Source organism: Methylophaga sp. UBA2496, assembly GCF_002341635.1.
Lineage (GTDB): Bacteria > Pseudomonadota > Gammaproteobacteria > Nitrosococcales > Methylophagaceae > Methylophaga.
In genome coordinates this window covers 114534-302403 of record NZ_DDOK01000007.1, presented here as the reverse complement: position 1 = coordinate 302403, position 187870 = coordinate 114534, and the positions used below count along the sequence as shown (strand labels likewise).

General features: G+C 45.3%; 183 protein-coding genes, 3 tRNA genes and 1 pseudogene (1 of these 187 running past the window's edge). 72 read left to right on the top strand and 115 right to left on the bottom strand.

What is annotated here, in order from left to right; translation table 11 throughout:
- A pseudogene (locus tag B2W60_RS11335) lies at positions 1 to 244 on the bottom strand (PQQ-dependent dehydrogenase, methanol/ethanol family); the annotation flags it as partial.
- Positions 245 to 448: 204 nt separating this feature from the next.
- On the bottom strand, positions 449 to 1852 hold the full coding sequence (gltX, locus tag B2W60_RS11330) for a glutamate--tRNA ligase (protein ID WP_292360505.1): 1404 nt from the start codon (positions 1850 to 1852) through the stop codon (positions 449 to 451).
- A 91-nt stretch (positions 1853 to 1943) separates the two neighbouring features.
- Between gltX and B2W60_RS11325 the strand changes: the two genes are divergently transcribed.
- Both B2W60_RS11325 and B2W60_RS11320 read left to right on the top strand, forming a co-directional pair.
- Positions 1944 to 2876, top strand: coding sequence for a quinoprotein relay system zinc metallohydrolase 2 (locus B2W60_RS11325; RefSeq protein WP_292360507.1), 933 nt, complete (start codon positions 1944 to 1946; stop codon positions 2874 to 2876).
- A 20-nt stretch (positions 2877 to 2896) separates the two neighbouring features.
- Positions 2897 to 3694: a quinoprotein dehydrogenase-associated SoxYZ-like carrier gene (locus B2W60_RS11320; protein ID WP_292360510.1), complete on the top strand. Its 798-nt coding sequence runs from the start codon at positions 2897 to 2899 to the stop codon at positions 3692 to 3694.
- A 71-nt stretch (positions 3695 to 3765) separates the two neighbouring features.
- Here B2W60_RS11320 and B2W60_RS11315 read toward each other — a convergent pair whose 3' ends face one another.
- Positions 3766 to 4125 carry a hypothetical protein gene (locus B2W60_RS11315; RefSeq protein WP_292360511.1) on the bottom strand — a complete coding sequence of 120 codons (360 nt, stop codon included), beginning with the start codon at positions 4123 to 4125 and terminating at the stop codon, positions 3766 to 3768.
- A gap of 216 nt (positions 4126 to 4341) precedes the next feature.
- On the opposite strand from B2W60_RS11315, the gene B2W60_RS11310 reads away from it, so the two are divergent.
- Genes B2W60_RS11310 through htpX form a run of 5 tightly spaced genes read left to right on the top strand, consistent with a single transcriptional unit; the run spans position 4342 to position 9242 of the window.
- Positions 4342 to 5205, top strand: a complete 864-nt coding sequence (locus B2W60_RS11310; protein ID WP_292360513.1) for an NAD(P)-dependent methylenetetrahydromethanopterin dehydrogenase — start codon at positions 4342 to 4344, stop codon at positions 5203 to 5205.
- An 8-nt stretch (positions 5206 to 5213) separates the two neighbouring features.
- Positions 5214 to 6266 (top strand): beta-ribofuranosylaminobenzene 5'-phosphate synthase family protein, encoded by a 1053-nt coding sequence (locus B2W60_RS11305; RefSeq protein ID WP_292360515.1) that lies wholly within the window; start codon positions 5214 to 5216, stop codon positions 6264 to 6266.
- A gap of 1 nt (position 6267) precedes the next feature.
- Complete coding sequence (locus B2W60_RS11300) at positions 6268 to 7173, top strand: NAD(P)-dependent methylenetetrahydromethanopterin dehydrogenase (RefSeq protein WP_292360517.1); 906 nt, start codon at positions 6268 to 6270, stop codon at positions 7171 to 7173.
- Between the two features lie 23 nt (positions 7174 to 7196).
- Positions 7197 to 8306 (top strand): ATP-grasp domain-containing protein, encoded by a 1110-nt coding sequence (locus B2W60_RS11295; protein WP_292360519.1) that lies wholly within the window; start codon positions 7197 to 7199, stop codon positions 8304 to 8306.
- Between the two features lie 54 nt (positions 8307 to 8360).
- Entirely contained in the window at positions 8361 to 9242 is an 882-nt protein-coding gene (gene htpX, locus B2W60_RS11290; protein WP_292360520.1) for a protease HtpX, read from the top strand.
- 64 nt (positions 9243 to 9306) lie between these two features.
- On the opposite strand, the gene B2W60_RS11285 is transcribed toward htpX, so the two are convergent.
- The 5 genes from B2W60_RS11285 to glyQ are packed head-to-tail and all read right to left on the bottom strand — an operon-like array spanning position 9307 to position 15686.
- Complete coding sequence (locus B2W60_RS11285; RefSeq protein WP_292360522.1) at positions 9307 to 11388, bottom strand: EAL domain-containing protein; 2082 nt, start codon at positions 11386 to 11388, stop codon at positions 9307 to 9309.
- Positions 11375 to 12127, bottom strand: coding sequence for a lysophospholipid acyltransferase family protein (locus tag B2W60_RS11280; RefSeq protein ID WP_292360524.1), 753 nt, complete (start codon positions 12125 to 12127; stop codon positions 11375 to 11377). Before B2W60_RS11280 ends, B2W60_RS11285 begins: the two co-directional genes overlap by 14 nt.
- The gene (gene gmhB / locus B2W60_RS11275; protein ID WP_292360526.1) at positions 12127 to 12666 is read right to left on the bottom strand and encodes a D-glycero-beta-D-manno-heptose 1,7-bisphosphate 7-phosphatase; all 540 of its coding nucleotides are present in this window, start codon (positions 12664 to 12666) and stop codon (positions 12127 to 12129) included. Before gmhB ends, B2W60_RS11280 begins: the two co-directional genes overlap by 1 nt.
- Before the next feature lie 9 nt (positions 12667 to 12675).
- Positions 12676 to 14754, bottom strand: a complete 2079-nt coding sequence (gene glyS / locus B2W60_RS11270) for a glycine--tRNA ligase subunit beta (RefSeq protein WP_292360528.1) — start codon at positions 14752 to 14754, stop codon at positions 12676 to 12678.
- The gene (gene glyQ, locus B2W60_RS11265; RefSeq protein ID WP_292360530.1) at positions 14751 to 15686 is read right to left on the bottom strand and encodes a glycine--tRNA ligase subunit alpha; all 936 of its coding nucleotides are present in this window, start codon (positions 15684 to 15686) and stop codon (positions 14751 to 14753) included. The genes glyS and glyQ overlap by 4 nt, the downstream gene beginning before the upstream one ends.
- Before the next feature lie 178 nt (positions 15687 to 15864).
- On the opposite strand from glyQ, the gene gshB reads away from it, so the two are divergent.
- Genes gshB through B2W60_RS11250 form a run of 3 tightly spaced genes read left to right on the top strand, consistent with a single transcriptional unit; the run spans position 15865 to position 18900 of the window.
- Complete coding sequence (gene gshB / locus B2W60_RS11260; protein ID WP_292360532.1) at positions 15865 to 16809, top strand: glutathione synthase; 945 nt, start codon at positions 15865 to 15867, stop codon at positions 16807 to 16809.
- Positions 16806 to 17852: an FAD:protein FMN transferase gene (locus B2W60_RS11255; RefSeq protein WP_292360534.1), complete on the top strand. Its 1047-nt coding sequence runs from the start codon at positions 16806 to 16808 to the stop codon at positions 17850 to 17852. The genes gshB and B2W60_RS11255 overlap by 4 nt, the downstream gene beginning before the upstream one ends.
- A 4-nt stretch (positions 17853 to 17856) precedes the next feature.
- Positions 17857 to 18900: an energy transducer TonB gene (locus B2W60_RS11250; RefSeq protein WP_292360536.1), complete on the top strand. Its 1044-nt coding sequence runs from the start codon at positions 17857 to 17859 to the stop codon at positions 18898 to 18900.
- 6 nt (positions 18901 to 18906) lie between these two features.
- Here the strand turns inward: B2W60_RS11250 and B2W60_RS11245 are convergent, their stop codons facing one another.
- Together B2W60_RS11245 and uvrA are read right to left on the bottom strand one after the other, a co-directional pair.
- Positions 18907 to 19530, bottom strand: a complete 624-nt coding sequence (locus tag B2W60_RS11245; protein WP_292360537.1) for an inorganic triphosphatase — start codon at positions 19528 to 19530, stop codon at positions 18907 to 18909.
- Positions 19527 to 22346 carry an excinuclease ABC subunit UvrA gene (gene uvrA / locus B2W60_RS11240; RefSeq protein ID WP_292360539.1) on the bottom strand — a complete coding sequence of 940 codons (2820 nt, stop codon included), beginning with the start codon at positions 22344 to 22346 and terminating at the stop codon, positions 19527 to 19529. Before uvrA ends, B2W60_RS11245 begins: the two co-directional genes overlap by 4 nt.
- 50 nt (positions 22347 to 22396) lie before the next feature.
- Between uvrA and B2W60_RS11235 the strand changes: the two genes are divergently transcribed.
- The 3 genes from B2W60_RS11235 (at position 22397) to ppnN (ending at position 25809) form a co-directional block, all read left to right on the top strand.
- Positions 22397 to 23782: an MFS transporter gene (locus tag B2W60_RS11235; RefSeq protein ID WP_292360541.1), complete on the top strand. Its 1386-nt coding sequence runs from the start codon at positions 22397 to 22399 to the stop codon at positions 23780 to 23782.
- Between the two features lie 36 nt (positions 23783 to 23818).
- Positions 23819 to 24316, top strand: a complete 498-nt coding sequence (gene ssb / locus B2W60_RS11230; RefSeq protein WP_292360543.1) for a single-stranded DNA-binding protein — start codon at positions 23819 to 23821, stop codon at positions 24314 to 24316.
- Positions 24317 to 24447: 131 nt separating this feature from the next.
- Complete coding sequence (gene ppnN, locus B2W60_RS11225; RefSeq protein WP_292360545.1) at positions 24448 to 25809, top strand: nucleotide 5'-monophosphate nucleosidase PpnN; 1362 nt, start codon at positions 24448 to 24450, stop codon at positions 25807 to 25809.
- A 9-nt stretch (positions 25810 to 25818) separates the two neighbouring features.
- Here the strand turns inward: ppnN and B2W60_RS11220 are convergent, their stop codons facing one another.
- The 3 genes from B2W60_RS11220 to B2W60_RS11210 all read right to left on the bottom strand — a co-directional run bounded on the left by B2W60_RS11220 (position 25819) and on the right by B2W60_RS11210 (position 28428).
- Positions 25819 to 26199 carry a nuclear transport factor 2 family protein gene (locus B2W60_RS11220; protein WP_292360547.1) on the bottom strand — a complete coding sequence of 127 codons (381 nt, stop codon included), beginning with the start codon at positions 26197 to 26199 and terminating at the stop codon, positions 25819 to 25821.
- Between the two features lie 84 nt (positions 26200 to 26283).
- The gene (locus tag B2W60_RS11215; RefSeq protein WP_292360549.1) at positions 26284 to 26682 is read right to left on the bottom strand and encodes a hypothetical protein; all 399 of its coding nucleotides are present in this window, start codon (positions 26680 to 26682) and stop codon (positions 26284 to 26286) included.
- Between the two features lie 207 nt (positions 26683 to 26889).
- On the bottom strand, positions 26890 to 28428 hold the full coding sequence (locus tag B2W60_RS11210) for an AmpG family muropeptide MFS transporter (protein WP_292360551.1): 1539 nt from the start codon (positions 28426 to 28428) through the stop codon (positions 26890 to 26892).
- A gap of 158 nt (positions 28429 to 28586) precedes the next feature.
- Here B2W60_RS11210 and dinB point away from each other — a divergent pair, with 158 nt between their 5' ends.
- Genes dinB through B2W60_RS11195 form a run of 3 tightly spaced genes read left to right on the top strand, consistent with a single transcriptional unit; the run spans position 28587 to position 31516 of the window.
- On the top strand, positions 28587 to 29678 hold the full coding sequence (gene dinB / locus B2W60_RS11205) for a DNA polymerase IV (protein WP_292360553.1): 1092 nt from the start codon (positions 28587 to 28589) through the stop codon (positions 29676 to 29678).
- Positions 29679 to 29709: 31 nt separating this feature from the next.
- The gene (locus B2W60_RS11200; protein ID WP_292360555.1) at positions 29710 to 30957 is read left to right on the top strand and encodes an AAA family ATPase; all 1248 of its coding nucleotides are present in this window, start codon (positions 29710 to 29712) and stop codon (positions 30955 to 30957) included.
- Complete coding sequence (locus B2W60_RS11195; RefSeq protein ID WP_292360557.1) at positions 30950 to 31516, top strand: DUF4276 family protein; 567 nt, start codon at positions 30950 to 30952, stop codon at positions 31514 to 31516. Before B2W60_RS11200 ends, B2W60_RS11195 begins: the two co-directional genes overlap by 8 nt.
- Positions 31517 to 32680: 1164 nt before the next feature.
- Here the strand turns inward: B2W60_RS11195 and B2W60_RS11190 are convergent.
- Positions 32681 to 33028: a cupin domain-containing protein gene (locus tag B2W60_RS11190; RefSeq protein WP_292360559.1), complete on the bottom strand. Its 348-nt coding sequence runs from the start codon at positions 33026 to 33028 to the stop codon at positions 32681 to 32683.
- Positions 33029 to 33198: 170 nt separating this feature from the next.
- Here B2W60_RS11190 and recQ point away from each other — a divergent pair, with 170 nt between their 5' ends.
- The gene (gene recQ / locus B2W60_RS11185) at positions 33199 to 35325 is read left to right on the top strand and encodes a DNA helicase RecQ (protein ID WP_292360561.1); all 2127 of its coding nucleotides are present in this window, start codon (positions 33199 to 33201) and stop codon (positions 35323 to 35325) included.
- Between the two features lie 82 nt (positions 35326 to 35407).
- On the opposite strand, the gene B2W60_RS11180 is transcribed toward recQ, so the two are convergent.
- A complete protein-coding gene (locus B2W60_RS11180; protein WP_292360563.1) occupies positions 35408 to 36376 on the bottom strand; it encodes a hypothetical protein in 969 nt (322 codons plus the stop codon).
- A 109-nt stretch (positions 36377 to 36485) separates the two neighbouring features.
- On the opposite strand from B2W60_RS11180, the gene B2W60_RS11175 reads away from it, so the two are divergent.
- Positions 36486 to 37517, top strand: coding sequence for a GlxA family transcriptional regulator (locus tag B2W60_RS11175; protein WP_292360564.1), 1032 nt, complete (start codon positions 36486 to 36488; stop codon positions 37515 to 37517).
- Between the two features lie 86 nt (positions 37518 to 37603).
- On the opposite strand, the gene B2W60_RS11170 is transcribed toward B2W60_RS11175, so the two are convergent.
- Positions 37604 to 37780 (bottom strand): DUF6435 family protein, encoded by a 177-nt coding sequence (locus B2W60_RS11170; protein WP_292360566.1) that lies wholly within the window; start codon positions 37778 to 37780, stop codon positions 37604 to 37606.
- A gap of 55 nt (positions 37781 to 37835) precedes the next feature.
- Positions 37836 to 38615, bottom strand: a complete 780-nt coding sequence (locus tag B2W60_RS11165; RefSeq protein WP_292360568.1) for an exodeoxyribonuclease III — start codon at positions 38613 to 38615, stop codon at positions 37836 to 37838.
- A gap of 108 nt (positions 38616 to 38723) precedes the next feature.
- Between B2W60_RS11165 and rpsT the strand changes: the two genes are divergently transcribed.
- Entirely contained in the window at positions 38724 to 38984 is a 261-nt protein-coding gene (gene rpsT / locus B2W60_RS11160; protein ID WP_292360570.1) for a 30S ribosomal protein S20, read from the top strand.
- A 63-nt stretch (positions 38985 to 39047) separates the two neighbouring features.
- Here the strand turns inward: rpsT and proB are convergent, their stop codons facing one another.
- The 4 genes from proB to rplU form a co-directional block, all read right to left on the bottom strand.
- On the bottom strand, positions 39048 to 40178 hold the full coding sequence (proB, locus tag B2W60_RS11155; RefSeq protein ID WP_292360572.1) for a glutamate 5-kinase: 1131 nt from the start codon (positions 40176 to 40178) through the stop codon (positions 39048 to 39050).
- A 2-nt stretch (positions 40179 to 40180) separates the two neighbouring features.
- On the bottom strand, positions 40181 to 41230 hold the full coding sequence (gene cgtA / locus B2W60_RS11150; protein ID WP_292360574.1) for an Obg family GTPase CgtA: 1050 nt from the start codon (positions 41228 to 41230) through the stop codon (positions 40181 to 40183).
- A 97-nt stretch (positions 41231 to 41327) separates the two neighbouring features.
- Complete coding sequence (gene rpmA / locus B2W60_RS11145; RefSeq protein ID WP_014705802.1) at positions 41328 to 41585, bottom strand: 50S ribosomal protein L27; 258 nt, start codon at positions 41583 to 41585, stop codon at positions 41328 to 41330.
- A gap of 27 nt (positions 41586 to 41612) precedes the next feature.
- The gene (gene rplU, locus B2W60_RS11140; RefSeq protein ID WP_292360576.1) at positions 41613 to 41924 is read right to left on the bottom strand and encodes a 50S ribosomal protein L21; all 312 of its coding nucleotides are present in this window, start codon (positions 41922 to 41924) and stop codon (positions 41613 to 41615) included.
- A 166-nt stretch (positions 41925 to 42090) separates the two neighbouring features.
- Between rplU and ispB the strand changes: the two genes are divergently transcribed.
- The 7 genes from ispB (at position 42091) to B2W60_RS11105 (ending at position 47797) form a co-directional block, all read left to right on the top strand.
- On the top strand, positions 42091 to 43059 hold the full coding sequence (gene ispB / locus B2W60_RS11135) for an octaprenyl diphosphate synthase (protein WP_292360578.1): 969 nt from the start codon (positions 42091 to 42093) through the stop codon (positions 43057 to 43059).
- A 71-nt stretch (positions 43060 to 43130) separates the two neighbouring features.
- Complete coding sequence (locus B2W60_RS11130) at positions 43131 to 43433, top strand: (2Fe-2S) ferredoxin domain-containing protein (protein ID WP_292360579.1); 303 nt, start codon at positions 43131 to 43133, stop codon at positions 43431 to 43433.
- Positions 43430 to 44287 (top strand): presqualene diphosphate synthase HpnD, encoded by an 858-nt coding sequence (gene hpnD, locus B2W60_RS11125; protein WP_292360580.1) that lies wholly within the window; start codon positions 43430 to 43432, stop codon positions 44285 to 44287. The genes B2W60_RS11130 and hpnD overlap by 4 nt, the downstream gene beginning before the upstream one ends.
- A complete protein-coding gene (hpnE, locus tag B2W60_RS11120; RefSeq protein WP_292360582.1) occupies positions 44256 to 45572 on the top strand; it encodes a hydroxysqualene dehydroxylase HpnE in 1317 nt (438 codons plus the stop codon). Before hpnD ends, hpnE begins: the two co-directional genes overlap by 32 nt.
- A gap of 73 nt (positions 45573 to 45645) precedes the next feature.
- Complete coding sequence (locus B2W60_RS11115) at positions 45646 to 46011, top strand: hypothetical protein (protein ID WP_292360584.1); 366 nt, start codon at positions 45646 to 45648, stop codon at positions 46009 to 46011.
- Positions 46012 to 46019: 8 nt separating this feature from the next.
- Positions 46020 to 46781, top strand: a complete 762-nt coding sequence (locus B2W60_RS11110) for an SDR family NAD(P)-dependent oxidoreductase (RefSeq protein ID WP_292360586.1) — start codon at positions 46020 to 46022, stop codon at positions 46779 to 46781.
- An 89-nt stretch (positions 46782 to 46870) separates the two neighbouring features.
- Positions 46871 to 47797: a GGDEF domain-containing protein gene (locus tag B2W60_RS11105; RefSeq protein ID WP_292360588.1), complete on the top strand. Its 927-nt coding sequence runs from the start codon at positions 46871 to 46873 to the stop codon at positions 47795 to 47797.
- Here B2W60_RS11105 and rluB read toward each other — a convergent pair.
- From rluB to B2W60_RS11035, 14 genes are all read right to left on the bottom strand, one after another.
- Complete coding sequence (gene rluB / locus B2W60_RS11100) at positions 47794 to 48729, bottom strand: 23S rRNA pseudouridine(2605) synthase RluB (protein ID WP_292360590.1); 936 nt, start codon at positions 48727 to 48729, stop codon at positions 47794 to 47796. The two genes, B2W60_RS11105 and rluB, sit on opposite strands and share 4 nt — an antisense overlap.
- Before the next feature lie 16 nt (positions 48730 to 48745).
- Positions 48746 to 49963, bottom strand: coding sequence for a tryptophan--tRNA ligase (locus B2W60_RS11095; protein ID WP_292360592.1), 1218 nt, complete (start codon positions 49961 to 49963; stop codon positions 48746 to 48748).
- Between the two features lie 35 nt (positions 49964 to 49998).
- The gene (locus B2W60_RS11090) at positions 49999 to 50679 is read right to left on the bottom strand and encodes a site-2 protease family protein (RefSeq protein WP_292360594.1); all 681 of its coding nucleotides are present in this window, start codon (positions 50677 to 50679) and stop codon (positions 49999 to 50001) included.
- The gene (gene serS / locus B2W60_RS11085; protein ID WP_292360596.1) at positions 50672 to 51946 is read right to left on the bottom strand and encodes a serine--tRNA ligase; all 1275 of its coding nucleotides are present in this window, start codon (positions 51944 to 51946) and stop codon (positions 50672 to 50674) included. Before serS ends, B2W60_RS11090 begins: the two co-directional genes overlap by 8 nt.
- A 1-nt stretch (position 51947) precedes the next feature.
- A complete protein-coding gene (locus B2W60_RS11080; RefSeq protein ID WP_292360597.1) occupies positions 51948 to 52238 on the bottom strand; it encodes a DUF190 domain-containing protein in 291 nt (96 codons plus the stop codon).
- Positions 52235 to 52609 carry a fluoride efflux transporter CrcB gene (crcB, locus tag B2W60_RS11075; protein WP_292360599.1) on the bottom strand — a complete coding sequence of 125 codons (375 nt, stop codon included), beginning with the start codon at positions 52607 to 52609 and terminating at the stop codon, positions 52235 to 52237. The genes B2W60_RS11080 and crcB overlap by 4 nt, the downstream gene beginning before the upstream one ends.
- Before the next feature lie 108 nt (positions 52610 to 52717).
- Positions 52718 to 53788: a class II fructose-bisphosphate aldolase gene (gene fba, locus B2W60_RS11070; protein ID WP_292360600.1), complete on the bottom strand. Its 1071-nt coding sequence runs from the start codon at positions 53786 to 53788 to the stop codon at positions 52718 to 52720.
- Positions 53779 to 55272 carry a pyruvate kinase gene (gene pyk, locus B2W60_RS11065; protein ID WP_292360602.1) on the bottom strand — a complete coding sequence of 498 codons (1494 nt, stop codon included), beginning with the start codon at positions 55270 to 55272 and terminating at the stop codon, positions 53779 to 53781. Before pyk ends, fba begins: the two co-directional genes overlap by 10 nt.
- Positions 55273 to 55281: 9 nt before the next feature.
- The gene (locus B2W60_RS11060) at positions 55282 to 56472 is read right to left on the bottom strand and encodes a phosphoglycerate kinase (protein WP_292360604.1); all 1191 of its coding nucleotides are present in this window, start codon (positions 56470 to 56472) and stop codon (positions 55282 to 55284) included.
- A gap of 124 nt (positions 56473 to 56596) precedes the next feature.
- Entirely contained in the window at positions 56597 to 57595 is a 999-nt protein-coding gene (gap, locus tag B2W60_RS11055; protein WP_292360606.1) for a type I glyceraldehyde-3-phosphate dehydrogenase, read from the bottom strand.
- Between the two features lie 394 nt (positions 57596 to 57989).
- Positions 57990 to 59978: a transketolase gene (tkt, locus tag B2W60_RS11050; RefSeq protein WP_292360608.1), complete on the bottom strand. Its 1989-nt coding sequence runs from the start codon at positions 59976 to 59978 to the stop codon at positions 57990 to 57992.
- Positions 59979 to 60004: 26 nt separating this feature from the next.
- Positions 60005 to 60559: a thioredoxin family protein gene (locus B2W60_RS11045; RefSeq protein WP_292360610.1), complete on the bottom strand. Its 555-nt coding sequence runs from the start codon at positions 60557 to 60559 to the stop codon at positions 60005 to 60007.
- 195 nt (positions 60560 to 60754) lie between these two features.
- Complete coding sequence (locus B2W60_RS11040) at positions 60755 to 61912, bottom strand: M48 family metallopeptidase (RefSeq protein ID WP_292360612.1); 1158 nt, start codon at positions 61910 to 61912, stop codon at positions 60755 to 60757.
- Between the two features lie 2 nt (positions 61913 to 61914).
- Positions 61915 to 63231, bottom strand: a complete 1317-nt coding sequence (locus tag B2W60_RS11035; RefSeq protein ID WP_292360614.1) for a YjgN family protein — start codon at positions 63229 to 63231, stop codon at positions 61915 to 61917.
- Between the two features lie 286 nt (positions 63232 to 63517).
- Between B2W60_RS11035 and mrcB the strand changes: the two genes are divergently transcribed.
- Together mrcB and B2W60_RS11025 are read left to right on the top strand one after the other, a co-directional pair.
- A complete protein-coding gene (gene mrcB / locus B2W60_RS11030; protein ID WP_292360616.1) occupies positions 63518 to 65821 on the top strand; it encodes a penicillin-binding protein 1B in 2304 nt (767 codons plus the stop codon).
- 8 nt (positions 65822 to 65829) lie between these two features.
- Entirely contained in the window at positions 65830 to 66408 is a 579-nt protein-coding gene (locus B2W60_RS11025) for a tetratricopeptide repeat protein (RefSeq protein ID WP_292360618.1), read from the top strand.
- A 4-nt stretch (positions 66409 to 66412) separates the two neighbouring features.
- Here B2W60_RS11025 and dapB read toward each other — a convergent pair whose 3' ends face one another.
- From dapB to B2W60_RS10990, 7 genes are all read right to left on the bottom strand, one after another.
- Positions 66413 to 67222 (bottom strand): 4-hydroxy-tetrahydrodipicolinate reductase, encoded by an 810-nt coding sequence (gene dapB / locus B2W60_RS11020; protein WP_292360620.1) that lies wholly within the window; start codon positions 67220 to 67222, stop codon positions 66413 to 66415.
- Positions 67223 to 67308: 86 nt separating this feature from the next.
- Complete coding sequence (dnaJ, locus tag B2W60_RS11015) at positions 67309 to 68421, bottom strand: molecular chaperone DnaJ (RefSeq protein WP_292360622.1); 1113 nt, start codon at positions 68419 to 68421, stop codon at positions 67309 to 67311.
- An 81-nt stretch (positions 68422 to 68502) separates the two neighbouring features.
- On the bottom strand, positions 68503 to 70425 hold the full coding sequence (gene dnaK, locus B2W60_RS11010) for a molecular chaperone DnaK (RefSeq protein WP_292360624.1): 1923 nt from the start codon (positions 70423 to 70425) through the stop codon (positions 68503 to 68505).
- 100 nt (positions 70426 to 70525) lie between these two features.
- On the bottom strand, positions 70526 to 71074 hold the full coding sequence (grpE, locus tag B2W60_RS11005) for a nucleotide exchange factor GrpE (protein WP_292360625.1): 549 nt from the start codon (positions 71072 to 71074) through the stop codon (positions 70526 to 70528).
- Between the two features lie 102 nt (positions 71075 to 71176).
- Positions 71177 to 71902 (bottom strand): DNA polymerase III subunit epsilon, encoded by a 726-nt coding sequence (gene dnaQ, locus B2W60_RS11000; protein WP_292360627.1) that lies wholly within the window; start codon positions 71900 to 71902, stop codon positions 71177 to 71179.
- A 3-nt stretch (positions 71903 to 71905) separates the two neighbouring features.
- Positions 71906 to 72349 carry a ribonuclease HI gene (gene rnhA / locus B2W60_RS10995; RefSeq protein WP_278355603.1) on the bottom strand — a complete coding sequence of 148 codons (444 nt, stop codon included), beginning with the start codon at positions 72347 to 72349 and terminating at the stop codon, positions 71906 to 71908.
- Positions 72349 to 73074, bottom strand: coding sequence for a class I SAM-dependent methyltransferase (locus B2W60_RS10990; protein ID WP_278355604.1), 726 nt, complete (start codon positions 73072 to 73074; stop codon positions 72349 to 72351). The genes rnhA and B2W60_RS10990 overlap by 1 nt, the downstream gene beginning before the upstream one ends.
- A gap of 23 nt (positions 73075 to 73097) precedes the next feature.
- Here B2W60_RS10990 and gloB point away from each other — a divergent pair, with 23 nt between their 5' ends.
- Positions 73098 to 73868, top strand: coding sequence for a hydroxyacylglutathione hydrolase (gene gloB, locus B2W60_RS10985; RefSeq protein WP_278355605.1), 771 nt, complete (start codon positions 73098 to 73100; stop codon positions 73866 to 73868).
- On the opposite strand, the gene B2W60_RS10980 is transcribed toward gloB, so the two are convergent.
- Genes B2W60_RS10980 through B2W60_RS10970 form a run of 3 tightly spaced genes read right to left on the bottom strand, consistent with a single transcriptional unit; the run spans position 73865 to position 76537 of the window.
- Positions 73865 to 74707 (bottom strand): mechanosensitive ion channel family protein, encoded by an 843-nt coding sequence (locus tag B2W60_RS10980; RefSeq protein ID WP_292360632.1) that lies wholly within the window; start codon positions 74705 to 74707, stop codon positions 73865 to 73867. The two genes, gloB and B2W60_RS10980, sit on opposite strands and share 4 nt — an antisense overlap.
- Position 74708: 1 nt before the next feature.
- The gene (locus tag B2W60_RS10975) at positions 74709 to 75728 is read right to left on the bottom strand and encodes a quinone-dependent dihydroorotate dehydrogenase (protein ID WP_349676072.1); all 1020 of its coding nucleotides are present in this window, start codon (positions 75726 to 75728) and stop codon (positions 74709 to 74711) included.
- A 5-nt stretch (positions 75729 to 75733) separates the two neighbouring features.
- Positions 75734 to 76537: a DUF2797 domain-containing protein gene (locus B2W60_RS10970; protein ID WP_278355631.1), complete on the bottom strand. Its 804-nt coding sequence runs from the start codon at positions 76535 to 76537 to the stop codon at positions 75734 to 75736.
- Between the two features lie 395 nt (positions 76538 to 76932).
- Between B2W60_RS10970 and B2W60_RS10965 the strand changes: the two genes are divergently transcribed.
- A complete protein-coding gene (locus tag B2W60_RS10965) occupies positions 76933 to 78543 on the top strand; it encodes a LysM peptidoglycan-binding domain-containing protein (RefSeq protein ID WP_278355609.1) in 1611 nt (536 codons plus the stop codon).
- 2 nt (positions 78544 to 78545) lie between these two features.
- A complete protein-coding gene (trmL, locus tag B2W60_RS10960) occupies positions 78546 to 79010 on the top strand; it encodes a tRNA (uridine(34)/cytosine(34)/5-carboxymethylaminomethyluridine(34)-2'-O)-methyltransferase TrmL (protein WP_278355610.1) in 465 nt (154 codons plus the stop codon).
- 23 nt (positions 79011 to 79033) lie between these two features.
- Here trmL and B2W60_RS10955 read toward each other — a convergent pair whose 3' ends face one another.
- The 3 genes from B2W60_RS10955 to B2W60_RS10945 form a co-directional block, all read right to left on the bottom strand.
- The gene (locus B2W60_RS10955; protein WP_292361026.1) at positions 79034 to 79969 is read right to left on the bottom strand and encodes a beta-propeller fold lactonase family protein; all 936 of its coding nucleotides are present in this window, start codon (positions 79967 to 79969) and stop codon (positions 79034 to 79036) included.
- 6 nt (positions 79970 to 79975) lie between these two features.
- Positions 79976 to 80449, bottom strand: coding sequence for an SRPBCC family protein (locus B2W60_RS10950; RefSeq protein ID WP_292360635.1), 474 nt, complete (start codon positions 80447 to 80449; stop codon positions 79976 to 79978).
- 86 nt (positions 80450 to 80535) lie between these two features.
- On the bottom strand, positions 80536 to 80868 hold the full coding sequence (locus B2W60_RS10945) for a hypothetical protein (protein WP_278355613.1): 333 nt from the start codon (positions 80866 to 80868) through the stop codon (positions 80536 to 80538).
- A gap of 225 nt (positions 80869 to 81093) precedes the next feature.
- Here B2W60_RS10945 and B2W60_RS10940 point away from each other — a divergent pair, with 225 nt between their 5' ends.
- The 13 genes from B2W60_RS10940 to B2W60_RS10880 all read left to right on the top strand — a co-directional run bounded on the left by B2W60_RS10940 (position 81094) and on the right by B2W60_RS10880 (position 96675).
- Positions 81094 to 82062 (top strand): sensor histidine kinase, encoded by a 969-nt coding sequence (locus B2W60_RS10940; protein ID WP_292360638.1) that lies wholly within the window; start codon positions 81094 to 81096, stop codon positions 82060 to 82062.
- 47 nt (positions 82063 to 82109) lie between these two features.
- On the top strand, positions 82110 to 82763 hold the full coding sequence (locus B2W60_RS10935; RefSeq protein ID WP_069296440.1) for a response regulator transcription factor: 654 nt from the start codon (positions 82110 to 82112) through the stop codon (positions 82761 to 82763).
- Positions 82764 to 82966: 203 nt separating this feature from the next.
- On the top strand, positions 82967 to 84853 hold the full coding sequence (locus tag B2W60_RS10930) for a methanol/ethanol family PQQ-dependent dehydrogenase (RefSeq protein WP_278355616.1): 1887 nt from the start codon (positions 82967 to 82969) through the stop codon (positions 84851 to 84853).
- 104 nt (positions 84854 to 84957) lie between these two features.
- Positions 84958 to 85827 carry a methanol oxidation system protein MoxJ gene (gene moxJ / locus B2W60_RS10925; RefSeq protein WP_278355617.1) on the top strand — a complete coding sequence of 290 codons (870 nt, stop codon included), beginning with the start codon at positions 84958 to 84960 and terminating at the stop codon, positions 85825 to 85827.
- 48 nt (positions 85828 to 85875) lie between these two features.
- Positions 85876 to 86460, top strand: coding sequence for a cytochrome c(L), periplasmic (gene moxG / locus B2W60_RS10920; protein ID WP_278355618.1), 585 nt, complete (start codon positions 85876 to 85878; stop codon positions 86458 to 86460).
- Positions 86461 to 86586: 126 nt separating this feature from the next.
- On the top strand, positions 86587 to 86862 hold the full coding sequence (locus B2W60_RS10915) for a hypothetical protein (protein WP_278355619.1): 276 nt from the start codon (positions 86587 to 86589) through the stop codon (positions 86860 to 86862).
- Between the two features lie 82 nt (positions 86863 to 86944).
- Positions 86945 to 87979: an AAA family ATPase gene (locus B2W60_RS10910; RefSeq protein WP_278355620.1), complete on the top strand. Its 1035-nt coding sequence runs from the start codon at positions 86945 to 86947 to the stop codon at positions 87977 to 87979.
- Between the two features lie 47 nt (positions 87980 to 88026).
- Positions 88027 to 88806, top strand: a complete 780-nt coding sequence (locus B2W60_RS10905) for a hypothetical protein (RefSeq protein WP_292360641.1) — start codon at positions 88027 to 88029, stop codon at positions 88804 to 88806.
- Positions 88796 to 89764, top strand: coding sequence for a hypothetical protein (locus tag B2W60_RS10900; protein WP_278355622.1), 969 nt, complete (start codon positions 88796 to 88798; stop codon positions 89762 to 89764). Before B2W60_RS10905 ends, B2W60_RS10900 begins: the two co-directional genes overlap by 11 nt.
- A complete protein-coding gene (locus tag B2W60_RS10895) occupies positions 89761 to 90738 on the top strand; it encodes a vWA domain-containing protein (protein ID WP_292360644.1) in 978 nt (325 codons plus the stop codon). The genes B2W60_RS10900 and B2W60_RS10895 overlap by 4 nt, the downstream gene beginning before the upstream one ends.
- Entirely contained in the window at positions 90735 to 91307 is a 573-nt protein-coding gene (locus B2W60_RS10890; protein WP_278355624.1) for a hypothetical protein, read from the top strand. The genes B2W60_RS10895 and B2W60_RS10890 overlap by 4 nt, the downstream gene beginning before the upstream one ends.
- Before the next feature lie 11 nt (positions 91308 to 91318).
- Entirely contained in the window at positions 91319 to 92317 is a 999-nt protein-coding gene (locus B2W60_RS10885; protein WP_292360646.1) for a vWA domain-containing protein, read from the top strand.
- Between the two features lie 110 nt (positions 92318 to 92427).
- On the top strand, positions 92428 to 96675 hold the full coding sequence (locus B2W60_RS10880) for an EAL domain-containing protein (RefSeq protein ID WP_292360648.1): 4248 nt from the start codon (positions 92428 to 92430) through the stop codon (positions 96673 to 96675).
- Positions 96676 to 96694: 19 nt separating this feature from the next.
- Here the strand turns inward: B2W60_RS10880 and B2W60_RS10875 are convergent, their stop codons facing one another.
- The 6 genes from B2W60_RS10875 to B2W60_RS10850 form a co-directional block, all read right to left on the bottom strand.
- Positions 96695 to 97060, bottom strand: coding sequence for a hypothetical protein (locus B2W60_RS10875; RefSeq protein WP_278355629.1), 366 nt, complete (start codon positions 97058 to 97060; stop codon positions 96695 to 96697).
- 9 nt (positions 97061 to 97069) lie between these two features.
- The gene (locus B2W60_RS10870; protein WP_292360650.1) at positions 97070 to 97381 is read right to left on the bottom strand and encodes a hypothetical protein; all 312 of its coding nucleotides are present in this window, start codon (positions 97379 to 97381) and stop codon (positions 97070 to 97072) included.
- A gap of 342 nt (positions 97382 to 97723) precedes the next feature.
- The gene (locus B2W60_RS10865) at positions 97724 to 100066 is read right to left on the bottom strand and encodes a nitric oxide reductase activation protein NorD (RefSeq protein WP_292360652.1); all 2343 of its coding nucleotides are present in this window, start codon (positions 100064 to 100066) and stop codon (positions 97724 to 97726) included.
- Between the two features lie 39 nt (positions 100067 to 100105).
- Entirely contained in the window at positions 100106 to 100918 is an 813-nt protein-coding gene (locus tag B2W60_RS10860) for a CbbQ/NirQ/NorQ/GpvN family protein (protein ID WP_292360654.1), read from the bottom strand.
- A 92-nt stretch (positions 100919 to 101010) separates the two neighbouring features.
- On the bottom strand, positions 101011 to 101367 hold the full coding sequence (locus B2W60_RS10855) for a ribulose bisphosphate carboxylase small subunit (RefSeq protein WP_292360656.1): 357 nt from the start codon (positions 101365 to 101367) through the stop codon (positions 101011 to 101013).
- A 69-nt stretch (positions 101368 to 101436) separates the two neighbouring features.
- Positions 101437 to 102855: a form I ribulose bisphosphate carboxylase large subunit gene (locus B2W60_RS10850; RefSeq protein ID WP_292360658.1), complete on the bottom strand. Its 1419-nt coding sequence runs from the start codon at positions 102853 to 102855 to the stop codon at positions 101437 to 101439.
- A 161-nt stretch (positions 102856 to 103016) separates the two neighbouring features.
- Here B2W60_RS10850 and B2W60_RS10845 point away from each other — a divergent pair, with 161 nt between their 5' ends.
- Positions 103017 to 103967, top strand: a complete 951-nt coding sequence (locus tag B2W60_RS10845) for a LysR family transcriptional regulator (protein ID WP_292360659.1) — start codon at positions 103017 to 103019, stop codon at positions 103965 to 103967.
- Here the strand turns inward: B2W60_RS10845 and B2W60_RS10840 are convergent.
- Genes B2W60_RS10840 through mscL form a run of 3 tightly spaced genes read right to left on the bottom strand, consistent with a single transcriptional unit; the run spans position 103939 to position 104905 of the window.
- Entirely contained in the window at positions 103939 to 104268 is a 330-nt protein-coding gene (locus B2W60_RS10840) for a hypothetical protein (protein WP_292363973.1), read from the bottom strand. The two genes, B2W60_RS10845 and B2W60_RS10840, sit on opposite strands and share 29 nt — an antisense overlap.
- Positions 104201 to 104452: a hypothetical protein gene (locus B2W60_RS10835; RefSeq protein ID WP_292360662.1), complete on the bottom strand. Its 252-nt coding sequence runs from the start codon at positions 104450 to 104452 to the stop codon at positions 104201 to 104203. Before B2W60_RS10835 ends, B2W60_RS10840 begins: the two co-directional genes overlap by 68 nt.
- A 51-nt stretch (positions 104453 to 104503) precedes the next feature.
- On the bottom strand, positions 104504 to 104905 hold the full coding sequence (mscL, locus tag B2W60_RS10830) for a large-conductance mechanosensitive channel protein MscL (RefSeq protein ID WP_292360664.1): 402 nt from the start codon (positions 104903 to 104905) through the stop codon (positions 104504 to 104506).
- 178 nt (positions 104906 to 105083) lie between these two features.
- Between mscL and B2W60_RS10825 the strand changes: the two genes are divergently transcribed.
- Both B2W60_RS10825 and B2W60_RS10820 read left to right on the top strand, forming a co-directional pair.
- Positions 105084 to 106070, top strand: a complete 987-nt coding sequence (locus B2W60_RS10825) for a hypothetical protein (RefSeq protein WP_292360665.1) — start codon at positions 105084 to 105086, stop codon at positions 106068 to 106070.
- Between the two features lie 52 nt (positions 106071 to 106122).
- A complete protein-coding gene (locus tag B2W60_RS10820; protein ID WP_292360667.1) occupies positions 106123 to 106866 on the top strand; it encodes a hypothetical protein in 744 nt (247 codons plus the stop codon).
- A gap of 5 nt (positions 106867 to 106871) precedes the next feature.
- Here B2W60_RS10820 and B2W60_RS10815 read toward each other — a convergent pair whose 3' ends face one another.
- From B2W60_RS10815 to B2W60_RS10755, 13 genes are all read right to left on the bottom strand, one after another.
- A complete protein-coding gene (locus tag B2W60_RS10815; RefSeq protein WP_292360669.1) occupies positions 106872 to 107306 on the bottom strand; it encodes a hypothetical protein in 435 nt (144 codons plus the stop codon).
- Positions 107307 to 107354: 48 nt separating this feature from the next.
- Positions 107355 to 107915, bottom strand: a complete 561-nt coding sequence (locus B2W60_RS10810) for a hypothetical protein (protein WP_292360671.1) — start codon at positions 107913 to 107915, stop codon at positions 107355 to 107357.
- Between the two features lie 79 nt (positions 107916 to 107994).
- Entirely contained in the window at positions 107995 to 108375 is a 381-nt protein-coding gene (locus B2W60_RS10805) for a hypothetical protein (protein WP_292360673.1), read from the bottom strand.
- Positions 108376 to 108602: 227 nt separating this feature from the next.
- Positions 108603 to 108679 (bottom strand) — tRNA-Met (locus tag B2W60_RS10800).
- 57 nt (positions 108680 to 108736) lie between these two features.
- On the bottom strand, positions 108737 to 109801 hold the full coding sequence (locus tag B2W60_RS10795; RefSeq protein ID WP_292360675.1) for a phospholipase A: 1065 nt from the start codon (positions 109799 to 109801) through the stop codon (positions 108737 to 108739).
- Positions 109802 to 109861: 60 nt separating this feature from the next.
- The gene (gene ychF / locus B2W60_RS10790) at positions 109862 to 110953 is read right to left on the bottom strand and encodes a redox-regulated ATPase YchF (protein ID WP_292360677.1); all 1092 of its coding nucleotides are present in this window, start codon (positions 110951 to 110953) and stop codon (positions 109862 to 109864) included.
- A 107-nt stretch (positions 110954 to 111060) separates the two neighbouring features.
- Positions 111061 to 111633, bottom strand: coding sequence for an aminoacyl-tRNA hydrolase (gene pth / locus B2W60_RS10785; protein WP_292360679.1), 573 nt, complete (start codon positions 111631 to 111633; stop codon positions 111061 to 111063).
- A gap of 20 nt (positions 111634 to 111653) precedes the next feature.
- Entirely contained in the window at positions 111654 to 112322 is a 669-nt protein-coding gene (locus tag B2W60_RS10780; RefSeq protein ID WP_292360681.1) for a 50S ribosomal protein L25/general stress protein Ctc, read from the bottom strand.
- A 114-nt stretch (positions 112323 to 112436) separates the two neighbouring features.
- On the bottom strand, positions 112437 to 113372 hold the full coding sequence (locus B2W60_RS10775; protein WP_292361027.1) for a ribose-phosphate diphosphokinase: 936 nt from the start codon (positions 113370 to 113372) through the stop codon (positions 112437 to 112439).
- Between the two features lie 88 nt (positions 113373 to 113460).
- A tRNA-Gln gene (locus tag B2W60_RS10770) sits at positions 113461 to 113535 on the bottom strand.
- A 20-nt stretch (positions 113536 to 113555) separates the two neighbouring features.
- Complete coding sequence (ispE, locus tag B2W60_RS10765) at positions 113556 to 114425, bottom strand: 4-(cytidine 5'-diphospho)-2-C-methyl-D-erythritol kinase (RefSeq protein WP_292360683.1); 870 nt, start codon at positions 114423 to 114425, stop codon at positions 113556 to 113558.
- Positions 114422 to 115021, bottom strand: a complete 600-nt coding sequence (gene lolB, locus B2W60_RS10760) for a lipoprotein insertase outer membrane protein LolB (protein ID WP_292360685.1) — start codon at positions 115019 to 115021, stop codon at positions 114422 to 114424. The genes ispE and lolB overlap by 4 nt, the downstream gene beginning before the upstream one ends.
- The gene (locus B2W60_RS10755) at positions 115018 to 116793 is read right to left on the bottom strand and encodes a tetratricopeptide repeat protein (protein WP_292360687.1); all 1776 of its coding nucleotides are present in this window, start codon (positions 116791 to 116793) and stop codon (positions 115018 to 115020) included. Before B2W60_RS10755 ends, lolB begins: the two co-directional genes overlap by 4 nt.
- A gap of 122 nt (positions 116794 to 116915) precedes the next feature.
- Between B2W60_RS10755 and hemA the strand changes: the two genes are divergently transcribed.
- Together hemA and prfA are read left to right on the top strand one after the other, a co-directional pair.
- On the top strand, positions 116916 to 118175 hold the full coding sequence (hemA, locus tag B2W60_RS10750) for a glutamyl-tRNA reductase (protein WP_292360689.1): 1260 nt from the start codon (positions 116916 to 116918) through the stop codon (positions 118173 to 118175).
- A gap of 3 nt (positions 118176 to 118178) precedes the next feature.
- Complete coding sequence (gene prfA / locus B2W60_RS10745; RefSeq protein WP_292360690.1) at positions 118179 to 119267, top strand: peptide chain release factor 1; 1089 nt, start codon at positions 118179 to 118181, stop codon at positions 119265 to 119267.
- Between the two features lie 3 nt (positions 119268 to 119270).
- Here prfA and hemF read toward each other — a convergent pair whose 3' ends face one another.
- The 4 genes from hemF to purD are packed head-to-tail and all read right to left on the bottom strand — an operon-like array spanning position 119271 to position 122972.
- Entirely contained in the window at positions 119271 to 120194 is a 924-nt protein-coding gene (gene hemF, locus B2W60_RS10740) for an oxygen-dependent coproporphyrinogen oxidase (protein WP_292360692.1), read from the bottom strand.
- On the bottom strand, positions 120191 to 120745 hold the full coding sequence (locus tag B2W60_RS10735) for an L-threonylcarbamoyladenylate synthase (RefSeq protein ID WP_292360694.1): 555 nt from the start codon (positions 120743 to 120745) through the stop codon (positions 120191 to 120193). The genes hemF and B2W60_RS10735 overlap by 4 nt, the downstream gene beginning before the upstream one ends.
- Before the next feature lie 33 nt (positions 120746 to 120778).
- A complete protein-coding gene (locus tag B2W60_RS10730) occupies positions 120779 to 121651 on the bottom strand; it encodes a phosphoribulokinase (protein ID WP_292360698.1) in 873 nt (290 codons plus the stop codon).
- 28 nt (positions 121652 to 121679) lie between these two features.
- Positions 121680 to 122972 carry a phosphoribosylamine--glycine ligase gene (gene purD, locus B2W60_RS10725; protein ID WP_292360702.1) on the bottom strand — a complete coding sequence of 431 codons (1293 nt, stop codon included), beginning with the start codon at positions 122970 to 122972 and terminating at the stop codon, positions 121680 to 121682.
- A 259-nt stretch (positions 122973 to 123231) separates the two neighbouring features.
- Here purD and B2W60_RS10720 point away from each other — a divergent pair, with 259 nt between their 5' ends.
- From B2W60_RS10720 to B2W60_RS10705, 4 genes are all read left to right on the top strand, one after another.
- Complete coding sequence (locus B2W60_RS10720) at positions 123232 to 123903, top strand: TIGR00730 family Rossman fold protein (protein WP_292360704.1); 672 nt, start codon at positions 123232 to 123234, stop codon at positions 123901 to 123903.
- A gap of 86 nt (positions 123904 to 123989) precedes the next feature.
- Complete coding sequence (gene hemN, locus B2W60_RS10715) at positions 123990 to 125363, top strand: oxygen-independent coproporphyrinogen III oxidase (protein WP_292360714.1); 1374 nt, start codon at positions 123990 to 123992, stop codon at positions 125361 to 125363.
- Between the two features lie 5 nt (positions 125364 to 125368).
- Positions 125369 to 127102 carry a chloride channel protein gene (locus B2W60_RS10710; RefSeq protein WP_292360716.1) on the top strand — a complete coding sequence of 578 codons (1734 nt, stop codon included), beginning with the start codon at positions 125369 to 125371 and terminating at the stop codon, positions 127100 to 127102.
- Positions 127103 to 127154: 52 nt separating this feature from the next.
- Positions 127155 to 127241 (top strand) — tRNA-Leu (locus tag B2W60_RS10705).
- 116 nt (positions 127242 to 127357) lie between these two features.
- On the opposite strand, the gene rnk is transcribed toward B2W60_RS10705, so the two are convergent.
- The 5 genes from rnk to B2W60_RS10680 all read right to left on the bottom strand — a co-directional run bounded on the left by rnk (position 127358) and on the right by B2W60_RS10680 (position 130784).
- On the bottom strand, positions 127358 to 127771 hold the full coding sequence (gene rnk / locus B2W60_RS10700; RefSeq protein ID WP_292360718.1) for a nucleoside diphosphate kinase regulator: 414 nt from the start codon (positions 127769 to 127771) through the stop codon (positions 127358 to 127360).
- A 540-nt stretch (positions 127772 to 128311) separates the two neighbouring features.
- Complete coding sequence (gene tatC, locus B2W60_RS10695; RefSeq protein WP_339612388.1) at positions 128312 to 129052, bottom strand: twin-arginine translocase subunit TatC; 741 nt, start codon at positions 129050 to 129052, stop codon at positions 128312 to 128314.
- Positions 129049 to 129438: a Sec-independent protein translocase protein TatB gene (gene tatB / locus B2W60_RS10690; RefSeq protein WP_292360720.1), complete on the bottom strand. Its 390-nt coding sequence runs from the start codon at positions 129436 to 129438 to the stop codon at positions 129049 to 129051. The genes tatC and tatB overlap by 4 nt, the downstream gene beginning before the upstream one ends.
- A gap of 23 nt (positions 129439 to 129461) precedes the next feature.
- Positions 129462 to 129677 (bottom strand): Sec-independent protein translocase subunit TatA, encoded by a 216-nt coding sequence (gene tatA / locus B2W60_RS10685; RefSeq protein ID WP_292360722.1) that lies wholly within the window; start codon positions 129675 to 129677, stop codon positions 129462 to 129464.
- 90 nt (positions 129678 to 129767) lie between these two features.
- Complete coding sequence (locus tag B2W60_RS10680; protein WP_292360724.1) at positions 129768 to 130784, bottom strand: helix-turn-helix domain-containing protein; 1017 nt, start codon at positions 130782 to 130784, stop codon at positions 129768 to 129770.
- 622 nt (positions 130785 to 131406) lie between these two features.
- Here B2W60_RS10680 and B2W60_RS10675 point away from each other — a divergent pair.
- Genes B2W60_RS10675 through napH form a run of 9 tightly spaced genes read left to right on the top strand, consistent with a single transcriptional unit; the run spans position 131407 to position 138438 of the window.
- Positions 131407 to 132249, top strand: coding sequence for a methylamine utilization protein MauF (locus tag B2W60_RS10675; protein ID WP_292360726.1), 843 nt, complete (start codon positions 131407 to 131409; stop codon positions 132247 to 132249).
- Positions 132250 to 132266: 17 nt separating this feature from the next.
- On the top strand, positions 132267 to 133544 hold the full coding sequence (gene mauB, locus B2W60_RS10670; RefSeq protein ID WP_292360728.1) for a methylamine dehydrogenase (amicyanin) large subunit: 1278 nt from the start codon (positions 132267 to 132269) through the stop codon (positions 133542 to 133544).
- Positions 133545 to 133556: 12 nt separating this feature from the next.
- A complete protein-coding gene (locus tag B2W60_RS10665) occupies positions 133557 to 134105 on the top strand; it encodes a MauE/DoxX family redox-associated membrane protein (RefSeq protein ID WP_292360730.1) in 549 nt (182 codons plus the stop codon).
- A 23-nt stretch (positions 134106 to 134128) separates the two neighbouring features.
- A complete protein-coding gene (gene mauD, locus B2W60_RS10660) occupies positions 134129 to 134764 on the top strand; it encodes a methylamine dehydrogenase accessory protein MauD (protein ID WP_292360732.1) in 636 nt (211 codons plus the stop codon).
- Positions 134765 to 134807: 43 nt separating this feature from the next.
- Positions 134808 to 135368 carry a methylamine dehydrogenase (amicyanin) small subunit gene (mauA, locus tag B2W60_RS10655; RefSeq protein ID WP_292360734.1) on the top strand — a complete coding sequence of 187 codons (561 nt, stop codon included), beginning with the start codon at positions 134808 to 134810 and terminating at the stop codon, positions 135366 to 135368.
- A 36-nt stretch (positions 135369 to 135404) separates the two neighbouring features.
- The gene (mauG, locus tag B2W60_RS10650) at positions 135405 to 136388 is read left to right on the top strand and encodes a tryptophan tryptophylquinone biosynthesis enzyme MauG (RefSeq protein ID WP_292360736.1); all 984 of its coding nucleotides are present in this window, start codon (positions 135405 to 135407) and stop codon (positions 136386 to 136388) included.
- A gap of 37 nt (positions 136389 to 136425) precedes the next feature.
- Complete coding sequence (locus tag B2W60_RS10645) at positions 136426 to 136854, top strand: hypothetical protein (RefSeq protein WP_292360738.1); 429 nt, start codon at positions 136426 to 136428, stop codon at positions 136852 to 136854.
- A gap of 28 nt (positions 136855 to 136882) precedes the next feature.
- Entirely contained in the window at positions 136883 to 137572 is a 690-nt protein-coding gene (gene napG / locus B2W60_RS10640; protein ID WP_292360740.1) for a ferredoxin-type protein NapG, read from the top strand.
- Entirely contained in the window at positions 137569 to 138438 is an 870-nt protein-coding gene (gene napH, locus B2W60_RS10635) for a quinol dehydrogenase ferredoxin subunit NapH (protein WP_292360741.1), read from the top strand. The genes napG and napH overlap by 4 nt, the downstream gene beginning before the upstream one ends.
- 54 nt (positions 138439 to 138492) lie before the next feature.
- Here the strand turns inward: napH and azu are convergent, their stop codons facing one another.
- The 4 genes from azu to pqqA (B2W60_RS10615) form a co-directional block, all read right to left on the bottom strand.
- The gene (gene azu, locus B2W60_RS10630) at positions 138493 to 138942 is read right to left on the bottom strand and encodes an azurin (RefSeq protein WP_292360743.1); all 450 of its coding nucleotides are present in this window, start codon (positions 138940 to 138942) and stop codon (positions 138493 to 138495) included.
- 950 nt (positions 138943 to 139892) lie between these two features.
- Positions 139893 to 143033, bottom strand: coding sequence for a DUF3427 domain-containing protein (locus B2W60_RS10625; RefSeq protein ID WP_292360746.1), 3141 nt, complete (start codon positions 143031 to 143033; stop codon positions 139893 to 139895).
- A 110-nt stretch (positions 143034 to 143143) separates the two neighbouring features.
- The gene (locus tag B2W60_RS10620; RefSeq protein ID WP_292360748.1) at positions 143144 to 143296 is read right to left on the bottom strand and encodes a hypothetical protein; all 153 of its coding nucleotides are present in this window, start codon (positions 143294 to 143296) and stop codon (positions 143144 to 143146) included.
- Between the two features lie 417 nt (positions 143297 to 143713).
- Positions 143714 to 143785, bottom strand: a complete 72-nt coding sequence (gene pqqA / locus B2W60_RS10615; protein WP_081443609.1) for a pyrroloquinoline quinone precursor peptide PqqA — start codon at positions 143783 to 143785, stop codon at positions 143714 to 143716.
- 214 nt (positions 143786 to 143999) lie between these two features.
- On the opposite strand from pqqA (B2W60_RS10615), the gene B2W60_RS10610 reads away from it, so the two are divergent.
- Together B2W60_RS10610 and B2W60_RS10605 are read left to right on the top strand one after the other, a co-directional pair.
- On the top strand, positions 144000 to 144692 hold the full coding sequence (locus tag B2W60_RS10610) for a plastocyanin/azurin family copper-binding protein (protein WP_292360750.1): 693 nt from the start codon (positions 144000 to 144002) through the stop codon (positions 144690 to 144692).
- A 255-nt stretch (positions 144693 to 144947) separates the two neighbouring features.
- On the top strand, positions 144948 to 145154 hold the full coding sequence (locus B2W60_RS10605; protein WP_292360752.1) for a hypothetical protein: 207 nt from the start codon (positions 144948 to 144950) through the stop codon (positions 145152 to 145154).
- Positions 145155 to 145379: 225 nt separating this feature from the next.
- On the opposite strand, the gene pqqA (B2W60_RS10600) is transcribed toward B2W60_RS10605, so the two are convergent.
- Both pqqA (B2W60_RS10600) and B2W60_RS10595 read right to left on the bottom strand, forming a co-directional pair.
- Positions 145380 to 145451 (bottom strand): pyrroloquinoline quinone precursor peptide PqqA, encoded by a 72-nt coding sequence (pqqA, locus tag B2W60_RS10600; RefSeq protein ID WP_081443609.1) that lies wholly within the window; start codon positions 145449 to 145451, stop codon positions 145380 to 145382.
- Positions 145452 to 145573: 122 nt separating this feature from the next.
- Positions 145574 to 146650, bottom strand: a complete 1077-nt coding sequence (locus B2W60_RS10595; protein ID WP_292360754.1) for an NAD(P)-dependent alcohol dehydrogenase — start codon at positions 146648 to 146650, stop codon at positions 145574 to 145576.
- A gap of 705 nt (positions 146651 to 147355) precedes the next feature.
- On the opposite strand from B2W60_RS10595, the gene B2W60_RS10590 reads away from it, so the two are divergent.
- The 4 genes from B2W60_RS10590 (at position 147356) to amt (ending at position 153915) form a co-directional block, all read left to right on the top strand.
- Positions 147356 to 149530: a glutamine synthetase III gene (locus B2W60_RS10590; RefSeq protein ID WP_292360756.1), complete on the top strand. Its 2175-nt coding sequence runs from the start codon at positions 147356 to 147358 to the stop codon at positions 149528 to 149530.
- 207 nt (positions 149531 to 149737) lie between these two features.
- Positions 149738 to 149959: a TA system antitoxin ParD family protein gene (locus tag B2W60_RS10585; RefSeq protein ID WP_292360758.1), complete on the top strand. Its 222-nt coding sequence runs from the start codon at positions 149738 to 149740 to the stop codon at positions 149957 to 149959.
- On the top strand, positions 149946 to 150242 hold the full coding sequence (locus B2W60_RS10580) for a type II toxin-antitoxin system RelE/ParE family toxin (protein WP_292360760.1): 297 nt from the start codon (positions 149946 to 149948) through the stop codon (positions 150240 to 150242). Before B2W60_RS10585 ends, B2W60_RS10580 begins: the two co-directional genes overlap by 14 nt.
- A gap of 247 nt (positions 150243 to 150489) precedes the next feature.
- On the top strand, positions 150490 to 153915 hold the full coding sequence (gene amt, locus B2W60_RS10575; protein ID WP_292360762.1) for an ammonium transporter: 3426 nt from the start codon (positions 150490 to 150492) through the stop codon (positions 153913 to 153915).
- A 123-nt stretch (positions 153916 to 154038) separates the two neighbouring features.
- Here amt and B2W60_RS10570 read toward each other — a convergent pair whose 3' ends face one another.
- The 7 genes from B2W60_RS10570 to B2W60_RS10540 form a co-directional block, all read right to left on the bottom strand.
- The gene (locus B2W60_RS10570) at positions 154039 to 154389 is read right to left on the bottom strand and encodes a hypothetical protein (protein ID WP_292360764.1); all 351 of its coding nucleotides are present in this window, start codon (positions 154387 to 154389) and stop codon (positions 154039 to 154041) included.
- A 69-nt stretch (positions 154390 to 154458) separates the two neighbouring features.
- Positions 154459 to 155058, bottom strand: coding sequence for a hypothetical protein (locus B2W60_RS10565; protein ID WP_292360766.1), 600 nt, complete (start codon positions 155056 to 155058; stop codon positions 154459 to 154461).
- Positions 155059 to 155120: 62 nt separating this feature from the next.
- On the bottom strand, positions 155121 to 155759 hold the full coding sequence (locus B2W60_RS10560) for a hypothetical protein (protein ID WP_292360767.1): 639 nt from the start codon (positions 155757 to 155759) through the stop codon (positions 155121 to 155123).
- Positions 155760 to 155924: 165 nt separating this feature from the next.
- On the bottom strand, positions 155925 to 156488 hold the full coding sequence (locus B2W60_RS10555; RefSeq protein WP_292360769.1) for a hypothetical protein: 564 nt from the start codon (positions 156486 to 156488) through the stop codon (positions 155925 to 155927).
- A gap of 39 nt (positions 156489 to 156527) precedes the next feature.
- Positions 156528 to 157715: a Shedu immune nuclease family protein gene (locus tag B2W60_RS10550; RefSeq protein WP_292360771.1), complete on the bottom strand. Its 1188-nt coding sequence runs from the start codon at positions 157713 to 157715 to the stop codon at positions 156528 to 156530.
- A gap of 59 nt (positions 157716 to 157774) precedes the next feature.
- Positions 157775 to 158407: a cold shock and DUF1294 domain-containing protein gene (locus B2W60_RS10545; RefSeq protein ID WP_292360773.1), complete on the bottom strand. Its 633-nt coding sequence runs from the start codon at positions 158405 to 158407 to the stop codon at positions 157775 to 157777.
- Between the two features lie 57 nt (positions 158408 to 158464).
- A complete protein-coding gene (locus tag B2W60_RS10540; RefSeq protein ID WP_292360775.1) occupies positions 158465 to 162058 on the bottom strand; it encodes a DUF748 domain-containing protein in 3594 nt (1197 codons plus the stop codon).
- A 274-nt stretch (positions 162059 to 162332) separates the two neighbouring features.
- Here B2W60_RS10540 and B2W60_RS10535 point away from each other — a divergent pair, with 274 nt between their 5' ends.
- Positions 162333 to 162788, top strand: coding sequence for an Sbal_3080 family lipoprotein (locus B2W60_RS10535; RefSeq protein WP_292360777.1), 456 nt, complete (start codon positions 162333 to 162335; stop codon positions 162786 to 162788).
- Between the two features lie 48 nt (positions 162789 to 162836).
- Positions 162837 to 163868, top strand: coding sequence for a UDP-glucose 4-epimerase GalE (gene galE, locus B2W60_RS10530; protein WP_292360779.1), 1032 nt, complete (start codon positions 162837 to 162839; stop codon positions 163866 to 163868).
- A 12-nt stretch (positions 163869 to 163880) separates the two neighbouring features.
- Here galE and B2W60_RS10525 read toward each other — a convergent pair whose 3' ends face one another.
- Genes B2W60_RS10525 through B2W60_RS10440 form a run of 18 tightly spaced genes read right to left on the bottom strand, consistent with a single transcriptional unit; the run spans position 163881 to position 179194 of the window.
- On the bottom strand, positions 163881 to 164612 hold the full coding sequence (locus B2W60_RS10525) for a hypothetical protein (protein WP_292360781.1): 732 nt from the start codon (positions 164610 to 164612) through the stop codon (positions 163881 to 163883).
- A 26-nt stretch (positions 164613 to 164638) separates the two neighbouring features.
- Positions 164639 to 165865, bottom strand: coding sequence for a beta-ketoacyl-ACP synthase (locus B2W60_RS10520; RefSeq protein WP_292360782.1), 1227 nt, complete (start codon positions 165863 to 165865; stop codon positions 164639 to 164641).
- Complete coding sequence (locus tag B2W60_RS10515) at positions 165865 to 166590, bottom strand: 3-ketoacyl-ACP reductase FabG2 (protein WP_292360783.1); 726 nt, start codon at positions 166588 to 166590, stop codon at positions 165865 to 165867. Before B2W60_RS10515 ends, B2W60_RS10520 begins: the two co-directional genes overlap by 1 nt.
- Positions 166587 to 167039, bottom strand: a complete 453-nt coding sequence (locus B2W60_RS10510) for a hypothetical protein (RefSeq protein WP_292360784.1) — start codon at positions 167037 to 167039, stop codon at positions 166587 to 166589. The genes B2W60_RS10515 and B2W60_RS10510 overlap by 4 nt, the downstream gene beginning before the upstream one ends.
- Positions 167036 to 168214, bottom strand: a complete 1179-nt coding sequence (locus B2W60_RS10505; RefSeq protein ID WP_292360785.1) for a beta-ketoacyl-ACP synthase — start codon at positions 168212 to 168214, stop codon at positions 167036 to 167038. Before B2W60_RS10505 ends, B2W60_RS10510 begins: the two co-directional genes overlap by 4 nt.
- Entirely contained in the window at positions 168211 to 168759 is a 549-nt protein-coding gene (locus tag B2W60_RS10500) for a DUF3261 domain-containing protein (protein WP_292360787.1), read from the bottom strand. Before B2W60_RS10500 ends, B2W60_RS10505 begins: the two co-directional genes overlap by 4 nt.
- Complete coding sequence (locus B2W60_RS10495) at positions 168744 to 169985, bottom strand: NAD(P)/FAD-dependent oxidoreductase (protein WP_292360789.1); 1242 nt, start codon at positions 169983 to 169985, stop codon at positions 168744 to 168746. Before B2W60_RS10495 ends, B2W60_RS10500 begins: the two co-directional genes overlap by 16 nt.
- Positions 169986 to 172298 (bottom strand): MMPL family transporter, encoded by a 2313-nt coding sequence (locus B2W60_RS10490; RefSeq protein ID WP_292360791.1) that lies wholly within the window; start codon positions 172296 to 172298, stop codon positions 169986 to 169988. It abuts the gene before it with no gap.
- Positions 172295 to 172855, bottom strand: coding sequence for an outer membrane lipoprotein carrier protein LolA (locus B2W60_RS10485; RefSeq protein ID WP_292360793.1), 561 nt, complete (start codon positions 172853 to 172855; stop codon positions 172295 to 172297). The genes B2W60_RS10490 and B2W60_RS10485 overlap by 4 nt, the downstream gene beginning before the upstream one ends.
- Entirely contained in the window at positions 172852 to 173259 is a 408-nt protein-coding gene (locus B2W60_RS10480; protein ID WP_292360795.1) for an acyl-CoA thioesterase, read from the bottom strand. The genes B2W60_RS10485 and B2W60_RS10480 overlap by 4 nt, the downstream gene beginning before the upstream one ends.
- Positions 173256 to 174194 carry a hypothetical protein gene (locus B2W60_RS10475; RefSeq protein ID WP_292360797.1) on the bottom strand — a complete coding sequence of 313 codons (939 nt, stop codon included), beginning with the start codon at positions 174192 to 174194 and terminating at the stop codon, positions 173256 to 173258. The genes B2W60_RS10480 and B2W60_RS10475 overlap by 4 nt, the downstream gene beginning before the upstream one ends.
- Entirely contained in the window at positions 174187 to 174951 is a 765-nt protein-coding gene (locus tag B2W60_RS10470) for a glycosyltransferase family 2 protein (protein ID WP_292360799.1), read from the bottom strand. The genes B2W60_RS10475 and B2W60_RS10470 overlap by 8 nt, the downstream gene beginning before the upstream one ends.
- Positions 174944 to 176638 (bottom strand): AMP-binding protein, encoded by a 1695-nt coding sequence (locus tag B2W60_RS10465; protein WP_292360801.1) that lies wholly within the window; start codon positions 176636 to 176638, stop codon positions 174944 to 174946. Before B2W60_RS10465 ends, B2W60_RS10470 begins: the two co-directional genes overlap by 8 nt.
- Before the next feature lies 1 nt (position 176639).
- Positions 176640 to 177173, bottom strand: a complete 534-nt coding sequence (locus B2W60_RS10460) for a hypothetical protein (RefSeq protein ID WP_292360803.1) — start codon at positions 177171 to 177173, stop codon at positions 176640 to 176642.
- 8 nt (positions 177174 to 177181) lie between these two features.
- Complete coding sequence (locus B2W60_RS10455) at positions 177182 to 177433, bottom strand: acyl carrier protein (RefSeq protein ID WP_292360805.1); 252 nt, start codon at positions 177431 to 177433, stop codon at positions 177182 to 177184.
- Positions 177434 to 177442: 9 nt separating this feature from the next.
- Complete coding sequence (locus B2W60_RS10450) at positions 177443 to 177703, bottom strand: phosphopantetheine-binding protein (protein ID WP_292360807.1); 261 nt, start codon at positions 177701 to 177703, stop codon at positions 177443 to 177445.
- Entirely contained in the window at positions 177696 to 178466 is a 771-nt protein-coding gene (locus B2W60_RS10445) for a lysophospholipid acyltransferase family protein (protein ID WP_292360809.1), read from the bottom strand. The genes B2W60_RS10450 and B2W60_RS10445 overlap by 8 nt, the downstream gene beginning before the upstream one ends.
- Positions 178463 to 179194: a beta-ketoacyl synthase chain length factor gene (locus B2W60_RS10440; protein WP_292360811.1), complete on the bottom strand. Its 732-nt coding sequence runs from the start codon at positions 179192 to 179194 to the stop codon at positions 178463 to 178465. The genes B2W60_RS10445 and B2W60_RS10440 overlap by 4 nt, the downstream gene beginning before the upstream one ends.
- A 183-nt stretch (positions 179195 to 179377) precedes the next feature.
- On the opposite strand from B2W60_RS10440, the gene B2W60_RS10435 reads away from it, so the two are divergent.
- Positions 179378 to 179818, top strand: a complete 441-nt coding sequence (locus B2W60_RS10435; protein WP_292360813.1) for a hypothetical protein — start codon at positions 179378 to 179380, stop codon at positions 179816 to 179818.
- Positions 179748 to 180539, top strand: a complete 792-nt coding sequence (locus B2W60_RS10430) for a 4'-phosphopantetheinyl transferase superfamily protein (protein ID WP_292360815.1) — start codon at positions 179748 to 179750, stop codon at positions 180537 to 180539. Before B2W60_RS10435 ends, B2W60_RS10430 begins: the two co-directional genes overlap by 71 nt.
- Here the strand turns inward: B2W60_RS10430 and B2W60_RS10425 are convergent.
- The 5 genes from B2W60_RS10425 to B2W60_RS10405 form a co-directional block, all read right to left on the bottom strand.
- Positions 180536 to 182905, bottom strand: a complete 2370-nt coding sequence (locus B2W60_RS10425; protein WP_292360817.1) for an EAL domain-containing protein — start codon at positions 182903 to 182905, stop codon at positions 180536 to 180538. The genes B2W60_RS10430 and B2W60_RS10425 overlap by 4 nt on opposite strands.
- 31 nt (positions 182906 to 182936) lie before the next feature.
- A complete protein-coding gene (locus B2W60_RS10420) occupies positions 182937 to 184142 on the bottom strand; it encodes a tetratricopeptide repeat protein (RefSeq protein ID WP_292360819.1) in 1206 nt (401 codons plus the stop codon).
- A 140-nt stretch (positions 184143 to 184282) separates the two neighbouring features.
- Complete coding sequence (locus B2W60_RS10415; protein ID WP_292360821.1) at positions 184283 to 185152, bottom strand: MOSC domain-containing protein; 870 nt, start codon at positions 185150 to 185152, stop codon at positions 184283 to 184285.
- A 120-nt stretch (positions 185153 to 185272) separates the two neighbouring features.
- Complete coding sequence (locus B2W60_RS10410; RefSeq protein WP_292360822.1) at positions 185273 to 186229, bottom strand: response regulator transcription factor; 957 nt, start codon at positions 186227 to 186229, stop codon at positions 185273 to 185275.
- Positions 186222 to 187870 carry the 3' portion of a hybrid sensor histidine kinase/response regulator gene (locus tag B2W60_RS10405; protein ID WP_292360824.1) on the bottom strand. It continues 1738 nt past the right edge of the window, so 1649 of the gene's 3387 nt are visible here — the last part of the coding sequence; the start codon falls outside the window, past its right edge; the stop codon is at positions 186222 to 186224. Before B2W60_RS10405 ends, B2W60_RS10410 begins: the two co-directional genes overlap by 8 nt.

Genomic DNA, 187870 nt, shown 5'->3' with positions numbered 1-187870 from the left:
CCATGACCAAAGCATTACCTTCGTGGCCACGTAAAACACCTGTTGAGAAAGACCACGCCATATTCAGATCTTTAACGTTGTCTTTCGTGATTTGAGTCAGTTCGCTGTAACGCGTATTAGCGTAGTCACCAGCTGGCATAACCCAGTTATTGTCATTTTTTTGCATTTCAAGGAGTTCATCAGCAGCGACCAGACCTGGTGCGGCTAACCCCATCATTGCGATTGATAATGTTTTCAGCTTCATAAAGTTGTCCTCTATTGCTTTTTAGTATTTACGTCACGACTTGTTCGAATGAACCTCATGCGTATGACGAACCTTAACCCCACTTCCCGGCTTCGTCAAGAACTTTACTCAAGTTTTTTGTGAGTATTTCCATCTAGTTTTCGGGAATAATTTCCCGAATAATTAAGCTATTGAAAATAAAGGACTTTATATTTTTACTAAAAATCAGGCACGATCTTTGATCCAGTGTATCGACCGCTCAATTGCCGCCAGTGCGCGCTCACGACCGTAGAGTTGCAGCGTGGCATCAAGAGAGGGTGAGACCGTATTACCGGTAATGGCGACACGAATGGGTTGAGCCACCTTACCCATACCAACCTCATGTTTTTCAGCACAATTTTTAATGACGGTATGGATCGGTTCGGCCAGCCATTCATTCAGCTGGCTTAGCTCCTGCAGTACAGCTTCCAATAGTGGCAAGCTGGTTTCATTAAGATTTTTCTGTGCGGCTTTTTCATCATAGGCATCTACGTCCCGATAAAAATACACACTGGATTCCGCCATTTCTTTAAGTGTTTTGGCGCGTTCCTGAAGCAATACAACAACATCAACCAGTGAGGGCCCATTCGCTGGATCAATTCCCAACTCGCCCATGTGCCAGCTTAAGTGTTGTGCAACATGTTCCGGTGAACTGGTTTTGATGTAATGCTGATTAAGCCAGAGTAATTTATCGGTATTAAAGCTCGAGGCTGCTTTGTTAACGTCCTGAATATCAAATAACTGTGTCATTTCAGCCAGCGAAAATATTTCCTGATCGCCATGTGACCAGCCCAACCTGACCAGATAATTCAATAACGCTTCAGGAAGATATCCTGCATCACGGTAACTCATAACACTGACCGCTCCATGTCTTTTCGAAAGACGAGCGCCATCATCACCTAAAATCATCGGTACATGAGCAAAGACAGGCGGTTTAGCACCCAGTGCTTTAAAAATGTTGATTTGTCGTGGTGAATTATTCAAATGATCATCCCCACGAATGACATGCGTCATCTGCATATCCAAATCATCCACGACCACTGTCAGGTTATAGGTTGGCGTGCCATCCGGACGGGCAATAATCAAATCATCCAGCTCACTGTTCTCAAAAACCACATTACCCCGAATGGCATCTTCGACAACAACTTGCCCCACAGTAGGATTTTTAAAACGAATGACCGGCTGTATCCCTTCACGCGGTGTCGATAGGTGACGGCAACGTCCATCATAGCGAGGTTTTTGCTTATTAGCTCGCTGCTCTTCGCGCATGGCTTCCAATTCTTCTTTACTGCAATAACAGTAATAAGCGTCGCCTTGATCCATTAACTGTTGAATAATCTCTTTGTAACGCTCAAAACGCTGCGTTTGATAAAACGGGCCTTCGTCATAATCCAATCCCATCCAGGTCATACCTTCCAGAATGGCATTAACAGATTCTGCTGAGGAACGTTCCAGATCCGTATCTTCAATCCTTAAAACAAAGCGGCCGCCATGCTTTCTGGCATATAACCAGGAAAAAAGAGCGGTACGAGCGCCGCCCACATGTAAATATCCGGTTGGGCTGGGTGCAAAACGCGTGCGAATTGTCATAATCAAAAGTTCTCTGCTAGCTGTGTAGATGGATTGCGATAAAGTGCGCTATTGTAACAGTTCATGAGATGTCATTTAGTGAGACAGAGTTATGCATTTATTGATTTTACTGCTTTCCAGCTTTCTTCCAGTGCAGGCAATAGCTTCAAATGCTGCTGCAGGTAATTATCCGCTCCAGCACGTATCTGATGGTGTTTATTATCATCAGGGCAGCCATGAAGAAGCCGATAACGAAAATCTCGGCGCGATTGCCAATGTTGGGTTTATCACTGGTGATGAATGCGTAGCAGTTATTGATAGCGGCGGCAGTTTTCGTGAGGGTGAATTATTGCGTGAAGCCATCCGCCAGCAAACCGATCTGCCGATCTGTTATGTCATTAATACCCATGTCCATCCCGACCATATATTGGGCAATGCTGCGTTTAAAGCCGATAATCCCAAATTTATAGGTCATGAAAAACTACCGGCCGCCATGGCCAGTCGAAAACAACATTTTGCCAAACAGTTCTCTGAGATTCTCGGAGAGGCTTATCAGGGTACTGAATTTATCGAGGCAGACAACCTGGTCAGTATCGGCAAACCACTGCGTATTGATTTAGGTAATCGCCCATTGTTATTAACCGCATACACCACGGCACATACCGATCATGATTTAACGGTTTACGATGTTAAGACCAGTACTTTATGGACCGGCGATCTGTTATTTGTTGAGCGCATACCGGCATTGGATGGCAGTATCAATGGCTGGATTGATGCCATCAATACGCTGACAGAACTTGATGCGGAGATGATTATTCCCGGTCATGGACCGGCTTTTGATGGTCAGAAATCCGAGGCATGGCAAAATTTACTTCGTTATCTGACCACCATTCGCGAAGAAATAAGATTTATCATTAATGATATGGGAACCATTGAAGAAGCCATCGCCGCCGTAGGAACACAAGAAGCTGAAAAATGGAAACTTTTTGAAGAATATCATCGTCGAAATGTTACCGCTGCATTCGTAGAATTAGAGTGGGAATAATAATAACCGGGAGAGAGAAAATGATGGGGCGAAATTCAATTTTTCTGGGCATGTTCATCATGCTCATCAGTCATAGCTTTACAGCTCATTCAGCCACGGCTGATGAAGATATCTGGGCAGGACTAAAACAAACCTATTTTGGGGATCGTGAAATTCGTGAGAATGCGGACGACCTGTTGGTTCTTGAAGCACCGACACGAGCCGAGGATGCGGCAATAGTTCCAATCAGCGTCAAGTCACTCCAACCACAAACCAGTGAAAGATATATTAAGAATATCCATATCATCATTGATAAAAACCCCATGCCGTATTCGGCCAATTTTCACCTGTCACCATCGCTTGGTGAAATTGACATAGCCACTCGCGTGAGGATTGATCAATACACTGATATGCGTGCCATCGCAGAGATGAATGACGGTTCCCTGCATATGGTTTCACGTTATGTGAAAGCTTCCGGCGGTTGCAGTGCACCAGCGGGCAAGGATATGGAAGCCGCTATGGCTCGTCTTGGCAAAATGCAGATTCGTATGCGTGATGCCAATATTGGTGAAACCACTCAAGCACAGGTTGTTGTAAGTCATCCGAACAATAGCGGCTTACAGTTTGATCAAAAGACTCGCGGCTATATCCCGCCACACTATGTGAAAGAAATCATCATAAATTTTGCAGACGAAAATTTGATTAAACTTGAGGCTGGTATATCTATCAGCGAAGATCCAAGCGTTCGCTTTAACTTCACTCCGCAAAAACACGGTGTATTAAAAGCCATGGTTAATGACAGTAAAGATATGACTTACAGCATGGATAAACAGATTTGACTCAGATTAGAGCCGAAATAAAAAAGGCCGTTTAACGGCCTTTTTTTTTGAATAAAAATGTATACCAGAAATTACTGAATACGGCATTCTTTATAGGCTGATGAAGAGACTTCTTCGTATTGTTTTATGCCGCCTTTTAATTCTTTATGATCACGAAACTGTGCGCCTTTATCTGCTGGCATATTGCGATACATATAAGCTGTACTGATGTCTTCGAAATCAGTCTGAGTAAATGCTTCATCAAGCTTATCAACCACACATGAACATTTGTGCACACCTTCATATATATTTAATTTTGTATTAGCCTGCATGCAATCGTTAACGTATTGCACTTTGGTGACTGTTGAAAAATCCATTTTGTCATCTGCCATAGCAGTGGCACTTAACATGGTGATGCTGGCAAAAAGGACTGTCAGACTGCTTTTCTTCATTCTCTACTCCAAATATTTTAATTATGGTTCCGCTATGACTCAGAACTTGCAAGACAAGTTCCTGCAGAAAAAAAGGATATTGCCACTTAAGCAGGTTACCATTCAAGCATTTTTAATGAATGCCCCAGGCAGTTAAATTTCCTCAGTCAAGCAACTTAGGGTAAAATTCAGAGTTTATTTATCCGCGTAAAACCATGCGCATCGCAGGAGAACATAATGAAAAAAATACTGCTTCATCTCGATACAGATGCCGTTGCAAGCACTTTTGACCAAGCCGTTGCCTATGATTCCGGGGTCGACAATATTATCGCTCATGGTGGAGCAACCCGTGATAATGTCACCGCCCATGTGCATGGTATGATTTTTACGCGTGGCGGAAAAAACCTTAAAAACAGCGCAATATTCATAGGTGGGTCCAATGTAGCAGCCAGTGAACTGGTAGGAGAAGCCGTAAAAAAAGCATTCTTCGGCCCTGTTCGTGTCTCGGTAATGCAGGATCCAAATGGCTCTAATACAACTGCCGCAGCCATTGCCCGTAAAGTGATGACAAACTATGACATCACGGGCAAAAATGTCGTGATTATGGGTGCAGGCCCCGTTGGTCAACGTACTGCACTGTATTTATTAAAAGAAGGCGCCGCTAAAGTAGTACTAACCTGCCGTAGTATGGCTCGCAGCAAGTCGACAGTTGATCATATGAAAAAGGCTTATGGCGTTGACGTCATCCCAGGTGAAACACGTAGCGACGAAGCAGTTGCAGCCTTACTCAAAGATGCCCATGTCGCTATAGCAGCAGGGCCAGCGGGTGTTTGTATCGTGCCTGAAATCACCTGGTCTGCCAGCAAAACCCTGGAAGTCATTGCTGACGTGAATGCGGTACCGCCACTGGGTGTTGAAGGCATGGAAGTGATGGATAACGGCACGGAAAAACAAGGTGTGCGTTTCTACGGTGCGATCGCCATTGGCAATTTCAAAATGAAAGTGCATCGTGGTGCGGTAGCCTCCCTGTTTGACAGCAATGATTTATTTCTGGATGAAACCACTATTTACGATATTGCCTGCAAAATTGATAACGCTTAGTGATAAGAATGCAACAACCGGTATCACCTGTCCGATTAAAAACAATTAACGTACAGGCGCCGGCAAGACTCCACCTTGGATTTCTGGACCTGAATGGTGGCTTAGGCCGCCATTTTGGCAGCATTGGCTTAGCAGTAAACAGCCACCACACCAGGCTAAGCCTGAGTGACACAGATAGCCAGCAACCAGCGGGCATCTCGATTTCTGATTCAGTCCAGCACAAGATCTCGAATTTGATAAATCAGTTTTATCTCTCTTTGGGAACACATATCCCGACCAGTTCAAGACGAACAAGTGTCACGGTTCACTCCCTGATTCCAGAACATGCCGGCCTGGGGTCGGGAACTCAACTCGCGCTGGTCATCGGTCGGTTACTGGCAACTTACCATCAGCTCGATATCCCAACGCCAAAAATTGCTGAGGCACTGGACCGGGGAAAACGCTCAGGCATTGGTATCAGTACTTTTGATAGTGGCGGATTTGTTGTTGATGCTGGTTTAGGGGCTAATTCACTGACTCCTGCCCGATTATTTCAGCAAGCCTTCCCATCTCAATGGCGGCTGGTGATGCTAATGGATAAAAATCATCAGGGAATTCATGGTCAGACAGAAATCCAGGCATTCCGGACGCTTCCAAAATTTCCTTTGAACCATAGTCAACACATTTGCCATCTGACCTTAATGCAGCTATTACCTGCGTTAATTGAGCAGGATATTGAGTTGTTCGGTAGCGCAGTTACTGAGATTCAGGCATTAATAGGACAACATTTTGCCCCGGCACAAGGTGGCCAATACACCAGCAAACCAATAGCAACGTTATTACAACATGCAAAAGCAATGGGGTTTACCGGCATGGCACAAAGTTCATGGGGCCCAACAGCTTGTATATTTACTGAGAGCCAAACTCAGGCAGATCTCCTGATAGCCAGACTACGGGGCATGATTGACTCTAATCTACCGTTGCAGGATATTGAATTACTGAGTGCTGCTGGTGTAAATCAGGGTGCTGACATTACAATCGATAACCAGACTTTACATTTTAATAAAACAGTGAGGGATTAACATGTCCAAACGTTCCATCATTCATATGATTAACCCAATGAAACAAAACAGTCCGTTTGATATCAATATGGCATTGGATGCCGGTTACGATATTCTGATGCCTTACAATAATGTTGAATTGAATGAAGTTGCCGGTTTGACTCAAGACGCTATTTTTTCCCGTGGTCCGGCTGGCGTAAAAAAAACGGGCATGTTTATCGGTGGCAGGGATATAGGCCTGGCAATGGATATGTTGGATGCCGCGAAGTCAGCCATGGTTCCTCCTTTTGAAATTCCGGTATTTGCTGATCCCAGCGGTGCATTTACGACAGCAGCAGCGCTGGTTGCCTGCGTCGAACGCGAATTGAAGAAACATTTCGATCAAGATTATAAAGGCTGCAAGGCAGTCGTATTTGGTGGTACAGGTCCGGTGGGGCTGGCTACAGCCGTTATTGCGGCACTGCAAGGTGCTGAAACAACCATTGTTGATCATTTTTCATTAGATACTGCCTTACAATTTTCTGACGAAGCGCGTAAACGTTATGGCGTTAATTTAAGAGCAACGACTGCGGCATCTGATGCGGATAAGGCCCGTCTGTTAAGTGATGCCGATGTGGTTTTCTGTACAGCAAAAGCCGGCGTACAGGTTTTGAATGCTTCTGTACTTGGCGATGCCAAAAAGCTCAAAGTCGCTGGCGATGTGAATGCCGTTTCACCCTTAGGTATTGAAGGTGTTGAGCTGATGCATAACGGTGAACCGCTAAAGTTTGCCCCACAATGCCCTGATGCTGTTGGCATCGGTGCGCTGGCTGTAGGCAACGTGAAATATAAACTGCAACAGGCCTTGCTCAGAGAAACACTGGAAAGTGATGTGCCTGTTTATCTGGATTTCCGTAATGCCTTTGAAGGTGCCCGTAAACTGGTCTGAATACAATTGTCATCAAACAGGACATGGCTGATCATCCAAAACTCCTGTTAATTCTCGCTCAAAGTGGAAGAATGCTGGCGCAATCAGCTTCACGGGAAGGTTACATCGTCCGTGTTGCTGACTGCTATGCAGACACTGATACTCTTCGGGTCGCTGATAAATATCTCAAGCTCCCTCCCCTCGACAAAATACTTAACGATGAGTGGCGGCAAACCATTATGACATTAAGTGATGGTCAGGCTTGTTCATTAATTTGCGGTACAGGCATCGAACGCTTCTATCCGCTACTGTCCCAATTACCCTCTCATATCAAATTTGCCGGTATTTCAATAAACAGTTTCAGTCAACTTTGTGAACCGGTAAATTGGATAGCCTTACTTGATCAACTCTCTTTCCCTCATCCGCCAACAGTATTTGATAACAACCAGAGCTTTAAAGGTAAATGGTTAGCCAAATCTGCCGCGGCCTGGGGTGGAACCCATATTGTCGATGCCGGATCGGCTGCTGGACGATTGAACATATATTATCAGCAGTACATTGAAGGTATCAGTGCTTCTGTTGTATTTCTGGCTAACGGTATTGATTGTCAGTTGTTACTGTTCAACCAGCAATACAGTCGTGATACCCGCAAGGATGATTTTTGCCTGCAAGCGATTACCAGCGGCTTACAACTTGATTCAAAACAACAACAGTTTCTTAAGCAAATCCTACAACAACTGACACTGCGACTCGGATTATCAGGTTTGATGTCGTTGGATTTTCAGATCAGTCCCTCCGGTGAAATATTTCTGCTGGAAATCAATCCACGTCCAACTTCTTCTTGTCAGTTATTACCAGGCGACGCTCCTTTAATCGATTGGCAGCTGATGAGTTCCAAGGGTGTTATGCCGGAAATTCATGCTGAACTTCCGCCAAAAAAGCGAATCTTATGGTTTTGTTTTGCACCAGAGAACATTACGATCCCGGCTGACTTTAACTGGCCTGACTATTGTTATGATCTGCCTGCTGATGGAAGTTATATCCAAGCAGGAGGCATCATTTGCACTTTACTGCTAACTCAGGACAAAACAGAGCTGAATGATGGTCATCAGTTTGCAAATAAATTGATTGAAAATTTATCTTCGGCAGCTTGAAAACAGGCTTCGGCTTACCCATATTAAAAGCAAGTTAACCTGAGGGAATGTTAAATGAAACGAATCATGTTGTTTCTCGCCACCAATATTGCCGTACTGGCGGTTTTAAGTATAACCATGCGGTTATTGGGTATTGAGAGTCTGCTGGATGAACAGGGCTCTGACCTGAATATGACTTCATTGCTGATTTTTGCTGCGGTTATTGGCTTCAGTGGTTCATTAATTTCATTAGCTATATCCAAATGGACAGCAAAACGCCTGACCGGTGCAGAAGTGATCACTTCACCTAAAAATCCAACGGAAAAATGGCTGGTTGAAACTGTAAAGCGCCAGGCTCAACAAGCGGGAATAGGCTCGCCTGAAGTGGCCATTTATCAATCCTCTCAACCGAACGCCTTTGCCACCGGAATGAATCGTAACAACGCCCTGGTCGCGGTAAGCACTGGGCTGATGCAATCGATGACACAAGATGAAGTTGAGGCGGTTTTAGCGCATGAAGTGAGCCACGTTGCCAATGGAGACATGGTGACGATGGCATTAATTCAAGGTGTGGTAAATACATTCGTTATCTTTCTATCACGGATTATTGGTCATCTGATTGACCGTACAGTATTTAAAACGGAACGTGGTCATGGTCCGGCTTTCTGGATCACCTCGATCATCGCCGAATTGGTTCTGGGTATTCTGGCCAGCATTATTGTGATGTGGTTTAGTCGCCAAAGGGAATTTCGCGCCGATGCCGGTGCAGCCCGTTTAGTCGGTTCAGGAAAAATGATTGCTGCCTTGCAGCGGCTTGCAAAAACCTCTGAGCAACCTCTACCAGATCAACTGCATGCAATGGGAATCTCCGGTGGTCGTGGTGGCATCAGCGCCTTATTTATGACCCATCCTCCGCTTGAAAAACGCATTGAAGCTTTGCGTACAGGCCGAATCTAACCCTGTAAAAAAGGCCGGCTGCATTTAATACAGCCGGCCTTTATCCGTTCATTAATCTCTCAATCTAAAGATCTTCGTCTTCAAAGTTGTAATCCAGCTTATCTGAAGGTTTATGAATATAAAATCCCTGAGCGTAATCCACCCCCAGACGCCACAGTAGAGCCAGGCTCACAGCATCGGATACAAACTCGGCAATGCAGGGTTTTCCAGCCTGTTTTGCCATATCAATTATCGATTTAATAGCGGCCTGATTTTCAGTATCGTGCGCCATATTCTCAACAAAATTACCGTTGATCTTCAGGTAGTCCACATCCAGAACACTCAAACTATGCGAAAAGCCAATACCTGATCCAAAATGTTCTAATCCAAATTCACAGCCAATGGCCTTAAGTTTGGCAATTGTATTTTTTGTGTCTTCGATATTATCCAACGCGGCTGTTTCACTGATTTCAAATATCAAAGCCTGACCAGTTAAATTGTGTGCTGACAAGCTGACCGATAACCAGTCTACATAATCTTTATCATGTAATGTTTGTTCAGAAAGTTTAATAAAAAACCGCGTTTTCGGATATGTTTTACGGTGCTCAGAAAGCTTTTTAAGGGCCGTACGTATCACCCATTTATCAATTTCCGTCATCATCTGCAGATCAACGGCATACTGAATAAACTGTTCAGCAAGTAAGGTTTTTTCACCGTCTTGTAGTCTTAACAAAACTTCATACAGTTCTTGTTGAGGACCATGTAACCCCACAATTGGCTGAAAGTGAATACTGAATAAATCTTTCTGTAAGGCATTTTGTAACATCGACTGCCAGGCAGAAAGATCTTCTTTATCCGGTTGGGTGATTTTTTCTTCGAATCGGGCCGTTTGATTACCACCGGCATGTTGCGCCAGAGTGCAGGCCTTGTCTGCATTTTCCAATGCTGTTTGCGCGGAAGCTACATTTTCACTGACGCGTGCGATACCAATACTGCAATGTAAATCAATGATTTTACCGTTGGCATGGGATACAAATTCATCAACACTTTTCAGAAAGGCTTCAGCACGTTGGTTCACCGTACTTTCATCAGCACTCGGCACAATAATCGTAAAGATCTGGTCACCATAACGGCCAAGCTTTTCACCTTCCTGGGCAGTTTTTTGTAACTGTTCACCAACACTTTTAATTACTATGTCACTGTTAGTCAGTCCTACTAATTCTTTTATTTGCTGAAAATCATCTAACACCAGGTAAAGCAATGCTGAATCACTTTGATTTTCAGCAGCCTGATTAACCGCGTGTTGAAGCTCGTCGACAAAACGAGTACGGCTGTATACTCCAGTGAGTAAATCAAAATCACGTAATTGTTTTAATTGCTCATCATCTTCAGTAATGTCTTCACTACGTTCGCGAACAACGACCTGAGTGCAGTCTTCTCCTTCCACTTGTGCATGACTGAATTCGATATCCGCATCAAACGCATAACCATCATTTCTCAGACACTGGGCTGTCAGTATTGCCGGACTTGCATCAACTTTTTCGGTGAATTGGCGGAATACCATTTTGAATTTGGCATGATCTTCACTATCAATCAAATCCAGAATGGGCAAACCATCAATATCTTCCTGTTCTTCATAGCCAAACAGATTGAGATAAGCCCCGTTGACATATATGTGCATGCCCTCATGCATATAGGCCACAGCATCCCGTGAACTTTCCAGCAATGCACGTGAACGTTTTTCACTTTCACGTAAAGCCCGTTCATTTCGTCGCCCCAGACGCCGCATGAATAAGTTATCCAGCTCCCGTTCGGCAACAAATTTCAGGCGCTCAACATCATCTTTCAAAATGACATCCTGAACGCCCGTTCGAAATAACTCTTTTTCAGCCGCTTTATTTTCGGTTATCACAATGCAGGGGAGATCTTTGCCAAGATGTTTGATTAAGTTCACTATTTCGATGGGTGCCAGTGATGGAAGCGCATCACGGCAGATAACCAGATCCCAGCTTTGATTACTTAAACACTGTTCCAGTGCATCATACTCATCTTCTCTCCCGGCGCGGACCGCATGTCCAGCACTTCGTAAGACGTTAATGATGGCATCAGCTTCGGTCAGCGAGTCATCAACAATTAATAGCCGTAAAATACCTTCAGCTCTCGCCACGCTGTTCACCTTTATTGAATTGCACCGGTGCACTCCCTTCCAGTTGGGTCATGGTTAATGCCATCCAGTCATACACTTGCTGGTTAACGGCAGTCGCCGACAAAACCTGAGTATCAATCTTAGCGCCAATCACCATCCGGATCACGCCCGGCCGTTTCAGAAAGCCGCTTTTTGCCCAAAAACTACCGGCATTATGGGCTACCGGCACCACTGGAACCCCAGCATCTACGGCTAAACGTGCTCCCCCGATGCCAAACCGCCCAATGGTTCCGGGAGGTAAACGGGTACCCTCAGGAAATACCACCACCATGGCACCGGATTGTAACCGTTCCTTACCCTGCTCAATCACCTGATTCAGAGCTTGACGACCGGCATTACGATCAATGGCGATGGGGCGTAATGAAGCAAGTCCCCAACCAAAAAACGGAATCCACAATAATTCGCGTTTCAACACCCAGACCTGTGGTGGAAATACGGCCTGCAATGCCAGCGTTTCCCAAGCGGATTGATGTTTACATAAAACCACACAAGGTTCATTCGGTATGTTTTCTCGCCCCTCAACTTCCAGCTTAAGACCACAAATAATTTTCAGCAGCCATATATTCATCACCGCCCAGCGGCTGACTACCCAGTAGCGTTGTTTAAAAGGTAATGGCCAGATTAACACCCCTACCACTGAAAAAAGTATGGCAGTTGTCGCATAAATAATCAGAAAAATGAACGAACGGAAAGTCTGCATCAAATATCGGCTTCCAATAAGGCATCGGCAACTGCAGCCAGATTGTCATAGACCGGCACCCCTTTCGGAATACCTTTTTTAACAGTTTTTTCACCTTTTCCGGTACGCACCAGAATGGGTTTGGCACCAGCAGACTGCGCTGCCTGGATATCGCGAAGTGAGTCACCCACAGCAGGCACATGACCCAGATTAACCCTTAGGCGATGAGCCAGATCTTTAAATGCAGCATCTTTAGGTTTACGGCAATCACAATTATCATCCGGTCCATGCGGACAGAAAAAAATGGCTTCAATGCGTCCGCCAACCTGTGCCAGCATGCGCCGCATTTTGCTGTGGATACGGTTTAGTGTTTCTACATCCAGTAAACCTCTTGCGATACCGGACTGGTTCGTAATAATCACCACCCGATAACCAGCATAATTCAGTCTCGCAATGGCTTCCAGGCTGCCCTCTATAGGCTCCCATTCAGACGGTGATTTAATAAACTCATCGGAATCATGGTTTATCACACCATCACGATCAAGAATTATCAGCGACATATATGCATCCTAATTTTGTAATCGGGAAATATCCGCCACACCCAAAAACAATGCCCGTGTCTGATTTAACAGCGCCAGACGATTATGACGAATAGCTTCATCTTCTGCCATAACCATGACTTCGTCAAAAAAGGCATCAATACTGTCGCGCATGTCAGCCAGTCGACGTAATACGCCGGTGTAATCCGCGTTTTGCATCATCGGACCAACATCTGCAGAAACACGTTTTAACGTTTCAGCCAGCTGCTGCTCTGCCGTTTCTTCAAGCAAATCCGGATTCAATTGCAGATCAGCTTCATATGCCGCATTTTTGCGAAGAATATTATCAATCCGTTTATTCCCCGCCGCCAGCGCTTCAGCCTGCTCCATTTCCCGAAATGCCGATACAGCCCGCATTCGATGCATAAAGTCTAAAGGGCGTGTCGGTTGCAAAGCCAGCACAGCTTCAAATACATCACCATGATGTCCTGCATCTGCGGCATAGCCGCGTAATCGGTCAAACAGGTATTGCATCACCGGTTCAACAATGTCGGTTTCAGTCAGTTGTTGGTCGTAACTTTGTACCGACTGCTGTAACAGTTCGGCCAGATCCAGATCCAGATCATTTTCAATAATGATTCGCAATACACCAAGCGCAGCGCGACGTAAGGCAAACGGGTCCTTGGCACCTGATGGTGGTTGACCAATACCAAACAGACCACATAGGGTATCGATTTTTTCAGCCAGGCTCAGTGCCTGACCAGTTTTACCTTGTGGCAATACATCGCCAGCGAAGCGAGGCAGATACTGTTCATCCATTGCCATTGCGAGTTCTTCCTGCTCACCATCCAGGCGTGCATAAAAGCTGCCCATAATGCCTTGCAGCTCAGGAAATTCACCAACCATTTCAGTGACCAAATCGCATTTAGCCAGCATTGCTGCGCGCGCCGCCAAAGCAGTATCGCCACCAATGTTTACCGCAATAAAGCTGGCCAGTTTTGCCACACGCTGTGATTTGTCATGCACCGTCCCCAATTGTTTCTGGAATACAATAGTTTTGAGCTGCTCCTGACGATCGGCTAATGGCCGTTTCCGATCGGTATCCCAGAAAAATGCCGCATCACTTAAACGTGGCAGAATTACTCGTTCATTACCCGCAATGACCTGTGCAGGATCACGGCTTTCAATATTACAAACGGTAATAAAATAGGGCAGTAACATACCTGCAGCGTCTTCTACCGGAAAATATTTTTGATGGCCCTGCATTGAGGAAATCAATGCCTGTGATGGTAATTCCAGAAAACGCTTGTCAAATTCACCGGATAAGGCAACTGGCCACTCCACCAGCCCCGTCACTTCGTCGAGTAATTCGTCATCAATGATGGCCTGACCGCCCAGTTGCGTGGCCAGTTCACTGACCTGTCCCCGGATGGCTTCACGACGCTCTTTAAAATCCACCATGACATGGCCTTCGCTGAGCAATTGCGGTGCATAAGTCTGAGGGCTGCTGATGCGAATTGCCTGAGGATGATGAAAACGGTGGCCGTAGCTCAACTGATTGGATTGCACACCAAGCAGATTGGCAGGAATAATCTCATCACCCAGCATCAATATAAGCCAATGCACCGGCCTGACGAACTCTTCTGACAGACTTCCCCAGCGCATACGTTTGGGAATGGGCAATGCCGCCAACGCCTGTTTGACAATTTCCGGCAGTAATTCTGTAGCCGCCTGTCCAGACTGTTTTTCACGATAGACCAGCCAGGCTCCTTTATCAGTTTCCAGTGTCTCCAGTGCATCAACCTCAACGCCACAGGAACGGGCAAAACCCTGTAAGGCTTTAGTCGGGTTGCCATCTTCATCAAAACCAGCGGTGACCGCAGGACCACGCTTTTCGACATTACGATCAGCCTGATGGGTTTGCAGTCCAGTAATCACGAGTGCCAAACGGCGTGGACTGGCATAGGCCTTCGAAGCCGAATAGCTCAGTTCTGCTGCCGCCAAACCTTTTTCGATACCTTTCAATAAAGCATCACTCAATGTCGAAAGCGCTTTGGGCGGCAATTCTTCAGTACCCAGCTCCAACAGGAAATCTCGTACATCACTCATGACTGCACCTCATCCTGTTTGCTTAACATCGGAAAACCCAAGGATTCACGTCTGTCGTAATAAGCCTGAGCGACCGCTCTGGCCAACGTTCTGACCCGCAAAATAAAGCGCTGTCTTTCAGTAACCGAAATGGCTTTACGCGCATCCAGCAAGTTAAAGGTATGTGACGCTTTCAACACCATTTCATAAGCAGGTAACGGCAAGCCCGCTGCAATCATTCTCTCACTCTCTTTTTCACAGGTATCGAACTGCTGAAACAGATGTTCGGTATTGGCATGTTCAAAGTTGTAGGTCGACATTTCGACTTCGTTTTGATGGAACACATCACCATAAGTCACTTTACCTAACGGACCGTCAGCCCAGACCAGATCATAGACACTGGCTACACCTTGCAGATACATGGCGATGCGTTCCAGGCCATAAGTAATTTCCCCGCTGACCGGTTTGCATTCCAACCCGCCAACCTGCTGAAAGTAGGTGAACTGTGTTACTTCCATACCGTTTAACCAGACTTCCCAGCCCAGCCCCCAGGCCCCTAATGTCGGTGATTCCCAGTTATCTTCCACAAAGCGAATATCGTGAATACTGGTATCAATCCCCAGCATTCTCAGCGATCCAAGATACAGTTCCTGAATATTTAATGGTGACGGTTTGATCAGTACCTGAAACTGATAATAGTGCTGCAAGCGATTGGGATTATCGCCATAACGGCCATCCGTCGGACGACGCGAGGGCTGCACATAAGCCGCACTCCATGGCTCCGGACCGATAGCCCGTAAAAACGTTGCCGGATGGAATGTGCCTGCACCTACTTCCATATCGTAGGGCTGCAGTAATACACAGCCTTGTTCCGCCCAGTATTGTTGCAGGCGCAGGATCAGTTCCTGAAAGGTTTTTGGCGTGGCCGCCACAGTTGCCGCAGAATCACTCATTGAGAAAATTGTCTTCACATCACTAAAAATGCACTGATTATAGCGAATAAAGCAGTGGCTTGTAGAGACAACTCGGTAATGAATTGATGGCCTTGCCAAGTTGACATGTGCGACTGTCACCGCAAAGAAACAGATACGGTACAATGCAGCCACCCATTAATCGTTAAAGAGCATAATTATGTCGCGACTTATCGGCATCGTGATGGACCCCATTTCGGCCATCAATATCAAAAAAGACAGCAGTTTTGCGATGCTTCTGGCGGCTCAGGCCAAAGGTTGGAAGCTCCAGTATATGGAACAACAGGATCTTTATCTGAGCCAGGGCAAAGTCATGGCCAGCATGCGGGATTTGCAGGTCAATGATGATGCTGAAAACTGGTATCAATTAGGCGAGCCGAAAACACGTCGGCTGAGTGAACTTGACGCGATTCTGATGCGCAAGGACCCGCCATTTGACATGGAATATATCTATAGCACTTACCTGCTTGAACAGGCCCAGTCAGAAGGTGTATTGGTAGTCAACCCACCACAAAGCCTTCGGGATGCCAATGAGAAACTGTTTACCGCCTGGTTCCCCCAATGTTGCCCCCCCACTCTGGTCACTCGCAAAAAATCACTGATGCGTGAGTTTCAGCAACAACACGGCGATATTATTATCAAACCGCTTGACGGCATGGGCGGTGCTTCAATTTTTAAAGTCAGTCAGGACGATCCGAATTTTTCGGTGATTGTTGAAACATTGACTGAGTTAGGTAAAAAATCGGTGATGGTGCAGCAATACCTGCCAGCAATTAAAGACGGTGATAAACGCATTTTGCTGATCAATGGTGAGCCGGTGCCCTATGCCCTGGCCCGCATCCCGGCAGCCGGAGAAACCCGCGGAAACCTGGCAGCAGGTGGTCGCGGAGAAGGTCGCCCGCTGACTGAAAGAGACCACTGGATTTGCCAGCAAGTCGGACCGAAATTACGCGAAAAAGGCCTGTTATTTGTCGGTTTGGATGTGATTGGTGATTACCTTACCGAAATTAATGTCACCAGTCCGACCTGTATCCGTGAGCTTGATCGGCAGTTCAATCTGAATATTGCCGGTGATTTAATGAATTGTATTGAGGCCCATTTATGAAGACTGTTGTACACAGCCTTTTATTATTAATTGGTTTAGCTTTATTGAGTGCTTGTGGAGATAGCGATCGGGCGTTACAAGCCAAGTTTTATGCGTTTGGAACCGAAATTGACGTCAGTCTATATGGCGTTGATGAAGAAACAGCGTCTAAAACCATAGACACACTTGAGCAGTCTTTTTCAGAGGTAAATGATCTGTGGCACGCCTGGCAACCCAGTGTGTTAACCAAAATCAATGAAGCAATTACTGCCGGGGAATCCATTGAAGTCGATGACAACGTGGCCAAAGTTATCCTTCTTGCACAGAAACTGGCCGGTGAAAGTGGTCAGTTATTCAACCCGGCAGCCGGCAATCTGTTTCAGCTATGGGGTTACGAACAGGATAACTGGTTTGAATCCCGTCCACCACCATCACAAAAGGATATTGATGCATGGCTTGCAGATAGTCCGACGATGGAAGATATTGTGATTGAAAATGGTGTTTTGAGCAGCAACAACACCAATGTCCGGTTAGGCTTCGGTGGTTTTGCCAAAGGTTATGCCGTAGATAACGCCATAGCTGTATTAAAACAGCAAGGCATCGAAAATGCCGTCATCAATATCGGCGGCGATTTACGCGCCATAGGGTCGCATGGTGAACGTCCCTGGATTATTGGTATTCGACATCCAAGGCATGACCGGGTATTGGCTTCTGTAGCGGTGAGTGGTGATGAAAGTGTTTTCAGTTCCGGAGATTACGAACGCTTTTTCACCTATGAAGGTAAACGTTACCCGCATATTCTGGATCCTCGTAACGGATATCCTGCTGATCAAGCCATGTCTTCAACCGTGATTCACGAAAATGCCTCAATGGCGGACGCTGCGGCCACCGCTATTTTTGTTGCCGGCAGCGACTGGCCAACCATCGCTGCTGAAATGGGAATTGATATGGTAATGTTAGTGACTGAAGATGGCGAAGTCGAAATGAGTCCTTCGATGCAAAAGCGTGTCAGATTAACCGGACATGATCGTGACCCTGTGATTCGTGAAATCCCGCAAGAGTAAGTGAATGATTAGCACTTCGAGCGCCACTGATCGTATGATTCTGACCCTTATCGGGTCGGTCATTCTGCATGCGATAGTGGTGTTTGCTATCAGCTTTAATGTGACGTCTCCACCAACCAATGCCCCGGTAAATCAACTTGATATTACCCTGGTGAAACAACAAACTGAGCAGGCTCCGGAAGAGCCCAGCTATTTAGCTCAAGTCACCAATGAAGGCGGCGGGGAAACAGAAGAAAAATCGCCAGAACCGACACCGGATATGTCGGTACCCATTGCTGAAGAACCTCCAGCAGCTATAGCACCTTTGCCTGCTCCAATCACAGAACGGGATCCTGTTCCGGTTGAATCCGTGACTCCAGAACCCGTTCTGGATGAAACCCCAACAGCAGAAGAGTTGCCTGCCGTGGTTGAGGCAGCCCCAGAACCACCTGTGGTTGAGCCACCTGCCGAGCCAGTTGAGTCCAAACCAGAGCCTGAAACCGCCAGTAAGAAAATCACTGCTGAAAACGCAGAGCGTAAAGTCGAAACCAGTGAAATTAAGACGGATGATATTGTCGATGCACCGGAGGAAACAGAAGCCCTCCAACCAACCGTTTCCGGCGCAGAATTGATTGCGCGGGCAAGAACCGAAATCGGTTCGCTGCAAAACACACTGAACAATAACAGCAAAGCCCTGAGTGAAACACCGAAAAAACGCCGCATTTCGGCAGCCACTAAAGAATATTCTGCTGCGGCCTATATGCGGGCGTGGGCAATGAAAGTCGAGCGCATCGGCAATATGAATTACCCTCAGGAAGCCAAAGATAAGGGTGTTAACGGCAGCTTGATGTTATCCGTTGATATTAAACCAGATGGCAGCGTGCCTCCCGATGGAATTGTCGTGTCACGCTCTTCCGGGCATAAAGTACTGGATGATGCGGCGGTGCGCATTGTTCGCTTGGGTGCGCCCTATGCTGCCATCCCTGAGGATGTTCTACAGGGCAGTGATATGTTAACCATTATCCGTACCTGGAAATTTGAAAGCGCCCGCGGCATGTCGGCCCGTTAAGCAGTATTATTTACTTTGGTTTTGCTGATAGAGCTGATAGCCCGTCTCTGCTTTACTGCTGTTTTTATAGGTCAGACTCAGTTCTTCTCTCAACCTTTCGGCAATTTGCCGTAACACTTCAAGCGCCCCATGACGTAACTCAAGCTCAATTTCGTGGATGACAGCCGTGTTGTCAGCTGAACCCGCCTCACCAAAATCATATGCCAGTTCTATCAGCGTATCCTGCGGTGCTTCCAGCAAATACACATCACGTTGAAACTCGGTATAAAACAGACACGTTAATTGTCTCCAGCTGCCACTGTCATCAACAATCGGTGCTAATGGCGTCTGCCGCAATAATGGTAGATCAAACTCGCTATTCATGATGGGATGTTCCCACTCTTCACGCTGATGCAAGCCATCTTTGACCTGGCCACTGCTCTTTACCGTTTGCACCCACTGATCACCAATTTGCCGCATACGTAAAGCAATACCCTGATTTTTCAGCTTTAACTCTGGTGTATCAAAATATTCGGTACGCAAATGCAGCTGCTGCTGTTCCGTGGTGATGGCCTGCAACCAGTCAAGCTCTGACAGATCCAGCTTGTCAGAGCCTGCAACGGCTAATTTGATTTCCTGTTCAAGACTCATTTCAGTAAAGGCTTTAAATAATGGCCGGTATGTGAATTCGGATATTCAGCAATTTGTTCTGGCGTGCCGACCGCAATCACTTCGCCGCCTCCCGCACCACCTTCAGGCCCCATATCAATTACCCAATCCGCGGTTTTCACCACATCCAGATTATGCTCAATCACTACGATAGTGTTGCCACGATCACGCAAATGATGCAGCACTTTCAGCAGCTGCTCAATATCATAAAAATGCAAGCCTGTAGTTGGCTCGTCCAGGATATAAAGCGTTTTACCGGTATCCCGTTTGGAGAGTTCTTTTGCCAGTTTGACCCGTTGCGCTTCACCGCCGGAAAGCGTCGTGGCATTTTGTCCCAGCTTGATATATGTCAAGCCAACATCAATCAGGGTTTGCAGTTTTTTCGCAACCACCGGGATATTTTCGAAAAACACATTGGCGTCTTCAATGGTCATATCCAGCACTTCAGTAATGGTCTTGCCTTTGTAGCGAATATCCAGGGTTTCGCGATTATAGCGCTTGCCTTTACAGACATCACACGGCACATAGATATCCGGTAAAAAGTGCATTTCCACTTTAATAAGACCATCACCCTGACAGGCTTCACAGCGGCCGCCTTTGACATTAAAACTGAAACGCCCCGGGCCGTAACCCCGGGCCCGAGCTTCCTGAGTCCCAGCAAATAATTCACGAATCGGGGTAAATAAGCCGGTATAGGTGGCAGGGTTGGAGCGTGGCGTGCGACCAATGGGACTTTGATTAATCGCCACCACTTTATCCAGCTGTTCCAAGCCCAGAATTTCCGTATGCGGAGCCGGTTCATCGGAAGCACCGTTGAGGGTTTTGGATGTCAGTTTCAGCAATGTTTCATTGATCAATGTGGATTTACCAGACCCTGATACACCGGTGACACAGGTCATCAAACCAATCGGAATATCCACATCCACATGTTTCAGATTATTGCCGCAGGCACCACGAAGACCAATCGCCTTACCGGCATGATAAGCTTCTCGCTTAACTGGTATCTCAATTTTGCGCCGCCCTGACAGGTATTGGCCGGTAAGCGAATGCTCACTTTTCATAATATCCTGAGGTGTCCCACGGGCCACAATTTCACCACCGTGTACACCGGCGCCCGGCCCGATATCCAGCACATAATCAGCACTGCGGATCGCATCCTCATCATGCTCAACTACGATTACCGTATTACCCAGATCGCGTAATCGGGTCAGCGTTGCCAGCAAACGATCATTATCACGCTGATGCAAACCAATGGAAGGTTCATCAAGTATGTACATCACCCCCACCAGACCTGCGCCAATCTGACTTGCAAGACGAATACGCTGGGCTTCACCACCAGATAAGGTATCCGCACTACGCGCCAAAGACAGGTAATCCAGTCCGACATTCACCAGAAAGCTAAGGCGTGCACTGATCTCACTGACGATCTTACTGGCGATCTCGCCACGTTTGCCGGGCAATTGTAATTCCTGGAAAAACTGAGTGGCCTCGCCTATCGGCATTGCCGTTATCGCCGGTAAATTGGTTTCGTTGATAAAGACATTACGTGAGGCTTCTCTTAATCGGGTGCCATGACAATCCGGACAGGCTCTGATGGAGTGAAATTTCGCCAGTTCATCACGCACACTGCCGGATTCGGTTTCATGATAGCGACGTTGCAGATTCGGAATAATGCCTTCAAAGGCATGTTTACGGGTCACCCGTTTGCCGCGGTCGCTGATATAACTGAAATCAATATCAGTGCGACCGCTGCCATACAAAATGACCTGGCGGACATTTTCCGGTAATGAATCAAACGCCGCATCAATATCAAACTGATAATGCTTCGCCAGAGACAGAATCATCTGGTAATAATAAGCATTACGACGATCCCAGCCTCTAATCGCGCCGGCCGCCAGGCTCAGTTCAGGGTGTGCAACGACGCGGGAAGGATCGACAAACTGTTTTATTCCCAGTCCATCACAGGTAGGGCAGGCTCCAGCCGGGTTATTAAACGAAAACATGCGTGGTTCAAGTTCGGCAATCGAATAACCACATTCGGAACAGGCAAAGCGTGCGGAAAACAGGGTTTGATCGGAGTCATCATCCATTGATACGACTTTAGCCACACCGTCCGCCAGCTTTAAAGCGGTTTCAAATGATTCAGCCAGACGCTGCTGAATATCTTCCCGTACCTTAAATCGGTCTACCACAGCTTCAATAGTATGTTTTTTGCGTAACTCCAGCTCTGGTGGCTGTTCCAGTTCAACCACTTCGCCGTTGACTCTTGCACGCACAAAACCTTGTGCTCGCAAACCTTCAAATACCGATAAATGTTCGCCCTTGCGATCCTGAATGACCGGAGCCAACAACATTAACCGTTTGCCTTCCGGCATCGCTAATACGGTATCCACCATCTGGCTGACTGTCTGCGCTTCCAAAGGCAGATGATGGGTCGGACAGCGTGGCTCACCGGCTCGCGCCAGTAATAATCTCAGATAATCATAGATTTCAGTAATCGTACCGACGGTAGAGCGCGGATTATGCGATGTCGATTTTTGTTCAATGGAAATGGCTGGAGAAAGTCCCTCAATATGATCAACATCGGGCTTTTCCATCATCGATAAAAACTGTCTGGCATAGGCCGATAGTGATTCCACATAACGGCGCTGCCCTTCTGCATACAAGGTGTCAAAAGCCAGTGACGATTTGCCTGATCCGGACAAGCCGGTAATGACAATCAGCGCATCTCTGGGCAGGTCCAGATCAATATTTTTCAGGTTGTGCGTACGGGCGCCGCGGATACTGATTTTTTTCATGCCTGTTCCGTAGTAAAATCCAACGGATCAATATACTCTGTCACCCTATCATGACGCAAAAGCAAGCCACATCTGACGCACTCAGTGCGCTGGAGAAACGAACTATTTCCGGTTTATCACTCATATTCGCCCTGCGAATGCTCGGGTTATTTATGATTTTGCCGGTATTTTCGCTCTCCGCTCAACAGTATTCACACAGCACGCCGCTATTAATCGGTCTGGCCATCGGTGCCTACGGTTTAACGCAGGCTGTATTACAAATTCCGTTTGGCATGCTTTCCGATCGAATTGGTCGTAAGAAGGTCATTTATCTGGGGTTAATTTTATTTGCTTTTGGCAGTTTATTGGCCGCGATGGCAGATTCTATTTATACCGTGATTCTTGGGCGTTTATTGCAAGGCAGTGGCGCGATTGCTGCGGTGGTAATGGCCTTAACGGCTGACCTGACTCGCGACCAGCATCGCACCAAAGCCATGGCAGCTATTGGCATCAGCATTGGCCTGTCATTTTCTGTGGCATTGGCTGGTGGTGCCGCATTGGAAAGCTGGATTGGACTGGATGGTATCTTCTGGGCCACCGCATTAATGGCGGTTTTCGGCATGATCATCTTGCATTGGTGGGTGCCCACTCCATTTAAGCATAAGCAACATCAGGATATGAAACCTGCCCGCGCACAGATTGGTGAGGTATTGGCAAATACTTCTATTATGCGACTGGTCATCAGTATTCTGGTGCTGCATTTATTACTGACCTTAAGCTTTTTTGCCTTGCCGATTGCCTTGCAGGATTTTGCTGGCGTGGCCAAAGCTGATTTAGCCCTCACCTATTTGCCAGTGTTGCTACTGGCATTTATCACGATGGTGCCGTTTATTCTGCTGGCCGAAAAACAACGCAAAATGAAAATGGTCTTTACCGGCGCAATCGCCGTATTGGCCATTGCCCAGGTCGGTTGGGCATTGCTGCCAAGCTCGTTAGCCATATTGATGGTGTGCTTGTGGTTATTTTTTACCGCCTTTAATATTCTTGAAGCCAGCCTGCCTTCGATGATGTCCAAGCTCAGTCCCATTAGAAATAAAGGCACTGCAATGGGCATCTATTCCAGCGCGCAATTTATCGGTGCATTTCTCGGCGGCATTCTGGGGGGAATCATTTACAGTGTTGGTGATATCAGCTGGATTTTCTGGTCCGCCGGGTTGATCAGTGCTGTTTGGCTGATATTTATGCTACCCATGCAAGCGCCAAAACATTACAGTAGCCGCATTATTCCGTTAAATGAAGTGACGGCCGAGACGGCTGATGAATTTGCAGAACGGCTGAATGCGATTAAAGGCGTGGTAGAGATAGTTATCGTGCTAGAAGAGAGGCTTGCTTACGTCAAATATCTCGCCGATGATGTCGATTTGCATGAACTCGAAGCATGTCTGATTTATGCGTAAAATGAACAAATATTTGAATTAAAAAAGGAATTCACCATGTCAGTAAACAAAGTTATTCTGGTTGGCAGACTCGGAGTCGATCCTGAAAGCCGGGCTTTTCCTAATGGTGGCTCGATCTGTAATTTACGGATTGCCACCTCAGAAAGCTGGCGTGACAAACAAACCGGTGAACGCCAGGAACGTACGGAATGGCATCGCGTGGTGTTACGCAACAAACTGGGTGAAATTGCTCAGCAATATCTGCGTAAAGGCTCACAAGTTTATATAGAAGGCCGTATTCAAACCCGTAAGTGGCAAAATCAGCAAGGTCAGGATCAATACACCACTGAAATTGTCGGTAATGAAATGACCATGCTGGACAGCAAAGGTGCCGGCGGCGGAAGCAGTGATAATCAGGATTACAATCAAGGCCGACCATCTCAACCCGCAGCAAAAAGTAACTACAACAATCCGCAACCTGCCTCAGCTTCTGCAGGCCCGGATTATGGTTCAGGTGGTGAAGCCGATTATTATGATGACGATATTCCATTTTGATCGAGTAAGATATTTATACCAAAGCCCCTGACACAGGGGCTTTTTTGTTTCGTTTGGTAGATTTTTTTACATTGATTCCCAAACTCAACAGTGGGAGTATGTCTGCTTGCCTTTTTTATCAATAGAAGTCTATGAACAAAATTCAACACACCACGATTCGTCCATTACGAACATTAAATCTGCTGTCTCAGGAAGAAATCCAACGTATCAGTAACACCAGCGAAGATCTGCATCGATTATTTCGCGATTGCGCTTTGGCGATTCTAAATACCGACAGTCATCAGGATGATGCTGAGCAGATCTTTCATACCTTTGCCGACTTTGATATCAAACTGGTGCCGCAATCGCGTGGTGTGGTGCTGGAAATCAAAAATGCACCGGCACAGTCTTTTGTTGACGACAAGATTATTCGTGGCATTCAGGAGCATTTATCTTCGGCACTGCGCGATATTATCTATACCGACTTCAAAATTCTCGCTCGGCAAACCTCGCCAACCTCTGAGCAGATAACGGATAGCGTATTTATGATTCTGCGCAATGCCGATGCTATCAAGCCGAATATGACACCGAATCTGGTGGTGTGCTGGGGTGGTCATTCCATTCCACGAGAAGAATATGATTACGCCAAACATGTGGGCTATGAATTAGGTCTGCGTAATCTGGATATCATTACCGGCTGTGGTATTGGTGCGATGAAAGGTCCGATGAAAGGCGCAGCTGTTGGCCATGCCAAGCAGCAAATCAAAACCGGCCGTTATATCGGTATCAGTGAACCGGGCATTATTGCTTCTGAATCGCCAAATGCGATTGTTAATGAACTGGTGATAATGCCGGATATTGAAAAACGGCTGGAAGCATTTGTGCGTCTGGGTCACAGTTTTATTGTGTTTCCAGGTGGCGTCGGCACCGTTGAAGAAATTTTCTATTTGCTCAGTATTTTGCTGCATCCGGAAAACAAACAAGGCATACCCTTAGTGTTTGCCGGCCCTGAGTCCTGTCGCGACTATTTTGATACGCTGGATAAATTCCTGCGCCGCTGTCTGGGTGATGAGATTGCCGAGCTTTATCAAATTGTCATTGGCGAGCCGGAAACAGTGGGACAGACCATCCGTGATTCGGTTGATGCGGTGCATCTGGCGCGTCGTGAATCACAGGATGCCTACTACTTTAACTGGCAACTGCATATCGATCCGATGTTGCAACAGCCATTTATTCCCACTCATGAAAACATGGCTTCTTTGCGTCTGTATTCAGACATGCCAAAGCATGAGCTAGCCAGTAATTTACGTTCGGCTTTTTCCGGTATTGTCGCCGGTAATGTCAAAGCCTTTGGTATTCGTGAAGTGGCCAAACATGGTCCGTATGTTATTAACGGTGAACCGGAACTGCTACGCGCCATTGATGATCTGTTACGCAAATTTGTCCGCGAAAAACGTATGAAACTGGGGCAGGACGAAAATGCCTACAAACCTTGTTATAAGCTGCTGGATTAACCCAGCAGTTTAGTCCTCGTCATGCAGGTGAAATACTTTATTCATCACCTGCCATTTGCCATCAATTTTTAACAAATTGAAAAAATCGGTAAAACGATGACCGGTCCAGTTATCTGACTCCAAACGTACACTGGCGGCATTACCGACCACATCAATATGCGTAATCGTTGATTTCATCTCTTTGGCCGGACCATTTTCATCATTCCAGTCATACAAACCCTGAATGGGGCCGGCAAATAAATCCGGACCAACATAACCGTAGATGGTGGCATCCTGATGGAAAGCCGGTTTCATCAGCTCACCACGGCCCGAAACGGCACCATCAATATAGTGCTGTATCAGCTTGGTAATGGCAGCGTAATCACTGATTGAAGTCGCGGTATTAGACATAGAAATCTCCTTGCTGTGTATGGATAAAGCCAACATAACATAAATATTTCGGGGAAATTTCCCGCGATAAAACACCCAAAACTGTTATCTGGAAATGATTTTAAGCTGCATCACATAAATCAATTCACAGGCATTGGCACCGGTATCCTCACGGCTGAGCGAGCTGCGCCAGCGCCAGCCATCCTCAGCATGCACATTGACCAGATAGCCCTGAAGCGTAATCAATTGTCCAGCTCGTATCTGCTTCAGCGTTCTGGCTATTTCATCGTTAGCCGGGATCAAATGCATATTGGCACTTTGCGTTTCAATATGACGGCGCGGGATTGGAAACGAGTCAACCTGCCAGAAATACCAGCGGCCGGATTGGCGGATGTTGATCTGTTTCACCACCTGCGGATCTGCCATATCTTTCCATCCTAATACCAAATCAGTAGGGGATAAATCCGCTTCACGGCCTAAGTAATAATCTTCCCGTGCCAACACACGGGCTTCCAGATGAAATTCCGCCACAGGCTGGATAAGATATTGATCAAAAGGTATTGAAGCTATGTCAGATACTTCAGTTTGCCGAGGCGTGTTTTCAACAACTCTGTTGGGCTCAACAAACTCTGTCTCAGCCGACGAACAATGACGCCAGCCGAAAAAAACTACTATTAAAATTAACAGCCAGCGCCACATAACGATGTTCAGCTAATCATCTATTCGAAAACGCCTGGCCGCCAGGAATACTAACAACAACACCGGCACTCCCATGAATGCCGTCAGCAAAAAGAACTGTTCATAGCCGATACTTTCCACCATGGTCCCGGAATAACCGCCAAGTATTTTCGGCAGCAAGGTCATCAGCGAACTGAAAATAGCGTATTGCACGGCGGTAAACGAGATATTGGTCAGGCTGGACAAAAACGCAATAAATGCTGCACTCGCCAGGCCACCCGACAGGTTGTCGGCGGAAATCACGATATACAACATCACAATATCGTTGCCCATTTGTGCCAGCAACATAAACAACAGATTAGTCAGAGCGGATAACACTGCTCCTAAAAACAGAATGCGCATTACCCCGAAACGCAGTGCCAGAATCCCACCGAGGAAACCGCCGACAATGGTCATAAACAAACCAAAGGTTTTTACCACCGTGGCAATTTCCGGTTTGGTAAAGCCCATATCCTGATAAAAAATATTGGCAACAACACCCAGCACGATATCGGAGATCCGATACAGACCAATCAATAGCAGCAATAACAACGCCATCGACAGACCATAACGTTTAAAGAAATCCTGTACTGGCTCAACATAGCTGCGATGCACAATACTCTTCTGTACCCATCCCATTAAAATTAACACTCTGGCAATAATCACCGCCACCAGGGTTGCCAGCACTAACCGCACCAATTCAACACCCACTGCAGCCAATGGACCATTATGGACCCAACTGAGCATCTGTAATCGTGCTTGCACCGCCCAATCACCTGTCAGGTAAAAACAGCCGATAAAACCACTAATCGACAAGGCAAAAGTCAGCATCAAACCCAGATAATCCCGCTTTCGATCATCATGAATTTTTTTATTCACTTCGGGTTCAGGGCTTAACAGCGTTGTTGCTACACCAATCAACATCAATGCCGCCATAATCAAATAGCTTTGTCGCCAGGCCAGATAATCATATTCACCCATTTCCGAGCCAAAATAACTGGCCAGCATCAACGCGCCCGCTCCGGCCATTAACATACCGATTCGATAACCGGCGATATAACTGGCGGACATTAACGCCTGTAAACGCGTATCGGCAGATTCAATACGATAAGCATCAATCACCACATCCTGCGTCGCGGCTGAAAAGCCCAGTAATACTGCGGCAATAGCCATTAATGTGAGTGAATGTGTGGCCGGATCCACCATCGCCATCAAAATAATCGACGTAATAATCATCAATTGCGATAAAAATAACCAGCTGCGCCTTCGACCTAACAGGCGATGCAAAATCGGTAATGGCAAAATATCCAGCAGCGGAGCCCAGACAAATTTGAAGGAATAACCCAGCGCCGCCCAACTGAAATAGGTGACTGCGCTGCGTTCCACACCGGCTTCCCGCAGCCATAAGCTAAGCGATGAAAAAATCAGTAATAACGGCAACCCCGCTGCAATACCGAGAAACAGCATGGTGACAACTTGAGGGGTAAAGAAAGCCCGCAGACTTTCCTGCCAGGAACGGATATTTGCAATCAAACGTAAGCTCACTGATGAGGTTTAATTCGCTAAAGTAACATTGACGCTTCTGGCAATCCACTCTGAAATAACCGTCAGTTCAATATGGAAATATCTCACTCCACCTATTCGTTCTAGATTGTGAGAAAATAACGAGAACTTAATCACCTCAAATATCAATGGCTAAGCAACGAAAAATCATTCACGTAGATATGGACGCCTTTTATGCCTCGGTTGAACAACGTGATTTTCCCGAGCTCAAAGGCAAACCGCTGATCGTCGGTGGTCAACCCGATAGCCGTGGCGTGGTGGCCGCGTGCAGCTATGAAGCACGCAAATTTGGTATTCATTCGGCAATGGCCTCATCACGGGCCTATCGCCTATGCCCCGAAGCCATTTTTGTCCGTCCCCGTTTTGACGCCTATAAAGAAGTATCCAACCAAATCCGCGAAATATTCTGGCGATATGCCTCAGAAGTTGAACCGCTTTCTTTAGATGAAGCCTATCTGGATGTCACTTACACTGAATCGTTTAATGGCTCTGCCACATTGATTGCCAAAGCCATCAAAAGTGAAATCCTTGACGAGACTGGGCTCACCGCCTCGGCTGGTGTGTCCTACAATAAATTTCTCGCCAAAATTGCCTCTGATATGGATAAACCCGATGGCCTGTATCTCATCCGCCCAGAACAGGGCCAGGAATTTGTAAACCTACTACCCATCGGCAAATTTCACGGTATCGGCCCCGCCACCGAAACCAAAATGAAAAACCTCGGCATCCATACCGGCAATGACTTACGACAGAAAACCTTAACCGAACTCACCAAACGTTTCGGCAAATCCGGTCAGTATTATTACAACATCGCCCGAGCCATTGACGAACGACCGGTCCGCAGTCAGCGTATACGCAAATCACTGGGCAAGGAAACCACCTTTGCTGAAGATATTCTTTCCGTCCCCGAGTTAACTATCATCCTCCTCGACCTCGCCAAACAAGTGCTCGACAGTCTTAACAAACACAACATGCAAGGCAGAACCGTTACTGTCAAAGTGAAATACGCTGACTTTCAACAAGTCACTCGTGCTCAAACCCTGGATCACAGTATTGGCTTTGCTGATTTACAGGAGTGGATTCCAAAGTTGTTGGCTCGGACTGAAGCTGGGCATAAACCAGTCAGGTTGGTGGGGTTGAGTTTGAGTGGGTTTGATTTGCCGGTTGTTGTTGAGAATGTTCAACAGCAGTTAGATTTAAGTCATACTGACATTGCTTAAATAAAACATTTAACAAAAAAATGGTAGCGATATGAGAATATCAAAGATACAAATAAAAAGTTATAGGAGTTGTGAAAATACTGTATTCCTTCCCGACTCTGAACTCACAGCTTTAATTGGACCTAACGGTAGTGGCAAAACAAATATCCTTTCAGCAATAAAGCTATTGTCTTCACTATTATATGTAAGAAGACGATCAAGTTTAAAAAGACGTGAAGAGTCCCTTTACACAGCAAGTGAAATAAAAACTTGGTTTAATATGAATGGAAAAACCGTCATTCATAATGCAAAAGTAAATCTTGTAGTTAATGAAAAAAATGAAGATGAAGTCATAGAGTCTAGTGAAAGTTGGTACATGTTTGACATAACTGGCAGTAGAAAAAAAGCCTATATTCCGCTAGAAATAATATACGACATATCTCACTTTGGAAAAATGAATGTACATGGAAGTGCCAGAGATCGAAGTGGGTTTTTAAAGAAGTATTTAGAAGAAAGAGGGTTTGATGAAAAATCATTATCGGTGATGATTTCAATCTCAGAATATATAGCTAACATTAGCTACTACAGTGCCTCTCAATTTACAAATCCATCTAACTGTCCAATATCATTTGAAGTTGAGGCTGAGGGTAATTCTGGTCTTCGTCGAGGAATTTCCATCAGAAGTAGTCATAAGACATTTCTTTACAACATGTATTCCGAATTCAAAGAAAATACAGAAGCTTATAGTGAATTCTTTAATATAGTCGGTCCATCGGGTATTGGTTTGATTGATAAAATTGATTTCAAAGAGATTGAGACCTCCTCATCAAGTGTTAGTGTTCTCACAGGGGGTACTGTAAGAAAGCGTGAAAAAATAAATTTAATGGTAGTTCCAGGATTCACAATTTCAGAAAGCACATTGTCACCGAGCCAACTATCTGAGGGAACATTTAAGACTCTTGCATTAATTTTCAATCTAGTCACCGATAAAAGCAGCATGCTTATGATTGAGGAACCAGAAGTATGTGTACATCATGGTTTGTTGAATAGCATTATTGAGCTAATAAATATTTACTCAAAAGAAAAGCAGATATTCATCTCCACACACTCCGACACTGTGCTAGATAATGTCGATATTGAAAATGTTTTCTCTGTGAAAAGAGATTCTTCAAAAGGAACCATCGTTAAGAATATTTCAAAAATACTTAAAAACGAAGAAATGAAAGCACTTAAAGAATATCTTCAGACAGAAGGAAGCTTAGGAGAGTATTGGAAGCATGGAGATCTAGAAAATGTCTAAGAAGATCGGAGTAATCGCTGAAGATTTAAGTGATGTTGATGTAATCCAACATATTTTAAGTAAATATATTGATAAGTGCGAATTTGCAGTAAAGAAATTTGTTGGAAATGGTTGTGGAAAACTTAGAAATAAATGCAACTCTTGGGCCACGCAACTTTATAATTCAGGATGCGAACATATTCTTGTATTTCATGATTTAGATAGAAATAATGAAGTAAAGTTACGAAAAGAGTTGGAGAAAAAAATCAGTATCAACCAGTTCCCAAACTCTTTAATTATCATTCCAGTTGAAGAAATGGAAGCATGGTTATTAACGGATCCTGAGGCAATAAAAAAAGTTTTTGGCTTAGACAAAACACCAAAAATAGACTCGCAATGTGAATCAATAAATTCACCAAAAGAGTATTTAAGAAATTTGGTTTGGAGAAATGGAAAAAAACGTTACTTAAACACAATTCACAATAAGAAAATTGCTGAAGAAATTTCAATATTAAAACTCAAAAAATGTAATTCCTATTGTAGTTTTGACAAATATATTAGAGAAACTATCTGTAAGTAAAATTTGATAGCCCGTAGGTTGGGTTGAGGTACGAAACCCAACAATCTGAAACATGCTGCTCATTCCATCGCTGCCGCTGGGCGTTCATTTATTTTGCTTGCCCAAAATAAACGAACCAAACAAAAGGGCAGCCCATGCTCGCCCTGCGGGTTCCCTGCGCTTCTCAATCAGTTTGGAACATGACGAAAACTCGCTGCGCTCAAACACTCGTCATGTTTAATCCAAACTGATCTGCGATGCTCGGCTTCGCATAAGGGCGTTAGGGAGAGCCGTTGAGGTTGGAGACAAAATCCCCTTTTGTGTTGACGAGTAGCGGAGCTTTGTCTGGATAACGGACGGCCAGTGTTTGAGCGAAGCGAGTTTTGGCCGTACGCCAGACAAAGTGAGCAACGCAGTGGAGCCGCAGGCCAACACATGGGGTGCCCTGGGGTTGTTAGGGGAATGGGCACGCATTCCCCTGACTCGACATTAAGTCGAAATAATCTTGTTAAATATCACACCGGTTTAAATATACCTATGCAAATTGTTGGGTTTCATTGCATTCAACCCAAACATAAAGGCTGACTGGGCATGACGGAAACTCCCTTCGGTCAAACATCCGTCATGCGATCCGACCAGCTCTGCGATGCTCAGCTTCGCATAAGGGCATTAGAGGGTCGGCGACAAAATCCCCTTTTGTGCTGCCGATAAAAATGGTTATCTCAGGATTAGAAATCGGAATGTCTGATTCGTGGCATCCATGCCACTCACCCTACGGCGGCTCCGGCGTCCAAATTTGTTCCAGACAAATTTGTGAGCGAAGCGAGTTTGGTGAGTCTCCCTGACAAAAAACGCAACGCAGTGAAGCCGCAGGCCAGCACAAGGGTTGCCCTGGGGTTGTTAGGGGATGGGCACGCACAAATTCGTCGGGAACGAATTTGAACTGCGAAGCAACCTGCTTGCAGGTGAGCCACAGGGATGTGGCTTATTACTCCCCTGACTCGACATTAAGTCGAAATAAATTTATTAAATATCAAATCGGTTTAAATGGACCCATGCCGATTGTTGGGTTTCGTACCTCAACCCAACCTACAAATGTCATTAGATTCCCACATGCGCGGGAATGACAGCTATCTGTTGAACTTCATTGCATTTAACCCAAATTAACAGGCAACAAATTATATTTTAAGCGTTTGATTTAAATTTATTTTTCAAAATTTTAAAACGGCTAAGAGCACATTTCACAAAATTGCCATCTTTATGTTTGAATTGCTTCTTCAACGCTTTTTTAACTTCCCAAGTACCTTTATACCCATTCGGAAAGACGACTAAATCTCCCGCTTTAAATGTCGTCGCGGAGCCACCATCATTAGGCGTCATGACACATTCGCCTTCAACGATAAACGCGATTTCTGTGGTCACAAATGACCATGGAAAGGTTGAGACTTCTTTTTCCCATGTTGGCCAGTGAGCAACGCCCAATTCTTTTAAACGTGCTGCACTAGGGTTGTTATCAACTGTAATTTCTTTCATTTTCTTTCCTAAATTTTTGATTTATTCCCAAAACCAGACTGATTTGAGACGTTTGAACTACCCTATTTTGCCTGTCTTTTAGCGATAAACCGAATTTATCGACCACATGCCATGTTTAGACCGAGGGCAATTTGCCATAATGGGTATTTTAATGGCTTACTGATTTTCTTATGCAACACGTCGGGCAAACCGCACTCACTGTTTTACAAAGCGTATTTGGTTTCAGCGATTTTCGCCATAACCAGCAAACTATTGTAGATCAGGTAATTGCTGGTGGTGATGCGCTGGTTTTGATGCCAACCGGTGGCGGCAAGTCATTGTGTTATCAGATTCCGGCTTTGATTCGGCCGGGTACGGGCGTGGTGGTGTCACCGCTGATAGCCTTGATGCAGGATCAGGTGGTGGCATTAAAAGAGCTGGGCGTGAATGCGGCCTTTCTGAATTCCAGCTTATCGGCTGCTGAAGCCAATGCTGTTGAGTCTGCGCTTGAGGCCGGTGAAATCGATTTGTTGTATATGGCACCTGAGCGTTTGTTAAATCAACGCACGCTGACGATGTTGTCACGCATACAGGTGTCACTGTTTGCCATTGATGAAGCGCATTGTGTGTCGCAATGGGGCCATGATTTTCGCCCGGAATATCAGCAACTGCGCATGTTGCATGAACGCTTTCCGGATATCCCGCGTATTGCGCTGACCGCCACGGCGGATAAACGTACTCGCGTTGAAATCATCGAACAGCTCAATCTGCATGACGCCAATGTCTATCTGAACAGTTTTGACCGGAGCAATATTTTTTATGCCATTGCCGAAGCCAATCAGGCTAAACAACAGCTTTGGCAGTTTATTGAAACCCAGCATGCCAACGATGCCGGGATTGTTTATTGCCTGTCTCGTAAAAAGGTCGATGCGATTGCCGAGTGGCTGACCGATCAGGGTCGCATCGCTTTGCCCTATCACGCCGGTTTAACCTCACAAATGCGGGCAAATCATCAACAACGTTTTTTACGCGAAGAAGGCGTGATTATCGTCGCCACTATTGCCTTTGGTATGGGCATTGATAAACCCGATGTGCGTTTTGTGGCGCATTTAAATCTGCCCAAAAATATCGAAGCCTATTATCAGGAAACCGGCCGCGCCGGTCGTGATGGTTTACCGGCTAATGCCTGGATGGCGTATGGCCTGCAAGATGTTATTACCCTGCGTCAGTTTATGCAGAATTCTGATGCACCAGATCTGATTAAACGGGTCGAACATCACAAGCTCGATGCAATGTTGGGCCTATGTGAATCCATCAGCTGCCGGCGGCATGCCCTGCTCGCCTATTTTGATGAAACGTCACCGGAAACCTGTGGACAATGCGATAACTGTCAGAACCCGCCAGAGCATTTTGATGCCACCGAAGTTGCTCAAAAAGCCTTGTCCTGTGTCTATCGCACCGACCAGCGCTTTGGGGTGAATTATTTAATTGATGTGTTGGTGGGCAGTGAAGATGAACGCATCAAGACTAACCAACATGATCAGCTCAGTACGTTCGGTATTGGCTCAGATCTGACCGCTACGCAATGGCGCGGTATCTTCCGCCAGCTTATCGCCACCGGATATCTTGATATTGATATCAATCGCTACGGGGCTTTGCGTCTTACAGAAAAATGTCGGGCGATTTTACGCGGTGAACAAAAATTGCTGCTGCGAAAACAGCAAGCCAAACAAACGCTCAGCAAAAAAGAGAAAAAACAATCTACCGTGCGCCCGCAGGATCAGGACTTATGGGAGGCTTTACGTCAATTACGAACCGAGATCGCCCAGCAAAATGGTGTTCCACCTTTTGTGATCTTTCATGACTCAACGCTGCAGGAAATGTGTCAGACCAGACCTAACGATATGCAAGCCATGGCCCGTATTTCCGGTGTCGGCGCACAAAAACTGGAAAGTTACGGTCAGCGATTTTTATCCGTCATTCAGCAGTTTCCATTATCCGAATTATTAAATAACGGCTTACGTGACACGGTGAATCAGACGTTGATACTGCATGAACAAGGGTTGAGCCCTGATCAGATCGCGAAACACCGTGAGCTAAAAATCAGCACGGTCTACAGTCATCTCTCCGATGGTATTGAAGCCGGTCTGCTGGATGTTAAGAATGTACTGGAACTGGAAGATGGTGACTTCAATGCGATTATTTCCACCATTGAGTCGCTGGGAGAAAAGGCCGACAGCCTGAAAGTCGTGTTTCATGCGCTGGATGAAGCATACGATTACGGGGTGATTCGCTGCGTGATGGCCTCAGTTCATTAGTACTGTACTTTTTTGAGGTACTTTACGTAACAGGTTCCGACCTGCGGCCGGAACCTGTTACGTAGCAATTCACTCACACCAATTAACCAGCTGAATGGATCAGCGGAGCCAGCGCATTGTTTATCTTTGTCATCTGAGCTTGCGTGATCAACTCACTCAGCACTTTGGTAAACCGGGTGTGCTGTATTCCAGAAACAATGTATTGCCAGCGATATGCGCTAAGAAATTGTTCAGCTATCGCCGCTTGCTGCTGTGCAGTGAATGTGGCTCTCGACACAGCAATAAAATAGCTGGCATCTGCCTTGGCCTGTTGTTGCAATATGCCATCTACGGCAGCAACTAATTCCATCAAATCCTCAACAGCCTGTTCACGCTGCACATGGGAGAGTTTTCTATCCTCTTCCCGCCATTCAATTTCATCCAGAATCGCATGCTGGGATTCTTCTTTCCAATGAAACAGAAATACGTCTTTATATAACGGTGATAAGCCCTCACATTCAGCGATACTCTGCCGGTAATGCTGCTGCGTGAACAATTCAATATGGCAGGTTAAGCCAAGCACCGCCCAGGTGGACTTGGTTAACACAGCACGCGCCACATCATTCGGATCAATCGTAAAATAATAGCCTTCAGGCATCACTTTACCGGTCATCACTTCTATCCGGCGAAATAGCGCCTGATGTTTAAGCTCCTCATCGCTGAACCTGATCAGTGCCTCCAGTGCCACTTGATCACCCAACACATGATGCTGGCCCAGCTCCAATACTTTGGCGTTGATAAATCGCTCCACCAGACCAAAAATATTGGCATAAGTACGTCCCTGGATCTGGCTGACAAAGCGTTTGTCCTCTGCAGTCAGGAATCCCCATTGATTTACCCGTGATAACTGGTCGGGCAAAAACTTTTGTGTGGCGTCAAATTCCCGGCCTCGAATCACATCTTCTTCAATCCGCCAGGAAACCCGTTTTGATGCCATTACACATCTTTGATAACGGTGTGCGAATGGCGTAATTTGTTGCTCATTTTCATAAGCCTGATTCATCATATTCATGGTATTTTCCTCATTCATCTGCTTCATTAACGTTTAATGAAGTTATGAAAAAGATTAAGCGTCGTATAAATGCGCTATAAGATGCAAAAAACCAAAAAACGGTTCATTTATGCCAAAAATGACTGCAACCTCGCTTGATGTCTGTATTGTGGCGATTCCGGAAACAGCGGGGTCGGCTTTATATGGCATGAAAGATGTGCTGATGGCGACGGGCAATATCTGGCAGACACTGTCACGTAAAGAACAGCAGCAAACTCCTTTTAATGTGCATATCGTGTCAAACCGTCGTGAGATGTTTTTCTGCGGCAATAACATCCCCATTCAGCCTGACAGCGACTTTCATCATCTGGCCGATTCACCTGATATCGTTATACTGCCGGAGCTATGGCTCGGTCCTGATGAACCGTTGACCGGTCGCTATCCGGAGTTGATCGCCTGGATAAAAACGCAGCATGCAAAAGGCGCCTATATCTACTCGGCCTGCTCAGGCGCCATTATGCTCGCCGAGACAGGGCTGCTGGATGCCTGTGATGCTACTTCCCATTGGGGATATCAGGACTTGTTCCGCAAACATTATCCGAAAGTCCGCTTCAAACCAGAGCCAAATTTAGCCTTTGCAGATACCGCAGGGAAAATAGTGACAGCCGGTGGCACCACGTCGTGGCACGACCTGGCTATTTATATTATTTCCAAGCACTTCAGTCCCGCGGAAGCGGTCAGAATTGCTCAGGTTTATCTGCTTAAGTGGCATGATGAGGGTCAGCTGCCCTATCACACCTTGTTACGGAATAATCCCCATAGCGATCATCTTGTTGCCGAATGCGAAAATGCACTCAAACGCCACTACAAAAACGGCCATGCTCTTCAGCTGACGCTGCAGCAAGCCAATATTCCGGAACGCACGCTCAAACGCAGATTCAAATCCGCGACAGGCTTGACTCTGATTGATTACCTGCAGAATATTCGCATCGAAGCCGCCAAGCGCCAGCTTGAACAGACTCAACTGCCGGTGGATGACATCAGTTTTGAGATCGGCTATGAAGATGCGTCGTTTTTCCGTCGCTTGTTCAAACGCAAAACCGGCTTAACGCCAAGCCAGTATCGCCGAATGTTTAAGCCCATCATTCATGCCGCAGACTAAAGCTGACAACTTCGCAGTAATCACGAATAGTCAGTGCTTAGATCAGGTCGGGGTTTGAAGCCAAGCCATTTTTTGAGGTAACTGAATTATTCAGGTTTCGACTCAAGCCGTTGAATCTCTTCAACCAGAAGCTGAGACTCTTCGGTGAGCCTGGCAAACTTGCGTATGTCACCATTACGTTGCGCCAGCATGGCCTGCTCACGTTTTTGAGCAAGCTGCTTTTTCAGTTTTTTGACTGGGTCCGACTTGAATAATGAAAACATGGTTTGTTTCTCTCAGATAGACCCTAATCAGAGAGAAACAAAACAGGAAAGTTCATTATTTTGGTAGTTCGTAATCGTAATCAATAGTCAGCGGTGCATGATCAGAGAAGCGTTCATCGCGATAAATATCGGTTGCTTTGACTTTACCTTTCAGACTCGGGCTCAGAACATGATAATCGATACGCCATCCTGTGTTATTGGCCCAGGCCTGACCACGGTTGGACCACCAGGTGTATTCATGTTCAGCCTGCGGCAGTTCACGGAACGCATCGACAAAATTCATCTCATAAAACAACTTATCCAGCCAGGCACGTTCTTCAGGTAAAAAGCCGGAGTTTTTCTGATTGCCTTTCCAATTCCGGATATCTTCATTCTTATGAGCGATATTCCAGTCACCGCAAATAATGTAATCTCGACCGGATTCTTTCATTTCCTGCATTTTATTTTCGAAAAACTCCATGCAGCGATATTTAACCTGCTGCCGTTCATCACCTGATGTGCCTGATGGCAGATAGAGGGAGATCACGCTCAGATTGCCAAATCTGGCTTCAATATAACGACCTTCGATATCAAACTCGGCATTGCCCATGCCTGTAATAACTTCGTCCGGTTTTTGTCGACTGTATATCGCGACACCGCTGTAGCCCTTTTTGACTGCATCGTGGTAATAACAGTGATAGCCTTCAGGAGTGAAAATCTTGTCTTCCAGCTGATGAACTTGCGCTTTAGTCTCCTGAATGCACACCACATCGGCATCCTGTTTTTTTAACCAGTCAAAAAATCCCTTACGCGCAGCGGCTCGGATCCCATTCAAATTCGCTGTTATAATTCGCATCATTCACTCGTACTTGAAAAAAGACAGCATCATACCATTTACAAATGGAAGCAAAATCAGGATAATGCCCGGTTCATATACAAATAGCTGATTCTTAGGAGAAACACTTTGGCAAACTCAGCACAAGCAAAAAAACGCGCCCGTCAGGCGGAAACACACCGTCAATTAAACGCTAGTCAGCGTTCTGCGATGCGTACTAAAGTTAAAGCACTCAGAAAAGCGATTATCGCTGGTGATAAAGAACAAGCCGTGGCTGCATTTCAAGCTGCCGTACCCGTTCTGGATCGTATGGCACGTAAAGGCCTGATTCATAAAAATACTGCTGCTCGTGGCAAAAGCCGTTTAAACAACGCTGTCCGTGCGATGTAATTGACTGTTCTATAGAATCAGCTAAAAAAAACCGGCTAACGCCGGTTTTTTTATGTCTGTCCTTTATCCCGTAACGACCAGATTATCCCGATGGATTAACTCCGGCTCATCAACATATCCCAATAAACTTTGAATCGCCTGACTGGGCTGCCCCATAATTCTTACGGCCTCATCAGCATTGTAGTTCACCAGGCCCCTTGCAACTTCCCGCCCGTGCAAGTCTGTACATAACACTAATTCACCACGAGTAAACTGCCCATCAACCTGACGTACCCCAACCGGTAAAATACTGCGGCCATGCTGTTTGATCACAGCTACTGCGCCATCATCCAGCATTAATCGTCCTTTGGGAATTAAATGTCCGGCAAGCCATTGCTGGCGAGCTTTAATCGGTTTCATATCGGGCCACAACAACGTACCCACGCCCTGGCCAGCTGCCAGGTGACGTAAATTCAACGGATGTTTTCCAGATAGAATCACTGTCGTGGCACCGGATCTCGCGGCACGTCTGGCCGCCGCTAATTTGGTTGCCATACCGCCACGGCCTAACTCACCTTTACTGTCACCGGCCATAGCGTCCAGATTTGAATTACTCGCGGCAGAAGCCGCCAGCATTCTGGCATTTGGATTTAACCGTGGATCACTATCAAATAAGCCATCCTGATCAGTCAGGATAACCAATACATCGGCTTCAACCAGATTGGCGGTCATTGCCGCCAGCGTATCATTGTCCCCAAAACGGATTTCATCGGTAGCAATGGTGTCGTTTTCATTCACAACCGGCAGAATACCCATATCCAGCAAAGTGTGTAATGCACTGCGTGCATTCAAATGGCGGCCACGATCAGCTAAATCAGAATGAGTCAGTAGAATTTGTGCAGTATGAATGCCATGTTGCTCACAAGCTGTAGCGTAAGCATGGATAAGCCCCATCTGACCCACACTGGCTGCGGCTTGTAACTGATGTAAGGCATGGGGACGACGCCGCCAGCCCAGTCTTTGCATACCCGCAGCAACTGAGCCGGAGGTGACCAGAACGATCTCTTTACCCTGATTTCTCAACTCGGCTATTTCGCCACTTAACCAGCGAATGCGATCCACATCCAAGCCTTCTCCCGGCTTGGTTAGTAAAGCACTACCAATTTTAATCACCCAACGTTTGGTTGATAAAAGTTGCTGATGCGGATTTTCCACAGTTAGTCCTCGATGGGTTTAGCGGGAGGCTGCTCACTCTGACGTAAATCATCCAAGTATTGCATGATATCTTCACACAACTTCGCGCAACCTTCACCCGTCTGTCCACTGATTTTGTAGACCGGTCCTTGCCAATCCAGACGCGTTAACACTTCCTGAGTGAGCTCATCACGGATATCATCCGGCACCAAATCCATCTTATTGAGAATCAGCCATTGCGGCTGTTTACCCAGCGCTTCACTGTAGTGAAGTAATTCGCGATTAATAATGTTAACGCTTTCCACCGGATCCTGTTTCACATCAACGGGTGCCATATCAACCAGATGCAACAGCAATCGAGTGCGTGTTAAATGCTTAAGGAACTGGATACCTAAACCGGCACCTTCCGCCGCGCCTTCCACCAGCCCGGGAATATCGGCAATAACAAAGCTGCGTACATCTCTGAGAGTCACCACACCAAGGTTTGGATGCAAAGTGGTAAAAGGATAATCGGCCACTTTGGGCTGGGCAGCAGAAACCTGACTGATAAAGGTCGATTTTCCGGCATTGGGTAGTCCCAATAATCCAACATCGGCTAGTAATTTCATTTCAAGGCGCAATGTACGCTCTTCGCCTGGCGTTCCGTCTGAGGTTTGACGTGGCGCACGATTAATACTGGATTTGTAACGTGCATTACCCAAACCATGCCAGCCACCTTTGGCGACCATCAGTTTGTCACCATGCTTGGCCAAATCGCCAATCAGTTCATTGGTATCTTCATCCCAGGCTTCCGTCCCGACAGGCACTTTAATAATTAAATCTTCGCCACGGGCACCACTGCAAAGTTTGCCGCGGCCATGTTCGCCACGTTGGGCTTTAAAGTTACGTTTATAGCGAAAATCGATCAGCGTATTAACTTGTGTATCTGCCAGCAGATACACATCACCTCCATCGCCTCCATCACCACCATCCGGACCACCGAAAGGGATATATTTTTCACGACGAAAGCTCAGGCAACCATTACCGCCGGCACCCGCGCTGATTTTTATTTTCGCTTCATCAACAAATTTCATACTGCCGACCAGATAATTTTTTTAATAATTGCCACAAACAAAAAACCCCGCATCAGCGGGGCTTTCAGCTGTTTGCCCCAACGGGCTAACAAAATCTTTATTCAGCGATAACGCTGACAAACATGCGATTGTTCGCACCTTTGGTTTCGAATACCACTTTACCATTGGCTGTCGCGAATAAGGTGTGGTCTCTACCGATACCAACATTACGACCTGCATGGTAACGGGTGCCGCGTTGACGAACCAGAATGTTACCGCCTAATACTGCTTCTCCACCGAAGCGTTTAACACCAAGGCGTTTCGACTCGGAATCGCGACCGTTGCGGGTACTACCGCCAGCTTTCTTATGAGCCATGTTAAGTCCTCTTTAAATTTGTCAATCTTAGGCGCTGATGCCAGTGATTTCGATTTCTGTATAAGATTGGCGATGCCCCATCTGTTTCCGATGGTGCTTACGACGACGAAATTTGATGATTTTGACTTTATCACCACGGCCATTGGCTGACACAGTTGCAGTGACTTTGGCGCCTTCCAGGTAAGGAGCGCCGACTTTAATGTCATCGCCTTCACCTACCAACAGAACTTTATCCAGCTCAACCGTATCTCCGGCTTCTGCGGATAGTTTTTCAATACGGAGCTTTTCGCCCTCTTTAACTCGGTACTGCTTACCACCAGTCGCGACAATAGCGTACATCGCTTTCTCCAAAAAAATAAATGTTATTGTGGGTAACCCAACAAAAGACCGGGAATTTTAACTGCTTTCTACATACAGATCAAATGCAAATTGAATTATTTGCGAATCACCGTGACCCATGAGAAAGTACGCGTTTAATTAATCTAGACAGGCAGACAAACGCCCCGTGGATATACAATCCATTTACGCACTTATCCAGCAGGATATGGATGCAGTTGACGCAATGATACAACATCGGCTGCAATCTGAGGTTGTATTAATAAACCAGCTTGGACATTACATTATTAATAGTGGTGGAAAACGCTTGCGTCCCGCTATTGCACTGCTCAGCGCCCGAGCCTGTAATCATCAGGCTTCTGCGCATATCAATCTTGCGACTATTATCGAATTTATTCACACTGCAACCTTGCTGCATGATGATGTAGTTGATAATTCCACTATGCGGCGTGGTCAGGAAACAGCGAACAGTGTCTGGGGAAATGAAGCCAGTGTATTGGTCGGTGACTTTCTCTATACCCGTGCGTTTGAAATGATGGTGGAACTTGATTCGATGCGTTTGATGCAAATCCTTTCCCACACCACAAACGTCATTGCGGAAGGTGAAGTATTGCAACTGTTGAATGTACATGATGCCGATACGACTGAAGAACGCTATCTGCAAGTCATTCATCATAAAACAGCCAAATTATTTGAAGCAGCCGGTCAGCTGGGCGCTCTCATCAGTAATGCCTCCGACGAGATTGAAATGGCTTTGGCTAATTACGCCATGCACCTTGGCAGCGCTTTTCAGCTGGTAGATGATTTACTCGATTACAGTGCATCCAGTGAAACTATCGGTAAAAATATTGGTGATGATCTGGCTGAAGGCAAACCGACTTTACCGCTGATCTATGCCATGCAAAATGGTACCGTCGAACAGTCAGCCATTATTCGAGAAGCAATCGAACAAGGCCAGCGCGATAAAATTGAGGACATTATTGAAATTATCCACATCACTGGCGCTATTGATTATACCGCTTCAGCCGCTCTCAATGAGGCGAAGCAGGCAAAAGACAAGCTCATCATTATTCCCGACTCAGAGTACAAATCCGCCTTGATTGGACTGGCTGATTTCGCTGTTTCACGACATTTTTAATAGAGGATAAATGACGACACGACTTCCGCTTTTACATATTTATTCCGGCTTCGTTAAGCTGAATCGACACTATGGCTGAAATATACAAATATCATATGTTCATTTGCACACATCAGCGTGATGATGGCTCTGATTACTGTGAGGAACACGGCGCGCAGTCACTACGTGACTATGCCAAACAGCGGGTGAAAGACCTCAAATTAAAAAAAGTCCGGGTCAATAATTCCGGTTGTCTTAACCGCTGTAAATTGGGACCAGTTATGGTTATTTATCCTGAAGGTGTCTGGTATCAATACCATGACAAAGCCGATATTGATGAAATCATCGACACCCATCTGGTCAACGGCAAAATTGTCGAGCGTTTATTAAAATGACACCGCAGCAATATTGCCGGGATAAAGCGGCGAAAAGCGGTTCAAGTTTCTACTACAGTTTCCTTTTTTTACCTGTCAAAAAACGTGAGGCTATCATGGCCTTATATGCTTTTTGCCGTGAGGTTGATGATGCCGTTGATGAAATAAGTGATCCACTTGTGGCTGCACAGACACTGGCTTGGTGGCGTCAGGAAATCTCCCGGACATTTGCTGGGCAAGCGACGCATCCGGTTGGCAAAGCATTAGCAGAAACTTTGCACGACTTTGATCTGCATGAAGAATATTTTCACGAAATTATTGATGGTATGGAAATGGATTTAACCCAGCATCGATATCCAGCATATAAAAATCTGGCCTTGTACTGTCATCGCGTTGCCAGTGTGGTGGGCTTACTTTCCGCACAAATCTTCGGTTTTTCTGACCGAAAAACCTTAAAGTTTGCTGAGAAACTCGGCCTCGCCTTTCAACTGACCAACATAATTCGCGATGTTCGTGAAGATGCAGAGCGGGGACGGATTTATCTGCCATTGGATGAGATGCAACAGTTTGGTGTCACTGAACAAAGTGTTCTGGCTTTAAAACAAACCGAAGCGTTGACGGAGCTACTTAAATTCCAGACACAGCGAGCTGAGCAGTTTTATCAGGAAGCCATGCAACTGTTGCCTGAACAGGATCGACATAATCAATGTACTGCACTGATTATGGCTGAAATTTACCGGACTACTTTGCACGAAATTGCCCACGATAATTTCCCGGTAATGAAGCAGCGAATATCGCTTACTCCAATCCGTAAATTGTGGCTGGCCTGGCGAACCCTGCGTCGTGAAAAAAAGCGCATCAAAAGCCATCGCTAATATGCAAACCCTTATTATTGGAGGTGGCTGGAGCGGCCTTGCTGCGGCAGTTCGCTTAGCTGAAAAAGGCCAAAACCCCATAGTTTTTGAAGCAGCAAAACAACTTGGCGGACGGGCACGAACGGTCAGATGGCAAGATATTGACATTGATAATGGCCAACATTTGATGATTGGTGCATACCGACATATGCTGGATCTGCTTCATCGGGTTGGCATAGAAGAAAACAGCGTGTTTCAGCGCAAGTCATTAGATCTGCAAATCCTTGATCCTTACTTTTCTCCACTCCATTTATCCACCACGAGGTTATTACCTTGGCCAATTGCAATATTGCCAAAGTTATATAGCAGTCTCGGTTGGCAAGGCTTAATGAGCTTTTTGCGAATTGCCAGACAGATAAATTCATCATCCGTTTCACCACACCTTACAGTAGAACAATGGTGCAGACAGACAAACCAATCGTCACGCATCATCTCGCAATTATGGGTCCCGTTGTGTCTGGCGATTATGAACACTCCAATAAGTCAGGCGTCAGCCAGTGTTTTTGCTGCCACTTTGAAGGATAGCCTTGCTGCAGACAGGCAATCTGCCGATTTGCTAATCCCTAACAAACCCCTCGGCAAGGTACTTCCAGAACCATGCAACAAATTTATTCTCAACCAGGGCGGTGAAGTGCGATTGCAGTCCCGTATTGAGAAAATCGTAATTGATGCTGGAAAAGTCACTGGTGTAATCACCAGTAAAGATGAATTTATTAACACAGAAAATATCATTGTCGCGGTGTCACCCCGTATTCTGCATAAACTTTTAGGTAAGCAGCTTAACTTACCGAAAGTTACTGAATATCCTATAACCACGGTGTATCTGCAGTATTCGGCGCAATTTAGATTAAAAGCCCCTATCATCGGTTTGAGTAATAGCTTATCTCAATGGATCTTTGACCGCTCAGATCAATCCCCCGGCCTGATTGCAGTCGTTATCAGTGGGCCAGGAGAGCATGAATTGCTAACAAAACTACAGCTCATTGAACAGGTTATCACTGATTTAACAGGAATTTTGCCTGAACTTCCCCATCATTATCTGGCAACACATGTAATCCGGGAAAAACGAGCCACTTTCAGTTGCGGGGTGGTTGATAACAGCCAGAGACCTAGCTGTAAAACCATAATAAATGGGCTCTGGATAGCTGGAGATTATGCAGAAAACGCTTATCCTGCTACATTGGAAAGTGCTGTAATGAATGGTTATCGAGCGGCAGAAAATATTTTAGTGGGAAATTTACCCTAACAACCTGTCGATATAGTCGTAATTGCTTGTTATACTCGCCCATTAGTTCATTTAAACCTAAAGAGGGGATGCCATGTTAAATCGTATGCGTTTAATTTTTACCGGTCTTTTTTTGAGTCTGGCCCTGATCGCCTGTAGCAATGAAAGCGACAACGCTGTCACCGATAGCAGTGAAACAGAGACATCAGCTCCTGCAACAGTAGAATCTGCACCGGAAGCTGCTGAAGCAGTAACCGAAGAAAATGAAAATGGCATCCAGGCCGGTATGACCAGAGATGAGCTTATCTCGACTTACGGCGAGCCTGATATTGCTCAAGAAAGAACGCTTGATCAAATGAATATGGAAACTCTGGAATGGCATAATGATGACGCATTGATTATTGCCCAATTATTAGATGGCAAAGTCACTTACGGCCGTATCGTTCCTAAATCTGAATAAAATTCGCCATGTTATCCCAAGCTGAGCAGTCCATACTCAGCGGGCAGGTTGTGCTTGTTACCGGTGCCCTAGGTGGCATCGGTAGCGAAGTCGCACTGGCTTACGCTCGGCATGGCGCAACGATCATTCTGCTCGACAAACATATTTCCCAGTTGGAAAAGCTTTACGATCTTATTCTGCAGGAAAGTGGCATTGAACCCGCTATATTTCCCATCGATTTTAAAGGGGCAAATGCAGAGAATTACCAACAACTCGCTCACACCATCAAAGAAACCTTTGGCCGCCTTGATGGTTTAGTTCATTGTGCAGCGGATGTTGGACAGTTAGCCCCCATAGCCAATCAGGATATTAAACAATGGACGGAAACCCTGCAGGTTAACCTGACTGCAGCTTTCTTACTGACTCATTCATGTCTTCCATTGTTGCAGGAAACGGCTGAGCAAAGCTTTATTATTTTCACCACTGACAGCCAACATGATAAGGCCTATCGTGGCGCCTATGGCTTGAGTAAAGCCGCCTTAGAGTGTTTCTGCCACCAATTATCACTGGAAACTGAAGCTGCCGCTAAAGTCCGGGTGAATTGTATTGACCCCGGTCAGGTAAAAACCAAACTGCATGCCCGGGTTTACCCAGCAGCTGATCCACAGCACTTGCCGGAACCCACCGCCGTCATTCCGGCCTATCTCTATCTTGCCAGCGCACAAAGCGGCCATTTACATGGTCAATGTTTGAATGCGCAGATGGAATTACCCGTCAAAGTTTTGGCTTAACTACATAACACCTTGTAAATATTAGTAATTTAAACCATGGCACATATTTAGCATGGTTATTGTAAATTATCTTATTTACGAGCGTGCACATGATTCATTCACTGCCATCAGACACCACAAATTTGCGTCGACTGGAACAGAATACGGTTTCGGTTATACAAGCAGGCCCGATTTCCGCTGAACGCGATGATGCGTTAGCTAAATTACCTTTAATTTTACAGACATCCCTGGATACCAGACAGTTACTCAGACTGTTTGATGAACAGATCAAACCTTTGCTCGCTCACAGTGGCCTGCAGTTTACGCATCCTGATAATAAATTTGAGTTCAGATTGGGCGCAAAACGCCATCATAAATGCAATTATCAACTGGAAATTGACCATGAGTATCTTGGTCAACTGACTATAAGCCGTGCTTATCGTTTTTCCAGTACAGAAATTAACCTGGTTGAGGATTTATTGTGCAAACTGGTTTACCCACTCAGAAACAGTCTGCTTTATACCCGCGCTTTAGATGCTGCTCTGACTGATACGTTAACCCAGCTTCCCAACAGACAAGCATATAAAAATACCATTGAACGTGAAATTGACCTGGCTCATAGGTTAAAACTGCCATTGTCGTTATTGGTTTTAGATATCGATCACTTTAAACAGATAAATGACAACTTTGGTCATCAGGTCGGTGACGAGACTTTATGCCGCGTTGCTGACACATTACTGTCCAGCTTAAGACGCAGTGATGCATTGTTTCGTATTGGTGGTGAAGAATTTGCCATCGTACTCAGTCATTGCCATCATGAAGCCGCTCTGCTGGCAGCAGAACGACTTCGTCACGCCATCAATGATTTAAATCAAAGCGATAGTGAACAACAATTTCCCGTCACTATCAGTATTGGTCTGGCTGAATTATGTGTAGGAGAATCAGCTGACAGCTTATTTCTTAAAGCTGATGAAGCGTTGTATCAGGCAAAATTTGCCGGGCGTAATCAGGTAGTTACGGCCAGTGTGAGCCTTTAATGTTCACTGCGTCCACGAATACGTGGCCCTTTTCTGGTTTTTGGGGCTTCACGTTTACCAGATCTGGGGGCGGTCTTTGTTGCCGCTTTTGCGGATTTATCAGGCCACTTTGATGATTTAGGCGCTTTATCGACAGGAACTTCTTTTTTATCCGCAATTTTTTCTGCTGGTGCTCCCTTCTTGCCGGGTTTGGATTTTAATCCCGCTTCTTCATACAGATATTCCAGCTCTTTCCCTTCCAGCATCATCCAACGACCAGGTTTAAGTTTATTCGGCATAATCACTGGTCCATAACGTAAACGAACCAAACGACTTACCTGAACACCCTGACTTTCCCATAGCCGTCTGACTTCACGATTACGGCCTTCCTGAATCACCACATGAAACCAGCTGTTAGCCCCTTCGCCACCGCCGGGCTGAATATCAGAAAAATGCGCTTTGCCATCTTCCAGTTCAACACCATCACGTAACGTCTGCATCATTTCCGAGGTAACATCGCCTAATACACGAACGGCATATTCACGATCCATCTCATTGGATGGATGCATTAACTGATTAGCCAGTTCACCATCGGTAGTCAGGATAATCAAGCCACTTGTATTCAAATCAAGACGACCGACACTGACCCAACGACCTTCTTCAGGTACAGGCAAGGACTGGTAAATAGTTCTACGACCTTCCGGATCACTGCGAGTACAGACTTCACCCACCGGTTTGTGATACAGCAATACCTGCGGCATTGATTGCTGCCAGATCCGCTTGGATGATAAAGGTCGCCCTTCAAGCGTTACCCTATCCCTTTCAGAAATTTGATCGCCGAGAGTGGCGGGCACACCATTGACCTGTAACTTGCCGTCTTTTATCCAACTCTCAATCAAACGGCGCGAGCCGTATCCGGCACGAGCCAGTACTTTTTGTATTCTTTCAGCCATAATATTTTTCCTTCGGCTATTTATAAGCCAGACCCATTGCTGCACGTACTTCGCTCAATGTTTCCTGAGCTACTTCTCTTGCTGCAGCACTGCCATCATCAATAATACGTCGTACATCTTCTGGATGTCGGCTGAAATCATCCGCGCGTTCGCGGATGGGTTTAAGTTCGGCGATTACCGAATCAATAAGTGGACCTTTACAATCCAGGCAGCCGATCCCAGCCGAGCGGCAACCTTGTTGAACCCATTGTTTCTGATCTTCATCAGAATACACTTCATGTAATTGCCAAACCGGACATTTATCCGGTTCACCGGGGTCGGTACGGCGTACCCGGTTGGGATCCGTTGGCATACGTTTGATTTTTTCGGCAACGGACTGATCCGACTCTCGCAATGAGATGGTATTACCATAGGATTTGGACATCTTCTGCCCATCCAGACCTGGCATTTTAGAAGCCGGGGTCAACAATGCTTTCGGTTCTGGCAAGATCACTTTACCGCCGCCTTCCAGAAAGCCAAATAAACGCTCCATATCACCCAGCGCCAGACTTTGTTGATTTTTTAATAATTCACGAGCCGTCTGTAATGCTTCAGTATCACCCTGCTCTTGATAGGCTTTACGCAAATTGTTATACAACTTGGCATTTTTCTTACCCATTTTTTTCACGGCAGATTCGGCTTTATCTTCAAAATCTGCTTCACGTCCGTAGATATGATTAAAGCGACGGGCAATTTCACGTGTCAACTCAACATGAACCACCTGATCTTCACCGACCGGCACCTGACCGGCGCGATAAATCAGAATATCAGCGCTTTGCAGTAATGGATAACCCAAAAAGCCGTAAGTCGACAGATCTTTTTCTTTGAGTTTTTCCTGCTGATCTTTATAAGTCGGTACACGTTCCAGCCAGGATAAAGGCGTGATCATTGATAATAATAAATGCAGCTCAGCATGTTCAGGTACACGTGATTGCAGAAACAATGAAGCTGAAGAAGGTTCAATACCCGCCGCCAGCCAATCAATCACCATTTCCCAGACACTGTCTTCAATCACCCGGCTATCTTCATAGTGCGTGGTCAAAGCATGCCAGTCAGCAACGAAAAAGAAACAATCAAATTCGTGTTGTAATTTAATCCAATTTTTCAGAACGCCATGATAATGCCCCAAATGCAACTGCCCTGTCGGACGCATGCCTGAAACAATACGACGTGACTGATACGCTACCGTGTCCAAAATAATCTCCTGATGAGCTTGCTCAATTCAGTGTTTTACAGAATAAAAAATACTTGCATTGGCATATCAAAGATAAATGCCAGCAATCCCATATATGCCTGCATCAAAGGCCATAAAATCATCATAACGATGCCAAAATAGAGTAATGCCAGCAAGATAAAAAATCCGTAAGGCTCAACTTTTTCTACCCGCCAGGCCAGGTGAGGTGGCAATACACTGACCAAGACCCTTCCACCATCCAGTGGGGGTAACGGCAGCAGATTCAATAACATCAACATACCATTCACTAATACACCGGCAACCCCCATGTAAATCATCGGCCCGGAAATAAGCACATCATTCACGGCCAGCAATAGACCAATCTTGGCAACCATCGCCCAGAAAAAACCCATCACTAAATTGGCACCTGGCCCTGCCAGAGCGACCCAAGCCATATCTTTTTTTGGATTTCGCAGATTTTGAAAAGTAACAGGTACCGGTTTGGCCCAGCCAAACATAAAGCCGGTAAACATCAGTAATAAAGCAGGAACCAGAATCGTGCCTAATGGATCGATGTGCTTAATCGGATTGAGTGTTAATCGCCCCATCATCTGGGCTGTTTTATCACCCAGCTTTAATGCCGCCCAACCGTGAGCGACCTCATGTAAAGTGATGGCGAATAAAACCGGCAATGTCCAGATAATAATCTTCTGGATCAGACTAAACTCATCACCCATGAATTTTATCCACGCCGCCCATATAGGCACGAAGTGGCTCGGGAATGACGACACTGCCATCTGCTTGTTGATGATTTTCTAATATCGCCAGTAAAGTGCGTCCCACAGCCAGACCTGAACCATTTAAAGTATGCACCAATTCAGGTTTTCCTGTTTCAGGGTTCCGCCAGCGCGCCTGCATTCGCCGCGCCTGATAGTCGCCGAAATTACTGCAGGAGGAAATTTCCCGATAAGTATTCTGGCTCGGTAACCAGACTTCCAAATCATAGGTTTTGCTTGAAGCAAATCCCATATCGCCAGTGCAAAGCAGCATTTTACGATAAGGCAGATCCAACATCTGCAGAATTTTTTCAGCTTGACCGGTCAATTGCTCGTGGGCTTCGGCAGAGACTTCTGGCGCAACGATCTGCACCAGCTCGACTTTTTCAAATTGATGCTGACGAATAAGACCACGTACATCACGGCCATGTGAACCGGCTTCGCTGCGAAAACAGGGTGTATGTGCAACAAATTTCAATGGCAACTGTGCAGCATCGACAATACTGTCACGCACAATATTGGTCACCGGTACTTCGGCTGTTGGGATTAGATAAAGCTGACCATCATCAACAGCAAATAGATCTTCAGCAAATTTGGGCAGTTGTCCGGTTCCACGTAAAGAATCGGCATTGACCAGATAGGGTACGTAAGTTTCGGTATAACCGTGATCAGTTATATGGGTGTCCAGCATAAACTGAATTAACGCCCGTTGCAGTCGCGCCAATTGACCTGTCAAGGTCACAAAGCGCGCACCACTGATCTTGACAGCAGTTTCAAAATCCATCTGCTGTAAGCCTGCTCCCAAATCTACATGATCCTTAGGTTCAAAATCGAATTGCCGCGGAGCGCCCCAGCGAGAGACCTCGACATTGTCATTTTCATCTTTACCTTCGGGCACATCATCCTGTGGGATATTCGGTATGCTCATCGCAAGATCGTTCAACTGATCCAATACTTTGGCCAGTCTGGCTTCAGCGGCTTTATGCTGATCACCTAAATCGTCGATCTCGGCCAGCAATGGTGCAATGTCTTCACCCGAGGCTTTGGCCTTACCAATCATTTTGGAACGCGCATTACGTTCGGTTTGCAATGACTGAGCATCCAACTGTGCCTGACGGCGTTCAGTTTCCAATGTTGCAAGCAGGATCACATCCAGCTGAAAGCCACGACGGGCCAACCCCTTTGCCACTTCCTGAGGTTCGGTACGTAATAATTTGAGGTCTAACATGTTAAATTCCGCTTTGCACTGGCCAGCTGACAATATGATCAACTTCCACCATAGTTTTTATTTTAGTGATGATATCGTTTATTTGTTCTGGTTTATCAAAAAACTCGATAACCATTGGCAAATCCGACGACAAATCTAGTATCGACGCTTTATGAACCAGACCGTTGGAACCTAAGCCGGCTACCCCCCGAAACACGGTAAAACGCACTTTATTCTGCTCCAGCTGTTTAAGCACTTGCCGTACTTCATGTCGTCCATCAGATAAGTAAACTCTCACTAATGTCAGATTCATAACTGTCTTCCCAGACTGATGCCTAACCATGTTGCCAACAGGCATAACACGACGCTTAACAATACATTTAGTCCTGCTTTAACAAATGCACCATCTTCCAATAATGTAAACGTTTCCAGCGAAAAGGTGGAAAAGGTTGTAAAGGCGCCAAGCAGTCCAACAATCAATCCGGCCCGCCATTCAGCTGCTACGGCTAATTTTTCAATCAGCAGGATGAACAGTATTCCGATCAGCAATGAGCCAAGCACATTAACCGCCAAGGTCCCATAAGGAAAGTCACGCCCTAATATTTTATAAACACCATTGGACATTGCAAAACGCAATAAAGCACCAGCAGCACCACCAACAGCGATAGCAGTAAGTTGCAACACGGCATAAGCCCTGTAGATACAAAGTGTGTTATTTTACCTGATTCATAACCAAGACAGGCAGCGAATGTGTTCGAAGGATTATGAAACTACCCCATGGTCAAATCATCGTTAATTTAACTTGGGTGTTAATTCTCCACTGCGATACCGTTCGACCATGTCATGTAATGAAATAGGTTTGATCCTGCTGGCATGACCAGCACTGCCAAAGGCTTCATAACGTGACTGACAAATTATCTGCATCGCTTTGGTAGCCTCTTTATAAAACTTGCGCGGGTCAAATACGGCTGCGTTTTTTTCATCCGTCAAAAACTGCCGGATAGAGCCGGTCGAGGCCATGCGTAAATCAGTATCAATATTGACCTTACGCACACCGTATTTAATGCCTTCAACAATCTCTTCAACCGGCACACCATAGGTTTGGCCAATATTTCCGCCGTATGTGTTAATGATTTCTAACCAATCCTGCGGCACTGAACTGGATCCATGCATCACAAAATGGGTGTTTGGCAAACGTTGTTGCAAGGTCTTCAAATGAGAGATTGCCAGAACTTCGCCAGTCGGGGGCTGGGTAAATTTATAAGCGCCATGACTGGTACCAATGGCAACAGCCAACGCATCTACCTGAGTCTGCCTGACAAACTCAACGGCTTCATCCGGATCCGTCAGCAAATGACTATGATCAAGTTTGTCTTCTGAACCATGCCCATCTTCTTCACCCATCATGCCAGTTTCCAATGACCCCAGACATCCCAGCTCACCCTCTACTGAAACGCCACAGGCATGAGCCATTTCACTGACTTTTCGGGTGACGTTTACGTTATAGTCAAAATCAGACGGGGTTTTCATATCTTCAAGCAATGAACCATCCATCATCACTGAGCTGAAACCGGATTGAATGGAACGAGCACATATCGCCGGGTTGGCACCGTGATCCTGATGCATTGCCAGAGGAATGTGAGGATAGGCTTCTATTGCTGCCAGAATAAGATGTCTGAGAAACGGTTCACCCGCATACTCCCGTGCACCGGCACTGCCTTGCATGATAACTGGACTATCAACCGCATCAGCGGCCTGCATAATCGCATGCACCTGTTCCATATTATTCACATTGAAAGCAGGTATGGCGAATTGGTGCTCTGCTGCATAATCCAGTAATTGTCGCATTGAAACTAATGCCATTTGCTGCTCTCCGACTGAACCGGTTTATTCACTGCTGTTTCCTTGGGTTCGACCAATTCCCCCACGCGTACAATTTTTATGGCATTGGTGCTGCCCTGTACTTCAAGATCCCCTTTGGTAATGATCACTATATCACCATCATGAACCACGCCGCGACGCTGTAATTCTTCAACGGCTTCTTTATTCAAAGCCGCGTGATCGGTATGTTCCACGACAAAACTTACGGGATAGACCCCGCGATATAAAGTCACTCTGCGTCGTGTCGCGACATGGGGCGTTAAAGCAAAAATCGGAATACCCGAACTGACTCGTGACATCCATAAGGTTGAAGATCCCGATTCTGTTAACGCGGCAATTGCTTTAACATTAAGATGATTGGCGGTGTACATAGCCGCCATCGCAATGGCTTCATCTATACGTTCAAATTTTGAATCAATCCGATGACGTGACACGCGAATTTCCCGCTGTTGTTCAGCCTGCAGACAAATACGGTCCATAGCTTCAATGACTTTTACCGGATGATGACCAACCGCCGTCTCACCAGAAAGCATAACCGCATCAGTACCATCCAAAACGGCATTAGCGACATCAAATACTTCTGCACGGGTTGGAATCGGACTTTCTATCATTGACTCCATCATTTGGGTCGCTGTAATGGTCAGCCGGTTCATACGTCTGGCTTTGGCAATTAACTGTTTTTGAATTGGCGGTAAAGCAGCATCCCCCATTTCCACACCTAAATCACCACGGGCGACCATAATACCTTCTGATGCTTCAATAATGGCATCAATATCATCCAGGGCTTCAGAACGTTCAATTTTGGCAATAATGCCACCATAGCCCCCGGCTTCACGAAGTAATCGACGGGCCAGATGAATATCTTCAGCACTACGGGGAAAGGAAACGGCCAGATAATCGGCCTGCATATCTGCAGCGATTTGAATATCCTGCATATCTTTCGATGTGAGGGCTGAGGCAGACAGCCCGCCACCCTGCCGGTTAATGCCTTTGTTATCCGTCAACAGCCCGCCAACGGTGACACGACAATATATCTGCTGGTCAATAACTGACTCCACCCACAGAACAATACGTCCATCATCCAATAGCAATGTGTCACCACGCTTTACATCCAGTGGCAGGGATTTATAGTCGACTCCGACCTGTTGATTATCACCGGCATCATCCGCTAATGCGGCATCAAGGATGAAAGGGTCATTTTCAGCCAGTTCCACCCCACCATTTTTAAAACGTGAAATGCGGATTTTCGGGCCTTGTAAGTCCACCAGCACCCCAACCTGGCGACCAAAGGCTCTGGCGCGATTGCGAACCCTTTCGGCCATATCAATGTGTGAAAGGGCAGATCCATGAGAAAAATTGAGCCGGACAACGTCCATGCCCGCCGATATCATCGCATCAAGAACAGCAGGATCTTTTGTCGCAGGACCTAAGGTAGCAACAATCTTTGTTCTTCGACGAACAGACATATTAATTACTCATTGATTACTCGCGGCACGTTGCTCAAGAATTTCTACTGCAGGTAATGTTTTGCCTTCCAGAAATTCCAGGAAAGCACCACCACCGGTTGAAATATAAGATACATCATCACAAATTTTGTACTTAGATACTGCTGCCAGCGTGTCCCCTCCACCAGCAATTGAGAAAGCATCCGACTCCGCTATCGCCATCGCTATCTCTTTGGTGCCTTCACCAAATTGACTGAATTCAAAAACGCCTAATGGTCCGTTCCATACCACCGTACCAGCTTGCTTGATAATTTCAACCAACTCAGCAGCAGATTTAGGACCGATATCAAAAATCATATCATCATCACTTACCGCTTCAACGGCTTTTAATTCTGCTTCAGCATTTTCAGCAAAATGTTTGCCACAGACAACATCTTTGGGGACTGGGATATTCCCCCCCCGACTAATCGCCTCTGCGGAGAGTCTTTTACAGGTATCGATCAAATCGGGTTCATATAATGATTTACCCACATTATGACCCGCTGCAGCAATAAAGGTATTGGCAATACCACCACCAACGATTAACTGATCCACTTTCTTAGACAGGGTTTCCAGCACCGTCAGCTTGGTAGAGACTTTTGAGCCCCCCACGATAGCCACCATCGGCCGGGCAGGATTATCCAGTGCTTTGGATAGCGCTTCCAACTCAGCTGATAATAAAGGTCCTGCACAGGCAATCGTGGCGTATTTAGCAATTCCGTGGGTTGAGGCCTGTGCCCGATGCGCTGTACCAAAAGCATCCATCACAAACACATCACACATCTTGGCCATACGTTTTGCCAGATCATCATTATTGGCTTTCTCGCCAATATTGAATCGCACGTTTTCACACAAAACAACTTCACCCACTTCCACTGGAATGAAGTCGGGCTCCAGCCAGTTCTGCTCAAGACGAACCGGTTTTTCCAATAATGCCGAAAGATAATTGGCAACCGGCGCTAATGAGTACTTGTGCTCATATTCACCTTCAGTTGGCCTTCCAAGATGTGACATGACCATCACCTTGGCACCTTTATCCAATGCCAGTTTTATGGTCGCTAAAGAGGCATGGATACGCGTGCCATCTGCCACAACGCCGGACTTGAGCGGTACATTCAAATCCTGTCGTATTAACACGCGCTTGCCTGCCAAATCCAAATCGGCCATTTTTATTACTGACATAAGGTTTTGCCCTCTTGTAATTATTTTGTGAACCAGTTCTGATTATAGCCTTCACAATACATAAAAAAAGGCTTCCTTTACAGGAAGCCTTGCATTAGTTTTTTTCAGACACTGCAACGATGTATTAACTCGCTACATGTCCGACCAGACGCATCATATTGCAGGTATAACCATATTCATTGTCATACCAGGCCACTACTTTGACAAAAGTACCATCAAGCGCGATCCCGGCACCCGCATCAAAATTTGATGGCGCTGTATGACCACGAAAATCTGTTGATACCACACTCTCTTCGGTATAACCCAAAACGCCTTTCAGCTCACCCTCAGCAGCAGTTTTCATCGCCGCACAAATCGCTTCATAGCTGGCATCTTTGTTTAATTCAACGGTTAAATCGACTACCGAAACATCCGATGTTGGTACGCGAAATGCCATACCGGTTAATTTACCGTTTAATTCTGGTAACACCTTGCCCACGGCTTTTGCTGCACCGGTGGATGAAGGAATAATGTTTTCCAGAATACCGCGACCACCGCGCCAGTCTTTCATGGACGGCCCATCAACCGTTTTCTGCGTGGCAGTTGCGGCATGTACCGTAGTCATCAGACCCCGTTTGATTCCAAAACTGTCATGCAAGACTTTGGCTACGGGAGCCAAGGCATTGGTGGTACAGGATGCAGCAGAAACAATGGCTTCGCCTGCATAAGATTCATGATTCACACCATAAACAAACATTGGAGTGTGATCTTTGGAAGGTGCAGATTGCACTACTTTTTTAGCGCCTGCATCAATATGCGCCTGGCAGGATTCCTCGGTCAGGAAAAATCCGGTACATTCAATAATCAAATCGGCACCGACTTCGTTCCATTTTAAATCTGCAGGATTACGTTCAGCGGTAACGCGAATAGTCTTACCATTAACGACCAGATGTCCATCTTTAACCTCGACATCACCGTCAAAGCGGCCATGCACAGAATCATACTTGAGCATATATGCCAGATAATCCGGATCCAGCAAATCGTTGATTGCTACTACTTCAATCTCAGGAAAATCTTTTGCTGCAGCACGAAATGCCATGCGGCCAATACGCCCAAAACCATTGATTCCAACTTTAATTGTCATTGTTTTTCCTTCCGTATTTAAACGATACGTCTAAGGTTTTAACTACACAAAGAAGTTTAAACATAGTCAACACCCATGCTGCTAAAAATCAGTATCGCCACGATGTGTTAACACAGACTCGTCAAACATTCATATTGTTTTAAATTTCACTTCCTGCAATCTCACATGAAGTGTATGGGATTCTTTTAATAAACCAAACTAAATTATTTTTATCCAGAAGATAAATGAAATTTATAGTTTGTGTTGTAAATTAATAGCTGGAGCCCTATCCATTTCAACGCCCACTTAACTTCTCAGACAAGAAAAAATTTACACTCATCAAAAACAAGAATGACGAGTAAGTTTTCACTCACTCGCCATCTCATTAACCTCAGCTAAAACTTACGTTTGTGATTTACAAAGTATCTTTTACAGTTTTAACCACATTTTCGACAGTAAAGCCGAAGTGTTTCATCAAAACACCGCCTGGAGCAGATTCACCGAAGGTATCGATACCAACTGTGCCGCCTTCCAGACCTACGTATTTACGCCAGAAGTCAGTTACACCGGCTTCAACAGAAACACGTTTGACACCTGGTGTCAGGATACTGTCTTTATAAGCCTGATCCTGACGATCAAAGACGTTGGTTGAAGGCATAGAAACAACACGTGCGTTGATACCATCTTCAGCCAATGCTTCCTGTGCTTTTGCTGCCAGATCTACTTCTGAACCAGTTGCAATCAGGATGACATCCGCTTTGCCACCTTTAGCTTCTGACAGGATATAAGCACCTTTGCGCATTCCTTCAAAGTCAGCTGCATCATGCTTACGACCCGGAATACCTTGGCGACTTAAAACCAGGCTGGTTGGGCCATCTTGACGTTCAATAGCAGCAACCCATGCCACAGCAACTTCTACTGAATCTGCAGGGCGCCATACATCCATATTCGGAATGTAACGCAGACCAGCAGTGTTTTCGATAGGTTGGTGAGTAGGACCGTCTTCGCCCTGACCGATAGAGTCATGCGTCAGAACAGCGATAGTACGCAGTTTCATCAATGCAGACATACGCAGAGCTGATTTCGCATAGTCAGAGAACATATGGAACGTACCACCGAATGGCAACAAACCACCGTGCAACGCCATACCATTCATGATGGCGAACATACCGAATTCACGTACGCCGTAAGAGATGTAGTTACCAGGCTCTTTACCTGAAACATGCTTGAAGCTTGAACAGCTGGTCAGGTTAGACCCGGTCAAGTCAGCAGAACCACCCAGATATTCAGGCAATGTAGGTGCCAGAGCAGCAATGACGTTTTGTGATGCTTTACGTGACGCAACGCTCTCTGCTTTTTCATTGGTTTCAGCAAACAGTTTTTCGGTAACGTCTTTCCAGTTAGCCGGTAAATCACCTGCCATACGGCGTTTGAATTCAGCAGCTAATTCTGGATATTCTGCAGCATACGCGTCGAATTTTTTGTTCCATTCAGCTTCAACAGCGTCACCTTTCGCTTTAGCATCCCAACCAGCATAAACATCATCAGGGATAACAAAAGGTTCGTAGTCCCAACCTAACTCTTTACGAGTTAATGCAACTTCTTCTTCACCTAATGCCGCGCCGTGGCAGTCATGGCTGGCAGATTTGTTTGGTGAACCGAAACCGATGATAGTTTTACAGCAAATTAAAGATGGTTTGTCAGTGACTTTTTTTGCTGCTTCAATAGCGGCATTGATAGCATCAGAATCATGTCCGTCTACTGATTGAACGTGCCATCCGTATGCTTCAAAACGCTTGACGGTATCATCGGTGTACCAGCCATCGATATGACCGTCGATAGAGATATTGTTGTCATCCCAGAAAGCGATCAGGTTGCCGAGGCCCCAGGTACCAGCTAAAGCACATGCTTCATGAGAAACACCTTCCATTAAACAGCCATCGCCCATGAATACATAGGTGTGGTGATTAACAATGTCATGACCAGGTTTGTTGAACTGATCAGCCATTAACTTCTCAGCCATCGCAAAACCAACACCGTTGGTAATACCTTGGCCTAATGGACCAGTTGTCGTTTCTATGCCTGGCGCATAACCGTATTCAGGGTGCCCCGCACATTGTGAATGCAGTTGACGGAATGTTTTCAGGGAATCCATCGGCAAATCATAGCCGCTCAAATGCAGCAATGAATAAATGAGCATAGAGCCGTGACCGTTAGACAAAATGAAACGATCACGATCAGCCCATTTCGGGTTGTTCGGGTTGTGTTTCATGTGGTCATTCCACAATACTTCAGCGATATCTGCCATACCCATTGGGGCACCTGGATGGCCGGAATTCGCTTTTTGCACTGCATCCATACTTAACGCACGGATTGCATTTGCTAAATGTCTACGTGTAGCCATTATCTACGTTCTCCTATTAAAAAAAATTAAGCTGCTCGCCATTTAATGGAACAGCCCATACTGGGTATCTGTTGTTCTGGACCATGACCTGTTTGAGCAACTTGTTTCATCGCTTCAAATAAATCACGGCGTACGTCCGCTGGAGCGGCTTCTTTGCGGCTGGCATCAAGGCGACCACGATACTGCAATGTCAGATCTTTGTTGTAACCAAAAAAATCCGGCGTGCACACCGCACCATAGGCTTGAGCAACCTCTTGGCTTTCGTCATACAGATAAGGGAAAGAAAACCCGTTTTGTTCAGCAACAGTTTTCATGTTGTCAAAAGAGTCTTCCGGGTAATCAGCGACATCATTGGCAGAAATTGCCACAGAATTGATGCCCAGCTGTTTGAGTTCGTTGGTATCACGGATCAGTCTATCCATTATGGCTTTGACATAAGGACAATGATTACAGATGAACATGATTAACAAGCCATTCTCACCACGACAGTCTTCCGGTGTCCAGATTTTGTTATCTGTGCCCGGCAGGGCAAAGTCTATGGCCGCTTGGCCAAAGTCACAGACGGGTGTCTCTAAAGCCATTAAGATCTCACTTTAGTTCCTGTTTTTAGGCAATTTCGGTGATCTTTAACCACACGAAACCAATTTGGAGTTCAGCATATTACCAGACAATTTAGATAATGCGAAATAAGCCAATTCGCCAGAATATGTTCGCTAGGTTTTTGTATATTGAGACAAAACCGATATAGTCGCAGGACTTGTTTTAGTCAGCAGAACTTATTCAGCGACTTCATTCACCAACATTGCTCTGCGCTCAGCATTATCAGGGTGAGAATCAAGATAACTTTGCCAACCCGCTCCCTCAGTTGCTTGGCTGATAAGCCAGCCTTTCTGTTGAGCCTGTTGTAAACCACCTGGAGTGTCACACAGGGATGATTGCGAGTTATCTTCAACTTGTAAGGAAAAATAGGCACGACATCTGATATTGAGTTCAATACGATCCAATAGATCAGCCAAATGAGAGCCTGCTATCTGATTGAAGTGCATATATCGCAAAGCAAAACGATCCGCTTCGCGCTCAAAATCTCTTGAATAGGCACTCTGCATCATCACAATAGGCATCCCCATAAAGAGTTCGGCAATTCCTGATGTGTCCCCGACAAAAGCCATTGCCATCACCACCAGCAATGAATTCTGCATTACCGACTGGGCTCCGTGCCGATGGGCCACATGGCCAATCTCGTGCAGCAGTACCGCAATCAACTCTTCAGGCCGCTCTGCCAGTTTCACCAGCTCATCCGTGAATACTATTGTGCCATCCGGCAAGGCAAACGCATTTGCACCTAAATTACCGCCATGTCGAAACTGGATAGTTATCGGCAAATCCACTTGTTGGCTGTACACCTTAAACTTCGTTAAAAGCTGATCCTGCTGTGATCGTGGCAGTTTTGAGGGTGATAACACGGTTTCATCGAGCAAACGGAGTGTGTGACTGGCCGCTTGATCAGCAACACTTGAGGGCAACCAAAAAGCCATTTTATTTGCCACAGCAGGCACACCATACTGCACCATTCCATAGCCGAACCCGACAAATAGTATCAGTGCAATAAAAACCAGTTGCCAACGACTTTCAAGCAGGTAAATGAATCGGGAAAAGCCATGCCCTTTGGCGATAAGCAGTTGATCAATGGTCTCATTATCCAGACTTTCAAATTTCTGGCCTTGCTGAAAATACAACTGGCGACTGGTGTTACCCAACCGTGAAGAAATTTTCAGATCATCCAGTGAACAGCAAACCAGCTGAGCGCCATCCGAACTGTCTACAACTTCGATATCCTGCTCGGAAATATGTCGTAAAAAGGCAGTCCGCTGTCTGGAAACACCTTCTTCATACCAGAGACCATCGATCCGCACACGTTGCCAAAGTGGTTGCATTGTTAAAAACCGACATCCATATCAAATACATCGCTGACACCCTCACCCAATGGCCCCACACGTTGACTGACAGTACTGGAAAACTGATTCAAATCACCCTGCACCAGCATTTTAGTATGTACTGCCTTATACGCCGCCACTCGAACTTTTGCCCATGGTATAAACAAGCCTAAAGTGAGCACAATCGCAAATGTGTTGCTTAATACTAACCACAGATATGATGGTGTTGTGTAGTTTGCAGAAAATCCATGTTGAGCGAGTTTTGCATGATTAAACAACAAGTTCGTTGTTTTAACAGTGAAAAACACTAACAATGTGAGATACATCATCATGGATAGCACTATCGTTAGCACTCCTAAGGCTTCACGGTTTAATAAACTTGCCAGCAGAAACACACCAATCAATGTTATGACCACAATGCCAATCATCGCCAGAGCGATTTTATAATAGGCACTGACCATAGGCTCAAACTCAAATGCGGTATCACCATAACGCATATTTCTCACCATAAAACACTGCTGTTTATATACGGCAAAAGGCATCAGCAAAGAGAGACTTAATAAACCAAGAACAGGCCAAATAATATAAACGGTAAAGGCCTCACCATATTTACCATCAAATCCGAACCGCACGTTTCGATATTCACTATAAAAAGCATTGAATGTCAGTGACTTGACAACCAGCCAAGGAAACACAATGACAAACAACAGAGCAAATATTACCCCGGTAGCAGGGAAAAGTGACGTTACGGCTATATAGACAACAAAAAAAGCAAAGGCGATCAAGCGCCCCTTAAGAATCTGCAGCGGAACGGCTCGATAATTAAAACTTGCTTCATCCAGTTGCGTATTAGCATAGAAATACTGTTTATTGCGAACCTTAGCCCAGGCTGAATAAATGCCCAAAGTCAAAATTGTGAGAACAACGTTGACTATCCAAATCCGAAAATATTCAGCACCTTGTCCACTGAAAAAAAATGCCCTTCCCCGTGGCTTTATTTCAGGTTCCAACACCGACTTCTGCTCACTTGCAGAATTCCCGTATAAATAAGGCTGATGAGTAGTCGCTAAACGAGGCTCCTTTTTCATATGCCGCATTAAATACGAATCTGCCCCGGCATTCTGTAATTTTTCCTGTTGCAACTGAGCCTGCTTGTAATCCACCCCCTGCATCACCATGGTATGTTTTTGCTGAAACAATTCAATAACAGCGTTTTCTGTCATGGCTAGCAAACTCGCTAGATTTTCGCTCACTTCCTTGATATGGAATCCATCTAATAATTGTCCACTCAGAACAACGTCATAGCGCAACTCTGACACGTTAGACCTCCTTGTCTGTTTAAATTAATTTTGCCGAAGTTTGTAGCAAGCTGACTTGACGGCAACCTTCAGCTTTATAACAGGATAATAACGATTGCTCCAGTTAGAATAGAAAGACTTTGCTAATATAAGCAGCTAACCGATAACGTTAATCTCCAGCCCAAAAACTTTCAGGATTGTCAGGCCCAAAAGGCCTTATTGATCTTTTACCACCACCACACTTACTTTTCAGGCTATGGTACGTAAAAAAAACATCCCCTCTCGCCGGCAACGAACAAATCCTCGATTGAACAAAAACCGTCGAGCTTTTATTTCCAAAGGAACACTTTTCAAGCTGTTGCTTATTTTCCTGGCGCTCCTAGGGCTGGCAACATTTTATCTGGATACTCAAATCCGCAGCCAGTTTGAAGGGAAGCGCTGGGAATTACCGGCTAAAGTTTTTGCCAGACCGCTGGAGCTCTATGTTGGCGCCCCGTTATCCATTGACGATCTGAAAATTGAGTTAAAAGCTTTGGGCTATCAGTTTGTTGATAAGGTCAAAGGGCCGGGACAGGCTGCTTTTTCTTTTTCACAGGCAACGATTTCCACCCGCGGCTTTCATTTTCCTGATGAGCATGAACCTGCCAGACAACTTATTTTAGATTTCAGTGGTGACTCCCTAAGTCAGATTCGTTCAGCTGATCAGCAATCGCTGACATTAATCCGGCTGGAACCTGCCTTAATTGGGGGCATTTATCCACTGAATAATGAAGATCGCGATTTAATTCAACTTGAAGATGCACCGCAAGCCTTTATTGATGCGTTGATAGCGATTGAAGATCGAGACTTTTACGATCATTTTGGCATCTCACCCAAAGGCATTGCCCGCGCTACTTTAGCCAATATTCGCGCTGGAGCATTTGTGCAGGGTGGAAGTACCTTAACTCAGCAATTAATCAAGAATTTTTACCTGACTGCCGACCGCACATTGCTACGCAAAATGCTGGAGGTGCCAATGGCAATGATTCTGGAATGGCATTACAGCAAAGAAGAAATTCTTGAAGCCTACTTAAACGAAGTCTATCTGGGACAGTCCGGTAATCGTGCGATCCACGGTTTTGGTCTGGGAGCAGCACATTATTTTGCTCAGCCAATACAGGATCTCAAATTACATCAATTGGCATTACTGGCCGGCCTGGTGAAGGGCCCTTCCTATTATGATCCTCGCCGCAATCCAGAACGTGCCAAAACCCGGCGAAATCTGGTACTCAGTGTTTTACACCAGCAAGGCTCTATTACCGATGAAGAATATATGCTGGCTTCCACCGCTGATCTCGATGTGGTGCCATCAGGTCGTTCGATGAAAGAAGCCTATCCGGCTTATATTGATTTAGTGAAACGTCAGTTACGACGCGAATACAAAGATGAGGATCTCGGTTCGGAAGGATTACAGATTTTTACCAGCCTCGATCCAATCAGTCAGCACAAAGCTGAAGCTTCGCTTGTCAGTACCATTGAAGATTTAGGCAAAACCTATGGTGAAAGCCTGGCAAAACTCCAGGGCAGTATGGTGGTAACAGATCCGCAAACCGGAGAAGTACTGGCGTTGATTGGCGATCGCAATACCCGCTATCAGGGTTTTAACCGTGCTTTGGATGCGATGCGGCCTATTGGCTCTTTAGTTAAACCCGCGATTTATCTGACAGCATTTGAACAGGGATATACCTTGATAAGTGAATTGGATGATTCATCTTTCAGCCTCACTTTACCTAACCAGCAAACCTGGACACCGAAAAATTTTGATGGAAAAACCTACGGCCAGATACCGCTGCATACTGCTTTGACAAATTCTTATAATTTATCAACTGCACAGTTGGGGATGGAGTTAGGTGTTGATAACGTCATTGAGACATTAAAAAGACTCGGCGTGGAACGCAAGCTGGACGCCTACCCTTCCTTGCTACTGGGTGCTCAGAGTTTGTCGACATTGGAGGTGGCCGCCATGTATCAGACTATTGCAGCAACAGGATTTCAAATTCCGCCACGTACCATTCGCACCGTAACAGACAGTGTTGGAGAACCACTTTCGAGCTATCCTTTTCAGTTGCAACAAAGCATTGATGAAAAACCCATGTTTTTGCTGCAGTATAATCTGCAACAGGTAACCCGCAATGGCACAGCACGCAGTATCTATCAACAATTGCCAATGAATATCAATACTGCAGGGAAAACCGGCACCTCGGATCAACAACGCGACAGCTGGTTTGCCGGCTTTACTGGCAACCGCCTGGCGGTAGTCTGGCTGGGACTGGATGATAACAGCCCAATGCCAATTACCGGCTCTAATGGTGCCTTGCGCGCGTGGACAAGGTTTATTGCTCAAGAACCGTTACAATCCTATGAACCGGCAATGCCTGAGGGCATTGAAATGCTCTGGATTGATCCGTTAAGCGGAAAACTCGCTGATGGATTATGCGAGAATGCGACACAGATACCGTTTATATCCGGCACGCAACCGACTGAAACTGCAGCCTGCGCCATGCCAGAAGAAACTTTTATTGAAAACCCAATCAAGCGGTCAATCGACTGGGTCAAAGATATTTTCAGATAGGTTTTCCAATGCGACACACCATATCAAAATCTTTTTTTATCATGACCTGGCTGGTCCTGTTTTTATCGGCTTGTACTACGGCTCCGGTCACACAAAAACCACCGGTTGACAGCCGGGACGTGCCATCTCGCCCGCAGACACCGGACTCAGCACAAACAAAGGCTGACCCTACCCAACCAGCTACTCCTCAGGGCATACCCATGCCCCCGGGTGAATCGACATCAGCAGAGGAGCTGCTGCCAGCAACCAAACCGGCACCAGCCCCCAGTAACCCGGCAGTTCTGGCTTTACTAAGTGATGCTGAAAAATATCAACAGCAGGGTAATATGTCTGCAGCTCAATCCCGTTTGCAACGTGCACAACGAATTTCACCGCGGGATCCCAAGGTTTATTACCAATTAGCCCAGACACATTATGAACTCGAAGATTATCGCTTAGCGGAACAGGTGGCTTTAAAAGGGGTGTCTTATGCGCAGGGAGATAATGCCCAACAGAAACGTTTTTGGTTATTGCTAGCCGAAATCCGTACTAAGTCGGGTGATAGAGCGGGTGCAAAATCAGCGCGCGAACAGGCCGCGCGCTACTAGTTATTTAATTACGCAGGTCCAATACATCCTGCATATCAAACAACCCCGTTTGCTGCTGCATCAGCCACTTTGAGGCACGCATCGCCCCATAGGCAAATGTCATGCGGCTTGAGGCTTTATGGGTAATTTCCACCCGCTCGCCTTCGGCAGCAAATAATACTGTGTGATCGCCGACGATATCTCCGGCGCGGACTGTCGCAAAACCAATGGTATTGCGATCGCGCTGACCGGTACGGCCTTCACGACCATAAATAGCACATTCTTTCAGATCGCGGCCCAAAGCTTCAGCGACAACTTCACCCATTCGTAAAGCGGTGCCGGAAGGTGCATCTACTTTATGACGGTGATGCGCCTCAATGATCTCGATATCGACGCTATCGCCTAAAACGCGGGCGGCCATATCGAGCAATTTGAGGGAAAGGTTGACGCCAACACTCATATTCGGAGCTAACAAGCTGGCAATCTGATCGGCGGTGTGTTGAATAATCTGTTTCTGAGTGTCATCAAACCCCGTTGTACCAATGACCGGACGACATTGATTTTTGGCACATAATGGCAACAATGCCATGGTGGCCTCAGGGATAGTGAAGTCAATAATCACATCGGATTGCTGAGTCGCCAGTTCCAGATCAGCTGACAACAGAACGCCCAGTTTTCCTACACCGGCTAATTCGCCGGCATCCACACCAATCAGTGAAGACTCTGGCCGATCAATAGTAGCGGATAGTTGTAACCCTTCGGTTTCCGCGACGGCTTGAATCAGGCAACGGCCCATACGGCCAGCGGCGCCGTTGATAGCAATGTTAATGGCCATGACGAATATCCTTAATGGCGGTTTTTTAGAAAATAAAAAAGCTGGCTGGCAAAAATAGCCCAGTCAGCTTCCAATTGGCAAATATGTTATTCAAAAAAACGTTTTACCGCATCCAGCCATGATTCGTGTTTTGGGCTATGAGTAGCACCAGAGCCTTCCATCGTCTCGGCAAATTCCTGCAATAACTCTTTCTGTTTTTTCGATAGTTTCACCGGTGTTTCAATAATTACGCGGCACATTAAATCGCCTACTTCACCCGTGCGGACTGATTTAACGCCTTTACCGCGCATTTTGAATTGCTGTCCGGTTTGTGTGCCCTCCGGTACTTTTAATATCGCCTTACCTTGCAAGGTGGGCACTTCCAATTCACCACCTAAACAGGCTGTGGTAAAGCTGATCGGTACATCGGAAAATAAATTATTGCCATCCCGGGTAAACACATCATGGCGCTTAACGGCTACTTCAACATATAAATCACCGGCAGGTGCGCCACGCGATCCAGCCTCACCCTCACCGGCAAGACGAATACGATCACCTGTGTTCACACCGGCAGGCACTTTAACGGAAAGCGTTTTATGTTCTTGTACAACGCCTTGACCATGGCAGTCATGACAAGGATCCTGAATCATCTTGCCGGTACCATGACAGTGCGGGCAGGCTTGCTGAACAGTAAAGAAGCCTTGTTGAATGCGTACCTGACCATGGCCACCGCAGGTGGTACAGGTGACTGGCTGGGTACCGGGTTTGGCGCCCGTTCCATCACAGGTTTTACATTCTACGTTGACTGGAATACGGATTTTAGCCGTGGTTCCGGCAACCGCCTCTTCGAGTGTCAAATCAAGACGGTATCTTAAATCAGCACCACGAAAGCTTTGACCGCCAGCCCCACCTCCGCCAAAAATGTCATTAAATACATCGCCGAAAATATCGCTGAAACCGCCAGAACTTCTGAAACCACCACCGCCACCACTGTTATCCACTCCGGCATGGCCAAATTGATCATAGGCCGCACGTTTTTGAGAATCAGAGAGTACTTCATAGGCTTCTTTAGCCTCTTTAAACCTGGCTTCAGCGGTTGCATCATCCGGATTACGATCAGGATGATATTTCATCGCCATACGACGATAGGCTTTTTTGATTTCGGCTTCAGTCGCAGTGCGTGATACACCAAGTAGGTCGTAATAGTCTTGTTTGGCCATGTTTTGTTTTTCTTGTATCTCTTAAACAAGACAGGCGCAAGCTCAATGCCTACGCCTGTTTTTAGTTAATTGTGTGAAAGATTATGAATTTTTCTTGTCGTCATCGACTTCTTCAAATTCGGCATCTACCACATCATCGCTTTGTGCTGCTGCGTCATCTGTTGCAGCACCTTCACCTGCTTCTGCATTTTCAGCATAGGCACGTTCAGCCAGCTTACCTGCAGCTTCTGATAATGCAGCGGTTTTGGCTTCGATATCCGCTTTATCCTCACCTTTCAGAGCCTGTTGTAACTCCTCAATGGCCGCTTCAATCTTGGCTTTTTCATCCGCTTCCACTTTATCACCCAGATCAGTGAGTGATTTATTGGTGGCATGAATCAAGCCATCCGCCTGGTTGCGTACTGTGACCAGTTCATGGAACTTACGGTCTTCATCAGCATGAGCCTCAGCATCTTTAACCATTTGTTCAACTTCTTCATCGGACAGACCGCTGGAAGCTTTAATGACAATAGACTGCTCTTTACCAGTCGCTTTGTCTTTCGCAGACACGTTCAGAATACCGTTGGCGTCAATGTCAAAAGTGACTTCGATTTGCGGTGTACCACGTGGAGCTGGCGGAATATCCGCTAGATCAAAACGGCCTAGTGACTTGTTCGCTGAAGCAATTTCACGTTCACCTTGCAGCACGTGAATAGTCACCGCAGGTTGGTTGTCATCTGCTGTTGAAAACACCTGATTCGCTTTTGTTGGGATGGTGGTGTTTTTCTCAACCAGTTTAGTCATTACACCGCCCATGGTCTCGATACCCAGGCTTAATGGGGTAACGTCCAGCAGCAATACGTCTTTTACATCACCAGCCAGAACAGCCGCCTGAATCGCCGCACCAACGGCAACCGCTTCATCGGGGTTCACGTCACGACGTGGCTCTTTGCCGAACATTTCTTTAACCGCTTCCTGCACTTTAGGCATGCGAGTTTGACCACCGACCAGAATAACGTCGTTGATATCAGAGATTTTCAGACCAGCATCTTTAAGCGCCATTTTGCATGGCTCCATACTGCGTGAAATCAAGTCTTCTACCAAAGATTCCAGCTTGGCACGGGTCAGACGGATTTCCATATGTTTAGGACCACTGGCATCTGCAGTAATATAAGGCAGATTAATGTCCGTTTGTGAGCTGGAAGACAACTCAATTTTGGCTTTCTCGGCAGCATCTTTCAAACGTTGCAAGGCCAAAGGATCTTTACTCAGATCAACACCCTGATCTTTCTTGAATTCAGCAACCAGATAATCAATGATACGTTGGTCAAAGTCTTCACCACCCAGGAATGTATCACCGTTGGTAGCCAGTACTTCAAACTGATGCTCACCTTCAATATCAGCAATTTCAATGATAGATACGTCAAAAGTACCACCACCCAAATCATATACAACAACCGTGGAATCACCGCGTTTTTTGTCCATGCCGTAAGCCAGCGCTGCGGCAGTCGGTTCGTTGATGATACGTTTGACTTCCAGACCGGCAATCTTGCCCGCGTCTTTTGTGGCTTGACGTTGTGAGTCATTAAAATAGGCCGGAACGGTAACAACCGCTTGGGTGACTTCTTCACCCAAAAATTCTTCAGCGGTTTTTTTCATTTTCATCAAAACGCGAGCTGAAATTTCAGGCGGAGCCATTTTTTTGCCGTTGGCTTCTACCCAGGCATCACCGTTATCTGCTTCAACGATTTTGTACGGCACCATATCAATATCGCGCTGTACTACATCATCTTTGAATTTACGGCCAATCAAACGCTTGATTGCGTACAAGGTGTTTTTGGCGTTAGTGACAGCCTGACGTTTAGCAGACTGACCTACCATCACTTCGTTATCTTTGTTGAATGCAACAATTGACGGGGTTGTGCGATCGCCTTCACTGTTTTCGATGACACGGGCTTTGCCGTCTTCCATCACCGCTACACATGAGTTGGTCGTACCCAAGTCAATACCAATAATTCTACCCATAATCTTTTCTCCATCGTACTAAGTTCGTCTGGCTATTCCAGCCGTTGTGATAATAGATGGGGCAGGAAATTTTGATTTCAAGCCCTTAAATTTCGTCCGGTTATTGAGAGACCACTACCATGGCAGGACGTAACAGACGTCCATTGAAGCGGTAGCCTTTCTGCATAACATTCAATACCTGGTTAGCTTCTACGCCTTCTGCAGGCTGCATTGCCATGGCCTGATGCAGATCAGGATCGAAAGCCTCGCCCTCAGGATTAAGTTGTTCAAGACCGAACTTACCGATCGAGCTCATAAACATTTTGAGTGTCATTTCCATGCCATCTCGCACTGTTTCGAGCTTGGCATCTTCATTTTTTGCTGCGTTGAGACCAAATTCCAGACTGTCACAAATAGGCAACAGTTCTGTTACGAACTTGTCCAGCGCATGTTTGTGGGCATTTTCCAGATCACGACTATGTCTGCGACGCATATTTTCCAGATCGGCTCTGGCACGCAGCAATTCATTCCAATGTTCATCGGCTTTGTTACGGGCATCTTCCAGCTGTTTTACAACATCTGCTTCAGATTCCGCTGACTCAGCTGTTTCAGGTGAGGTTTCGACCGGCTCAGATTCCGCCGTCGCTTTTTCGATTTCTTCGTTGCTCATGATTAATCAGATTCCGCTTTGCTCAACACAAAGCTGCTATTTGGGGGTCAAAAATCTGATTTCAAGCGGCGGACAGAACTTTTTGTTAAAACAATTTCAACGTTATTTAAGCCACACACAATTTCCATCACTGCTGGCTTGCAATTTTTCGAGCATCATCTGATGAGCAGCCAGTTCGGCAGTATCAGCCTGAATCACTTTTAATACCGAGCGTGGACGTTCGATTGTAGTGAGATCATTCTGCTCAATATCCTGCTGTGGCTCAAATTGCTCGGCAGCTAATGATAAGCTGACCTGCCCACCAGTCATCATTAAATAAACATCTGCCAGGATCTCGGCATCCAGTAAAGCGCCGTGCAATTCGCGGTTAGAATTATCTACACCGTAACGTTTGCATAACGCGTCCAGATTGTTTTTCTGTCCGGGATGTTTGTCTCTTGCCAGTTTCAGCGTATCCAACACTGAGCAGATATCTTCAATCTGAGACGTATGACCTAACTTGGTGAATTCATGATTGAGGAATCCCACGTCAAACGCTGCATTGTGGATAATCAGTTCAGCGCCTTCTATAAACCGCAGGAAATCTTCAGCAATATCGGCAAAAACAGGTTTATCTGCCAATGATTCATTGGTAATGCCATGCACCTCCATGGCCCCTGCATCAATGGCACGTTGTGGATTAATGTATTGATGAAAGGTTTCACCGGTCAGCCGACGGTTGACCAGCTCCACACAGCCAATTTCGATAATGCGGTGATCATCAGCGGTGCTCAGACCGGTGGTTTCAGTATCTAAGACAATTTGACGCTGACTGGTTTGCTCTGCCATGGCTTAATCCTGTATTGCTATTCGCGTTCGGGCATCGACGGCTAATTGATCGGCACGTTCATTTTCCGGATGACCATCATGACCCCGAACCCATTGCCATTCCAATTTGTGTGGCTGTGATGCCGCATCCATGCGCTGCCAGAGATCAGCATTTTTTACCGGTTGTCTGGCGGCCGTTTTCCAGTTCTTAGCTTTCCAGCCTTTCAACCATTCCGTCATGCCTTTCATCACGTATTGTGAATCAGTGGTAATGGTGACATGACAAGGCCTTTTCAATGCTTCCAGACCAGCAATGACGGCCATCATTTCCATGCGATTATTGGTGGTCATTTTTTCGCCACCAGACAATTCTCTTTCTGTGCCTTTGGCTCTTAATATGGTTCCCCAGCCACCGGGACCGGGATTGCCACTGCATGCACCATCGGTAAAAATTTCAACCTGTTCCATTAATGCTCTTTTCGTGTTGCTGAAGGGGTCACCAGTTGTGGTCTGGGAAATAATTTTCTATCCTGCCACCGACTTTGCAACGGGGTCACCAGTATCGTACGTTTTTTCGCCACAATCGCCGTTACGCCACCAAAGTAAGGCCACAAACGTCGGCCCCACCGCTCCAAAAAACCACTGCGCTTGATCCACCGTTCATTTTGCAATGGTGGACAATAGATAATGGAACGGGCTTCAATTACATCAAAATCCAGTAATGCCAGCCAGTCTTTTAATCGTTGACGCGAAAAAAACTGGCCGCGCCAGGGCAGTTTATCTTGCCACGAAAATAACCGTCGCAAGCCCCAGAAACTAAATGGATTAAAGCATAATAAAATAAGGGTGCCGTCTTCGCTTAATACTCTGTCTGCTTCCCGTAACAATTGATGTGGATGTCTGGAAAATTCCACAACGTGCTGTAATAACATGACATCGACACTGTCTGTTTTAAAGGGTAATTGTTCAATTTGTGCATGAAATTGCCCCTCCATACCCATTAGAGCCTGATAAGCAGGGCGTATTGAAGGCGGCAGGATAAGTTTTTGTCCGCCAAACTGCAGTTGAAAATAACCATGTAATTTCGCCTGTCGATACTGCAACCATTGCTGTTCCTGGGTTTGCAAGTAGCGGGCAAGCGAAGATTGCCACCATTGTGTCATCTCTAGGTCATGCTCTTTATAATCGCACATAGGCCATTCCGGCGGAGTAAAAAATGTTACAAATTCATGCTGTAAAGGCATTCAGTGATAATTATATCTGGTTGATCCAGTCAGCCCATAACCGTGATATCTTAATCGTCGATCCGGGTGATGCCGGGCCGGTGATCAAATTTGTGGAAAAAAATGATCTGCAACCTGCTGCTATATTAGTCACGCATCATCATGCGGATCATATTGGTGGTATCCGTCGTCTGGATGATTTATATGATTTACCGGTCTTCGGTCCACAGCGAGAACATATTAAAACTGTTGATACCCCTTTGTACGCACAGGCAGATCAATTGTTACACCCATCCTTTCCCCACTTTAAAATAATGGACACGCCCGGCCATACTCCAGGACATATCAGTTATTTAGTAGAGGATAACCTATTCTGTGGCGATACCATATTTGCAGCAGGTTGCGGCCGTCTGTTGGGTGGTACGGCGGAACAGTTGTTTGCTTCATTAGGGAAAATCAAACAACTTAAAGATACTACCTATATTTACTGTGCCCACGAATACACTCTGGCAAACCTGCAATTTGCCATGGCGGTAGATAAAAATAATCCGGCTCTGCATGAACGCTTAAATAGAACTGAAGCCTTGAGAGAACAGCATATCGCAACGGTTCCCTCCGTTTTGCTGGAGGAAAAACAGACAAATCCGTTTTTACGCTGTGATGATGCCGCAATAATTAAAGCGGCTGAAGCTTACGCTGGTCAGCCGCTCGAGAGCCCTCTGGCGGTATTTAAGGTATTACGCGCCTGGAAAGATAATTTTTAGGCTGATTCGTTTTTGTCCTGAGTGGATGGTTCATTTGCTGCATCAACATTATTAAAATGCACATCCATTTGTGGATAAGGGATACTGATGCCGTTAGCATCAAATGCCAGTTTGATAGTTTCAATCAAATCCGCTCTCACAGTGGCCAGATCAGCAGAATTTACCCATGGCCATACATTAAAGGTGATACAGCTGTCACCCAACTCAGCAATGCGGATAATCGGCGCGGGATCCTTCAATACCAGTTCATGTCCGGTCACGATATCGGTCATAATTTGTTTGGCTTTCAATAAATCATCTTCATAGCTGATACCAAATACCATATCGATGCGTCGGGTATCCCGTGCCGAAAAATTGGTAATCGTATTGGCGTAAATTTTGCCGTTGGGAACAATGACTTCGCGATTATCGGGGGTACGCATTACGGTATTAAAGATGGTGATTTGTTCAACGATACCCATTACACCCGAGACTTCCACAAAATTACCGATTTTGAATGGGCGATACATGATCAGCATTACCCCAGCCGCAAAGTTTTGTAATGAATCCTTTAACGCCAAACCGACAGCTAAGCCCGCAGCCCCCAGTACGGCTATCATTGATGTGGTATTTACACCCAGCTGATCCAGTGCGGCGATCAATACAAACAGCAACAACAGTACATTAATAATCGAGCTGCAGAAATTGATCAGGATCGGATCCATATTGGCCCTGACCATCATTTTACGAGACAGCTTAACTAACCAGCTAACCACTGTGCGACCAATAATGACAATCAAGGTCGCAAAGAAAATACTCAGCAGAATATCGCCTATGACGCTGCCTGTTCCGGTCTCCATGTTATCTCCTTACTTGAATGGTTTTGACAATATCTTGAATTAATTTTGGGCCTTGATAAATCAAGCCACTGTATATTTGCACCAACTCTGCCCCTGCCTCAATTTTCTGCATAGCATCTTCTGCACTCATAATGCCGCCAGCAGCAATAATCGGCATTTCGACTGGCAAAGCCTGTCTGAATTGTTGAACAATTTCAGTTGATTTAGCAAATACCGGACGGCCACTCAACCCTCCCGCCTCATCGGCATGCGGTAATCCGGCAACCGCCTCTCGGGACAGGGTGGTATTGGTTGCAATGACAGCATCAATCCTGAAGCGACTAAAACATTCTGCCAATTGCTGCACTTCTTCCAAAGTTAAATCCGGCGCTACTTTAACGGCCATCGGCACATAACGTCGCCATTGCTCGGCAAGTTCTGTTTGGCGTTTTTTCAACGCATCCAGCAATTTATCCAATGCTTCACCGAATTGCAGATTACGTAATCCCGGCGTATTGGGTGAAGAGATATTTATGGTGATGTAATCCGCATGTGGGTAGGCTTTTTCCAGTCCAATCAGATAGTCATCCAATGCTTTTTCGACCGGAGTATCAACGTTTTTACCAATATTAATGCCAATAATGGCATCAGTTTGAGCGGCCTGAACCTGCTCAAGCAAATGGTCAATACCAAGATTATTAAAGCCCATACGATTAATTATGGCGTCTGCTTCAGGCAGTCTGAACAATCGGGGTTTGGCATTGCCAGGTTGTGGTCTTGGTGTCACTGTACCGACTTCTATAAAACCAAACCCCAGTGTCGTAAGGGCTTCAAGATAGTCGGCATTTTTATCCAGACCAGCGGCTAAACCCACTGGGTTAGGAAAACGTAATCCCATGACATGAACTGGTACTGTTGGTATTTTCGGGACAGCCAAGCCAAGTAAGCCAGACATTTCCAACCACTTCAGACCAGTCATACCAATATGGTGTGACCTTTCAGCATCCATTTTGAACATCAGGTCTCGTAGCAGACGATACATTACCATTACACCTTCATTGTTATTTGGTAACCATTGAACTTGCGGATATTTAATACGCCAATATCGAGGATCAGATATTGCCCTTTTATGCCTAATAGCTTTCCCGTAATTTCCGGGGTTTTATCAAAGTTCAATGAACTGATTTTTTGCGGATATTGTGAAACAGGATAAGTTATTTCCAACGGCTTCTCATCAGTAAAAATCGTGATAGCACTTTCCCCCACCTGATGTTGCAGCAGCTGGATTTCGTCAGCGCATTCTGTCAGTAAACGATCTCGCTGTTCAGCCAGATCAATATAATCAGCCGATCCACGCAACATTTTCCGCCAATCCGTACGATCAGATACATGCTGTTTGAACATAACCTCAACTAAACCTGAATGGTAACGGCTGCTCACCCGAAAAACAGGTAAAGCCTGAGTGGCTCCTTGATCCACCCATCGAGTCGGAATTTGCGAGATGCGGGTAATGCCCACTTTAATACCCGAACTGTTGGCAAGGTACACAATATGGTCCTGCATACAGACCTGCTCACCCCATTCCGGCTCCCGGCAAGTGCCCTGTGCAAAGTGACACAATTCCGGCTTCATAAAACATAAATCGCATTGTGCCAGTTTTTGTGAACAGGGAAAGCAAAAGCCACCGCTATAACTTTTTTTTGTCTTTCGCTGACAATGTTGACAGCGGATTTCGCCCGCGTAAATCAACTGTATGTTTTCGTCTACAAGCGGATTCATTGGCACTTGGTGCTCGCCCAAAATCATTTTGTATTCTACGGGAGCATCCTGATCCGCCAGAGTTACCTGCATCTTATTGAGCTGTCCTGCAAATTCTGTCACTCAGCTAACCCTTTTGTTTAAAACAACCGATAGTTTAACGTAGCCTGACAATGGCACCTATAGAAGTCGTGTAATAATTATTCTGAGACACAATAGATGACCGTTTTTTTTACCTGGCCGGTAATAACTTAAAGCCTGATTATTGGTGAGTATGAGGAGGAACGAAAGTCTTATCCAGCAATCCCATTTCCGACTTAAACTGAGCCGGCTATGAAATCTCAACAATACCGGAGGACTGTACACAGCTGGAAACGATGGCTTTAAAAACCGATAATCGTAAAGGTGTGTTAAAGGCTGGTCATTGATGTTTTATTAAGGTATAAATTGAGCACGATTATAAACTTACGACATTATGATAATCCGTTATGTTAAAAATTAAAAAACGGCTTTGGCCTCTATTTGCAGTGCTTTCAGTGCTTGTCAGCGGCTGTAGCACCACCTCAAAACATACCGAAACGGTCAGCGCGGATCCTCCTCAAAATACCTCTCATGGTCCTCTAAAAAAACATACCAACTGGAAAAAAAATCATCTCACTCAACTGAGTCTTCAGGATTTAAACTTATCCGTTCTGGATGATGATTCAGCTGTTGCACCCCAAACCGTTGACGTCTGGCAACGGATTCGTGATGGTTATGGACTGTCTGAATATCATAGCCTGCAACCGGAAACACAAAACCGGCTGACCTGGTTTGTTAATAATCCTGAATACGTTGATAAAGTCGTTGAACGTGCTCGCCCCTATCTGTTCCATATTGTCGATGCGTTGGATCGACGCAATATGCCATTGGAAATTGCTCTGCTGCCAATAGTAGAAAGTGGTTACCAGCCGTTCGCACTTTCATCTGGACAAGCAGCGGGCATATGGCAATTTATTCCTGCTACGGGCAGAGTATTTGGCCTTGAACAAAACTGGTGGTATGACGGCCGCCGTGACGTCATTCAATCCACCACTGCCGCTTTGGATTACCTACAAAAACTGCATAATGATTTTAATGATTGGGAACTTGCAATAGCGGCTTACAATGCGGGCGAAGGCACTGTAGGTCGTGCCATCAAGAAAAATCAAGAAGCTGGCTTGCCAACCGATTTCTGGTCATTGGAACTGCCAGCAGAAACAACGGCTTACATACCAAAATTACTCGCTTTGGCCCATTTGGTTAAACAACCTGCACACTATGATTTAACACTCAGTCCCATTAACAACGAACCTTACCTGAGTGTGATTAATGTAGGCAGCCAGATCGATTTATCTCTGGCAGCCGATCTGGCCGAGATTACGCTGGATGAGTTGTACTTGTTAAATCCTGGTTTCAACCGTTGGGCGACTGCGCCGCAAGGCCCTCATAACCTGGTATTACCTTCAACCAAAGTCAGCGCGTTTAAAACAGCATTGTCAGGTCTCTCTGATGAAGATCTACTGCGCTGGAAACGTCATGAAGTAAAACCGGGTGAATCACTCAGCACGATTGCTTCTCAGCATCAGACGACTGTCCCTGAACTGAAAAAAGCCAATAAACTTACTTCTAACTTTCTACGTGCAGGCGCGCATTTGCTGATTCCCATATCCACCGCCCAAGCCGATGAGGCCGAAGCAAATGCCATCAACAATCGCAGATTACAACAGGGCAAAAAACTGAATTATTCAGTCAAAGCTGGTGACACATGGTGGAATATTGCCAAAGCGTATACGGTTGATGTGTTTGAACTGACACAATGGAATGATAAAACGCCTTCGGATGTTCTGCACTCTGGTCAGCAATTGGTTATTTGGCAACCAAAACAGACCCAGTCAAAATTAAAAACCATTAACTACACTATTCGCAATGGTGACTCGCTGTGGACCATTTCCCGTAAATTTAATGTTACGGTGGACAAGGTCAAGGAATGGAATGGTTTAAGTGATCGCACTTTGTTGCAACCAGGACAGAAATTGACTCTCTACGTCGATCCGACATTACAAATCAGTCACAGTTAGTCGTGCTTCACATTGCGCTCTATGAGCCTGAAATCCCGCCAAATACCGGGAATATCATTCGTCTATGTGCCAACACAGGGGCACAGTTGCATCTGATTGAACCACTGGCTTTTGTTTTGGATGACAAACGCCTCAGAAGAGCCGGTTTGGACTATCATGAGTTTACTGATGTAAAAGTGCACAGTAATTTTGCAGCCTTCCAGCAGTGGCAAAACAATCGTCCGCTATTTGCCTGTACTACCAAGGCTAAACAATTTCATCATCAGGCAAACTTTCTGGATGAGAGCGTTTTACTGTTTGGACCGGAGTCCCGGGGGTTACCTGCAACAATATTGGACTCATTACCGGATAGACAGAAAATCCGTATTCCCATGCATACAGATAGTCGCAGCTTGAATCTTTCCAATGCTACAGCAATTATTCTTTATGAGGCATGGAGACAGTTGGGTTATAACGGAGCGGTGTGAGACACGCCACCGCTCCTCTGGTTTTACTGGGCAGAGCTGATACTGCGCGGCCCATCTTTAAGTGGAATTGATTGAATTTGTTTTGCTTGCTGCAAATCAATAATTGACAGTGAATTGCTAAACCAATTTGTGACATAGGCATGTTGCTGATCGTTTGAAAGAACCACACTTTCTGGCATTTTATCGGTTCTGATGGTCTTTCTGATTGCTAAACTCTTGGCATCAAATTCGACCAGGGTATTATCGTTCTGATTCACCACATAAAACTGTTTACCATCATCACTGACCGTAACTCCATACGGTGCACGGCCAGGTTTGAGGTCAGCAATTTTCTTGTAGCTTTTCGAGTCAATGACAGTCAATGAGTCATCATGTACGCAAGCAACATACAAATGACCGTTATGCGGATTAAATGCCACGGCATAAGGGCGTTCGCCAGTTTCAATCGTAGCATGCAGATCGGGAGTATCTGCATCCAGCACCATCACATTATTACTTTCGCGGTTTGCCACAAATACCTTTCTGCCAACAGCATCAATCGCAATACCTGCCGGACTTTCTCCTACTGCGAGTAAATCAACCAACTGCTTACTGGTCGTGTTGATTACCAATACAGTATTTCTTGACCAGTCTGTAACAAACATCTGCGATTTTTGGCTATCAATAACCATTGCAAAAGGCTGCCCGCCGGTTCTAATTTCGCTGATTAATTCATGACTATTAAGATCTAATACTGATATTTTGCCTTGTTCAGGATGAGATAAATAAATGGCATTATCCGGCTTATCAATGGCGATCATCACTGGCGCGGCAGACACATCAAAAGAATCTCTAATTTCTGTCGTTTGAGAATCAAATACAGATAACTGATTACCGGCCTGACTGGTGATATAAAAATCATCGGCCATAACCATACTTGGTAATAATGCGACGCAATATATTAATGTCTTAGTAAGCATCACGGTTTATTTTTCCAATGAGGCTTTTAAACCTTCCAGTCCAGATGTGGCAAACTCCGTCATTGCCTTAACTGCAGCCTCGTCATTTAAGTTTTCTGGTGGAAAATTACCAGTATCTGCACGATAGAAGCGTCCGCTCCAGATCACCTGACTTCCTTTATCAGCCGCTTCGACTTCAATGCCGATAGTATAAAAACTGACTGGCATCGCTTCGACATTTTCAGTTAATAACCGATAGCCAATGTAATGCCGTTCAGCATCTGACTCGTCCAGGCTTTCAGTGATTTCACCACCGGATTTCAATTTTACAATTCTGGTTGAATCGTCCTGCATGGTTATAGATTCGACGGCAGGGTGCCATTTATCCAGTTGGTCAAAGGCCATAACCTGCTGCCACACCGTCGCAACATCAGCATCAATAATAATCTGTTCATCGACACGCTGCGGAGTGGGTCCATGAGCAAAAACGCTGCTGCTCATAAAGACCAAACTTAAACCAGCCAAAGATAATTTCTTAATAATTGTATTCACTTTCCAACCTTTTCTATTTTTCAAAGATATAAAATTTATTCAGGACTTCTATTTGTATTCCCTAAAGTCTCAATATAATTATTTATAATTCCAATTTGTGTGTATTTATATGTTTTATCTGTATTACCAATTTTTACAATATTTTTATAAATCCAGAACTCCACTGTTCCACTTTCATTTTCACGCTTCATTATTTCTGCTGGCTCACCTAATTTATCTTTTACAAAATCAGCATCTTTACCAGAAAAAATCTTAACAAATTCAAACTCTGCTATTGGTATGGATGGGGCCGATTCTGCAGAAGCTATATTTAGTGTCCACAGGACCAGAAAGACTGATATGACAATATTATTTAAACTTTTTTTCATTAATAAGGGCTCCAATAAAAACTTGACTTATGCTACAGACTGTCTGTTGCTGCCAAATAGAGCAGACACCCCATATCACATAGGGAAAATGTCACGCTTATTGTTATGACTTTTTCCTGTTTTTTGTTTTTTTGTATTTATCCTTAAAATTGCCATATACATATCAAAATTAATCATCATAAAATAGCTGTTTAAACTAAATGTTAGATATGGACATGACCTGAAATGATCTCAACTAAATTATCCCTGAATGATAAGAAAAACAGGGGCAAAATTGATTTAGCAATCATTGTGGTCGCATCATTGCTAACCTACCTTGTCGCCGGCTATTTTGATTTAGCTGAGCGCTGGATTAACTGGGCTGCATTAGGTGAGTTTTATCAACTGGATGAGATTATTTTTGTATTACTGGTCTTCAGCAGCGGATTGATGTGGTTCGGCAGGAGACGCTATATCGAATTACAGGAAACACTAAAACGCAATCTTGAAATTAAAACCAAACTCGAATTACAGAATGCTGACAATGCCAAGTTACTATTGCAGAACAGAGCACTTATAAAACACATCACTCAGGTAAGAGAGGCAGAACGAAACCACCTGGCCTCTGAGCTGCATGATGTCTTTGGACAATATCTTGCAGCAATTGATGTAAATGCTTCTGTGGCTATCAAATACAAAACAGATGATCCCAAACTTCAATCCATTTTAAAAACCATTCAAGACAGTGCTAGCTACCTACGCAATGTCACCCGTTCACAGCTGCGCAGCTTAAAACCGCCGGGTCTTGAAACGGTTGGACTGTCAGCCGCAATTGAAGATCTTATTTCACAATGGCAAATGTCATTTCCCCAATACGAAATTAATATCAATATTGAGGTCGATGACAGACTTGTTGATTATGACACCGCACTGACTGTCTACCGCTGTTTACAGGAAGCATTAACTAATATAACCCGTCATGCCGAAGCCCATAAAATCTGTATTGATCTGGTTACCCAGAACAAATCCGTTCAGGGAAATGATATCAGCCTGACTATTCGTGATGATGGCAAAGGCTTTGATCCCAATGAAGCCATGGGCAAAGGACTGGGCCTCATTGGCATAAGAGAACGGGTTCATGCTCTTAATGGTTTGTTCAAACTCCATCAAGCAGAACCAACGGGTTCAGTTTTAACATTAAATATTCCGTTATGAATATCAACATGAGCAAATTTCACTTTCGTGATGAGGCACTTAGATAAATGAATAAACAACGAACTACCATCTTATTAATAGATGATCACGCCATCCTCAGGGAGGGTTACCAGCAACTACTTGAATCAGCCGGATTTGAAGTAATTGGTCAATCAGGAAATGCGGAGGATGGCTATCAGGCGTTTATCGCATTGCAGCCTAAAGTCTGCATTATCGATCTGACGATGCCGGGAACCGGTGGCTTGGAATGTGTTAGACGGATCTGCAACCGGGACAAGGATGCTCGCATCCTTGTTTGCAGTATGCATGAAGAAACAACGTTAGCCATGCGTGCTCTCGAATTAGGTGCAATGGGTTATATTACTAAATCCTGCTCCTCGGATGTATTGATTGAAGCCGTTAAAGCGGTGGCTGAAAAACGTCATTATCTTGGAGCAGAAGTTGCCCGCTCTATTGCGATGGAAAAGCTGATTAAAACCGATCAGAAAATTGACTCGCTATCCCATCAGGAATTTGCAGTTTTCAGAATGGTTGCAGAGGGCATGAGCATTGAAGAAATTTCTAAAAGTCTTACCTTAGCGCCTAAAACCGTCTCCAACTATAAGACGAATATGATGCGAAAACTTGGTACTACCAAACTTGCAGATATTATTTTTCTGGCGCAGAAAATAGGTTTAATTCATCCACCAAATAATCAATGACAGTTGAAATTCAGCAATATCCGTAAGAAAAGCCCATGACCCTGATAATTATGTGAACACTTCCCTACAACACAGATGGCGCTACTCTCTATCCCCTAACCCCGTTAAAAACTGATGATATCACTGTGCACAACCGCATTCCCGAATGTGTGTTGAGACACAGGGTCAGCGCAAGCTGACATCCAGTTAAAATAGGAGGATATATGAGAGAGAAAAAACTAAGCCGGTTATCTAAAACCGGTTCAGCTGCATTGGTCAGCTCCGTCATCGGCATGATGACAGTAGGCGCTGCATTCGCCAATGACAAGCTGGTTGAACTTCAAAAGGATGAAGCTAACTGGGTTATGCAGGGTAAAAACTATTCTGCTGACCATTACAGTACTTCAAAACAAATCAATAAAAAGAACGTCAGTAAATTGGCGCCATCCTGGACTTTCTCCACAGGTGTTTTAAGTGGTCATGAAGGTGCTCCTCTGGTTATTGGTGACATGATGTACATTCATTCACCCTTTCCAAACAATACCTTTGCAATCAACTTAAAAGATCCAGGCACCATTGTCTGGGAACACAAACCAAAACAGGATCCCGCTGCCCGTGCAGTTGCCTGTTGTGACGTGGTTAACCGTGGTCTGGCTTACTGGCCAGGTGATGACAAAACTCCGGCAATGATCTTGAAAAGTCAGCTGGATGGTCACGTTGTTGCATTGAATGCCGAAACCGGTGAAGTGCATTGGCAGGTTGAAAATGGTGATATCAGTGTTGGTCAAACACAAACACAAGCACCATTTGTTGTTAAAGACCTGGTCATCCAAGGTTCTTCTGGTGCTGAACTGGGTGTTCGTGGTTATGTCACTGCTTTTGATATCCACACAGGTGAAATGGTATGGCGTTGGTATGCAACCGGTCCTGATGATGAAATTGGTTTAGCAAAAGACTTTAACAGTGCTAACCCACATTACGGCCAAAAAGATCTGGGTCTGAAAACCTGGGAAGATGATGCCTGGAAAATCGGTGGTGGTACAAACTGGGGCTGGTATGCATACGACCCTGATTTAGAAATGTTCTATTACGGTTCAGGTAACCCTGCTCCATGGAACGAAACCATGCGTCCAGGTGATAACAAATGGACCATGACTATCTGGGGTCGTGATGCGGATACCGGTTTAGCCAAATTCGGTTACCAGAAAACACCTCATGATGAGTGGGACTACGCTGGCGTTAACGTCATGATGCTTTCCGAGCAAAAAGACAAAAGCGGCAAAATGCGTAAATTGCTGACTCATCCTGATCGTAACGGCATTATCTACACGCTGGATCGTGAAACAGGTGATTTGGTTTCTGCAGACAAAATGGATGACACTGCAAACTGGGTGAAAAAAGTTGATCTGGAAACAGGTCTGCCAATTCGTGACCCGGAATTCAGCACCAGAATGGGTCACCGTTCACGTGACATCTGTCCTTCAGCCATGGGTTTCCACAACCAGGGTATGGATTCTTACGATCCTGAAAGACAAAACTTCTACTTAGGTATCAATCATCTTTGTATGGATTGGGAACCGTTCATGCTGCCTTATCGTGCGGGTCAATTCTTCGTAGGTGCAAACGTATGGAGCTATCCTGGACCTAAAGGTGATCGTCAACGTGGTATCGGTTCTGGCCAGGTTAAAGCCTACAACGCTATTACAGGTGAGTTCGCTTGGGAAAAAATGGAAAAATTCTCAATCTGGGGCGGCACCATGGCAACAGCTGGTGGCCTGGTATTCTACGGAACTCTCGATGGCTTCATCAAAGCGCGTGATGCAGACAACGGTGACTTGCTGTGGAAATTCAAACTTCCTTCAGGCGCTATCGGCCATCCAATGACTTACACCAACAATGGTATTCAGTACGTTGCCATTAACTACGGTGTAGGTGGTTGGCCTGCCGTTGGTCTGGTCTTTGACTTGAATGACCCATCTGCTGGTCTGGGTGCTGTAGGTGCCTTTAAAGAACTGGCACGTAACACCCAAATGGGTGGTGGTCTGATGGTCTTTGCTCTGGATGGTAAAGGACCTTACGACGATCTGAGTGTTGGTGAGTACGAAATGTAATCACTGACTCGCTATATAACTTGGGATATCAAGTTATATCGTCGTATTCAATCCGGCTGGCAGCACAACGATTGTGTTGCCAGCCCCTTCTGAGAGTGTAAGACATGTTAAACAACGATTGTAAAACCAATAAAAACAAAGTCAGTACAAAATTATTAACCCATTGCAGCCTGCTGATGGCTTCACTGCTTACGGTATTGACTCCTGCACAAGCAAACAGCGAATTACCTGAAACCTTAAAAGTCTGCGCGGCTGGTAATGAAATGCCTTACTCAAATAAGCAGCAACAAGGTTTCGAAAACGAAATCGCTAAAGCTCTTTCTGAAAGTATGGACATGCCTTTGGAATTTGTCTGGTCTGACAAAGCGGCGATTTTCTTAGTGACAGAACATTTATTAAAGAATGAGTGCGATGTGGTTATGGGGGTGGATACTGATGACCCACGCGTTGCCACCAGCAACCCTTACTACAAATCGGGCTATGTATTTGTTTATCGTGCCGATAAGAATCTGGACATCAGCGACTGGGATAGTCCTGACATTCAAAAGCTGAATCGCTTTGTTGTCGTGCCTGGCAGCCCATCAGAAGTAATGCTTCGGGAAGTGGGCAAATATGAAGGTAATTTCAATTACACCAAATCACTGGCTGGCTTCAAATCTCCACGTAATAAGTATATCCGTCTTGAGCCTAGTAAGTTAATCGGAGAAGTAACCTCTGGAAATGGGGATATCGCCCATCTGTGGGCCCCGGAAGTTGCCCGTTATGTACGTGATTCAGATACACCTTTAGAAATGGTTTTAACACCAGAAATAGGCGAACTTAAAAGTGGTGAAGGAATTGTTCAGCATTACGATCAATCTGTAGCCGTACGTGAAGATGATAAAGCTTTACTTGAAGCTATCAATAAAGGGTTGGCAGCTGCAGCACCAAAGATAACTGCCATCCTCAAAAAAGAAGGGATTCCACTGCTTTGATGCGTAGTTACGCAGTCTCTTTCAATTTAACAGGATTACTTAAACACTATGATTAACAATGTAAAGATTTTAACCAGTAAAGCAGCTTGTCTACTGGGTTTATCAATGATAACCGTCGTCAGCTTGACACCAATGACTGCAGAGGCACAAGTAACCTTTCGTAATGCCACAACAGGTGAAGTGATTGATTTTTCATTTGGTAAAAAAGGTGAAGAAACTGAAGCCGTAAAACATTTTATGGAAACAGCAGAAAACTTATACAACCAGGATGAAGAAGCCATCACAATCGGACAAGACCTTTATATGACAGCATGTTCAGGCTGTCATGGTCATCATGTTGAAGGCAAGCTGGGACCGGCATTAGGAGATGCCTACTGGACATACCCAGCAGGCCGCTACGATAAAGGTTTCTTTGAAATCATTTATGACGGTGCCCGCGCGATGATGGGACCTCAACGAAATAACCTGAGCATTGATGAAATTCTGCATGTTATGGCTTACGTTCGCAGTGTTTATTGGGATGATCCAGAAAAAGCATTATGGCTGTCTGAGGAAGAACGCGCCAATCTGGTTCCAGCAGAAATGCCTGAAGAGTTTAGAGAAGCTTTAGAAAACTTCAACAAAACTCATTAATTAAAATTAATTATTTTGAATGATAAAGACAGATTTTAAAGATTAGTGGTTGATAGCTTGGCCTCAGCCAGCTCAGGGCAGCCTGGCTATCAAACATTATGTTGTCAAAACCAAAAGGAGAGAAATATGAAGAAAATTAAAACATTAGCCGTAACTGGCGCGACAGCATTATTGTTAACCTTCGGCATGTCAGCAATGGCTTACGATGGCACAAAATGCAAAGCATCAGGAAACTGCTGGGAAGCTAAGCCAGGATTCCCTGAAAAAATTAAAGGGTCTAAATATGATCCTAAACATAGCCAAGCTGAGCTGGATAAACAAACCAGTGCCATGGAAGCTATGGAAGCACGTAATGCAAAGCGTGTAGAAAATTTCAAAAAAACGGGTAAATGGTCTTACTAAACCCACGTAGAGGCCAGTGTAAAAGCTGGCCTCTTTTTTATTTATAACTCCATCGTCCATTCCCCGTCCAGGCATAAAGCAAATGAGCAACGCTGCTACTCAATCTGATAACTACTTAAACGATTGGCATCATCAAGCAATCACTCTACAAAACAATATTAACCAGACAATCCTAGGCCAGGAAAACATCATTGAATTGATGGTTTTAGCAATATTCTGCCGAGGCCATATTTTGCTGGAAGGTGATGTTGGAGTAGGTAAAACTACTTTGTTACGGGCAGCAGCGGAGAGTCTGGGGGGGGATTTTGAGCGTATTGAAGGCACGATAGATTTAATGCCCCATGATCTGGTGTATTACACCCATATTGCCAGTGATGGCAAACCCGCTGTCAGTGAAGGCCCATTACTTAAACACGGTGAAGATTTATCCATCTTTTTCTTTAACGAAATCAATCGCGCCCGACCTCAAGTACATTCGCTACTGCTTCGAGTGATGGCAGAACGCAGCGTCAGTGCATTTAACAAAACGTTTCACTTTCCACATCTGCAAGTGTTTGCTGATCGAAACCGTATCGAAAAAGATGAAACATTCGAATTGCCAGCTGCTGCCCGTGATCGTTTTATGATGGAACTGCATATAAAGCAACCCAGGGCCGAAGCCCAACTGAAAGAATTAATGTTTAACACACGTTACTACGATGCCGATAAATTAGTCGACAGTGCTGACAAAGCGGTTTTACCGTTTAATCAGTTAAATGATATTGCCGTTATGATTCAAGCCCAGATTCATACCAGTGGGGCAATTCAGGATTATGGTTACCATCTTTGCCAGGCCCTGCGAAGACCACAGGATTATGATATTAAGATCAGTGATACCGATTCATCAAAGTTAGTCTTAGGTGGGATGGGGCCTCGTGGAATTAGTTATTTAGCCCGAAGTGCAAGAGCTCATGCCTGGTTAAAACAACGCAATAATGTAATACCTGAAGATTTTCATGCTGTTATAAGAGCGATCAGCAAGCACCGCATTTTTATTAATCCGGTTTATAACTATAACGGTGAAGCAATTATTGAAGAACTGATCAGCAGCGTCCTTAATACTATCCCATCCCCATGATGCAGCACGATATTCAACACCTTATATTTGATTACAAGACCCCATTTTTGTTGAACGCCTTACGTGAAAGTGAACATAAAAGTAAACGTCAGGGACCGGGTAGTGATTTTTACAAAAAATCTGTTTTTCTAGCCGATCCAAATCCCGCCCGAATTGATCTGGCAAGCAGTGTGACCGATCCGTTTGAATCCATTTATGTCAAAACCTTTCGTCAACGCAGCAAACTCGATGTACTCACTTTTATTGATGGTTCTGACTCAATGGCTATTCCCGGGAAAGTTGATCTGCTGAGCTTGAGCGAGAGAAGCATTTCCTGTTCGGTTGCTGCGAGAAATGACAATTATCAAAGTTATTTATTCAGCAACTCGATTCATTCTGTAACGGATTCAGATTTGCTATACCAACATTATTCTCCAAGTGAAAATTTGTCCCGTCACAACACCGCCCGGGCGTTTAAAGATCTAGAACGCTTATTACCCAAGCGTCGCTCGCTAATTTTTTTGCTCTCTGATTTTCACTGGAGCAACGAAAAACTTAATCAGGTGTTGAATACATTATCCGGACATTACCTGGTGCCGATTGTTATATGGCGTTCAACAGAATATGAAAATTTTCCGTTATGGCGATTTGTGCAAATCCGTGATGCAGAAACGGATGAAAATCGTCTGATTTTTGTTACGCCAAAACAAAAAAAGCTTATCGAATCGACTTTTGCTGACCGAAAAATATTTCTTAATAATCAATTTCAACGCCACAACAGCAGAGCATTTTGGTTGATTGATCAATTTTCAGCACAAAACCTGAGTGAGTTTTTTCATGGGCATTAATCTGTTTTTCAAACATAAAATGGATACAAGAAACTTCGTTGCTCTGACTCTGATGTTGCTTATGTTTACCTGCCCTATTCATGCCAATCCAGTCCGTACCGGTATTGTCGAACAGTCCCTGGGGCGGGACTTCGGGATTCTGGTAGGCGACATCATTGAACATTATTACGTTGTTCAAGTACCTGCCGACTATAGCTTGACTCCCGCCTCACTTCCCCCGGATGGTGAATTAGATTACTGGTTAGAACTGCTCAATAGTGATTATGCACTGATCGCTGAAAACGCTCAGATGCGTCGCTATCGACTGCATTTCACCTTTCAAACATTTTATGCCCCTTTAGATGTCAGAGCATTAGTTATTCCATCATTTACGATACGTTTTAATGCGGATGACAAGGCTCACCCTGTTGTCATACCGGCTTGGGGTTTTACTATGTCACCGCTTAAAGAAATTGCCCCTCGCGGCGTAGCCAGTGATTCAACCCAAAATGCTTTTATGAAAGCAGATTTACGTCCTATAACGGTTCCAACTGATGACTTGCAAGAACAAATCTGGATCTTAGCGACTGGCTTTATCATCCTCGTTTTGTTCTGGCTAAGTTTAAAAGGTTATCTGTTTGCTTTTACCCGTTCACCTTTTCAACAGGCTTACCACCAGGTCAAAAAACTTCGTAAATATCATGCGGAGAAGTCCGCTTTTACTCAAGCCTTACAAGCGGTACATCAGGCCTTTAATCGCAGAGCAAAACAGGCATTATTCGCCCACCAGACAGATGATTTTGTATTGCAGCATCCGGAGTTACTGGCCTATAAGGAAGAAATTGATAATTTCTTCCAGTCATCTGCTGAAACGCTTTATTCAGAACAAAAAAAGGCTTCTCCCAGTGACTTCGATCAACTACTAATACTTTGCAGACAATTAGCCGGCGCTGAAAAACTGGCACTGAAAAAATCATGAACATAGCATTTGCCCAGCCATGGGCGCTTTTATTATTGCTGTTAGCTGTGTTGCCTGTTCTGGGTGGAATTTTCCGTAAGCGCAAAGCGAGTTGGAATCATTTAATTCCAGCTTCAGATGCCACCCGCTGGATTAACCGGTTTATTAAACTGCTGGGAGTCATGGCGTTTACCGGCATTGTGTTAGGTTTAGCAGGACTTTATCAATCTGAAAAATCGTTCACACGCACTGGAACAGGGGCACATATCGTGTTTGTTTTGGATCGTAGCGCCAGTATGAATGAAACATTTGGTGGCAAGGTCCCGGATGAGGATACCCCAGCTAAAAGTCAGGTTGCCCGTCGGTTGTTATCCAACTTTGTTGACGAACGCCCACACGATTTATTTGGTGTTGTGGGATTTAGTACCCAGCCTTTTTTTATCAGTCCATTAACAGAACACAAGTCAGCAACACAAGCCGCGATAAACAGTCTGACCAGCCCCGGGTTGGCATTTACCAATGTCGCCAAAGGGCTTGGCATGGGATTGAGCTACTTTCAGGATCAACCTCATACCGGATCCCGTGTGATCGTACTGGTCTCTGATGGTGCCGCCACGTTGGATCATCGTGCTCAGAGGGTACTTCGTGAATGGTTTGAACGCTATCAAGTTCGTTTATATTGGTTTTTTCTGCGTACCGAAAACGGTCTAGGTATCACTTCTGAACCGGAAACACCACGAGATGACAACCCAAGAGTAATGCCGGAAAGGTATCTGGATCAGTTTTTTCGTACTCTGCCGATCCCCTATCACGCTTATGAAGTGGATACCCCGGAATCTCTGGAAGCAGCTATTGATCAGTTGGATGATCTGGAAAGTTTGCCTCTGGTCTACAACGAACTTATCCCCCGCAACGATTTAACACGTTTATGTTTTTTAGGCGCTCTGTTTGCCGTTATTATTTTAGTAGGCATTAAATTGCTGGAGGCAAAATGATCTTTTTAAACCGAAACAAACTTATTTATCTGGTCAGTTTGTTGCTGATCTTAGTTTTGATTGGGTTGGCTTTCAGTATTGTCACTTTACAACAACGACAACAAATCAATCAGCAAATTACTTTGCTTAATCAAGGTGAAATGGTTGATCTCGATAAATTAAATATGCAGTCTCCTGAAGTCAGAATCGCCTATGCACATCTGCAGCGTAGATTAAATTTGTTTGATGAAGCAGTGGAAACCTATAGTGGTACGGAACGACTGGCCAACCAGCAACAACGGGTTCATATTCACTATAACCTGGGCAATCTGTATCTGATTCAAGCAATAGATTTAGCGGAGAACCTCTCCGTCGATCGTGCTGTTGCAATGGCGGATGTGGCAAAAGACTTTTATCGATCAGCATTGAAAAATCAGCCAACTTTCTGGGAAGCCAAATACAATCTGGAGGCAGCACAACGTTTATCCCGAGACTTACCAATGGGTGATGTCACGATCAGTGAAGAGTCGCAGGATGCCAGTACAGAATTATGGTCCGCCATGCCTGGTTTTCCGATTGGTCTACCCTAGGTGTTGGCAATATGAAATCCATCTGGTTACTTATCAGTTCAGCCTCACTGCTGCTAATTGCTGTTTTAATGCCAAATCTGCCCTTTCCCAGCAAAAAATATGATTATTTTTTTATGGTGGACATTACACGCAGCATGAATGTACAGGATTATCAGAATGACAATGGTGACCCTGTCAGCAGACTGGAAAAAGTTAAAGCAGATGCATTGATTGCCATCCAAAAACTGCCCTGTGGCTCGCGTGTGGGACTGGGAGTGTTCACCGAACGTATGCCGACGCTGCTCTACACGCCAATGGAGGTCTGTGCAGACTATCCGGAAATCCGTGAGAGCATCAGGCGTATCGATTGGCGAATGGCCTGGGTGGCTGACAGCAATATTATTCTGGCTTTAACCAATACGCTTGAGTTGATGCGTACTGTTGAAATTGAAAACACGACCCTGGTATTTTTTACGGATGGTCAGGAAGCGCCTCCGATGAATATGCGATATGCCCCCGACCTGGCTGAATTACAATCTGCCGATAATAATGCTCAAAAGCGAATTCGTGGACTGATTGTCGGCACCGGTGATCATGCTTTGAGCCGGATCCCAAAATATGATGAAGACGGCATCCAGATTGGCTTCTATACAGCAGAGGATGTGCCACAGGGCACGACTTTTGGTTTACCTGAAGATCCCAGTAAAATCGAAGGCTATGTCCCCAGAAATGCCCCGTGGGGAAATCAATCCCGTGCTGGTAATGAACATCTTTCCAGTGTGAAAGAGGAATATCTGAAATCACTGGCTGAACCGGCAAAACTTCATTACCATCACTTGCAAACGGCCAATCAGTTATATAACGCATTAACGCATGAAGACTTTTCCCAGCGGCATATCCGGCAAACAGATTTAAGTTTTATCCCTGCCGCTTTATCACTGATCTTTTTGTTTTTAGCGTATTTACCTGAAAACGGGTTCTCCTTTAAAAGGAACAAAAGCGTAAAACCATTTCGTAAAACCGCTAGTTGATTGTACTTGGCCCGATTAAAATTATAACGACCAGCAATCCAGATACCGATTAATCCGTCAAAGAATTAAAATTCTTGTTATTATCAGCATGTTATTCCAAGACGAATCTCATGCGCGTCACGCCTTACAATTTAACTTTATTGTTACTGTTTATCCTGCTTACCAGCTTGCTCGGCCAGGTTAAAGCAGCATCGACGGAATCTGTAACGGTACAACTAAAATGGCGTCATCAATTTCAGTTTGCCGGTTTTTATGCGGCTATTCAGCAAGGTTTTTACCAGCAGGAAGGTCTGGAAGTCTCTCTCCGCGAACGTCATCCCGGTATCAGCGTCATTAACGAAGTGACCAGTGGTCGTGCTGACTATGGCGTTGGCGGTATTGGCTTGTTAGCAGAATATGCTGATGGCAGCCCAATCAGGGCATTAGCTGCCATATTTCAGCATGATGCATTAGTACTGATAAGCAAAGCCCAGTCGGGCATTGTCAGTCCCTATGAAATGACAGGCAAACGAATCATGTTTGATGATTCAGCAGGAAATGATGCCGTATTCCTCGCCATGTTCGCTGATGCCGGCATATCCTCGGAAGACTACAAACTTATTCCACAGGATCAGCAGCTTGATAGTTTTATCAATGATCGTGTCGATGTGATGTCAATTTATCGGACCGATCAGCTTTTTGCTTTGAATCAGCTTGGCGTTACGGTTAACATCATCAACCCTCAAAGCTATGGCTTTGATTTTTATGGGGATATTTTATTTACAGGTGACCGGGAGCTGCGCAACAATCCTGGCCGCGCTGAACGTTTCCGCCGGGCGACATTAAAGGGCTGGCGCTATGCACTGGATAATCCCGATGAAATTATTGACTTGATTATCAATCAATATGGCAGTGATGCCAGCCTGGAACAACTCAAACATGAATTCAGAGAAATCCAAAAACTGATATTGCCCGACCTGATCCCCTTAGGACAGCTGGATCCAGCCCGTTTACGTCGCAGCGCACAAATATATGAACGTTTAAATATTGCTCCGGCACTTTCTGAATCCCAATTAGAGGGATTTATTTACCAATCCAATGCCGCGCTAAGACTGAGTCCTGAAGAACAATCCTGGTTGGAAGAGAATCCTGTTATCAAACTCGGCATTGATCGCGCCTTTGCTCCCTATGAGTGGATTAACAGCGAAAACAACTATCAAGGTCTGGCGGCAGAGTATATTCAGCTGCTGCAAGCCAAGCTCGGTATAGAGTTTGAGATCATCACTGATAAACCATGGCATGAGATTATCGCGATGGCAAAACGTGGTGAACTGGATATGCTGTCTTGTTTGAATATGAGTCCTGAACGCTCAGAATATTTATTGTTCAGCCAGCCTTACATCACCAATCCTGTTGTCATCGTCAATGCTAACCGCTTTGGCTATATCGGTACTCTGGAAAATCTGAAGGGTAAAACTGTGGCGGTGGAGAAAAACTATCATGTTCAGGAAAACCTGGCATTGAATTATCCTGAAATTAACCTGTTACTCACTGAAACGACAACAGAAGCCCTGAAAAAAGTCGCTACAGGCGAAGCTGATGCGTATGTTGGAGACGCTGCATATGCCAATTACGCGATCAAACAGGCCAACCTGATCAACTTGCAATTTGCCGGACAAACTCAGCAATACAACGCTTATCGAATGGGTATCAATCCCAGACATCCCCACTTGCAATCTATTATAAATAAGGTTTTGGCCAGTATTTCGGCAGAAGAAAGACAACGAATCGAACAATCCTGGATGGGGCTAAGCATTAACAGTGGTATTTCAAAAGCAACCCTCATCAAAATTGCCTTAACTATAGTCGCTATTATTATGGTTTTTGCGTTCTGGATCTATCGCCTCAAACAATCTGGCCAGGCATTAGCGCGTAATGAATCCAAATTACGCAGTATCGTAAACGCATCGCCTATCCCGCATATTCTGAGTGATGGTAAAAGTAAAATTATTTTTGTAAATAAAGCCTTTGTTGAGAGTTTTGGTTACGCACTTGAAGACTTACCCAGCTTGGCAGCATGGCTTGAAAAAGCATATCCGGATCCATCCTATCGTCAACTCACTAAACAGACCTGGGATGAGTTTGTAGCGGAGGCATTGCAACAGCGACTTCCCTACCGTGGTGAAGCAGTTGAAGTTAAAGTCATGACCCGTCAACAACAAACCAAGCATGTTTTGATTTCAAGCACAGCGATTAATGATGGTCAGACCAATGTGTTTATCACTATTTTTTATGACATCAGTGAACGTAAACTGGCCGAAGAAAAACTGAAATTATCCGGCCGGGTATTTCATCAGGCACATGAAGGCATTCTAATCACCAGCCCGGATGGTCGCATTGTGGACGTAAACCCGGCATTTTGTATCATTACCGGTTACAGCCCCGAAGAAGTTATTAATCAAAACCCTTCTATCCTCAAATCAGGGAAACACAGTGAAGCCTTTTACAGAGATATCTGGAAAAACGTTATAGAAAATGGTTACTGGCAGGGAGAAATATGGAACCGTCGTAAAAACGGTGAATTATTTGCCGAGCTTCTGACAATATCGACGTTATCCGACGAGCAAGGGAAAACCTTGCATTACCTTGGATTATTTTCAGATATTACCGAGATAAAAGAACAGCAACATGCGCTGGAAATGATGGCGCATTATGACATGCTGACCCAGTTGCCTAATCGAACGTTATTTGCAGACAGATTTCAACAAGCCATAGCGCATAGCATTCGTCAGCATAGCCTGCTGGCCGTTATTTTTCTGGATCTGGATGGCTTTAAACCCATAAATGACACTTACGGTCATGAAATCGGCGATCAGGTTCTCATTGAAGTAGCTCAACGCATTAAGGCATGTATCCGTCTGGATGACACGGCTTCCCGGTTAGGTGGAGACGAATTCGCTATTTTGCTCAATGACATCAGTTCAGTCGAACATTGTGAGCGTTTAGTGAGTAGATTGTTACGCACCATCCAACTGCCTTACCGGATTGACGGCGATTTTATTCAACTGGGCGCGAGTATGGGCGTCACCATTTATCCGTTGGATCAAGCTGATGCAGACACTTTACTGCGCCATGCTGACCAGGCGATGTATCAGGCCAAGCAGACGGGGCGTAACCGTTATTCAGTGTTTGATGCCATCCATGACAAACAAATTCTGCTCCAGCAAAGCAAGCTAGATAATTTGCATCATGCACTTACCAATGATCAGTTTTGTCTGTTTTACCAACCTAAAATTAATATGCGTAATGGACGTATTTACGGTGCTGAAGCACTGCTCCGCTGGAATCACCCGCAGCAGGGCATTCTGGAACCCACCACTTTTTTAAGTTTATTGGCTGGCACCGACCTGGAAATTCGTATTGGTAACTGGGTTATCGCTCAAACGCTAAAACAATTAGTGACGTTTCATCAGCAGGGCCGGAAGATAGAAATCAGTGTCAATATTTCTGCCCATCATCTGCAGTGGCCAGGATTCTATGACAGTCTCGATAGAATACTGTCGAAATACCCCGATTTATCCGCAGAATATTTGCAGCTGGAAGTTCTTGAAAGCAGTGTTTTAACCGATATTCACACTGTTTCGTCAATTATCGGAACCTGTCGCAATGGGCTTGGAGTCCGAATTGCCCTCGATGATTTTGGTACCGGCTATTCATCGTTAAGCCATCTGCGCCATCTGCCAGTCGATGTGATTAAAATTGATCAGAGCTTTGTCCGCGACATTATGGATGATCCAAATGATTTCACTATTGTCGAAGGTGTTATTGGCTTAAGTCATGCCTTTCAGCATCAGGTCATTGCTGAAGGTGTTGAGAGTATAGAGCACGGTTTAATGCTGATGACGATAGGTTGCGATATGGCACAAGGATACGTTATTGCCCAGCCAATGCCCGCAGATAAATTAAGTCAATGGATGCAGGATTACCAACCTGAAATACGCTGGCTGAACCATGCGCGTAATTCATTATCGCCTCAACAACGACTGCTGGCATTGATGCAAATGCAAGGGGAACAATGGTTACAGCGGGTGATTGCTAATCTTCACAGTAGTCCTGCGGAAATCATCAACTGGCCTTTAATGAATCCTAAACGCAGTCACTTCACACATTGGCTGGAGCAAGGCAAGCAGGAGGAATTGTTTAACCAGTTCTGGCTGGATCGACTCAAACTGGCCTATTACGAACTGTTTCATGCCGCGGCCGGTTTGCGTAATCAATTTGAAGAAAACGAGACTGAATCAGCCCGAAAGGGCATTGCAGACCTGCAAAAGTTATATGCAGAAGTACAGACCATTCTGGCATCACCATCCCAGTGGTAATCAACGATTATGGCTATATTTACTTACTGGTAGATTTTAGGATGGCACTCAGATTTTCCAGCATGCCTTGCTGAGCTCTTTTTAATACCAGTCCGGCATGAACATGGAATAAACGCAGATGACAATTAACCGGTAAATGTAAATTGTCCCGATGCCGTGTTTCAAACTCCAACCAGGCGGCTACAGGAACGTCATTTAACGCTTTATCTACAATAATCCATGCATCACGTTGCACTATCAGTTCAAGCGTTTTTAACTCAGGAATCGCAAAGCGTAAGCCATCTGGAAAACGCTTTGATACCCGCTGAGCCTGATTGAATAAAACGGCTTCTACCCAGACATGTCGAGTTTCAAAAACCGGAATCTCAAGATGTCGGGTATACATCGAGACTCTTCAGACTTCGTCGATAAGATCTCGCTCGGCGTCCCAGCCGGCCTGCCTGGCTTGAGCAAAAGCAGAATTATGAATACGCATAAAATTCTGCTGCATTTCCGGTGGCAGATTCGCCACCCGAAAGCCATATTTTTCCCATTCGAGATTGACCTTGCGCCACAAATCTTCTAATCCGGCCGCCAGCCAGCCTTCACAGGTTTCCGTTTCCGGAATCAAGCCGAATACCCAGGCATCCCGAATGATTTTGCCGGTATCGGTCATCGCACCATTAATTTCCTTATCAATACCAACGTAACGTTTTTGATCTTTCATGATTTTTCCTAGGGCTTGTTGATCTTTCATATCCACCACTGCTGGCGGCTATTTTTTCGTCCTACAAGACGGAAATGATGCGATGTAGTTGTTCTACATAAGTCATTTCCAACGCCGTAGGGCGGAAAAATAGCCCCAGCCCTTTGGGTTGTGACTGAAAAACGCCACTCTTCGTTGCTCGTCACTTATTTAGAACAACTACAAAAACGCCGGGAGCGTTTTTGAGCGTATAAGCCCCAATGGGGTGAGATACATGGATGTATCTCACAAAAGGCGCTCCTCGTGCCTTGATTGACGCTTTTTCAGCTCACAACAGAGGCGGAGATGAAAGATCAACAAGCCCTAACGGGTCAGGCTGGCAAATAAAGTAGGCAATTTTTCCGGTAAACGATCAACATGATCGATGATCGTGTAGTTATTTTCACCAAAAATTCGTTTAACGTAACTATCAGCATTCGCATCAAGCGTCAGACAATAGGTCATCACACCGCGGCTCCATAATTCATCCACGGCTTTGCGGGTATCATGTCGTAAATGTTGTGGATCGCGCTCATCTATATCCGAAGGTTCACCATCGGTGACCAGCAATAATAATTTGCGGCGTTCCGGTTGTTTTAGCAGGTGTTGTGCCGCGTGACGCATCGCGGCGCCCATTCGTGTCGATAAACCACCCTTCATCCCCGCCAGCCGTGATTTTGCTTCATCATCAAAAGGCTGATTGAAATTTTTAAAGCGGAAATATTGCACATCATGCCGGCCATCCGAGGCAAAGCCATGAATCGCAAAGGGATCACCGATGCCATTGATGGCTGTAGCCACCAGGGTTGCTGCTTCACGCGTCAAATCCAGAACCGTCTTCTCACTGCCTTCGATAACATCATTGGTGGATTCCGATAAATCCAGTAACACCGTTACGGCTAAATCCCGATTTTTTATCACATTACGCATGGTGATACGTGTATTGGGTTGCTCGCCCATACGGATGGCAATCATTGCATCAACCGCAGCATTGATATCAATTTCGTCGCCATCTTCCATATTGCGAACTCGCTGCACCCCGGCCGGTGTCAATAAGTCGATGATCTGCCGGATACGATGTGCCACCGGTTTATATTCTTTGAGGATATTATCAATGTCTTCTGGATCACCTTTCTTGGGACGATATTCATATACCGTGCTCCAATCCGGACGATAAAGCTGTACCTGATAATCCCATTCCTGATAATGATAGGGTCCGGAGACGGGATCTTTACCCCACATCTCATTAAAGCTGACCGTGGCTTCACCGGCATCTTCATATGGCATGAATTTGGTTGAGCAGATCCAGATTTCCTGGGCATCATCGCCGGCCAGCTCACAATCCACTTCATTGGCCATTTCAACGGCGCTGACATATCTGCGAACCTGCCGCTGGCTGGCCGGAATATATTCAGCCCCGTGCGCCAGAAAATCGAATTCTTCAAACTCCCAGACAAAACGGTTATCGTCGCGATAAGGCAAACGAATGGATTCTAATATTCGTAAACTGGGCACCTCGCGCTTTTCGGCAAACACATGAAACAGCTCCATTCCCAGATCCCAGCTGAACTGGTTATTCTGAGATTGAGTTGCAATGTTTTCATGAAACCTGACCGCTAAAGCATCCAATTGCTCATCATCATTTTTAAGTGATGCATCATGCAGGCAACGGGCGAATTGTTCGAGTTTTAACAGGCCAGCATGTTCCACATTCTGACTTTGTTCAACATTTAACAGGTTGCCCCAGAGCTTCTGCAGACCGGGGAAATCCTGTATCGCCAGATATTCAACGCGGGCATCTTCCACCAGTCCGATAAAAAACAGCTGCGCCGGGCTGAGTTGTTCGGCGGAAATCGGTGCTCGGGTATATTGAATATGGGCTGCCAGATGGGCGGCCTGAGCCCGATAGAGCGCCAGACCACTGACACCTTCAATATCATCCACAGCATCCGGAAGATGCATCACAAAATGGTCGATATAAGGTTTGAATCCTTCGTAATCTGCTGCGGTGGGTCGCAGAAAAAAATCCCTGCCCCATAATGCCCGCAGATAAAAATTCAGTTTGCGTTGAGTATCAATAAACAACGTACCGCGACGCTCCTTCTGCAGCATTTTCTTGCTGTCAGCGGTTTCCAGGGCAAAGTATTTGACCAGGCTGTTCAAATCGCGACGGTAAGCCTCGGCACCAAAGTTGGCCCAGCGACGTAAACCGGACAAAGTAAGTTTGGACAATAATTCATCCATAATACCCAGCATAGGTCTTAAGCCACGGGAAGATTTGGCTGACAGCTGATGAATCAGGTTTAAATAACCGCGTAATAATTCTGGGTCACCCAATCGCCGGGCAGCAATTGGCAGACTATGAATCATCAGTGCAATGACCTCACCTGAGGTCATTGACGATAATTTCATCGCCGCATTGATGCAATCACGAATGACATCTTCACCACATTCTTTGACAACTTGTGGAATATCTTCCAGAAAGGCAACCACCAGCTCTTTACCCCGACCCAGCTCTGCCAAGCCTTTGGCGCCTTCCATATATTCCTGCAAACCGGCAGGCGACATGATTCTGGCTGCATCCTGAAAAGTACTGTCCAAGGTATGCACCAGTTCTGGCGCTATTTTTTCAAGCTGTTCGCGGTAATCGTTTAGATTGACGCTCATGATGTGATATCCAAACCGGAGAAACCGGGTCGGCCTTTATCAACTAACAAAGAAGGTATGAACAGCGGCTTCCAGCGTTTCACGCATATCCGGATCATCAGTCAATGGTGTGACTAACGTCATCTGGCAGGCAGCCAAAGGCTCAACACCTTCTGCAATCATTTGCCCTGCATAGACCAGAAGACGGGTGGAAATACCTTCATCCAGGCCATGACCTTTCAGGTTGCGGGCACGATGCGCAATCTGTACCAGTTTTTTGGCTATCTCAGCATCGACACCGGTTTCCCTGGCGACAATTTCGGCCTCCAGCTCGGCGTCAGGATAATCAAAATTCATTGCACCGAAACGTTGCTTGGTGGATTGCTTGAGATCTTTCATCAAGCTCTGATAACCGGGATTGTAGGAAATCACCAGTTGAAAATCTTTATGGGCTTCGACCAATTCACCTTTTTTATCCAGCGGCAGGCTGCGACGGTGATCGGTTAAGGGATGGATAACGACGGTTGTATCCTGACGTGCTTCCACTACTTCATCCAGATAACAGATAGCACCGATACGGGCAGCCGTGGTCAATGGACCATCCTGCCACTTGGTACCATCTTTATCGAGCAGAAACCGCCCAACCAGATCGGAGGCGGTCATGTCTTCATTACAGGCAACTGTGATCAACGGGCGGCCCAGTTTCCAGGCCATATATTCGACAAAACGGGATTTACCACAACCGGTCGGACCTTTAAGCATTACCGGCATACGGCGCGCGTAAGCGGCTTGATACAGCTCCACTTCATTACTGACCGGACGGTAAAAAGGTTCTGTTTTGACTTTATACTGTTCAGCAATTTTCTCGCTCATCGCAGTAACCTCAGGGTATTCGTTGGAAAGTTTGGTGGTACGTATTTGAAAAAGCCCCTGACACTGTGGTCAGGGACTGATTCGATTTGATGTTATACCGACTGACCGCGGAACACGACCATTTCTGCGCCTTTAGATTGAGCATAATTATCATAACCCACCAAACGCACATGGTTTTTCGGATGTGCTTTGTGGCAGGCTTCGGCTTCAGCCAGAATGCGATCCACATCGGTTTCCCCGAATAAAGGCAGTTTCCACATATACCAGTAGTGACCAAATGCATTTTCTGGTTCAGTGTGTTCTACTGCAGGGTTCCAGCCTTTACTGACGATGTATTCAACCTGTTTACGGATACGTGCAGCATCCATTTCCGGCAAATATGAGAAGGTTTCAAACTTACGGCTTGATGCATCGGCAAGGCTTGAAGCGTAATCTTGCATTTCACTCATTGTCATTTCCTCAAATAATGTCAAATTCGATATCAGTAAACCATGGTCAGCAGTGCCGACCAGCATCGCTTATTTATGGGCAACGTCTAATTTATCGACGGTATCGAATTCGAATTTGATTTCTTTCCAGGTTTCCATTGCGATCTTCAGCTCAGGGCTATGCTCAGCAGCAGCGGTCAGGATTTCTTTCCCTTCTTTTTCCAGCTCTCTGCCGTGGTTACGTGCTTCTACGCAAGCTTCCAATGCCACACGGTTGGCTGCTGCACCCGCCGCATTACCCCATGGATGACCCAATGTACCGCCACCAAACTGTAATACCGAATCATCACCAAAGATGCTGACCAGTGCAGGCATATGCCATACGTGAATACCACCGGAAGCGACCGGCATAACACCAGGCATGGATGCCCAATCCTGATCAAACATAATGCCGCGGCTGCGATCTTCTTTGATATAAGAGTCACGCATAATATCGATCCAGCCCAGTGTTGCAGCACGGTCGCCTTCCAATTTACCAACCACAGTACCTGAATGCAGGTGATCACCACCTGACAGACGCAGCATTTTGGTTAATACACGGAAATGGATACCATGGTTCGGATTGCGATCCAGTACCGCATGCATTGCACGGTGAATATGCAGCAACATACCGTTATCACGACACCAGTTGGCCAGACCTGTGTTGGCCGTGAATCCACCCGTCAGGTAGTCATGCATGATAATGGGTGCACCCAGTTCTTTGGCATACTCAGCACGTTTGTACATTTCTTCAGGGGTTGGCGCTGTAACGTTCAGATAATGACCTTTACGTTCACCCGTTTCGATTTCAGCTTTGTCGATCGCCTCCATAACAAAGTCAAAACGTTGTCTCCAGCGCATAAATGGTTGTGAGTTAACGTTTTCATCGTCTTTGGTAAAATCCAGACCGCCACGCAAACATTCATATACGGCACGACCGTAGTTTTTGGCAGAGAGACCCAGCTTTGGCTTGATGGTGCAGCCCAGCAATGGACGACCATATTTGTTCATGATGTCACGCTCAACCTGGATACCATGAGGAGGACCACCACAAGTCATTACGTACGCAACAGGAATTCGCACGTCTTCCAGACGTAATGAACGCACTGCTTTAAAACCGAAAACGTTACCCACCAGAGAAGTCAGCACGTTTACGACTGAACCTTCTTCAAACAAATCGATGGGGTATGCAATAAAGGCATAGAACGCCTCATCGTTGCCTGGAACATCCTCAATAGCGTAAGCGCGACCTTTATAGTAATCCAGGTCTGTCAGCAAATCAGTCCAGACAGTGGTCCAGGTGCCAGTCGATGATTCCGCCGCAACCGCCGCAGCCGCTTCTTCACGAGGCACACCTTCTTGCGGGATGACCTTGAAGCAGGCCAGGAAATCAGTGTCTTTCGGAGTGTAATCAGGCATCCAGTATGTTTCGCGATACTCTTTTACACCCGCTTGGTAAGTCTTTGCCATGGTGTTCTCTCCAGGATTATGCGCAAGCAGATTAATCAAACTGTTTTTTTGCCGAGGTAAGTTTACTTCAGCGACAATTTTATGTCTGTGACAAAAATAGTTGACTTTAACCATTAAAACAAGTTAATAATTTTTATCCTTAACATAAATTAAAGTTATATATGCTGCATGCATCCTTACAACAATTACGTTTATTCGAAGCGACGGCTCGATTGATGAGTATTACCCGCGCCGCAGAAGAAAAACATTTAACACAACCGGCCGTGTCGATTCAGATGAAAAAACTGGAAGAGTCTGTCGGCATGCCACTCTTCGAAACGGTAGGCCGAAAATTGCACCTGACGGTTGCGGGCCATGAACTCTATGATGCCTGTCGCGATGTATTAGAGCGGCTGGCAGATCTCGATGCCGCTCTGGCTGATTTACAGGGTGAAGTCGCCGGGCCGGTCAATCTGGTGGTGGTCAGCTCCGCCAAATATTTTCTGCCCTATCTCCTGGGTAATTTCATAAAACGCTATCCCAAAGTCGAACCAAGACTCCGGGTAACCAATCGAGCACGGTTATTGGAGCGTCTGGATGCCAATGAAGATCATCTTTATATCATGGGTCAGGTGCCCGAGGATCTGCCCGTAGTTGAATATCCGTTTCTGGAAAATGTCCTGGTCATTGTCGCCCGGCCTGATCATCCATTGGCTACACAAAAAAACATTCCGTTAAAAGCCATTGCGGAACAACGTCTGATTGGCCGGGAGCCCGGTTCCGGCACACGCAAAGCAGTTGAAGAATTATTTGCCAAATCAGGACTCAAGGTCTCGCCCTATATGGAGCTAAGTGGGGCAGATGAAATCAAGCATGGGGTGATGGCTGGCCTGGGGGTGGCAGTGTTGTCATTACATAGTCTGCGACTGGAATTAGCTGCTAATAAAATTGTAATACTGGATGTGGAAAACTTTCCATTACGCCGCCGCTGGTATGCTGTGCATCGTCAAGGCAAACGATTGTCACTGGCCGCACAGACATTTCTGGATTATCTGCAACAGGAAGGTGAACAGGAAATCGAACATTTATTGACGCATGACAGTGCTATCCTTGCTGGCACCCCAGACGTTTAGCCTGATCAATCAAATCCACCACCGAAGTTTGCTGCTGATTGTGGCATTGACTGAGAAAGCGTCTCTGTGTGCCGAGGGAATAGGTGTTTTCAATAAATCGGCAATCATTCATTGAAGCGGATTTATCCCATCCCGCCAGGCGTTGAATGGATTGGGAGAAATTACCTTTCTGAAATAACACCACCTCAGCCGGGCGTTGTTCAATTTTGCTGAGATGTACTTGATATCGATCATCACAATCCAGCTGGGTTATTGAATACTGCAGAAATAAATGACCAGCGAACCCAGACAAATTGTTCAACTAAGGTGAAAATCACTCCGGTCAGGCACAATATAACGCCCGTATAGAAAAATACCGGAACCAGCCATTTTGCATACCTTGACGGACTGCCGATAAAACCAGCCAGATAGCCGTAAAATAACATCGAAACCAGCAATATCGCCACGATAAGGCTAACAGCTACTCTGGCAAATAATGGCATCATGGCAGAAACAGAAAAAACCGGACACCAGACAGGTATCCGGCCCAACCAGATTTATTTCTGTTTCAAAATGTCGCGAATTTCGGTTAACAGAATTTCTTCTTTTGTCGGCGCAGGTGGTGCCTCAGGAGCCGCCTCTTCTTTCGCTTTCAATGAGTTCATGACCTTGATGGCTATAAAAATCGCAAAGGCAATAATCACAAAATCAACAATCGTTTGAATAAACTGCCCATAGGCAATAACGACTGCCGGCGTATCTCCAACCGCTTCTTTGAGGACTATCGCCAGATCTTTGAAATCGACCCCACCCATTAACAAACCGAGTGGCGGCATAATGACATCGGAAACAAACGATGAAACAATCTTGCCAAATGCCACACCGATAATGATACCAACTGCCATATCAACCACATTACCGCGCATCGCAAACTTTTTGAATTCTTGTACCATGCTCATAAACACTCTCCTTTTGACTTGAACAAACTTCCTGACAAAACGCATTTTTACGTCTTTTATATCAGCAGTTTAGAATATATGACATAAAAAATTTTTCTTTGGAAAATTAGCGGACAATAGAAGTGTCTTTATGTAAGTAAACACTTTCTCATTCTTCGACAAATGTATAAGGCTATTTATGGCAATTGGTTTTTTTCAAAAACGCATTGAAGAAATTATCAGCAATATTGTGAACGCTGACGACGCTACTGCACTATCAGCGGAACAATTGGAGCAACTCTCATCACAGTTAGCGTTGTATTTTTCGACTATCCTGCTGACTCTGGCAGGCATTCTGCTGATTGCAGTATTTCTGTTATGGATAGTCAAACGACGAGCCAATGATGGTTCACAGACAAATAAAGAACTGGAACGACAACGCCTGTTACAGGACCTGGAAAGCCAATTTCTGTCTATCAGCAATCAACCGGCGTTATGGTTAACCAATCGATCAACATTTGATGCCAAAGTGGTCTATGAATTCGCATTGGCTCTGACACCTGAAGTAAGCTGGTATACCCCGCAAAATATTAAGACGTCATGGCATATGGGTGACCGCATGGCAGTTATCACTGATCAGGATGATTTACTGACCGCCAGTGTGCTGGATGAAATTCTGTTCTGGTTCCGCAGCCTGGATCGTGCTGTAGCAGGCGAATTAATTAAAGTTGAGGATATCTATAGTTTGTGGCGTCAGATATTGCCCTTTTCCATTGATAACCGTTTCAGTTTTATGGCCGCCTATTTTGCAGAGGATAAGCGGGGCAGCCTGGATGATTTGGAAGCTGTTCGGCAAGTATTGATGGGGGTAATTCGTTATTGCCAGCAGCAAAAACTTTCCCAACCATTGAAATATATAAATGGCCGGCTTGATCCATTATTCTTTGATGAACTTCCCAAAGGGATGAAAACCGGGCTCGAAGCGGCCAGACCCAATAAAGTCCGTCGCCAGGATCCCGTTGTCATGGATGAAGCGCCAGTCATTACACAAAAAAATAAAACTGAGCGTAAAGAACCACTGGTTATCAACCCTGAAACAGTCGCTGAAAAACCTAAACATACGACACGTAAAGAACCGACCGTCAGTTTTGAAGGTGTGGATATCGAGACCCAAAAACCGGAGTAATATCTGGTAAACCAGAACGAGTGGATCGGTATAAAGAATGGGGGGCTGGGTAATGAGAAATTATTCAATTGTCTTATTGATATGTATCGGCATATCACATGTCAGTCTGGCCCAGCAAACAGAAGAGATATATGTGATTGCCGATGGTCGCTTGCCATCGGCAGCCACTGATCAAAGTTACTGGCTAAACCATCCAGCTATTCTTCAGTCGAGTAGTCAGTCCAGAGAATACTGGCTCCGGCATAACGCTGTGTATGAAGAAGATTTTCGAATCATGGATAGTGCTCAGGGCAACTTCACCCGATCAGCTAGCGAGCAAACCGCCGTATTATATTTACTGAGCTTATGGCCACGCTGTTGCAGCAATATGGGACTCGCCATCGTTGAAAATCAGCAGCTTGTTCGCAACATCGTATTTGCTGGAGGCACTCATCATTTATTTCCCGTTGCTGATATTAATGATGATGGGCTGGATGAATTAGCACTGGTTAGTAGTTTTGGCATGGGTGGTAGTAATGAAACCAGTTTAAGTGTTATTTCGTTGGCTAACGATTCAACGATATTAAAAGGTAGATTTCCTCTGATTCAGAACAACTGTGCAACAATGAGTGAGCGTAGTGAACGAAATTTCTTTCGTATTAGTTTTGATAAAACCGCTCCAGATCAATTCAGCCTTGAGCAATACCAAACCGGATGTGATGATGTTCAAGATAACGAAAAAGCCACCTCGGTCACTAGCATTCCGGTAGAAGCCGTCGAAATCAACGATGACTATATTGATTTGCCAATTAACTGACCAACTTATTCCACCACATTATTTGTTTTACAAACGTTTGATAATACGGCGACAGCCAAATCAATCTGGAAAGTAGGTTCTTTGTGCTCTTGAAGAAAATACTGTTGTACTCGATAGGCTTCTTGCTCTTTTTCAATGCGTTGTTCACAGCTCATTTCCGACGGCACTAACTCACCATTTAAGTCCTGCAGATAATGCACCATTTCGTGAATAATAAAGCCTCTGGCACTTTGATCCTGCTCTAATTGCATCCGCTCATCGTAGTAAATAATTTGTGTATCTGTGTCGTAATAGGCTACAGCGGTACAGAATTGATCTTCACATAATGTTTTAACCAATTGTTGATGGCTCACCGCTTCAACCACCGGCAAATCAACAGGCTGTTGATACCCGGTTAACGTAACTGCCCAAACTAACAAACCGTTTATTAGCTCCTGCATGTCTATTGCTCCAATGCTGACAAAGTCATGTGGGATAAAATGCCGAAATTAAAGCGATTCAAAGAGCTCCAGTATCGCTTCCTGATGACTCAGTTTTTGTTGTCTTAAATTACTGTAATTCGCACAAAGTTCACCATAAACAAAACGCCCATTTACGGTTTGAAGTTGAGCTGCAAAATCCTCAAGCATTTGATCTTCGTCTGCTGCAATGCCCATTTCCTGTAATTGGCGGGTGGTTTGCACAGTACGATTGGCTATCACACGAGGTTGTTCATGCACATGGGGCTTAATAGACGATAGAAGTCTCTGGTAATAGTTGGTATCGCGTGTTTTATCAGCACCTGGCTTAGCTTGATAAAGGGTTAACAACCATTGCTCAGGTGGAGTAGGATCGGCAACCGATAACATTTCAACGGGTTTAGCTTCAGGCATTCCTTGCTGTAAATTTTGCGGAACCGGCTTGATAACAGCATATGAAGGTTGTTCATCAAACTCTTGAGACTGTTGCACTTCATTATCTTCACAGCCACTTATTGCCATGAAACTTAAAGAAACAGAAAAGACGATCAATAAACGCTTAATTATTACGCCATGGACTGATCTTTCCATTAGTCTGCTCCTTTAGTGTTTCACCCTATTAAGTTTGTAAACAATCACCGATTTTTTGCTGATCAAATCATGCTGTGTATTACTGTTGATCTCCGTATCGTTCGTTTACCCCGGCTTCGCTTATAAAGGTCGCTGAAACCAACTCCCAACGCTGCTCAGCATCAAACACCCTGCTACACCCTAATGCCTGAGAAGCGGAGGGTTTTATGGGAAACATAGATCGCCCGCCCTGTCGCACATCATAAAAATAGCGGTCCAGATGCAAGTCAATGATTTGTTTTTCATGCGTATTTTTTACAAAAATCCGTGCACCACCTTTCTTTTCACAATCCTCATCCGCTTCTTCATAGAACTCAATAAAGCGGCTGGCATCGTCTTCGGCTGCCACTAAACTATTGGCTGATAAAAGTATTCCGGCAAAACAAGCAAACAACGCGACAGACACCGGCTTAATGGACATGAATTTGCTCCTGAGTAATATAAGTTAGACGAATCTACTGCAGACTAGAGGGTAAATTTCAAAGTTTCTCCCGCCCCAACATTGAGGTCATTTTCCCTATAACCTTCAGGAAAACATTGTTGATATTAGCCAATGCTTTACGCAATTCACTGGGTTAACTGAAAGAATAAAATTAAGGCGAAAATTTCAGACATAAAAAAACCTGCCGAAGCAGGTTTTTGAATTTGTGGTGGCTACACCTAGATTCGAACTAGGGACCCCATCATTATGAGTGATGTGCTCTAACCAACTGAGCTATGTAGCCACGAAGCCGAGCATTTTACTTGTCTGGGCAGTAAATATCAACAATTTAGCGATAGGGTTACAACCAATCACTGAATTGAATACCAAAACCAATGCTATTGGTACGGTGATCGTAATCAATCAAACTTTCACCATACCCATTAAACCATTGCACATAACCTCTGAAGTTTTTATACAGAGGAAAGCTCCAGCCCAGTTGCGTTGCACCTTTATTATTACCGCGAAGGTTATTACGTATCATCAGATCAAAGCTGTGGTCACCATATTTATAAACCGAGGTGAAATCGAAATTACCCAAATATTTTTCAATATCCGGATTATCATCCGAACTGCTGCGCTCCGGGATGCGATACCACGGACGGGCGGAGAAATAGAAATCCCCTTTTTCGACAACAAACTCGGCAAACACACGATTCCAGCTTCGGGAAAGCTCTCCACTCTGGCCGTTCGATTGATGATTGATACCCACATTAATCAGAGAGTTCTTGAATCCCAGCAACTCTGTATCATTTGCAAAAGACAGCCATGCTTCAGGTTCATGGTTTGAATCGCGAAATGCTGCCGAGCTATCACTATTGAACATTTGCCAGAAAGAACGGTTGGTATAGGCAATAAACGCATCGGCACGACCATCAAACAACCCACGAACAACGGGCAATTTTAAGCTGATCTGAAATTTGCTTTCCCATGGTTGAAAATCATAGTCACGATCCGGATCCGCTGCATCGAAAGGCGCCTCATTTGCTGAACCTACATTGTTACTGAAGATAAAGTAATTCGGACGATGTGGTAAAAAGGCAAAGGGATTATTTGATTGCGTTTTTTCCAGTACTAAACGGCGTGATAAGGCTGATCCATCTGCCGTTTCAATTGTGCCTTCATTCTCATCAATTGAAATAGCTTCCAGCTGCTCATCATTCATTTCAGAAAGATATGCCGGTTGTTCCTGCTCTTTTTTTTCTGCAGCAATATCGGCAGAACAGATTTCGCGAATATTTCCAACGGTTACACTATCGTCCGATGTAGCCATTTTGGAAAGTATGCATGCATCCATTGCCTGATCTGCATAGGCTACATTGGCGAAAAATGGTGCCAACAGCACCCCGACAAACCATCTTTTCATGACGCTTCCTTTGTTTTCAGAGTGCCTTGTCGAACTTACATGGCAGAGGCAGTATTTGGTCTAAACGTTAAACCTGAAATGCATTACATCGCCGTCTTTGATGACATATTCTTTACCTTCAAGGCGCCATTTTCCGGCATCTTTTGCGCCTTGTTCGCCATTGAACTGTACGAAATCTTCGTAGCCGATGACTTCTGCGCGAATAAAACCTTTTTGGAAATCAGTATGGATCACCCCGGCGCCTTCCGGTGCAGTCGCGCCGACTTCAACGGTCCAGGCGCGAACTTCCTTAACACCAGCAGTAAAATAGGTATGTAATCCCAGCAGTTGATAACCACTGCGGATCACCCGATTCAGACCCGGTTCATCCTGTCCCAGTTCCTCAAGAAACTCTGCTTTATCTTCATCCGCCAGATCGGCAATCTCTGATTCGATAGCAGCACAAATGGCCACCACAATCGCATTCTCTTTTTCAGCCAGTGATTTGACGGCATCCAGAGCCGGATTATTTTCAAAGCCATCTTCAGCAACATTGGCAATATACATCGTGGGTTTAATCGTCAGTAAATGCAAACCTGTTAATAATCCCAGCTGATCTTCATCAAGGTTCATTGCCCTGACAGGTAAGCCTTGATCCAGATGCTCACGAATCTTTACCAGTAAATCCAATCGTGCTTTGGCTGTTTTGTCACCACCTTTGGCATCCTTGGTGGTTTTGGTTATGGCTTTTTCCACCGATTCGAGATCGGCTAATGCCAGTTCGGTATTAATGACTTCAATATCATCCAGTGGTGAGACCTTACCCGAAACATGCACGACGTTTTCATCTTCAAAACAACGTACGACATGTGCGATAGCATCGGTTTCACGAATATTGGCCAGAAATTTATTACCTAACCCCTCACCTTTCGATGCACCGGCCACTAAACCGGCAATATCGACAAATTCCATGGTCGTAGGCAAAACGCGTTGCGGTTTTACAATGGCTGCCAGCTTATCCATCCGCGGATCCGGTACCGGCACGATGCCAACATTCGGCTCGATAGTACAGAACGGGTAGTTTTGTGCTTCGATTCCGGCTTGCGTCAGCGCATTAAATAAAGTGGATTTGCCTACATTAGGTAAACCGACAATACCGCATTTAAATCCCATGAGAAATCCTTAGGGGTTATTTATATATGAATGATTAAAAATTACTCGCACCTTAAACCGTTGCCTATGCAGATCACAATAAACTGAGTTAAAAAACCAAGCTGTTCTTATTGTGAGTGCAGCCAGTTCATGGCTTTTTCCAGATTGCCTGAAAGTACTTCAGGTAAAACCCGCAAGCTGTTATCGATACTTGTCAGAATATTTTCCCGATCTGCTGGTGAGGGTTTACTCAGGACATAATCAGCGACTTGCTTGCTATTACCAGGATGGTCAATGCCAATCCGGCAACGTAAAAATTCTTTACTGCCCAGTTGACTTACGATGTCACGCAAACCATTGTGACCGCCATGGCCGCCGCCACTTTTCAGGCGAACTGTGCCAGCAGGTAAATCCAGTTCATCGTGAATAACAAGAATATTTTCTGGGAGGACTTTATAAAAATTGGCCAGTGCAGCAACAGACTGTCCGCTGCGATTCATAAACGTAAGAGGTTTAATTAGCCAGACTTTATGTTCCGGAGTTGTGTATTGGACCAGTTGACCATGAAATCGGGATTCTGTTTTAAAACTCAGCCCCAAATCCTTAGCCAACTGATCCAACCACCAAAACCCGACGTTATGTCGGGTTTGTTCATATTGGGAACCGGGATTGCCCAGACCGGCGATAATCCAGTTTGTCATAACAGTTCCCGACGACTGAATTACTCTTCAGTCGCTTCCTCATCAGCTTCGGTATCTTCTTCAAGATCCACTTTAGCAACACGTGGCTCATGAATATTAACAACCGCTTGATCGTAAGAAGAACGTTCACCTTCTTCCAGCTGCTCATCCTGTGTATGCGTCAAGGCCGTCAAAGTGACGCCTTTAGGCAGTTTCAGTTCTGATAAATGGATTGCTTCATCCATTGCCAGTTTTGCAACATCAACTTCAATGTATTCCGGCAGATCTTTAGGCAGGCAAGAGATTTCAACCTCTGTCATCAGATGTGAGATCAAACCGCCGGCTTTAACACCAACCGCTTTTTCTTCATTGAGGAAATGCAATGGAATGGTCATTGTCATTGCATGCTTGGCATCAACGCGCAGGAAATCAGCATGAATGATTTTGTTGTCATTGGCTGGGTGGCGTTGCAGATCTTTCAATACAACCTGATTTTTCTTGCCATCAATAACCAATGTCAGAATGTGTGCGTAAAACGCTTCTTCTGCCAAATGGCGAATGAACTGGTTATGGTTAACTGAAATTGAGACTGGTTCTTTTTCAGCGCCATAGACTACTGCTGGTACTTTGCCCGCATGACGTAGGCGGCGGCTCGCACCTTTCCCCTGGTCAGTACGCGCTTCAGCATGTACTTCAAATAAATTTTCCATCTTCTTCTCCAAGACTAAAAAACGGACACGGAGTCCGTTAAATATGCCGTTTTACGGCTTTTCGCCTCCCCCGCGACCAGGTTCAGCACATACAACCAAAAGACTGACTTCTGGTTAATCCATATACAAAGAGCTTACAGACTCTTCATTACTAATTCGGTACATTGCTTCTGCGAGCATTTCCGCAATGCTCAACACGCGGATTTTGTCACATGCGGCCGCCTCGGGCTGCAATGGAATCGTGTCAGTGATGACTAATTCATTTAACAAAGATTTATTAATATTGGACACGGCTGCACCCGACAAAACCGGATGTGTACAGTAAGCAACCACATTGGTCGCACCATGTTCTTTTAACGCGGCTGCCGCAGCACACAAGGTGCCGGCAGTATCGACCATATCATCAACCATTACACAGGTCCGGCCATCAACATCACCAATGATGTTCATCACTTTGGCCACATTGGCGCGTGGGCGACGTTTATCGATAATCGCCAGTTCAACATCTAAATGTTTGGCCAATGCCCGAGCACGTACTACCCCCCCCACATCCGGAGAAACCACGACCAAATCCTGGTATTTATGTTTCCAGATATCCCCCAATAACACCGGGGAGGCATAAACGTTATCTACCGGGCAATCAAAAAAGCCCTGAATCTGATCCGCATGCAAATCGACGGTTAACACCCGATCGGCACCAACGCCAGTCAACATATTCGCTACTACTTTTGCAGTGATAGCAACTCGTGCTGAGCGGGGACGGCGATCCTGACGGGAATAACCAAAATAAGGAACAACCAGAGTAATTCGTTTGGCGGATGCTCGACGGATAGCGTCGGTCATTACCATGAGTTCCATCAGATTATCATTGGTTGGCATGCAGGTAGGCTGGACGATGAAAACGTCTTTACCGCGGACATTATCAAGAATTTCAACCATGATCTCGCCATCACTGAATTTTTCAACGGTGGCTTTACCCAGGCTGATATTCAGAAAATTGGCGATACTTTCTGACAGTTTACGATTAGCATTACCGGTAAAGACCATCATATTGCCGTCTGCGGTACGCTGTTGTAACTGGAGGAGTCGGTTTTGAGTCACTATTGAGATGCCGAGTTCGTTCAATAAACAAAAAGAGTGGCTGGGGTACCAGGATTCGAACCTGGGAATGACGGGATCAAAACCCGTTGCCTTACCGCTTGGCGATACCCCAACTGTTTTTACTCAACTCTATCAATTTGCAGTTACATTCAGACTTCTATCGAAGTCTTTTGCACAAAGACTCAACGGTGATTCGTTGCAGCCTTTGGCAGTAAAAGCATGCCAATGTTCCGGCACATTTTGTAAAACATTTTCAGCCTCAGCGGCTGAATCAAAGCGGGCAAATACACAAGAACCCGTTCCGGTCATTCGTGGAATGGCTGCATATTGTGCCAACCATGCCAGTGCTTGTGCAACTGGTGGATATAATTTTTTTACCACCGATTCGCAAATGTTACTGCCTTCCCCCGCAAGGAAGCCCGCTATTGTGATGGGTTCACAATCGCGTGTCAATTCAGTTGCGGAAAATATTTCTGCTGTAGAGACGGCACAATCGGGAAAGATAACTAAATACCAAGGTTCAGGTGGATCAATCCTGGTAAATATTTCCCCCACCCCCTCAGCCCATGCGGCATGACCGCGGATAAAAACCGGTACATCTGCGCCCAGTTGCAATCCCAGAGCGGCCAACTGGTCCTCAGTTAAACCACATTGCCAGAGTTTGTTCAGCGCAATTAATGTGGTTGCAGCATCTGAACTGCCGCCCCCCAGACCACCCCCCATTGGCAGGTTTTTTTCAAGTTGAATAATGGCGCCCGAGGTGATTTTTGCAGTTGCCTGTAGAAACCTGGCTGCACGAACAATCAGATTATCCTGATCAGCAATATCTGGCAGATCCGCTTTTAAGCTAATTTGTGCATCATCGGTGACAGTAAATTTTAGCTTGTCTCCCTGATCGAGAAACTGAAATGCCGTCTGCAATTCATGATATCCATCTGATCGCCTGCCGGTGATATGTAAAAACAAATTTATTTTTGCCGGCGCAGGCCACCATTCATTCATTTGCCAACTTTCCAGCCATTCATTACCAATCGGATACTTAACTCGGGATGCTCAATGAATATTTTGGCCGGCACATCATTACCTTCCAACGGTACATAATCGATAAACTCAACTTCCCAGCCAGCTTGAGATAGCGTCATCAATCGGCCTTTGTCATCCAGTGTTTTGCCGTCGATCTTTATCGCTGAATACGGTAAGCCTCTCACCCAGTCGCGCAGGGCGCTAACGGGTAGCAACCAACCCATCACTTCTGCCAGAAGCTGCTCAGGAGTAGTAGCAGAATAGGTTTGGCCATCGGAAAACGTCATTGTGACCAGCTCATCGTCACCTTTTAATTCAACGGCTCCCTGAGAAAACGGACCTATCAGACGAATAGTGAAATCATCCTGGTGTTGCTGCCAGGTCACGCCGACATTCCAGCCTTCTTTGTCCTGTCTTATCACTGTCCGGCCACGAAATGACCAGTCGTTTAACTGCTTTAATGATGTTTGATGGTTTTCCCACAGAACTTCTGCAGGGGCGAGTGGTTTTGTTTGCCAAATCGGAGTACAGGCGGTCAGCAAACTGACCGCCAAAATCACCAACAGTTGTTTCATTTGGTCAACCGTTGCAATGTTTCCTGAAGCACTTTGTTTTCAGCATCCAGTTTTGACGCTTCACTCCAGTATTTTCTGGCCTCTGATTTTTTATTCTGCACCCAGAGAACTTCCCCGAGATGCGCCAGGAATTCCACATCAGCCTGAATAGCGACTGCTTCCCGCAAATAATATTCCGCTTTTTCCAAATCACCCATTCGGTAATATACCCAGCCCAGACTATCCAGGTAATACGGATCATTGGGACGCAACTCCAGAGCCTTATTAATCAGCTCTAACGCTTCTTCATGACGGTCAGTGCGATCTGTCAGGGTATAACCCAATGCATTTAAAGCCTGAGAATTATTCGGATCGATTTGCAACATGGTTCGTAAATCGGTTTCCAGCATTTCCAGGTTATCTATCGATTCTGCCACCATGGCTCGGCTGTACAGCAAATCCAGATTGCCCGGATAATTAACCAATGCTTCACTTAACACATTAACAGACTCTTCCGGCATGCCTTGGTCGCGTAAGAAAGCAGACTCAAACAAATAAAAATCAATCGCCTGCTGTGGACGTTCCTGACGCAGTAATTGCAAATGTTTCCGTGCTTTATCAATGTCACCTTGTTCAGCAAGCAGATTGATATACCGGGTTTGCGCCATTTCAAATCGTTGGCTGTCTACAGGTACAGAAGCAAACCACACCAGCGCAGAATCAATATTGTCATTCATTTCTTCTGCAAGGCCCATAAAATAACTGGCCTGGCCTCCGGCATCACCCATTTGTAATAACTGACTGAAAAAGGTCTTGGCGGTTTGTCCATCTTCACGCTCTAACGCCAATAGCCCCAGTGCAAAAATGACGTCCGGATTATCCGGGTTTTCCAGATTCAATTCTTCAAAAACCCGTTTGGCTTTTTCCGATTGACCGCTTTCCCCTAATAATTTGCCATAGGTAAAGCGTAAGGATTCACTGGCCCCTTCCTGCTCTGCCGCTTTGGCAATAAGTTTTAATGCTTCGTCACTTTTGTTGAATGTTTGCAGTAAATCCGCTTTTAATGCCAGATACGCTTCGTTGCGTGGCTCTTCCTCGAGCAATTCATCCACGGTCATTTCGGCAACATCAAATCGCTGGAAATATGCCGCCAGCCGGGCGTAAGTAAAACGTGCTGCCGGATCGTCATTTTTATAGATATCCAATTCCAGAATGGTCTGTAAACCTCTTTCCGGATCGCCTTTTTCACTTAAATTGGCAGCCAGACTTTCCAGATATCTTTCTTTATTTTCCGGCTCCAGAGCAAATGCCTTGTTCATGTTTTTAACCACTTCAGGGTAGTTATCTTCCATTAACAAAAACGGCACCCGCATCACATAGACTTCGGCTTCGTCCGGTGAAACTTCCTGCCAGCGAGTCAATGCCCGATTGATGCGTTTGGGATCCCGGGAAAAAGTGGATATTCGCGCGGAACGACCTGCCAGATTGGGCGAGTCGGTTATTTCTGCTGCCTGATTGTATAAATCCACCGCAATGTCCAGTTGTCCGCGTTGCCCGGCAATTTCAGCGGCAAGTACGTAATAAACCAGTTCCGGCGTAAGTGGCAAATCCATTGCAGGTTGCGCAGTATCGACCACTTCAGGTTTGTTTAAGTCAATCGGTTGCAGTGTAGCGCTTTCGTCTGATTGCTGAGCAGTAGCAGCGCATCCAAACAGTAAAATAGGTATCATCAACCAAGTTGCCGAAGCGGCAAACTGTTTGGAATGACAGTGTAACTGTTGCAATAAATCCATAATTCAACGACCTGACTGATTGAGTTTGATAGAATGGCGAATTAGTCTTATCCAGACCGAAATATCAGACAACTTAGCTGAAGGCTGTAAAGTTTAACAGCATACAACACGACTCCTTAATTATGCATCTTGTCACTTACGGCATTAATCACACAACCGCTCCGGTTGCTGTGCGCGAGAAGCTTAGCTTTGATGCTGATAAATTACCTTTGGCTTTAGCGTCACTGATGTTAAATGACAGCGTCATTGAAGCAGTCATTGTATCAACCTGCAATCGCACCGAAATATACTGTCACCTGGACGAGGATTATGACAATAGCGTCCTGTTATGGTTGCATAACTTTCAGCAACAGGATGCCACTGCGTTACAGTCCTACCTTTATCACTATGAAGGTGCGGATGCAGTCAGGCATTTATTTCGTGTCGCCAGTGGTCTGGATTCGTTAGTGTTAGGTGAGCCGCAGATTCTCGGTCAGCTAAAAACAGCTTACACTCAGGCCCTGAATGCAAAAGCGCTGGGAAAATCATTAGGTCGTCTGTTCCAGCATGCCTTTGCCGTTGCCAAACAAGTACGCACGGATACCGCCATTGGTAACAGTCCGGTTTCAGTCGCCTTCGCTGCTGTCAGTCTGGCAAAGCAGATTTTCAGTAATCTGGCGGAATCAACCGCGTTATTAATCGGTGCCGGAGAAACCATTGAACTGGTGGCACGTCACTTATTTGATAATGGCATTAAACGTTTGATTATCGCTAACCGTACCGTTGAAAGAGCACATATGCTGGCAACGTCGGTGAATGGCTACGCCATCAGTTTAAGTGAAATCCCGGCCCACCTTGCTGAAGCCGATATCGTGATCAGCTCGACCGCCAGTCAATTACCTATTTTAGGAAAAGGGACTGTCGAAAGCGCGTTGAAACAACGCAAACGGCGGCCCATTTTTATGGTGGATATTGCCGTGCCCCGTGATATTGAAGCCGAAGTCGGCCAGCTGGAAGATATCTATCTTTATACCGTTGATGATCTGCACGACATTATTGAAGAGAATTTACAGTCCCGCCGTGACGCCGCCAAGCAGGCTGAGGAAATTATTGATACTCAGGCCGATCATTTTGCCGGCTGGATGCGGAGTCAGGATGCTGTTCCGGTGATCAGAGCGATACGTGATCAGGGACAAATGCTGAGCACCCAGGCTGTTGATAAAGCGTTACGCCAGCTGGAACAGGGCATGAGTGCCGAAATAGTCATGACCGAACTGGCCCGCACATTAACCAACAAACTATTACACGAACCCAGTAGACAACTGCGACAATCGGCATTTGAATCAGATGAAAATAATCCCATGATTGATGCTGCCCGTCGTTTATTTAATATTAAGGATTGATCTGTGAAAGATTCCATCAGGCATAAACTTGAAGCCTTAGTTGATCGCCATGAAGAGATCAGTGGCCTGCTTTCCGATCCGGAAACCATGGCCAATCAGAATAAATTTCGCACCTTATCGCAGGAATATGCGCAGCTAGAGCCTGTTGTAAAACACTTTGGCATGTATTTGCAGACATTAAGTGATTTGAAAGATGCTCAGACAATGCTGCAGGAAAAAGATCCTGAGCTGCGTGAAATGGCCAGAGAAGAGTTAGCCATCGCTGAGGAAAAACAGGAACAGCTGGCGATTGACTTGCAAAAACTGCTGTTACCTAAAGATCCCAATGATCAACGTAATATCTTTCTCGAGGTTCGTGCTGGCACCGGCGGTGATGAAGCCGCCATTTTTTCCGGTGATTTGTTCCGTATGTACACCCGCTACGCAGAGTCCCGCCGCTGGCAGGTCGAAATACTCAACGCTCAGGAAGGTGAACATGGCGGATATAAAGAAATTATCGCCCGTATTGTCGGCGAGGGAGCCTATTCACGGCTGAAGTTTGAATCCGGCGCGCATCGTGTGCAACGGGTTCCGGAAACCGAATCGCAGGGCCGTATTCATACCTCAGCCTGCACAGTAGCTATTTTGCCGGAAGCCGATGAAATCGATCAGATTGAAATCAACCCTGCTGATATCAAAATGGATACGTTCCGTTCCTCCGGTGCCGGTGGTCAGCACGTTAACACCACTGATTCAGCCGTACGTATTACGCATATTCCAACAGGCATTATTGTTGAGTGCCAGGAAGAACGTTCACAACATAAAAACCGCGCCAAAGCGATGTCGGTTTTACAGTCGCGCATCATGGCTGCCAAGGAAGAAAAACAAGCATCAGAGCAGGCGGAAACCCGGCGGTTATTAGTGGGCAGTGGCGATCGCAGTGAACGCATCCGTACCTATAACTACCCTCAGGGGCGTATTACCGATCATCGGATCAATCTGACGCTGTATAAACTGGATGAAGTCATGTCGGGTCAGCTGGATCAGGTAATTGATCCATTAATCAGCGAATATCAGGCCGATCAGTTGGCGTTACTCTCGAAAGACTCCTAAGCCCTATTTCGCTTTTAACGTCAGCCAATCCTGAGGCTGCAGATAATGATCATATAGCCGGGCTTCAGCAGAACCCGGTTCAGGTTGCCAGTTATAGCGCCATTTCACCAGGGGTGGCAGTGACATCAGAATCGACTCGGTGCGACCGCCGGATTGCAAGCCAAAAAGTGTTCCGCGGTCATACACCAGATTAAACTCTACGTAGCGACCACGACGATATAACTGAAAATCACGCTGCGCTTCGGTATAAGGCATATCCTTACGACGTTCGACAATCGGTAAATAGGCTGCGGTGTAACTGTCGCCAACATTGCGCAACAAAGCAAAACAGTGGCTAAAATTCGGCTCATTCAAATCATCAAAAAATAAACCGCCAACGCCTCGCGGCTCGTTGCGATGCTTGATAAAGAAATAGTCATCGCACCATTTTTTGTACGCTTCATAAACACTGTCACCAAAAGGATCACAAGCGCTTTTAGCGGTTTGATGCCAGTGAATTACGTCTTCATCAAAGGTGTAATACGGTGTCAGATCATAACCGCCACCAAACCACCAGATAGGTTCTTCACCCGCTTTCTCAGCCACAAAAAAACGCACATTAGCATGGGAGGTAGGCACATAAGGATTATGCGGATGGATCACCAGTGAAACGCCCATCGCCTGAAAGCTGCGTCCGGCTAATTCAGGACGGCTGGCTGTTGCTGAGGGCGGTAAATTATCACCACTGACTTCAGAAAAATTGACCCCGGCCTGTTCGAATACAGCACCGTTGTTTAAGACGCGGGTCCGGCCCCCACCGCCAGCCGGACGCTGCCAGGCATCTTCGGCAAATTTCTCTTTGCCATCGGTAATTTCAACTTCATTACAGATAGTATCTTGCAGTGAGAGTAAATACTCACGTACCGCATTTATATCAGGTGCACTCATCGCAGCACCTCGTCAGTTAATGCATCACGAATGGTTGATGGCTTAGTGGCACCGCCCAATGCACCGGGCAGCACATAATCCAGCTCAGGTAACTGCCAATGCACCTGATGCACATTTCTGGCGGGGCGCAGACCGGTAATATTTGCGCTGCTTGAAACCAGAGGCCCGCCAAATCGACGTGATAACTCTGCCGCTAAAGGATGTGCCGTGACCCGGACCGCCAATGTCTGACGACCACCGGTTAATAAAGGGGAAATCGACTCACGAACAGGCAGTAACCAGGTCGTCGGGCCAGGCCAGGTTTGGTTTACCTTCGCCAGAAGTTCGGCGGATAAAGGTTGAATGAAATCCTGCAATTGATTGAAATCAGCTGCGATCAGAATTAGCCCCTTTTCCAATGGTCGGCGTTTCAGCGCCAGCAATTTGATAATGGCTGTTTCACTCCACGGGTCACAGCCAACACCAAATATCGCTTCAGTCGGATAGGCAATGACACCATCCTCCTGTAAAGCATGGCATGCCTGTCGTAACTGCCAATCTGAAAAACTCATATTCGACTCATTTCGCTTCTTTTCGATACCTGATTAACCACGTTGGCGTTTTTTATGCATCATTTCTTCAATAAATGGCATCAGAATTATTTCCATGGCCAGACCCATTTTTACTCCAGGAACCACCATGTTATTTGGCCGTGACATAAACGAATCTTTCAGCATCGACAGGTAATAGGGAAAATCAGCCATCTTTGGATCCTTAAAGCGAATCACACACAGACTTTCATCTGCTGTAGGTATTTCGCGCATCACAAATGGGTTGGAGGTATCAATCAACGGCACCCGCTGAAAGTTAATGTGGGTACGTGAAAACTGCGGTGTAATATGGTGAATATAATCCGGCATACGCTTCAGGATAATGTCGACCACGGCATCCTGCGAATAGCCACGGTTGGCACAATCACGTTTGATCTTCTGAATCCACTCGATATTGATAACCGGCACCACACCAATCAATAAGTCGGTGTGCTGGGCGATATTGACTTCATCTGTGACGATGCCGCCATGCAATCCTTCATAAAACAATAAATCGCTGTCAGTATCCAGCTCTTCCCATTCGGTAAACGTACCCGGAGGTTGATTGAATTTAACCGCTTCAGATTCATCATGAATGTAATAGCGTTTTTCGCCACGACCGGTTTCTGAATAGGTCTGAAATAATCTTTCCAGTCTATCGAGATGATTGGCTTCCGGTCCAAAATGCGTCAGTGCACGTCCTTCTGCTTCAGCCCTGGCCACAGCAGCTCGCATCTCTTCACGGTTGTATCGATGAAAACTGTCACCTTCAACGACAACCGGTTTAACGTTAGTACGACGAAAAACATCCTCAAATGCCTGTTTTACCGTTGATGTTCCAGCACCAGATGAACCAGTTACCGCAATGATCGGATGGGACACAGACATTCCGCCTTCTCCTTAAAGTCGTAAGCTATCAGTTCTGGTGTTTTTCGCGGGCAACTGCACGGTAAGCAATATCGGTCCGGTAGTAGGCATCCTGCCAATGAATTTTTGCCACCCCAGCATAAGCCTGTTGCTGAGCAGCGGCAACACCGTGACCAAGAGCCGTCACACATAACACGCGGCCACCCGCGGTAACGACATTGTCCTGATCAAAAGCCGTTCCGGCATGGAATACGCGGGTATCTGCGGTATCCACAACATCCAGTCCGCTAATCACATCGCCTTTTTTATAGCTGTCAGGATAACCACCAGCGGCCATCACCACCCCTACGGCAGCACGTGGATCCCATTCAGCAGTGACCTCATCCAGACGTTTATCCAAAGCGGCTTCACACAATTCGACTAAATCAGACAGCAGACGCATCAGGATTGGCTGGGTTTCCGGGTCACCAAACCGGCAGTTATATTCCACCACTCGTGGTGCGCCCATTTCATCGATCATCAGACCGGCATATAAAAAACCGGTGTATGGACGGCCATCTGCCGCCATACCTTTTACAGTAGGTTCGATCACTTCACGCATCACCCGATCAAATACCGTATCAGTGACGACAGGCGCTGGAGAATACGCACCCATGCCACCAGTATTCGGCCCTTTATCACCGTTATCGCGGGCTTTATGATCCTGAGACGTTGCCAAAGGCAGAATATGCTCACCATCCACCATAACAATAAAGCTGGCTTCTTCACCGGTCATAAATTCTTCGATGACCACACGGTGGCCCGCTTCACCAAAGGCATTACCCGATAGCATGTCTTCAACCGCCGCAATCGCTTCTTCAACGGTCTGCGCCACGATAACGCCTTTACCGGCCGCCAGACCATCTGCTTTTACAACGATGGGCGCACCACGTTCCAGAATGTACTCAATCGCATTGGAGATATTGGTAAAAACCTGATAGGCGGCAGTAGGGATTTGATGACGGGCAAGAAAATCTTTAGTGAAGGATTTAGAGGCTTCCAGTTGGGCGGCTTCCTTACTCGGACCGAAACAACGTAAACCGGCTTTTTCAAAGGCATCAACGACGCCTTGAACCAATGGGATCTCAGGGCCGACAACGGTTAAGCCGATATCATTGTTCTGCGCAAAGGTAACCAGCGCATCAATATCATCTACCGCAATGGCGACATTGCTGACACCTTCTTCATTTGCGGTTCCCGGATTGCCCGGCGCGACAAAAACTTCACTGCAACGCGGTGATTGTTTAAGTTTCCAAGCCAGCGCATGCTCACGACCGCCACTACCAATGACCAGAACTTTCATTATGTTGTTGCCATACCTGCTAAAAGAAACGGCCAATGATACCGTAGATGTCTGTATAACCAAATATTAATAGATGGCTATACCCGTTTGATCGCAGCCAGCATTAGGGTCAGTTGATCTTTCAGAGTCACAACAGAGGCACCGATGAAAGATCAGCAGCCCCGGACACAGATTGTAACTGTGGCGGCTTTTGATTATTGTGATATCCAGACTCCAACCGTGGTGGCGATGAGAGATAAACAGAGCTCAGGAAAATATTGTGGAAGATTTAAAAACATCAGAAGCCTGGCGAGTTTTTCGTATTCAATCCGAATTAATTGATGGCATCGAAACCCTTAACGGACTGGGCCCCGCCGTATCCATTTTTGGCAGTGCCTGCCTGCGAGAGGATTCACCGTATTATCAAGCGGCCAAACAGGTTGCTCAGTCACTTTCACAAGCAAAATTTTCGGTGATTACCGGTGGTGGGCCAGGCATTATGCATGCCGCCAATGCCGGGGCATTTAAACAGGGCGCCCACTCGGTTGGCCTCAATATTGAATTACCGATGGAACAGCAACCTAATCCGAATCAGGATATTAGCCTGAGTTTCCGTTACTTTTTTGTCCGCAAACTGATGTTTGTTAAATCCTCAATGGGTTATGTGGTGTTTCCGGGTGGCTTCGGTACGCTGGATGAGTTTTTTGAAGCGTTAACACTGATCCAGAGCCGCAAAATTCGTCATTTCCCTGTCGTTTTATATGGATCGGAATACTGGAAAGGACTGATTGACTGGCTTCAGGCTGAAGTAATGCGTATCGGCTGTATTCAACAGGAAGATCTGAATATCTTCCACCTGGTGGATACCCCCGAAGAAGTGCTGCCCATTATTGAAAAACATTTTGCCGATCTCGGTGCCCACCCGGAAGATGATCAGCGTTTTTCTGTCTGATCTGGATCAAGAAATCGTGCATTAGCCATTCGGGATAAAAATCAGCTGTTTATAATCATTTGCCACCGTGTTACAAGGCGTTTGTTATGCAAAATCAGCTGATCGTGAACCGCCAGCTTATTCAGAAATACGACACAGCCGGCCCCAGATATACCTCTTATCCGACCGCGCTGGAATTTGATGAAACCTTCAAGGCAAAGGAGTTTCTGCAGCATGCTGAACTTTCCAATCAGCGTGGCGGACCGCTGTCTTTGTATTTCCATCTGCCGTTTTGCGATACCGTCTGTTTTTACTGTGCCTGCAACAAAATCATCACCAAAAATCGTGATCATGCCGCGCCCTACCTTGAAAACATCTCTAAAGAACTCGCGCTCAAAGCCGAATTAATTGATAGCAACAGACCGGTAACACAATTGCACTGGGGCGGTGGCACACCGACATTTATCAGCGAACAGCAAATGCAGGAGCTGATGGATGAAACCCGTCGTCATTTTCATATTGCCGATGATGCTGATATCTCGATTGAAATTGATCCTCGCGAAGCCAATGGTCAGACCATTGCCCTGTTAAAAAAATTAGGCTTTAACCGTATCAGTCTGGGGGTACAGGATTTTGATCCAGCCGTGCAAAAAGCCGTTAACCGGATTCAGTCTGAAGCTGAAACACTGGCGGTAATTGATGCAGCACGTCAGCATCAGTTTCGCTCCATCAGCATTGATTTGATTTATGGGCTACCGCTGCAAACACTGTCAGGCTTTAATACGACACTCGATAAAATCATTGCCGCCGATCCTGATCGTATCTCATTATTTAATTACGCCCATATGCCAAAACTGTTTAAAACACAGCGGCAGATTAAAAGTGAAGACTTACCGACCGCCGAGCAAAAACTGAGCATATTGCAGCTTTCAATTGAGAAATTGACCCATGCGGGCTACCAATATATCGGCATGGATCATTTTGCCAAACCGGATGATGAACTGAGCCTGGCCCAGCAACAGAATCGTTTGCATCGAAACTTTCAGGGTTATGCCACCCATGCCGAATGCGACCTGATTGGTTTTGGCATCACTTCGATTGGCAATATTGGTGACGCCTATGCTCAAAACGTTAAGACCCTGCTCGAATACGATACGCTGCTCAAACAAAACCAACTGCCTTTAATGCGAGGCATCAGCCTGAGCGAGGATGACAAACTGCGCCGCAACATCATTACCCGTTTAATCTGTGATTTTGAACTGAATATTGCGGAACTTGAACAAGAGTACGACATTCAATTTAAAGACTATTTTGCCGATGCCTACCTTCAGCTCGAACAATTTGCCGAAGACGGCCTGTTGCAGTATAACTGGAAATCCATAGTGGTCTTACCCGCTGGGCGCTTGTTAATCCGTAATATCTGCATGGCGTTTGATAAATACAGTCAACAGGCAAAACAGCGATTTTCCAAAGTTATATAGGGCTGATGCTGGAAAAAATCCGACAGTACTTCATATTTGGTCGATTAGGCGTAAAGCTTTATGTGCTTGCCGTTATCACCGGATTATTAGCCAGCCTTGCCATCATCCTGCTCAGACTTACCATTGAACACGGTCAAATGCTGTTATTACCCTCCGGCGAAGTCGAAGGCTTTGCCAGCCTGCCCTGGTGGGGCCTGTTAGGTCTGCCTATTCTCGGCGGCCTGCTTATCGGTTTATTGTTTCTTGGGTTAAATCAGGAACAACGCACCACCGGTATCCTGCATGTGATCGAACGCCTTTCGGCCTATGAAGGCCGTCTGCCCTGGCAAAATGCGGTTCGGCAGTTTCTCGGCACCAGTATTGCCATTATTACCGGTCACTCTGTGGGTCGTGAAGGACCCGGCGTGCATCTGGGTGCCGCCAGTGGCAGCTTATTAGCCAATGGTCTGGAATTACCTAATAACAGTGTTCGGATTCTGGTCGCATCCGGTACTGCCGCCGCCATCGCCGCCTCATTCAATACCCCCATCGCTGGGGTGATTTTCGCCATGGAAGTCATCATGATGGAATATTACATCGCCAGTTTTATTCCGGTCATCCTCGCTTCCGTCACTGGCGCGGTAGTGTGTCGACTGACCTTTGGCGATGACACTGTTTTTATCAATCTCAGTGCCCAGATGCAGTCACTGTGGGAACTGCCTTATATTATTTTTCTGGGTCTCGTTATCGGCGGCCTAGCCACCATCGCATTAAAAACACTGACGCTATTTACCAATCTTTACACCAATCATCCATCATGGTTACGTCCGGTTTACGCCGGTATTTTAATGGGCCTGTGCGGCATGATGGTGCCGGAAGTCATGGGCATGGGATACGGCATTATTGGCAGTATTTCCGCCAATGATATCGCTATTGGCACGCTGGTGATCATTATGGTGATGAAACTGCTGTTATCATCCGCCACAGTCGGTTTAGGCATCCCGGCCGGAATCATTGGGCCGACCATGGTCGTCGGCGCCTGTGCCGGCGCAATATTAGGTTACTTCGGACAAATCATCTTGCCCGACTATGCGTCATCAATGACCTTTTATGCCGTGTTAGGCATGTGCGCCATGATGTCGGCCACATTAAAAGCGCCGCTTGCCGCATTAATGGCCATGCTCGAACTCACCGGCAACCCGGAAATCATTCTGCCCGGTATGCTTGCTATCGTCTTTTCCAGCCTGATTACGCACGATTATTTCAAACAGGAACCCATGTTCGTCAACTTGATGCGAGTAAAAGGTTTGGATTTTCGTAATGACCCCATCTCACAAACGCTTCGCAAAATCAGTGTCGGTGCCGCGATGCAACGCAATATCGCCGTGTTGAATCAGACAATCAATCCTGATCTGGCTCTGCACACACTCGAAAACAACCCGGAATGGATATTAATCACCAAAGAACGCAATCCGATTGCCCTGATGCCCGCCAGCGACCTGGCCAGAGCGGTGAGCGTTAAAGAAGACGAAGATGAGACAGAAATCGATCTGATGCAAATACCTGCAACCAGAAGGAATGTCCATAAAATCTCATTGCATACCAGCCTGCATGAAGCCTATCAGGCACTTAACAAATATGAAGTAGAGGCGCTGTACGTCAGTCGTCAGAGCACCCCGATGATTGACCGGATTTATGGGATTTTGACCCGGGAAATGATCGAAAGCCATTACCAATTACCCTCTTCCAGTAAAAAATAAGTGAATTGGGTGTGAACAATTGTGCAATCTTGTTTATAATGTTCCGCTTGCTGCCCGGGTGGTGAAATTGGTAGACACAAGGGACTTAAAATCCCTCGACTTTGCGGTCGTGCCGGTTCGATTCCGGCCCCGGGCACCATCAGAAATATCAAAGCCTCAATACTGAAAAGTGTTGGGGCTTTTTTGTTTATGGCTTAGTGCAATACTTTGGCTGAAAGGTGTCTAGTTTTTTAGTGGCGATTCATTGGTTTATATCTATCTGTGATATTCACCTGCACGTTCCGGTTGATAAAGGATATTTTCAACCCTGACTTTGATGTTCTTTCCACTTGGATTAGGCCAATAGATCTCATCACCCTGCTTCATGCCCAAAAGAGCTGTTCCAATTGGTGAAAATATTGACAAGGTAGAGCCATCTTCCCTGATGTCTTTGGGATATACCAGAGTTACATAAAAAGGAGCCTCAGAAGAGGATATAGATAGCTGGACCGTTGAGTTCATAGAAACGACGTTTTCAGGAAGATGTCGTGAATCCACAACCTTTGCCCTCTTTAACTCACCTTCCAAGTTGAGCTTACAGAGAGCGTCAGAATATGATCTAAAGCCGAGCAAGACCTCTAGCCTCTCAAGGTCTACTGACGAAATGATTATATCGGGCTGAATTGTCATGCTAATAACCTCAACATACATAAAAAAACCAGAACGCAGCTGTACTCTACATTCTGGCTAAAATAAAATAAGGAATATATAAGGCCTGAATAGACCTTCTGATTAGTATAACACTCGTCAGTTTATAAGAAAGTGCGAATATTACAACATCATGTATATATTGCTAATTTCTACTATCAGCTTTGTAGGGGCGCTGACGACAACCTAGAAATAAGACAAACATATAACTATAGATTCTACTAAAGCCACCGTTTCGACGAATCATGATGTGGCTTGTTTTTTTACTCCATTTAATGAATACCATAATGAATTAACGATATGTGTTTCAATTCAGAATCCGCCACGAGAATAGCCATAAAGTGAAGTCAGTTACACATTATTTTTCCAATGTTTAAACTCGACTTTTAAATCTCAGACCATTTCACGGAAAAATAAAAATTTAAACTAGATAAGGTAAATTTATTACTCAAAGTGTAGTTTTTTTTGCTCAAATGACGATTCGCTAAATTAAAATTATTTTTTTTATTATATGGTCAGCTTCTAATATTGAATTTGGTCTATTTCCTGGACTTTGGTGCTAGTTATATTGGCCACTAAAATCCCTAATTCATACAATAACCACATCGGTATTGCCAGCATAAATTGAGAAATAATGTCCGGAGGTGTTAGGACGGCTCCCAGCACAAAGGCCCCAACAATGACGTAAGCTCTGGCACCTCGAAGAGCTTTTACACTTACTACACCTGATTTCACCAATAAAACCACAACAATAGGTGTTTCAAATGCGAAACCGAATGCGATGAACAAACTGATAGCAAAGTCTAAATATCTGCTTATGTCTGTCATTATCGCCACCCCTTCGGGCGCTGTACTTGCAAGAAACCCAAAGACAACTGGAAAGACCAAAAAATAGGCAAATGCCATTCCACACAACAGAAGTAACACGCTGGAAAGAACCAGAGGTCCAATTAAATTGCGTTCTTTGGTATATAAGCCTGGAGCGATAAAGGCCCAAAGTTGATAAAGCGAATGGGGCGATGACAACAAAAATGCAACCAGCAGCACCATTTTCATAGGTACTAAAAATGGCGTTGCGACTTCAGTTGCAATCATTTGTCCTCCTTCCGGGAGGCTATTCAGTAAGGGTGTCGCGAGTAAATGGTAAATATCATTTGCAAATGGAAATAATGCTAAGCTCATTAAAACAATACCAATAACTATTCGTAATAGGCGATCACGCAACTCAACTAAATGTGAGAAGACGGTTTCCTTGGCGTTCAATTGGATATACCTCGATTGAGAGGATTTGGCTCGGTATCATCGATATTATCTTTCGATGAGTTTACTTTGTTGGAGCTGTTTTTTTGATCTACAGGAAGTTCATTGGAAGGCTGGTTTTGCTTAATAACTAATTCTACAGGCTGCATACCTTGGCGTAGTTCTTCACTCAACCCTAAGTCATGATTTCTTAATTCACTTTCTAATCGCTTTAGATCTGCCGAATGCAGCTCTTTATCAATTTCTGACTTTATATTCATTGTGAATCGCTGCATACGCCCAAAAAGTATTCCGGCAGTCCTTGCAACCGCAGGCAGCTTATCAGGACCGATTACGATAAGTGCTACAACACCAATAATAAGCAGTTCCGGGAAGGCAATATTAAACATAAGTTTTCCACTCTAACTCTTGCTTACTGAGTTTCATTTTGGTGAACTTTGCTTTCCACTGTGTGATTTTCGTCGGTGCTTTTCAAAGTAACTGAAGGATTTTCCTCATTGATCGCCTCCTTGAACCCCTTAACAGCACCACCAAGATCACCACCAAAATTACGGAGTTTTTTGGTGCCAAAAACTAAAGCGACAATCACTAAAACAATAACCCAATGCCAAATACTAAAAGCCCCCATTTCTCTCTCCCGTTAATTATGTCTCGGTAAAAACCATACCTACCAAGGTGGTATTTAAAAATTTACGCAACTAACTTCTAATTGAATCGTTTATTTATCTAATTCTTTTGAAAGCAGCAGTGTCTCACTAGGACTTTCACCAAATAATTCTCTGTAATAACGCGAAAAAAGACTCATATGCCAGAAACCCCATTTGGCTGCTATATTTGCAATGGTGGTTTCATAGGGAGATGATTGCAGTTCCGAGCGAACACGATGAAGACGCAGATTCCGCATGTATTCAACAGGTGTGATACCTAGAACTCGTGAAAAGGCGTGATTTAAAGTACGTCGACTAATACGTAGGTTGATACAGATCTCACCTATGGTTAGGCAATCTCCATCTATCGATAAAGTTAAGTCGCGTACACGGCTGACAATATATCGATGAATACGTTGATCATAGTGTCTTTCCTTACAGTCGCTTGCATGCAGGAGCGCCTGAAGACATGTATCCAACAAATTATCTTCAAAGTGACGCAGTATGTGTTGGATATTTGGATCACCACTACTTTTAGAAATATAGTTGGTGCTGCTATTCAAAGCTGACAGCAATCTTTGTGCAACATCCGTAGGAATTATTTCAACTGGATTAACATTATCCATAAGCTTACGAAGATCAATACCTTCAACCTTTCCGGCATATTCTTCCAGGTGTTCAGCCGAAATTACCGCTGCGGTTATTTCTGAAAAATGAGAAGTCCTGAATAGCAGTTCTCCGTTTTTGTCCAAGGTTATCAATGAGTCAGATTTAACCTGTACACCACCCCATGAAGCATCACCCTCAATAATCGTAGGTATGCCTATTACATATGTATCTTCTGGTGCACTTGCTATCTGATCAACTGCACGGTTCATGCTCTCGCGAAAAATCTGCATATTACGCCCAGTGACACTCATAATAGATCCTGTAAAAGAACCTCTGTCTAACTGAGTGTAATCCTGTGACCAGAATGGCAATGCATCGGCTTGTTCCAAAACATCCCGTGATGTCCGCTCAACAAAATGTATTTTTCTGGTGCCAACAGGATTCCTATTTTTTAAAAGCGCTTCTCTAAAATTCATCATGCTCTCTCCTCGCTCGTTTTTTCCGTGGACATCAAGGTCCGGCACTTAAAATATGCCTTATCGAAAAAAATCCTCTCTCCTTATTGTTTTATGCTATTTGGCTTTTTTAGGAGTTTCAGACTATAGACACAACTCTAGGCAAATAGTAAGAGCTACGGGTAGCAATAAACGGCAACACTCACAATCAAGATTTGATGAAGCTCTCATTTGGAAACAGATCAAGCGGAATAGACCCTGTTTAGCCATACTTCAAATGCATTTTCATCTGACTTAATGGCTTGTCTTTCAATCATACTCTTAGATGACTGCTCGGCTCCTAGAGCGCCTCAGTATTATTGACAAACTTCAGTCTCATAACGACGCCTGTAGAAAGGCTTCTGAGTTCACGTCACTTAGGTGGCTTTGGCGACGTTGCAGATAATAAAACCCTCCTCTTGCAGGCATCAAAACTGGTTTCAACAGCCTGACTAGCAAAAATCGGCAAGACTTACCCAAATCGGGAAAAACCTCTCGGGATCATGCCGATTTTTGCTACGGCATAAAATTTTAACTCGCTATAGTTATCCCGTTGCAATTTTACAACAACGGTGGGCCAGTCTTGGTCATAGGAGGAGAAATGAGAATGAATCTTGGTGCTGAAACTTATCATCAGCAACCCCAAATGAATACTTCCGTTCCAGATGCAATAGATTTTTCTAAGTCGAGTTCAACTAAAGCTCGATTTGCCACGATGGTTATTGCAGTCATGATCGGAATAGGCGGGGGCGGTCTATTAAGTACACAAGGTGCAAGTACAGGCGCTTTGCAATGGATGTTTATTGTACTCGCTCTAATCGGTGGTTTTCTTTCCACATGGTCACCATGCGGCTACTCAAGCCTAAGTCTGCTTCGACCAGCCGGAAAGTATTCATTTAGTTCGGTCATCCGCTGGGCACCGACTTTTATCACCCATGCACTGGGTTATGCTTTAGGAGCCTTGATGTTAGGCGGCATGCTGGGACTGATCAGTTGGGCATTGTTTAGCGCCTTACCATTCACTTACATGGCCAGTGGTATAGCAATACTAGCGTTAGGTTACGGTGCACATCAGCTTGGTTTTATGAAAATGCCATACCCGCAACGCCGGGCACAAGTTCCTCACGATGCAAGATTCCGTTTTCGTTCATCCACTATCGGTCTTTTGTATGGCTATGCACTGGGTATGAACTATCTGACCTATGTTCAAACCCCTATTCTTTACATCGTTACTGGCGTTGCCTTACTCAGCGGCAACGTTACAACGGCAATTGCCGTTATTGCCATATTCAACATCGGACGCTGTTTACCAGTTGCCATTAACTTCCTACCGATTAGTAACCAATCAGTCCAAGCCTGGCTGGCTCGTTGGCAGGAACGTGCTGTTGAAATAGATGGATTCCTTCTACTTTCAATTGGATCAGCAGCCTTAATGCTTCTTATTCTTTGAAGCAGGATGAATCTTGTTTGAAAAATTTAGTAACAAAAACATTAACAACAATTAATGGTTGGAGGAGAGATATGACCATAAAACATAGTGAAATTAGAGCTGGACAAACAAAACAATCCAAGCGTCTCGCAGTCAGTGTGGCTTTTGCTGCGATACTGGCCGGTGGCACTCAAGCCGCTATAGCAGGGGGAGCTGTACCTCAACAATTGGGGTCAGAAGCGACCTTAGAACTAATGGATACACCAGTCATTCTTGATGCACCACCAAGTGATGCCAAACGAGTCTATGTGCTCGACGCGGGTGCTTTTCATATGACGTCAACTTATTACACCATTGATGGCAATAACAACAAACTGCTCGGTATGACTGATGCAGGTAAGTTGCCTCATATGATGCTTGGCGATAACGGTAACTTCATGGCTATTGCCAGCACCATGTATTCACGTGTTGCTCGGGGTACGCGTGATGATTATATCGAAATTATTGACTCAAAAACGCACAGGCCAATAGCAGATATTGATATTCCGGAGGGTCGTTTCCTGACAGGTGTAATGCAACGCATGGCGAGTTTAAGTGCAGATGAAAAACATATCTTGTTCCAACAGTTTTCACCTTCACCAGCAGTAGGTCTTGTTGATTTGGAAAAGGAATCTTTCGTTAAGATGATGCCAATTCCAGACTGTTACCACTTGTTCCCAGTACCGGATCAAAAGTTCTTTATGCATTGTCGTGATGGCTCTCTTCTCGAAGTGAGCTATGACAGTGAAGGGAACACGCAACAGAAAAACACTAAGGTTTTTCATGGTGAAGAGGATTACCTCTTTAATAACCCTGCCTACTCAAACAAAACCGGACACCTTGTGTGGCCAAGTACAAATGGTCGTATCTTCCAAGCCAAGCTAACTGCTTCGGGTGCTGAGTTTATGCAACCATTCGATGCTTTCACTAAAGAACAGAAAGCAGACAAGTGGGCTCCAGGTGGCTGGCAACCAGTCAGTTATCACAATGATCGTAATGAAATATATCTGTTAGCTGATCAACGAGACAAATGGACGCATAAGCTGACAAGCCGTTATGTGTTCGTAATTGACGGTACAACGGGTAAACAATTACGTCGTATCGATATGGGCCATGAAATAAATGGTATAGGCGTAAGTCAAGATGCTGAACCTTATCTTTTTGCTTCTTCTCCAGGAGAACAAACTCTTTACACCTTCGACGCAATCTCTGGTGAGGAACTAGGCAAAATCGATGAGCTTGGAAGAGCGCCTGTATTAATTTACTTACCGGAATAAAGTGAGGAAATTATGAACTTGGTAATTAATGACGCTTCTGTCGCAGTTCTAGCCTCGCTTTTTCTTGGGCTGGTATTAGCAGCCGCAGCGATTCCCAAGTTACGACACCCTGACGAGTTTCAGGGTGTTGTAACAAACTATCGGTTGTTGCCATCTTTTTTGGTAACACCCTTTGCAAGATTGCTTCCTCTAGTTGAACTGGTATGTGCAGTAGCACTTCAAATAACACCAGCTCGAGAAATGGCAGCATGGACAGCAACTGGGCTTTTTATCATGTTTGCAGTGGCTATCGCTATCAATGTAGGCCGCGGAAGAACGCATATTGATTGCGGTTGTGTTCGACGTCCAACCAGTGTCAGTCGTATTGGGATGTTTCATGTACTAAGAGCACTCAGTCTGGCTGGTGTAAGCCTTTATGCCGCATTAGTCCCTGTACAGTTGGCCAGTGTTTCAATTGCATCCTGGGTGATGGGATTGGCTGCAGCAGTGATGCTCACCCTTCTTTATTTGGCAGCCGATTTAATTGTTGGTCTTCCAGCTACTCGCACTAACAAACTTTAGACTTAATTTAAGGAAATACTGAAATGAATGTTGAATTTCTTATTGCATCAAATGTTCTGCTTTGGGGAGCTTTTTTAGCACTAGCTGCACTTATGCTTGGTGTCATTCGTCAGATAGGGCTACTACATGAAAGGTCAGCTCCATTAGGCGCGATGATGATCGATCATGGTCCTGATATTGGTGAGCGTTCCCCCGTCTTTAATGTAACAACCATTGACGAGAAACCATTACTGGTCGGTCGTGCTATCACTCCCGGGCGTGCGAGCTTATTAATGTTTACAGGCCCATCTTGTCCAGTCTGCGCGAAATTATTGCCCATTATTCGCTCAGTAGCAGCAGCTGAAGGAACAGATGTCATTTTGATAAGTGATGGCACCCAAGCCGAGCATCGGGAGTTTTTGAAGAATCATCCACTTCAAGGTGAGCGCTACGTTGTATCTGCCGAAATTGGCATGCGTTATCAAGTTTCCAAAGTACCTTACGGCGTCCTGCTTGACCAAGATGGCGTCATTCAATCTAAAGGTCTTTGTAACACCCGTGAACATGTAGAAAGTTTGTTTGAAGCCATTCGTCTTGGTCACTCTTCATTACAGAGCTTCATGCAAGAAGGCACAGCAGCCCCTGCAGCAAGCTTAGGCAAAGAAACACACGTACATTAACCGGTGAATCAACAGTTATTAAGAACTAACGGAGAGAATAGAAATGAAAAAAAATAAAGGTTTTGACTCTACTATGGAGAAGCTGGCCAGAGGCACTGCCAGTAAAACAGGCCGTCGTGGTTTTATCGGCAAACTCGGTGGGTTTATTGTCGGTGCAGGATTACTGCCCCTACTGCCGGTGGACCGCCGTGGACGAATGAAAGAAGCTAATGCGGCCACAACTGGCACCATGGACAGAAGTGGTTTTCAACCCCAGGATCAAGATACTCAAGCCTGTGATTACTGGCGTCACTGTTCTATCGACGGCAACCTCTGTGATTGCTGTGGCGGTACGTTAACCTCATGTCCTCCGGGAACCGAACTGTCACCAAGCTCTTGGGTTGCAAGCTGTTACAACCCTGGAGATCAGCAGACCTATCTGATTGCCTATCGCGACTGCTGTGGTAAACAGACTTGTGGACGTTGTAATTGCCTTAATACTGAAGGTGAACTGCCGGTTTATCGTCCTGAGTTCTCCAACGATATTGTATGGTGTTTTGGTGCCAATAATGATGCAATGACCTATCACTGCACTATCTCACCTGTTGTTGGTAAGGCCAGCTAAGGTATATAGGCATTACCTAGCATGAGAATCAGCAGCTTGTTTGTATTTTTATCAGTTGTCCTGGCAATTCAGGCTGCTGACTCTTTTGCCTCTGAACTGGAAGCTTTCAAGCGCCCAGAGGGAATTCCGGCGCCATCAACCAATCCACTTACCGTGGAAAAGGCGGCGCTCGGAAAATCCCTGTTTTTTGATCCTCGTCTATCCAGAAACCAGGAAATGTCCTGTGCCACGTGTCATGCTCCAGATAAAAGGTGGAGTGATGGGCGCAAGATTCCACTTGGTGCGGAAAGTCTTTCGAATCCTCGCCGAACCCCCACTGTTTTAAACAGCGCATGGCTTACAACACTAATGTGGGATGGGCGGGCTGATTCACTAGAGTCGCAAGCCATTTTACCAATAACAACTCAACATGAAATGAATTATGACATGTCAGAGCTGACCACTCGCCTGCAAGATGTCAAAGGATATTACCCTATATTTAAAGCAGCTTTTGGTGATGAAAATATCACTCAACAACGTATTAGTGAAGCTTTGGCCAGCTTTCAAAGAACCCTGGTTTCTGCACCATCCCAGTTTGATAAATGGGTAGAAGGTGACAAAAATGCAATTAGTGAAAGTGCCAAAAGAGGTTTTGCACTATTCAATGAAAAGGCACAATGTGCAGCCTGTCATACATCGTGGCGATTTACCGATGACAGTTTTCATGACATTGGTCTTGAAAGTAATGATCTTGGTAAAGGTGCACTAGTGCCGCCTCAAATAATCATTATGCAACACGCCTTCAAAACCCCTTCACTTCGTGATTTACCTGAAAATGGTCCCTTTATGCATGATGCTTCAATGAATACATTGGAAGAAGTAATCAAGCATTACGAAAATGGCGGCATCCAACGAGAAAGTCTTTCTCCTGAAATGAAGCCTTTTAAGCTGACTGAAACCGAGCGAGATGATCTCATCGCTTTTATCAAAACACTGACGGGTCCAGTACTCGGTATTAGATTTCCTGATATTCCTGAATGAATATCACAACATCATTAATAAACTACATCAAATGAAAATGAAGATTCTCGAATTAGAACGTCTCAACAAACTCTTTTTCAATGTGGTCCACATATCAATCTTGAACATAGTTATTGCAGCCAGCGTTATTACAAGTTTTTACTCAATACCGCTTCATGCTGAGGTCCAAAAAGAAGCTGAAACCAAAATTCATAAAGTCTATTTACTGCATCACGATTTTGAATTTGATTTCTATACAGCATCACCAGGCGACATCATAGAAATCATTAATCAGTCAGATATTTCTCATAGTGTTTACATAGAAACACCTGATGAAAAAATCATTAATATCGATGAAAAGCTTTATGTGCAAACACCAGGCGTTTCAGTAAGGTGGAAAGTTCCAGAGTCCGGTGAGTTCCTCCTGCGCTGCTGGATACATCCGGTCATTCACGCCACGTTGCTTATTTCAGAACCTATAGATTAAAAGGCGGCTAAAGCAATAGAGGTGGGAGATGAAAAAAAATAATACTGAACATAATCCCGACAACGCTGAACCCGAGAGAAGAACAGCTTTCAAACAGATATTTCGGCGTTTTGGTGTTGCTGTTGTCGGCACATTGGCAGGACATGCCATATTACGTTCTCGTCCAGCTATCTCTGCTGAAATTATCCGTCCACCTGGCGCAATACCTGAACCTGCATTTGACTCAACCTGTATTCGCTGTGGCCTATGCGTAGAAGATTGTCCCTACGATATTCTCAAGTTAGCAAGCTGGACAGATGAAGCACCTGTTGGCACACCTTTTTTTGTAGCCAGAGAAGATCCGTGCAGGATGTGTCCGGATATTCCATGTGCCCGAGCTTGCCCGACAGGTGCACTTGACCCTTTATTAACAGATATTCGTAAAGCAGATATGGGCGTAGCTGTGCTGGTTGGACATGAAACATGTCTTAACTATAAGGGAATGTCTTGTAGTATCTGCTGGAGAGTATGCCCGATTCGTGATGAAGCAATAACGCTCGAACCTATTCAAAATGCCAAGGGTATATTGCAAATTCCAACGGTTCATTCGGATAAATGCACGGGCTGTGGTACCTGTGAAAAACACTGTGTGCTATCTGAAACAGCGATACGTGTTTTACCACGCAAACTTGGTCTGGGACGTCCTGGAAGAAATGCTGCTGGTCGCGACAAAGTATGATTAAAGTTATCAGAATTATTTGTACTGCAATCTATCGTAAACGATGGTTGATTTCACGCCGAACCGTACAACTTTTTATCCTGCTGGCTTTTTTGTTCTCTTTTCCATTTGTTGGTGACATCGCCACAGGCAACTTATCTTCCAGTGAATGGTTTGGCACAATTCCACTGACCGATCCCTTTATCCTGTTGCAATCATTTTTAGCAGGTTCATCACTCGCCTATCCGGCCTTGATTGGTGCATTAATCCTAGCAGTGTTTTATGCCCTTTTTGGAGGACGAATATACTGTAGCTGGGTATGCCCTATAAACATGCTTACTGATGTTGCCTATTGGCTTCGTCAACGCTTTAACATAAAGAGTAACTTATCCATTTCGAAAGAACTCAGAAAAGCCATTTTGTTGCTCGCTTTATTACTTTCTTTTTCTGCGGGAACACTTGCATGGGAAATAATCAATCCAATAACGCTCTTTCAAAGAGAGTTAATGTGGGCATCAATGTCAGGGGCAATGTTTTTGTTAGGTTTGTTTTTCTTCGATTTGCTGGTTAGCCGCCGAGGATGGTGTGGCCATCTTTGCCCTGTTGGAGCTTTTTACGGATTTCTCGGACAATTCGGACGTATGCGAGTCACCGCCAACAAAGCAGAGTCCTGTGCCGGTTCCGCTTGCTCAGCATGTATGAAAGTATGCCCTGAACCACATGTGTTAGCTCCAGTGGTGTCTCAAAAGGGAAATAAAGTTACGTCGGGTGACTGCACACGCTGTGGGGCATGTCTGGATAAATGCTCAGCTGGTGTGCTTTCTATGAAAATGGATTTAGGTCACAGACGATCATTTAAAAACATTCCCATTGTGACAAAAAAATAGTGACTATAAATAAGAAAGAGGTTGACGGGGTTTCGCCAACCTTTCCAAGACCAACTAATCAACCAAATTAACACTTCCACGCATCATTGATGAATGTCCAGGGAATGAGCAGAAAAAAGTATAAGAACTGTCAGCACTTAGTGCGCCAGTATCAAATGTAACAGAGGCATTTTCTCCTCCACCAAGTATCGGGGTAGCGGCAATAACTCGAGCGTCATTTTCAGGAAGATAATTATTCGCAAGACCTGCAGGAGTTCCCACTTTAACGATTTCAGGGACATCAGATGTTTGAGCTAATACCCAGTTATGCCCCATACCACCTTTTGGTAAACGACCAGTATGCGCAAAGTTTACAGTGAACTCTTCACAGCTCAATGGAATATCCATGGATCGGGTATTGAAAGCCATACCATCCCCTGCACTGATAGACACTTCACAATTATCTGCTGCAGCTACCGTTGGAAGGAAAGCAATTGCTAAAGGTAACAGTAAGTAAAATCGCATATAAATCTCCAAATTATTTAAATAGAGTCTGTGATTTTAGTCCTGTAACTTATTAAGCATTAGCAATAATCGGCATGGCTTTGCCACTATCGTATTGTTAATCAACTTTGATTGGACCTACTAGCCTCTTTTACATGTATGGCTATTGATTAACTGGTAATGCTGGGTAAATGATAAGCTCGCAAACACGGCAATGAAGCTCAACACATATAATGTAAACTGCAATATAGGTGCGAGCAGTCAGCACTAAGCTCTTTAAAGATTGGGAAGTAGCTTACGCAACTAAAAAATCAGCGAAAAATCAAAAATATCGTCAAATATGGGAAATGTGATCAAATTTAGGGGGCTGTTTTTAGCAGAAATGGCAAATTGATGATTTTTACCTCTTTTCTGTTTAAGAATCCATATATTGAATATGCTTGGTTAACGCTAAAACAATAATCAATCACACATGTGTAAATTTTGTGACATTGTTGTACCGCAACCGTTGATATTGAAGTAGGGAAAGGCAGTTTTCAAACGTGGCGAACGTCATTAAGCTGTTGATTTATAAAATATACTGTTTTACCTGTTACGACTTAAAATCCCTCGACTTTGCGGTCGTGCCGGTTCGATTCCCGCCCCGGCACCATTAAGAATACAGAAAGCCTCAATACTGAAAAAAGTGTTGGGGCTTTGTGTTTTCTACTACTCACGTTATTTACAATTCTAGATGATAAAAATTCATCCAATACCAGCACTACTTCATCCCGAACTGAATGGCATGTTTGACGCTCTTTATACCAATCTTGAAGAAGAATCTTAGTTCGTTTATTGGTTAAGCATTTCAATTGGGGCCAGGCAGCCAATCGAACTTCTTTTCCTCGGCTTTGTTCATGATGGGTTTACCAGCAAACTAAAGCACCACAACGAGTAAACTGCATCAATTTCTTTTAAGTTCACGGCTAAAATTATCCAACCGCCAATTTTGCTGCTTGTTGCCACATAAAGTTAGGCATCGGTGTTTTAAGTTGCCAATTTATGCTCATGGGCTGGGAGCCGATATGAGAGAGATATTCAACTTCACCGTAATTTACAAATCCCATTGTACGTCCGTATTCATCTTTTGTTTGCTCGCGCACAAATAAAAACAAACGCTTACCGATTTCTCGGTGCTGAATATAGTCCTTACCACGCCCACGATCAGGTCTTGCACTGTTTTGCGATTGCCAATGGAAAATATGCTCATTGATCGCATAGTCATGGTACATAGTGGTAGGAGAGAACTGCTTTTCATTTTTATCTAAAGTGACAAACATCAGTTCAATATTTTGCTCTTGAATAACAAACAAACCTTCACGCGAGGGAGGTTGACGCTCAAATGTGGTGGCCCCAAACGCCGCTAATATCTGCTCACGAGCATAACGGGCATGAAGCCTAAGTGTTACATCAGGCAAATTCCCCATCAATTTTTGCTCATGTTTGGTTTGCGCTATTTGCCAATTTAATACGTCCAACAATTCCCCCGCAACGCCAAGCTGATCCAAATTAGTAAGACTTTGCGAAATGGAATTAAACCCTAACTCTGGCCCTGTTTTCTGCCAAAAATCGTAGTGGCACATCAGTGCATATCGGTTGCTAATATCTGATAACACAAAACTTGTTTGGCAAAGCTGTTTTAAAAAGTTCAAGTAAGCGTGATCATCACAGGTCAAAATTCGATTGTGAATAGCATTTCTGATCGTTTTTAGCGCAGCTTCATTCTCAGTACGTTCTTTGACCTGATCTTGTGCTTTTGCGACTAATTCCGCCCAACAGCCACGTTTATAAAGCTCATTCAGATCAATGTGGGGATGCTGTCCTAAGAAGTTAGTTAGGTTTAACGGAAGGTTTGAATGCTGTGGAAATTGACGAATCATGGCAACTAGTCGATTCAACGTCAGTGACGCTTGCCGAATATTGGTCAGCACCATTTCTTGAGTTTGCTTCGTCAACTCAATACGGCAACCAAGCGGCGCATGAGGAAAGCCTTGCTTGATCTCTTCGCTGATCGCTCTTGAGCTTTTACCTACTAGCGCTCTGAATTTATTTGCGAAGTCATACTCAGGACGTGAGTTGCCGACGAAATCTAATACCGTACAGCACTGTTTATCTTCAGCTAAACGCAAGCCGCGTCCAAGCTGTTGCAAGAAGATTGTCAAACTCTCTGTTGGACGTAAAAACAGTAAGGTGTCCACTTCAGGGATATCCACACCTTCATTAAAAATATCAACCACACACAGTACATTGATTAAACCAGTACGAATGGCTTGTTGCTTTTGCTGCCGCTCTTGGCTGTTATCACTGGTCAAGACATCCGCTTTAATCCCTTTGAGTAATAGCTTTTGAACCATGTATTGCGCATGTTCTCGGCTAACACAAAAAGCTAAGGCCTTCATTTTGCCTAAATCAGTAATGATTTCCTGCAGACTCAATAAAATCTTATCGAAACGCACCTGGTTATGGGTATACAGATTGGTTAATTGAGAAACGTCATAACGCCCTCGACTCCAAGAAATAGTGCGCAGGTCGGTATCATCATCAATACCGAAATATTGAAATGGGCAGAGATGACGTCGATTAATGGCTTCTGGCAATCGAATTTCGGCAGCAATAACGCCACCAAAATCAGCCAAAATATCGCCTCCATCGTGACGTTCTGGTGTTGCTGTCAGCCCTAGTAATATTGAAGGAGCAAAATGTGCTAATACCGAACGATAACTACTCGCGGCAATGTGATGCACTTCATCAATTACAATATAGTCATAATAATCAGTGGTGAGATTAAGTTGGCCAAGCTGATTATTCAGCGTTTGAATAGATACAAAGAGTTGACGGTAATGCTCTGGTGTATGACCTCCCACCCAGAGCTCACCAAAAGCGCCATTGCGTAAGACGCCACGATAAGCTGCTCTAGCTTGCTTTAAAATTTCTTCGCGGTGAGCTACAAATAAAAATTTTGCATCCGGTTTTGTTTTGTGAAAACGGGCAAAGTCGAAGGCGGAAATCAGGGTCTTACCAGTTCCTGTTGCTGCCACTACCAAATTACGAAAACGACTATGAACACTGCGCTCAACCGCAAGCTGCTCTAGTATCTCGTTTTGGTGAGGAAAAGGCGTGATATCGAAAAAATGCGTTGAGCTTTGCTCATAATCACCGCGTTGTTGTCTTAGTGCTCTGTTAAGTTTTTCACTACTGATCTCATCGTTATTAAATTGCTCAAAATCATTTGATGCCCAATAGGTTTCAAAGGTGCTAAGAGACTTATTGATGATGTGTGGAATTTCTTGAGAAGTGATTTTTAAGTTCCATTCTAACCCATTGGTCAATGCAGAATGAGACAGGTTTGACGAACCAATATAGCCTGTATGGTAGCTAGTATCGCGCAAAAATAGATAGCTTTTGGCGTGTAGCCTCTCACGTTTAGTGTTATAGCTCAGCCTTACTTCTGTATTAGGTAGGCTTGCCAGATATTCGACAGCTTTAGCATCGGTTGCTCCCATATAAGAAGTGGTGATGATTTTTAACTCTCGGCCGCTCGAAGTGAATGCCTCAAGCTCTTTACGGAAAATTCGGATCCCTGCCCACTTAATAAATGATACAAGCCAATAAATTTTATCGGCCGATAAAATTTCTCTTTTTAGTTCAGATTCAAGCGATAGCCCTGCATTGCTGCCACAAAATAACTCGCTTTGGGTCAAACCAGTGAGGGGAAATATGTCATTAATATAGTTTTTTAGGTCGGCAGAAACAGGGTTTTCTAAATCGTATAACGCGGTAAGAATTTTGCCTTGGCTCGTGAGTAAATTATCTTCAATAAAATCTTTATCTTGAATTTGCGTCTTTAACCAAAGTAATAGTTGGTTAGATAGTGAAATTTGCTGTTGTAAGCGGTCATCACTTGCGGGTACCGATTCAATTGCATATTCCAGAATGTGTGATAAAAAGCGTGATAACCAAACAGATGCTTCATTGCCATTTAACTCACGCTCACCAACGTAAAAGCGCTCACGGTCTATCCTGCTTTCGATGAGCTGCGTAATAAGCTGCTCATAAATTCCGACCTGCTGCATAATTTTCCTTTCATTCTAATGGCTTGTTTGAACTGGTATTACAGCTTCACAGCCACCACCCCACTTTGTGACTTATTCAATCAAGCGACCCGATTTTTTTGAAATTCAACTCACTCTTCGACCTGCTCCGTTAATCGGTAGCTAGTATTTCGACCACCACCGAGGTTTTGTATAAATATACCTCTTGTCACCAGATCCTGAATATCACGTAAGGCTTTGTCAGTAGAGCATTTCGCCAGCTTGGCATATTTGGAGGTATTCATATGGCCTTCAAAGTTATCATCCAACATGCGATTGATAATATCTCGTTGCCGTTCGTGATCGGACGTTCGTTAGTTGTTTTCTGTAACAACAAGCTTATTTACCGCATTTTATGCGGTGATTAAGTGTATTATTCACCGCAAGCGGGGGATCACCATCATTGTCTAGACACTTATCAGCCATTTCTAAAATCGCTTATCAAACGCGATGGCGTAATAACTAATTATTGAAACCATGATGACTTGGATTATGCATAAATTTTTCCATAATCTATACATGAGAAAACCTATATGTATAGATTTTATCGATTTATTAATATGCTCCATTCCTCAAGCTAAATGTCGTTAAACCCCATATCTAAATTACACCCACAAAAAAGCCCCCTTTCGGGGGCTTCTTGTTTTGCGTGGTTTCAAATCTTAACGATTGCAGATGTACATCGTTACTTCGAAACCGAAACGCATGTCTGAATATTCTGGTTTAGTCCACATGTTAATCACCTCCCGGTTATTTCGTTAACTTACAATTCAAATATTACGCCGACTTTTAAAAATGCCATAAGGGGATTTGCTTGTCCGGATTCAGGATTTTGCTTTAAGTCCTTAAAGGGGAATTCAAATTAGAGGTTTAGCGTTATTTCGAACGGACAAAGTTTGTCAGTGTCCTAATCTGGAACGAGAATTTTTTATCAGGAGAGTACAAAACATGTTTAAGGCAACTTCGACGTTAACACAGACGAAAAGAATCACCCTTGCACTGACTATGACGTTCGCAGCCGCTACGTTGTTTACGGCCTGTGGTAGCGATGACAATTCTGACACCATTCCAACCCCTGAAACGGAAATGAGCTCCGAAAATCAGAGCAACATAGAAGCGATTGAAGAAACCCCACCGAGCGCACCGGAAGCTCAAGTGGTGATTGAAAACGAACCTGCCGCTGAACTTGATCAGACTGATACCACCGTGGTGACTGAAGAAAATAACCTCACTGGAACACCAGATGATACAACCGCTCAAACCGATGAGCCAAAAAGCGAAGGAGCAGAAACCCACTTCGTGACGGCACAAGGCATGGTATTTAATCCGCTGGTCGTCAAAATTAATCCTGGTGACTCTGTGTCCTGGCGCAATATGAGTACACATAACTCAGAATCCATTGATGGCTTGATTCCGGAAGGTGCCGAGAAATGGAACTCACCGATGAGTGAAAATTACCAACGGACCTTCACCGAGGAAGGTATTTACGTATACAAATGCACACCACATATTGGTACAGGTATGGGCGGTGTGATCATCGTAGGTGACCCAGTGAATCTCGAACAGATTAAAAATGCCGATGTGACTGGCGGCGCTGGGCGTTTGGTCAGAAAGGCTATATCTGAAGCAGAAAGCATGTAATTCCACGATCAGATGGCTTGACCAAAACACTGGAGAACGCCATTGAGCAAATAATGATTAGCGTTAAATCCACGGTTCTTAACGAAGATTCCTCCCAGTTCCATAAAAAAAGGCACTTATTTTAAGTGTCTTTTTTATATCTGTTGATCAAGTCGAAAACCCTGGCAAACAATAGACTCACTATCTATCGGATAACGTTGAACTTTTTTAATAGATCGTACTCTGAAGTTATTTACCAGTAATGGAATCGTTAAAATGACTGTTAAACCCCGAAGAAGTAGCGTATCAGAGCACGCCATAATCCATAGTCAGGCTGAATTGGATCGACTGATCAATGAATTAGATGCGCAAGAACAACATGAGTTAGAAATGAGCCGTCGATTTGGAAGAAAACCAAGGAAATTGTCTGGAAAGTCTGCCCCCTTACTGCTTGCAAAAGCTTTTCAGAATATTCAAAAGTAAAACTGAAACATACATTATGCTTAAAAACACTTAAAACACATCTTTTTTTCGGCCATACACGTTAGATTATGGCCACGATACTGAATAAAACTGGCACGTATTTATGAGTGCTTTTTTTATGTCTGAAATTTGAGATTTAAAATGCGATTGCCTGCTTGAATACGGAAAACTCACCCACAAAAAAGCCCCCTTTCGGGGGCTTCTTGTTTTGCATTATTTCAAATCTTAACGATTGCAGATGTACATCGTTACTTCGAAACCGAAACGCATGTCCGAATATTCTGGTTTAGTCCACATGATAATCACCTCGTTGGTTGTTTTGTTTGTCTTACGGTTCTCATATTACGCCGACACACAAAATTGCCATAAGGGGATTTGCTTGTCCCGGCTCAGGATTTTGCTTTATGTGCAGAGTCTATTCAGGCTTCAATAGCCACTTTTAATACCCCGTCTCGCTGATGCGAAAACAAATCATAGGCTTCGGTGATGTTTTCCAGTTTGTACCGGTGCGTCACCATGGGACTTAAATCCAGTCTGCCGTGGGAAATAACATCCATCAGACGTCGCATGCGTTCCTTACCGCCGGGGCATAAGGAAGTGATGATTTTATGGTCGCCTAGTCCTGCAGCAAATGCGCCTAACGGAATCGTCAAATCCGATGAATACACGCCAAGACTCGATAATGTGCCACCGGGTTTCAAGACGCGCAGCGCGGCTTCAAAAGTGCTCTGTTGTCCGAGGGCTTCAATCGACACATCGACACCCCGTCCGCCCGTGAGTTTGAGTATTTCGGCAACCACATCATCTTTTCGGTAATCCAGTGTGACATCTGCGCCCATTTGTTTTGAGATAGCCAGACGTTCATCCACCCCATCCACCGCAATGATAAAACTGGCACCCTTTAATCGCGCCCCGGCTGTGGCACACAAGCCAATCGGGCCTTGAGCAAATACCGCCACAATATCGCCAATTTTAATATTGCCAGATTCCGCACCGGCAAATCCGGTCGACATAATATCCGGACACATCAGCACCTGTTCATCGGTTAAATTATCTGGGACGGGGGATAAATTTGCCTGGGCATCGGGGACCAGAAGGTATTCGGCCTGTGCTCCATCAATCGTATTACCAAACCGCCAGCCGCCCATGGGCTTGTAGCCATGAGAGTGTGTTCCACCATCCTGTGCCGAGCAACCATCCTGACAGGCATAGGACGTATAGCTGGGACAGATTGCACCGGCTATTACCCGCTGTCCTTCATGGTAGCCGTGAACATTTTTGCCCAGCTTTTCAATAATACCGACGGGTTCATGACCAATCGTCAGACCTTTTTCAACGGGATACTCGCCTTTCAGAATATGCACATCCGTGCCACAGATAGTTGTCGTGGTGATTTTGACAAGGGCATCATTGTCGCCAATCTCCGGGATAGGTTTATCGTCAATCTCGATCCGGCCAGGCTCAATAAAAATAGCTGCTTTCATCATGTTTGCCATAACACTACTCCTCGTAAATGCCTATCAGGCTCTCTTGTAAAGAGAGCAATAGAAGCAGCCTAGATCTTTTAGCAGTGTGTGTCATTGACCCAGATCATTTCCGGCAACACTTGCCACTCAGTAAATCAGGCTCTGTGGTGAAATTTTCAGTGGCAGATAAAAAGATGTCAGGCAAAAGCCTGACAAAAGACAACGAGAGAGACAACGTCAACGACCAGAAGAATCTTCTGTTATGTCTACTTATCCGCCTTATTCACTGGAAAAACCGTGAATTATTTCCGATATTTGAAATATCCCTGTTCAAATGCTCAAAAAGTTGCGTTTGCTTCATACTTAAGGTCCGTTTACCAGGCTGGAAAAACCGGCCTATGTAAATACGCCGCGAAACAGCGTCAGTTATTGGAGCATCTGGCTGTATTTGTATGCGTCATTTTGGTGCGTCACGCACCTTCTTCGCTCGCAGCCAGCATGACTCCGCCACACCGTCAGCCCTTTATAAACTCAGTAACACAGGTCTGTGCTTGTTTTGCTGAATTTTGCATTTTCTATGATAATTGGACAGCTTATTGCTTATGACTGTGGTTGGACAAAAGAACTTAATGGTCGTGTTCTGTTTCGTCGCTCTACTCATGATCAATCTTTACGAAATTAAGCTTCTTACAAACTTAAACATGAATTAACAATCACCGCATAAAGGATATTGAAATGAGTGGAAATGAGTCGCGCCTAGCAGCAATTTCACAAATCACCAACCGCGAAAAGATCGCTGTAAAAACCCCTGAATCGTTAGATAAGATTTGGGCAACGGATGTATTCAACCTGGCCACTATGGAACAGGCATTGAATAAATCAGCATTTAAAGCGGTTAAACAAACCGTGCAAACAGGTGCACCACTCTCACCGGCAGTCGCCGATGTTGTCGCTGCAGCGATGAAGAACTGGGCTTTATCCAAAGGCGTGAAGTTCTTTTCTCATATTTTCTATCCCATGACCAATATCACCGCTGAAAAACATGACGGTTTTATTGTGACCAATTCTGAAGGGAACGCGATTACCGAATTCTCAGGCAGCTTATTGATTAAAGGTGAACCGGATGGTTCATCATTCCCGAACGGTAGCCTGCGCATGACCAATGCCGCACGCGGTTATACCGCATGGGATCCAACCAGCCCGGCGTTCATCATGCATACCGAAAATGGTTCAACGCTGATGATTCCAAGCGTGTTTATGTCATGGACCGGTGAAGCGCTGGATAAGAAGATTCCGTTACTACGCTCCAATGCCGCCTTGGATAAAGCCGCTCAGAAAGTACTGAAGTTAATGGGCGAAACCGACGTCGCTACCTTAAGTTCAAGCTGTGGTGCCGAGCAGGAATACTTCTTGGTCGATATCAATTTCGCTAATGCCCGCCCTGATTTATTGTTAGCGGGTCGTACCTTGTTTGGTGCTTCACCAGCAAAAGGTCAGCAATTTGATGATCATTACTTTGGTGCGATTCCAGAGCGAGTACAAATCTTCATGCAGGATTTTGAAGATCAGCTGTATCGTCTGGGTATCCCTGCCAAAACGCATCATAACGAAGTGGCTCCGGGCCAGTTTGAAATTGCCCCGTATTACGAGTCTGCCAACATCGCTGCCGACCACCAGCAGTTGATGATGACGTTGATGAAAAGCACGGCAAAAAAACACGGTTTTATGTGCCTGTTGCATGAAAAACCATTCGCTGGCGTCAACGGTTCCGGCAAACACGTCAACTGGTCTGTCGGGAATGCTACACAAGGTAACTTACTGGATCCCGGCAGCACACCACACGATAACCTCAACTTCCTGTTGTTCTGTGGTGCGGTGATTCGTGGTGTACATAAATTTGGGCCATTGCTGAGAGCGGTTATTGCATCCGCATCAAATGACCACCGTTTAGGTGCCAATGAAGCACCGCCAGCTATTTTGTCTGTTTACCTGGGTGACCAGCTGGAAAAAGTGTTCCAGGACATTAAAGACGGCAAAATCGCCACCTCGAAACAAGGTGGTGAAATGGATCTGGGTCTGTCACAAATCCTCAAATTTGAACGGGATCCGGGTGACCGTAACCGGACATCTCCGTTTGCCTTTACCGGTAACCGCTTTGAATTCCGTGCCGTGGGTTCATCACAATCCGTATCTGGCCCATTAGTCGCAATGAACACCATTCTGGCGGACTCGTTAGAGTGGGTAGCTGGAAAACTGGAAGCTGAACTGGCAAAAACCGATTCCCGTACCACTGCTGTTTTGGCCGTATTAAAAACGCTGATGGAAGAACATGGCAATGTCGTATTCGGTGGCGATGGTTATTCGGCAGAATGGCATAAAAAAGCGGTTGAAGAATGTGGTCTGAAAAACCTGCCAACCACCGCTGATGCACTTCCATACCTGCGTGATGACTCAATTCGTCAGCTGTTTTCATCAACAGGAGTATTTTCTGCCGCTGAACTTGAAAGCCGCTATGAAGTGTATGCCGAACAATATATTTTATCGATCGAAGTTGAAGCCAAACTGGTGGTCGAAATGGCTAAAACCATGATTTACCCGGCCGCTACGCAATATCTGGCTGAGCTATCAATGGCTAACAGTGGCATGGCCGATCTGGGTATTGAAATGGATAACGCCATTGCCCTATCGATTGCCAATGAAACCAATGCCATGATCGCAGCAGTTGCCGAACTTTCCAGCGCTATTAAACAACATGACTTTGAGTCGATTGAAGCGCACATGAATTTCTGCGCCCATGATATTCGTGGCTTAATGTTGAAAGTACGCGCTCACGTTGATGCTTTGGAAGCGGAAGTTGCTGATGATTTATGGCCTCTGCCGAAATACCGTGAAATGTTGTTTATTAAATAAACCATCACCTCAGTCACACGTAACAAAAAAGGGCCAGAGAATTTTCTCTGGCCCTTTTTTTGTATAGTTTAAACAAACCAAGTTGGCTTTTATTTTAACTCTCAATAGTTCTCTCGTTAACAAAGAGTCAACTATCGGAATCTGTAGCGGATTGCCTCAATTGTAGCGTATTGCTACAATCACTAAAACTGCATTGAGGAAAAATATATGGCTACTAACAGCATACGATTGGATCAAGAACTGATTGAAAAGGCCACCATTATGGCCAAAGCGCTTAACCGAACTCCACCCAAGCAAATTGAGCATTGGGCCAAAATCGGCGAAATGATGGAAGATAATCCCGATTTGCCTTACGAGTTTGTTAAGCAGGCTATCATCGCCAAAGCAGAGCGAGAAGCTGGCAAACTGGAGGTCTATGATTTTGGTTGAAGCCTCCCGTGTTTTACAGACCCCTAACTTCAAAAAAGCTGTAAAGAAACTTAAGCCCAACCAGAAAAAAGAGCTCGATTCGGCCGTCAGAGAACTTATGGCCAACCCCAACCTTGGCGAGCAAAAGAAAGGAGATTTGGCTTTTCTGAGAGTATATAAATTTAAAATGAGTAAACAACTTACTCTACTTGGCTACAGTTTTGATGATGGTGCCTTAGTTCTGGAATTAATGGCCTTAGGTTCACACGAAAATTTCTATCGTGATATCAAGCGCCTCAAATGAAGTTTTGGCATAGAAATCAATCCGAAAACTAGAAACCGTATCAAGCTGATTAATCCATCCTACTTGGTAAAAATCAATCTTCTAAATCTCTCCTTTTTTCAAGGTAATTATCCCTAGCTGAACTGGCATAAATACTGCTCATTGAAAACCTAACGACACTCTACACGACGCAGGATGGCGCTTTATCAACAGCGAAAGCAAAGCGCTCGCACCGATAGAGTGCTGACTTCATTTTCGGAGACTGCCAATGTCAGATATGAGTGCACTAGATACACTATGGTTGTTAATTGCAGCGATGCTGGTGCTAATCATGCAGGGTGGCTTCCTGTGTCTGGAGTCGGGGCTTACCCGCAGTAAAAATGCGATTAACGTGGCACTTAAAAATGCGTTTGATTTGATCGTTGCTGCCATGCTCTTCTGGTTGTTTGGTTTTGGCATTATGTTTGGCGCCCATGAAGGCCTGACACTTGATACTCATTGGTTTCTTGCCGATTTTTCCAGAGATGAATTCTGGCACGCCAGTTTTTTCTTTTTCCAGTTAACCTTTTGTGCCACAGCAGCAACGATTGTCTCCGGTGCCATCGCTGAACGCAGTCGCTTTGTGGTTTACATCATCATCACGGCCTTGATCAGTTTGCTGCTCTATCCGGTGTTTGGTCACTGGGTCTGGAGCAGCGCCGTCAACGAATCTCCTGGCTGGTTGGAGGCGATGGGTTTCACCGTTTTTGCTGGCAGCACCGTGGTACACAGTGTCGGTGGCTGGGTAGCATTGGCCGCTGTAATTGTTATCGGGCCTCGAACTGGGCGTTTCATTCGCGGCCAAGTACAAAACATTCCAGGTAGTAATTTGCCGCTGGCGATATTGGGAATGTTGTTTTTTATGATCGGTTGGATTGGCTTTAATGGTGGCAGTACATTAGCTTTTACTACCGCCATTGCCGGTATCATCGTCAACACCATCATCGCAGCCGCTGCCGGGGGAATCACTGCAATCCTGTTGTCCAAAACGCAACAGGATAATAGCCAAACCACCTCTCTTACTATTAATGGCACTTTGGCCGGACTAGTCGCCATTACCGCAGGTTGTCATGTCGTTTCAACACCACAAGCAGCGGTGATTGGAAGCCTTGGCGCGCTGGTTATGTTTCTGGCAGAAAAACAGATGCACCGTATGCAGCTGGATGATGCTATTTCGGCAGTGCCAGTCCACTTGGTCGCCGGAATCTGGGGCACACTGGCCGTCGCTATTTTTGGAGATTTGCAACTGCTTGATACCGGCTTAAGCCGCTTTGACCAACTGCAAGTGCAATTACTTGGCATAGTCGCCTGTGCCTTGTTTATTTTTCCGCTGACAATCACCTTCCTCTTTCTGCTGAACCGTTACATACCTTTGCGCGTCAGTATCGAAGCCGAGCAGCAGGGACTGAATGTGTCAGAACATGGCGCGAAAACCGAACTGACTGATCTGCTTTCTGCTATGCAAACCCAAGAGCGCAGTGGTGATCTGAAACAGCGGGTACCAGTTGAACCCTTTACCGAAGTCGGACAGATTGCAACTCAATACAATCGGGTTATTGCGAACCTGAACCGTATGGTGACCCGCACCCGATTGATTGTGCGCGATATGCGTGACGGTGTTATCACCTTCTCCAGTCAGGGGATTGTGACTAGCGCTAATCCAGGAGCTGAAATTCTGTTCGGATTGCCTGCCCACCAATTGGTGGGACAACCCACTGAAGTGTTGCTCCATGAACAAAATAAACAAACCTTTTCGGCTATTCTGCCTGAAAAATTATTTGTCACTCTGGCCAGCAGCCAACAGTCGGGGCCTTATGAAATAATCGCCAGAAACGGTAAAAGTGAGCCTTTCACACTGGAGGTCACCACCACGGCCAGCCCAACCGAAGAGGGCGTGCAATACAGCGCCATGCTGAGGGATATCAGTGAAAGAAAAAAGATGGAAGATCGTCTGCATCGACATTCTGAGCTGGCTCAAGTGACGCTGGAAGCTATTACTGAAGCGGTTGTCACCTGTGATGCAGCTTATAAGATCGTCTACCTAAACCCGATGGCCAGTGAACTGCTGGGGCAGACATCCGAGCAAGCCTTCGGTAAACCGATTGACGAGATTATTCTGATTGAGGACAGTGAAGCAGATCCAGTTAACATCACGACATTGTGTAAGCAGTACTCAGATAAATCACCGAACTCCAGCCAAAAGCGTCTATTTGCTTTGAAAAACAAAAAAGGTGAAGAATTTGAAGTCCAACTCAACTGTGCACCCTTGTTGGATACCAATCGGCAAAACATAGGCTGGGTTGTGGCGTTACAAGACATTACTCAAAACAGCCGTTTAGAGAAGATGCTTACCTTCCAAGCGGTGCATGACACCCTAACTGGCCTAATCAATCGACGTGAGTTTGAAAAGCGTTTGGAATCGCTGATCTATGAAGCCCATCATGATAAAGCCGAGCATCTGCTCTGCTATCTGGATTTAGACCAGTTCAAATTGGTAAACGATACCTGTGGACATAGAGCCGGTGATGTTCTGTTAAAGCAGCTTTCAAATCTATTAAAACCCGTACTGCGTCAAAGCGATACTTTGGCTCGGCTGGGTGGTGATGAATTCGGGGTTCTGCTGACGCATTGTCCAATTGAAAAAGGGCAGGACATTGCCGAAGCATTACGAAAAACTGTTACCGCTTTTCGTTTTTCCTGGGAAGGCCAAGTGTTTTCAGTAGGCGTTAGTATCGGTTTGGTCAGTATTACCGAGGAAAGTGGCAGCCTCGATGAAGTGTTAAGTCATGCTGATGCCGCTTGTTATGCAGCCAAAGATCGTGGGCGTAACCGGGTGCATCTGTTCCAACCGGATGACATTGAGGCGCAAGAGCGCCAAGGCCAAATTCAATGGGCAAGTCGGTTACAGGAAGCACTCGATAAAGACCTTTTCCGGCTTTATTTCCAGACAATTGTTCCGCTGGAAAACAGCGAAAACACCATGCCGCATTATGAAATTCTGGCTCGAATGATAGGTCCAAAAGGAGAAATCATTCCGCCTGGAGCCTTTATTCCAGCGGCTGAACGATTTGGTTTAATGCCCAAGATCGACCAGTGGGTGATTCGCAATACGCTGTCATGGATGGGCGATCAACTTCGTCAGAACCAACAGCCCGTATTTTGCTCGATTAACTTATCCGGTGCCTCGATTGGTCGCGAAGACATCCTGCAATTAATTCAGGAACAACTGGAGAAGCGTAAAGTACCCGCAAATAATATTTGCTTTGAAATCACCGAAACCTCCGCCATCGCTGATCCAGCCAATGCCGCACGCTTCATTACCGAACTGAAAGGCTTAGGCTGCCAGTTTGCTCTGGATGATTTCGGTAGTGGCCTGTCTTCATTCGGCTATCTGAAACAATTACCGGTCGACTACTTGAAAATTGACGGTATTTTCATTCAAGAGCTCGCCAACAATCGGATAGATCAAGCCATGGTGGCTTCGATTAACAACATCGGCCATATCATGGGTCTAAAGACCATTGCCGAATTTGTTGAAGACGCTGCAACACTGAATATCCTGCGTCAGATTGGCGTGGATTATGTTCAGGGCTATTACCTGTCACGGCCAGAACCCTTGGAATCACTTATGAGTGTTCGGGTTATGCCGCGTTGAAATAAGGTAATTTAATATCCGCATCTTTCTGGTTCCCACGGTCCTCCGTGGGAATTACGTGATCCATTCCCACGCAGAGCATGGGAACGAGAAATTGCCCCTAAATATAACAAGCTGACCGCTCTAATCATTTGTGATTTTCGAAAAGTACTCATTAAAAGATTGCGTTAAGAAATTATCAAAATCATTTTGATTGCCCAAGAATTTGGCAAATGGAATTTTGCTGCCCATGAGGTTAGACAAAGCTGTTTTAGTTGCCAACTTATCCCCTGGAAGAGAAACATTCACATAATTGGGATTAGTCTTTGAGTGAATATGAAAGTGATAAATGGCCTTGGAGTTAGATTTACTGCCCTCATCAAGAATATCTACAAGCTCTGGATAAGCTATACACATCAGTTTTTCTTTACCATTTCTAATTCGAAATAGCTGTTGGTCACGAACTATGAATAAGACTTCATGTGATGCGTTCATAAGGTTTCTACAAAGTAAAGGTATAACATGGCTGCGTCCTGCACCGCAGAGGCGAAGTTGATTGAATTATTATGTGTTTGGCGAATTGTGGAACCTTTCGTATAAATAACAGACTTCATCTACGATTGGCTGGATTTCATGACGGACACCTAAAGTTTCGAAAACACCAACATCAATGTAGAAAGCCCTAAATAAATGAGCAGGAACACCTTCACTCTCTATTTGGCCACCAACATACGCTGGTAATACATACCCGACAATTGGCTTACTCCAAAGATATTTATCTAAGTTTTCCTCAAAGTGTTCAAGTAAGTTTCTGAGCGTACGGCTCTTTAGAGCGCTATCTTCGCTAAGGCCATAATGTTTCTTCAATGTTTCCGCTCGGTATTCATGTAAGCGATGCTTTCCCGGTTTAGGAGGCCAAAAATACCGAGATAACGCGCCAGCATGAATGAGTAGATTTTGGATTTGATCGAGAATTTCATCTTGCAGCTCCTCAGTCTTCTCGTAGTTTCCTTTAGTTTCATTCGTCATTTCAATAAAGCTTGCCAAAAAATCAATTGAAGCCATTGCTGCTTCAACGTTAAAACGAATGGCCTGCGAATAAAATGCAAGATGAGGAGGCTGAATGCCTCCATATTCTTTGATATCTCTTTCCAAATCATCCATTGAGATTAGACTTAACTTGGAGCAATGCCGCGCGCTGTAGGCGCGTTCCTTTTGAGCCAGAGTTAAATAGCTGAGTCGGATAGTAGAAATGGATACTCATGCTCACATAACAACTTGAGAAAGTCATAAATCTCCTGATCTCCTCGATTCGATTTTGAATGCCTAGAAATGCAAAGGTAATAGTTTAAATTTTTATGCTTTGCAAAAATAATCCATTCTCCGGTAAGTTTATTCTGCCTTGCTCTTTCCTTGTATCCGCTTATTACCATTTCGTGGGCAAGCCGGCCTTGCCAGCCAAATTTTGATGGATTTTTTTGTTCTTCCTCTATCACGTAAGAGCAAAGAGAATTAAATTTGGGGCTATTTTCAAATTCTAACCCCCAGTGATTTACCAGATTTCTAACCAAGAATTGTGCACCAGAAAAATGTGCTTTGAACAATCCTTTAAGCGGCATATGTTTGAATTGGTCAACTCGCTGTTTGCAACCACGACCGACACCTTCCAACTCTTGTATAACATCCGTAATCAGAAAAGAGTCGTGAGTTCCATGCTTACTAATTGAGGTGAGTTGAATCAATAAGAATTGACTTAGCCGATTCATATCAACACCACAAAACCCTACATGATTATTTCTAAAGTGAGTCACTTCATCTTCAGTTACATCAAATCCTTCAAACACATCAGAGGAAAAATTGTTCATACTGTCTAACGTCCGCATTTTCGGCCAGTTTGGAGCGACCAGTTCATGAACAAGTGTTTGTTAGATAATTCGCTCAACTAATCAACCTTAACGCCATATGTTCATTGTCTGACAGCCACAAAAAACTTTATTCCGATTCATCGGACAATACTCGATTGATTTTCACTAAAATGAAAAATCAATCGTTGTTGATTCAACTAAAATCCCATTAACTGATTTTGTTATAGGCGGATAACTTTCGTCAGGTTTGAGCACAACATTACGTTGAATTAAATGCGTCATATTTTCTTGATATAGATCAAAGCCTTGCACTTGCTTAATATTGAATCCACGTAATAGTTTGATTTCATAGGAAAACATGAAAGAATCATTTTTCAAATGTTGTACATGGATCCACGAATCACAATTTACTTTTTTCGTGCTGTAAATTGGGATGTGTTTTTTATCGGGATTAGTTGTTACCGAAACAAGATGCTGATAAATCCCAGTCTCTTTACATAAATCAAACTTACCACTGTAAGGAAACGAATCAATATTAATCGTCACTTGTCGGTCTATATCTCCTTGCCTTTTCAGACTAAATTTAACTAACCTACTGTCAGCAGTAACTTCCCCAATATGATGCTGTGCTTCCTTGTTAATTACATAGCTTTTAGTAGTTTGTGGGTTACTAGTAGCCGCACATCCCATAAGCGAAGTTATCAATAAAAGAATTCCAATTCTTTGCATACTCATCTACCTGTTAGTTATATAAAATTGGGTTAGATCCTAAATATCCCCAGACCAATGCTTTAATGTTGATTCTATACGTGCCAATAGATCATCATAGGTGATGATGTCGATGACATTTTTATATTTCCGCTTTATGACCTCGAAATCTTGACGCTGGGCCGATGATAAGCCGGTCTCTCGTCCCATAATTATTATTCCTCCAGGATTTGTTATCCTAATGGAAAATCCCGCTTCCAATTTCTCCCGAAAGTGCGATGTTAGTTTCTCTTCTCCTGTTCTGCCACATTTGTTCAGATAGTATATGTATTTCTCTAACTGCATTACTGTGCCAGATAGTTCGCGAAGAGGAATGTAGTTGTCCCGGTATGTGCGGTCTGTCACGATACACTTATCAAATGGTTTCTTAATTTCAATGATATCTGTATTGCCAGCCGAATCTACAAGTAAAAGATCAATACTTCTGTTTTTATTATTATAGGTATCGCGCACGGGCGCTTCTTTGAATACATGTATATATTTTGGATACAGCAGAAGGATAATTTGCAATATTTCTTCTTGCCACTGGGCTTCAGAATAAGATGATTCCGCTGCAAGCATGTCTTTTAGCTTAGCGAGTAGAAGCCTATATTTTTCAATCTCAGCAATGGCGACCAATTGATAGGTATTCGTACCTTCTATGCTTGCTCTTCGATTCATGTAATTTTGGTACTTTTCTTCATAGTCCTCTTTTAGAGTAAGGTAAGATGAAATTACGGCACCAACACGTGCATATGCATATCTTGTTAGTTCATATGAATTTGGGAAATTCTGTAATAATTTCGAAAAAGCGGTTTCAGGTATTGATGTATCGTCTTCGCCACCAATTCGAATATCTCCATCCACAAGATTATCCAATCTGGAAAAAATAGAAATATTCCGCTCTGCAATGAATGTCTTAGATGTGAGTTCAATTGCCTCATGGATATAGAGATTATGTTCGATTCCCATCACTGCTTTTGATAAGCAATAGTATTGTCCACTTTTTGAACCTATTTCGAATAGTACAGGGGCTCCTTTATCATTTGAATCTTCCTCAGACTGCAACTCATTTTTTGTGAGTGTAAACGTTCTTCTCAGCCTCACATCATTACCTTCTTCTAGCTCTGAATATATCCAGTTAGATGGTCTAAGATCACCGCTGTAGGAGAGAATAAGTCTTTTTTCTTCTTTTATAAATTCCAACATCCGTTGCAACTTCCTCCAAAACAAAAGCGATCAAAGGATCAGCCAACTTGATTGGCTTATTAGCCATTAAATAATGGAAAAACCACATTATTCATGAAGTTTGCCCCTTTCTCTGTATGAAGCCAAAACAAACCAGCTAGATTCAACAGTACAGTTACCCAATAAACATTTATAAACGCTTTCTTAATCGATTTATGGCGTAATTTCTTCTGAGCGATATAGGCTCCTGGCCAACCACCTATTAGAGAAAGTAAGTGCAAGGTGCTTTCTTGGATTCTCCATTGGCCATTTTGAGCCGCAGATTTATCCATCGCGTAAGCGATAAACGCAATCAGGCTCATGAGTAGATACATACCGACAATAACTAAAGGCAACTTCCCACTGAAGACGGCTATCAACAGTCCAATGAAAAAGATAATCGTAAAGACACTACCAAAGTCTCTTTGGCTTTTTACTTTTTCTCGTTTTTTTGACTTGTGGACGTCACGAGCAAATTGGATGTTTTCAGCTTTATAACGATTGTCATTATCGCGAGCTAATTCATAGATAATGACTTCGCCATTCACTGGTCTTCGGGATGGTGGATTAAAGGCCTTAATATGGACAAAAGCACGCTCGCCACCACCATTGGGCTCGACAAAACCAAAGCCTCGATCATCATTCCAGTTTGATATTTTCCCTTGCAGCTTCATGCTTTCCCTCGCGTTTATATCTAACCGCACAGCCAAAAGGCTAACTCAACTAATCGGTTAGAGGGTTCCTAAATCAAATTTCATTTTCAACCAACCGTCATCTGTTTCAGTGGAAACGCTGTCTTGGGTTTGCAGTTGGTCAGCGTTTAATTTGCCGTTTTGTTTGATGAACTCAAAAACGGCATTTTGTCGTTCCATGGCCAGGGTTTGCAGCTGCGAATCCGAGACCGATTCGGCTTCGATCAGCTGTTTTTTGAGTTCGGCGTTATAGGCCAGCACATCTAGTTCGGCTTCAGACTGTTCTTCGTCGATGTTGGTCATTTGCTGCTGGATGGTTTGCAGATCGGGACTTAAGCCTGCCGCGGTATAGAGTTGTTCCAGTATTTTTTGACGTTGTGTTTCACGCTGATCATCTGAGCTTGCTTCACTCATCAGACTCTCAATACGTTGCTCAACTGCTGTTTCTTGCAGTGCCTGTTTATCCGCGGTTTCATCAAATGGCGCAGGTATTTGTAAGGCCAGTTGTGGGCGCTGCGATAAGGCATCAACCAATTTGAGCAGCTTTTCCTGTTCAGGTGGGGCAATATCACTGCGTCCGGCACGAAAGCGAATCGAATCAATGGGATCATCATCACTGCCAATCAAACTGCCGAGGAACCGGAAAGGTGCGGTGACAATATTTCTAATGGCGTTACCAATAGCCCCCCGAATCACCGGCCCGATGGCAAACTCAGGGTCATTTATATCACCACTGACGGGGATGTTGAGTTCGATTACGCCTTCACTGTTTTTGAGTAATGAAACGGCCAGATCCAAAGGCAAATCCATGGCATCGGGTGATTCCACTCGTTCCCCTAACCGAATATCACGGATGACAATGTTATTGGATGCCGATAGGTCGCTTTCCACAATTTCATAGCTAAGATCGATATCCGCTTTACCGTCGGCGATCTCCCGTCCGGCAAACTTAACGGTATAGGGCGTCATCGAGGGTAAATCCAGATTGCTGAACGCCAGCGTGATATTGGTCTGTCCGGTCACATTCAACGGATTCAGTGCACCATTGATTTCAACCAGACCAAATTCGTCCACCTGGCCTTCCAACTCAATATTGACAGGTTGCTTCGAGCTGGAAGAAAAGCCACTGATTTCGCCATTGAGTTTCTGCATATTGGCATCAAAAACAATGGGCAGGTTCTGATCGGTAAACTGCGAACTGGCATTATTAATCTTCACCCGACCCAGTGAAATGTCATAGCCGTTTGCGTCATCTGATTTTGCCGTATTGGCTTCAGCATTTTCACTTGCCGATTGCTCTTTTATCAGCAACGCCAGATTGGTGTCACCGTTTTCGTTGATTAATACCCGACTGTATAAGGCATCAACAATGACTTCTGAGATGGCCACGCGTTGCTCTGCAAGTGAAAAGTCCACTTTATTAACGGATAAACTGTCGAGGCTAAGCAGCTTTTCATTGAGTTTCTGGTTATCCAGTTGCAGATCTGCAAGTGTGAGATCGCCTTGTAAGGCGAAGGGTTCTTGTTGATCGCTAATCAAACTGGCGATTACGTCAATTTTGCCATCCAGAATGTCAATATGGGCGTATTCACTTAAATAGGCCTGGAGAGGCACCAGAGATAACTGATTTACATTCGCCTCGGCATTCACCGACACAGCAGGAAATAGCTGTAAATCGCCGCTAACCTCAATATCGCCGCCGGATTGCAGACCGATATTACTGGTAAATGGCATCTGTTGATCTTCTGCGAGACTGAAGTCCTGCATACTGGCAGACAACATCAAAGCCAGATTGGCAGGCGTAGCTGGCATTTGGTCTTCCACAGCCAGGGCAGTGTTATTGATTTCAATATTGGCAATATCCAGCTGCAAGGGCGGCTGATTAGTTTGCTCAGGTTCGTCTTGATCGGCTTTTGGCAATGAATCCATTAATTGCACCCAGTTGAGTTCGCCTTCTTTGTTTCGGCTTGCTGCCAGCTTGAAATCATCCAAGGCTATGTTTTCCATGCTGAGCTGATTTTCCGGATAGGCGTAATTGCTATTTGTGATAGCTAGCGTGCCACCTTTGAGTAACGCATCAGATTCTCCAGGCTGATGAATACTGAGTTCGGCCAATGCGAGGTCAATGGCGCTGAGATTTACTTTTGGCGTTTCATCCGCCAAATCAACATCGTAAGTCACTTGCAGATCCAGTCGGCCGCCATTCAGTTCAACGGGGATCTCTGCCTTAACATAGCGATAGGGCATCTGTAAGCTGAAATTATTCAGGCTCGCCTGACCTGACAACTGTAATGGTGACAAGCTCAAACCACCATTTACCGCCAGTTTGGCGTCATTTTCCAACTCGATCAGTAGATCTATGTCGGCAGTTTGTCCGGCCTCTGTTGAAAAATTTTCTAGCTGAATGGCAATAGGACTGAGCACAGTCTCAAACGCTTCATCAGGCTTTTCATCACGATAACGGAATGTGCCATTACTGTAACTAAACTGTCCAATTTGCAGCGTGAACGGTGAACCCGTCGGTTCAGCGGCTGGCTGATCGGTTTCCTCTGTCGCAGATTCGGAATCTTGTCCGGGCAGGTCAGCGATTAGCTGCAACCAGTCAAGTTCGCCCTCATTGTCTCGGGTCGCCGCCAGCTTGAAATCGACCACCGAAACTTCATCCAATATCAGTTGATTTTGCGGATAGCTATAACGTCCATTGCTGACCGTCAGCGTTCCCGCCTGCAATATCGCCTCTGCAGCTTCGGAAGGATGAATGCTGAAGTCTGCCAGATCGATATCAATCGCACTGATATCAACCTCTGCCGCTTCACCCGCCATATCAATATCATAGGCCAGTTGCAGATCCAGCCGACCTTCTTTGAATTCAAATGGCAGTTGCGCCTGCAGATAACGATAGGGTGTTTGCAGGCTGAAATTTTGCAGCTTAACCTGACCTGCCAGTTGTAACGGTGACAAGCTCAGATTTCCGTCTAATGTCAGCGTGGCGTTATTTTCCAGTTCAATCACCAGATCCTGGCTGGCGGTTTGTCCGGCCTCGGTAGAGAAATTTTCAAGATGAATATTGATTGGACTTAAGACCGTTTCAAAAGGCTCATTAGGAACCTCATCCCGGTAAAGAATTTTGCCATCAGTGTAGTTGAACGCCCCGATTTCCAGCGTGAATAATGAATCACCCTGCTCGCTGACTTCTTCTCGTTCGGCATCGTTTTCCGGCTCCGCCGTTGCCGCCCATTTATCGGCTAATCGGGTTAACGTATTGTCTGTATTGGTATACCGCCGGAAATTCAATTCGGTATTCGCCAGGCTGATATCCTCGATTCGCAGCGTGAGCCTGAATAATTGCAACGGTTGCAGATTGAGATAAAGCTTTTCCCATGCTGCCAGCGGTTCATCCTGCTCAGTGTTTAATTGCAGCTGACGGATTGTTGCTTCGAAGGTATAGGGATTAAATTGAATCTGTTCAACACTGGCATTCACACCAAGTCGTTGCTGCATGGTCTTCACCAGTTGCTTTTCTGCCTGCCAGGGCAACAAAAAGAAACCGATAAGGGTATAAAGCACGACGATACTCACTATGGAGATCAGCAAAAGGCGATATTGGCGGAGAACGGCTTTGACAGATTTCATAGCGATGGCTTATCTCAATAGTGGAGATAAGCCAGTTTACATAAATAATGCCGGGTAGCGTAACCGGCAGGCTGAATCGAGCTGCGACCTTCCCACTCAAAATCAAAATATCACAGCAAACCTGACCATAGAAACTGGAATAAATCCTTTCATCGATAAAATTTTCCTCCTATAATTCTGCGGCACTGCTTATTGCTGGAATTTTAATCGTCTCATCAATAACCGCATGGTTCAGTGCGTAACTCTTCAGATAGCTCAATTTCAAGGAACGAAAATGTTTAAACACATTGGATGGCTTTTACTCACCTCAGTGACGTTGACAGGGTGTTCGATAAAACAAACAGTGGAACCTGCTGAAATCCCCCAGGCAGCTGAACTTTGCATTATCGAAAACACCGATACACGTGAAGGGTTTCTAAAGGAATTTAAGTCCACACTGTCTTCCCGTGGCATTCAGCACCGAGTCGTCTCCGAGAGAAACGTGCCTGAAAGCTGTGAATGGACTGCCACTTATGTAGCTAAATGGACTTGGGATCTGGCGCTTTATATGTCATATGCAGAAATAAAGATTTTCCATAATGGCAATTTGGATGGCGAAGCCATTTATGACTCCACCCGTGGTGGCGGTAATATGGGCAAATTTATTGATGCTGAGCCTAAAATTCAGGAACTGGTCAACGAATTGATGCAGTTCGAATCCACTTCAGCCTTCCGCCTGTATTTCGGTTAACGGCTTCGTTGTTCGTCAATCAACGACAAACTCAGCAAGATGATTCAGATGCAACACGTTATGGATGACAAGATGATTTTGGTCACCGGTGGTGCAGGTTATATTGGCTCGCATACCTGTGTTGAGCTGGCCAACAGTGGCTATAAGCTGGTTGTTCTGGATAATCTGTCAAACTCATCCGCCAAAGTATTGCCCCGTATTGAAAGCATTATTCAGCAGAAAATAACCTTTGTGCAGGGCGATATTCGCCATCGTGAAACGCTGGAAGCGGTGTTTCGCCAATATAACATTGCCGCTGTCATTCACTTTGCCGGTCTGAAGACCTTAAATGAATCGGTTTCACAACCGATGTCGTATTACGATAACAACGTCAGTGGCACGATTACGCTGTGTAATGTGATGGCTGAGTTTGATTGTAAAACACTTATTTTCAGCTCATCAGCCACCGTTTATGCCGAAATATCCAACCAGCCGATCCGCGAGGATTTTCCGCTGGCGGCAAACAATCCTTATGGCCGCTCTAAATTAATTATTGAACAGATATTAACTGACCTGCATCGTGCTGATCCGGCCTGGTCTATTGCCCTGCTTCGCTATTTTAATCCGGTAGGAGCCCATTTCTCCGGTTTGATTGGCGAGCATTCCAATGCCACGTCGACCAACTTGATGCCCTGCCTTTCGCAAGTAGCTACAGGCAAGCGGGATAAGCTATTTATTTATGGAAATGATTATAAGACAAGGGATGGCACCGGAGTGCGTGATTACATTCATGTGGCCGATTTAGCAAAAGCTCATGTCAAAGCACTGATAAAAGCGCTCGACAGCTCGGACGTTTTGACCTTGAATATTGGTACAGGCCGTGGCTATTCGGTATTGGAAGTAATTGCCGCTTTTGAGAAGGTTTCTGGTCAGAAAATTCCATTTGAAATGGTGGCTCGCCGGGCCAAGGATCTGGCGCGTTGTGTTGCGGATCCCTCACTGGCCATCAAGACGTTGAACTGGAAAGCCGAGTTGGATATCAACAGAATGTGCGCCGACAGTTGGCACTGGCAGACGCACAATCCTGATGGATATGCGTAAACAGGTTCAGTATTAACTCGCGTATTTTCTGATTTTCTTATGCGGTGTATCAGAGGCCACTTTCTGCAATAAAATTTCATAGCCTGTGGCTTGCTTTAATGCCTTACTCAGCCATGCTGCAGAATCCTGTGCCACTTTATCAAGACTGGGATCCATATACATGGCTTGCAGTTTGGCTGCTGCAACGTCCAATAATGCCTGTTCGGTTCGCTGCTCATGGAAAATCGCTCTGGCAGCAAGCCTTTGAGCGTAAGCATCATTTGTTTCTAATAACTTGATATAGCTAATCACTTCGGCCGGTAAGTCGGTATCGGTTATCTTTACCGCAGCGAGTTTATTTTGCACAGCCTGGAATTGCACCAGATCTGTTTTGGCTTTGGAAGCATGACGTTTTAATTTGGCGTTTTCAGCCTTACTCGCCAGTAATTGCAATGTTGGCTGATATTTAGGGTTACCGCTATAGCCCAATGCTCTGACTTTATAAGACAAAACACCCAGCTCATCACGCTCAAAATATTTCTTCTCTTGAGCGGCCAGTAAATCTTTTTCCATACCATCAAACAGTAATGGATCAGAAAGCCCCGACCATTGCAGGCGTTCCAGCATCTGCTCTTTCTGTTCAACACTACCTGATTCGAGAATGTTGAGCTTATGTGCAATACGTTGCTCATCGGTTTCAAATGCTTGCAGCAATCCACTGAAAGCCAGAAAAGACGCGCCAATCACCCATTGTTTTAAATTCATTTTCTGTTTCCTTACGTTGTTAAAAGTTATTTCCATCGTTTAAAAATAAGTGAGGTATTGATTCCACCAAAAGCAAAGTTATTACTCATAATCACATCCGTCTCGATATGTCGTGGTTCGTGCATGATGTAATCCAGATCGCCACATGCCGGATCAACTTCATCCAGATTCGCCGTGGCATGAAACCAGTTTTCACGCATCATCTGAATCGCCACCCAGGACTCCAAAGCGCCACAGGCACCCAGCGTATGTCCAGTAAAACTTTTGAATGAGCTGATCGGCGTATTATTTCCAAAAACAGCGGCTGTCGCTGACGACTCAGCAATGTCACCGCGATCGGTTGCCGTGCCATGTGCACTGATATAACCAATTTCATCCGGGTTTACGTTTGCACAACTGAGCGCTAACCGCATGGCTTTTTCCATGGTCACGGCTGAAGGTTGTGTGACATGACTGCCATCTGAGTTGGTGCCAAATCCGACCAATTCAGCATATATAAAGGCATTGCGTGCTAAGGCATGCTCCAGATCTTCAAGAATCAAGGTGCAACCACCTTCACCGATCACCAGACCATCTCGCTGTTTATCAAACGGCCGGGGACTCAAATGGGGAGTGTCATTTTTAATACTGGTGGCGTACAACGTGTCAAACACAGCGGCTTCAGTAGCACATAAGGCTTCACATCCACCCGCCACCATAATGGTCTGATGACCATATTTAATGGCCTCATAGGCATAGCCTATGGCCTGGCTTCCAGAAGTACAGGCACTTGAGGTCGTCAAAACCCGGCCGCGTAATCCAAAATAAATACCAATATTAACCGGCGCGGTATGCGCCATCATTTTGATATAGGAGTTGGCATTGAGGCCATCGCTGGTATGGTTCAGCAACATGTTGCCAAAATCCGCAATCGCATCGGTATCACCAGCAGAAGAACCATAAGCCACGCCCACTTCCCCACTGCTGAGGATCTCATCATTCAACAAGCCAGCATCTTCAAAGGCCAATTCAGTGCTACGAACGGCCAACTGGGCGACACGGCCCATGCTGCGTAAATCTTTACGTTTGTAATGAGCAGGCATGACAAAGTTTTCAACTGGCGCACCTAATCGGGTATTTAGCTCGGTGTATTTATCCCATGCATCAATACGCTGAATACCGGTTTGCATATTTTGTAGCCGCGTTTTTATCGCAGACCAGTCATTGCCAATCGGGGAAAAACCGCTCATGCCCGTTACTACAACCCGCTTCATTAACACATACCGCCATTGACCGAAATCACCTGTCGGGTGATATACGCCGCTTCTTCGCTCATCAAAAAGCTCACTGTTCCAGCGACTTCAGCTACCGTGCCGACCCTCTGCATAGGGATCATTTTCATCGCTTCTTCCATATGAATATCTTCTGTCATTTCCGTATCAATCAATCCGGGCGCCACACAGTTCACGGTTATTTTGCGTTTGGCCAACTCAACGGCCAGTGCTTTACTTGCACCGATAATACCGGCTTTCGCCGCACTGTAATTGACCTGACCACGATTTCCGACCACTCCGGAAACTGATGATAAGGTGACGATTCTGCCAGGTTTTCTGCGGCGAATCATGGGCATGATAATCGGCTGCAACACATTATAAAAACCATCCAGATTGGTTCTGATCACCAGGTCCCATTCATCACCGGGTATCGCTGGAAAAGCGTTATCTCTGGCAATGCCGGCATTACACACCACACCATAATAAGCACCATGCTGTTCGACATCCTGTTCCAGGATTGACGCGGTTTGTTCGCGATCGGCAATATCAAATTGCAATACCCGAACCTGACGTCCCAGTGCAGTTATTTCGGCGGCGACGGCATCAGCTTGTGCTCTGTTGCTTCGACAATGCAGCACGATATCGTAACCTTGTCTGGCGAGACGCAGCGCTATCGCTTTACCGATCCCTCGGCTCGACCCGGTGACTAAAATGGTTTCACTCATCGAATAGCTTCCTCTAAAAACTGACTGGCATCGTCAGGTTGGTATACATTAAGATTCGCCGATGCAGCAATCTGATCTCCACGCAATTGGCCACGGAAAACATGCAGCCCATTTTCAGCCTGCATTTCACACTCCACCCGGATTGACAGGGTTTGGCCCATGGCAAACCAATCGGTGTTGCTCTGGTAACGTCGAGTACCCAGCAGAAAACCTAACTTGGGCGGTTGCGATTGTTGTCTTTGTTGTAAACCGGCATAAGCCGCAATGGCCTGGGCTAAATATTCCACACCAATCCAGGCGGGCACACCCTTTTCTTCGACAAACATGCTTTGCAAGTTAATATCCACTTCGGCTTCCAGCCATTGTTCACCGTAAGCCGTCACTCTCGTTAATAATGACATGCTGCCTGAATGTGGCACCAGATCGGCCACCTGATATGGTTCCATCATGGTGCGCGTTCCAGAATCAACGCAATATTATTACCGCCAAAGGCAAATGAATTGCTCAATACGTATTTATAAAATTTAGCGGGTTGATTTGCTGTGACTAAATTCAAATTAGGAATCGTCGGATCAGGCTCGCCATCCCAACGATGTATTGGGGCACTCCCTTGCTCATCTGCCAGCATCAGCCAACAAATAGCCGCCTCAATGGCACCAGCAGCCCCTAAGGTATGGCCGATGAAAGGTTTAGTGGAGCTGCATAACACGTTATTGCCGAATAGCTGATTGACCGCAATCGATTCCATCTGATCATTTAACGTCGTGGCAGTGCCATGCAAATTTATATAATCAATGTGTTTAGCCTCAAGCCCGGCATCTTCCATCGCCAGTCTCATGCAGCTTGCCGCCCCTTCGCCATTAGGTTCAGGCGCCGAAATATGGTGGGCATCGCTGCTTTCACCAATGCCTCGCAAAATCACACCTTGCCGCTGTCTGGAAAGCACAAACAACGCGGCTGCTTCACCAATATTGATGCCGTTACGGTTTTTACTGAATGGATTACATACTTCGGTGCTAACAGCTTCTAATGCAGAAAAGCCCTGAACAGTGAGTCGGCATAAGGTATCAACGCCACCCGCTATAACGACATCACAAACGCCTGCGGTGATCAGCCTTTTGCCGCTTGCAAGCGCCTTTGCTCCTGAAGAGCAGGCGGTAGAAATCGCGTAAACCGGTCCTTTGACACCCGTTAGCTCAGCAATAAACTGCGCCGGATTGCCCATCTCCTGGATATTGTAGTGATATTTGTCTGGCAAATTGCCGGACTCAACAGCGCTTCTGATTGCCGGTTCAGCATCGGCAATTCCGGAAGTGCTGGTGCCAATCACAATGCCAACGCGATCAGAACCAAAACGCGCAACAGCCTCTTCAACCTGTGATTTTATTTGCAGATAAGCCGCTAAGGCGAACTGGTTATTGCGACTTTGCCAGCGAGACGATGTTAATGGGTTAACCGGCAGGTCATCATGACAAATCCCCAGCGGCAATGGCGTCGCACCAAAAGAATCGTCGAGGGTGAGAAAGTTCGCATCCGACAACAGGTTTTGTTTCAGCGAGTCAGCACTGTTGCCAGCGGCGCATAACAAACCAACTGTATTAAGGAACACGTCGTTTTGCTTCACAACGCCCCCGTATCAAGCGATTGTATTACCACCAGGTAATGATCCTGAATATTTTTAATCAACACACTGTCTTCTTTATATTGAACATCCAGCTTTAAACGGTTGTTTTCTGATAACTGACGAGAGGTGTTATCCAGCGCCAAAAGCCAGCCATCAGGAGCGGAATAACGATTCATCAACGCCGCTTCGGGCCATAAGGCAAACTGCATCACCGCCATGATCTGTTCTGCCGGGATGGTGATATCCGTCATATTCTGTTGCAGAAATTCCGCGCCATCATAAGACATTTTCAGTACTGTCATACCGGTAGGCATCAATACCAGCACCTTAAACTTTTCCGCTTTGATATCCGTTACCAGCAGAAATTGCTGCTGTTTGCCACCGGCAACAAACGTCAATTTCTGCTGCAACAAAATTGACTCCGGTCCGGTTGCAGGTGATAGCAAAAACAAGTCCTGATGCGTATTCCATCTGAAGGGATTCAGGCTGCAACCGCTAATAAAAGCAGCGCTTAACAGTAAAAAGACAATTATATATTTCGGCATAGCTCTGCTAACGCCGTCAAACGCTTGGAATCTTTTACAAACGGATTTTTGATATCCCAGGCATAGCCAGCCAGAATTGAACTAATCATACGTTTTACCGGATCATTTTTCTGTGTGGTAAAAATGACATCCTGTAAACGGCCGTCATACCAGCCTTCAACGAATTCCCGGAATGTGTTCACCCCGTGTTGTAAAGGCCTGACAAACTGTTGCTGCCAATCAGGTGTACCGCCCTGCAATTGCTGGCTCAATACATCAACCGCCAGACTGGCAGATTTAAACGCGATGGTCACGCCCGATGAAAACACCGGGTCTAAAAACTCACCGGCATTGCCCAGCAACGCATAGCCCGGCCCGTACATTTGCGTCACATCGCAGGCATAACCGGTCATTGACCCTATTCGTGTATCAAAAGTAGCCGATGCCAGTAAATCGCTCATCCAGCCGGACTCAGCAATCAACTGTTTTAACTTCTCTTCATCCGTTCCTGGTAGCGCATCGATAAATGTTTTTGAGGCCACCACTCCAACCGAGGATCGGGCATTGCTGAATGGAATCAGCCAGTACCAGACATCACGATGCTGAGGATGCACAGTGATCAGAATTTTATTGCGATCGTAGTCCGGATCGCTGATGGCATCTTCTACATGGGTAAATAACGAGGTTCTGGGTTCAAAATTGGCCGCTTTCTCCAGATTAAGCAGTTTGGGTAATACGCGACCATACCCACTGCCATCAAGCACAAATTTAGCGTGAAACTGCTGAGTGAGTCCGGCTTCATCCACTACCTCAACTGCCGCCACACCAAGATTTTCGTCATAGTCAAACCGGGTGACTGACTGACCATAACGAATATCAACACCTTGTCTGGCCGCTTCGTCCGCCAGCACTTTATCAAAAATATCGCGCTGTACCTGAAAGGTAGTGCCCCAGCCTTCGGAAAATTTTTCGTTAAAATTAAAAAATTCATAACGCTCGCCGCAACTGAATGCAGCACCGTCTTTGAACTGAAAACCTGCAGCCTGAACGGCTTCGAGCATATCAGCCTGTTCGAGGAATGCCATGCTTTGTGGCAACAGACTTTCTCCTATTGAAAAACGGGGAAAATGTGATCGTTCCAGCACCAGAACGTTATAGCCCCGTTTATTCAGCAATGCCGAGGCGACTGCTCCCGAAGGTCCTGCGCCAATCACAATGACATCGAAAATCCCTTTTTGTGTAGCCACTTATTCAACTCCCTGAGAAGGCTGACGTAATAACGTCGTTAATATCCAAATCATCGCCAACCCCAAAAACACGGTCAGCCCAAAATGCTGCAACACAGGCGTTTGGCTGAGTGAAAGCAGACCAAACGCCAATAAACTGGTTATCACCGACAGAGTCACCGCCAGCCAGGTATTGGCGGCCTGCTGTGTTTCTGTCAGAAAAATCCCCATATCCAGCCCAATCCCAAGCACCAGGATCAACGCCATGATATGAAATAAATTAATTCCGGGAAGGCACAGCATCAGGATGCTGAGCGTGAATAATGATGCCAACATCGGCGGCATGATGATTCGCCAGGCGGCTAGTTTATATCGGGAAAACAAAATCACAAACAGCAACAGGTAAGCCAATGCAATCCAGATCATAATCTGCTGACGATAATCGGCCATCAAGCTGGAAATGGCCTCAACCTGATCGACCAGTACCAGCTCCGGGAAATGCTTTTTTAAACTTAACTGTTGTGCTAACTGCCTGGGCTGGCTCGCGGTAAGACTGACCATCGTGGCAAGGCCATTGTGATCTGTATGAATGATCTGCGAACTTAATATGCCACCTAATCCGTTGTTTGGAAGCTGTTCTGCTGTCAATCGATTGGCCAACCCATACTGCATCATCTCCATTGCTTGGGTCGCAGCGGCATCCGTCAGATTCAGCGTCGTAAATAGCTTTTTTAATTCAGCGTTATAAAGCGTTTCCACCAAATAGGCATTGCTTTCTTGTCTTTTCAAAGAAGGCAGGCGATCGGCCAATAAGCTGAACTGAACCAAATTGCCGTTATCAACCAGCTGACTCAGCCAGGGACGAATGGCTTCTTCCTGTTGCAGGCACTGCTCCAATTGATCGCAGGGAATCAATAAAAATTGTGTGCTGCTATTCAAGCCCAGACGCGTCTGAATTCGGGTTTCCTGCTCCAGCAAATGGGCAGGAGAGGTTTGCAGCAAACGGATGTCATCTTCCGTTTTCCCTGTCCAGATAATGGCGATTGCCATTATGGTGAGTATCGCGAGCCCATACTTGAACCCATTATTTTTAGCAAGCGCCGGGCAGGCTGCTTGCCACTGTTGCAATCGTTTGGCTGCACTCAACTCTTTGAGAGGGTCATTTTGGGTCAGCCTGGGCAACGCGATGACGACTGTCAGCCATGCCGCGATGAGTCCAACAGCAGAAAATACTGCCATTTGTCTTAGGCCCGGAAAAGGCGTCATGGCGATGGCAGCATAAGCCAGCACACTGGAAAACAGTCCTAAAAAAAGTCCTGGCATGATGCGTGGCAACACCAGCTGGTGGCGTTGTCTTTCACAGATAAAATGTAACGCGTAGTCAATTGCCACCCCAATCAGCCCGGCACCAAAAGCAAAAGTCACAATATGTACCCGTTCAAAAACCAGCATAACGACAGCTGTTGCTACCGCACAGCCCACTACAATCGGCAGTAATAAAACAGTGACCAGCCGCACACGGCGGAACACCCACAACATTAGGATAAGAATGCCTGCCAATGACCCCAGCCCGATAGTCGAGATTTCTTTTTCAGCCTGACGAGCACCGGCGTCAGCATGCACCAGCAACCCCGAAGGCAGCAGCTCTATATCCTGCTCACTAAAGCGAGTGGTCAATTCGTCGAAAACAGATAACACCGCCTGCTGAACGTTGATCGAAAAGGCATCACCCTTAAGCTGAATGATTAACAGGTTGGTAAAACCGTTATCTCCGGGGAGGCGTAAATAGCCTTGCTCATCCATTTCAATATTTATCAGAGGTGACTGGGCGCTACGCCAGGCTGATGATAAACCAAACGGATCGGCTTTCAGGTTTTGCCCGCCCATTTGCATCGGGCTGTAAATCATGCTCAAAGCACGTTTAGCAACAGCCTCCGTATTATTCTGCAACGCTAGTCGCATCTTTTCAGTTAGTAATACATAACGGTAGGCATCTGAAGCGTGCTGAGATTGTTCAATTTGCTGATCATCTATCTGCCACACAACAGAGTCGACTTCCGGGATCTGCTGATAGCGCTCTGCAATGGTTTGCGTGGCTTGTTGCAATTGCTGTTTGTCCTGCCCGGAAATCAGGATAATCAAGCGCTCTGCAAAACGTTGTCCCATTTGAGCCGAAGCTTCCCGAACCAGCGGCTGTTGCTGCGATTCCGGCAGCAAACTCATCATGCTGGTATCAATAGCGGGTTGTTTTGTCCACGCCAGACACAGCAGCGTTATCACCAGCAAACCCCAGACGATAGCGGCAACTTTCGACGCCAGTAGACGATAAATCATTGTTGCAGATTCAGGAAATCAATCCGGGTGATATCCCCGTTTTTTTCATGTAAAACCACTTTACGCATCAATGTATCGCCTGATAATTCCACCTGATTGATGGCTTGTTTGAGGGTTGGCTTTCTGGGCGTTAGTTTGACCTGCCAGTCGCGATTATTCTGATAATCGCCATTAGCAAAGAAATAATCAGATAAGGCATACCAGTCGGCCGTTAACACGGCAAAGAAGATTTCCGTGAGAACTTTCGTCGCAGGATCGTGATCGGCTTTCAGTGAGATCAAATCATCACCACCCTGACTGCTGGTGATACTGTCTGGCTTCATGATCAATTCATTTTCAATTGGTGTTAAGGTCTGCCAGCGAATGAATTCATTGCGTTGATAGTTAAAAACCCCGCTGGAAAGCAGTGTGATATCAAATTCTGCCAGATACTTTTCCTGTTTGAATTCGCCCTGCAACCGCTCTGGCGACTCGGTTAACTGCGTGAGCAATTCATAGGACAATTCGGCATGAACCGGTGATATGACAAACCACAGCAGTATTAACCAGCGTTTCATGGTTGCAACCCCAGCTTTTGAAATAAAATATCCGGCGAGACAAACAACATTTCTTCCGTTTGCATATCAACGGCCACCTGAACGGTATAGCCCTTTGTTAAACGTTGACCGGTCTGGGCATCTTCAATCAGATAATCAATTTTCAAGCGGTTTTCCCATTCGGTTAATCTGGCAATCACCCGGATCTTCTGCTGAAAGCGCAAAGGCTGCGCATAACGCACGCGTAAATCGATAACCGGCCAGCCAAAGCCTGATTCATGCATCTGCGGATAGTTATAGTCAATGGCATCCAATAAAGCGCAGCGGGCTATTTCAAAGTACTTCACATAGTGCCCGTGCCAGACAATCCGCATCACATCAACATCATGAAAGGGCACTTCAATTAACACTTCAGCTTGTCTCATTCAGATTTCCTGTTGCTGTCTATTTCGGCTGACCAGAATGGATAAAAATTGAACCACTGTAGCGGAGCTTTAAGACAATAATGCTGTAAACACTTCGCATATTGCTGCACCACATTATCAAGCTTTAACTGCCGCTCACGACGCGACCAGCTTAATTTTTCGGCAAATTGCTCAAGATAAATATGATAACCATCCGGATGTTTCAGGCAGAACATCAAAAACACCGGACAGCCAAGCAAGCCTGCAAGAATAAATCCACCCTGAGGCATTGGTGCTGAAGCCCCCAGAAAATCCACTTCGGAAACCCGCTGCTCCCCGGTGACCGGCGTGCGATCGCCCGCTATCACCAGAAACTCCCCGGCCTCAACTCGTTCAGACATCAACATGGCAAAAGCCGGCGACATTTCGGTGACTTGATACATCTCAACCTGCGCTTGTTGATTCACCTTCTGCATCAACGAATTAAATTTTTCAGCATGCCGGGTATAGACCAGCAAGGTTAATTTCAAATCCGGTTGTTGCCGTGCCAACGCATTACAGACTTCAGTATTGCCCAGATGCGAGACGATGATAATGCCGCCCTGTTTGTTCTCAATCGCCTGCTCAAATAAACCGTCAGTTTGAAATTGCACATCATTCAGGGTGATTTGCCCCATCCACACCAGAAACTTGTCGAGCAGCGTTTCCCCGAACATCAGAAAATGTTTGAACGACGATAGTGATTTTTGTGCCTGTAAACAGGATTGAACACGCGACAGATATTGCTGTGAAGCCTGCCTGGCAGGCTGATTTCGGAGATAGTAATAGGCTATCACCGGAAACAGAACGACCCGAAAGCCCCATCGCCCCAGCAATCGATAGATCAACAAAAGCAGCTTCATACCGAACACAGTGCCTGACTCGCTGATCCGGGACCAATGATGACGCTTAGTCATGGCATTTTTGCCATAAAAGCCGCGGTAAACGCCACAACATGCCAAAAAACAGGCGCGTATGCATGCCGGTAATGAGCACATTATCTTTCCACAGATTAAAATGCGACACACCATCAATCGGGTAATGCACTTTCGTAGGCAGGTTTTTTACCACACCTTTTTCCCAGACCCAGCGCACCATGATTTCCGGGTCAAACTCCATTCGATTTCCACATTTTTGTTCAGCCAATAACTGAACCAGTGGCGCAACAGGATAAACCCGATAGCCGCACATACTATCCTTGACCTGCAGCGACAGCGTATTAATCCAAATCCAGATATGGGTCAGATAACGACTGTAAAAACGCAGTTTTGGCACGGAGGCATCGTATTCCGGATAGCCTGTCACCAATGCCTGTGGGAACTGTTCAGCCGTGTTCATGAATAATTCAACATCCTCCAGATCATGCTGCCCATCTGCATCTACTTGCAAAGCATGAGTGCAACCTTGCTGATTCAGCCAGATCAGACCGGCCTTTACTGCAGCGCCTTTACCGCCATTCTGTGGCAGGCGTATTAAGGAAACGTCATCTGAATAATTTTGCTGCAGTTGAATTAATGTCTGTTCACAGGCAGCGTCACTGCCATCGTCCACCAGCAGGATGGGATACCTAAACACCAGGATAGCTTCGAGAATTTCACCAATCGCATGTTCATGGTTATAGACGGGTATCAATATGGCAGGTTTAAACGCCTGGGATGTTGTTGCATTATTCATAACAGATTCTGCCGCTAGAGTGAGTGCCCGCTTCGGATTGATAACTGAAAAACAGTTTTTGCTTTTCAGTGTCATAACGCAGGCTGATGGAAACCCGTTGAGCCGGCAGTAGTAATAATTGAAACTTTAACGCTTCGAGTTGTTTGAATTTTCCCTGCACCTGAAAATATTTTCTGCCGTAGAACTCCGCCCAATGTACCTGAACTACCCCGGGTAAAATCGGCTGTTGTGCAAAGTGCCCGTCGAAGTAGATCAACTGTTCCGGCAAACAGCAATTTAAGATGATTTCGTCCTCCTGGTTTTTCACGCTGAGGATCTCAGGCCATTTCACCGCGGGTTTGGCAAACAGTTCAACTAAATGGTGCTTTGGCAATTTGCCCTGCGAGTTGATCGGCATGGCTTGTACAAAACGCCACCGTCTGGGAATGACCACCGCTTCAAAATGTCTGCTTAACTGTTTTTTCAACGTAGTAATCAATGGTTTTCTGCCGACCTCATGCAGCAACGCATTTCCGGCATCGCTGAGCACAATCACAGCGGCCATTTCTATTCTATGACGCGCCAGGGTTAAAACTTGAGCTTGTTCAACCAGGCGTGAAGCTTGTAACAGCGCATTCATTTCATTGAGCGACACTCGCTTACCTTCCACCTTCACTATCTGATCTTTTCTGCCTTGCAGGCTAAAATGACCCTGCGGGGAAAACTCGACCTGATCGGCAAGGTTGACTTGTGTAGCATCATGGCAGAACAACACGTTTAAACTCCCGTCATTCGCTTTGCTCAATTCAACATGAGCCAACGGCTGCCACAAAGAGGATTCATCATCAGATTGCTGGCGACGCCATGCCAATGCGCCAGTCTCAGAACTGCCATAAATTTCAGTGACAGGCGCCTGCAGCAAACCTGCAACATTGAGACTATTGTCCAAACTAAGCGGCGCTGTTGACGAAAAGACCTCACTGCATTTCGGCTGAACCAAGTGCCAATCCTGAAGACGATTCATCCGTCCCAAATGCGAGGGGCTGGAAACTAAACTGAAACTGGAATGCTGCTCAACCAGCGCAATTAAATCTTCCGGATACTGGCTCAGCCGGGCTGTGAACGCCTGCTGATAACAGAATGGTCTGAACAGACGAAAGGTCAGTCCATATAAATGCTGATGGGAAACCGTGGTGGCTACGATGGCAGCGGGTGATTCCGGCATCAGTACATCCAACGCTGCAAGTTCATCTTCAAGTTGCTGCATCGTCTTACTGATGGCTTTGGGCAAGCCAGTAGTGCCTGAGGTATAGACTTCAATAGCCGGATGATCTGCAGCAATGATCTGCCAATTTATTTGCTGCTTAATCGCTGCACTTTCAGCCTGCGGAAGTACCGAATCAATATCAAACTCACCGATAAAACCATCAACCTCTGTGGTGAGTCGTACCACTGTGTCAGGTAAGTTATCCCCGGTCAGACAGGCTGTTCTGCCAAGCTGCCATAACGCACAGATAATGGCCAGACATTCAGCTGCATCGTGATGAAACACCGCCCAACGTTGTCCCCCCTGGTTCTCCAATACGGCCACCCAGCTGACAACACGCTGCTCAAATGCCATTGCATTGATTTGCTGGTTGCCGGATAGCGCTACCAGACTCTCTGCCGAACGCTGCCACCATGTTGATAAGGGTGTTAATACTGGCATGTTAAGCCGCTTTTACCCGTTGTCTGACCAGCCATTCGCCCAGCATCAGGCCACCGATCAGAAAATATGCCACCACACCGTTATACCAAAGCCATAAAGCATCATCTGCCAGTAGCACGGTTATCAATGCCAGCGTGGCATTGAAGGCAAAGAACAGGCACCATATCTGCGTGACCTTGCGGGTATAAAGAACGGCCTTCTCTGGCAACTCCGGTTCACGAATTCTCGCCAGTCTTTCGACAACACTCATCTCCGTGAGCAGGCTTGAGGCAAACAGAAATAACAGGCTCAAGTTGATAATGACGGGATAGAGTTTCAGGCCATTTTTTTCACCCAGCCACCACACGACAGCACCAATAACAATAACGGCCAGACACAAAAAATAGCGTTCCTGAGCGGATGAAGCTGTTATCCAACGCAATACCAGCAAGCCTGCCAGCATCGTGAGTAACCAACCATAGGCATCATGCTGTATCCCCCAATAAACAATAAAGGGATACAGAATAGATAAGAGTATTAAACTGGCTTTTACCATTGAGTTCATTAAGCCGAATGGAGCAACTTCTCAACCTGTTCAACGATGTCCTGCACAGTTCTGACGGCTTTAAAATCATCTGGCTGAATTTTTTTCCTGGTCATTTTTCGCAGTTCGATCACCAGATCAACCGCATCAATACTATCAATATCCAAATCCTCATATAGATTGGATTCAGGCGAGATATCGTTAGCATCAATCTCAAACAACTCTTCAAATACGGCCACTATCTTGTTGTAGATTTCTTCCTGACTCTTCATGGCGTTCACTTATTTAGTTCGGTGGGATTCAACCAGCTTGGCTAACGCATTAACACTGGCAAAATATTGGCGGGTTTCTTCGGAATCGGCTTTTAACTTGATGCCGTATTGCTTCTGTAAGGCCAGGCCAATTTCTAAGGCATCAATAGAGTCTAATCCCAAGCCATCTACAAACAGCGGGGCATCATCTTCAATGTCTTCCAGTTCAATATCTTCAAGATCAAGACTGTCGATAATCATTTGTTTTATTTCACGATTAAGATCACTCATGTAATCCAATTTCCTTATTAAAAAAACCGGTTAAATCGGCTGTCAGATTTCTGGCTGCCATGGCAGGTTTCACATTATCTATATAGGTTGCTATCGGCATAGGCGGCTCGATCCTGATAACAAAATGTGGCCGTTGTTGAGGGATGCGATACCACGGCTCACCTTTAGTCAATGTCAGGGGCTGACAATCAATGATGACCGGTGTCACATCCACTTTTGTACGAACGGCCACGTTGGCAGCACCGCGTTTCAGGCTGAGTCGTTGTCCGGGTTTGGAACGGGTACCTTCAGGGAAAATAATCAGTGCATCCCCTCTGTCAAAAGCCTGCTGGGCGGCTTCAATGACCACATCAACTGAATCATCATTGAGAATATAACCCGCAGCTTTAACGGGACCGTATGTAAACGGGTTGCGTAACAAGGCCTTTTTTACGACACAGTTGGCATTGGGCACCAGCGAAATCAGAAAAATCACATCAATTAAAGACGGATGATTGGCCAGTATCAATTTAGCGCCCTGGAGCTTATCGCGACCATGCACCTGATAACTGAGCACCCCAAGCAGCTTCATTAAGCCGATATAACATCGAAATACATGATGAATACATGCCTTACCGCGACGCTGCTTTTGCACCGATGTACCCGGCAATACCATCAGAATCGGCGCCAACAGCAATGAAATAAATACGCTGCCCAGCCCAAATAAAAAGAAACTTAATGCTGTGGCAAATAAACGCCAGCTGCGGTCAAGAAATGCTGTCATTGTCTGGCATCCACCGCCAAGTGCCAATTTGCCTGATTAACGTTCATCATCAGGCTGCCTTTTTCATCCATCAATACCTTGATGAATTGAAATATCTCCTGATAAGTACTGAGCTCAGAACACGCTTGTGTCGTTGGCTGTAAAGTTAAATTTGCCTTAGCATCATCAGAACGACTCACCACGAAGGCTAATGCCAGTGGAAATGGCACACTCAGCTCATAGGGCTGATACAGGGCGGGTAACGGAATATCATAAACAACACAGAAAACACGCTCATGTCTCTCAAGTTGTGCGGCAGCCTCAAACAAGGTTTGCAATAGCAGACCATTCATTGCTGAAATGGCCGTTATCGGTGATTTATCTTTGCGGGCAATGGAAATGATTCCGGCCACCGCGTTATGCACGGCTAAACTGAAACCTGTGGGTGAAATCGGCTGATCCCTGGCGATTTCTTCAAGTAACGACAACGTTAAACCGGTATCACCATGCCGTGACGCAAAAATACCCGGCATAGATTGGTTTTCTGCCAACACATTCAACGTGGAGGCTGCGGCATATTTACCCAGCGTGGTAAAACGCCGACGCAGCAAAGCCGGTATCTGTTTTAAAGCCGGAGAAGTTTCTGCAGGGCCATCATCTGATGAGCTATCAAACCATGCTTGCCATGACGCTTTAGTATCCAGTCCCGGAGCCAATGCTGACCAGGTTTCCAGATTAAGGCTTACCACTGCATACACTCATTAACTGTCATTTTCAGGGCTCCAAGATCCATCTCGGCTCTTTTAGTTTAAATCATCGAACGAGGGATTTTACTTTGCCAAGGTGTTTATGCAAGTCTAATCTGCCATTGAGCACCCAACCCGACTCGCCTATACTTGCCGCTTTCGTACTATCTACATGGAGGTAACATTGTGAAACACCTGTTAATTTTATTAACCGCATCTGTTCTTATTTTTTCTACTCAGGCTCACAGTCGGGATACACAACATATGCTGTCAATCGAAGCAGCAATGAACTCGGCAGATTTTAAAGAAAAACTCGATCCCAATATTCGTTTTTATTTTGGCAATCAGCCACACCCGGAAATAGAAAAATCGTTTGGCAAATTTGTCAGCAATAAAAAAACCAACGCGTTCGGTAAGTCTGATGAAGCGGCTTGTGAATGGGTATTGCTCAGCGCAATGCTTTCATTGCAGGACAGAGTGAAAGCCGAGGGTGGTAACGCGGTCATCAATATCAACAGCTATTACAAAAAAAATACGGTCAGCAGTGAAACCGAATATGAATGTCATGCAGGTGCCATTATGGCTGGTGTCGCTCTGCAAGGTGAAGTGGTCAGAATTGCCGAATAAGTCATCCGAATTCCCTCAACTTTGGTTCGCCAGAGTTGAGGAATCGTCAGTACAACAAGAACAGACATGCAAACGTTTGTTATCGATATCTGAATACAAACGCTTTAAATTAATCAAATCTACATTCAAACAACGACAATATTTATTGAGCCGATGGCTGATACGTTATGCGTTATCCAATGCGTATAACCAGCCCGTGGATTATTGGAATATTGAAGAAAAGGCCGGTAAATTTCCCGTCATTCATAACCTTCCCGTTACCACTTATTTAAGTCTTTCCCATAGTCATGACAGAGTGGTGGTCACCATCTCAAATTCCGCCATTGGCGTAGATATTGAAAAAATTGTCCCGCGGAACAACATGGCTGCAATGGCTGAATTATTTATGTCTCCAGATGAACTGGAATTATTTCACCAACATGCAAATCCAGCGTTATATTTCTATCAAACCTGGTGTATCAAAGAAGCCTATTTCAAATCAATGTCCTCTATAGAACAGCAAAATGTAACGCTGCGAAAAATTGATTCGACATTGATTTGTTCAGAGGAAAAAGGCGGCATGGTCGTCAAAACCCTATTGGCTGAGTATATGCTTGCAGTTTACGGTGAAAAAAATCAGCGCACGATCCAGTGCTATGCTCTTAATGAGCACGATGCAGCTTATGCCGCTTTTAATAATAACGATAAACTTACCTTTAACTATCTGGAAGTGGTTCTCTAAACCGTTTCATTATCGACCAACTCTGCTTGAGGCATACTGAAATACGCCCCTTGAGAAAAGTCGATACCCAACGCCTGAACCTGATTTTGTACGGCTTCACAGTGAACAAATTCCGCGACGGTTTTGATGCCAAGGCTACGGGCAAACTGCACTACACCTCGGGTCACAACGATAGCCGATTGATCTTCATTAAGGTTTTTTATCAGGCTGCCGTCGATTTTAATCAAATCCACATTTAAACGGAGCAGGTGCTCGAAGTTGGAGTAGCCGCTGCCAAAATCATCAATGGCAATTTTGCAGCCAAAGCTTTTCGCCTTATCAATAAACTGACGGACTTCGTTGTAGTTATCGATCCCATCGGACTCAAGGATTTCAAAAATCAATCGTTCACCAACGTGATAGGTTTTGAGCTTCTCGAAAATAAACTGTATGAGTTCCGTATCCAGTAAATCACGATAGGACAGATTGATGGAGAATTCGTAGTTGAGCTTGGCAAATTTCTGAAATGACTTTTCCACCATTACCCGGGTGAGCAGGCTATCCAGTCGTAATTTACTGGCCACTGGCAAAAAAACACCCGGACTAATCACTTCGTTATCGGGGTCAATCATTCTGATCAGGCATTCATATTTGCTTATTTGGCCATTTTGATTATCAATGATTGGTTGAAACCAGGGAACAATACGATCCTGTTGTAATGCCTGTTTTAGTTGTCTGGCCCAGAACAGGTTTTGCTCATACACCCGTTCAACATCTTGCTTACTGTTATAAATCGCATAGTGTCGTGACGTGTGGCGGGCAATTTTTAACGCCGCTGTGGCATGACTGATGACGATATCAGGTGAGTTATCATTGATTGCCCCAGCATCATGTTGACTTGCAGCACCTATGGTTGCGGTGATGCTGATATCCTGATCCTGCCATTGCAGGTGCTGTTCTTGCAGAAAGTCACTTAATTGTCTCAGGAATCCGGTGAGGAATTCCTTAGACCATGCAAAACCCAACAGAACAAATTCGTCACCGGATAACCGATAAAGTCTGGCGTTATCGGCATGATTGTAGTCACGACAAAATGCAGCAATACTCTCTGTCAGGCTTTGCAATACGGCATCACCACAATCATTACCGAAGATACTGTTTAACTCCCGGAATCGATCAATATTCACCAGTATTAAGGTGTTTTTACGCTGATGCTCCAAATCCAATAATAATCTTGCCCGGTTTGGCAAGCCTGTCAGCTGGTCTGTATAGGAAGCCTGCAATTCCTGCATCAGCAATGCAATGCGGTAAACCAGATAAGCCGACAAAAGCAAGATCACAATACTGGTTGCAATCAGGATGCGTTGATTAATAACTCGCATCGGTGCAATAACCGCATCAATTTCATTTTTTGGAACACCCACTGCAAACAACATCTGTGCCGGCGTGGTCGCGGCATAGAGTACATATTCGTTATCATCAACCGTAAACTGATGGGTTTGCAAAAGTGCTTTTTGCTGACTCGTTTGAAGCCGTGAAATAGCGTTATTGAATTGCAGCTCAATAAACTCCTGACTCATTACCGAATCGATGATTTTCTGAGCATAGCGTTCATTATTCAATCTGCTCAAACTGGACAGTTTGCGTTTATTTTTATCGATTAATAAGGCAAAGGTATTCGGGGTGATACTGACCTGACTCACCAGATCAACAATCTGATCTGCTTCCCAGTCTGTTGTTGCATAACCAACAACTTGCTGTTGACTGTTCAAGACAGGTTTGATCAACGTTAACACGGCACTGTCTGTTATTTCGTTGTAATAGGCGGGCGTCCAATAGATTTCATCACGTTGGATATCAACATCCTCTACAGCCGCCATGTCCGTCAGGTTGAACCAGTGTTGTTGCTCAAAACTTAAAAGCTGTGAGTTCGACTCCGTTAACACTTCTATGCTGGCTGTTTGATCACGAAATGCATAGCGTGAAATCGGCTTTGCACCCTGACTGACGTGTTCGGGTAAAAACCAGATACCCACAGCGGAAGTGTTCTTAAAGTCATTCAGCTTTGCCTGTAACATCACACTTAATTCTGTATTGAACACCTGTGAATTACGCTGGGAGGCAAATAACTCGGCAAACAAACTGCCAATACGTGCTAAATCGGTGGTGTCACGCTCTAAGGTGCTTTGGGTTTGTACAATTTGGTTCAGATTATTGAAAAAAGTCTCTTCAATCTGCTTCTGGCGAACCTCGCCAATCGTATCTTCCGAATAATTCAGATTCAGTGAAGATAAAATCCACATGCCGGCAATAAACAGAATGACCAGCATAAACAACATCCACAGGATGAGTTTTTTTGAAGAGTCCACTAATAGCGAGCGAAGCATCAGTTAGCGGCCGTTTTATACAAACAGCCCATTAATTCTGGCCTTCCAGAATACGATGAATTTGCTGACGGGCGAGATTAATGGCATTAGCACTCACCTGGGGGCGAAGGTTTTCAGCGAGTTTTTCTGCTTCAGTTGCCCCCTGTTGCTGGGCCACTTCATACCAGACTACGGCTTTGGCTTTATCTTCTGTAAGTCCGCTTTGCTGCAGCCGCCGTCCCATTAATAATGACGAGTCTGCATATCCAGCACGAGCAGCCTGTATCAGCCACGCTTCGCCTTTTTTAACATTAGACGGATTTGCCGTTTGCTGCACCAGCAGGCTTCCCAGCGAATGCTTTGCCGGAACATGTTTATTTAATGCTGCACGCTGATACCAACTGGTTGCCAGCTCAGTATTCTGCTGAGTGCCTTTACCGGCCTCATAAAATAAACCAAGCATATATTGAGCATCCGCATAATCATCCTGTCCGGCTTTCTCAAACCAACTGAAAGCAGCTTGATCGTTCTGCTTCACCCCCAATCCCAAGGCATAGAGTTCACCGAGCAGATAACGGGCCCGAGGAGAGTGTTGCTCTACTTTTTCCGCCCATTGCCGTGACTGCGTATACTCCGCCAGGGCTTTATGTATAAGTGCCATATTTAACTGTGAACGCACATCTCCCTTATTCGCTGGCGACAGGCATGCCTGTTTGGCCTCAGGGAAATTGCTGATGTTCGTCAGCAAATAACAATCATTTAATTGCTGTTTATTGACATTTGAAACAATGGCTTCGTCCAGCACGACTGTCTCATTTTCATTAGGTGGCGGGGGCTCAGCCTGAGTGGTTTTTTGCGTTAATTCATTGGCTTTGGCCAATCTTAATGCAAACGCTTCAACATCTTTCGGGCAGGAATAATTGTATCCGGCTTTATAAAGCGTCAATGATTCCTGGGTAAGTGGGCGCGTGGCATAATTTTCGGCAATTTTCTGGCAGCGATCTTTACGTTCTGCATTCACTTTGCGAAGCGCTTCTGCCCGGCTCTCATCTTCAATGTGAAGATTAAGATAATCTGTAAGTGGATCGATATAAGGTTGAGCGAACAGGGCTTCTATTTCTGCATCATAATTTGCCGTCGCTCTTTCAGTGGTTTTTGCTATCCACTCTTTGGACTGCGCAAAGATATCCTTTGGCTGATACCCGGTGCAGCCATAAAGCATACTGCTTAAAAGCAGGGATAATGCCAGTCGTTGCAATTTAAACCTTCAACATCAAATTAGAATGTATCTCACAAGATTAATCTAATTTTGGGTAAATTTCCTTTATTTGTCATCAGCCGTTTGGGATGACTCAACAGTCGTTTAATGAATAAAGCACTCGCGCCGGGGAATCAGCATCAGGGGGATTGCAAAAAAACCTCATCGCCAAGACGAATCACCGCACTTTGTTTGATTGCACCATAAATACCCAGATTTTGATCGGCTTTTTGTACGATGGTTCGTAAAATACTGGTATCAGATTCCAGTGACTGCTGCGATCGGGTCACCGCGCCACAACGTGGTGTGGTGCCATTACATTCAATGGTTGCCTGTCCGATTTGCATTGTATTATCTACCCAGGCCTGTTCAACCAGACCTTCCATTCCCGGCAGGGTTTCAATGACCAGGTTGGGCCGAAAACGTTGAATATCCCAATCCGCGTCGGGGTTTAACTTTTGCAGATGTGCCAGTGTAGCCGTAGTAAGCAAATGAAACGGGGTCACCAGAAAAAAAGTGCCCGGGACCGACACAAAGTCGACTGCTGCAGGTGGCAACGAATCGAGATCGGGCAGGGGCTCCCCCTTTTCACGATCAAACGTCGCTTTTAATTCTTCCAGCCAGGTATGATCATCTTTTTTATGCCGCCGATAAAAGTCCAGTTCTGACAAGGGTCGCAGGGATTCCAGTGTCGAATCATGACCGGTCAAATCAGACAACAGGCTGTGAATTTGCGGATCATCACTCCCCACTACCCGACCATCAGGAAACTGAATATCTACCTGGTCATGAGCTCCGGTCATCTCTGAACGACGGCAACGCGCCACACAGCGTAATAATTGCGGTCTGAATTTACAGCTTTGAATTTCCTGCCGTGCAACGTCTCGCAGGGCCCATATCCGATCACCCTGCAATCCCATATCACCCAGATGACAATGACTCAGGCTTTCACCTGCCATACCTTTAACCGGATAACGCCAGATTTGTTGAACCGTTCCGACTTTAATCATGAGTGCTCCTGAAATACCCCAAGGCTTTTAAACGCCTGTTCAGTTTTGTTTCATGATCACGCCGTTGTAATACACGAAATTTATTAGCCAATTTTTTGACTGGATAAAGCTACGCTTGCCCTATTCCGATGCGCCGAAATTGTTACTGCCACTTAATGAGCGAAGTTTATTCACTGCCAGTGAAGCCGCAGCAGTGCGGGTTTCAACGCCAAGTTTGGTAAACACATGTTCCATATGTTTATTCACGGTGCGCGGACTGGTGCCGAGAATTTCACCAATACTTTTATCGGTTTTGCCAAGGATGACCCAGTGCAGAACTTCTGACTCGCGGTTGGTCAGATTGAAGACGGCTTTTAATGCTTCTATCTGAGCCGTTTCGGATTCTTCACGTAACAGAATCAGCCACTGTTCGTCACTTTGCAGATCGGCGGCATTAAAAATCAGTCGTCCGGTGGGTTTATGTACGATATGAGGACGTAAACGTCGCTCGCCCCCCTGATGCAATTGCATTACCCATTCCTGTAATGCTTTGGGCGTATCCTGAATCAGTGTTTCATCTTCACTGCTCATGTATTTCTCAATCAATTGACGCGCCAACGGTGTTTGCCAGATGATCTTGCCGGTGTTGGGTAACACAGCGATGGCGGCCTGACCAAAGGCATCCAGCGCCCCTTGGGTCTGATTGATTAATCGAGAATTCTTAAGGTGGGTATTGATCCGGGCAATGACTTCCACCGGACTCAGCGGCTTGGTCACATAATCAATTCCCCCGGCGGAGAATCCAGCGACCACATGCTCAGACTCGGTTAGCCCCGTCATAAAAATCACTGGAATATGCCGGGTGTTCAGATCCTTTTTGAGATTCCGGCAGACTTCAAAACCATCCATACCGGGCATCAGTGCATCAAGTAACACGATATCAGGTGTGGCTTCCAAGCTGATTTTCAGCGCCGATTCACCATTGTCAGCCACCAATACGGTATAACCAGACTCCACCAAAGCATCATGTAATAATGCCAGCGTATCGGGCGTGTCATCGACCACCAGCACAACGGCATTAAGCGGGTTTTCAGACATCAGCTAATTTCTCTTCTATAAAGGTTTTCAGGGTGCCTAATTGAAATCTGTCAGACATCTGGCGTATGTCCGTCACAAACTGTTTACACGCCAGACCTTGTTCCTCGATGTCATTGATCAGTTTACGCACACCGACCAGATATCCCATGTTAATCATCTCTAATAAGTCGTTTAACACTGCTTGCGAAGGCAATACATACGCCATCGTGGCGTCTTCAATCACCAGATCATCCTTGCTTTCTATCCATTGTAAATTGAGTCGTTCACCAATCCAGTTAATAAGCTCAAACAGATTGACCGGCTTTAGAATGAAATCTTTATCGGTAATACCTGAAGAATTTTCCAGGTTTTTATCAAACGCATTGGCCGAAATAATGCCGATTTTGACATCAGACTTATGCACATTACGGATAAGATGACAGGTTTCCCAGCCATCCATTTCCGGCATCGCCAGATCCATAAAAATGATTTCCGGCTGAAATTCCGGATAAATGCGTAAACATTCCGCGCCGGATGCGGCCTCTTTGACTTCGAAACCCAAGGGCTCAAGGATATTTAACAGCAACTCACGATCCACTGGTTCGTTATCCACCACCAGCAATTTACGTCGTGGTCCCTTATAACCCACTGGCATGCGCGTGTTGAGTAACGGCAAATCCTCTTCAACCCGAACGGATGGTAAAAACAGTCTGACAAAAAAGGTCGTGCCTTTGCCCACCTGACTTTCAACGTGCAAAACACCGCCCATCAGCTCAGTAAGCAACTTGCTGATGGTCAGTCCCAGGCCAGTGCCACCAATTCCCTGCGCTGCGCTGCCGCGTATAAACGGCTCAAAAATATGATCCAGTTCCGACTGCCTGATACCGGGTCCGGTATCTTCCACCTCTATCGATAAAAATTCGCGGGCATGATTAAACCGCAAATGAATTGAACCTTCACTGGTATATTTCACTGCATTACCGATGATATTGATCAATATCTGACTTAAACGCTTGTGATCAGCTCGCACGACACGCGGCAAATCCGAGCTGATTTCATACTCAAATTTCAGCCCTTTATTAATTGCCTGCAGCTCAAACATGCTGATAATTTGCTGGATATATTCAGGAAAACGCAGCGATTTGACATCAAATTGCAGCTTTCCACCTTCAATACGTGCAATATCCAGTGTGCCTTCAATCAGCGATAGCAAATGCTCTCCACTACGCAGAATGACTTTAATGGCATTTTTATTCTCTGCCGTCACATCGGTATTGTTATCCATCAATTGTGCATAGCCCAAAATGCTGTTTAACGGCGTACGCAATTCGTGGCTGATTCCGGTGATATAACGACTTTTGGCCTGATTGGCCTGTTCGGCTACCAGACGGGCTCGCTGCAATTCAGCATCAGTCTGTTCATGCAACATGATTTCGCGTTGCAGCAAACTGGTTTGATGGTTGGACTCCTGCTGTGCCACATTACGGCTTTGCGATGTAAGAATCAGCCACCAGACAATAATACCGCTGACCAGAACCAATGCCGCAAAGGCTTTCAGAAACCCAATCTGGATCTCCGGCAAAATCTGCGAGGCATTCTCGGTCAGAGTCAAAGAGATATGCAGGTAAATCAGCCCAAAGATCGAGGCCAGCAAGAGCACCG

Excerpts from the sequence above, each read along its gene's own strand:
- B2W60_RS11235 (WP_292360541.1), top strand. The coding sequence starts at position 22,397 with ATGACGCAAAAGCAAGCCACATCTGACGCACTCAGTGCGCTGGAGAAA.
- B2W60_RS10540 (WP_292360775.1), bottom strand. The coding sequence starts at position 162,058 with ATGAAATCTGTCAAAGCCGTTCTCCGCCAATATCGCCTTTTGCTGATC.
- hemA (WP_292360689.1), top strand. The coding sequence starts at position 116,916 with ATGCATCTTGTCACTTACGGCATTAATCACACAACCGCTCCGGTTGCT.
- B2W60_RS10865 (WP_292360652.1), bottom strand. The coding sequence starts at position 100,066 with ATGAGCGTCAATCTAAACGATTACCGCGAACAGCTTGAAAAAATAGCG.
- B2W60_RS10955 (WP_292361026.1), bottom strand. The coding sequence starts at position 79,969 with ATGCTTACTAAGACATTAATATATTGCGTCGCATTATTACCAAGTATG.
- B2W60_RS11090 (WP_292360594.1), bottom strand. The coding sequence starts at position 50,679 with ATGGGTGATGAGTTTAGTCTGATCCAGAAGATTATTATCTGGACATTG.
- B2W60_RS10885 (WP_292360646.1), top strand. The coding sequence starts at position 91,319 with ATGAAATCCATCTGGTTACTTATCAGTTCAGCCTCACTGCTGCTAATT.
- B2W60_RS10900 (WP_278355622.1), top strand. The coding sequence starts at position 88,796 with ATGGGCATTAATCTGTTTTTCAAACATAAAATGGATACAAGAAACTTC.
- B2W60_RS10485 (WP_292360793.1), bottom strand. The coding sequence starts at position 172,855 with ATGAAACGCTGGTTAATACTGCTGTGGTTTGTCATATCACCGGTTCAT.
- B2W60_RS10860 (WP_292360654.1), bottom strand. The coding sequence starts at position 100,918 with ATGAGCGAGAAAATTGCTGAACAGTATAAAGTCAAAACAGAACCTTTT.
- B2W60_RS11325 (WP_292360507.1), top strand. The coding sequence starts at position 1,944 with ATGCATTTATTGATTTTACTGCTTTCCAGCTTTCTTCCAGTGCAGGCA.
- B2W60_RS11245 (WP_292360537.1), bottom strand. The coding sequence starts at position 19,530 with ATGAGTCTTGAACAGGAAATCAAATTAGCCGTTGCAGGCTCTGACAAG.
- B2W60_RS11175 (WP_292360564.1), top strand. The coding sequence starts at position 36,486 with ATGCCAAAAATGACTGCAACCTCGCTTGATGTCTGTATTGTGGCGATT.
- B2W60_RS10675 (WP_292360726.1), top strand. The coding sequence starts at position 131,407 with ATGAATCTTGGTGCTGAAACTTATCATCAGCAACCCCAAATGAATACT.
- B2W60_RS10815 (WP_292360669.1), bottom strand. The coding sequence starts at position 107,306 with ATGCAGGAGCTAATAAACGGTTTGTTAGTTTGGGCAGTTACGTTAACC.
- B2W60_RS11115 (WP_292360584.1), top strand. The coding sequence starts at position 45,646 with ATGTTAAATCGTATGCGTTTAATTTTTACCGGTCTTTTTTTGAGTCTG.
- B2W60_RS10735 (WP_292360694.1), bottom strand. The coding sequence starts at position 120,745 with ATGAGTTTTTCAGATTGGCAGTTACGACAGGCATGCCATGCTTTACAG.
- ssb (WP_292360543.1), top strand. The coding sequence starts at position 23,819 with ATGTCAGTAAACAAAGTTATTCTGGTTGGCAGACTCGGAGTCGATCCT.
- B2W60_RS10835 (WP_292360662.1), bottom strand. The coding sequence starts at position 104,452 with ATGATGCCATTATTTGCCAGAGTAGCTGTTAGCCTTATCGTGGCGATA.
- B2W60_RS10895 (WP_292360644.1), top strand. The coding sequence starts at position 89,761 with ATGAACATAGCATTTGCCCAGCCATGGGCGCTTTTATTATTGCTGTTA.
- uvrA (WP_292360539.1), bottom strand. The coding sequence starts at position 22,346 with ATGAAAAAAATCAGTATCCGCGGCGCCCGTACGCACAACCTGAAAAAT.
- gshB (WP_292360532.1), top strand. The coding sequence starts at position 15,865 with ATGTCGCGACTTATCGGCATCGTGATGGACCCCATTTCGGCCATCAAT.
- B2W60_RS10970 (WP_278355631.1), bottom strand. The coding sequence starts at position 76,537 with ATGCAGGTAACTCTGGCGGATCAGGATGCTCCCGTAGAATACAAAATG.
- rnhA (WP_278355603.1), bottom strand. The coding sequence starts at position 72,349 with ATGGAACAGGTTGAAATTTTTACCGATGGTGCATGCAGTGGCAATCCC.
- rplU (WP_292360576.1), bottom strand. The coding sequence starts at position 41,924 with ATGTACGCTATTGTCGCGACTGGTGGTAAGCAGTACCGAGTTAAAGAG.
- B2W60_RS10625 (WP_292360746.1), bottom strand. The coding sequence starts at position 143,033 with ATGCAGCAGGTCGGAATTTATGAGCAGCTTATTACGCAGCTCATCGAA.
- B2W60_RS10755 (WP_292360687.1), bottom strand. The coding sequence starts at position 116,793 with ATGGATTTATTGCAACAGTTACACTGTCATTCCAAACAGTTTGCCGCT.
- B2W60_RS11220 (WP_292360547.1), bottom strand. The coding sequence starts at position 26,199 with ATGTCTAATACCGCGACTTCAATCAGTGATTACGCTGCCATTACCAAG.
- B2W60_RS10910 (WP_278355620.1), top strand. The coding sequence starts at position 86,945 with ATGAGCAACGCTGCTACTCAATCTGATAACTACTTAAACGATTGGCAT.
- B2W60_RS11295 (WP_292360519.1), top strand. The coding sequence starts at position 7,197 with ATGGCTGATCATCCAAAACTCCTGTTAATTCTCGCTCAAAGTGGAAGA.
- moxG (WP_278355618.1), top strand. The coding sequence starts at position 85,876 with ATGATTAACAATGTAAAGATTTTAACCAGTAAAGCAGCTTGTCTACTG.
- B2W60_RS10555 (WP_292360769.1), bottom strand. The coding sequence starts at position 156,488 with ATGCAAAGAATTGGAATTCTTTTATTGATAACTTCGCTTATGGGATGT.
- B2W60_RS11320 (WP_292360510.1), top strand. The coding sequence starts at position 2,897 with ATGATGGGGCGAAATTCAATTTTTCTGGGCATGTTCATCATGCTCATC.
- B2W60_RS11190 (WP_292360559.1), bottom strand. The coding sequence starts at position 33,028 with ATGAAAGAAATTACAGTTGATAACAACCCTAGTGCAGCACGTTTAAAA.
- cgtA (WP_292360574.1), bottom strand. The coding sequence starts at position 41,230 with ATGAAATTTGTTGATGAAGCGAAAATAAAAATCAGCGCGGGTGCCGGC.
- B2W60_RS10510 (WP_292360784.1), bottom strand. The coding sequence starts at position 167,039 with ATGATGGAACCATATCAGGTGGCCGATCTGGTGCCACATTCAGGCAGC.
- B2W60_RS10570 (WP_292360764.1), bottom strand. The coding sequence starts at position 154,389 with ATGAACGCATCACATGAAGTCTTATTCATAGTTCGTGACCAACAGCTA.
- B2W60_RS10665 (WP_292360730.1), top strand. The coding sequence starts at position 133,557 with ATGAACTTGGTAATTAATGACGCTTCTGTCGCAGTTCTAGCCTCGCTT.
- gap (WP_292360606.1), bottom strand. The coding sequence starts at position 57,595 with ATGACAATTAAAGTTGGAATCAATGGTTTTGGGCGTATTGGCCGCATG.
- B2W60_RS11110 (WP_292360586.1), top strand. The coding sequence starts at position 46,020 with ATGTTATCCCAAGCTGAGCAGTCCATACTCAGCGGGCAGGTTGTGCTT.
- B2W60_RS10850 (WP_292360658.1), bottom strand. The coding sequence starts at position 102,855 with ATGGCAAAGACTTACCAAGCGGGTGTAAAAGAGTATCGCGAAACATAC.
- tatB (WP_292360720.1), bottom strand. The coding sequence starts at position 129,438 with ATGTTTAATATTGCCTTCCCGGAACTGCTTATTATTGGTGTTGTAGCA.
- B2W60_RS10945 (WP_278355613.1), bottom strand. The coding sequence starts at position 80,868 with ATGAAAAAAAGTTTAAATAATATTGTCATATCAGTCTTTCTGGTCCTG.
- B2W60_RS11130 (WP_292360579.1), top strand. The coding sequence starts at position 43,131 with ATGGCTGAAATATACAAATATCATATGTTCATTTGCACACATCAGCGT.
- dapB (WP_292360620.1), bottom strand. The coding sequence starts at position 67,222 with ATGGCCATTAACATTGCTATCAACGGCGCCGCTGGCCGTATGGGCCGT.
- B2W60_RS10930 (WP_278355616.1), top strand. The coding sequence starts at position 82,967 with ATGAGAGAGAAAAAACTAAGCCGGTTATCTAAAACCGGTTCAGCTGCA.
- B2W60_RS10810 (WP_292360671.1), bottom strand. The coding sequence starts at position 107,915 with ATGGAAAGATCAGTCCATGGCGTAATAATTAAGCGTTTATTGATCGTC.
- hpnD (WP_292360580.1), top strand. The coding sequence starts at position 43,430 with ATGACACCGCAGCAATATTGCCGGGATAAAGCGGCGAAAAGCGGTTCA.
- napG (WP_292360740.1), top strand. The coding sequence starts at position 136,883 with ATGAAAAAAAATAATACTGAACATAATCCCGACAACGCTGAACCCGAG.
- B2W60_RS11310 (WP_292360513.1), top strand. The coding sequence starts at position 4,342 with ATGAAAAAAATACTGCTTCATCTCGATACAGATGCCGTTGCAAGCACT.
- rluB (WP_292360590.1), bottom strand. The coding sequence starts at position 48,729 with ATGGCTGAAAGAATACAAAAAGTACTGGCTCGTGCCGGATACGGCTCG.
- B2W60_RS11280 (WP_292360524.1), bottom strand. The coding sequence starts at position 12,127 with ATGCAGACTTTCCGTTCGTTCATTTTTCTGATTATTTATGCGACAACT.
- tatA (WP_292360722.1), bottom strand. The coding sequence starts at position 129,677 with ATGGGGGCTTTTAGTATTTGGCATTGGGTTATTGTTTTAGTGATTGTC.
- B2W60_RS10560 (WP_292360767.1), bottom strand. The coding sequence starts at position 155,759 with ATGAACAATTTTTCCTCTGATGTGTTTGAAGGATTTGATGTAACTGAA.
- tkt (WP_292360608.1), bottom strand. The coding sequence starts at position 59,978 with ATGGCTACACGTAGACATTTAGCAAATGCAATCCGTGCGTTAAGTATG.
- B2W60_RS10915 (WP_278355619.1), top strand. The coding sequence starts at position 86,587 with ATGAAGAAAATTAAAACATTAGCCGTAACTGGCGCGACAGCATTATTG.
- B2W60_RS11060 (WP_292360604.1), bottom strand. The coding sequence starts at position 56,472 with ATGTCAGTAATAAAAATGGCCGATTTGGATTTGGCAGGCAAGCGCGTG.
- B2W60_RS10950 (WP_292360635.1), bottom strand. The coding sequence starts at position 80,449 with ATGAGCAGCAGCGTTTTTGCTCATGGACCCACTCCGCAGCGTGTCGAT.
- hemF (WP_292360692.1), bottom strand. The coding sequence starts at position 120,194 with ATGAGTGCACCTGATATAAATGCGGTACGTGAGTATTTACTCTCACTG.
- hemN (WP_292360714.1), top strand. The coding sequence starts at position 123,990 with ATGCAAAATCAGCTGATCGTGAACCGCCAGCTTATTCAGAAATACGAC.
- B2W60_RS11180 (WP_292360563.1), bottom strand. The coding sequence starts at position 36,376 with ATGAATATGATGAATCAGGCTTATGAAAATGAGCAACAAATTACGCCA.
- lolB (WP_292360685.1), bottom strand. The coding sequence starts at position 115,021 with ATGAAACAACTGTTGGTGATTTTGGCGGTCAGTTTGCTGACCGCCTGT.
- B2W60_RS10415 (WP_292360821.1), bottom strand. The coding sequence starts at position 185,152 with ATGATTAAAGTCGGAACGGTTCAACAAATCTGGCGTTATCCGGTTAAA.
- napH (WP_292360741.1), top strand. The coding sequence starts at position 137,569 with ATGATTAAAGTTATCAGAATTATTTGTACTGCAATCTATCGTAAACGA.
- B2W60_RS11045 (WP_292360610.1), bottom strand. The coding sequence starts at position 60,559 with ATGGCTTTAGAGACACCCGTCTGTGACTTTGGCCAAGCGGCCATAGAC.
- B2W60_RS10805 (WP_292360673.1), bottom strand. The coding sequence starts at position 108,375 with ATGTCCATTAAGCCGGTGTCTGTCGCGTTGTTTGCTTGTTTTGCCGGA.
- rnk (WP_292360718.1), bottom strand. The coding sequence starts at position 127,771 with ATGACAATTCAGCCCGATATAATCATTTCGTCAGTAGACCTTGAGAGG.
- mauD (WP_292360732.1), top strand. The coding sequence starts at position 134,129 with ATGAATGTTGAATTTCTTATTGCATCAAATGTTCTGCTTTGGGGAGCT.
- B2W60_RS11080 (WP_292360597.1), bottom strand. The coding sequence starts at position 52,238 with ATGAATCTGACATTAGTGAGAGTTTACTTATCTGATGGACGACATGAA.
- B2W60_RS11200 (WP_292360555.1), top strand. The coding sequence starts at position 29,710 with ATGAGAATATCAAAGATACAAATAAAAAGTTATAGGAGTTGTGAAAAT.
- B2W60_RS10590 (WP_292360756.1), top strand. The coding sequence starts at position 147,356 with ATGAGTGGAAATGAGTCGCGCCTAGCAGCAATTTCACAAATCACCAAC.
- mscL (WP_292360664.1), bottom strand. The coding sequence starts at position 104,905 with ATGAGCATGGTACAAGAATTCAAAAAGTTTGCGATGCGCGGTAATGTG.
- B2W60_RS10515 (WP_292360783.1), bottom strand. The coding sequence starts at position 166,590 with ATGAGTGAAACCATTTTAGTCACCGGGTCGAGCCGAGGGATCGGTAAA.
- B2W60_RS10490 (WP_292360791.1), bottom strand. The coding sequence starts at position 172,298 with ATGATTTATCGTCTACTGGCGTCGAAAGTTGCCGCTATCGTCTGGGGT.
- B2W60_RS10500 (WP_292360787.1), bottom strand. The coding sequence starts at position 168,759 with ATGCCGAAATATATAATTGTCTTTTTACTGTTAAGCGCTGCTTTTATT.
- B2W60_RS10980 (WP_292360632.1), bottom strand. The coding sequence starts at position 74,707 with ATGGAGACCGGAACAGGCAGCGTCATAGGCGATATTCTGCTGAGTATT.
- amt (WP_292360762.1), top strand. The coding sequence starts at position 150,490 with ATGTCAGATATGAGTGCACTAGATACACTATGGTTGTTAATTGCAGCG.
- B2W60_RS10520 (WP_292360782.1), bottom strand. The coding sequence starts at position 165,865 with ATGAAGCGGGTTGTAGTAACGGGCATGAGCGGTTTTTCCCCGATTGGC.
- B2W60_RS11300 (WP_292360517.1), top strand. The coding sequence starts at position 6,268 with ATGTCCAAACGTTCCATCATTCATATGATTAACCCAATGAAACAAAAC.
- B2W60_RS10460 (WP_292360803.1), bottom strand. The coding sequence starts at position 177,173 with ATGGTAAAAGCCAGTTTAATACTCTTATCTATTCTGTATCCCTTTATT.
- galE (WP_292360779.1), top strand. The coding sequence starts at position 162,837 with ATGCAACACGTTATGGATGACAAGATGATTTTGGTCACCGGTGGTGCA.
- fba (WP_292360600.1), bottom strand. The coding sequence starts at position 53,788 with ATGGCATTAGTTTCAATGCGACAATTACTGGATTATGCAGCAGAGCAC.
- B2W60_RS11170 (WP_292360566.1), bottom strand. The coding sequence starts at position 37,780 with ATGTTTTCATTATTCAAGTCGGACCCAGTCAAAAAACTGAAAAAGCAG.
- B2W60_RS11315 (WP_292360511.1), bottom strand. The coding sequence starts at position 4,125 with ATGAAGAAAAGCAGTCTGACAGTCCTTTTTGCCAGCATCACCATGTTA.
- B2W60_RS10870 (WP_292360650.1), bottom strand. The coding sequence starts at position 97,381 with ATGAAAGATCAAAAACGTTACGTTGGTATTGATAAGGAAATTAATGGT.
- purD (WP_292360702.1), bottom strand. The coding sequence starts at position 122,972 with ATGAAAGTTCTGGTCATTGGTAGTGGCGGTCGTGAGCATGCGCTGGCT.
- B2W60_RS10475 (WP_292360797.1), bottom strand. The coding sequence starts at position 174,194 with ATGACTAAGCGTCATCATTGGTCCCGGATCAGCGAGTCAGGCACTGTG.
- B2W60_RS10545 (WP_292360773.1), bottom strand. The coding sequence starts at position 158,407 with ATGAAGCTGCAAGGGAAAATATCAAACTGGAATGATGATCGAGGCTTT.
- B2W60_RS10845 (WP_292360659.1), top strand. The coding sequence starts at position 103,017 with ATGCTGCATGCATCCTTACAACAATTACGTTTATTCGAAGCGACGGCT.
- B2W60_RS10535 (WP_292360777.1), top strand. The coding sequence starts at position 162,333 with ATGTTTAAACACATTGGATGGCTTTTACTCACCTCAGTGACGTTGACA.
- B2W60_RS10775 (WP_292361027.1), bottom strand. The coding sequence starts at position 113,372 with ATGATGGTCTTTACCGGTAATGCTAATCGTAAACTGTCAGAAAGTATC.
- B2W60_RS10455 (WP_292360805.1), bottom strand. The coding sequence starts at position 177,433 with ATGAAGAGTCAGGAAGAAATCTACAACAAGATAGTGGCCGTATTTGAA.
- B2W60_RS10645 (WP_292360738.1), top strand. The coding sequence starts at position 136,426 with ATGAAGATTCTCGAATTAGAACGTCTCAACAAACTCTTTTTCAATGTG.
- B2W60_RS10795 (WP_292360675.1), bottom strand. The coding sequence starts at position 109,801 with ATGAAAAGATGGTTTGTCGGGGTGCTGTTGGCACCATTTTTCGCCAAT.
- mauA (WP_292360734.1), top strand. The coding sequence starts at position 134,808 with ATGAAAAAAAATAAAGGTTTTGACTCTACTATGGAGAAGCTGGCCAGA.
- B2W60_RS10990 (WP_278355604.1), bottom strand. The coding sequence starts at position 73,074 with ATGTGCGATTATAAAGAGCATGACCTAGAGATGACACAATGGTGGCAA.
- dnaQ (WP_292360627.1), bottom strand. The coding sequence starts at position 71,902 with ATGGCAGAGCAAACCAGTCAGCGTCAAATTGTCTTAGATACTGAAACC.
- B2W60_RS10585 (WP_292360758.1), top strand. The coding sequence starts at position 149,738 with ATGGCTACTAACAGCATACGATTGGATCAAGAACTGATTGAAAAGGCC.
- B2W60_RS10480 (WP_292360795.1), bottom strand. The coding sequence starts at position 173,259 with ATGAGACAAGCTGAAGTGTTAATTGAAGTGCCCTTTCATGATGTTGAT.
- B2W60_RS10525 (WP_292360781.1), bottom strand. The coding sequence starts at position 164,612 with ATGAATTTAAAACAATGGGTGATTGGCGCGTCTTTTCTGGCTTTCAGT.
- B2W60_RS10610 (WP_292360750.1), top strand. The coding sequence starts at position 144,000 with ATGTTTAAGGCAACTTCGACGTTAACACAGACGAAAAGAATCACCCTT.
- htpX (WP_292360520.1), top strand. The coding sequence starts at position 8,361 with ATGAAACGAATCATGTTGTTTCTCGCCACCAATATTGCCGTACTGGCG.
- dnaJ (WP_292360622.1), bottom strand. The coding sequence starts at position 68,421 with ATGGCCAAACAAGACTATTACGACCTACTTGGTGTATCACGCACTGCG.
- B2W60_RS11105 (WP_292360588.1), top strand. The coding sequence starts at position 46,871 with ATGATTCATTCACTGCCATCAGACACCACAAATTTGCGTCGACTGGAA.
- B2W60_RS10875 (WP_278355629.1), bottom strand. The coding sequence starts at position 97,060 with ATGTATACCCGACATCTTGAGATTCCGGTTTTTGAAACTCGACATGTC.
- B2W60_RS10975 (WP_349676072.1), bottom strand. The coding sequence starts at position 75,728 with ATGTATCGTCTGCTACGAGACCTGATGTTCAAAATGGATGCTGAAAGG.
- B2W60_RS10935 (WP_069296440.1), top strand. The coding sequence starts at position 82,110 with ATGAATAAACAACGAACTACCATCTTATTAATAGATGATCACGCCATC.
- moxJ (WP_278355617.1), top strand. The coding sequence starts at position 84,958 with ATGTTAAACAACGATTGTAAAACCAATAAAAACAAAGTCAGTACAAAA.
- B2W60_RS11250 (WP_292360536.1), top strand. The coding sequence starts at position 17,857 with ATGATTAGCACTTCGAGCGCCACTGATCGTATGATTCTGACCCTTATC.
- B2W60_RS10820 (WP_292360667.1), top strand. The coding sequence starts at position 106,123 with ATGAGAAATTATTCAATTGTCTTATTGATATGTATCGGCATATCACAT.
- recQ (WP_292360561.1), top strand. The coding sequence starts at position 33,199 with ATGCAACACGTCGGGCAAACCGCACTCACTGTTTTACAAAGCGTATTT.
- B2W60_RS10425 (WP_292360817.1), bottom strand. The coding sequence starts at position 182,905 with ATGCTTCGCTCGCTATTAGTGGACTCTTCAAAAAAACTCATCCTGTGG.
- B2W60_RS11305 (WP_292360515.1), top strand. The coding sequence starts at position 5,214 with ATGCAACAACCGGTATCACCTGTCCGATTAAAAACAATTAACGTACAG.
- gmhB (WP_292360526.1), bottom strand. The coding sequence starts at position 12,666 with ATGTCGCTGATAATTCTTGATCGTGATGGTGTGATAAACCATGATTCC.
- B2W60_RS11040 (WP_292360612.1), bottom strand. The coding sequence starts at position 61,912 with ATGCAACCACTTTGGCAACGTGTGCGGATCGATGGTCTCTGGTATGAA.
- B2W60_RS10620 (WP_292360748.1), bottom strand. The coding sequence starts at position 143,296 with ATGAATACCTCCAAATATGCCAAGCTGGCGAAATGCTCTACTGACAAA.
- B2W60_RS10465 (WP_292360801.1), bottom strand. The coding sequence starts at position 176,638 with ATGCCAGTATTAACACCCTTATCAACATGGTGGCAGCGTTCGGCAGAG.
- serS (WP_292360596.1), bottom strand. The coding sequence starts at position 51,946 with ATGTTAGACCTCAAATTATTACGTACCGAACCTCAGGAAGTGGCAAAG.
- B2W60_RS10855 (WP_292360656.1), bottom strand. The coding sequence starts at position 101,367 with ATGAGTGAAATGCAAGATTACGCTTCAAGCCTTGCCGATGCATCAAGC.
- B2W60_RS10940 (WP_292360638.1), top strand. The coding sequence starts at position 81,094 with ATGATCTCAACTAAATTATCCCTGAATGATAAGAAAAACAGGGGCAAA.
- B2W60_RS10450 (WP_292360807.1), bottom strand. The coding sequence starts at position 177,703 with ATGAGTGATCTTAATCGTGAAATAAAACAAATGATTATCGACAGTCTT.
- B2W60_RS10445 (WP_292360809.1), bottom strand. The coding sequence starts at position 178,466 with ATGACAGCATTTCTTGACCGCAGCTGGCGTTTATTTGCCACAGCATTA.
- ispE (WP_292360683.1), bottom strand. The coding sequence starts at position 114,425 with ATGAATGAATGGTGGCCTGCGCCGGCAAAAATAAATTTGTTTTTACAT.
- rpmA (WP_014705802.1), bottom strand. The coding sequence starts at position 41,585 with ATGGCTCATAAGAAAGCTGGCGGTAGTACCCGCAACGGTCGCGATTCC.
- B2W60_RS10880 (WP_292360648.1), top strand. The coding sequence starts at position 92,428 with ATGCGCGTCACGCCTTACAATTTAACTTTATTGTTACTGTTTATCCTG.
- B2W60_RS11025 (WP_292360618.1), top strand. The coding sequence starts at position 65,830 with ATGCGACACACCATATCAAAATCTTTTTTTATCATGACCTGGCTGGTC.
- B2W60_RS11195 (WP_292360557.1), top strand. The coding sequence starts at position 30,950 with ATGTCTAAGAAGATCGGAGTAATCGCTGAAGATTTAAGTGATGTTGAT.
- B2W60_RS11255 (WP_292360534.1), top strand. The coding sequence starts at position 16,806 with ATGAAGACTGTTGTACACAGCCTTTTATTATTAATTGGTTTAGCTTTA.
- B2W60_RS10470 (WP_292360799.1), bottom strand. The coding sequence starts at position 174,951 with ATGAATAATGCAACAACATCCCAGGCGTTTAAACCTGCCATATTGATA.
- B2W60_RS10780 (WP_292360681.1), bottom strand. The coding sequence starts at position 112,322 with ATGGAAAATTTATTTGAAGTACATGCTGAAGCGCGTACTGACCAGGGG.
- B2W60_RS10680 (WP_292360724.1), bottom strand. The coding sequence starts at position 130,784 with ATGATGAATTTTAGAGAAGCGCTTTTAAAAAATAGGAATCCTGTTGGC.
- B2W60_RS10580 (WP_292360760.1), top strand. The coding sequence starts at position 149,946 with ATGATTTTGGTTGAAGCCTCCCGTGTTTTACAGACCCCTAACTTCAAA.
- gltX (WP_292360505.1), bottom strand. The coding sequence starts at position 1,852 with ATGACAATTCGCACGCGTTTTGCACCCAGCCCAACCGGATATTTACAT.
- B2W60_RS10730 (WP_292360698.1), bottom strand. The coding sequence starts at position 121,651 with ATGTCTGTGTCCCATCCGATCATTGCGGTAACTGGTTCATCTGGTGCT.
- ppnN (WP_292360545.1), top strand. The coding sequence starts at position 24,448 with ATGAACAAAATTCAACACACCACGATTCGTCCATTACGAACATTAAAT.
- glyQ (WP_292360530.1), bottom strand. The coding sequence starts at position 15,686 with ATGAGTGATTCTGCGGCAACTGTGGCGGCCACGCCAAAAACCTTTCAG.
- grpE (WP_292360625.1), bottom strand. The coding sequence starts at position 71,074 with ATGAGCAACGAAGAAATCGAAAAAGCGACGGCGGAATCTGAGCCGGTC.
- B2W60_RS10710 (WP_292360716.1), top strand. The coding sequence starts at position 125,369 with ATGCTGGAAAAAATCCGACAGTACTTCATATTTGGTCGATTAGGCGTA.
- B2W60_RS10605 (WP_292360752.1), top strand. The coding sequence starts at position 144,948 with ATGACTGTTAAACCCCGAAGAAGTAGCGTATCAGAGCACGCCATAATC.
- pth (WP_292360679.1), bottom strand. The coding sequence starts at position 111,633 with ATGACAAACTGGATTATCGCCGGTCTGGGCAATCCCGGTTCCCAATAT.
- B2W60_RS10410 (WP_292360822.1), bottom strand. The coding sequence starts at position 186,229 with ATGTCTGAAAACCCGCTTAATGCCGTTGTGCTGGTGGTCGATGACACG.
- B2W60_RS10430 (WP_292360815.1), top strand. The coding sequence starts at position 179,748 with ATGAATGTCATGCAGGTGCCATTATGGCTGGTGTCGCTCTGCAAGGTG.
- B2W60_RS10565 (WP_292360766.1), bottom strand. The coding sequence starts at position 155,058 with ATGGATGATTTGGAAAGAGATATCAAAGAATATGGAGGCATTCAGCCT.
- B2W60_RS11165 (WP_292360568.1), bottom strand. The coding sequence starts at position 38,615 with ATGCGAATTATAACAGCGAATTTGAATGGGATCCGAGCCGCTGCGCGT.
- pyk (WP_292360602.1), bottom strand. The coding sequence starts at position 55,272 with ATGTCTGTTCGTCGAAGAACAAAGATTGTTGCTACCTTAGGTCCTGCG.
- B2W60_RS10550 (WP_292360771.1), bottom strand. The coding sequence starts at position 157,715 with ATGTTGGAATTTATAAAAGAAGAAAAAAGACTTATTCTCTCCTACAGC.
- B2W60_RS10825 (WP_292360665.1), top strand. The coding sequence starts at position 105,084 with ATGGCAATTGGTTTTTTTCAAAAACGCATTGAAGAAATTATCAGCAAT.
- dinB (WP_292360553.1), top strand. The coding sequence starts at position 28,587 with ATGGCTAAGCAACGAAAAATCATTCACGTAGATATGGACGCCTTTTAT.
- B2W60_RS10965 (WP_278355609.1), top strand. The coding sequence starts at position 76,933 with ATGTTAAAAATTAAAAAACGGCTTTGGCCTCTATTTGCAGTGCTTTCA.
- B2W60_RS10595 (WP_292360754.1), bottom strand. The coding sequence starts at position 146,650 with ATGGCAAACATGATGAAAGCAGCTATTTTTATTGAGCCTGGCCGGATC.
- glyS (WP_292360528.1), bottom strand. The coding sequence starts at position 14,754 with ATGAGTGATGTACGAGATTTCCTGTTGGAGCTGGGTACTGAAGAATTG.
- B2W60_RS10890 (WP_278355624.1), top strand. The coding sequence starts at position 90,735 with ATGATCTTTTTAAACCGAAACAAACTTATTTATCTGGTCAGTTTGTTG.
- dnaK (WP_292360624.1), bottom strand. The coding sequence starts at position 70,425 with ATGGGTAGAATTATTGGTATTGACTTGGGTACGACCAACTCATGTGTA.
- gloB (WP_278355605.1), top strand. The coding sequence starts at position 73,098 with ATGTTACAAATTCATGCTGTAAAGGCATTCAGTGATAATTATATCTGG.
- ychF (WP_292360677.1), bottom strand. The coding sequence starts at position 110,953 with ATGGGATTTAAATGCGGTATTGTCGGTTTACCTAATGTAGGCAAATCC.
- azu (WP_292360743.1), bottom strand. The coding sequence starts at position 138,942 with ATGCGATTTTACTTACTGTTACCTTTAGCAATTGCTTTCCTTCCAACG.